General features: G+C 70.8%; 159 protein-coding genes, 1 tRNA gene and 1 riboswitch. Of the genes, 120 read left to right on the top strand and 40 right to left on the bottom strand.

From position 1 onward, the window contains the following. Positions 1-1,309: 1,309 nt before the first annotated feature. From ACFYOB_RS23730 to ACFYOB_RS23710, 5 genes are all read left to right on the top strand, one after another. Entirely contained in the window at positions 1,310-1,879 is a 570-nt protein-coding gene (locus ACFYOB_RS23730) for a TetR/AcrR family transcriptional regulator (RefSeq protein ID WP_388562442.1), read from the top strand. A 79-nt stretch (positions 1,880-1,958) separates the two neighbouring features. Beyond that, positions 1,959-3,422 (top strand): MFS transporter, encoded by a 1,464-nt coding sequence (locus ACFYOB_RS23725; protein WP_388562440.1) that lies wholly within the window; start codon positions 1,959-1,961, stop codon positions 3,420-3,422. A 76-nt stretch (positions 3,423-3,498) separates the two neighbouring features. Further along, a complete protein-coding gene (locus tag ACFYOB_RS23720; protein WP_388562438.1) occupies positions 3,499-3,897 on the top strand; it encodes a DUF3291 domain-containing protein in 399 nt (132 codons plus the stop codon). Then, positions 3,894-5,009 carry a UDP-N-acetylmuramate dehydrogenase gene (locus tag ACFYOB_RS23715; RefSeq protein WP_388562473.1) on the top strand — a complete coding sequence of 372 codons (1,116 nt, stop codon included), beginning with the start codon at positions 3,894-3,896 and terminating at the stop codon, positions 5,007-5,009. Before ACFYOB_RS23720 ends, ACFYOB_RS23715 begins: the two co-directional genes overlap by 4 nt. 16 nt (positions 5,010-5,025) lie before the next feature. Continuing rightward, a complete protein-coding gene (locus ACFYOB_RS23710; protein ID WP_388562436.1) occupies positions 5,026-5,442 on the top strand; it encodes a hypothetical protein in 417 nt (138 codons plus the stop codon). A 3-nt stretch (positions 5,443-5,445) separates the two neighbouring features. Here the strand turns inward: ACFYOB_RS23710 and ACFYOB_RS23705 are convergent, their stop codons facing one another. Together ACFYOB_RS23705 and ACFYOB_RS23700 are read right to left on the bottom strand one after the other, a co-directional pair. After that, positions 5,446-6,465, bottom strand: coding sequence for an adenosine deaminase (locus ACFYOB_RS23705; protein ID WP_388562434.1), 1,020 nt, complete (start codon positions 6,463-6,465; stop codon positions 5,446-5,448). Between the two features lie 362 nt (positions 6,466-6,827). Then, entirely contained in the window at positions 6,828-8,054 is a 1,227-nt protein-coding gene (locus ACFYOB_RS23700) for a pyridoxal phosphate-dependent aminotransferase (protein WP_388562432.1), read from the bottom strand. Positions 8,055-8,246: 192 nt separating this feature from the next. On the opposite strand from ACFYOB_RS23700, the gene ACFYOB_RS23695 reads away from it, so the two are divergent. The 11 genes from ACFYOB_RS23695 (at position 8,247) to ACFYOB_RS23645 (ending at position 22,464) form a co-directional block, all read left to right on the top strand. Further along, positions 8,247-8,319, top strand: a tRNA-Trp gene (locus ACFYOB_RS23695). Positions 8,320-8,425: 106 nt separating this feature from the next. Beyond that, the gene (secE, locus tag ACFYOB_RS23690) at positions 8,426-8,707 is read left to right on the top strand and encodes a preprotein translocase subunit SecE (protein ID WP_030388883.1); all 282 of its coding nucleotides are present in this window, start codon (positions 8,426-8,428) and stop codon (positions 8,705-8,707) included. Between the two features lie 84 nt (positions 8,708-8,791). Beyond that, positions 8,792-9,721, top strand: coding sequence for a transcription termination/antitermination protein NusG (nusG, locus tag ACFYOB_RS23685; RefSeq protein ID WP_328927137.1), 930 nt, complete (start codon positions 8,792-8,794; stop codon positions 9,719-9,721). 170 nt (positions 9,722-9,891) lie between these two features. Then, on the top strand, positions 9,892-10,326 hold the full coding sequence (gene rplK, locus ACFYOB_RS23680; protein ID WP_351320298.1) for a 50S ribosomal protein L11: 435 nt from the start codon (positions 9,892-9,894) through the stop codon (positions 10,324-10,326). 87 nt (positions 10,327-10,413) lie between these two features. Then, positions 10,414-11,142, top strand: a complete 729-nt coding sequence (gene rplA, locus ACFYOB_RS23675) for a 50S ribosomal protein L1 (protein WP_008739733.1) — start codon at positions 10,414-10,416, stop codon at positions 11,140-11,142. Between the two features lie 179 nt (positions 11,143-11,321). Continuing rightward, complete coding sequence (locus ACFYOB_RS23670) at positions 11,322-12,266, top strand: hypothetical protein (RefSeq protein WP_388562429.1); 945 nt, start codon at positions 11,322-11,324, stop codon at positions 12,264-12,266. Between the two features lie 53 nt (positions 12,267-12,319). After that, positions 12,320-13,147 (top strand): hypothetical protein, encoded by an 828-nt coding sequence (locus ACFYOB_RS23665; protein ID WP_388562427.1) that lies wholly within the window; start codon positions 12,320-12,322, stop codon positions 13,145-13,147. 247 nt (positions 13,148-13,394) lie between these two features. Next, positions 13,395-13,925: a 50S ribosomal protein L10 gene (gene rplJ / locus ACFYOB_RS23660; RefSeq protein ID WP_099889951.1), complete on the top strand. Its 531-nt coding sequence runs from the start codon at positions 13,395-13,397 to the stop codon at positions 13,923-13,925. Between the two features lie 110 nt (positions 13,926-14,035). After that, entirely contained in the window at positions 14,036-14,419 is a 384-nt protein-coding gene (gene rplL / locus ACFYOB_RS23655) for a 50S ribosomal protein L7/L12 (protein ID WP_388562425.1), read from the top strand. A gap of 565 nt (positions 14,420-14,984) precedes the next feature. Next, positions 14,985-18,467, top strand: a complete 3,483-nt coding sequence (gene rpoB, locus ACFYOB_RS23650; RefSeq protein WP_388562423.1) for a DNA-directed RNA polymerase subunit beta — start codon at positions 14,985-14,987, stop codon at positions 18,465-18,467. Between the two features lie 97 nt (positions 18,468-18,564). Then, entirely contained in the window at positions 18,565-22,464 is a 3,900-nt protein-coding gene (locus ACFYOB_RS23645) for a DNA-directed RNA polymerase subunit beta' (RefSeq protein WP_388562421.1), read from the top strand. Between the two features lie 75 nt (positions 22,465-22,539). Here the strand turns inward: ACFYOB_RS23645 and ACFYOB_RS23640 are convergent, their stop codons facing one another. The 7 genes from ACFYOB_RS23640 to ACFYOB_RS23610 all read right to left on the bottom strand — a co-directional run bounded on the left by ACFYOB_RS23640 (position 22,540) and on the right by ACFYOB_RS23610 (position 32,172). Beyond that, positions 22,540-23,850 (bottom strand): M48 family metalloprotease, encoded by a 1,311-nt coding sequence (locus ACFYOB_RS23640; protein WP_388562419.1) that lies wholly within the window; start codon positions 23,848-23,850, stop codon positions 22,540-22,542. 27 nt (positions 23,851-23,877) lie between these two features. Beyond that, positions 23,878-24,405, bottom strand: a complete 528-nt coding sequence (locus ACFYOB_RS23635; protein WP_388562417.1) for a Pycsar system effector family protein — start codon at positions 24,403-24,405, stop codon at positions 23,878-23,880. Next, positions 24,402-25,799 (bottom strand): hypothetical protein, encoded by a 1,398-nt coding sequence (locus ACFYOB_RS23630; RefSeq protein ID WP_388562415.1) that lies wholly within the window; start codon positions 25,797-25,799, stop codon positions 24,402-24,404. Before ACFYOB_RS23630 ends, ACFYOB_RS23635 begins: the two co-directional genes overlap by 4 nt. Before the next feature lie 19 nt (positions 25,800-25,818). Continuing rightward, positions 25,819-27,942: a hypothetical protein gene (locus ACFYOB_RS23625; RefSeq protein WP_388562413.1), complete on the bottom strand. Its 2,124-nt coding sequence runs from the start codon at positions 27,940-27,942 to the stop codon at positions 25,819-25,821. Further along, positions 27,939-28,694: a hypothetical protein gene (locus tag ACFYOB_RS23620; RefSeq protein ID WP_388562411.1), complete on the bottom strand. Its 756-nt coding sequence runs from the start codon at positions 28,692-28,694 to the stop codon at positions 27,939-27,941. Before ACFYOB_RS23620 ends, ACFYOB_RS23625 begins: the two co-directional genes overlap by 4 nt. A 138-nt stretch (positions 28,695-28,832) precedes the next feature. Further along, positions 28,833-29,546 (bottom strand): Crp/Fnr family transcriptional regulator, encoded by a 714-nt coding sequence (locus ACFYOB_RS23615; protein ID WP_388562409.1) that lies wholly within the window; start codon positions 29,544-29,546, stop codon positions 28,833-28,835. A 106-nt stretch (positions 29,547-29,652) separates the two neighbouring features. Then, positions 29,653-32,172, bottom strand: a complete 2,520-nt coding sequence (locus tag ACFYOB_RS23610) for a YfhO family protein (protein WP_388562407.1) — start codon at positions 32,170-32,172, stop codon at positions 29,653-29,655. A 490-nt stretch (positions 32,173-32,662) separates the two neighbouring features. Here ACFYOB_RS23610 and rpsL point away from each other — a divergent pair, with 490 nt between their 5' ends. From rpsL to tuf, 4 genes are all read left to right on the top strand, one after another. Beyond that, a complete protein-coding gene (gene rpsL / locus ACFYOB_RS23605; RefSeq protein WP_007265893.1) occupies positions 32,663-33,034 on the top strand; it encodes a 30S ribosomal protein S12 in 372 nt (123 codons plus the stop codon). A 2-nt stretch (positions 33,035-33,036) separates the two neighbouring features. Beyond that, positions 33,037-33,507 carry a 30S ribosomal protein S7 gene (gene rpsG, locus ACFYOB_RS23600; RefSeq protein ID WP_007265894.1) on the top strand — a complete coding sequence of 157 codons (471 nt, stop codon included), beginning with the start codon at positions 33,037-33,039 and terminating at the stop codon, positions 33,505-33,507. A gap of 39 nt (positions 33,508-33,546) precedes the next feature. Next, positions 33,547-35,679 (top strand): elongation factor G, encoded by a 2,133-nt coding sequence (gene fusA, locus ACFYOB_RS23595; protein ID WP_362395215.1) that lies wholly within the window; start codon positions 33,547-33,549, stop codon positions 35,677-35,679. Between the two features lie 148 nt (positions 35,680-35,827). Next, positions 35,828-37,021, top strand: a complete 1,194-nt coding sequence (gene tuf / locus ACFYOB_RS23590; protein ID WP_328927151.1) for an elongation factor Tu — start codon at positions 35,828-35,830, stop codon at positions 37,019-37,021. Positions 37,022-37,196: 175 nt separating this feature from the next. Here tuf and rfbC read toward each other — a convergent pair whose 3' ends face one another. Both rfbC and rfbA read right to left on the bottom strand, forming a co-directional pair. Next, the gene (gene rfbC / locus ACFYOB_RS23585) at positions 37,197-37,796 is read right to left on the bottom strand and encodes a dTDP-4-dehydrorhamnose 3,5-epimerase (protein ID WP_388562404.1); all 600 of its coding nucleotides are present in this window, start codon (positions 37,794-37,796) and stop codon (positions 37,197-37,199) included. Beyond that, positions 37,793-38,668, bottom strand: coding sequence for a glucose-1-phosphate thymidylyltransferase RfbA (gene rfbA / locus ACFYOB_RS23580; protein WP_388562402.1), 876 nt, complete (start codon positions 38,666-38,668; stop codon positions 37,793-37,795). The genes rfbC and rfbA overlap by 4 nt, the downstream gene beginning before the upstream one ends. Positions 38,669-38,749: 81 nt before the next feature. Between rfbA and rfbB the strand changes: the two genes are divergently transcribed. The 44 genes from rfbB to glmM all read left to right on the top strand — a co-directional run bounded on the left by rfbB (position 38,750) and on the right by glmM (position 70,459). Beyond that, complete coding sequence (rfbB, locus tag ACFYOB_RS23575) at positions 38,750-39,727, top strand: dTDP-glucose 4,6-dehydratase (protein ID WP_361753608.1); 978 nt, start codon at positions 38,750-38,752, stop codon at positions 39,725-39,727. Then, on the top strand, positions 39,724-40,647 hold the full coding sequence (rfbD, locus tag ACFYOB_RS23570; RefSeq protein ID WP_388562399.1) for a dTDP-4-dehydrorhamnose reductase: 924 nt from the start codon (positions 39,724-39,726) through the stop codon (positions 40,645-40,647). The genes rfbB and rfbD overlap by 4 nt, the downstream gene beginning before the upstream one ends. Beyond that, positions 40,644-41,978 carry a hypothetical protein gene (locus ACFYOB_RS23565; RefSeq protein ID WP_388562397.1) on the top strand — a complete coding sequence of 445 codons (1,335 nt, stop codon included), beginning with the start codon at positions 40,644-40,646 and terminating at the stop codon, positions 41,976-41,978. The genes rfbD and ACFYOB_RS23565 overlap by 4 nt, the downstream gene beginning before the upstream one ends. 68 nt (positions 41,979-42,046) lie before the next feature. Beyond that, positions 42,047-42,736, top strand: coding sequence for a glycosyltransferase family 2 protein (locus ACFYOB_RS23560; RefSeq protein ID WP_388562395.1), 690 nt, complete (start codon positions 42,047-42,049; stop codon positions 42,734-42,736). Continuing rightward, a complete protein-coding gene (locus ACFYOB_RS23555) occupies positions 42,733-43,218 on the top strand; it encodes a DUF2304 domain-containing protein (protein WP_388562393.1) in 486 nt (161 codons plus the stop codon). Before ACFYOB_RS23560 ends, ACFYOB_RS23555 begins: the two co-directional genes overlap by 4 nt. A 6-nt stretch (positions 43,219-43,224) precedes the next feature. Further along, positions 43,225-44,127: a glycosyltransferase family 2 protein gene (locus tag ACFYOB_RS23550; protein ID WP_388562391.1), complete on the top strand. Its 903-nt coding sequence runs from the start codon at positions 43,225-43,227 to the stop codon at positions 44,125-44,127. 30 nt (positions 44,128-44,157) lie between these two features. Beyond that, the gene (locus ACFYOB_RS23545; protein ID WP_388562389.1) at positions 44,158-45,987 is read left to right on the top strand and encodes a hypothetical protein; all 1,830 of its coding nucleotides are present in this window, start codon (positions 44,158-44,160) and stop codon (positions 45,985-45,987) included. Between the two features lie 83 nt (positions 45,988-46,070). Continuing rightward, a complete protein-coding gene (locus tag ACFYOB_RS23540; RefSeq protein WP_388562387.1) occupies positions 46,071-47,171 on the top strand; it encodes a hypothetical protein in 1,101 nt (366 codons plus the stop codon). A gap of 467 nt (positions 47,172-47,638) precedes the next feature. Then, positions 47,639-47,947: a 30S ribosomal protein S10 gene (gene rpsJ, locus ACFYOB_RS23535; RefSeq protein ID WP_003948644.1), complete on the top strand. Its 309-nt coding sequence runs from the start codon at positions 47,639-47,641 to the stop codon at positions 47,945-47,947. A gap of 14 nt (positions 47,948-47,961) precedes the next feature. Further along, complete coding sequence (gene rplC / locus ACFYOB_RS23530; RefSeq protein ID WP_007265899.1) at positions 47,962-48,606, top strand: 50S ribosomal protein L3; 645 nt, start codon at positions 47,962-47,964, stop codon at positions 48,604-48,606. 4 nt (positions 48,607-48,610) lie between these two features. Beyond that, positions 48,611-49,261, top strand: a complete 651-nt coding sequence (gene rplD, locus ACFYOB_RS23525) for a 50S ribosomal protein L4 (RefSeq protein WP_031152736.1) — start codon at positions 48,611-48,613, stop codon at positions 49,259-49,261. Continuing rightward, positions 49,261-49,584: a 50S ribosomal protein L23 gene (gene rplW / locus ACFYOB_RS23520; RefSeq protein WP_007265901.1), complete on the top strand. Its 324-nt coding sequence runs from the start codon at positions 49,261-49,263 to the stop codon at positions 49,582-49,584. Before rplD ends, rplW begins: the two co-directional genes overlap by 1 nt. A gap of 39 nt (positions 49,585-49,623) precedes the next feature. After that, positions 49,624-50,460 (top strand): 50S ribosomal protein L2, encoded by an 837-nt coding sequence (gene rplB / locus ACFYOB_RS23515; protein WP_362583027.1) that lies wholly within the window; start codon positions 49,624-49,626, stop codon positions 50,458-50,460. Positions 50,461-50,472: 12 nt separating this feature from the next. Further along, entirely contained in the window at positions 50,473-50,754 is a 282-nt protein-coding gene (gene rpsS / locus ACFYOB_RS23510; protein ID WP_008739713.1) for a 30S ribosomal protein S19, read from the top strand. A 43-nt stretch (positions 50,755-50,797) separates the two neighbouring features. Then, a complete protein-coding gene (gene rplV / locus ACFYOB_RS23505; protein WP_136213228.1) occupies positions 50,798-51,145 on the top strand; it encodes a 50S ribosomal protein L22 in 348 nt (115 codons plus the stop codon). Continuing rightward, the gene (gene rpsC, locus ACFYOB_RS23500; protein WP_356811231.1) at positions 51,145-51,987 is read left to right on the top strand and encodes a 30S ribosomal protein S3; all 843 of its coding nucleotides are present in this window, start codon (positions 51,145-51,147) and stop codon (positions 51,985-51,987) included. The genes rplV and rpsC overlap by 1 nt, the downstream gene beginning before the upstream one ends. Before the next feature lie 5 nt (positions 51,988-51,992). Further along, entirely contained in the window at positions 51,993-52,412 is a 420-nt protein-coding gene (gene rplP, locus ACFYOB_RS23495; protein ID WP_112447745.1) for a 50S ribosomal protein L16, read from the top strand. Next, the gene (rpmC, locus tag ACFYOB_RS23490) at positions 52,412-52,636 is read left to right on the top strand and encodes a 50S ribosomal protein L29 (protein WP_008739703.1); all 225 of its coding nucleotides are present in this window, start codon (positions 52,412-52,414) and stop codon (positions 52,634-52,636) included. The genes rplP and rpmC overlap by 1 nt, the downstream gene beginning before the upstream one ends. Next, positions 52,636-52,917 carry a 30S ribosomal protein S17 gene (gene rpsQ / locus ACFYOB_RS23485; protein ID WP_030008467.1) on the top strand — a complete coding sequence of 94 codons (282 nt, stop codon included), beginning with the start codon at positions 52,636-52,638 and terminating at the stop codon, positions 52,915-52,917. Before rpmC ends, rpsQ begins: the two co-directional genes overlap by 1 nt. A 106-nt stretch (positions 52,918-53,023) precedes the next feature. Beyond that, positions 53,024-53,392 carry a 50S ribosomal protein L14 gene (rplN, locus tag ACFYOB_RS23480; protein WP_003956455.1) on the top strand — a complete coding sequence of 123 codons (369 nt, stop codon included), beginning with the start codon at positions 53,024-53,026 and terminating at the stop codon, positions 53,390-53,392. A 2-nt stretch (positions 53,393-53,394) separates the two neighbouring features. Beyond that, a complete protein-coding gene (gene rplX, locus ACFYOB_RS23475) occupies positions 53,395-53,718 on the top strand; it encodes a 50S ribosomal protein L24 (protein WP_073912889.1) in 324 nt (107 codons plus the stop codon). Next, positions 53,718-54,269, top strand: a complete 552-nt coding sequence (gene rplE, locus ACFYOB_RS23470; protein WP_030008469.1) for a 50S ribosomal protein L5 — start codon at positions 53,718-53,720, stop codon at positions 54,267-54,269. Before rplX ends, rplE begins: the two co-directional genes overlap by 1 nt. Positions 54,270-54,274: 5 nt before the next feature. Further along, positions 54,275-54,460, top strand: a complete 186-nt coding sequence (locus tag ACFYOB_RS23465) for a type Z 30S ribosomal protein S14 (RefSeq protein WP_003956452.1) — start codon at positions 54,275-54,277, stop codon at positions 54,458-54,460. Positions 54,461-54,683: 223 nt separating this feature from the next. Then, positions 54,684-55,082: a 30S ribosomal protein S8 gene (gene rpsH / locus ACFYOB_RS23460; RefSeq protein ID WP_007265911.1), complete on the top strand. Its 399-nt coding sequence runs from the start codon at positions 54,684-54,686 to the stop codon at positions 55,080-55,082. A gap of 20 nt (positions 55,083-55,102) precedes the next feature. Then, on the top strand, positions 55,103-55,642 hold the full coding sequence (rplF, locus tag ACFYOB_RS23455; RefSeq protein WP_328927161.1) for a 50S ribosomal protein L6: 540 nt from the start codon (positions 55,103-55,105) through the stop codon (positions 55,640-55,642). A gap of 2 nt (positions 55,643-55,644) precedes the next feature. Beyond that, positions 55,645-56,028: a 50S ribosomal protein L18 gene (gene rplR / locus ACFYOB_RS23450; protein WP_030026334.1), complete on the top strand. Its 384-nt coding sequence runs from the start codon at positions 55,645-55,647 to the stop codon at positions 56,026-56,028. A gap of 45 nt (positions 56,029-56,073) precedes the next feature. Continuing rightward, positions 56,074-56,676 (top strand): 30S ribosomal protein S5, encoded by a 603-nt coding sequence (rpsE, locus tag ACFYOB_RS23445; protein ID WP_030388857.1) that lies wholly within the window; start codon positions 56,074-56,076, stop codon positions 56,674-56,676. Continuing rightward, positions 56,676-56,858 (top strand): 50S ribosomal protein L30, encoded by a 183-nt coding sequence (gene rpmD / locus ACFYOB_RS23440; protein ID WP_005313525.1) that lies wholly within the window; start codon positions 56,676-56,678, stop codon positions 56,856-56,858. Before rpsE ends, rpmD begins: the two co-directional genes overlap by 1 nt. Position 56,859: 1 nt before the next feature. Then, positions 56,860-57,315, top strand: coding sequence for a 50S ribosomal protein L15 (gene rplO / locus ACFYOB_RS23435; protein ID WP_008739693.1), 456 nt, complete (start codon positions 56,860-56,862; stop codon positions 57,313-57,315). Between the two features lie 187 nt (positions 57,316-57,502). Further along, positions 57,503-58,816 carry a preprotein translocase subunit SecY gene (secY, locus tag ACFYOB_RS23430; RefSeq protein WP_388562379.1) on the top strand — a complete coding sequence of 438 codons (1,314 nt, stop codon included), beginning with the start codon at positions 57,503-57,505 and terminating at the stop codon, positions 58,814-58,816. Next, positions 58,816-59,463, top strand: a complete 648-nt coding sequence (locus ACFYOB_RS23425) for an adenylate kinase (protein ID WP_388562377.1) — start codon at positions 58,816-58,818, stop codon at positions 59,461-59,463. The genes secY and ACFYOB_RS23425 overlap by 1 nt, the downstream gene beginning before the upstream one ends. A gap of 94 nt (positions 59,464-59,557) precedes the next feature. Further along, complete coding sequence (map, locus tag ACFYOB_RS23420; protein WP_388562375.1) at positions 59,558-60,409, top strand: type I methionyl aminopeptidase; 852 nt, start codon at positions 59,558-59,560, stop codon at positions 60,407-60,409. A 138-nt stretch (positions 60,410-60,547) separates the two neighbouring features. Continuing rightward, positions 60,548-60,769, top strand: a complete 222-nt coding sequence (infA, locus tag ACFYOB_RS23415; protein WP_003956442.1) for a translation initiation factor IF-1 — start codon at positions 60,548-60,550, stop codon at positions 60,767-60,769. Between the two features lie 74 nt (positions 60,770-60,843). After that, positions 60,844-60,957 carry a 50S ribosomal protein L36 gene (gene rpmJ, locus ACFYOB_RS23410; protein WP_003956441.1) on the top strand — a complete coding sequence of 38 codons (114 nt, stop codon included), beginning with the start codon at positions 60,844-60,846 and terminating at the stop codon, positions 60,955-60,957. 198 nt (positions 60,958-61,155) lie between these two features. Beyond that, positions 61,156-61,536: a 30S ribosomal protein S13 gene (rpsM, locus tag ACFYOB_RS23405; protein WP_007265919.1), complete on the top strand. Its 381-nt coding sequence runs from the start codon at positions 61,156-61,158 to the stop codon at positions 61,534-61,536. 54 nt (positions 61,537-61,590) lie between these two features. Beyond that, a complete protein-coding gene (gene rpsK, locus ACFYOB_RS23400; protein WP_003956432.1) occupies positions 61,591-61,995 on the top strand; it encodes a 30S ribosomal protein S11 in 405 nt (134 codons plus the stop codon). 150 nt (positions 61,996-62,145) lie between these two features. Further along, a complete protein-coding gene (locus ACFYOB_RS23395; protein WP_007265920.1) occupies positions 62,146-63,168 on the top strand; it encodes a DNA-directed RNA polymerase subunit alpha in 1,023 nt (340 codons plus the stop codon). 92 nt (positions 63,169-63,260) lie between these two features. Then, positions 63,261-63,734, top strand: coding sequence for a 50S ribosomal protein L17 (gene rplQ / locus ACFYOB_RS23390; RefSeq protein ID WP_319733898.1), 474 nt, complete (start codon positions 63,261-63,263; stop codon positions 63,732-63,734). A gap of 108 nt (positions 63,735-63,842) precedes the next feature. After that, complete coding sequence (gene truA, locus ACFYOB_RS23385) at positions 63,843-64,694, top strand: tRNA pseudouridine(38-40) synthase TruA (RefSeq protein WP_388562372.1); 852 nt, start codon at positions 63,843-63,845, stop codon at positions 64,692-64,694. A gap of 42 nt (positions 64,695-64,736) precedes the next feature. After that, the gene (locus tag ACFYOB_RS23380) at positions 64,737-66,356 is read left to right on the top strand and encodes an ABC-F family ATP-binding cassette domain-containing protein (protein ID WP_388562370.1); all 1,620 of its coding nucleotides are present in this window, start codon (positions 64,737-64,739) and stop codon (positions 66,354-66,356) included. 69 nt (positions 66,357-66,425) lie between these two features. Beyond that, complete coding sequence (locus ACFYOB_RS23375; protein ID WP_388562368.1) at positions 66,426-67,724, top strand: glycosyltransferase family 87 protein; 1,299 nt, start codon at positions 66,426-66,428, stop codon at positions 67,722-67,724. Between the two features lie 232 nt (positions 67,725-67,956). Further along, the gene (gene rplM / locus ACFYOB_RS23370; RefSeq protein ID WP_008739660.1) at positions 67,957-68,400 is read left to right on the top strand and encodes a 50S ribosomal protein L13; all 444 of its coding nucleotides are present in this window, start codon (positions 67,957-67,959) and stop codon (positions 68,398-68,400) included. Between the two features lie 42 nt (positions 68,401-68,442). After that, on the top strand, positions 68,443-68,964 hold the full coding sequence (gene rpsI / locus ACFYOB_RS23365; protein ID WP_215143970.1) for a 30S ribosomal protein S9: 522 nt from the start codon (positions 68,443-68,445) through the stop codon (positions 68,962-68,964). A gap of 136 nt (positions 68,965-69,100) precedes the next feature. Beyond that, positions 69,101-70,459, top strand: a complete 1,359-nt coding sequence (glmM, locus tag ACFYOB_RS23360) for a phosphoglucosamine mutase (protein WP_388562365.1) — start codon at positions 69,101-69,103, stop codon at positions 70,457-70,459. On the opposite strand, the gene ACFYOB_RS23355 is transcribed toward glmM, so the two are convergent. Together ACFYOB_RS23355 and coaA are read right to left on the bottom strand one after the other, a co-directional pair. Beyond that, the gene (locus tag ACFYOB_RS23355; protein ID WP_388562363.1) at positions 70,456-71,427 is read right to left on the bottom strand and encodes a DUF389 domain-containing protein; all 972 of its coding nucleotides are present in this window, start codon (positions 71,425-71,427) and stop codon (positions 70,456-70,458) included. The two genes, glmM and ACFYOB_RS23355, sit on opposite strands and share 4 nt — an antisense overlap. Before the next feature lie 16 nt (positions 71,428-71,443). Beyond that, positions 71,444-72,493 carry a type I pantothenate kinase gene (gene coaA / locus ACFYOB_RS23350; protein ID WP_388562361.1) on the bottom strand — a complete coding sequence of 350 codons (1,050 nt, stop codon included), beginning with the start codon at positions 72,491-72,493 and terminating at the stop codon, positions 71,444-71,446. Between the two features lie 250 nt (positions 72,494-72,743). On the opposite strand from coaA, the gene ACFYOB_RS23345 reads away from it, so the two are divergent. From ACFYOB_RS23345 to ACFYOB_RS23310, 8 genes are all read left to right on the top strand, one after another. Continuing rightward, on the top strand, positions 72,744-73,517 hold the full coding sequence (locus ACFYOB_RS23345; protein ID WP_388562359.1) for a hypothetical protein: 774 nt from the start codon (positions 72,744-72,746) through the stop codon (positions 73,515-73,517). Between the two features lie 108 nt (positions 73,518-73,625). Next, positions 73,626-75,473 (top strand): glutamine--fructose-6-phosphate transaminase (isomerizing), encoded by a 1,848-nt coding sequence (gene glmS / locus ACFYOB_RS23340; protein WP_388562357.1) that lies wholly within the window; start codon positions 73,626-73,628, stop codon positions 75,471-75,473. A 15-nt stretch (positions 75,474-75,488) separates the two neighbouring features. Next, complete coding sequence (locus tag ACFYOB_RS23335; protein ID WP_328927174.1) at positions 75,489-75,857, top strand: holo-ACP synthase; 369 nt, start codon at positions 75,489-75,491, stop codon at positions 75,855-75,857. A gap of 26 nt (positions 75,858-75,883) precedes the next feature. Continuing rightward, positions 75,884-77,275 carry an NAD(P)H-hydrate epimerase gene (locus ACFYOB_RS23330; RefSeq protein WP_388562355.1) on the top strand — a complete coding sequence of 464 codons (1,392 nt, stop codon included), beginning with the start codon at positions 75,884-75,886 and terminating at the stop codon, positions 77,273-77,275. Between the two features lie 121 nt (positions 77,276-77,396). Next, positions 77,397-78,533 carry an alanine racemase gene (gene alr / locus ACFYOB_RS23325; protein WP_388562353.1) on the top strand — a complete coding sequence of 379 codons (1,137 nt, stop codon included), beginning with the start codon at positions 77,397-77,399 and terminating at the stop codon, positions 78,531-78,533. 20 nt (positions 78,534-78,553) lie between these two features. Then, complete coding sequence (locus tag ACFYOB_RS23320) at positions 78,554-79,747, top strand: alpha/beta fold hydrolase (protein ID WP_388562351.1); 1,194 nt, start codon at positions 78,554-78,556, stop codon at positions 79,745-79,747. Then, positions 79,695-80,276: a tRNA (adenosine(37)-N6)-threonylcarbamoyltransferase complex ATPase subunit type 1 TsaE gene (gene tsaE, locus ACFYOB_RS23315; RefSeq protein ID WP_388562349.1), complete on the top strand. Its 582-nt coding sequence runs from the start codon at positions 79,695-79,697 to the stop codon at positions 80,274-80,276. Before ACFYOB_RS23320 ends, tsaE begins: the two co-directional genes overlap by 53 nt. Before the next feature lie 116 nt (positions 80,277-80,392). Next, entirely contained in the window at positions 80,393-80,575 is a 183-nt protein-coding gene (locus tag ACFYOB_RS23310) for a hypothetical protein (protein WP_388562347.1), read from the top strand. Between the two features lie 40 nt (positions 80,576-80,615). Here ACFYOB_RS23310 and ACFYOB_RS23305 read toward each other — a convergent pair whose 3' ends face one another. Next, on the bottom strand, positions 80,616-81,173 hold the full coding sequence (locus tag ACFYOB_RS23305) for a hypothetical protein (protein ID WP_388562345.1): 558 nt from the start codon (positions 81,171-81,173) through the stop codon (positions 80,616-80,618). Between the two features lie 109 nt (positions 81,174-81,282). Between ACFYOB_RS23305 and tsaB the strand changes: the two genes are divergently transcribed. From tsaB to ACFYOB_RS23280, 5 genes are read left to right on the top strand one after another with little or no spacing between them, the layout of a single operon-like run. Next, a complete protein-coding gene (tsaB, locus tag ACFYOB_RS23300; protein WP_388562343.1) occupies positions 81,283-81,960 on the top strand; it encodes a tRNA (adenosine(37)-N6)-threonylcarbamoyltransferase complex dimerization subunit type 1 TsaB in 678 nt (225 codons plus the stop codon). Between the two features lie 29 nt (positions 81,961-81,989). Next, complete coding sequence (gene rimI / locus ACFYOB_RS23295) at positions 81,990-82,493, top strand: ribosomal protein S18-alanine N-acetyltransferase (RefSeq protein ID WP_388562471.1); 504 nt, start codon at positions 81,990-81,992, stop codon at positions 82,491-82,493. After that, positions 82,486-83,628, top strand: coding sequence for a tRNA (adenosine(37)-N6)-threonylcarbamoyltransferase complex transferase subunit TsaD (tsaD, locus tag ACFYOB_RS23290; RefSeq protein WP_388562341.1), 1,143 nt, complete (start codon positions 82,486-82,488; stop codon positions 83,626-83,628). The genes rimI and tsaD overlap by 8 nt, the downstream gene beginning before the upstream one ends. Next, positions 83,625-83,897: a hypothetical protein gene (locus tag ACFYOB_RS23285; protein ID WP_388562339.1), complete on the top strand. Its 273-nt coding sequence runs from the start codon at positions 83,625-83,627 to the stop codon at positions 83,895-83,897. The genes tsaD and ACFYOB_RS23285 overlap by 4 nt, the downstream gene beginning before the upstream one ends. A gap of 51 nt (positions 83,898-83,948) precedes the next feature. After that, positions 83,949-84,569: a hypothetical protein gene (locus ACFYOB_RS23280; RefSeq protein ID WP_388562337.1), complete on the top strand. Its 621-nt coding sequence runs from the start codon at positions 83,949-83,951 to the stop codon at positions 84,567-84,569. On the opposite strand, the gene ACFYOB_RS23275 is transcribed toward ACFYOB_RS23280, so the two are convergent. Beyond that, a complete protein-coding gene (locus tag ACFYOB_RS23275) occupies positions 84,559-85,800 on the bottom strand; it encodes a methyltransferase domain-containing protein (protein ID WP_388562335.1) in 1,242 nt (413 codons plus the stop codon). The two genes, ACFYOB_RS23280 and ACFYOB_RS23275, sit on opposite strands and share 11 nt — an antisense overlap. Before the next feature lie 112 nt (positions 85,801-85,912). Between ACFYOB_RS23275 and ACFYOB_RS23270 the strand changes: the two genes are divergently transcribed. Then, positions 85,913-86,863: a polysaccharide deacetylase family protein gene (locus ACFYOB_RS23270; RefSeq protein ID WP_388562333.1), complete on the top strand. Its 951-nt coding sequence runs from the start codon at positions 85,913-85,915 to the stop codon at positions 86,861-86,863. Next, positions 86,860-87,744, top strand: coding sequence for a polysaccharide deacetylase family protein (locus tag ACFYOB_RS23265; protein WP_388562331.1), 885 nt, complete (start codon positions 86,860-86,862; stop codon positions 87,742-87,744). Before ACFYOB_RS23270 ends, ACFYOB_RS23265 begins: the two co-directional genes overlap by 4 nt. 101 nt (positions 87,745-87,845) lie before the next feature. Here the strand turns inward: ACFYOB_RS23265 and ACFYOB_RS23260 are convergent, their stop codons facing one another. The 4 genes from ACFYOB_RS23260 to ACFYOB_RS23245 form a co-directional block, all read right to left on the bottom strand. Next, entirely contained in the window at positions 87,846-89,246 is a 1,401-nt protein-coding gene (locus ACFYOB_RS23260) for an FtsW/RodA/SpoVE family cell cycle protein (RefSeq protein WP_388562329.1), read from the bottom strand. Beyond that, positions 89,234-89,926 (bottom strand): LCP family protein, encoded by a 693-nt coding sequence (locus tag ACFYOB_RS23255; protein ID WP_388562469.1) that lies wholly within the window; start codon positions 89,924-89,926, stop codon positions 89,234-89,236. The genes ACFYOB_RS23260 and ACFYOB_RS23255 overlap by 13 nt, the downstream gene beginning before the upstream one ends. Beyond that, entirely contained in the window at positions 89,833-90,150 is a 318-nt protein-coding gene (locus tag ACFYOB_RS23250; protein WP_388562467.1) for an ATP-binding protein, read from the bottom strand. The genes ACFYOB_RS23255 and ACFYOB_RS23250 overlap by 94 nt, the downstream gene beginning before the upstream one ends. Before the next feature lie 180 nt (positions 90,151-90,330). Continuing rightward, positions 90,331-90,561 carry a response regulator gene (locus ACFYOB_RS23245; RefSeq protein ID WP_388562327.1) on the bottom strand — a complete coding sequence of 77 codons (231 nt, stop codon included), beginning with the start codon at positions 90,559-90,561 and terminating at the stop codon, positions 90,331-90,333. A 287-nt stretch (positions 90,562-90,848) separates the two neighbouring features. Here ACFYOB_RS23245 and groES point away from each other — a divergent pair, with 287 nt between their 5' ends. Together groES and groL are read left to right on the top strand one after the other, a co-directional pair. Continuing rightward, positions 90,849-91,157, top strand: a complete 309-nt coding sequence (gene groES, locus ACFYOB_RS23240; RefSeq protein ID WP_030230757.1) for a co-chaperone GroES — start codon at positions 90,849-90,851, stop codon at positions 91,155-91,157. 136 nt (positions 91,158-91,293) lie between these two features. Continuing rightward, the gene (groL, locus tag ACFYOB_RS23235) at positions 91,294-92,922 is read left to right on the top strand and encodes a chaperonin GroEL (RefSeq protein WP_376680417.1); all 1,629 of its coding nucleotides are present in this window, start codon (positions 91,294-91,296) and stop codon (positions 92,920-92,922) included. Positions 92,923-92,991: 69 nt separating this feature from the next. Here the strand turns inward: groL and ACFYOB_RS23230 are convergent, their stop codons facing one another. The 3 genes from ACFYOB_RS23230 to ACFYOB_RS23220 form a co-directional block, all read right to left on the bottom strand. After that, entirely contained in the window at positions 92,992-93,681 is a 690-nt protein-coding gene (locus ACFYOB_RS23230; protein WP_388562324.1) for an ester cyclase, read from the bottom strand. Between the two features lie 79 nt (positions 93,682-93,760). Continuing rightward, a complete protein-coding gene (locus ACFYOB_RS23225; protein WP_388562322.1) occupies positions 93,761-94,534 on the bottom strand; it encodes an SDR family NAD(P)-dependent oxidoreductase in 774 nt (257 codons plus the stop codon). 31 nt (positions 94,535-94,565) lie between these two features. Next, a complete protein-coding gene (locus ACFYOB_RS23220) occupies positions 94,566-95,252 on the bottom strand; it encodes an MOSC domain-containing protein (protein ID WP_388562465.1) in 687 nt (228 codons plus the stop codon). Between the two features lie 89 nt (positions 95,253-95,341). Here ACFYOB_RS23220 and ACFYOB_RS23215 point away from each other — a divergent pair, with 89 nt between their 5' ends. Continuing rightward, positions 95,342-96,250: a LysR family transcriptional regulator gene (locus ACFYOB_RS23215; protein WP_388562320.1), complete on the top strand. Its 909-nt coding sequence runs from the start codon at positions 95,342-95,344 to the stop codon at positions 96,248-96,250. 131 nt (positions 96,251-96,381) lie between these two features. Here the strand turns inward: ACFYOB_RS23215 and ACFYOB_RS23210 are convergent, their stop codons facing one another. Then, on the bottom strand, positions 96,382-96,708 hold the full coding sequence (locus tag ACFYOB_RS23210; RefSeq protein WP_215015132.1) for a WhiB family transcriptional regulator: 327 nt from the start codon (positions 96,706-96,708) through the stop codon (positions 96,382-96,384). Positions 96,709-97,087: 379 nt separating this feature from the next. Here ACFYOB_RS23210 and ACFYOB_RS23205 point away from each other — a divergent pair, with 379 nt between their 5' ends. The 4 genes from ACFYOB_RS23205 (at position 97,088) to ACFYOB_RS23190 (ending at position 101,502) form a co-directional block, all read left to right on the top strand. Further along, entirely contained in the window at positions 97,088-97,699 is a 612-nt protein-coding gene (locus ACFYOB_RS23205; RefSeq protein ID WP_003948568.1) for a response regulator transcription factor, read from the top strand. A 278-nt stretch (positions 97,700-97,977) separates the two neighbouring features. Continuing rightward, positions 97,978-98,607, top strand: coding sequence for a sigma-70 family RNA polymerase sigma factor (locus ACFYOB_RS23200; RefSeq protein ID WP_030389108.1), 630 nt, complete (start codon positions 97,978-97,980; stop codon positions 98,605-98,607). 126 nt (positions 98,608-98,733) lie between these two features. Continuing rightward, positions 98,734-100,233, top strand: coding sequence for an IMP dehydrogenase (guaB, locus tag ACFYOB_RS23195; protein WP_388562317.1), 1,500 nt, complete (start codon positions 98,734-98,736; stop codon positions 100,231-100,233). A 144-nt stretch (positions 100,234-100,377) separates the two neighbouring features. Further along, positions 100,378-101,502: a GuaB3 family IMP dehydrogenase-related protein gene (locus ACFYOB_RS23190; RefSeq protein ID WP_031147860.1), complete on the top strand. Its 1,125-nt coding sequence runs from the start codon at positions 100,378-100,380 to the stop codon at positions 101,500-101,502. 81 nt (positions 101,503-101,583) lie between these two features. Here ACFYOB_RS23190 and ACFYOB_RS23185 read toward each other — a convergent pair whose 3' ends face one another. Together ACFYOB_RS23185 and ACFYOB_RS23180 are read right to left on the bottom strand one after the other, a co-directional pair. Then, positions 101,584-102,060 (bottom strand): hypothetical protein, encoded by a 477-nt coding sequence (locus ACFYOB_RS23185; protein ID WP_388562315.1) that lies wholly within the window; start codon positions 102,058-102,060, stop codon positions 101,584-101,586. A gap of 118 nt (positions 102,061-102,178) precedes the next feature. Further along, positions 102,179-103,408 carry a nucleotide sugar dehydrogenase gene (locus tag ACFYOB_RS23180; protein ID WP_388562313.1) on the bottom strand — a complete coding sequence of 410 codons (1,230 nt, stop codon included), beginning with the start codon at positions 103,406-103,408 and terminating at the stop codon, positions 102,179-102,181. A 255-nt stretch (positions 103,409-103,663) separates the two neighbouring features. On the opposite strand from ACFYOB_RS23180, the gene ACFYOB_RS23175 reads away from it, so the two are divergent. The 6 genes from ACFYOB_RS23175 (at position 103,664) to ACFYOB_RS23150 (ending at position 115,871) form a co-directional block, all read left to right on the top strand. After that, positions 103,664-105,370 carry a glycerol-3-phosphate dehydrogenase/oxidase gene (locus tag ACFYOB_RS23175; RefSeq protein WP_388562311.1) on the top strand — a complete coding sequence of 569 codons (1,707 nt, stop codon included), beginning with the start codon at positions 103,664-103,666 and terminating at the stop codon, positions 105,368-105,370. Between the two features lie 272 nt (positions 105,371-105,642). Next, the gene (locus tag ACFYOB_RS23170) at positions 105,643-107,934 is read left to right on the top strand and encodes a serine/threonine-protein kinase (RefSeq protein ID WP_388562309.1); all 2,292 of its coding nucleotides are present in this window, start codon (positions 105,643-105,645) and stop codon (positions 107,932-107,934) included. 78 nt (positions 107,935-108,012) lie between these two features. Continuing rightward, entirely contained in the window at positions 108,013-110,547 is a 2,535-nt protein-coding gene (locus tag ACFYOB_RS23165; protein ID WP_388562307.1) for a protein kinase, read from the top strand. 125 nt (positions 110,548-110,672) lie between these two features. Then, entirely contained in the window at positions 110,673-112,337 is a 1,665-nt protein-coding gene (locus ACFYOB_RS23160) for a protein kinase (protein WP_388562305.1), read from the top strand. A gap of 93 nt (positions 112,338-112,430) precedes the next feature. Further along, a complete protein-coding gene (locus ACFYOB_RS23155; RefSeq protein WP_388562303.1) occupies positions 112,431-114,059 on the top strand; it encodes a succinic semialdehyde dehydrogenase in 1,629 nt (542 codons plus the stop codon). Positions 114,060-114,068: 9 nt separating this feature from the next. Further along, positions 114,069-115,871 carry a GMC oxidoreductase gene (locus ACFYOB_RS23150; protein WP_388562301.1) on the top strand — a complete coding sequence of 601 codons (1,803 nt, stop codon included), beginning with the start codon at positions 114,069-114,071 and terminating at the stop codon, positions 115,869-115,871. A 488-nt stretch (positions 115,872-116,359) separates the two neighbouring features. Here ACFYOB_RS23150 and ACFYOB_RS23145 read toward each other — a convergent pair whose 3' ends face one another. After that, on the bottom strand, positions 116,360-116,623 hold the full coding sequence (locus ACFYOB_RS23145; RefSeq protein ID WP_328927204.1) for a chorismate mutase: 264 nt from the start codon (positions 116,621-116,623) through the stop codon (positions 116,360-116,362). A 294-nt stretch (positions 116,624-116,917) separates the two neighbouring features. Between ACFYOB_RS23145 and guaA the strand changes: the two genes are divergently transcribed. From guaA to ACFYOB_RS23125, 4 genes are all read left to right on the top strand, one after another. Further along, complete coding sequence (guaA, locus tag ACFYOB_RS23140; RefSeq protein WP_388562298.1) at positions 116,918-118,504, top strand: glutamine-hydrolyzing GMP synthase; 1,587 nt, start codon at positions 116,918-116,920, stop codon at positions 118,502-118,504. 112 nt (positions 118,505-118,616) lie between these two features. Next, positions 118,617-119,384, top strand: coding sequence for a class II aldolase/adducin family protein (locus ACFYOB_RS23135; protein WP_388562296.1), 768 nt, complete (start codon positions 118,617-118,619; stop codon positions 119,382-119,384). Positions 119,385-119,486: 102 nt separating this feature from the next. Further along, positions 119,487-120,743 (top strand): hypothetical protein, encoded by a 1,257-nt coding sequence (locus tag ACFYOB_RS23130; RefSeq protein ID WP_388562294.1) that lies wholly within the window; start codon positions 119,487-119,489, stop codon positions 120,741-120,743. A 19-nt stretch (positions 120,744-120,762) separates the two neighbouring features. Then, the gene (locus ACFYOB_RS23125; protein ID WP_388562292.1) at positions 120,763-121,275 is read left to right on the top strand and encodes a DoxX family protein; all 513 of its coding nucleotides are present in this window, start codon (positions 120,763-120,765) and stop codon (positions 121,273-121,275) included. Here the strand turns inward: ACFYOB_RS23125 and ACFYOB_RS23120 are convergent. Together ACFYOB_RS23120 and ACFYOB_RS23115 are read right to left on the bottom strand one after the other, a co-directional pair. Next, positions 121,221-121,445: a hypothetical protein gene (locus ACFYOB_RS23120; protein ID WP_388562290.1), complete on the bottom strand. Its 225-nt coding sequence runs from the start codon at positions 121,443-121,445 to the stop codon at positions 121,221-121,223. The two genes, ACFYOB_RS23125 and ACFYOB_RS23120, sit on opposite strands and share 55 nt — an antisense overlap. After that, positions 121,432-122,760 (bottom strand): PspC domain-containing protein, encoded by a 1,329-nt coding sequence (locus ACFYOB_RS23115; RefSeq protein ID WP_388562288.1) that lies wholly within the window; start codon positions 122,758-122,760, stop codon positions 121,432-121,434. The genes ACFYOB_RS23120 and ACFYOB_RS23115 overlap by 14 nt, the downstream gene beginning before the upstream one ends. Before the next feature lie 131 nt (positions 122,761-122,891). On the opposite strand from ACFYOB_RS23115, the gene ACFYOB_RS23110 reads away from it, so the two are divergent. The 3 genes from ACFYOB_RS23110 (at position 122,892) to ACFYOB_RS23100 (ending at position 126,081) form a co-directional block, all read left to right on the top strand. Next, positions 122,892-124,187, top strand: a complete 1,296-nt coding sequence (locus ACFYOB_RS23110) for a PspC domain-containing protein (protein WP_388562286.1) — start codon at positions 122,892-122,894, stop codon at positions 124,185-124,187. After that, positions 124,184-124,885, top strand: coding sequence for a LuxR C-terminal-related transcriptional regulator (locus ACFYOB_RS23105; RefSeq protein WP_388562284.1), 702 nt, complete (start codon positions 124,184-124,186; stop codon positions 124,883-124,885). Before ACFYOB_RS23110 ends, ACFYOB_RS23105 begins: the two co-directional genes overlap by 4 nt. Positions 124,886-124,968: 83 nt before the next feature. After that, positions 124,969-126,081, top strand: coding sequence for an alpha/beta hydrolase (locus tag ACFYOB_RS23100; protein ID WP_388562282.1), 1,113 nt, complete (start codon positions 124,969-124,971; stop codon positions 126,079-126,081). Positions 126,082-126,106: 25 nt separating this feature from the next. Here the strand turns inward: ACFYOB_RS23100 and ACFYOB_RS23095 are convergent, their stop codons facing one another. Next, complete coding sequence (locus ACFYOB_RS23095; protein ID WP_388562280.1) at positions 126,107-127,177, bottom strand: NlpC/P60 family protein; 1,071 nt, start codon at positions 127,175-127,177, stop codon at positions 126,107-126,109. 127 nt (positions 127,178-127,304) lie between these two features. Beyond that, on the bottom strand, positions 127,305-127,658 hold the full coding sequence (locus tag ACFYOB_RS23090) for a hypothetical protein (protein ID WP_388562278.1): 354 nt from the start codon (positions 127,656-127,658) through the stop codon (positions 127,305-127,307). A gap of 189 nt (positions 127,659-127,847) precedes the next feature. On the opposite strand from ACFYOB_RS23090, the gene ACFYOB_RS23085 reads away from it, so the two are divergent. Further along, positions 127,848-128,189, top strand: coding sequence for an ArsR/SmtB family transcription factor (locus ACFYOB_RS23085; RefSeq protein WP_388562276.1), 342 nt, complete (start codon positions 127,848-127,850; stop codon positions 128,187-128,189). Positions 128,190-128,201: 12 nt separating this feature from the next. Further along, positions 128,202-130,736 (top strand): DNA helicase PcrA, encoded by a 2,535-nt coding sequence (pcrA, locus tag ACFYOB_RS23080; protein ID WP_388562274.1) that lies wholly within the window; start codon positions 128,202-128,204, stop codon positions 130,734-130,736. Between the two features lie 69 nt (positions 130,737-130,805). On the opposite strand, the gene ACFYOB_RS23075 is transcribed toward pcrA, so the two are convergent. Together ACFYOB_RS23075 and ACFYOB_RS23070 are read right to left on the bottom strand one after the other, a co-directional pair. Then, positions 130,806-132,344 carry a peptidoglycan DD-metalloendopeptidase family protein gene (locus tag ACFYOB_RS23075; RefSeq protein ID WP_388562272.1) on the bottom strand — a complete coding sequence of 513 codons (1,539 nt, stop codon included), beginning with the start codon at positions 132,342-132,344 and terminating at the stop codon, positions 130,806-130,808. Between the two features lie 220 nt (positions 132,345-132,564). Then, positions 132,565-133,362, bottom strand: a complete 798-nt coding sequence (locus ACFYOB_RS23070) for an esterase/lipase family protein (protein WP_388562270.1) — start codon at positions 133,360-133,362, stop codon at positions 132,565-132,567. A gap of 174 nt (positions 133,363-133,536) precedes the next feature. Between ACFYOB_RS23070 and ACFYOB_RS23065 the strand changes: the two genes are divergently transcribed. Then, complete coding sequence (locus tag ACFYOB_RS23065) at positions 133,537-133,938, top strand: cobalamin B12-binding domain-containing protein (protein ID WP_388562268.1); 402 nt, start codon at positions 133,537-133,539, stop codon at positions 133,936-133,938. A gap of 87 nt (positions 133,939-134,025) precedes the next feature. Here ACFYOB_RS23065 and ACFYOB_RS23060 read toward each other — a convergent pair whose 3' ends face one another. Beyond that, positions 134,026-135,606: a DUF5691 domain-containing protein gene (locus tag ACFYOB_RS23060; protein WP_388562266.1), complete on the bottom strand. Its 1,581-nt coding sequence runs from the start codon at positions 135,604-135,606 to the stop codon at positions 134,026-134,028. A 252-nt stretch (positions 135,607-135,858) separates the two neighbouring features. Next, positions 135,859-137,202 (bottom strand): SWIM zinc finger family protein, encoded by a 1,344-nt coding sequence (locus tag ACFYOB_RS23055; protein WP_388562264.1) that lies wholly within the window; start codon positions 137,200-137,202, stop codon positions 135,859-135,861. A 134-nt stretch (positions 137,203-137,336) separates the two neighbouring features. On the opposite strand from ACFYOB_RS23055, the gene ACFYOB_RS23050 reads away from it, so the two are divergent. The 5 genes from ACFYOB_RS23050 (at position 137,337) to sucD (ending at position 144,353) form a co-directional block, all read left to right on the top strand. Next, positions 137,337-138,443 (top strand): AAA family ATPase, encoded by a 1,107-nt coding sequence (locus ACFYOB_RS23050; protein WP_388562262.1) that lies wholly within the window; start codon positions 137,337-137,339, stop codon positions 138,441-138,443. Beyond that, the gene (locus tag ACFYOB_RS23045; RefSeq protein WP_388562260.1) at positions 138,440-140,698 is read left to right on the top strand and encodes a DUF5682 family protein; all 2,259 of its coding nucleotides are present in this window, start codon (positions 138,440-138,442) and stop codon (positions 140,696-140,698) included. Before ACFYOB_RS23050 ends, ACFYOB_RS23045 begins: the two co-directional genes overlap by 4 nt. 83 nt (positions 140,699-140,781) lie before the next feature. After that, positions 140,782-141,984: a VWA domain-containing protein gene (locus tag ACFYOB_RS23040; protein ID WP_388562258.1), complete on the top strand. Its 1,203-nt coding sequence runs from the start codon at positions 140,782-140,784 to the stop codon at positions 141,982-141,984. 278 nt (positions 141,985-142,262) lie between these two features. Then, a complete protein-coding gene (gene sucC / locus ACFYOB_RS23035; RefSeq protein WP_030864234.1) occupies positions 142,263-143,441 on the top strand; it encodes an ADP-forming succinate--CoA ligase subunit beta in 1,179 nt (392 codons plus the stop codon). 21 nt (positions 143,442-143,462) lie between these two features. Beyond that, complete coding sequence (sucD, locus tag ACFYOB_RS23030; RefSeq protein WP_030710487.1) at positions 143,463-144,353, top strand: succinate--CoA ligase subunit alpha; 891 nt, start codon at positions 143,463-143,465, stop codon at positions 144,351-144,353. A gap of 66 nt (positions 144,354-144,419) precedes the next feature. On the opposite strand, the gene ACFYOB_RS23025 is transcribed toward sucD, so the two are convergent. Next, a complete protein-coding gene (locus tag ACFYOB_RS23025) occupies positions 144,420-145,730 on the bottom strand; it encodes a helix-turn-helix domain-containing protein (protein WP_388562255.1) in 1,311 nt (436 codons plus the stop codon). A 119-nt stretch (positions 145,731-145,849) separates the two neighbouring features. Between ACFYOB_RS23025 and ACFYOB_RS23020 the strand changes: the two genes are divergently transcribed. After that, on the top strand, positions 145,850-147,478 hold the full coding sequence (locus ACFYOB_RS23020; RefSeq protein WP_388562253.1) for a DUF6350 family protein: 1,629 nt from the start codon (positions 145,850-145,852) through the stop codon (positions 147,476-147,478). 1,166 nt (positions 147,479-148,644) lie between these two features. Here ACFYOB_RS23020 and ACFYOB_RS23015 read toward each other — a convergent pair. Beyond that, a complete protein-coding gene (locus tag ACFYOB_RS23015) occupies positions 148,645-149,235 on the bottom strand; it encodes a hypothetical protein (RefSeq protein ID WP_388562251.1) in 591 nt (196 codons plus the stop codon). Between the two features lie 226 nt (positions 149,236-149,461). On the opposite strand from ACFYOB_RS23015, the gene purN reads away from it, so the two are divergent. After that, positions 149,462-150,085, top strand: coding sequence for a phosphoribosylglycinamide formyltransferase (gene purN, locus ACFYOB_RS23010; protein ID WP_376682357.1), 624 nt, complete (start codon positions 149,462-149,464; stop codon positions 150,083-150,085). After that, the gene (purH, locus tag ACFYOB_RS23005; protein WP_388562248.1) at positions 150,082-151,668 is read left to right on the top strand and encodes a bifunctional phosphoribosylaminoimidazolecarboxamide formyltransferase/IMP cyclohydrolase; all 1,587 of its coding nucleotides are present in this window, start codon (positions 150,082-150,084) and stop codon (positions 151,666-151,668) included. The genes purN and purH overlap by 4 nt, the downstream gene beginning before the upstream one ends. An 88-nt stretch (positions 151,669-151,756) precedes the next feature. Here the strand turns inward: purH and ACFYOB_RS23000 are convergent, their stop codons facing one another. After that, the gene (locus ACFYOB_RS23000) at positions 151,757-152,371 is read right to left on the bottom strand and encodes a hypothetical protein (RefSeq protein ID WP_388562246.1); all 615 of its coding nucleotides are present in this window, start codon (positions 152,369-152,371) and stop codon (positions 151,757-151,759) included. A gap of 242 nt (positions 152,372-152,613) precedes the next feature. On the opposite strand from ACFYOB_RS23000, the gene ACFYOB_RS22995 reads away from it, so the two are divergent. The 6 genes from ACFYOB_RS22995 (at position 152,614) to ACFYOB_RS22970 (ending at position 158,288) form a co-directional block, all read left to right on the top strand. Next, positions 152,614-153,474, top strand: coding sequence for a bifunctional methylenetetrahydrofolate dehydrogenase/methenyltetrahydrofolate cyclohydrolase (locus ACFYOB_RS22995; RefSeq protein WP_388562244.1), 861 nt, complete (start codon positions 152,614-152,616; stop codon positions 153,472-153,474). After that, positions 153,464-153,919, top strand: a complete 456-nt coding sequence (locus ACFYOB_RS22990) for a DUF3017 domain-containing protein (RefSeq protein WP_388562242.1) — start codon at positions 153,464-153,466, stop codon at positions 153,917-153,919. Before ACFYOB_RS22995 ends, ACFYOB_RS22990 begins: the two co-directional genes overlap by 11 nt. Positions 153,920-154,149: 230 nt before the next feature. Beyond that, complete coding sequence (locus ACFYOB_RS22985) at positions 154,150-155,139, top strand: malate dehydrogenase (RefSeq protein WP_328927235.1); 990 nt, start codon at positions 154,150-154,152, stop codon at positions 155,137-155,139. Between the two features lie 132 nt (positions 155,140-155,271). Next, positions 155,272-157,023 carry a hypothetical protein gene (locus ACFYOB_RS22980; RefSeq protein ID WP_388562240.1) on the top strand — a complete coding sequence of 584 codons (1,752 nt, stop codon included), beginning with the start codon at positions 155,272-155,274 and terminating at the stop codon, positions 157,021-157,023. Continuing rightward, positions 157,013-157,390 (top strand): hypothetical protein, encoded by a 378-nt coding sequence (locus tag ACFYOB_RS22975; protein WP_388562238.1) that lies wholly within the window; start codon positions 157,013-157,015, stop codon positions 157,388-157,390. The genes ACFYOB_RS22980 and ACFYOB_RS22975 overlap by 11 nt, the downstream gene beginning before the upstream one ends. A 295-nt stretch (positions 157,391-157,685) precedes the next feature. Next, a complete protein-coding gene (locus tag ACFYOB_RS22970) occupies positions 157,686-158,288 on the top strand; it encodes a hypothetical protein (protein WP_388562237.1) in 603 nt (200 codons plus the stop codon). Here ACFYOB_RS22970 and ACFYOB_RS22965 read toward each other — a convergent pair whose 3' ends face one another. Further along, on the bottom strand, positions 158,289-158,801 hold the full coding sequence (locus tag ACFYOB_RS22965) for a carboxymuconolactone decarboxylase family protein (RefSeq protein ID WP_388562236.1): 513 nt from the start codon (positions 158,799-158,801) through the stop codon (positions 158,289-158,291). Positions 158,802-158,848: 47 nt separating this feature from the next. Between ACFYOB_RS22965 and ACFYOB_RS22960 the strand changes: the two genes are divergently transcribed. Then, positions 158,849-160,246, top strand: coding sequence for a PLP-dependent aminotransferase family protein (locus tag ACFYOB_RS22960; protein WP_388562235.1), 1,398 nt, complete (start codon positions 158,849-158,851; stop codon positions 160,244-160,246). A gap of 58 nt (positions 160,247-160,304) precedes the next feature. Here ACFYOB_RS22960 and ACFYOB_RS22955 read toward each other — a convergent pair whose 3' ends face one another. After that, positions 160,305-161,150, bottom strand: coding sequence for a hypothetical protein (locus tag ACFYOB_RS22955; RefSeq protein ID WP_388562463.1), 846 nt, complete (start codon positions 161,148-161,150; stop codon positions 160,305-160,307). Between the two features lie 111 nt (positions 161,151-161,261). On the opposite strand from ACFYOB_RS22955, the gene ACFYOB_RS22950 reads away from it, so the two are divergent. Next, entirely contained in the window at positions 161,262-161,576 is a 315-nt protein-coding gene (locus ACFYOB_RS22950) for a hypothetical protein (RefSeq protein ID WP_388562234.1), read from the top strand. Positions 161,577-161,584: 8 nt separating this feature from the next. Next, positions 161,585-162,787: a glutathionylspermidine synthase family protein gene (locus tag ACFYOB_RS22945; RefSeq protein WP_388562233.1), complete on the top strand. Its 1,203-nt coding sequence runs from the start codon at positions 161,585-161,587 to the stop codon at positions 162,785-162,787. Positions 162,788-162,797: 10 nt separating this feature from the next. Here ACFYOB_RS22945 and rocD read toward each other — a convergent pair whose 3' ends face one another. Continuing rightward, on the bottom strand, positions 162,798-164,000 hold the full coding sequence (rocD, locus tag ACFYOB_RS22940) for an ornithine--oxo-acid transaminase (protein ID WP_388562231.1): 1,203 nt from the start codon (positions 163,998-164,000) through the stop codon (positions 162,798-162,800). A gap of 109 nt (positions 164,001-164,109) precedes the next feature. Then, a riboswitch (ZMP/ZTP riboswitch) is annotated at positions 164,110-164,200 on the top strand. Positions 164,201-164,234: 34 nt separating this feature from the next. Between rocD and glyA the strand changes: the two genes are divergently transcribed. Continuing rightward, on the top strand, positions 164,235-165,500 hold the full coding sequence (gene glyA / locus ACFYOB_RS22935; RefSeq protein WP_388562229.1) for a serine hydroxymethyltransferase: 1,266 nt from the start codon (positions 164,235-164,237) through the stop codon (positions 165,498-165,500). Positions 165,501-165,755: the final 255 nt, after the last annotated feature.

Here is a 165,755-nt window from a genome sequence, read left to right as displayed (position 1 = left end):
CCTCAAGGGCGCTCCTTCGTCGCGTCGCTGCGCGATGGCCTTCGGCCACCCTTGACCGACCGGCCCGACCCGGAAAGTTCGAGGACAGACGGGAAGCCTCCAAAAGAACGGTCACCGGTGTTCGTGTCCAGGGCCGGGTCCGTCAGGGATGCGGGTGCCCGCTTCCCGGAGGGGCCGGCCAGGCCGCATCACCGAGCCCGGCCAGGGTCGGGGGCGCGGCCACAGGCCTATCCGCACCGGGCAGCGCCCAGAAGCCCCTCGGGGTCGGGGGGCGCCCCCAATCGCTACGCGCTCCTCATGTCTCGGCGTCCGGCGCCCGTCCGGGGCTGGGAATAGGCCGCCACCGATCGCTGCGTGGCTGGGGTGGGCGTGCGGCGACCGGCCCGGCATGTGGCTGGGCATGGGCCGCCTCGGAGTGTGCGTGTGGGCGCGCTTGTCGGGCGTCTGCGGGCCGCCGGAAGCGCCCCATCGGCGCGAGATCGGGGGCGCTGGCGGGCGTCTGCGGGCGGTCGTGGGCGCGGAATCCGGTCTGGTGGGTGGGAATCCGGTCTGTTGGAGTGCGGTGCCGGATTTTTCGGGCTCTCACTCCGGGAAGTGATCCACTATCCCCCAACTCACCGCCAAATGGGGGCAAACCGCCGCAGTCGCATGCTCGGGGAGGCGTGTGGGGATCGTGGGCGGCTTATGTCTGGCCCCGGACGGCCGTCGGACGCTGAGAGGTGAGGAGCGCGTAGCGATCTGACGCGCATGCCCGCCTGGCGGACTCTGATGGGCTTCTGGGCGCTGCCCGGTGCGGGCTGGCCCAGGGAAACCGGGCCCCTGCGTCACTGATGCCCCTCCGTGCCCTCTCGTCCCCCGTGACCGTTCTTTTGGGGGGTTCCCGTCTGTCCTCGAAGTTTCCGGGTCGGGCCGGTCGGTCAAGGGTGGCCGAAGGCCATCGCGCAGCGACGCGACCGGAGGGAGCGCCCTTGAGGGACCGGCCCGGCCCGGAAGACGATGGGACGGACGGGAAACCCACAGCCCTACTCCGATGCCGAGTGAGGGGATCCCGCCCCCCGAAGCCACCGACCCCCGCTCCTGGTTCCGCCCCGCTGAGGTCCCGACCCCCGTCCCTGATGCCGACCCCCGTCCCTGATGCCGACCAGCGCGCCGACCAGCGCGCCGACCAGCGCGCCGACCAGCGCGCCGACCAGCGCGCCGACCAGCGCGCCGACAGCCGACAGCCGACCGGCTTCGGCTCCCGCCCCCTCCGAAGCCCAGCCCCGCCTCGCCCCTTGCGTAGTTAGTGATTGAGTACTAACTTAGCCGCATGGCAAGGATGAGCGCAGAGGAGCGGCGCGAGAGCGTCATTCGGGCGGCGATGCACGAGTTCGCACGCGGGGGCTACTACGGGACCTCCACCGAGGCGATCGCCAAGCGGGTGGGTGTCTCGCAGCCGTATCTCTTCCGGCTCTTCCCGAACAAGCTCGCCATCTTCCTCGCCGCCGCCGAGCGGTGCATGCGGGATACCCGGGAGGTGTTCGCCGAGGCGGGCGAAGGGCTGTGCGGCGAGGAGGCCACGCGGGCCATGGCGAACGCCTACACCCGGCTCATCGCCGAGGATCCCGACAAGCTCCAGATGCAGCTCCAGATGTATGTCACTGTCGCCGCCGCCGAAGCGGCCGGGGATCACGAGCTCGGCGAGCTCGTCCGGAACGGCTGGATGGAGCTGTGGGACACGGTCCACGTGCCGTTCGGCGGCGACGTGAAGGAGACCACGACCTTCATGGCGTACGGGATGTTGATCAACACTCTTGCCGCCATGGGCTTCCCGCCCGGGCACAGGGTCTGGGAGGGGTTGTACCCCGAGGCCCACAGCAAGGGCCGCCTGGAGAAGTGAGGGCGCGCCCGCCTGTCTGGCGGGCCACTCATGCGCGCGAAAGTTAGTCAGCAATAACTAACAACCCTCAGGGGGAATCGTGAAGACGCAAGACCCGCAAGACCTGCAAGGCCCGGACACCAAGCTCCGCGCGCCCGCCGTCTGGGCGCTGATCCTCACCGGCGTCGCCAGCTTCATGGCCGCCCTGGACAACCTCGTCGTCACCACCGCCCTCCCCGCCATCCGCGAGGACCTCGGCGGCAAGCTGGAGGACCTGGAGTGGACGGTGAACGCGTACACGCTCACCTTCGCCGTCCTCCTCATGTTCGGGGCCGCACTCGGTGACCGTTTCGGCCGCCGACGGCTCTTCACCCTGGGTCTCGCGATCTTCACCGGCGCCTCCGCCGCGGCCGCGCTCTCGCCCGGCATCGACGCGCTCATCGCCGCCCGCGCCGTCCAGGGCGTCGGAGCCGCGATCATGATGCCGCTCACCCTGACCCTGCTCACCGCCGCCGTACCGGCGGCCCGCCGCGGCATGGCTCTCGGCATCTACGGCGCCGTCACGGGCCTCGCCGTCGCGAGCGGCCCCCTCATCGGCGGCAGCCTGACCGAGCACATCTCCTGGCAGTGGATCTTCTGGCTCAACGTTCCGATAGGCCTGGTGCTGATCCCGCTCGCCCGTCTGCGGCTCGCCGAGTCCGCCGCGCCCGGTGCCCGCCTCGACGTCCCGGGCACCCTGCTCATCAGCGGCGGCCTCTTCGGCATCGTCTACGCCCTGGTCAACGCAAACTCCGAGGGCTGGACCAGTGCCCCCGTGCTCACCGGCCTGATCGTCGGAGCCGCGCTCGTCGGCGGGTTCATCCACCACGGCTTCAACAACGCGAACCCCATGCTCCCCATGCGGCTCTTCCGGAACCGCGGCTTCCTCGGGATCAACCTGGCCAGCCTGCTGATGTTCCTGGGCATGTTCGGCTCGATCTTCCTGCTCAGCCAGTTCCTCCAAGGCGTCGCCGGCTACTCGCCCACCCAGGCGGGCCTGCGCATGCTCCCCTGGACGGGTATGCCGATGATCGTCGCCCCCTTCGCGGGCATCCTCTCCGACCGCATCGGCGGCCGCCCCGTCGTCGCCGCCGGGCTGGCGTTCCAGGCCCTCGGCCTCGGCTGGTTCGCGGCGATCCTGACCGCGGACGTCTCGTACGCCGCCCAGCTGCCGCCGCTGATCCTCAGCGGGATCGGCATGGCCCTCTACTTCGCCCCCGCCGCCAACGTCCTGATGTCCACCGTCGCCCCGGCCGACCAGGGCAAGGCCTCCGGCACCAACAACGCCCTGCGCGAGGTCGGCGGCGCCCTCGGTGTCGCAGTCCTGGCCTCGGTCTTCTCCGCCCAGGGCGGCTACGAGTCCCCGCAGGCCTTCACGGACGGCACGATCCCCGCCCTGTGGATCGGCGCAGGCGCGGTCGCCCTGGCCGCCGCCCTCGCCCTGCTCCTGCCGGGCAAGGCCAAGCCCTCCCGGACTGTCGCCGCCCCGGCCGCGCTCCCGGACAAGGTCCCTGCCGCCAGCTGAGCCAGCTCGTAAACGTACTGCCTGAAAGGTAGTTTCAGCCCTTACGGTTCGTGCGACCCAACAAAGGAGTGACGCCATGCCCGACATCCCTTGGTCCACCCCCACCCAGGCCGCCCCCGACGCCGATGTCTACGTCATGGCCTCCCGCTTCCAGACCTCCACACTCACCGGCGCCCTCAGGTTCTTCCTCAAGGCCCCGGGCATCATCGGCCAGATCCGCAAGGCCCCCGGGGCCCACGGCGTCGCCCTGCGGGCTCGCGTCTTCGGCCGGACCTTCCTGACCCTCTCCGCCTGGGAGGACCGGGACGCGCTCTACCGGTTCGCCCGCAGCGAGCCGCACCGCTCCAGCTCCCGGGCGGCCGCCGCCTTCATGAAGGAATCGGCCTTCACCTTCTGGACCGTGAAGGCAGCCGAGCTCCCCATCAGCTGGGTCGAGGCGGAGCGCCGCCTGGCCGAGCAGAAGACGGCCTACTGAGTCACGGTCCGTGGCCCCGCAGGGATGCGAGGGGTACGGACCGTACTCTTGTCCACGTGCAGGAACTCCATGACGCCCCCCTCGCCCCGCTGACCACCTTCCGCCTCGGTGGCCCCGCCGCACGTCTGGTCACCGCGACCACCGACGCCGAGGTGGTCGCCGCCGTCCGGGCCGCGGACGAGAGCGGCACCCCGCTCCTCGTCATCGGCGGCGGCAGCAACCTGGTCATCGGTGACCAGGGCTTCGAGGGCACCGCCCTGCGCATCGCGACCACCGGCTTCCACCTCGACGGCACGCACCTGGAGCTCGCCGCAGGCGAGAACTGGAGCGACGCCGTCGCCCGCACCGTCGAAGCCGGCCTCGCCGGTATCGAGTGCCTCGCCGGAATCCCCGGCTCCGCCGGCGCGACGCCCATCCAGAACGTGGGGGCGTACGGCCAGGAGGTCTGCGACACCATCACCGAGGTCGTCGCCTACGACCGTACCCGGGGCGAGACGGTCACGCTGAGCGCCGCCGAATGCGCGTTCACGTACCGCAACAGCCTCTTCAAGCACGAGCCCGAGCGGTACGTCGTCCTGCGCGTGCGCTTCGCCCTGGAGGACGCCGACGGGCTGTCCGCGCCGATCAAGTACCCCGAGACCGCCCGCGCCCTCGGCGTCGAGGCCGGCGACCGGGTCCCGGCCGCCGAAGCCCGCGCGACCGTGCTGCGCCTGCGGGCGGGGAAGGGCATGGTCCTCGACCCCGCCGACCACGACACCTGGTCGGCCGGCTCCTTCTTCCACAACCCGATCCTGACCGCCGAGGCCTACGCCGCCTTCCTCGCCCGCGTCCAGGACCGCCTCGGCCCCGACACCGCCCCGCCCGCCTACCCCGCGGGCGACGGCCGTACGAAGACCAGCGCCGCCTGGCTGATCGACAAGGCCGGATTCACCAAGGGCTACGGCACCGGCCCCGCGCGCATCTCCACCAAGCACACGCTCGCCCTCACCAACCGGGGCGAGGCCACCACCGAGGACCTCCTCGCCCTGGCCCGCGAGGTCGTCGCGGGCGTCCACGCGGCCTTCGGCGTCACCCTGGTCAACGAACCGGTGACGGTCGGCGTCAGCATCTGAGGAGCCCCGGCCGCCCATGCTCTGTCGCCTGCACGGGGCCGGTACGGACCCCACCCGCCTCGTGGGGCGCACGCTCAGCCGAGTCGTCGCGTCCTGGCACATCAGCGAAGGCGAGCGCTCCGAGGCTCCCCTCGACGTCTGGCTCATCGACAGCGTCGGGGACTGCATCCGCATCACCACCGGGTCCGACCAGTGCCTCATCGTCGAATCCGCCGCCCCGCACGAGCCGTACGACATGGGGGAGTGGGGCCGCATCGAGGTCGGCGAGGACCTGGGCGACCACCCCTTCCTGCGCCACCTCGGCGAGACGGTCTCCTCGGTCGCCGAATTCGCCCTGCCCGAGCAGGGGCGCACGCACCTGGAGATCGGCTTCCCGGACGGCCACCGGGTGCGCGCCGACTGCTACGAGGGCGACCTGCGGCTCACGCGCTGACGCTCACCCGGTGAGCCAGTGGTCGATCCCGGCCAGCAGCTTGGCCTGTACGTCCTCGGGCGCGGCCGAACCGCGCACCGACTGGCGGGCCAGCTCGGCGAGCTCGGCGTCCGTGAAGCCGTGGTGGCGGCGGGCGATCTCGTACTGCGCCGCGAGCCGGGACCCGAACAGCAGTGGGTCGTCCGCGCCGAGCGCCATCGGCACCCCTGCCTCGAACAAGGTGCGCAGCGGGACGTCCTCGTGCCGCTCGTAGACCCCGAGGGCCACGTTCGACGCGGGGCAGACCTCGCAGGTGACCTGCCGGTCGGCGAGCCGCTTGAGCAGCCGCGAGTCCTCCGCGGCCCGGACGCCGTGCCCGATGCGGGAGGCGTGCAGATCGTCGAGGCAGTCGCGGACGGAGGCCGGGCCGGTGAGTTCGCCGCCGTGCGGGGCGGCGAGCAGGCCGCCCTCGCGGGCGATGGCGAAGGCCCGGTCGAAGTCGCGGGCCATGCCCCGGCGCTCGTCGTTGGACAGGCCGAAGCCGACGACGCCGCGGTCGGCGTAGCGGACGGCGAGGCGGGCGAGGGTGCGGGCGTCGAGGGGATGCTTCATGCGGTTGGCGGCGATGAGGACCCGCATCCCGAGGCCGGTCTCGCGGGACGCGCTGTCCACGGCGTCGAGGATGATCTCGACCGCCGGGATCATGCCGCCGAGGAGGGGGGCGTAGGAGGTGGGATCCACCTGGATCTCCAGCCAGCCGCTGCCGTCCCGTACGTCCTCCTCCGCGGCCTCGCGGACCAGGCGCTGGATGTCGTCGGGCTCGCGGAGGCAGGAGCGGGCGGCGTCGTAGAGCCGCTGGAAGCGGAACCAGCCGCGCTCGTCGGTGGCGCGGAGCCGTGGGGGTTCGCCGGCGGTCAGGGCCTCCGGGAGGCGGACGCCGTACTTGTCGGCGAGCTCCAGCAGGGTCGATGGTCGCATCGAGCCGGTGAAGTGCAGGTGGAGGTGGGCTTTCGGCAGAAGCGTGAGATCGCGTGCGTGCTCCATCTGGTGATCCTGCCGTACCGCTGCGCCGGGCGGGAGGGGGTTTTACCTATTGGGGGCTTGCCCGAACGTGCGAGCGGGGGTGGTGGGGGGCGGAGAACGCCGGAGCGGGGGGGGCCCCCCCGGGGGGGGCCCCCCCCCCGGCGGGGGGGGCGCCCCCCCGGGGGGGGGCCCTGGGCGCCCCCCCGATCATGTGGATACCGGGGAAACGCCGGCCCCCGGGGGCGGGGGGGGGGGGGGTTTTGGGGGGGGGGGGGGGGCCCCTGGGGGGGGGGGGGGGGGGGGGGGGGGGGGGCCCCCCCCGGGGGGGCCCCCCCCCGGGGGGCCCCCCCCGCTCCGGATCCGGCTGCGGAACCGCCTCGGGCCTAGGCCTTGGCCTCCGCCAGGAGCTTCTGGATCCGGGAGACGCCCTCCACCAGGTCCTCGTCGCCCAGGGCGTAGGACAGGCGCAGGTAGCCCGGGGTGCCGAAGGCCTCGCCGGGAACGACCGCGACCTCGACCTCGTCCAGGATCAGGGCGGCGAGCTCGACCGAGGTCTGCGGGCGCTTGCCGCGGATCTCCTTGCCGAGGAGCTCCTTGACCGAGGGGTACGCGTAGAACGCGCCCTCGGGGACCGGGCAGAGGACGCCCTCGATGTCGTTCAGCATCTTGACCATCGTCTGGCGGCGGCGGTCGAAGGCCTTGCGCATCTCCGCGACGGCGTCCAGGTTGCCCGAGACGGCGGCCAGCGCGGCGATCTGGGCCACGTTGGAGACGTTGGAGGTGGCGTGCGACTGCAGGTTCGTCGCCGCCTTGATGACGTCCAGCGGGGCGATGACCCAGCCCACGCGCCAGCCCGTCATCGCGTACGTCTTGGCGACACCGTTGACGATGATGCACTTGTCGGCGAGCTCGGGCACCAGGACCGGCAGCGAGGTGAACTTCGCCTCGCCGTAGACCAGGTGCTCGTAGATCTCGTCCGTCAGGACCCACAGGCCGTGCTCCGCCGCCCACTGGCCGATGGCCTTCGCGTCGTCCTCGCTGTAGACCGCGCCGGTCGGGTTCGAGGGGGAGACGAAGAGGACGACCTTGGTGCGCTCGGTGCGCGCGGCCTCCAACTGCTCGACGGAGACCCGGTAACCGGTGGTCTCGTCGGCGACGACCTCGACCGGGACACCGCCGGCGAGACGGATGGACTCCGGGTAGGTGGTCCAGTACGGAGCCGGGACGATGACCTCGTCACCCGGGTCCAGGATCGCGGCGAAGGCGTTGTAGATCGCCTGCTTGCCGCCGTTGGTCACCAGGATCTGCGCCGGGTCGACCTCGTAGCCGGAGTCGCGCAGGGTCTTCGCGGCGATCGCGGCCTTGAGCTCGGGCAGACCACCGGCCGGCGTGTAGCGGTGGTACTTGGGGTTGCGGCAGGCCTCGACCGCCGCCTCGACGATGTAGTCCGGGGTCGGGAAGTCGGGCTCGCCCGCGCCGAAGCCGATCACCGGGCGCCCGGCGGCCTTGAGGGCCTTGGCCTTGGCGTCGACGGCGAGGGTGGCGGACTCGGAGATGGCGCCGATACGGGCGGACACCCGGCGCTCGGAGGAAGGCGTTGCAGAGGTCATGTCGGCAATCGTCCCAGACGGCAAAGAGACGCCGCACAACGTTTCAGTTACCGGACCGGTTGATGCCCCGTCGGGTTCTGTTCGACGTCAGGGCCCGGTTCACGTACACTCACCTGTCGTTGGACCTCGCCAGCCGCCCAGAGCGTGAGCACTCCGTGCACTCGCTCGGATGCGGTAGGTTGGGGGACGCAAAGGGTCGTAGCTCAATTGGTAGAGCACTGGTCTCCAAAACCAGCGGTTGGGGGTTCGAGTCCCTCCGGCCCTGCTCCACACTCCTTCTCGGATGTGTGTGCGCAGGTACGTACTTCGATGCAACGCCGTGCGGCGCAACCGGGCGCGGTACGGCCACGACCCGGATTCAGGTGAGAGACGTGACGGACGCCCTGGGCTCCATCGACATGCCTGACGCCGAGGACGAGACTCGCGAGAAGAAGGCCCGAAAGGGCGGCAAGCGCGGCAAGAAGGGCCCTCTGGGCCGTCTCGCGCTGTTCTACCGCCAGATCGTCGCGGAACTCCGCAAGGTTGTCTGGCCTACTCGCAACCAGCTCACGACGTACACCACCGTGGTGATTGTCTTCGTCGTCATCATGATCGGTCTGGTGACCGTGATTGACTTTGGGTTTGAGAAAGCCATCAAGTTCGTCTTCGGCTGATCCCCGCGGGGGGCGGCGCCTTGATGGGTGCCGCCCGTTTTCGCATGTTCCACCACCTTTTGTATCCAGGAAGAAGCAGCCACCGTGTCTGACCCGAACCTGAACGCGAGCCACGACTCCGTCGAGTCCGTCGAGGACGAGCTCGACATCGTCGAGGCGGCAGACGCTGTGGACCCCGACGAGGCCGAGCACGCCGACGCCAAGGCGGGTGTCGCCGCCGAAGAGGCCGCGCTGCACGTCGAGGACGAGGTCGAGGCCGAAGCCGAGATCGAGGACGACGCCGAGGTCGAGCCGGTTGCCGACGACGCCGAGGAAGAGGGCGACGTCGAGGCCGAGGTCGAGGCCGCAGCCGACGAGGAGGCCGAGGAGGCCGCCGAGGTCGAGCCCGCCGAGCCCGTCGACCCCATCCAGGCCCTGCGCGACGAACTGCGCCTCCTGCCCGGCGAGTGGTACGTGATCCACACCTACGCCGGCTACGAGAAGCGCGTGAAGGCCAACCTGGAGCAGCGCGCCGTCTCGCTGAACGTCGAGGAGTTCATCTACCAGGCCGAGGTGCCCGAGGAAGAGATCGTCCAGATCAAGAACGGCGAGCGCAAGAACGTCCGGCAGAACAAGCTGCCCGGTTACGTTCTCGTCCGCATGGATCTGACGAACGAGTCCTGGGGCGTCGTCCGCAACACGCCTGGCGTCACCGGCTTCGTCGGCAACGCGTACGACCCGTACCCGCTGACCCTGGACGAGATCGTCAAGATGCTCGCCCCGGAGGCGCAGGAGAAGGCCGCCAAGGCCGCCGCGGAAGAGGCCGGTCTGCCCGCGCCCGCCGTCAAGCGCACCATCGAGGTCCTGGACTTCGAGGTCGGCGACTCGGTCACCGTCACCGACGGCCCGTTCGCGACGCTGCAGGCGACCATCAACGAGATCAACCCGGACTCGAAGAAGGTCAAGGGTCTCGTCGAGATCTTCGGCCGCGAGACCCCGGTCGAGCTCAGCTTCGACCAGATCCAGAAGAACTGATCCACCTCTTCTGAGACACAGCTTCCGGACAGGTCAGACCGCCCCCTGAAGGGCGGTCTGACCTGCTCGGTTTTTAGCCCCGCAGCGATACCCGTTATCGTGGTGCGGTATGCCTCCATCCGGATGACCGGATTGGCGGCGAAAACTCTCACTAGGACCCGGAGAGAGCAATGCCTCCCAAGAAGAAGAAGGTCACGGGGCTTATCAAGCTCCAGATCAAGGCCGGTGCGGCCAACCCGGCTCCGCCGGTCGGCCCCGCGCTCGGTCAGCACGGCGTCAACATCATGGAGTTCTGCAAGGCCTACAACGCCGCGACCGAGTCGCAGCGTGGCATGGTCGTGCCGGTGGAGATCACGGTCTACGAGGACCGCACCTTCACCTTCATCACCAAGACCCCGCCGGCCGCGCGCCTCATCCTGAAGCACGCCGGTGTGGAGAAGGGCTCTGGCGAGCCCCACAAGACCAAGGTCGCCAAGCTCACGGCTGCCCAGGTCAAGGAGATCGCCGAGCTGAAGATGCCCGACCTGAACGCCAACGACATCGACGCCGCCGTGAAGATCATTTCCGGCACCGCGCGCTCGATGGGCATCACCGTCGAAGGCTGATCCAGCCCCCTCCAGCACCACCAGTGGTAGGACCAGCGCTGGTCCGCACCACGACTCCACACCTGAAGAAACAACACAGGAGCAGAAGTGAAGCGCAGCAAGACTCTCCGCGCTGCGGACGCCAAGGTCGACCGGGAGAAGCTGTACGCCCCGCTCGAGGCCGTCCGTCTCGCCAAGGAGACCTCCACGACCAAGTTCGACGGCACCGTCGAGGTCGCCTTCCGCCTGGGTGTCGACCCGCGCAAGGCCGACCAGATGGTCCGCGGCACCGTGAACCTCCCGCACGGCACCGGCAAGACCGCCCGGGTCCTGGTCTTCGCGACCGGTGACCGTGCTGCGGCCGCGGAAGCCGCCGGCGCCGACATTGTCGGCGACGACGAGCTGATCAACGAGATCGCCAAGGGCAACCGCCTCAACGAGTTCGACGCCGTTGTGGCCACCCCGGACCTCATGGGCAAGGTCGGCCGCCTCGGCCGCGTGCTCGGTCCCCGTGGCCTCATGCCGAACCCGAAGACCGGCACCGTCACGATGGACGTCGCGAAGGCTGTCACCGAGATCAAGGGTGGCAAGATCGAGTTCCGCGTCGACAAGCACTCGAACCTGCACTTCATCATCGGCAAGGTCTCCTTCTCCGATGAGCAGCTGGTCGAGAACTACGGCGCGGCCCTGGACGAGATCCTCCGTCTGAAGCCGTCCGCCGCGAAGGGCCGCTACATCAAGAAGGCCGCCCTGAGCACCACGATGGGTCCCGGCATCCAGCTGGACTCCAACCGCACCCGGAACCTCCTCGTCGAGGAAGACCCGGCTGCTGTCTGAGCCTCACGGCTCTGATCGTCTGAACGGGCCTCTCGCCACCCTTCACGGGGTGGCGGGGGGCCCGTTTCCGTGTTTAGCGCCACATATCCCGTCACCGGGGGCTAATGGCCGCGCGTCCCGTCGGCGGGGGAACGTAATGTCGGCCTGAAGGAACGATCATTCAAGGGGTGGGGACCTCCGTGTCTGTTTACCGGAAGAAGACCGTCGGCGCCGCTCTGGCCGCCGTACTGCTCGTGGGCGGCGCCACGGCGTGTGAGAACGGCAAGAAGGCCGACTCGGGCAAGGCCGCCGCCGGCGCGTCCGCCCAGCCGAGCGCGCCGGTGGCGGGCGGTTCGGCCACCGAGGCGCTCTCCGCGGCCTACAAGAAGACCTCGGCCGCCAAGTCGGCCAAGGTCCGCATGACGATGTCGATGCCCGAGTCGCTGAGCGGCGGCGCCGGCACCGTGGAGATGACGGGCGTCCAGGGCTGGGACCCGAACGTCATGGACATCACCGTGAAGGGGGCGCTCACCCCGGGCTCCGGCGCCGAGTCCATGCGCATGATCATGTCGAACGACGTCATGTTCATGGAGATGCCGGCCGACTCCCCGATGTCCGCGGGGCTGGACGGCAAGCGCTGGATGAAGCTGGACATCAAGGCCGCCGCGGAGGCCTCCGGGGACGCGGACGCGCTGAAGAAGCTCGGCGGCGTCGGCGGCATGGACCAGAGCCAGGACCCGGCCAAGCAGCTCGGCCTGCTGCTCAGCTCGCCGAACGTGAAGCGCCTCGGCGCCGAGAAGGCCGACGGCACGGACACCGAGCACTACAAGGGAACCCTGACCCTCGCCGAGATGCTCGCGGCCAACGAGTCCGCCAAGGCGCTGCCCGAGGCCGACCGGGCGAAGCTCGTCGAAGCCATGAAGAAGTCCGGCATCGTCGACTACGACATGGACGTCTGGGTCAACAAGGACGGCTACCCGGTCCACATGAAGGTCGCCATCCGCATGCCCCAGGGGACCATGAACATGGACGCCCACTACTCGGACTACGGCTCCGCGGCCACTGTCCAGGCCCCGCCGGAGAACGAGACCCTCGACCTCTTCGCCATGCTCAAGCAGCTGGGCGAGGCCGGCGCCGGCGCCTGACCAGCCCGCGCGCACCCGGTCGCAGTAAAGATCCACTCATGGGGGAGAACCAGATGAACAAGGCTGTCCGGACCCGGGCCGGTATCGCGATGGCGGGTACCGCACTGCTCGTGGGCGGCCTCACGGCCTGCGGCGGCGACAAGGCCGCCGCGGGCAACGGTACGGCCGACGGCGGCAAGACCGCGCAGGCCAAGGCTCAGACCCCGGTGGACGCGGTGAAGGCCTCGTACGTGAAGACGGCGGCGGCCAGGTACGCCAAGGCCGAGATCTCCACCGTCGGGAAGGACGGCAGGACCAGCGGCCAGTCCGGCACGAAGGGCTGGTACCCGTCCGGCCACGACGTGTCGCTGAAGGACGAGAAGCACCCCGGCGCGCGGTCGGTCATGATCGGCGACACCGTCTACACCAAGATGGACAAGCCCATCGACGGCAAGCCCTGGATGAGGCTGGAGCTGTCCAAGGACGGGAAGCCGGGCGTCCGGCTGAACGAGGACCCGGCCGAGTACCTCGCGATGCTGCTGGGCCAGGAGAAGCTCACGCTGGTCGGGGCCGAGCAGACCGACGGCGTCGACGCCCAGCACTACAAGGGCAGCTTCACCAACGCCGACCTGCTCAAGGCGGACGAGTCCACCAAGGTCATGGAGGAGAAGAACCGCCAGTACCTCCACGACTCCGTGAAGCACCTCACCGCCTTCGAGGTGGACCTGTGGATCGGCAAGGACGGCTATCCGCTCCGCGTCGACTCGGTGAGCACGGACGGTGACGGAACGTCCAGGACCACGGCGAAGTTCTCCGACTACGGAGCGGTCACGCCGGTCGCGGCACCCCCCGCCGACCAGGTCATCTCCTTCGACGACGTGCTGAAGGGCAGCGGCTCCTGAGGCGATTTGCCTCGACTGGACGCCTTCACGTAGTCTTCCCCAGAAGCCAAAGACCGCTGGTCGTTGCCGTGCCCGCAAGGGTTCGGTGGCCGAAGGATCCGTTGAGTGCGGACGACCCGCGTAGGTGACTGTGGAAGGTTCCCGGAATTCGTTCCGGTTGAGCCACGCCCTGGCGCCTGCGCCGGGGCGTTTCGTTTTTCAGCCCCTTCTGAGCGGTCCTCATCACCCGGAAGGAGGCGAACGCACCATGCCGACGCCCAACAAGGCTGCATCGGTAGCCGAGCTCAAGGACGCGTTCCAGAGCTCGAACGCCGCCGTGCTGACCGAGTACCGGGGTCTCACCGTCGCGCAGCTCAAGACGCTGCGTCGCTCCCTCGGTGAGAACGCCCAGTACGCCGTGGTGAAGAACACGCTGACCAAGATTGCGGCCAACCAGGCCGGGATCACCGCGCTGGACGAGCACTTCGCTGGTCCGACCGCGGTCGCCTTCATCACCGGTGACCCGGTGGAGTCGGCGAAGAGCCTGCGTGACTTCGCCAAGGAGAACCCCAACCTCATCATCAAGGCGGGTGTCCTTGATGGTAAGGCGCTCACCGCCGATGAGATCAAGAAGCTTGCGGACCTCGAGTCCCGCGAGGTTCTGCTCAGCAAGCTGGCCGGCGCGTTCAAGGGCAAGCAGTCCCAGGCTGCCTCGCTCTTCCAGGCGCTGCCGTCGAAGTTCGTCCGCACCGCGGAAGCGCTTCGCGTCAAGCTCGCCGAGCAGGGCGGTGCCGAGTAATTCGGCTCGCGCACTGATCCACGCCGCCTAGTGCGTGGGTCGTAGCGGGCCGTTACGCCCGCCTCTATATACATCCGGCACCTGCCGAATTAGTGGAAGGATCGCCCATCATGGCGAAGCTCTCTCAGGACGACCTCCTCGCCCAGTTCGAGGAGATGACCCTCATCGAGCTCTCCGAGTTCGTGAAGGCCTTCGAGGAGAAGTTCGACGTCACCGCCGCCGCGGCCGTCGCCGTTGCCGGCCCGGCCGTGGGTGGCCCCGCCGCCGAGGCCGAGGAGGAGAAGGACGAGTTCGACGTCATCCTCACCGGTGCCGGCGACAAGAAGATCCAGGTCATCAAGGTCGTGCGCGAGCTGACCTCCCTGGGCCTCAAGGAGGCCAAGGACCTCGTGGACGGCGCCCCGAAGCCGGTCCTCGAGAAGGTTGCCAAGGACGCCGCTGAGAAGGCCGCCGAGGCCCTCAAGGGCGCCGGTGCGGCCGTCGAGGTCAAGTAACACCTCTGAGGCCTCCTGAGGCCTCAACCAAGGGCGATCACCCGTAAGGGTGGTCGCCCTTTGGCGTCCCCGTGATGCCTGACTTGCCCTGGTCACGTTGGGGAGTAGGGTGATCTTCGTTGCCTCGAAGCAGGGTCCGGAGATGATCCGCTCGGAGCAGGGGGCCTTGACGAACGGGACGTGGCGCGCAATTCTCAGTCCCGTCGCAAGCTCGACCACCTCGATCCGAGATCCGAGGCATGGATCGACTACGAAGAGGGCAGTACTGATACGCGCTCTGTGTACGAGGGCCGCAGCGTTGGATGTTGGTTTCGACAACATGGGGAAGGCCTGTTGCCGGTTTCCGGAAACCTGGTCTGGACATCAGTGAGCCAAGTGGCTACACTGACCCTTTGCGCTGCCTGTTAGCTGTCCCCTGCCCGTCGCCAGGGACATGCCCACGCTTGAGCACACTTGATTGATCCGCCCTGACCTGGACTTTCGACCAGATCGGGGGCGCCTGTCTTCTGTGTCGGCTGGGACCGGTACGCGCGTAGTGAGTCCGAGCCCTCGGAAGGACCCCCTCTTGGCCGCCTCGCGCAACGCCTCGACCAATACGAACACCGGTGCCAGCACTGCCCCGCTGCGCATCTCCTTTGCAAAGATCAAGGAGCCGCTCGAGGTTCCGAACCTCCTGGCGCTGCAGACCGAGAGCTTTGACTGGCTTCTCGGCAATGCTGCCTGGAAGTCTCGCGTCGAGTCGGCGCTTGAGAGTGGACAGGACGTCCCCACCAAGTCCGGTCTGGAAGAGATCTTCGAGGAGATCTCGCCGATCGAGGACTTCTCCGGGTCGATGTCGCTGACCTTCCGCGACCACCGTTTCGAGCCGGCGAAGAACTCCGTCGACGAGTGCAAGGAGCGCGACTTCACGTACGCGGCTCCGCTGTTCGTCACTGCCGAGTTCACGAACAACGAGACCGGAGAGATCAAGTCTCAGACGGTCTTCATGGGCGACTTCCCGCTCATGACCAACAAGGGCACCTTCGTCATCAACGGCACCGAGCGTGTCGTCGTGTCGCAGCTTGTCCGTTCCCCCGGTGTCTACTTCGACTCCTCCATCGACAAGACGTCCGACAAGGACATCTTCTCCGCCAAGATCATCCCGTCCCGGGGTGCCTGGCTGGAGATGGAGATCGACAAGCGCGACATGGTCGGTGTCCGCATCGACCGCAAGCGCAAGCAGTCCGTCACCGTCCTCCTGAAGGCTCTCGGCTGGACCACCGAGCAGATCCTCGAGGAGTTCGGCGAGTACGAGTCCATGCGCGCCACCCTGGAGAAGGACCACACCCAGGGCCAGGACGACGCGCTGCTCGACATCTACCGCAAGCTGCGCCCGGGCGAGCCGCCGACCCGTGAGGCCGCTCAGACGCTGCTCGAGAACCTCTACTTCAACCCGAAGCGCTACGACCTCGCGAAGGTCGGCCGCTACAAGGTGAACAAGAAGCTCGGCGCCGACGAGCCGCTCGACGCCGGTGTGCTCACCACCGACGACGTCATCGCGACGATCAAGTACCTGGTCAAGCTGCACGCCGGCGAGACCGAGACGATCGGCGAGTCCGGCCGTTCGATCGTGGTCGAGACCGACGACATCGACCACTTCGGCAACCGTCGTCTGCGCAACGTCGGCGAGCTCATCCAGAACCAGGTCCGCACGGGTCTGGCTCGTATGGAGCGCGTCGTGCGCGAGCGCATGACCACCCAGGACGTCGAGGCGATCACGCCGCAGACCCTGATCAACATCCGGCCGGTCGTCGCCTCCATCAAGGAGTTCTTCGGCACCAGCCAGCTGTCGCAGTTCATGGACCAGAACAACCCGCTGTCGGGTCTGACGCACAAGCGTCGTCTCTCGGCTCTGGGTCCCGGTGGTCTGTCCCGTGAGCGGGCCGGCTTCGAGGTCCGTGACGTCCACCCGTCGCACTACGGCCGCATGTGTCCGATCGAGACCCCTGAAGGCCCGAACATCGGTCTGATCGGCTCGCTCGCCTCCTACGGCCGCGTCAACGCGTTCGGTTTCGTCGAGACCCCGTACCGCAAGGTCGTCGACGGTGTCGTCACCGACGAGGTCGACTACCTGACCGCCGACGAGGAAGACCGCTTCGTCATCGCCCAGGCGAACGCCGCCCTGAACGATGAGATGCGCTTCACCGAGAACCGCGTCCTGGTCCGCCGTCGTGGCGGCGAGATCGACTACATCGCCGGCGACGACGTCGACTACATGGACGTCTCCCCGCGCCAGATGGTGTCCGTCGCGACCGCGATGATCCCCTTCCTGGAGCACGACGACGCCAACCGTGCCCTCATGGGCGCGAACATGATGCGCCAGGCCGTTCCGCTCATCAAGGCGGAGGCGCCGCTCGTCGGTACCGGCATGGAGTACCGCTGTGCGGTCGACGCCGGTGACTCGATCCGTGCGGAGAAGGACGGTGTCGTCCAGGAGGTCTCGGCCGACTACATCACCGTCGCCAACGACGACGGCACGTACACCACGTACCGCGTCGCGAAGTTCTCCCGCTCGAACCAGGGCACCTCGGTCAACCAGAAGGTCATCGTCAACGAGGGTGACCGGATCGTCGAGTCCCAGGTCCTCGCCGACGGACCGGCGACCGAAGAGGGCGAGATGGCCCTCGGCAAGAACCTGCTCGTCGCGTTCATGCCGTGGGAGGGTCACAACTACGAGGACGCGATCATCCTGTCGCAGCGCCTCGTGCAGGACGACGTCCTCTCCTCGATCCACATCGAGGAGCACGAGGTCGACGCCCGTGACACCAAGCTCGGCCCCGAGGAGATCACCCGGGACATCCCGAACGTCTCCGAGGAGGTCCTCGCCGACCTCGACGAGCGCGGCATCATCCGCATCGGTGCGGACGTCGTCGCCGGCGACATCCTGGTCGGCAAGGTCACGCCCAAGGGTGAGACCGAGCTGACCCCGGAGGAGCGCCTGCTCCGCGCGATCTTCGGTGAGAAGGCCCGCGAGGTGCGTGACACCTCGCTCAAGGTCCCTCACGGTGAGATCGGCAAGGTCATCGGTGTCCGCGTCTTCGACCGCGAGGAGGGCGACGAGCTTCCTCCGGGCGTGAACCAGCTGGTCCGCGTCTACGTCGCCCAGAAGCGCAAGATCACCGACGGTGACAAGCTCGCCGGCCGCCACGGCAACAAGGGTGTCATCTCCAAGATCCTTCCGATCGAGGACATGCCCTTCCTTGAGGACGGCACGCCGGTCGACATCATCCTGAACCCGCTGGGTGTCCCGTCCCGAATGAACCCGGGACAGGTCCTGGAGATCCACCTCGGCTGGCTCGCCAGCCGCGGCTGGGACGTCTCCGGTCTGGCGGACGAGTGGGCGCAGCGCCTCCAGGCGATCGGCGCCGACCAGGTCGCTCCCGGTACCAACGTCGCCACCCCGGTGTTCGACGGTGCCCGCGAGGACGAGCTGGCCGGCCTGCTGCAGCACACCATCCCGAACCGCGACGGCGAGCGCATGGTGCTCCCGACCGGTAAGGCGCGTCTGTTCGACGGCCGCTCCGGCGAGCCGTTCCCGGACCCGATCTCGGTCGGGTACATGTACATCCTGAAGCTGCACCACCTGGTCGACGACAAGCTCCACGCCCGTTCGACCGGTCCGTACTCGATGATCACGCAGCAGCCGCTGGGTGGTAAGGCGCAGTTCGGTGGTCAGCGCTTCGGTGAGATGGAGGTGTGGGCGCTTGAGGCTTATGGCGCTGCGTACGCGCTCCAGGAACTCCTGACGATCAAGTCCGACGACGTGACCGGCCGCGTGAAGGTCTACGAGGCCATCGTCAAGGGCGAGAACATTCCCGAGCCGGGCATTCCTGAGTCCTTCAAGGTGCTCATCAAGGAAATGCAGTCGCTCTGCCTCAACGTGGAGGTGCTGTCCTCGGACGGCATGTCCATCGAGATGCGTGACACCGACGAGGACGTCTTCCGCGCGGCGGAGGAGCTCGGTATCGACCTGTCCCGGCGTGAGCCGAGCAGCGTCGAAGAGGTCTGACGGGCCTGACGGGGGGCTCGCCCAAGAGCCCCCCGTCATCCCCGGGACCGTTCAGACCATGATTGAGACTCGACCCCGAAAGAGGGATTGACGCACAGTGCTCGACGTCAACTTCTTCGACGAGCTGCGGATCGGCCTTGCCACCGCGGACGACATCCGAACCTGGTCACACGGCGAGGTCAAGAAGCCGGAGACCATCAACTACCGCACCCTCAAGCCCGAGAAGGACGGACTCTTCTGCGAGAAGATCTTCGGTCCTACCCGGGACTGGGAGTGCTACTGCGGCAAGTACAAGCGTGTCCGCTTCAAGGGCATCATCTGTGAGCGTTGTGGCGTCGAGGTCACGCGCGCCAAGGTGCGCCGTGAGCGGATGGGCCACATCGAGCTTGCCGCTCCCGTCACCCACATCTGGTACTTCAAGGGCGTCCCGTCGCGCCTGGGCTACCTGCTGGACCTCGCGCCGAAGGACCTCGAGAAGGTCATCTACTTCGCCGCGTACATGATCACGTTCGTCGACGACGAGCGTCGCACCCGCGACCTCCCGTCGCTGGAGGCGCACGTCTCCGTCGAGCGCCAGCAGATCGAGAACCGCCGTGACGCGGACCTCGAAGGCCGTGCCAAGAAGCTCGAGAGCGACCTGGCCGAGCTTGAGGCCGAGGGCGCGAAGGCCGACGTACGCCGCAAGGTGCGCGAAGGTGCCGAGCGCGAGATGAAGCAGCTCCGTGACCGCGCCCAGCGCGAGATCGACCGCCTCGACGAGGTGTGGGCCCGCTTCAAGAACCTCAAGGTCCAGGACCTGGAGGGCGACGAGCTCCTGTACCGCGAGCTGCGTGACCGCTTCGGCACGTACTTCGACGGCTGCATGGGCGCCGCCGCGCTGCAGAAGCGCCTGGAGTCCTTCGACCTCGAGGAGGAGGCCGAGCGCCTCCGCGAGATCATCCGTACCGGCAAGGGCCAGAAGAAGACCCGTGCGCTCAAGCGCCTCAAGGTCGTCTCCGCGTTCCTGCAGACCAGCAACAAGCCCAAGGGCATGGTTCTGGACTGCGTGCCGGTGATCCCGCCGGACCTGCGTCCGATGGTGCAGCTGGACGGTGGCCGCTTCGCGACCTCCGACCTGAACGACCTGTACCGCCGCGTGATCAACCGCAACAACCGTCTGAAGCGTCTCCTCGACCTCGGTGCCCCCGAGATCATCGTGAACAACGAGAAGCGCATGCTTCAGGAGGCCGTGGACGCCCTCTTCGACAACGGTCGTCGTGGTCGTCCGGTGACCGGTCCCGGTAACCGTCCCCTGAAGTCCCTCAGCGACATGCTGAAGGGCAAGCAGGGTCGATTCCGTCAGAACCTTCTCGGTAAGCGTGTGGACTACTCCGCGCGTTCCGTGATCGTCGTCGGTCCGCAGCTGAAGCTGCACCAGTGCGGTCTGCCCAAGGCCATGGCGCTGGAGCTCTTCAAGCCGTTCGTGATGAAGCGCCTGGTCGACCTGAACCACGCGCAGAACATCAAGAGCGCCAAGCGGATGGTCGAGCGCGGCCGCACGGTCGTCTACGACGTCCTCGAAGAGGTCATCGCCGAGCACCCGGTCCTGCTGAACCGTGCGCCCACGCTGCACCGCCTCGGCATCCAGGCCTTCGAGCCCCAGCTGGTCGAAGGCAAGGCCATCCAGATCCACCCGCTCGTCTGCACCGCGTTCAACGCGGACTTCGACGGTGACCAGATGGCCGTGCACCTGCCGCTCTCCGCGGAGGCGCAGGCCGAGGCCCGCATCCTGATGCTGTCCTCGAACAACATCCTCAAGCCGGCCGACGGCCGTCCGGTCACGATGCCGACCCAGGACATGGTCCTCGGTCTGTTCTTCCTGACCACCGACGGTGAGCTCCGTGACGTCAAGGGCGAGGGCCGCGCGTTCGGCTCCACGGCCGAGGCGACCATGGCGTTCGACAACGGCGAGCTCGCGCTCCAGTCGGCCGTCGACATCCGCTTCCCGGTGGGCACCATCCCGCCGCGTGGCTGGGTGCCGCCGGTCGCCGAAGAGGGCGAGCAGGAGTTCCAGCCGGGCGACAGCTTCCGTCTGAAGACGACCCTGGGTCGCGCGCTCTTCAACGAGCTGCTGCCCGAGGACTACCCGTTCGTCGACTACTCGGTGGGCAAGAAGCAGCTCTCCGAGATCGTCAACGACCTGGCGGAGCGCTACCCCAAGGTCATCGTGGCGGCGACGCTCGACAACCTCAAGGCGGCCGGCTTCCACTGGGCGACCCGTTCGGGCGTCACCGTGGCCATCTCCGACGTCGTCGTGCCCGAGGCCAAGAAGGCCATCGTCGCGGGCTACGAGGCGATGGACGAGAAGGTCCAGAAGCAGTACGAGCGCGGTCTGATCACCAAGGACGAGCGCACGCAGGAGCTCATCGCGATCTGGACCAAGGCGACCAACGAGGTTGCCGAGGCGATGAACGCGAACTTCCCCAAGACGAACCCCATCTTCATGATGGTTGACTCGGGTGCCCGAGGAAACATGATGCAGATGCGACAGATCGCCGGTATGCGTGGTCTGGTGTCGAACGCGAAGAACGAGACCATCCCACGTCCGATCAAGGCGTCCTTCCGTGAGGGCCTCACCGTTCTGGAGTACTTCATCTCCACGCACGGTGCCCGTAAGGGTCTGGCGGACACCGCCCTGCGTACCGCCGACTCGGGTTACCTGACCCGTCGTCTGGTGGACGTCTCGCAGGACGTGATCATCCGCGAGGAGGACTGTGGCACCGAGCGCGGTCTGAAGCTGAAGATCGCCGTTCGCGGCGAGGACGGCGTGCTGCGCAAGGCCGACGACGTCGAGACCTCGATCTACGCCCGCATGCTGGCCGAGGACGTCGTCATCGACGGCAAGGTCATCGCGCCGGCCAACGTCGACCTCGGTGACGTGCTCATCGACGCCCTGGTCGCCAACGGCGTCGAGGAGGTCAAGACCCGCTCGGTCCTGACCTGTGAGTCCGCGGTCGGCACCTGTGCCTTCTGCTACGGACGCTCGCTCGCCACCGGCAAGCTGGTCGACATCGGTGAGGCGGTCGGCATCATCGCCGCCCAGTCCATCGGTGAGCCCGGTACCCAGCTGACGATGCGTACCTTCCACACCGGTGGTGTGGCCGGTGACGACATCACGCAGGGTCTGCCGCGTGTCGTCGAGCTCTTCGAGGCCCGTACCCCGAAGGGTGTCGCCCCGATCTCCGAGGCCGCCGGCCGCGTGCGGATCGAGGAGACCGAGAAGACGAAGAAGATCGTCATCACGCCCGACGACGGCAGCGACGAGACGGCGTTCCCGATCTCGAAGCGCGCCAAGGTCATCGTGTCCGAGGGTGACCACGTCGAGGTGGGCCAGAAGCTCACCATGGGTGCCACCAACCCGCACGACGTGCTGCGCATCCTCGGCCAGCGTGCCGTCCAGGTCCACCTGGTCGGCGAAGTCCAGAAGGTCTACAACTCGCAGGGCGTGTCGATCCACGACAAGCACATCGAGATCATCATCCGGCAGATGCTGCGCCGCGTGACGATCATCGAGTCCGGCGACGCGGAGCTCCTGCCGGGCGAGCTGGTCGAGCGGTCGAAGTTCGAGACCGAGAACCGTCGTGTGGTCACCGAGGGCGGTCACCCCGCCTCCGGCCGTCCGCAGCTGATGGGTATCACCAAGGCCTCGCTCGCCACCGAGTCGTGGCTGTCGGCGGCGTCCTTCCAGGAGACGACCAGGGTCCTGACGGACGCGGCGATCAACGCCAAGTCCGACTCCCTGATCGGCCTCAAGGAGAACGTCATCATCGGTAAGCTCATCCCGGCCGGTACGGGCCTCGCCCGTTACCGCAACATCCGGGTGGAGCCCACCGAGGAGGCCAAGGCCGCGATGTACTCCGCCGTCGGCTACGACGACATCGACTACTCGCCCTTCGGCACCGGCTCCGGCCAGGCTGTCCCGCTGGAGGACTACGACTACGGCCCGTACAACGGCTGAGTCGCGCAGAGTACGTAACCGCAGGGCGGTCACCCGAGAGGGTGGCCGCCCTGCGGCGCGTTGTCGATCAGTGCTTCAGCGTGCGGGCTGCAGGTACGGCTGGAGGTGGTGCAGCCGGGTCCGGTGGTCGGGGTGGGTGGAGAGCAGCCGGTCCAGGGTGCCGGGCTCGGTGAACGGCTTCCCGGTCTGGGCCAGGACGGCCTGCTTCGCCTGCTCCTCCTGGGCCATCACCCCGTGCAGCATCTGCGCGAGCATCGGCGCGAAGCCGAGTGCGGCGGCGTGCTCGTCGGCGCGCAGCTCGGCCCGCCGGCCCACCGCCGCCATCAGGTAGGGCATCACGAGCAGCAGCAGCGGGAGCCCGTAGGTGGCGGTGATCGTCAGGATGGTGAACAGGCCGACGAAGATGATCATGAATCCGGCGGCCAGGTAGGAGAAGAAGCTGGTGAACCGGATGACGAAGACGGTCACGGCGCGGATGACCTGCCAGGCGATCCGCCCGGGCAGGCCGTACCACCAGCCCAGCAGCCCGGACCAGGCGTGGCCGCCGGTGTGGTGGCCGAGCTCGTGGGCGAGTACGGCGGCGAGCTGGGACTTGGGCAGGTTCTCCAGGGCGTACCGGGTGACGCCGACGATGTGGCCGGCGGCCGCGTACGCGTTCAGGTGGTCGGTGTCCTCGATCCACAGCTCGTAGCGGTCGCCGTCGACGCCGGCGCGGGCCGTGACCTCGCGCCACACCGGGGAGAGCGCGGCGAGCTCATTCGGGAGCGGGCGCTGCAGGCGCAGCAGGTGGCGGGCGAAGAAGTCCTCGCTGGGGCGGTGGAAGACGAGGGCCCCGGAGGCGATCCAGAACAGGGTGGGCAGCCAGTAGGGCAGGCCGGACACGGCCTCCAGGATGGTGGCGAGGAGCAGGACCACCATGAGGCTCATCAGGAACCCGGGGACGTGCAGGGCGAGCTGGCCGAAGGCGGTGGCGTCCGCGCTGCGCTGGTACGCCTTGCGGTGGACGCGGGTGCCGGGGGCGTTCTGGTACTCCAGGTCGTCCAGCGGGGCCGCGGGGGCCGGCAACTGGGCCGGCGGGGCTGCGGGGGCGGGCTGGTAGTGGGGGTAGGCGGGCTGCTGGGGCTGCTGGTACTGGGGGTACGCGGGCTGCTGGGGCTGCGGGTAGGCGGGTGCCTGGGGCTGCTGCTGCGGGTACGCGGGTGCCTGGGGCGGAGCCGGCTGGGGCTGCGGGTAGGCGGGCGCTTGGGGTTGCTGCTGCGGGTACGCGGGCGCTTGGGGCTGCTGCTGCGGGTACGCGGGTGCCTGCGGCTGCGGGTACGTCGGGGGCGGCGGGCTCTGCGGGTACTGGGGCCCCTGCGGGTACTGGGGTTCGGGTGGCTGGTTCACGGTGAATCCTTCGTCGTATCGGGGACGTCAGCCGATGAGCAGGGCGGCGGGGAGCAGCACCGTGGCGGTGCAGAAGGCGAACAGGCCGGTCCTGATCCACTGGTGCTTGCGGGCGGCGATCCGGCTGTTCTCCGCGAGCGCCGCCATCAGCGAGGCGGCGGGGTCGCGGTCGGTGTCGGCGAGGGCCTCTGCGAGGCGGCCCTGGCGCACCGCCGAGCGGATGTCGCCGAAGTACGAGAGCGGGGAGCCCGGCCGCCACTCGGCCGAGCGGTACCGGGGCAGCACTGCCAGCAGCAGGGCGAGCAGTGCCACGGCGAGGGCGACGGCCCCCGCCCACCACACGGCCGTGCCGGGGGCGGAGAGCGTGTCGGGCCGCCAGCCCTTTCCGGCGAGCAGGGCGCTGATCACCCCGGCGGTCATCCCGAGGGCGCCGACCAGCACCGAGGCCTTGCTGTCGGCCCGGGCTATCTCTCCGCGCAGGTCGGACAGGAGCCGGGTGGCGGCCTCGCCGCCGGGCGGAGGCGGGGTCGGCGTCGGGGACGGGGTCGCGGTCACGGCTGCGGCCTCCCGGCGTCGGCCTGGGGCTGGTCCTGGGCCTGGGCCTCGGGCCGGGGCTCGGGCTCGGGTTCGGGCTCGGGTTCGGCCGTGGGGCCGGGCGGGGCCGGCGGCTGTACGGGAGCGGTCCCGTACCCGGGCGGCGGCTCCCACTGGGCGAAGGTCGGGGCCGGCCCGTACGTCGCGGGCGGCTGCGGCGCGGCCGGTCCGTAGCCCTGTACGGGGACACCCTGTACGGGGACACCCTGTACCGGTGCCCCGGGCGGGGCCGCGGGCGGCTGCGCGGGCGGGGCCGGGAGCCGGCCCGGATAGGGCGGGGCCGGGTCGTGGGGGACACCGGGGAGGCGCTGGTTCAGGATGTCGTTCATGGCCCGCAGCGCCAGCTGCTTGGGTCCCTGCAACTCGTGCCGCTCGGCCCCGCCGTCTCCGAGCACCTGGCTGACCAGGTTCATCTGGTCGCGGATCATCTGGAGCTGGTCCTCGCGCATGGTCCGCATGACGAGGGCCGAGTCCTCGGGGTGCTGGGCCAGGTGGAGCGCCCACGCGTGCACCCCGCCCTGCTCCAGGTGGTACTGGTAGAAGGCGATCTTCTCGGCCTCGACGCGCTGCAGCTCCGCCTGCTGGCGGCTCAGCTCCAGGCGCTGCTGGTGCTCCCACTGCTGCTGCTGCAGGGCCAGCTCGTGCTGCTGGCCACCGTAGGCCAGCGCCCGTCCGGTGGTCAGCTCGTCCTGCTGGCGGGCCCGCTGGTCGAGCTGGGCGTCGTAACGCATGCCGAGCTGCTCGGTGAGGATCTGCTCGTCGGTGCCGTGGTGGATGGCCTGCATGCGCAGCTGGTGGTCGATGTTCTCCTGGTCGCGCCGCAGCCGGACGGTCCAGGAGGTCTGGAGCCCGCACGTCCGGCCGAGCGGGCCGGCCGCGGGCAGCGCCCGCAGCAGTTCCCCTTCGGCCTCGGCGCTCCGGGCGATGGAGAAGCGCCGCGCGACCGGCCGGGCGGCCTGCTCCAGCTCGCCGAGCAGCAGCCGGGGCACGTCGCGGTGACGGCTCTCCACGAACCGGGCCGGGTCCGTCACCTGCCAGCTGATCTCCACGACCACGACGAACTGGAACGCGTCGTTGTCGCTGGGGAGCTCGATCTCCGCCCGGAAGTGGTGGACTCCCGTGTCCACCTCGTAGACCGCCGTGTAGCCGCGGGTGGAGCCGGGCCGCTGCGGCGGCAGGAAGGCGACGTACCCGCCCTTGGTGGTCGAGAAGACCAGGGCGTGGTCGATGCGGGTCTGCAGCTTGCGGAACACCTCGAACCGCCCGAGCTGCTGGACGGTGATCACCGGGTCGATCAGCTGGGTGTGCCGGTCGGCCGGCTGCTCCCAGTCGGGGTGGCGGCGGGGATCGGACATCGTGCGGCTTCTCCTCGGTTCAGTGGTTCGGCAGTACGGTCAGCAGGCGCTCGGCGGCGGCGGGTACCACCCCGTGCTTCCCCTCGCGCAGGAGGTGGAGCAGCCGCTCCCGCTCGTTGGCGCGGGTGACCAGGGCGGGCAGCAGGGCGGCGAGCGCCCATTCGGTGGCGTGGTCGCGGTCCGCGGCCACCACCCAGTCGTGCAGCACGTCGAGGGCGTCCTGGTTGGGGAGGCGGCCGAGGGCGGCCCGCCACAGCTCGGCGATCCCGCGGGCGGAGTGCGGCCGCTCGGTGACGGACCGGGCGTACCAGGCGAGGACCAGCGGGCGGCCGAAGGGCTCGTCGTCCTCGGTGTGCCGGCAGGCGCGCAGGAAGCCGTCGAGGGCGAGGTCGACGGCGGCCCGGTCGTCGTCGCGCGTGCGCAGCACCTCGGCGAGGACCTCGTCGCGCGCGTCGGAGAGGAGCAGCAGTTCGACGGACTGGGCGAGTTCGAGCAGCATCGCCGCGTCGTTCCCGTCGCGCCGGACGGCCACGCGCAGGGCTTCGACGGTCTCCGCGGGCCGCTCGTCGCCGATCAGTCCGTGGACGCGGATGGCGGCCCAGCGCAGGCGCGCGTGGGCGTCCTCGTCGGCGCACCAGCGGTCGATGATCCGCGGGATGTTCGGGGTGCCGATGATGTGGGCGAGCGCGAGGGCGTTGACGGCGCCGATCCGCAGCCACGGGCGGTCGGACAGCGCCCATTCCTCGATGACCAGGGCCATCGCGGAGGGCAGGTCGTGGAGGGCCAGTACGGCGACGGTGGACGCGGCCCGGGTGCGTACGAAGGAACGCCCGTCGGCTGCGAGCAGCCGCAGCCAGCCGACCAGCGCGGGGCGGGCGGACGGATGGCCGGTCCACACCTCGCGGAGCAGGACCGCCGCGAGCCGGTCGTCCTGGAAGGCGGCCATCGACTGGGTGACCGGGCCCCACTCGGTCTGCTCCTCCTTCGGGTAGCGGATGGCGCGGGCCAGCTGGAGGCGCTTGGCGGGGTTGGTGCCGAAGACGGGGACGGCCGCGGACACGTCCGGGTCCTCGGTGCGCTGGAGGAGGCCGAACAGGAGGTCGCTGAGTTCGGCGGTGAGGGCGTACGGCCCCTTGTGGAAGGCGGCGAGGGCGACGAGGAAGGCCTTCTCCCGCAGGTGCAGCGTGCCGTCCGCGTCCTCGAACCACTCCTGGATCTGCTGCTCCAGAGCGGCCTGGGAGAAGGTCTCGATCTCCGACGCGTCGGAGCCGTGGAGGGAGTGCCGGCCCAGTACCTCGGCGAACCGCGCGGCCTCGCGGAGCTGGTGGTGGCCGCTGAGGAAGTCGGTGACGGCGGGCAGCGCGAGCAGCCGCCGTAACTCGCCTTCGTCGTCCACGTGGGCGCGCAGTGAGGAGCGCAGGACGGCCGTGGTGCCGGGAGGCTGCCAGGGGTGGCCCGAGACGCCCTCCAGATGGGTGTGCGGACCGGCGGTGATCACCAGGACGCCGTTCTCGCCGAGCTTGTCCCTGGCGGCCAGCAGGTGCGTGTCGCGCAGCGGCTGGTCCCGCGTGGTGATCGGGTCGCACAGGACGTACCCGCGCGCCTCTCCGGCGGTGAGCCGGTCGGCCAGGTTCTCGGGGGACGTGCTCCGGTCCAGGGAATGGACCGAAGCGGTGCCCAGGCGCCGCAGCAGCAGGAGTGCGGCGGTGCGCCGGCCCGTGAAGCGGGGGCCCGTGAGTACCAGGACGCGCTCCTTGCGGAGCTGCTCCAGCAGGTCCTGGAAGTTGCTGCCGTCCTCGGCGAACACCCTGTCGAGGCGTTTCAGCGTCCCTCTGGGGACCTCGCCGGAGGTGTGCGCGGCGCCGCCGACCATCAGGTGGTTCACGGTGACGCCGCCGTGGAAGGTGCCGCCGCTGATGCCGTGGTTGACGCCGCCGAACTGGCCGCCGCCGACGCCGCCGCGCATCGCGTCGGGGATGCCGCGCAAGAGGTCGCGCCGGGCGTCGTAGGCGCTCTGGGGTGCTTCCTCCGCCGGAGCCGGAGCCGGTGCCGCAGCCGCGGCCGCGGCCGCCGGCTCGGCCGGGGACTCCGCCTGGTCCGGTCCCTCGGGGGGTACCGGGGCGTCCGCGACCGGGGTGCTCATCGGCGGTCACCGCCGCCCAGCTGGATGTCGCCGTGGAAGGTGCCGCCGGCGATGCCGTGGTTGACGCCGCCGAACTGCCCGCCGTTGATCTGGCTCACCGGGACCGGGGCCGCCGTGGCGCCCCCGGTCCCGGCTGTCCCGGCGCCGGAGTCCCCCTCAGGCTCCGGCGCCGGGACCCCCGTCGGCAGTGGTCCGTACAGCCACGCGCCCAGCGGGCCGTTCTTGCTGGGCATGGTGACCGCTGTGAATTCGTCGGCCGGGATTCCGGTGTGGTTGTGCCGCACGATGCCGGCGTAGACCGACTCCGAGACGCAGAGCGCGTAGTCGTCCGTACGCTCGCGCAGGGCTTCCTTCAGGGGTTCGCCGTCCAGCAGCCGGCAGGCGTGGTTGAGGTCCGTGCCCACCCAGCCGTCGAACTCGTCGACGGCGACGTACCCGGTCGCGAGCACGGCCCGCAGCCGGATCTGCGCCGAGCTGGCCGCCAGCCGGTTCACGGCGCGCAGCTGGGCGGGGACCTCGGTCATCAGGGCGCGCAGCAGAGTCGTCAGCGGCGCGCTCGGGTCGATCATCTCCATGATCGCGTCGCCGCGGTCGGCACGCAGTCGTAACGTCTGGTCGATTCCGGCGGCCAGCAGGGTCCGGTCGACGACGTCGTACAGCATCCGGCGCAGGAAGGCCTGCTGGACGTCGTCGCGGTCGCTGTAGCGCTCGGTGTCGACCAGGAGGATGGTGCGGGGGAGTGGGTCGTTCATGATCGCCTCTCGTGGTGGATCCCGGTGGATCCCTGCTGTGACAAGAGAGTGGGGCAGACGGGCGCCCCGCCGTGAGGGCGGATGACGCACCCGGAGTGTGACGCCCTGCACTGAAGGCGCGGGCAGCCCCGGGGCTGCCTAGGCCGGCGGCTGCGACTGGGCGATCCGGCGCAGTACGTCCGGCCGTACGATCACCAGCGCGCGGCGGCCGGTGATCACGACGCCGCGTTCGCGGAGCTCCTTGAGCTCCCGCTGGACCATCTCGCGGGAGGCCCCGACGGCTCCGGCGAGCTCTTCCTTGGTGAGCGCAACGGTCAGCTCGACGCCTGCGGGGGCAGCGCGGCCGTGGGTCCTGGACAGGTCCAGGAGCAGGACGGCGAGGCGCTCGCGCACGCTCAGCGAGGCGAACTCCAGGCGGCGCCGGTCGGCGGCGCGGGTGCGGTCGGAGGTGAGGGCGAGGAGCTGGAGGGCGACCGCGGGGAAGGCGGCGAGGTACGCGCGGAAGGCCTCGTGGTCGACGGCCACGGCCCGGACCGGCTCCAGTGCGGTCACGGTGGCGGAGCGGACGCGGCCGGTGAGGGCGGCGGACTCGCCGAGGATGTCGCCGGGCCCGCGCAGGGCGAGCAGCGCCTGGTAGCCGTTGGGCGCGGCGACGCTCACCTTGGTCCAGCCGTGCAGGACCAGCAGGATGTGCGAAGAGGGCTCGTTCTGGTGGATCAGGCGGTCGCGCGGTGCGAACGCCAGCTCACGGCCGAGCGCGCGTAACGCCGTACCGTCCTCGTTCTCCAGCCGGGCCAGGAAGGGGACCCGGTCGTCCAGCCCTCCGTCGCCCGGGAGGTTGTCCAAAGCCATGCGGCCCCCGCCCCGATGCGTCAGAGCGGTCAATTTACTGACCGCGGGCCCCTCGCAGATCCGGAACCACTCGATTGAGTACGGACGGTCACGGACAGTGCCCGGGTCAGGCGGCGGCGCCCGCGCGGCGGCGGCGCGCGCCCGCCACCGTGACCGAGACCAGGGCCAGGAGGGCGAGGGCGGCGCCGGCCAGGCCCGGGGTGAGGCCCTTGGGGGTGAAGGCGCAGGAGACCTTCTTCGTGCCGGGGGCCAGGGGCAGCGACACCAGGCCGTGGAAGTCGCGCACCGGGGCGGAGCACTGCCAGCCCGGGATGTCGGTCATCGCGAAGACTGCGGTGCCGGTGGCGCCCTCGGGAAGGGTGGCCTCGACGGTGTGGCCGCCCGCCTTCACGTCGGTGGCGCCGCCGGCGGTCAGCCGGGCGACCGCCGTGTCGAGGGCCGCGCGGTCCAGGCAGCCCAGCGGGTGCTCCCCGGCGCTCGCGCCCTTCGTGCGGGTGTCCACGGTGACGTCGATCCGGCCCGAGGCGGGGACCTCGCCCAGCGGGATCACACCGGTCGTCTGGTCCTCCAGCTGCCGCTCGGCGCCTGCGGTCCGCAGGGTGCCGTACACCTCGGGGGAGTACCAGTAGGCCTCGGAGCCGGGAGCGCACTGCGCCGCGTACGTCTGCTCGGTGGCGCTGCCGCCGCGGGTGACCTGCGGGACCCGGTAGACGGTGGCGCCCAGGACGTTCTCCTGGTGGGCGTAGACGCTGCCCGCGGGGTTCGGCGAGGTGTAGGTGGTGGAGCGGACCGTGACCAGCGGGGGCGCGGGGAACTTCGAGCCCGTCCAGCTGCCCGGAGCGGCCCCGGGGCGGACCCGCGCGCCGATCGAGAAGATCGCGTCGAGCACCGGGTTGTCGGCGCCGAAGAAGGTCCGGCCGTCGTTCTTGAAGCCGTATCCCAGGGGCTCCAGTGCCCCGTACGTGGCCTCCGGGAGGTAGCTGCTGTAGTACTGCGGCCCCTCCGCGCGCAGGGCCAGGGCGTCGTTGTACGAGGTCTGCGGAGAGCCCGAGTCGGTCCGGTAGGCGGGCCAGCCGTCCACCTGTCGGACGGCTTCGTAGTGGTCGGTGATCGACCGGTTCGAGGTGGCGGTCGGCTTCGCCCAGCGCTCGCGGGCCCGGCGGGCGTCCGCGCTCGCCGCGGCCACCGTGGACTCGGCGAAGACCACGCCGACCATGAGGACGGCCGCGACGGGGACCAGGTACCGGCGCTTCTCACCCAGCGCGAGCAGGACCAGGGCCAGCAGCGACACGGCCCCGCCCCCCAGCACCGCGCGCCAGGTCCAGCCGCCGAAGTCGTCGGTGTGCCGGAGTACGAAGGTGGCCGCGACCAGCAGTCCGGCGGTGAGCGCGAGGTGCAGCGGGCGGGGCCGGGCGGCCAGCGCCAGCCAGGCCACGACGACCACCATGCCGCTGAAGACGAAGGCCTCGCGGTACGGATTGCCGTTGGGCACCGCCAGCCCGTGCCACACGTACTGCGTGGGCGGGAACTGGAACGAGGCGGCCACGAGCAGGATCGCGGCAGCCCACACCAGGCGGGTCCGCCTCGCGACGGCGGCGTTGAAGACGAAGGAGCCCGCCAGGATCAGCCCGAGCGAGGCGACGTAGAGCCGTGGGCGGCCGCCCCACAGGTGGGTGGCCGGGAGCATGCCCGCGAGGAAGAGCTCGATCCGGACCGGGTCGAAGGCGGCGGCCTGGGTGGGCTGCGCCGAGCCGCTGGACAGGAACGACGGCAGGAGGAGCGGCAGGGTGAGCATCACCCCGGTCGTGGCGGCCGTCGACGCCCGCCACAGGGCGCGCAGTCTTGCCCGGGCTCCGTCCGGGGGGACCCCCAGCCCGCGCGTCATGTCCCGGGTGATCAGGCGGATGGCCAGCAGGACGCAGGCGGCCATCGTGGCCATCATCGCGGTGTAGAAGTTCCCGTACCAGGCGAGCGCGACCAGCAGGGCCGCGCCCGGCCAGCGGCGCTCCTCCAGGCACCACTCGACGGCGATGCCGAGCAGGGGGAGGGCGACCAGGCCCCACAGCCACATGGGGATGTACGAGGCGTCGCTGAGCGCCCAGCCGCACAGGCCATAGCAGGCGCCGAGGACGCCGCGCTGCCACCACGGACCGGGGCGCAGCTTGCCGAGGTACACCGTCATCACGGCGGCGGCCGTGCCCATGGTGACCGGGGTGAGCGCGAAGACGGCCAGGTCGACGTGGGCGCGCGGGACCAGGACGGTCAGCCACGAGAAGGGGTTGCCGAGGTACGTGTAGTAGTCGGACAGGAACTGCTGTCCGAAGCCGCCGCGCCAGGTGAAGAGCACATCACCGGCGGCCTGCCCGTGGACCAGGTCCCAGAGCGCGCGGTGGAAGGGCACGTACTGGTTGGCCTGGTCGTTGAGGGCCCGGCCGGTGTTGCCGAAGGGGAAGGTGCCGCGCGCCACCCAGGCCGCGCAGAACGCCCCCGAGGTGATCAGGAAGGCGAGCAGGGGTCCGTACAGCCGGGCGGGGCGGGGACGGCGGCGCCGGGGGGCGGGCAGGTCCCGGCCGCCGTCGGGGCGCGGGCTGTGCGCCGTGGCCGGCTCCGAGGTGACCGTCCCCAATGTCCCGCTCCCCTGATGATCGTGCCGTTTGGGCTGAAGCGCTCGGCAGTTTAGTTCGCCGGGCCGCTACCGGGCCGCGTGCGGGCCGCGCGCCGGGCCTCGGGCACGTGCTCGTGCGGGACGGTCACGGCCCTGTCGAGGGGGACTGACCTGGCCGTCTTTACCACGGCCCTACCACATGTGCGAGTCAGCGGGGCCGCACGGGGGTGTCGCCCAGGTGGCGCACGGGTCGTGGCGGTCTCCCGGCTCCGGCGGCCGGGCTTTTGTTTTGACCGAAGTGGTTGCGGTAGGTACGCTCAGACCTTGTGCCTGGGGTGTGCCTGGGCTCCCGTGCGTGTCCATCAACCGCAGGAGAGCCCGTATCGGCCACCGCGATCCATGCGTTTCCGTGCTTGCGCGGAAGTCCGCCGGATCCGACACACCCGACCGCGTGGGTCGGCAAATGTTCCAGGTTAGCTTCACTACACGGCACACAGAAACCGGAGAAGTAGTGCCTACGATCCAGCAGCTGGTCCGTAAGGGCCGGCAGGACAAGGTCGAGAAGACAAAGACCCCCGCGCTTGAGGCCTCGCCCCAGCGTCGCGGCGTCTGCACGCGTGTGTTCACGACCACCCCGAAGAAGCCGAACTCGGCGCTGCGTAAGGTCGCGCGTGTGCGTCTGACCTCTGGCATCGAGGTCACCGCTTACATTCCGGGTGAGGGACACAACCTGCAGGAGCACTCGATCGTGCTCGTGCGTGGTGGCCGTGTGAAGGACCTGCCGGGTGTTCGTTACAAGATCATCCGCGGTGCGCTTGACACCCAGGCTGTCAAGAACCGCAAGCAGGCCCGCAGCCGCTACGGCGCCAAGAAGGAGAAGTAAGAATGCCTCGTAAGGGCCCCGCCCCGAAGCGCCCGGTCATCATCGACCCGGTCTACGCATCTCCTCTGGTGACCTCGCTCATCAACAAGATCCTCCTGAACGGCAAGCGCTCCACCGCCGAGCGCATCGTTTACGGCGCCATGGAAGGCCTCCGCGAGAAGACCGGCAACGACCCGGTCATCACGCTGAAGCGCGCGCTGGAGAACGTCAAGCCGTCCCTCGAGGTCAAGTCCCGCCGTGTCGGTGGCGCGACCTACCAGGTTCCGGTTGAGGTCAAGCCGGGCCGCCAGTCGACCCTCGCGCTGCGCTGGCTCGTGGGTTACTCCCGCGCCCGCCGCGAGAAGACCATGACCGAGCGCCTCATGAACGAGCTGCTCGACGCCTCGAACGGTCTTGGCGCTGCCGTCAAGAAGCGTGAGGACACGCACAAGATGGCCGAGTCCAACAAGGCCTTCGCGCACTACCGCTGGTAGTTCTAACCCACATCGAGACCGAGAGAAGACTGAGCCGATATGGCTACCACTTCGCTTGACCTGGCCAAGGTCCGCAACATCGGGATCATGGCCCACATCGACGCGGGCAAGACGACCACCACCGAGCGCATCCTGTTCTACACCGGTGTGTCTTACAAGATCGGTGAAGTCCACGACGGCGCTGCCACGATGGACTGGATGGAGCAGGAGCAGGAGCGCGGCATCACGATCACGTCCGCCGCGACGACCTGCCACTGGCCGCTCGAGGACGTCGACCACACCATCAACATCATCGACACTCCGGGTCACGTTGACTTCACGGTCGAGGTGGAGCGTTCGCTCCGCGTCCTCGACGGTGCCGTCACCGTGTTCGACGGTGTCGCCGGTGTGGAGCCGCAGTCCGAGACCGTTTGGCGTCAGGCGGACCGCTACGGCGTTCCGCGTATCTGCTTCGTCAACAAGCTCGACCGTACCGGCGCCGAGTTCCACCGCTGTGTCGACATGATCAAGGACCGCCTCGGTGCGGTTCCGATCGTCATGCAGCTCCCCATCGGTGCCGAGGCTGACTTCCAGGGTGTCGTCGACCTCGTCACGATGAAGGCGTTCGTCTGGTCCGCCGAGGCGACCAAGGGCGAGATGTACGACATCGTCGACATCCCCGACACGCACACCGAGGCCGCTGAAGAGTGGCGCGGGAAGCTCGTCGAGACCGTCGCCGAGAACGACGACGAGATCATGGAGCTCTTCCTGAACGGCGACGAGCCGTCCGTGGAGCAGCTGCACGCCGCCGTCCGTCGCATCATCCTCGGCTCCGGCAAGGGCAAGGGCGAGCCCACGATCACCGCGGTGTTCTGTGGTACGGCGTTCAAGAACAAGGGCGTCCAGCCCCTGCTCGACGCTGTCGTCCGCTACCTGCCGTCGCCCCTGGACATCGAGGCCATCGAGGGCCACGACGTCAAGGACCCCGAGGTCGTCGTGAAGCGCAAGCCTTCCGACGAGGAGCCGCTCGCGGCGCTGGCGTTCAAGATCATGAGCGACCCGCACCTCGGCAAGCTCACCTTCGTCCGGGTTTACTCGGGCCGCCTGGAGGCCGGCACTGCGGTGCTGAACTCCGTCAAGGGCAAGAAGGAGCGCATCGGCAAGATCTACCGCATGCACGCGAACAAGCGTGAGGAGATCGACTCGGTGGGCGCCGGCGACATCGTCGCCGTGATGGGCCTGAAGCAGACCACCACCGGTGAGACGCTGTGTGACGACAAGAACCAGGTGATCCTGGAGTCCATGGACTTCCCGGCGCCGGTCATCCAGGTCGCCATCGAGCCCAAGTCCAAGGGTGACCAGGAGAAGCTGGGTGTCGCCATCCAGCGTCTCGCGGAGGAGGACCCCTCCTTCCACGTTCACTCGGACGAGGAGACGGGCCAGACCATCCTCGGCGGTATGGGCGAGCTGCACCTCGAGGTGCTGGTCGACCGTATGAAGCGCGAGTTCAAGGTCGAGGCCAACGTCGGCAAGCCGCAGGTGGCCTACCGCGAGACGATCCGCAAGGCCGTCGAGCGTCACGACTACACCCACAAGAAGCAGACCGGTGGTACCGGTCAGTTCGCCAAGGTGCAGATCGCGATCGAGCCCATCACCGAGACCGACGGTCCGGCGTACGAGTTCGTGAACAAGGTCACCGGTGGCCGCGTGCCGAAGGAGTACATCCCTTCGGTCGACGCCGGTGCGCAGGAGGCCATGCAGTTCGGCATCCTGGCCGGCTACGAGATGACGGGCGTTCGCGTCACGCTTCTCGACGGTGGCTACCACGAGGTCGACTCCTCCGAGCTCGCGTTCAAGATCGCCGGTTCGCAGGCCTTCAAGGAGGCCGCGCGCAAGGCTTCTCCCGTGCTCCTTGAGCCGATGATGGCCGTCGAGGTCACCACGCCCGAGGACTACATGGGTGATGTCATCGGCGACATCAACTCCCGCCGTGGCCAGATCCAGGCCATGGAGGAGCGTCACGGCGCTCGCGTCGTGAAGGGCCTCGTGCCTCTTTCGGAGATGTTCGGCTACGTCGGAGACCTCCGCAGCAAGACCTCGGGTCGCGCCAGCTACTCGATGCAGTTCGACTCCTACGCCGAGGTTCCCCGGAACGTCGCCGAGGAGATCATCGCGAAGGCCAAGGGCGAGTAACTCTTCCGAGTTCACGCTTTAGGCTTGCCACCGGAGCCTCTGGGGCAACAGGAGAAACCTCCCGTTGCCCCGGGGGAGCCGGCTATCCAGCAAAGATCACCTGGCGCCGATCTGTAAGGCGTACAGAACCACTCTCAGGAGGACCCCCGTGGCGAAGGCGAAGTTCGAGCGGACTAAGCCGCACGTCAACATCGGCACCATCGGTCACATTGACCACGGTAAGACGACCCTCACGGCCGCCATTACCAAGGTGCTGCACGACAAGTACCCGGACCTGAACGCGGCCTCGGCCTTCGATCAGATCGACAAGGCTCCTGAGGAGCGCCAGCGCGGTATCACCATCTCCATCGCGCACGTCGAGTACCAGACCGAGGCGCGTCACTACGCCCACGTCGACTGCCCGGGTCACGCGGACTACATCAAGAACATGATCACCGGTGCCGCGCAGATGGACGGCGCGATCCTCGTGGTCGCCGCCACCGACGGCCCGATGCCGCAGACCAAGGAGCACGTGCTCCTGGCCCGCCAGGTCGGCGTTCCGTACATCGTTGTCGCCCTGAACAAGGCCGACATGGTGGACGACGAGGAGATCCTGGAGCTCGTCGAGCTCGAGGTCCGCGAGCTGCTCTCCGAGTACGACTTCCCGGGCGACGACCTGCCGGTCGTCCGCGTCTCCGCGCTGAAGGCGCTCGAGGGCGACGCCGAGTGGGGCGAGAAGCTCATCGGCCTCATGGACGCCGTCGACGAGGCCATCCCGACCCCGCCGCGTGACACCGAGATGCCGTTCCTCATGCCCGTCGAGGACGTCTTCACGATCACCGGTCGCGGTACGGTCGTCACCGGCCGTATCGAGCGTGGTGTCCTGAAGGTCAACGAGACCGTCGACATCATCGGTATCAAGGAAGAGAAGACCACCACCACGGTCACCGGTATCGAGATGTTCCGCAAGCTGCTCGACGAGGGCCAGGCCGGTGAGAACGTCGGTCTGCTCCTCCGTGGCATCAAGCGCGAGGACGTCGAGCGCGGCCAGGTCATCATCAAGCCCGGTTCGGTCACCCCGCACACCGAGTTCGAGGCCCAGGCCTACATCCTGTCGAAGGACGAGGGTGGCCGTCACACCCCCTTCTTCAACAACTACCGTCCGCAGTTCTACTTCCGTACCACGGACGTCACGGGTGTCGTCACCCTGCCGGCCGGCACGGAGATGGTCATGCCGGGCGACAACACCGAGATGACGGTCGCGCTGATCCAGCCGGTCGCCATGGAGGAGGGCCTGAAGTTCGCCATCCGTGAGGGTGGTCGTACCGTGGGCGCCGGCCAGGTCACCAAGATCACGAAGTAATTCGTGTTCTGACCTGGTAGCTCGTTGAATCGGGCACCAAGTTGCACTGAAGGGCCCCGGCCCACCGCTTCGGCGGTGGGGCGGGGCCCTTCGGCGTGGCAGGGGAACGACGGCGCGGAACGAGAGGAGGGCCGCACCCTTTCGGGTACGGCCCTCCTGTCGTGACTGCGGCGGGTCAGCTCACGCGGAGCGACTCGGTGAATTCCTTGCAGGCCGCGTAGTCGGGCAGCAGCCCGGACGCGATGGCGTCGGCCAGCGACGGGGCGGCCTCGTCACGGGCGGACAGCAGCGGCACGTCGGCCGGCCACTCGATGGCCAGGTCGGCGTCGAGCGGGTGGACCGAGTGCTCACCGGTCGGGTTGTAGGTCTCCGAGCAGAGGTACGACAGCGTCGCGTCGTCGCTCAGCGCGCAGAACCCGTGGCCGAGGCCCTCGGGGATGTAGACCGCGCGGCGGTCCACGTCGTCCAGGCGGACGCCCTCCCACTTGCCGAACGTGGGGGAGCCGACCCGGAGGTCCACGATGACGTCGAGCACGGCGCCGCGTACGCAGGTCACGTACTTGGCCTGGCCACGGGGTACGTCGGCGAAGTGGATGCCGCGGACCACGCCCGCGGAGGAGACCGAGAGGTTCGCCTGCGCCAGGTTCAGCGGGTGGCCGACCACCTCGGCGAGCCGGTCGAAGCGGTACCACTCGGTGAACAGGCCGCGCGGGTCCCCGTGCAGCTGCGGGGTGACCTCGAAGGCGCCCTCGATGGAGAGTTCACGGAACTTCATCGGGCGTCCTCCTCGGCGAGCAGGGCCAGCAGGTAGTCGCCGTAACCGCTCTTGGTGAGCGGCTGGGCGAGCTCGCGCAGCCGCGCGGAATCGATCAGGCCGGCCCGCCAGGCCGCCTCCTCGATGCAGCCGATCTTGAAGCCCTGGCGCTCCTCGATCACGCGGACGAACTCGGAGGCCTGCACCATCGAGACGAAGGTGCCGGTGTCCAGCCACGCGGTACCGCGGTCGAGGATCGTGACGTTGAGCTCGCCGGCCTGGAGGTACGCGTCGTTGACCGCGGTGATCTCCAGTTCGCCGCGGGCGCTGGGCTTCAAGCCGCGGGCTATCTCTACGACCTGGTTGTCGTAGAAGTACAGGCCCGGCACCGCGTAGCGGGACTTGGGCTTGACCGGCTTCTCCTCGATGGAGATGGCCTGGCCGTTCTCGTCGAACTCCACCACGCCGTACGCCGTCGGGTCCGCCACCGGGTACGCGAAGACCCGGCCGCCCTTGGAGTCGGTGTGCTCGGCGAGCCGGGTGCCCAGGCCGCTGCCGTGGAAGATGTTGTCGCCGAGGATCAGCGCGACGGACTGGTCACCGATGAAGTCGGCGCCGAGGACGAATGCCTGGGCGATGCCCTCCGGGCGCTCCTGGACGGCGTACTCCAGCCGCAGGCCGAACTGCGAACCGTCGCCGAGCAACCGCTCGAACTGGTCGCGGTCTTCTGGGGTGGTGATGATCAGAATTTCACTGATACCCGCCATCACCAGGGTGGAGAGGGGGTAATAGATCATCGGCTTGTCGAAGACGGGCAGCAGCTGCTTCGAAACGGCCCGGGTCAACGGCCAGAGTCGCGATCCGGTGCCACCGGCCAAAAGGATTCCACGCATGGGTGAACCCTATGCGAGAGCGTGCGGGGGAGCCGAGCCAAGGGAATGTGACGTTCGGCAGGCCGCTAGACTCTTCGTATTATGCGCATCCTCGTGACCGGCGGCGCCGGCTTCATCGGTTCAGAATTCGTCCGCCAGCAGCTCGGTGCAGATGCCACGGCGCAGATCACTGTCTTCGACAAGCTGACGTACTCGGGCGTCGAGGCCAACCTCGCTCCGGTCGCGGACCACCCCGGATACACCTTCGTCAAGGGCGACATCTGCGACGCGGAGGCCGTCGACCAGGTCATGCCCGGTCACGACGTCGTCGTGCACTTCGCCGCCGAGTCCCACGTGGACCGCTCGATCGCCGGCGCCGGCCCCTTCGTGATGACCAACGTGGTCGGCACGCAGGTCCTGCTGGACTCCGCCCGCAAGCACGGCGTCGGCCGCTTCGTCCACATCTCCACCGACGAGGTCTACGGCTCGATCAGCGAGGGCTCCTGGACGGAGGAGTGGCCGCTGGTGCCGAACTCCCCGTACTCCGCCTCCAAGGCGTCGTCCGACCTGCTGGCGCTGGCCTACCACCGCACCCACGGCATGGACGTGGTGGTCACCCGCTGCTCCAACAATTACGGGCACTACCAGTTCCCGGAGAAGGTCATCCCGCTGTTCGTCTCCAACCTGATGGACGGCAAGAAGGTCCCGCTGTACGGCAACGGCGGCAACGTGCGCGACTGGCTGCACGTCTCCGACCACTGCCGCGGCATCGACCTGGCCATGCGCAAGGGCCGCGCGGGCGAGGTCTACAACATCGGCGGCGGTACCGAGCTCACCAACAAGGAGCTCACCGGCGTGCTGCTGGAGGCCGCCGGCCTCGGCTGGGAGATGGTCGAGCAGGTCGAGGACCGCAAGGGCCACGACCTCCGCTACTCCATCGACATCAGCAAGATCGGCGCCGAGCTCGGCTACGCGCCGCAGGTCACCTTCGAGGACGGCATCAAGGCCACCATCGAGTGGTACCGCGAGAACCGCGCCTGGTGGGAGCCGCTGAAGGCGAAGGCGGCCCTGCAGAAGTGAGGACCAACTCGTTCGCCGGCCGCTGGCTCGTCACCGGCGCCGCCGGGATGCTCGGCCAGGACGTCCTGACCGTCCTGAGGCGCGCCGGGATCGAGGCCGTCGGCATGCGCCGCGCCGACCTCGACATCACCGACCCGGCCGCCGTCCGGGCCGCGGTCGAGGGCGTCACCGTGGTCGTGAACTGCGCCGCCTGGACCGACGTGGACGGCGCCGAGACCGCCGAGGAAGCCGCCACCGCCGTCAACGGCACCGGCGTACGCGTCCTCGCCGAGGCCTGCGCCGCCGCCCATGTGCGCCTGATCCACGTCTCCACCGACTACGTGCTGCCCGGCGACGCCGCGGAGCCGTACCGGGAGGACGCCGAGACCGGTCCGGTGAACGCCTACGGCCGCTCCAAGCTGGTCGGCGAGCAGGCCGTCACCGAACTGCTGCCGCAGGACGGCTACGTGGTCCGCACCGCCTGGCTGTACGGCGAGCACGGGCCGAACTTCGTCGCCACCATGCTGAAGCTGGCCGCCCAGCGGGACACCCTCGACGTGGTCGACGACCAGCACGGTCAGCCCACTTGGTCCTACGCGCTGGCCCGCCACCTGGTCGAGCTCGGCCTGGCCGCGCTGAAGGGCTGGGCCATGGGCGGGATCTACCACGGCACCGCGAGCGGCCGGACCACCTGGATGGGACTGGCCCGCGAGACCTACCGGCTGAGCGGCCTGGACCCCGAGCGGATCCGGCCGACCACCTCCGAGGCGTTCGTGCGCCCCGCCGTCCGCCCCGCCTTCAGCGTGCTCGCGCACGACAACTGGGACGAGGCGGCGGGCCTCGCCCCGCTGCCCGACTGGCAGGAGCAGCTGGCCGAGGCGCTCGCCACCCCGGTCTTCACCGCACTGGCCAAGCAGGCCCGGGACGGCCGTACGGGATGAAGGCCCTGCTGAACAAGCTGACCGCGGCGCTGCCGCCGGGCACCGTCGCGGTGGCCGGCGGCACCGTCGTGCTCGGCGCGGCCTCCTACGTCCACCTGGGCGTGGCCGGCCACAGCCTGTCCAAGCCGGACATGGCCAACGTCTCGGTGCTGTGGACGATCGTGATGTCCCTCGGCATCGGCGTCTTCTTCCCCATCGAGCAGGAGCTCACCCGGATCGTCTCGGCCCGCGTGGTGCTGGGCCAGGGCACCGCCCCGGTGCTCCGCCGGGCCACCGTGCTCACCGCGGGGATCCTGGGGGCGACCCTGCTCGTACTGGGCCTGGGCGCGGGCCCGATCGCCGACCTGCTGTTCCAGGGCGACCGCGGCCTGGTGGCCGCGCTCGGCGGTGCCTTCACCGGCATGGCCGTCTGCTACCTCACCCGCGGTGTACTGGCGGGCCTCGGCCACTTCGGCGCGTACGGCACCCAACTCGCCGTCGACGGCGGTCTGCGGATCGTGCTCGCCTTCGGCTGCGCGCTGCTCGGACTGCACTCGGCCGTCGCCTTCAGCCTGGTCCTGGCCATCGCGCCGGTCGTGGCGATGCTCCTCACCCTGCCGGCGCTGCTGCGCGCCGTCGGCCCCGGCGAACCGATCGCCTGGCGGGAGCTGTACAGCGGACTGGGCCTGCTCGTCTGCGCGACCCTGCTGTCCCAGCTGGTCGTCAACGCCGCGGTGATGAGCACCAAGCTGCTGGCGCCCACCGACAGCGCCCTGATCGCGGCCCTGCTGAGCGCGCTGGTCCTGGCGCGGGTGCCGCTCTTCGTCTTCGGCTCGCTCCAGGCGTCCCTGCTGAGCGGCCTCACCGCGGCCTTCACGGCCGGCGACCGGGCCGCGTTCTGGGCGATGCTGCGCCGGATCGGCGTGGTCGTCGGAGCGCTCGGGCTGCTGGGCGGCGTACCCGCCACGGTGCTCGGCCCCTGGCTGATCGAGGTGCTCTTCAACGCCAACGAGCCGGTGCTCGACCGCTTCGACTTCTTCCTGATGTCCGCGGGCACCGTGGCGTACATGTTCGCGATGGTGCTCGGACAGGCGCTCATGGTATTCAAGCGGCACAACCTGCAACTGCTCTGCTGGGCCGTCGGTACCGGGGTCCTGCTGGGCATCACCTTGATACCGGGCGACGTGGCCCTGCGCGTGATCGTCGCCTACGCCCTCGGCTCCGTCGCCACCGTGCTGGCTATGCTGGCAGCGCTGAGGCTGAGCTTCCCCGCAGCGGCTGCGGCAGCCACCGGGGGGCCCGGGCAGACGGCCGACACACGCGGCCCGGGCGTGGGCGCGGTCGGGAAATGACCATGCCGGCCCACGACGTCACACCGATCACCGAGCACTCGTTTGTGCCCCATTCCGCTGGAGCTACCGTGTCCCAATACGACGATGTCTGGCTGGTCATACCGGCCTATAACGAGGGCCAGGTGATCGCCGACGTGGTCGAGGGGGCCCGCAAGACGTTCCCCAACATCGTCGTCGTCGACGACGGCAGCACGGACGACTCGGCCAAGCACATAGCCACGACCGGCGCCCACTTGGTGCGCCACCCCGTCAACCTCGGCCAGGGCGCGGCACTGCAGACGGGTCTCACCTACGCGCTCGCCCAGTCCGGCGCCCAGTACTTCGCCACCTTCGACGCCGACGGCCAGCACCAGACCAAGGACGTCGAGACGATGGTCGCGGTGCTGCGCGGCGACGAGGCCGACGTCGTGCTCGGCTCCCGCTTCATCGAGCAGAACGGCCAGGTGCCGTGGATCAAGCAGGTGGTGCTGCGTACGGCCGCCGCGGTCAGCCCCACCGCCCGCAAGCTCAAGCTCACCGACTCGCACAACGGCCTGCGCGTGCTGAGCCGTAAGGCCGCGGAGCAGCTGAACATCACGATGAACGGCATGGCCCACGCGTCCGAGCTCGTCGGCTTCCTCGCCGGCTCCGGACTGCGGGTCACCGAGGTCCCGGTGGACATCCTCTACACCGACTACTCACGCGCCAAGGGTCAGTCCCTGATCAACGGCGTCAACATCCTTTTTGACATTTCGCTGCGGGAGCGTGGGCGTCGATGAAGTACTTCTGGATCCAGCTGCTGCTGATCCTCGGTTCGGTGTCCATGGCACTGATGTTCATCCGGACCTGGGGCCAGGCGAAGAACCGGGCCTGGAAGCGCATAGCGTTCTCGGTGTTCGTCGTCGTCAACGTGTACGCGGTGCTCCGCCCGACCGACGTCACCTGGGTCGCCCAGCAGCTCGGCGTCGGCCGAGGCACCGACCTGGTGCTCTACGTGATGGTGCTCGCGATGGGCTTCCTCACGCTCAACACCTTCCTGCGCTTCCGTTCGCTGGAGAAGAAGATCACCGACCTGGCCCGGACGGTGGCCATCAACGAAGGCGTGCGGCACAACGACGAGCGCCTGGGCGCGGACGTCCCCGCCGCGTCGGCGACCGCTGTCGCCGAGGCCAAGGCCGAAGCCAAGGACGAAGCCAAGGACGAAGCCAAGGCCGAGGCCGAGGTTGACGCCGATGCCGACTCCGACTCCGTGAAGGCCTGACGCTCCATGGTGACGTTCGACTTCATGCTCCCCTACTACGGGGACGTGCAGCTGATGCAGGACGCCGTGCGCAGCGTCCTCGCGCAGACCGACCCGGACTTCCGGCTCGTCGTGATCGACGACGGCAAGGAGCCGGACGTACCCGGCTGGTTCGAGCAGCTCGGCGACGAGCGGGTCCACTACACCCGCAACGAGCGGAACCTCGGCATCACCAAGAACTTCCAGAAGTGCGTGGAGCTGTCCGAGGCCGACTACGTGGTCATCATGGGCTGCGACGACCTCCTGCACCCGCACTACCTGGAGACCGTCCGCTCGGTCATCGGCGCCCACCCGGGCATCGGCATGGTCCAGCCCGGCGTCGAGGTCATCGACGGCGAAGGCCGCGTCACGCAGGGCGGCCTCGCGGACAACACCAAGAAGCGGCTGTACGCGCCGCAGGTGAAGGGCCGCCGGCTGATGGCAGGTGAGGAGCTGGCCGCCAGCGTGCTGCGCGGCAACTGGCTGTACTTCCCCTCCATCGCCTGGCGCGGCGAGGCGCTGCGCAAGGTGAACTTCCGCGACGACTACTCGGTGATCCAGGACCTCGCGCTGGTGGTCGACCTGCTGGAGGGCGGCGAGGAGATGGTGATCGACAACTCGACCACGGTCTTCCAGTACCGCCGGCACGCCGTCAGCGAGTCGTCGGTGCAGGCCTTCTCGGGCACCCGCTTCACCGAGGCCGCGCGGTACTTCGCCGCGGTCGCCTCGCGCATGGACGCCCGCGGCTGGCCCAAGGCGGCCCGCGCGGCCCGCTTCCACAGCGCATCCCGCCTGCACGCGCTCACCATGCTCCCCGGCGCCCTGCGCCGCGGACACCGGGAAGGCGCGCGCACCCTGGCGAAGCACGCCTTCACCTCCGGCCAGAACTGAGCCGATCCGCACACCACGAAACGGACTGAGATGACACACCTGGCCCCCGAGGCGGTCGGACAGGCCGGCTCGGAGCACCGCCACGCCGAGACAGCGGAAGGCGGGCGTCCCTCGTCCGTTTCCCCACGCCGTGCGTGGCTGTCCCGGCGCTGGGTGCTGCCCCTGGCCGAGGTCGTGGTCAGCCTCGCGGCAGCCCTCGGGTTCACCCTGCTGAGTACGCACATCAGCGTGAACCCGCTGGTCCGCGTCGGGCAGGTCAGCGGTCTCGCCAAGCTCCAGCAGTACGCGGCCGTCATAGGCCTGCCGCTGCTCGCGCTCCTGCTCTACACCGCCTACCGCGGCAAGCTGCCCCGCCACCAGATGGTCAAGCGCCTGGTCTGCGCGGCCCTGGCGGGTCTCGCCACCGGCGTGGTGGCGGGCGGCGTGGTCGTCGCCCTGCGCGGCACCCCCTGGCCGCTCGGCGGTCAGGAGGGCGACCCGAGCGCCCTGGTCGCCATGGCCAACTCGTTCCTGCACGGCGAGGGCGTGTCGGGCATCTACCCGCCGCTCTTCCCCGGCCTGATGGCCGTCTGGGCGAAGATCCGATACGACGTCCCGGGCGGGACCGCATTCGCCCTCAAGGACTTCCAGATCTTCTTCACCGCCGTCGCGGGCCCGATGACGTACCTGGCCTGGCGGCTGCTGCTCCGCCCGTTCTGGGCACTGCTGATCGCCGTCCCGTCGGCCATCCTCTTCATGGACCCGATCCGCCCGTACAGCCACGCCACCATGCTCGTGCTGCTGCCGCTGCTCGGTTACTGGCTGCGCGAGATGCGCAGCGCCGGCGAGCGGCCGCTGCGCCGTACGCTGCTGCGCGGCGCGGTCCTCGGCCTCGTCTTCGGCCTGCTCTTCCTCTGGTACTCCGGCTGGTACGTCTGGGCCGCGCCCGGCGTGGGCATGCTGGCGCTGTTCCTGTTCCCCTGGCGTGCCGGGGGAGCGGTGGTCAAGCGGGCCGGCGCGTTCGTCGGGATCACCGTGCTGACGGCCGGTGTGGTCGGCGCCCCGCTGCTCTACCAGATGGCCCGGCTCGGCTCGCAGACCCCGGACCGCTACGCCTTCCTGGCCGTGTACGTCGACCCGGCGTACGTGCTGGGCTGGGTGTCCGACCGGTCCGGCAAGCTGGAGTTCCAGACCTGGCCGGCGGCGGGGGAGATGGCCGGGCAGAGCGGCTTCGCGCTGCTGCTGCTGTTCGCCGTGGGTCTGGGCGTCGGTCTGGGACTGCGCAACGTCATGGTCCGCACCGCCGCCGCCACCCTGGCCGGCGCCTGGCTGGCCCGCTTCTGGTTCGCCTCGCACATGGCGCACGACAAGGCGGTCCAGCTCTACCCGCGCACCACCTGGATCATCATGTACTGCCTGATGATCCTGGCCGTCCTCGGCATGATGGCCGTGGTCCACCGGGGCTCCGGCTGGGCCGAGCGCACCCTGCGGCCGCAGGGTGCCGAGCCGACGGCCCGGGTCCTGCCCCGCCGGGTGGTCCAGCAGCTCGCGGCCGGCATGGTGTGCGTGGTCGCGCTGTTCGCCACGATGGGGGCGTCCTGGTCGGTCAACCGGTACATGCCGCAGTCCGACGACATGTCGATGGGCATCGACGCCTACCGGGCGCACACCATCAAGAAGGCCGACGGCCGTTGCCCGCGCTTCGCGCCGAGCAAGACGTGCGCGGAGATCCTCACGAACGACTGGCGGCAGAACCCCGACGACGGGGAGCTCTGGTGCGGTGGCATCGGCCCCTTGAACTGGCAGGCCGTCTGCGGTCGCAAGGCGCCGGCGTCGGAGCTGCAGAAGGAACAGCAGAAGGAACAGCAGAAGGACAAGTAGCTCCGCTAGATCGGGCATATTCGCAGGTGAGAGGCTCCGCGCCGGATGGTGCGGGGCCTCTCGCCCGTCACCAGGGGTGGGACATGAGGAACAACGAGAGCGCCGAGGACAGACCGGGACTCTCCGACGAGGAGTGGGCCCGGTTCATGGAGCAGGCGGCCGCCGGGGCGGGGGACGCGCCGAGGGAGCCGTCGGCACGGGCCCGGATGGTCACCGCGCGGCTGCGCGACCAGCCGGAACCGGCGGGCTGGCGCACCGCCCCCGCTCCGCGGGAGAGGGCGGGCAGGCGCCGGCTGCGGGCCGTCGTGGCCATCGTCTTCATCGCCGGGCTCGCGCTGGTCGCCGTACGCCCCGAACTGCTGATCGACCGGATCACGGGCAGGACCCAGGCCCGCGAGGGCGCACAGGACGCCGCCCCGCTGCCCGCGGAGTCGCTCGCGCCGACGGTCCCGCCGCCGTCCGCGGACCCCGACCGGCCGACTCTGCAGGAACCTTTCCGCGGCTCCCCGGCCCTCCAGTGGGCCGACGGCGCCGCAGGCATCGAGGTCCCGGAGGCCACCGCCGTGGGCGGGATGACCAAGACGCAGGTCGCGGACGCGCTGGCGAAGACCCGGCAGTTCCTGATCGCGGCCAACCTGGACCCCGCCACCCTGCGCGGGGAGCGTCCGGCCGCGGCGCTGGCCCTGCTGGACCCCCTGCAGCCGGAGGTTCCGCAGCGGCTGGAGCGGTCGCTGACGCGTCCGAGCGCGCAGGACACCCCGGTGACGCTCTTCACCCGCTTCGACCCGGCCGAGGTCACGCCGGTCGGCGACGTCGTCAAGGTGCGCGGCAGCATGCACGCGGAGCAGGGGGAGCGGGGGGAGCTGCTGGTGGTGGCGGACTACACCTTCGTCCACCCGCTGACCAAGGGGGGCACGAGCCTGCAGCGGACCATCGTGCGCCGGCAGGTGACCCTGGCCCTGCTCGACCCGGCGCGCTGGCAGACCACCCGGGGCCGCCTCCAGGCGCGGAGCTACACCGCGGAGTGGTCGAACGTGGAGTGCGAGGCAGCCGACGGCTTCCTGCACCCGCAGTTCCCACTGGACGCGCCGGGCGGGCCGGGGCCCACGGGGCCCGCGTCGGACCCGTACGACCGCAGCCAGAACATTCGGGGCGAAGGGTGCAGGACCATCACACGGTCCTGACCGGGGGAGACCCCGCCCGGGGGACATGGGTGCGGCAGCTTGACCACTCAGCGTGGCGGGGTATTCTCTTCGGCCCGATTGGCCAGGTACGTGCCTCGTATGGCAGACTACTCAAGTTGCTCGGTTGAGTGCCGATGTTGCACGCCTCCCGCCGGGAGGACCGGAAGCGAGTCCCACAGTACTCGTCGTCCTTAATCTGCCTTTCGGGGCAGCAATGGGGACGGACGTACGGGAATCTTCTGGGAAGTGTCAGCACGGTGCCCACCAGGCACTCGGTGGGTGTTTCTCCCCCGCAGCGCGGTCCCGGGACCGCACCCCCTTGGAGAGGGAATTTCCGTATGGGAATTTTCTGTAGAGGGAGTGCGACACGCCCGACCGCGTGGGTCGGAGGAGAGGCCGCGGGATCCGTCCCGCAGCCGGCCGAGGGCCAGAGCGTTTCCACATAGAGACAGGACTACGGAGTAGCCATGGCGGGACAGAAGATCCGCATCCGGCTCAAGGCCTACGACCACGAGGTCATCGACTCCTCGGCGAAGAAGATCGTCGAGACGGTGACGCGCACTGGTGCGTCGGTCGCGGGCCCGGTGCCGCTGCCCACTGAGAAGAACGTGTACTGCGTCATCAAGTCGCCGCACAAGTACAAGGACTCGCGCGAGCACTTCGAGATGCGCACGCACAAGCGCCTGATCGACATCCTCGACCCGACGCCCAAGACCGTTGACTCGCTGATGCGCCTGGACCTTCCGGCCGGCGTTGACATCGAGATCAAGCTCTGAGAGGCGTCGAGAAGATGGCAAAGCAGATCAAGGGCGTCCTGGGCGAGAAGCTCGGCATGACCCAGGTCTGGGACGAGAACAACCGTGTCGTCCCGGTGACCGTTGTCAAGGCCGGGCCCTGCGTCGTTACCCAGGTCCGTACGAACGACATCGACGGCTACGAGTCGGTCCAGATCGCCTTCGGCGAGATCGACCCGCGCAAGGTGAACAAGCCCCTCAAGGGCCACTTCGCCAAGGCCGACGTGACCCCCCGCCGCCACCTGGTGGAGCTCCGCACCTCCGACGCCAGCGAGTACACGCTCGGCCAGGAGATCACTGCTGAGGTGTTCGAGTCCGGCGTCAAGGTTGACGTCACGGGCAACAGCAAGGGCAAGGGCTTCGCCGGTGTCATGAAGCGGCACAACTTCCGGGGCCTCGGCGCCGGTCACGGTGTGCAGCGCAAGCACCGCTCCCCCGGTTCGATCGGTGGCTGCGCCACCCCTGGGCGTGTCTTCAAGGGCATGCGCATGGCCGGTCGCATGGGTAACGAGCGTGTCACCACCCAGAACCTGACCATCCACGCGGTTGACGCGGAGAAGGGTCTGCTGCTCATCAAGGGCGCGGTCCCCGGTCCGAACGGCGGCCTCGTCCTGGTCCGTACCGCGGCCAAGGGGGCTTGAGGTAATGAGCACCATTGACATCCTTTCGCCGGCAGGCGACAAGGCCGGTACCGTCGAGCTCCCCGCGGAGATCTTCGACGCCAAGACCAGCGTTCCGCTGATCCACCAGGTCGTTGTCGCTCAGCTGGCTGCTGCCCGTCAGGGCACGCACAAGACCAAGACCCGTGGCGAAGTCCGTGGTGGTGGCCGCAAGCCGTACCGCCAGAAGGGCACCGGCCGCGCCCGTCAGGGTTCGACCCGCGCTCCGCAGTTCGCAGGCGGTGGCGTCGTCCACGGCCCGCAGCCGCGTGACTACTCGCAGCGGACCCCCAAGAAGATGAAGGTCGCCGCCCTCCGCGGTGCCCTCTCGGACCGTGCGCGTCACTCCCGCATCCACGTCGTCACCGGCGTGGTCGAGGGTGCCGCCTCCACGAAGGCCGCCAAGACGCTGTTCGGCAAGATCTCGGAGCGCAAGAACCTGCTCCTGGTCGTCGAGCGTGCCGACGAGGCCGCGTGGCTGTCCGCCCGCAACCTGCCCCAGGTTCACATCCTGGAGCCGGGCCAGCTGAACACGTACGACGTGATCGTCTCTGACGACGTGGTCTTCACCCAGGCCGCGCTCGAGTCCTTCGTGTCTGGCCCCAAGGCCGATGAGACCGAAGGGAGCGACGCCTGATGTCTGAGGCGACCGTTACCAGCAAGACCTTCACCGACCCGCGCGACCTGCTGATCAAGCCGGTCGTCTCGGAGAAGAGCTACGCGCTGCTGGACGAGAACAAGTACACGTTCATCGTCGCGCCCGGCGCCAACAAGACCCAGATCAAGCAGGCCGTCGAGGCGGTCTTCTCGGTCAAGGTCACCGGGGTCAACACGATCAACCGTCAGGGTAAGCGCAAGCGCACCAAGACCGGTTTCGGCAAGCGCGCCAACACCAAGCGCGCCATCGTGACCCTTGCCGAGGGCAACCGTATCGACATCTTCGGCGGCCAGGCCTCCTAACGGAGGTCTAGTCGTCCGGAATCGGACGAGGACTGAGAAATGGGTATCCGCAAGTACAAGCCGACGACCCCGGGCCGTCGTGGCTCCAGCGTCGCCGACTTTGTCGAGATCACGCGGTCCACGCCGGAGAAGTCGCTGGTCCGCCCCCTGCACAGCAAGGGCGGCCGTAACAACACCGGTCGTGTGACCGTTCGCCACCAGGGCGGTGGCCACAAGCGCGCCTACCGCGTGATCGACTTCCGTCGTCACGACAAGGACGGCGTGCCGGCCAAGGTCGCGCACATCGAGTACGACCCCAACCGCACCGCGCGCATCGCGCTGCTGCACTACGCCGACGGCGAGAAGCGCTACATCATCGCGCCGCGCGGTCTGCAGCAGGGTGACCGGATTGAGAACGGCCCGACGGCCGACATCAAGCCCGGTAACAACCTGGCGCTCCGCAACATCCCGGTCGGTACCACGATCCACGCGATCGAGCTCCGCCCCGGTGGCGGCGCCAAGTTCGCGCGTTCCGCCGGTGCCTCCGTGCAGCTGCTGGCGAAGGAGGGCGTCATGGCCCACCTCCGCATGCCGTCCGGTGAGATCCGTCTCGTCGACGCGCGCTGCCGCGCCACGGTCGGCGAGGTCGGCAACGCCGAGCAGTCGAACATCAACTGGGGCAAGGCCGGCCGCATGCGCTGGAAGGGCGTTCGCCCGTCCGTCCGCGGTGTCGCGATGAACCCGGTTGACCACCCGCACGGTGGTGGTGAGGGCAAGACCAGTGGTGGTCGCCACCCGGTCTCCCCGTGGGGTCAGAAGGAGGGTCGTACTCGCTCGCCGAAGAAGGCTTCGAGCAAGTACATCGTCCGCCGCCGCAAGACGAACAAGAAGCGCTAGGAGCGGGTTTAGATGCCGCGCAGTCTCAAGAAGGGGCCCTTCGTCGACGACCACCTCGTAAAGAAGGTGGACGTCCAGAACGAAGCCGGCACCAAGAACGTCATCAAGACCTGGTCCCGTCGCTCGATGATCATCCCCAGCATGCTGGGTCACACCATCGCGGTGCACAACGGCAAGACCCACGTCCCGGTGTTCGTCACCGAGTCGATGGTCGGCCACAAGCTCGGCGAGTTCTCGCCGACTCGCACCTTCCGCGGCCACGTCAAGGACGACCGGAAGTCGAAGCGCCGCTAAAGGCGGGGTGGTTACGACTATGACTTACACCGAAGGGACAACCATGGAAGCCAGGGCCCAGGCGCGGTACATCCGCGTCACGCCCATGAAGGCCCGCCGAGTGGTGGACCTTATCCGTGGCATGGATGCCACGGAGGCTCAGGCGGTCCTGCGTTTCGCCCCGCAGGCCGCGAGCGTGCCGGTCGGCAAGGTGCTGGACAGCGCCATTGCCAACGCCGCACACAACTACAACCACCCGGACGCTTCTTCGCTGTTCATCAGCGAGGCGTTCGTGGACGAGGGCCCGACCCTGAAGCGGTTCCGTCCGCGTGCGCAGGGCCGTGCCTACCGGATCCGCAAGCGGACCAGCCACATCACCGTGGTCGTCAGCAGCAAGGAAGGTTCCCGGTAATGGGCCAGAAGGTAAACCCGCACGGGTTCCGGCTCGGCATCACCACCGACTTCAAGTCGCGTTGGTACGCCGACAAGCTGTACAAGGACTACGTCAAGGAAGACGTCGCCATCCGCAGGATGATGACGTCCGGCATGGAGCGCGCCGGCATCTCGAAGGTTGAGATCGAGCGCACCCGTGACCGCGTGCGTGTGGACATCCACACCGCTCGTCCCGGCATCGTCATCGGCCGCCGTGGCGCCGAGGCCGACCGCATCCGCGGTGACCTCGAGAAGCTCACGGGCAAGCAGGTCCAGCTGAACATCCTCGAGGTCAAGAACCCCGAGCTCGACGCTCAGCTGGTTGCTCAGGCCGTTGCCGAGCAGCTCTCCTCCCGCGTCTCCTTCCGTCGCGCCATGCGTAAGAGCATGCAGGGCACGATGAAGGCCGGCGCCAAGGGCATCAAGATCCAGTGTGGCGGCCGTCTCGGCGGCGCCGAGATGTCCCGCTCCGAGTTCTACCGCGAGGGTCGTGTGCCGCTGCACACGCTGCGCGCGAACGTGGACTACGGCTTCTTCGAGGCCAAGACCACCTTCGGCCGTATCGGTGTGAAGGTCTGGATCTACAAGGGCGACGTCAAGAACATCGCCGAGGTTCGCGCCGAGAACGCTGCGGCCCGTGCGGGTAACCGCCCGGCCCGTGGCGCGGGTGGCGCAGGCGACCGTCCCGCCGGCCGTGGTGGCCGTGGTGGCGAGCGCGGCGGCCGTGGTGGCCGCAAGCCGCAGCAGGCAGCTGGTGCCGAGGCCCCCAAGGCCGACGCTCCCGCCGCCGCTCCGGCCGAGAGCACCGGAACGGAGGCCTGACCGACATGCTGATCCCTCGTAGGGTCAAGCACCGCAAGCAGCACCACCCGAAGCGCAGCGGTATGGCCAAGGGCGGTACTGAGGTCTCGTTCGGCGAGTACGGCATCCAGGCGCTGACCCCGGCGTACGTGACGAACCGCCAGATCGAGGCGGCTCGTATCGCGATGACCCGCCACATCAAGCGTGGCGGCAAGGTCTGGATCAACATCTACCCGGACCGTCCGCTGACGAAGAAGCCTGCCGAGACCCGCATGGGTTCCGGTAAGGGTTCTCCCGAGTGGTGGATCGCCAACGTGCACCCGGGCCGGGTCATGTTCGAGCTGTCCTACCCGAACGAGAAGATTGCTCGTGAGGCGCTCACCCGCGCTGCTCACAAGCTTCCGATGAAGTGCCGGATTGTTCGGCGCGAGGCAGGTGAGTCGTGATGGCGACGGGAACCAAGGCGTCCGAGCTGCGTGAGCTCGGCAACGAGGAGCTCGTTGGCAAGCTGCGCGAGGCCAAGGAGGAGCTGTTCAAGCTCCGCTTCCAGGCGGCCACGGGTCAGCTGGAGAACAACGGCCGGCTCAAGTCCGTCCGTAAGGACATCGCTCGCATCTACACCCTGATGCACGAGCGTGAGCTCGGTATCGAGACGGTGGAGAGCGCCTGATGAGCGAGAACAACGTGACTGAGAAGACCGAGCGCGGTTTCCGCAAGACCCGTGAGGGTCTGGTCGTCAGCGACAAGATGGACAAGACCGTCGTCGTCGCCGTCGAGGACCGCGTCAAGCACGCCCTGTACGGCAAGGTCATCCGCCGTACGAACAAGCTCAAGGCTCACGACGAGCAGAACGCTGCCGGTGTCGGCGACCGCGTCCTCATCATGGAGACGCGTCCGCTGTCGGCGAGCAAGCGCTGGCGCATCGTCGAGATCCTCGAGAAGGCCAAGTAATTCGTCCGGGGGGTTTCCCCCGGATTCGTTCCGCCAGGCTCGGTGGGGGCCTCGCTCCTCGGAGTGAAGCCCCCGCCGGGAACCGGCAGACAAACAGGAGATAGACGTGATCCAGCAGGAGTCGCGACTGCGTGTCGCCGACAACACTGGTGCCAAGGAGATCCTTTGCATCCGTGTTCTCGGTGGTTCCGGTCGCCGCTACGCGGGCATCGGTGACGTCATCGTCGCCACCGTCAAGGATGCGATCCCCGGTGGCAACGTGAAGAAGGGTGACGTCGTCAAGGCGGTCATCGTTCGCACCGTCAAGGAGCGCCGCCGCCAGGACGGCTCGTACATCCGCTTCGACGAGAACGCCGCCGTCATTCTGAAGAACGACGGCGACCCTCGCGGCACCCGTATCTTCGGCCCCGTCGGCCGTGAGCTGCGCGAGAAGAAGTTCATGAAGATCATCTCGCTCGCGCCGGAGGTGCTGTAAGCATGAAGATCAAGAAGGGCGACCTGGTTCAGGTCATCACCGGTAAGGACAAGGGCAAGCAGGGCAAGGTCATCGTTGCCTTCCCCGCTGAGAACCGCGTCCTCGTCGAGGGTGTCAACCGGGTCAAGAAGCACACCAAGGCCGGCCAGACCGCTGGTGGCTCGCAGACCGGTGGCATCGTGATCACCGAGGCGCCGATCCACGTCAGCAACGTTCAGCTGGTTGTGGAGAAGGACGGCCAGAAGGTCGTTACCCGCGTCGGTTTCCGCTTCGACGACGAGGGCAACAAGATCCGCGTTGCCAAGCGGACGGGTGAGGACATCTGATGGCTACCACTCCGCGTCTCAAGACGAAGTACCGCGAGGACATCGCGGGCAAGCTGCGTGAGGAGTTCTCCTACGAGAACGTCATGCAGATCCCCGGCCTCGTGAAGATCGTGGTCAACATGGGTGTGGGCGACGCCGCCCGCGACTCCAAGCTGATCGACGGCGCCATCAAGGACCTGACGACGATCACCGGTCAGAAGCCGGCCGTCACGAAGGCCCGCAAGTCCATCGCGCAGTTCAAGCTGCGTGAGGGTCAGCCGATCGGCTGCCACGTCACCCTCCGCGGTGACCGCATGTGGGAGTTCCTGGACCGTACGCTGTCGCTCGCGCTTCCGCGTATCCGTGACTTCCGTGGTCTGTCGCCGAAGCAGTTCGACGGCCGTGGCAACTACACCTTCGGTCTCACGGAGCAGGTCATGTTCCACGAGATCGACCAGGACAAGATCGACCGTACCCGGGGTATGGACATCACCGTGGTCACCACGGCGACCAACGACGCTGAGGGCCGCGCGCTCCTTCGTCACCTCGGCTTCCCCTTCAAGGAGGCGTAAGCGAGATGGCGAAGAAGGCTCTCATCGCGAAGGCTGCCCGCAAGCCCAAGTTCGGTGTGCGTGCGTACACCCGCTGCCAGCGCTGCGGTCGTCCCCACTCCGTGTACCGCAAGTTCGGCCTGTGCCGCGTCTGCCTTCGTGAGATGGCTCACCGTGGCGAGCTGCCGGGCGTGACCAAGAGCTCCTGGTAAATCCCCCTGGTCCGCAAGGACTTGGGAAGTACCAGGCACTCTCGGTAAGCATCTGGACGGCGGCTGCCCGGCCCCGCATGCCTTAGGCTTGTGTGGTTGGGCGTCCGCCGCCCATAACGACTTACTACGCCGTAGGTCCCCGCACCGCACCCGTCCCGCCACTGAGCGGGGAGAGGGATGGCGCATACAGGAAACCCCGGCGAGAGAGGCCGAAGGCCACTTCATGACCATGACTGACCCGATCGCAGACATGCTGACCCGTCTGCGTAACGCTAACTCGGCGTACCACGACACCGTCGTGATGCCGCACAGCAAGATCAAGTCGCACATCGCAGAGATCCTCAAGCAGGAGGGTTTCATCACCGGCTGGAAGGTCGAGGACGCCGAGGTCGGCAAGAACCTCGTCCTCGAGCTGAAGTTCGGGCCGAACCGTGAGCGCTCCATCGCGGGCATCAAGCGGATCTCGAAGCCCGGTCTGCGCGTGTACGCGAAGTCCACCAACCTGCCGAAGGTCCTCGGTGGCCTGGGCGTGGCGATCATCTCCACGTCCCACGGTCTCCTGACCGGCCAGCAGGCAGGCAAGAAGGGCGTAGGTGGGGAAGTCCTCGCCTACGTCTGGTAGTCGGGAACGGAGGAAAAGCAATGTCGCGAATCGGCAAGCTCCCCATCCAGGTTCCCGCCGGTGTGGACGTCACCATCGATGGCAGCACGGTTGCCGTGAAGGGCCCCAAGGGTTCCCTCACGCACACCGTTAAGGCGCCCATCGCAGTCGTCAAGGGTGAGGACGGCGTTCTGAACGTCACCCGCCCGAACGACGAGCGTCAGAACAAGGCCCTGCACGGCCTGTCCCGCACGCTGGTGGCGAACATGATCACCGGTGTGACCACGGGGTACGTCAAGGCTCTCGAGATCAGCGGTGTCGGTTACCGCGTGGCCGCGAAGGGCTCCAACCTGGAGTTCCAGCTCGGCTACAGCCACCCGATCCTGGTGGAGGCGCCCGAGGGCATCTCCTTCAAGGTCGAGTCGCCGACCAAGTTCTCGGTCGAGGGCATCGACAAGCAGAAGGTCGGCGAGGTCGCCGCCAACATCCGCAAGCTGCGGAAGCCCGACCCGTACAAGGCCAAGGGTGTCAAGTACGCCGGCGAGGTCATCCGCCGCAAGGTCGGAAAGGCTGGTAAGTAGCCATGGCATACGGTGTGAAGATCGCCAAGGGCGACGCGTACAAGCGCGCTGCCAAGGCTCGCCGCCACATCCGCATCCGCAAGAACGTCTCGGGTACGGCGGAGCGTCCGCGCCTCGTCGTGACGCGTTCCAACCGCAACATCGTTGCTCAGGTCATCGACGACCTCCAGGGTCACACCCTGGCGTCCGCGTCGACCCTGGACGCTTCGATCCGCGGTGGCGAAGGCGACAAGAGCGCCCAGGCCCAGGCTGTCGGCGCGCTCGTCGCCGAGCGTGCCAAGGCTGCGGGTGTCGAGACCGTCGTGTTCGACCGCGGTGGCAACCGATACGCCGGGCGCATTGCCGCTCTGGCTGACGCCGCCCGCGAAGCCGGGCTGAAGTTCTAAGCCCCGGTTCCGGGACTCACGGACGTAACAGAGAGAGGTAATCCAATGGCTGGACCCCAGCGCCGCGGAAGCGGTGCCGGTGGCGGCGAGCGGCGGGACCGGAAGGGTCGCGACGGTGGCCCTGCCGCCGAGAAGACCGCTTACGTTGAGCGCGTTGTCGCGATCAACCGCGTCGCCAAGGTTGTCAAGGGTGGTCGCCGCTTCAGCTTCACCGCGCTGGTCGTGGTGGGCGACGGTGACGGCACCGTAGGTGTCGGTTACGGCAAGGCCAAGGAAGTTCCCGCGGCCATTGCCAAGGGTGTCGAGGAAGCCAAGAAGAACTTCTTCAAGGTTCCGCGCATCCAGGGCACCATCCCGCACCCGATCCAGGGTGAGAAGGCTGCGGGCGTCGTCCTGCTGAAGCCTGCTTCCCCCGGTACCGGTGTTATCGCCGGTGGCCCGGTGCGCGCCGTTCTGGAGTGCGCCGGCGTTCACGACATCCTGTCGAAGTCCCTGGGCTCCGACAACGCGATCAACATCGTGCACGCGACCGTGGCGGCCCTCCAGGGCCTGCAGCGTCCCGAGGAGATCGCGGCTCGCCGTGGTCTGCCCCTCGAGGACGTCGCCCCCGCGGCTCTGCTTCGTGCGCGTGCTGGGGCGGGTGCGTAATGGCTCGCCTCAAGATCACGCAGACGAAGTCGTACATCGGCAGCAAGCAGAACCACCGCGACACTCTGCGTTCGCTCGGGCTCAAGCGCCTGAACGACGTGGTCGTCAAGGAGGACCGCCCCGAGTTCCGCGGAATGGTTCACACCGTCCGCCACCTCGTGACGGTTGAGGAGGTTGACTAACATGGCTGAGAACAGCCCGCTGAAGGCCCACAACCTCCGTCCCGCCCCCGGCGCCAAGACCGCGAAGACCCGTGTCGGTCGTGGTGAGGCGTCGAAGGGTAAGACGGCCGGTCGTGGTACGAAGGGCCAGAAGGCCCGCTACCAGATCCCGCAGCGCTTCGAGGGTGGGCAGATGCCCCTCCACATGCGCCTGCCGAAGCTCAAGGGCTTCAAGAACCCGTTCCGCACCGAGTTCCAGGTTGTCAACCTGGACAAGCTCGGCGCTCTCTACCCCGAGGGTGGAGAAGTCACGGTGGCCGACCTGGTCGCCAAGGGCGCGGTTCGCAAGAACAGCCTCGTCAAGGTCCTGGGCCAGGGCGAGCTCTCCGTGGCGCTGCAGGTTTCGGTTGACGCCGTCTCCGCCTCCGCCAAGGAGAAGATTGCCGCTGCCGGCGGCACGGTCACCGAGCTCGTCTAAGACGAAATCAGTGGCTAAATAGCTCGAAACCCGACCGGGGATGCCTCACATATGGGGCATCCCCGGTTGGTCGTTCCACGGGAGGCACACTCGCCGGTAAGGTGGCGTGCACCTTTGCTTTGTCGTATACGTCGATCCCTCAGACCGTCACCTCTGACGCAGTAGCGCGGGGGTCGCAGGAGGCACCGTGCTCACCGCGTTCGCCCGGGCGTTCAAGACGCCCGACCTGCGCAAGAAGCTGCTCTTCACGCTCGGCATCATCGTGCTGTTCCGGCTCGGGTCCCACATCCCGGTACCCGGCGTGAGCTACAAGAACGTACAGATCTGTGTTGACCAGGCAGGCAGCAGCAACGGGCTGTTCGGTCTCGTCAACATGTTCAGCGGCGGTGCGCTGCTGCAGATCACGATCTTCGCGCTCGGCATCATGCCGTACATCACGGCGAGCATCATCCTGCAGCTGCTGACCGTGGTCATCCCGAAGCTGGAGAACCTCAAAAAAGAGGGACAGTCCGGCACGGCGAAGATCACTCAGTACACGCGCTATTTGACGGTCGCCCTCGCGATCCTGCAGGGCACCGGCCTTGTCGCCACCGCCCGTACGGGTGCCCTTTTCGGGACCTGCCCGGTCGGCCGCGAGATCGTCCCGGACCGGTCGATCTTCACCACGATCGTCATGGTGATCACCATGACCGCCGGCACCTGCGTCGTCATGTGGCTCGGTGAGCTCATCACCGACCGCGGCATCGGCAACGGCATGTCGATCCTCATGTTCATCTCGATCGCCGCGGGCTTCATCGGCGCCCTCTGGGCCATCAAGCTCCAGGGCAAGATCGCGGACGGCTGGGTCGAGTTCGGCGTGGTCATCATCGTCGGCCTGGTGATGGTCGCCCTGGTGGTCTTCGTCGAGCAGGCGCAGCGCCGGATCCCGGTCCAGTACGCGAAGCGCATGATCGGCCGCCGCGCGTACGGCGGCACCTCGACCTACATCCCGCTGAAGGTGAACCAGGCGGGTGTCATTCCCGTCATCTTCGCCTCGTCGCTGCTGTACATCCCGGCGCTGATCGTCCAGTTCAGCGGATCCCAGGCGGGCTGGGCCACTTGGATCCAGAAGCACTTCGTCAAGGGTGACCACCCGTACTACATCGCGGCGTACTTCCTCCTGATCGTCTTCTTCGCGTTCTTCTACGTGGCGATTTCGTTCAACCCCGAGGAAGTTGCAGACAACATGAAGAAGTATGGTGGGTTCATCCCGGGTATCCGCGCCGGTCGACCTACCGCCGAGTACTTGAGCTACGTACTCAACCGGATCACCTGGCCGGGGTCGCTGTACCTGGGTCTCATCGCTCTTGTGCCGACGATGGCGTTGGCGGGCTTCGGAGCGAACCAGAACTTCCCGTTCGGCGGGACGAGCATCCTGATCATCGTGGGTGTGGGTCTGGAAACCGTGAAGCAGATCGAGAGCCAGCTCCAGCAGCGTAATTACGAAGGGTTCCTCCGCTGATGCGAATCGTCCTCGTTGGACCGCCCGGTGCGGGCAAGGGAACGCAGGCTGCGTTCCTTGCGAAGAACCTGTCGATCCCGCACATCTCCACGGGCGACCTGTTCCGGGCCAACATCAGCCAGAACACCGAGCTCGGCTTGCGCGCCAAGGCGTTCATGGATGCCGGTGACCTCGTCCCCGACGAGATCACCATCGGTATGGCCAAGGACCGCATGGAGCAGGCGGACGCGGTGAACGGCTTCCTGCTCGACGGCTTCCCGCGCAACGTCTCGCAGGCCGAGGCGCTCGACGAGATGCTCCAGGCCGCGGCCATGAAGCTCGACGCCGTCCTCGACCTGGAGGTCGAGGAGGACGAGGTCGTCAAGCGGATCGCCGGCCGGCGGATCTGCCGCAACGACTCCGCGCACGTCTTCCACGTCACGTACGCCCCGCCGAAGGCCGAGGGTGTCTGCGACACCTGCGGCGGCGAGCTGTACCAGCGCGGCGACGACTCGGAGGACACCGTCCGCAACCGGCTGGAGGTCTACCACACGCAGACCGAGCCGATCATCGACTACTACAAGGCCCAGGGCCTGCTCGTGACCATCCCCGCCCTCGGTGAGGTCGCGGACGTCACGAAGCGCGCGATGGAAGCGCTGCAGAAGTAGTCACCCCTTGTTGTGCAGGTACGGCCGCGGTGTCCCCAGGGCATCGCGGCCGTAGTGTTGAGAAGACTCGTTTCGAAGCCGGAAGGTACGTTTCATGGTCCAGATCAAGACCCCCGAGCAGATCGCGAAGATGCGCGAGGCAGGGCTGGTCGTCGCCGCGATCCACGCGGCGACCCGTGAGGCGGCCGTTCCGGGCGCCACGACGCGGGATCTGGACATGGTGGCCCGCAAGGTCATCGCGGACGCCGGGGCCAAGTCGAACTTCCTCGGCTACGGCGGCTTCCCCGCGACCATCTGCACCTCGGTGAACGAGGTCGTCGTCCACGGCATCCCGGACGACAAGACCGTCCTCAAGGACGGCGACATCATCTCGATCGACGCCGGCGCGATCGTCGACGGCTGGCACGGGGACGCGGCGTACACCGCCTTCGTGGGCACTGGGCACGCCCCTGAGCTCGTGGAGCTCTCCCGGGTGACCGAGGAGTCCATGTGGGCCGGTATCGCCGCCATGAAGCTCGGCAACCGCCTCGTGGACATCTCGAAGGCGATCGAGGGGTACATCAAGCGCCAGCCGCGTCCGGCCACGGGTGAGCACAGCCTCGGCAAGTTCGGGATCATCGAGGACTACGGCGGCCACGGCATCGGGTCCGAGATGCACATGGACCCCCACCTGCTGAACTACGTCTCGCGAAAGCGGGGCAAGGGGATCAAGCTGGTCCCGGGCGTCTGCCTGGCGATCGAGCCCATGGTCTCCCTGGGCACGGCCCAGACCGAAGTCCTGGCGGACGACTGGACGGTCATCACGACGGACGGCACCTGGTCCTCGCACTGGGAGCACTCCATCGCCCTGACCGAGGACGGTCCCATCGTCCTGACCAGCCCGGACTGCGGCAAGGCGAAGCTGGCGGAATACGGGGTCACCACGGCCCCGGACCCCCTCGCTTAATGATCTACACTCTGGGGCAAACTTTCCGGATTCGTCTTTCTGGGTGCCCTGACGTAGACTGACTCGTCGGCTCTCGTGCACTTCCATGCCTGCATGGCGCGCGAGGCCGATCAAGGTAGCCGATTCGAAGGGCGAAGCGTGGCCAAGAAGCAAGGTGCCATCGAGATCGAGGGCACCGTGATCGAGTCCCTCCCGAACGCGATGTTCAAGGTGGAACTGCAGAACGGTCACAAGGTCCTCGCGCACATCAGCGGCAAGATGCGCATGCACTACATCCGCATCCTCCCGGATGACCGGGTCGTCGTGGAGCTGTCTCCGTACGACCTGACGCGTGGCCGGATCGTCTACCGATACAAGTAGATCTTGTCCTCACTCCTGCCTGGGCGTCTTGTCCCGGCGCGGGTGGTGGCACTGACCCGGAGAACCTCACCAACATGAAGGTCAAGCCGAGCGTCAAGAAGATCTGCGACAAGTGCAAGGTGATCCGCCGTCACGGCCGGGTCATGGTCATCTGCGACAACCTGCGCCACAAGCAGCGCCAGGGCTGACGCACGCCGACCGACCTGCCTTACGCAGTTCTTCGCGCGACGTAAGAAAACGTACATACGCAGAATCCGCCCAGCCCTTTCCGGGGCCGGCGGTACCTCCGGCGGGGGCCGGGGACCCGGACGTACCATCACCCATTTCGGGTGGTCGGCGGTCGGGAGTGGTTCTGCGGAAGACCCCCGAACACACAGGAGCCATTTGTGGCACGCGTTTCCGGTGTTGACATCCCGCGCGAAAAGCGTGTGGAGATCGCACTCACCTACGTCTTCGGTATCGGGCGCACCCGGTCCAAGGAGATCCTCGCCTCCACCGGCGTGAACCCGAACACCCGCGTTCGTGACCTGGCCGAAGAGGACCTCGTCAAGATCCGCGAGTACGTGGACGCCAACCTCCGTACCGAGGGTGACCTCCGCCGCGAGATCCAGGGCGACATCCGCCGCAAGATCGAGATCCAGTGCTACCAGGGCATCCGCCACCGTCGTGGCCTGCCGGTGCACGGTCAGCGCACCAGCACGAACGCGCGTACCCGCAAGGGCCCGCGTCGCGCGATCGCCGGTAAGAAGAAGCCGGGCAAGAAGTAGTCCTGTTCAGCGGTCTTGCGCTGTAGGACCGACCACCTCCCGTAGGAGATTTAGATGCCCCCCAAGGGTCGTCAGGGCGCTGCCAAGAAGGTGCGCCGCAAGGAAAAGAAGAACGTCGCTCACGGGCACGCCCACATCAAGAGCACGTTCAACAACACCATCGTTTCGATCACCGACCCCTCGGGCAACGTGATCTCCTGGGCCTCCGCCGGCCACGTCGGCTTCAAGGGCTCGCGCAAGTCCACCCCCTTCGCCGCGCAGATGGCCGCCGAGTCGGCCGCCCGCCGCGCGCAGGAGCACGGCATGCGCAAGGTTGACGTCTTCGTCAAGGGTCCGGGCTCCGGCCGCGAGACCGCGATCCGCTCCCTCCAGGCCACCGGCCTCGAGGTCGGCTCGATCCAGGACGTCACCCCCACCCCGCACAACGGCTGCCGCCCGCCGAAGCGCCGCCGCGTCTGACGCAGCGGACGCACCTGTGCGTTCTTGAGTGTCCGGGCGGTACGACCCCTTCGGGGGACGTACCGCCCGTACCCTTGCAGTAGCCGTACTCCGGTACGGCATCCCGTCGGGCGTCAAATAGTGGGCGTCCACGAATGAAGGAACACAGACATGCTTATCGCTCAGCGTCCTTCGCTGACCGAAGAGGTCGTAGACGAGTACCGCTCGCGCTTCGTGATCGAGCCGCTGGAGCCGGGCTTCGGCTACACCCTCGGTAACTCCCTGCGCCGTACGCTCCTGTCCTCGATCCCGGGTGCCGCTGTCACCAGCATCCGCGTGGACGGCGTCCTGCACGAGTTCACCACCGTGCCGGGTGTCAAGGAAGACGTCACCGACATCATCCTCAACATCAAGCAGCTGGTCGTCTCCTCGGAGCACGACGAGCCGGTCGTGATGTACCTGCGCAAGCAGGGTCCCGGCCTGGTCACCGCTGCCGACATCGCGCCCCCGGCCGGTGTCGAGGTGCACAACCCGGACCTGGTGCTCGCCACGCTCAACGGCAAGGGCAAGCTGGAGATGGAGCTGACCGTCGAGCGCGGTCGCGGCTACGTCTCCGCCGTCCAGAACAAGCAGCTGGGCCAGGAGATCGGCCGCATCCCGGTCGACTCCATCTACAGCCCGGTCCTCAAGGTCACCTACAAGGTCGAGGCGACCCGAGTCGAGCAGCGCACCGACTTCGACAAGCTGATCGTCGACGTCGAGACCAAGCAGGCCATGCGCCCGCGGGACGCCATGGCGTCCGCCGGTAAGACCCTGGTCGAGCTGTTCGGTCTGGCGCGCGAGCTCAACATCGACGCCGAGGGCATCGACATGGGCCCGTCCCCCACGGACGCCGCCCTGGCCGCCGACCTGGCGCTGCCGATCGAGGAGCTCGAGCTCACGGTCCGCTCGTACAACTGCCTCAAGCGCGAGGGCATCCACTCCGTGGGTGAGCTCGTGGCGCGGTCCGAGGCCGACCTGCTCGACATCCGCAACTTCGGTGCGAAGTCGATCGACGAGGTCAAGGCGAAGCTGGCCGGCATGGGCCTGGCCCTCAAGGACAGCCCGCCCGGATTCGACCCGACCGCCGCCGCCGACGCCTTCGGCGCCGACGACGACGCGGACGCCGGTTTCGTCGAGACCGAGCAGTACTAAGCAGCACCCGTAGATCTTTCCCGCGGCGTCCGCCTCGGGGGAACTGACACCGGTACCTGACACGGCCGGTGCAGATATGAAGGAGTAACACCATGCCGCGTCCCGCAAAGGGTGCCCGTCTGGGCGGCTCTGCCGCGCACGAGAAGCACCTTCTCGCGAACCTCGCGAAGGCGCTCTTCGAGCACGGCCGCATCACCACCACCGAGGCCAAGGCCCGTCGCCTGCGTCCCTACGCCGAGCGTCTGGTCACCAAGGCCAAGAAGGGCGACATCCACAACCGTCGCCTGGTGCTGCAGACGATCACGGACAAGAGCATCGTGCACACGCTGTTCACCGAGATCGCCCCGCGCTACGAGAACCGCCCCGGTGGTTACACGCGCATCACCAAGATCGGCAACCGTCGTGGCGACAACGCCCCGATGGCCGTGATCGAGCTGGTCGAGGCCCTTACGGTCGCCCAGCAGGCCACCGGTGAGGCCGAGGCCGCCACCAAGCGTGCGGTCAAGGAGGCGGAGGCCAAGGCCGAGGCCACCGAGACCCCCGCCGAGGAGACCAAGGAGGCCTGATCCCGCTACGGGATCGAGCTTGCTTGATCGGCTTTGAACGGGCCCGCCCCTTCCGGGGGTGGGCCCGTTCTCCGTTTATGAAAAGACCCGCCTGAGAGGATCTGTCACGTGAGTGACGAGGTGGAGCCCGGGCACGTCCGGGTGCGGCTGGACCTGAGCTATGACGGCAAGGACTTCTCCGGCTGGGCGAAGCAGCGCGTGCTGCGGACCGTCCAGGGTGAGCTGGAGTCGGCCCTGCAGACCGTGATGCGGCTGTCCGAGCCCGTCGAGCTGACCGTGGCCGGGCGTACGGACGCGGGTGTGCACGCCCGCGGACAGGTCGCTCAGTTCGACCTGGCCGAGGAGGTCTGGGCCGAGCACCACGACAAGCTGCTGCGCCGCCTCGCGGGCCGGCTGCCGCACGACGTACGGGTGTGGAAGGTCGCCGAGGCCCCGCAGGGCTTCAACGCGCGCTTCTCGGCCATCTGGCGCCGCTACGCCTACCGTGTCGGCGACCACCAGGGCGGCGTCGACCCGCTGCGCCGCGGCCACGTGCTGTGGCACCAGTGGCCCCTCGACGTGGACGCCATGAACGAGGCCGCCGCCCCGCTGCTCGGCGAGCACGACTTCGCCGCGTACTGCAGGAAGCGCGAGGGCGCCACGACCATCCGTACGCTCCAGCAGCTCAGCTGGGAGCGCGGCGACGACGGGATCGTCACCGCGACCGTCCGCGCCGACGCCTTCTGCCACAACATGGTCCGCTCGCTGGTGGGGGCCCTGCTGCACGTGGGTGACGGCCACCGGCCGACCGACTGGCCCGGCAAGGTGCTGGAAGCGGCCGTACGGGACTCCTCGGTGCACGTGGTCAAGCCGCACGGGCTGACCCTGGAAGAGGTCGGCTACCCGGCCGACGAGCTTCTGGCCGCCCGCAGCAAGGAAGCGCGCAACGTGCGGACCCTCCCCGGGGCGGGCTGCTGCTAATCAGTTTGGGTGGATCGGGGCCGGACCTGGACAATGCCCGGCATGGGACATCTCGAAGCCAGCCACCTGGAGTACTACCTTCCCGACGGGCGGGTACTGCTCCCTGACGTCTCCTTCCGGGTGGGGGAGGGGGCGGTGGTCGCCCTCGTAGGGGCGAACGGGGCAGGCAAGACCACCCTGCTGAAGCTGATCTCCGGGGAGCTCCAGCCGCACGGCGGCGGGGTCACCGTCAGTGGCGGGCTCGGCGTGATGTCGCAGTTCGTCGGCTCCGTGCGCGACGAGACGACCGTACGGGACCTGCTGGTATCAGTGGCGCAGCCGCGGATCCGGGAAGCCGCGAAGGCCGTGGACCGGGCCGAGCAGCTGATCCTGACCGTCGACGACGAGGCCGCGCAGATGGCGTACGCGCAGGCGCTCAGCGACTGGGCCGACGTGCAGGGCTACGAGGCGGAGACCCTGTGGGACGTCTGCACCATGGCCGCACTGGCGGTCCCGTACGACTCGGCGCAGTTCCGCGAGGTGCGCACGCTGTCGGGCGGTGAGCAGAAGAGGCTCGTCCTGGAGGCGCTGCTGCGCGGGCCCGACGAGGTGCTGCTGCTCGACGAGCCGGACAACTACCTCGACGTCCCGGGCAAGCGGTGGCTGGAGGACCAGCTGAAGGCCACCCGCAAGACCGTGCTGTTCGTGTCGCACGACCGGGAGCTGCTGTCCACGGCCGCCGAGAAGATCATCAGCCTGGAGCCGAGCCCGATGGGCACGGACGTGTGGGTGCACGGCGCGGGCTTCGGCACGTACCACCAGGCCCGCAAGGAGCGCTTCGCCCGCTTCGAGGAGCTCAAGCGGCGCTGGGACGAGGAGCACGCCCGCCTGAAGGCCCTGGTCCTGCGACTGCGCAACCAGGCGGCGTCCAGCCCCGACATGGCCTCGCGCTACAAGGCGATGCAGACCCGCTTCCAGAAGTTCGAGGAGGCCGGCCCGCCGCCCGAGCCGCCGCGCGAGCAGGACATCCGGATGCGGCTCAAGGGCGGGCGTACCGGCGTACGCGCGCTGACCGTCGAGAACCTGGAGCTCACGGGGCTGATGAAGCCCTTCTCGCTGGAGGTCTTCTACGGCGAGCGGGTCGCGGTCCTCGGCTCGAACGGTTCCGGGAAGTCGCACTTCCTGCGGCTGATGGCGGGCGAGGACGTCAAGCACACGGGCACGTGGAAGCTGGGCGCGCGGGTGGTTCCCGGGCATTTCGCGCAGACCCATGCCCACCCCGAGCTGTTCGGGCGCACGCTCGTCGACATCCTGTGGACGGAGGCCGCCAAGCCCCTGGGCGCGGCGATGGCGGTGCTGCGCCGCTACGAGCTGGAGCGCCAGGGCGACCAGCCGTTCGAGAAGCTGTCGGGCGGCCAGCAGGCGCGTTTCCAGATCCTGCTGCTGGAGCTGGCGGGCACCACGGCGCTGCTGCTGGACGAGCCGACGGACAACCTGGACCTGGAATCCGCGGAGGCGCTCCAGGACGGGCTGGAGGCCTACGAGGGCACTGTGCTGTGTGTCACGCACGACCGTTGGTTCGCGCGCACATTTGACCGTTACCTGGTCTTCGGTTCGGACGGTGTTGTGCGGGAGACTCAGGAACCCGTCTGGGACGAACGTAGAGTCGAACGCAAGCGCTAAGGGGGGAGACCACCCCCTCGGCCGGAGTGAGGGGAAGTCGCCGTGGGGCTGCGGCCTAGCATCTGGCTGATGAAGTGGGAGACCCAGAACGCCGGGGCCCGGCCCCCCGGAAGCGCGGCCGCCGGCAACCGGCTGATCGAGTGGCTGCTGCGGCCCGCCTCACGGCCCTGGCAGCTCCTCTCGCTCGCGGTGCTGCTGGGGATCGCCGTCTCCACGAGCCTGCGGCAGAACTGGGGCTCGGACAACGCCTTCGTGGTCAAGGCCGCGGAAACGCTGCTGGCGGGCGGGTCCCCGTACGAGGACAAGCGCTTCCTGTACCTGCCCAGTGCCGTGCTGATGGCGGTGCCGGAGGCGCTGCTGCCGCAGGTGGTCCTCAGGTGGACCCTGCCGGTCGCGATGTCGGCGCTGCTGGGCGCGGGCTGGCTGGCGGCGCTGCGGCTGTTCTCGGTGCCGCTGCGCTCGCGCTTCGCGGTGGTCGGCTTCCCGGTCCTCGCCCTCGCCTACAAGCCGTACGTCAACCTCGTGCTGATCGGCAACTGGACGGCCATCTCGGCGGCCGCGCTGCCGGTGGCGCTGCTGCTCGCGCACCGGCGGCACTGGGGGGCGGCCGGGCTGGTGGTGGGGCTGGCCATCGCCTGCAAGCCGATGCTGGTGCCGATGGGGCTGGTCTTCTTGGTCGCCCGGCGGTGGCGGGGGCTGGCCGCCGCCGTACTGGTGCCGCTGGGGATCTCGCTGGCCGGCGCGCTGCTGATGCCGAGCCCGTCGCTGTTCTTCACCAAGACCCTGCCGTTCCTGCTCCAGGGGCAGGACGCGTACGCGCTGCCGTGGGACGCCTCGCCGATCGCGGTGCTGCCGCGGCTGGGTGTGCCGGCGCCGCTGGCGGTGCTGGCCGCCTTCGCGGGGGCCGGGGCCGGACTGTGGGCGGCATGGACCCGGTGGCGGCGGCCGGACTCCGTCGGAGGTGAAGGGGGTGACGACGGCGAGCTGCGGCTGGTGGAGACGGCCTGCATGGTGATGCTCGCCGCATTCCTGGTCTCGCGGCCGTCCTTCGACCACTACCTCCTGGTGGTGCTGCCGCTGCTGCTGGCCTCGGCGGTGCGGCCGGGCTCGATGCCCCGCTCGCCCTGGTTCTGGGCGGCCCTGGGGCCGCAGGTGGCGGGGATTCCGTGGCCGTCGGAGCTGGAGCGCAAACGGCGCGCGTTCAAGGACTGCGCCACCCTGTGCGGGCTCGCGATCCTGCTGGCGCGTCGTGCGCTGCGCTCCGGTCGGGTTACTCTGGAGCCTGTAACAACTGCGGGGTCCCCACCCAGGACCGAACCGGAGTGCGCCGCGACGCCAGCAGAATCGGCATCGCGGACCGCGTTTTGACCCGTACGGGTCTGCTTGGGTATCCTGCTGGTTTGTTATGCGTATTGGCTTTCTCATTCTCACGTGAAAGGGCCTTGCGCCGGTCCACCGGACCGATGACCAGCAGTTCACACGGGTTGCGTCCCCGTTGTGAATGAGGGCTGTCGTGATCGTCCGTGGTGACCCTGTCAGGACCTTCCCGTTGGGGCTTGCGCCCTTGGGATACCACCACCGAAGAAGCGAAGGCATACGCGTGCGTACGTTCAGCCCCAAGCCCGGCGACATCTCGCGCCAGTGGCTCGTCATCGACGCCCAGGACGTTGTCCTCGGCCGTCTGGCGACCCAGGCCGCTGCCCTCCTGCGCGGCAAGCACAAGCCGACTTACGCCCCCCACATGGACATGGGCGACTTCGTCATCATCGTCAACGCCGACAAGGTTCACCTGTCCGGCAACAAGGCGTCGCAGAAGATGGCGTACCGCCACTCCGGCTACCCGGGCGGTCTCCGCTCCGTGCGCTACGACGACCTCCTGGCGAACAACCCGGAGAAGGCCGTCGAGAAGGCCATCAAGGGCATGCTCCCCAAGAACACCCTGGGCCGTCAGATGCTCTCGAAGCTGAAGGTCTACTCGGGCGACCAGCACCCCCACGCTGCCCAGCAGCCGGTGCCGTTCGAGATCACCCAGGTCGCGCAGTAGTTCCGGCCACCCCCTAAGACGTAGAAAATTCTGAGGAGCATCGTGGCCGAGACCACCGCCGAGACGACCCCCGTCGACGAGTTCGAGGGCAACGTCGAGGAGTACACCAGCGAGTCTGAGGTCGTCGTCGAGGGCGACTACACCTCCGAGTCCCTTGCCGGTCGCTTCGGCGACCCCCAGCCGGCCGCCGGCCTGGGCCGTCGCAAGAACGCCATCGCCCGCGTCCGGATCGTTCCGGGCACCGGCAAGTGGAAGATCAACGGTCGCACCCTTGAGGACTACTTCCCCAACAAGGTGCACCAGCAGGAAGTCAACGAGCCGTTCAAGCTCCTTGAGCTGGACAACCGCTACGACATCATCGCCCGCATCGCGGGTGGCGGCGTCTCCGGCCAGGCCGGCGCCCTGCGCCTCGGTGTGGCCCGTGCGCTGAACGAGGCGGACGTGGACAACAACCGCCCGGCGCTGAAGAAGGCCGGCTTCCTCTCCCGCGACGACCGTGCGGTCGAGCGCAAGAAGGCCGGTCTCAAGAAGGCCCGTAAGGCTCCGCAGTACAGCAAGCGTTAATCTGCGCCTGCTGTTCTGCAACGAAACCGCCCCGGCAGCACTCTCTGTGCTGCCGGGGCGGTTCGTTTACCGCCACAAGCGGCAAATACCTGTCACAAGCGGTCATAAAGCGAAGCGGAAACTCGGGAGGACAACAGTGGGACGACTCTTCGGGACGGACGGTGTACGCGGCGTCGCCAACGCGGATCTGACGGCGGAGCTCGCGCTCGGCCTCTCCGTGGCGGCTGCCCACGTACTGGCCGAAGCGGGTACCTTCGCGGGTCACCGCGCTACGGCCGTGGTCGGCCGGGACCCCCGGGCCTCCGGCGAATTCCTTGAGGCGGCGGTCGTGGCCGGCCTCGCGAGCGCGGGCGTGGACGTCCTGCGCGTCGGTGTGCTGCCCACCCCGGCGGTGGCGTATCTCACCGGTGCGCTGGGTGCCGACCTCGGCGTGATGCTCTCCGCCAGCCACAACGCCATGCCCGACAACGGGATCAAGTTCTTCGCGCGCGGCGGCCACAAGCTCGCCGACGAGCTGGAGGACCGCATCGAGTCCGTCTACGAGGAGCACCGCACCGGCGCCCCCTGGGACCGGCCCACCGGCTCCGGCGTCGGCCGGGTCTCCGACTACACCGAGGGCTTCGACAAGTACGTCGCCCACCTCATCGGGGTCCTCCCCAACCGCCTCGACGGCCTGAAGGTCGTCCTGGACGAGGCGCACGGCGCGGCCGCGTACGTCTCGCCCGAGGCCTTCACCCGGGCCGGCGCGGAGATCGTCACGATCGGCGCCGAGCCCAACGGCCTGAACATCAACGACGGCTGCGGCTCCACCCATCTCGGCCTGCTCAAGGCGGCCGTGGTCGAGCACGGCGCGGACTTCGGCATCGCGCACGACGGTGACGCGGACCGCTGCCTGGCCGTGGACGGCACCGGCGCGGAGGTCGACGGCGACCAGATCCTCGCGGTGCTGGCGCTGGCCATGCGCGAGGCCGGACAGCTGCGCGAGAACACCGTGGTCGGCACCGTGATGTCCAACCTGGGCTTCAAGCTGGCCATGGAGGGCGAGGGCATCCAGGTCGTACAGACCGGCGTCGGCGACCGGTACGTGCTGGAGTCGATGAAGGAGCACGGCTACGCGCTGGGCGGCGAGCAGTCCGGCCACGTGATCATCCTCGACCACGCGACGACCGGTGACGGCACGCTGACCGGCCTGCTGCTGGCGGCGCGGGTCGCGGCCACCGGCAAGTCCCTCGCCGAGCTGGCCGGCGTCATGCAGCGGCTGCCGCAGGTGCTGATCAACGTTCCCGACGTGGACAAGTCCCGAGTGGGGACCTCCGCGGAGCTGGCGGCGGCGGTGGCCGACGCCGAGCGCGAGCTGGGCACCACCGGGCGGGTTCTGCTCCGTCCGTCGGGTACGGAGCCGCTCGTACGGGTGATGGTGGAGGCCGCCGACATCGAGCAGGCCCGCGCGGTGGCCGGCCGGCTCGCGGACGTCGTGAAGTCGGCGCTGGGCTAACCCGCACCGCTCGGCCTGCGTGGCGCACCCGGCTTCCGGATCATCCGGCCCTGCTGGGTGCGCCACAGCATTTTCCAGGCGATGAGGGTGAGCGTCCCCGAGAGGACGATGCCGCCCAGGTTGACCGCCAGCTGGATGCCCGAGCCCCACATCTGGCCGAGATCGCCGTAGCTGAGCGCCACGGCGGCGTTGGCGCCCGCCGGGACGGTGGTGACGGAGATCGCCACGCCGACCAGCGCACCGGCCTTGGCCGACGTCAGCGACAGCATGCCGGCCACGCCGGCGAGCAGCGCCACGACGAAGGAGAACGGGTCGGGCTGCCAGATGAAGCTGGTGTTCGGCCGGGGGTTGTCGAGCATTCCCTCGTGGAACAGGCCGAGCGCCTCCATCACCAGACTGAAGACCGTCGTCGCCACGATCGCCGCCGTGAAGCCGACGACCAGCGCGAAGAGCGAGCGCCCGGCCAGCCTCGGCCGGCGCTGCACCAGGCCCGTGCATATGCCGGCGAGCGGGCCGAACTCCGGGCCGACCGCCATGGCGCCCACGATCAGGATGGCGTTGTCCAGGACCACGCCGCAGGCCGCGATCATCGTCGCCACGATCATGAAGACGCTGTAGGTGATCGTGAGGGTGGATTCCTCGTGCGTCGACTCGGAGAGCTGTTCCCAGACCACCGCGTCGGCAGCCTCGCCCGGCGCTTCCTCCTCCGCGTCGTCGGCGCGTGTGGAGATCGACAGGTCGATGTTCTCGACGGCGATCGAACCGGTCTTGTCGACGCCGAGCGAGCGCATCTCCTGCAGCAGCTCGTCGGCCGCCTCGCGGGCGACGTCGCACAGTACGAGATCGCCCTCGGGGTCGCGGGCGGCGCCGGTCAGCACGACCAGATGGGTGGTGCCGACCGTCCGGTCGATCAGTGCCACCACCTGCTCGGTGAGGTGGTGCGGGGTGATCATCCGCAGATGCAGCATTCCCGCACCATAGCCACTAGAGCTTGCGCAGGCTCAGCTTCTGCACCTTGTGGTCCGGTCCCTTGCGTACGACCAGGGTGGCGCGGCCGCGGGTGGGGGCCACGTTCTCCAGCAGGTTGGGCTTGTTGATGGTCCGCCACATCGTCTGCGCGTACTCCATGGCCTCCTCCTCGGAGACCTGGGTGTACTTGCGGAAGTAGGAGAAAGGATTCTGGAAGGCGGTCTCGCGCAGCTTCCGGAAGCGGTTGAGGTACCAGCGCTCGATGTCCTCGGGGCGCGCGTCCACGTACACGCTGAAGTCGAAGTAGTCGGCGAGGCCGACGCGGGTCCGGCCGTCCTTGCCGGGGAGGGCCGGCTGGAGCACGTTGAGGCCCTCGACGATGAGGATGTCCGGGCGGCGTACGACGAGCTCCTCGCCCGGCACGATGTCGTAGATCAGGTGCGAGTAGACCGGGGCCCGGACCTCGTCCTTGCCGGCCTTGATGTCGGCGACGAAGCGGGTGAGCGCGCGGCGGTCGTAGGACTCGGGGAAGCCCTTGCGGGAGGTGAGTCCGCGCCGCTGGAGCTCCTTCATCGGGTAGAGGAAGCCGTCGGTGGTGACGAGCTCCACGCGCGGGTGCTCGGGCCAGCGGGCGAGGAGGGCCTGGAGCAGACGGGCCACGGTGGACTTGCCCACGGCGACCGAGCCGGCGACCCCTATGACGAAGGGGGTGCCCTGCTGGGCTCCGTGGCCGTTGCCCGCGTCGCCGAGGAAGGTGTTGAGGGTGCCCCGGAGGTTGCTGGTGGCGCCGACGTACAGGTTCAGGAGACGGGACAGCGGCAGGTACACGTCACGGACCTCGTCGAGGTCGATGACGTCGCCGAGTCCGCGCAGCCGCTCGACCTCGTCGGCGGTGAGCGGCAGCGGGGTCCGCTCGCGCAGGGCGCTCCACTCGGCACGGGTGAGGTCGACGTACGGCGAGGGCTCGGGGCCCCGGCGGTGGGCCGGGCGCGTGGGGTGCCCTTCCCGGCCGTTGCGCCCCGTTGCGCTGTCCGGCGTGCTGCTTCGTGGCGGCGAAGTGATCACACCGCCATTGTCGGGGCTCGGGGGCGGTTGTGGGTGGTGGGGTCGGTCACGTGCTGAGGGGGTGCGAGGGGTCCGGGCCGGTGCCGGTCTCGATTCGGCGCAGCGGGGGTATCGCCCTGGTCACGATCCGGGGCCGCCGCGCGAAAACCGGTTCGGGTGATCGAATCGCCCGTACATTGTGGATCACCGCAGCTCCGAGGAACTCTTCGTGCTGCCCTGAATTCGTCGTGCTCCATGGGGGAGATCTTTCGTGCGTACCGCTCTTGTCCGTCGTACCGTCCTGGCCGCGTCCGCGGTGTCCCTGGCCCTGCTGGCCACCGCCTGCGGTGCCGACAAGGGCGACACCAAGGCGGACGCCAAGCCGTCCACCGGCGCCCCGGCGGCGTCGGCCGCGCCCGCCGCCAAGGCGAAGACGGACGCCGAGCTGACCGGCCTGCTCGTGGTCCAGGCCGACCTGCCCGAGCACGTGGTCAAGCCGGCCACCCCGGCCGAGGCCGCGGCGGCGGCCGGCGCCACCAGCGACAAGCCCGAGTGCCAGCCGCTGGTCAAGGCGCAGTCCATGGCTCCGGTCGGCTCCGCCGCGGGCACCGCCCGTACCAAGGCCGTCGCCAAGGGCAAGGAGCCCGCCGCGGACGCCAGCCCCGAGGACAAGCTGAAGGCCGCGATGAACGCCCTGGGCGCCACCGCCACCTCCGTCACCCTGTCCTCCTACGAGGGGAAGGGCGCCGAGGAGGCCTTCGCCCTCGTCAAGAAGGCGGGCACGGCCTGCACCGGCGGCTACACGGGCAGCCAGGCGGGCGACTCGCTCAAGATCACCAAGCTGGCTCCCGGTGCCGCGGTCACCGCCGGTGACGAGGCGCTCGCCTACACCGTGGTGGGCGACGCGGACGGCGAGAAGCTCAGCATGGAGCTCGTGGTCGTGCGCAAGGGCAACACCCTCGCGACCTTCTCGGCCCTGAGCCTGACCGGCACCGCCGAGCAGCCGAAGGCCGTCGTCGACGCCCAGGTCAAGAAGCTCGGCTGAGACCGGCCTGACTGACCGTCGACCCCGCCCCGGCGCCTTCGCCGGGGCGGGGTTTTCGTCTTGTTCAGGTACGGGGCAGGCGGGCAACTTCGGCGTACGCTGCGGCCTATGTGCGGAATTGTGGGTTACGTGGGAGCGCAGTCGGCGCTCGATGTGGTCATCGCCGGACTCAAGCGGCTGGAGTACCGCGGCTACGACTCGGCGGGCGTCGCCATCCTCTCCGACGGGGACCTGACCTCCGTGAAGAAGGCCGGGAAGCTCGTCAATCTGGAGAAGGAGCTCGTCGGCAAACCGCTGCCGGCCGGGTCCACCGGGCTCGGGCACACCCGCTGGGCCACCCATGGCGGGCCCACCGACGTCAACGCCCATCCCCACCTGGACAACTCCGGGCGGGTGGCCGTCGTGCACAACGGCATCATCGAGAACTTCGCCGCGCTGCGCGCCGAACTGGCCGAGCGCGGGCACCGGCTGGAGTCCGAGACGGACACCGAGGTCGTGGCGCACCTGCTCGCCGAGCGGTTCGCGCAGACCGCGGACCTGGCGGCGGCGATGCGGCAGGTGTGCCGGCGGCTGGAGGGCGCCTTCACGCTGGTCGCGGTGCACGCCGACGAGCCGGACGTGGTGGTCGGCGCGCGCCGGAACTCGCCCCTGGTGGTGGGCGTTGGAGAGGGAGAGAACTTCCTCGCCTCGGACGTGGCCGCGTTCATCGCCCACACCCGGTCCGCGATCGAGCTGGGGCAGGACCAGGTCGTCGAGCTCCGCCGCGACGGGGTGACGGTGACCGACTTCGACGGTGCGCCCGCGTCCGTGCGGGCGTACCACGTGGACTGGGACGCCTCGGCGGCCGAGAAGGGGGGTTATGACTACTTCATGCTCAAGGAGATCGCCGAGCAGCCGAAGGCTGTCGCCGACACCCTCCTGGGCAGGATCGACGCGAGCGGTTCGCTGACCCTGGACGAGGTGCGCATCCCCGTCTCGGTGCTCAGGGAGGTCGACAAGATCGTGATCGTGGCGTGCGGTACGGCGTACCACGCGGGCATGATCGCGAAGCTGGCCATCGAGCACTGGACCCGCATCCCGTGCGAGACGGAGCTGGCGAGCGAGTTCCGCTACCGCGACCCGATCCTGGACCAGCGGACGCTGGTGGTCGCGATCTCGCAGTCCGGCGAGACCATGGACACCCTGATGGCGCTGCGGCACGCGCGCGAGCAGGGCGCCAGGGTGCTGGCCATCTGCAATACGAACGGCTCGACGATCCCGCGCGAGTCCGACGCCGTGCTGTACACGCACGCCGGCCCCGAGGTGGCCGTCGCCTCGACCAAGGCGTTCCTGACGCAGCTGGTGGCCTGTTACCTCGTCGCGCTGTACCTCGGGCAGGTACGGGGCACGAAGTGGGGCGACGAGATCGAGGCGGTGATCCGGGAGCTGTCGGACATCGCTGCGGCGGTGGACACCGTACTGGAGACCATGGAGCCGGTACGGGCGCTCGCACGGTCCCTCGCCGACAAGAACACCGTGCTGTTCCTGGGGCGCCACGTGGGCTACCCGGTGGCGCTGGAGGGCGCACTCAAGCTCAAGGAGCTTGCGTACATGCACGCCGAGGGCTTCGCGGCGGGCGAGCTCAAGCACGGTCCGATCGCGCTGATCGAGCAGGACCTGCCGGTGGTGGTGGTCGTCCCGTCGCCGCGCGGGCGGTCGGTGCTCCACGACAAGATCGTGTCGAACATCCAGGAGATCAGGGCGCGCGGGGCGCGGACCATCGTGATCGCGGAGGAGGGCGACGAGGCGGTCGTCCCGTACGCCGACCACCTGATCCGGATCCCGGCCACCCCGACGCTGCTCCAGCCGCTGGTGGCGACGGTGCCGCTGCAGGTGTTCGCGTGCGAGTTGGCGACGGCGCGCGGCAACGAGGTGGACCAGCCGCGTAACCTCGCAAAGTCGGTGACGGTGGAGTAGTTGGGGGCTGATGCGGTGATTATCGGCGTGGGGATCGACGTCGCGGAGATCGAGCGGTTCGGCGCGGCGCTGGAGCGGACGCCGAACATGGCGCAGCGGCTGTTCCTCGACGACGAGTTGACGTTGCCGAGCGGTGAGCGGCGCGGTATCGCCTCGCTCGCCGCCCGGTTCGCGGCCAAGGAGGCGCTGGCCAAGGCGCTCGGTGCGCCCGCCGGGCTGCTGTGGACCGATGCCGAGGTGTACGTGGAGGACTCGGGGCAGCCGCGGCTGCGGGTGTCCGGGACGGTCGAGGCGCGGGCACTGGAACTGGGCGTGAAGTCCTGGCACATCTCGCTGAGCCACGACGCCGGTGTCGCGTCCGCCGTGGTGATCGCCGAGGGATAGGCGTCCTCGTCGGGCACGCTGGTGCCATGCGTACTGCTTACAGCGTGGAGAACGTACGGGCCGCCGAGCGCGAGTTGATGGCCCGGCTGCCCGAAGGCGCCCTGATGCAGCGGGCGGCGGCCGGGCTGGCCGCCGTCTGCGCGGGGCTGTTGCCGAGGGTCTACGGCGGGCGGGTCGTCCTGCTGGTCGGGCCCGGCGACAACGGCGGTGACGCCCTCTACGCCGGGGCGCGGCTCGCCCGGCGCGGGGCCGGGGTGACGGCGGTGCCGATGGACCCCGAGCGGATGCACGCGGGCGGGTCCGCCGCGCTGCGGGCCGCCGGCGGGCGGATCGCGCGGGAGGTCCCGCGGCGGGCGGACCTCGTGGTGGACGGGCTGCTCGGGATCGGCGGGCGGGGCGGTCTGCGGCCCGCGGCCGCGGCGCTGGTGGAGCGGATCCCGCAGGGGGTCCCCGTGGTCGCCGTGGATCTGCCGAGCGGCGTGGACGCGGACACCGGGGAGGTGGCGGGGCCGGCCGTCACGGCCGATGTGACGGTGACCTTCGGGGCGTACAAGCCCGGACTGCTGATCGATCCCGGGGCTTCGCGGGCCGGCGTGGTGCACCTGGTGGACATCGGGCTCGATCTGTCCGCGCCCGCCGTGGAGGCCCTGCAGCACGCCGATGTGGCGGGGCTGCTGCCCGTGCCGACGGCGTCGAGCGACAAGTACCGGCGGGGCGTGGTCGGGATCGTCGCCGGGTCCCTCCAGTACCCGGGCGCGGCGGTGCTGGCCGTGGCGGGGGCGCTGCGGGGCGGCGCGGGCGCGGTGCGGTACGTCGGGCCGGGGGCGGAGTCCGTGCTCGCCCGGTATCCCGAGACGCTGATCGGCCGGGGCCGCGTACAGGCGTGGGTGGTCGGGCCGGGACTGGGCGAGGGGCGCGGCGGGGAGGTCGCGGACCTGCTGGCGCAGGACGTGCCGGTACTGGTCGACGCGGATGGGCTGCGGGGGCTGGACGCCGAGGTGCTGCGGGCCCGGACGGCTCCGACCCTGCTCACCCCGCACGCGGGGGAGGCGGCGGCGCTGCTGGCGGTCTCGCGGGAGTCGGTGGAGGCGGGGCGGCTGGCCGCGGCGCGGGCGCTTTCGCAGCGTTACGGGGCGGCGGTGCTGCTGAAGGGCTCGACGACGCTGGTCGCCTCCGGCGGGGTGGCGGCCGTCCGGGTCAACCCGACGGGGACCGCGTGGCTGGCCACCGCGGGGAGCGGGGACGTGCTGTCAGGGCTGGCCGGGTCCCTGCTGGCGAGCGGGCTGTCCGGGGCGGACGCCGGGTCGGTGGCGGCGTACCTCCACGGCCTGGCGGCCAGGATCGCCGGCGGGCCGCTGCTGGCCCAGGACGTGGCCGCCGCCCTTCCGGCCGCCTGGCGCGACGTCCGCCGGCCGTGACGGGCCCGGGCGCGGCGGTCGCTGCCGGCGCTCCGCCCCCGGACCCCGTGCCTCAGGCCGCAGCGGTGTGCACGTGGCGCCCCGAGCAGCGCGCGGCAGGGGTTCTGAGAGACTGTGGGGGATGAACGAGACACCGACGCGCGTGTACGCCGAGATCGACCTCGATGCCGTACGGGCGAACGTGCGCGCGCTGCGCGCACGGGCACCCCGGGCCGAGCTGATGGCCGTTGTCAAGGCGAACGCCTACGGGCACGGGGCCCTGGCCTGCGCCAAGGCCGCCCAGGAGGCCGGGGCCACCTGGCTCGGCACCGCCACGCCCGACGAGGCGCTCGCGCTGCGCGCCGCCGGGGTCGAAGGCCGGATCATGTGCTGGCTGTGGACCCCCGGAGGCCCCTGGCAGGCGGCCGTCGAGGCCGATCTCGACGTCTCCGTCAGCGGGATGTGGGCCCTGGACGAGGTACGTGAAGCCGCCAGGGCGGCCGGCAGGCCCGCCCGGATCCAGCTCAAGGCCGACACCGGACTCGGCCGCAACGGCTGCCAGCCCGCCGACTGGGCGGAGCTCGTGGGGGCGGCCGTCGCCGCCCAGGCGGAAGGCGCCGTCCAGGTCACCGGCGTCTGGTCGCACTTCGCCTGCGCCGACGAGCCCGGGCACCCGTCCATCCAGCTCCAGCTCGCCGCTTTCCGAGACATGCTCGCGTACGCCGAGAAGGAGGGCGTCGAGCCCGAGGTCCGGCACATCGCCAACTCGCCGGCCACCCTCACCCTGCCCGAGTCCCACTTCGACCTCGTGCGCTGCGGGCTGGCCGTCTACGGGGTCTCGCCCGCGCCCGAGCTCGGCACCCCGGCCCAGCTGGGCCTGCGGCCCGCCATGGCCCTCAAGGCCTCCCTCGCGCTGGTCAAGAACGTCCCGGCCGGGCACGGCGTGAGCTACGGGCACCACCACGTCACCGACGCCGAGACCACCCTCGCGCTGATCCCGGCGGGCTACGCCGACGGCATCCCGCGGGCCGCCTCCGGGCGCGGCCCGGTCCTCGTCGGCGGGAAAATCCGCCGTGTCGCCGGGCGGGTGGCCATGGACCAGTTCGTGGTCGACCTCGACGGTGACCCGGCGACGGTGGGTGACGAAGCCGTCATCTTCGGGGACGCGGAGCGCGGCGAGCCCACCGCCGAGGACTGGGCTCAAGCGTCAGACACCATCGCGTATGAGATCGTCACCCGTATCGGAGGGCGCGTGCCCCGGGTGTACCTGGGCGCCTGAGACGGAGTGAGGGCGGCGGCGTGAGCGAGAACTGGCGCAAGGCCGGCTGGGCCGGCGCCGCCATCGGCGTGATAGCCGCGGGCGCGGCTGCCGGTGTCGCGGTCGAACGGATCACCGTCGGGCGGGGCATGCGCATGAAGGCGCGCCTCGCCCTCGACGCGGCGGGCGATTACGGGTCCCTGCGCGGCACGCAGGGGACCTGTCAGGCCGAGGACGCCACCGAGCTCTACTACGAGGTCGACGAGCTCCCCGAGGAGAGCAAGCGGCCGCGGTCGCGACTGCGCCGCAAGCCCGCACCGCCGGCCACCGTCGTCCTCTGCCACGGCTACTGCCTCGGCCAGGACTCCTGGCACTTCCAGCGCGCCGCCCTGCGCGGCGTGGCCCGCGCGGTCTACTGGGACCAGCGCAGCCACGGCCGCAGCGCCCGCGGACTGGCCCAGGCGGACGGCGATCCGGTGACCATCGAGCAGCTCGGCCGCGACCTGAAGGCCGTCATCGACGCCGCCGCGCCCGAGGGCCCGCTGATCCTCGTGGGTCACTCGATGGGCGGTATGACCATCATGGGATTCGCGGAGCAGTTCCCCGACCTCGTACGCGACCGAGTCGTCGGCGTCGCCTTCGTCGGCACCTCCAGCGGCCGCCTCGACGAGGTGACGTACGGGCTGCCCTCCGTGGGCCTCGGTGCCGTACGCCGCATCCTGCCGGGCGTGCTCAAGGCGCTGGGCTCACAGGTGGAGCTGGTGGAGAAGGGCCGCAGGGCCACCGCCGACCTCTTCGCCGGCATGATCAAGATGTACTCGTTCGGCTCCCGGGACGTGGACCCGGCCGTCGCGCGCTTCGCCGAGCGGCTCATCGAGGCCACCCCGATCGACGTGGTCGCCGAGTTCTACCCGGCCTTCCAGACCCACGACAAGACCGCCGCGCTCCAGCGGTTCGCGGACATACCCGTCACCGTCATCGCCGGGGACAAGGACATGATCACCCCGCCCGGGCACAGCGTGGCCATCAAGGAGGCGCTGCCGGGCGCCGAACTGGTGGTCCTGGAGTCCGCCGGGCACCTGATGATGCTGGAGCACCCGGAGACGGTGACGGGGCTGCTGACCGAGCTGATGGCGCGCACCGGGGCGGTCCCGGCCGCCGCACCGACTAACGTTGGCGGGCATGGAAGAAGTACCGCTGGAAGCACAGCGCAGCCAGGCACCGGGACGACCTGAGGCAGGCGCCGACGCGGGTGCCGGGGCCGAGGCCCGGATCACCGTCGACTCCCCGGACGCGATGCGCGATCTGGGCCGCAGGCTCGCCGGCCTGCTGCGCCCGGGCGACCTCGTCCTGCTGACCGGAGAGCTGGGCGCGGGCAAGACCACACTGACCCGCGGGCTCGGTGAGGGCCTGGGCGTGCGCGGGGCCGTGACCTCGCCGACCTTCGTGATCGCCCGCGTACACCCTCCGCTGGGCGGCGGGCCGGCGCTGGTGCACGTGGACGCGTACCGGCTGGGCGGCGGGCTGGACGAGATGGAGGACCTGGACCTCGACGTCTCGCTGCCCGAGTCCGTCGTCGTCGTGGAGTGGGGCGACGGCAAGGTGGAGGAGCTCTCCGACGACCGGCTGCACGTGGTGATCGCGCGGGCGGTCGGCCACGAGGAGGTCCTGGACGACGTACGGCAGGTCTCGGTCCGCGGGGTCGGGGCGCGCTGGGCCGGCGGGGCCGGGCTGGACGCGCTGGCAGGCGCCCTCTCGGAGTAAACGTACCGACAACTCGTCGGCAAGATATTGCGCCCGTGGCGGCGCCCGTGATGACATGGTACCGAGAGTTTCTTAGGTATGCCTAAGTTCGGCGTGCCGGGGCCCAGGAGGCAGCCATGTCGGCACCATCAGGAGCGCACCGCGAACCCCGCCCGTCCGCCGTGTCGATGCGGGCGCTGCTCGCCGCCGGCATGGCCGCCACCGCCGTCTCGACGCCGCCCGCGCCCGAACGCGTACCGCAGGACGGGCCGGAGGGCGGCGTACGGGAGCAGGCCGCTCCGGAGTCCGAAGCGGCCTGAGTGCGTGCGGGCCTGAGCTCTTACGGGTGAAGCCGGCCCGTCAGGGAACGACGACGACCTTCGAGTTGATTGTCGCGAATGCCCACATCGCGTCGCCGTCGGCCTTCGTCATGCGGATGCCGCCGGTCTTCTTGTTCGGGTCGGGCTCCGGAGTGGCGCCGTCCGCGCGGGCGCTGAAGCCGATCGCCACGCCCTCCGTGCTGGCGAACCGTACGACGTGCTCGATCGGCACGCCGTCCGAGCCGGTGACCGCGCCCGAGCGCGAGCCGACCACGTAGCTGCCCGCCTTCGGGTGCACCGTGCTCGGCATCACCGTGAACGACTTCGGCTCCTGACCGGCGTCGCCCACCAGCCACACCCGCTTCTGGCCTACCGAGTACACGACGCGCACCCCGGTACCGGATCCCTCCGGCACGGGCACCGGCTTCTTCGGGTCCTGCTTGACGGCGGACTGGCTCGGGGCGGGAGCCGGCTCCTGCTGGGCCGCCTTCGGAGGGTGCGCGGGCGCCGTCGCGGATGCCTGGTAGCCGAGGAGACCGACGGCGGCGATTGCCACGGCGGTGAGCCCGGCCACGATTCCCGAGCTGCTGCGTGCCACCTTGCTCCACCTCTCCGCGGTGCCTGGAATACCTGATCGAAAGGTAGCAGCAGGCCCGCTCCACAACCGCCCGCGAACCCTTGGGGCTGCGGAGTCGTAGGCTGTTCGCGTGCTCTTGCTCGCTGTAGATACCGCCACGCCCGCCGTCACCGTCGCCCTGCACGACGGCGAGTCCGTCCTCGCCGAGTCCAGCCAGGTCGACGCCCGCCGCCACGGGGAGCTGTTGCTGCCCTGTGTCGACAACGTGCTCGCCGAGGCCGGGCTGAAGCTCGACGCCGTCACGGGCATCGTCGTCGGCGTCGGCCCCGGCCCCTACACCGGTCTGCGCGTCGGCCTCGTCACGGCCGCGACCTTCGCCTCCGTGCTGGGTGTGCCCGTGCACGGCCTGTGCACGCTCGACGGCCTCGCCTACGCCGCGGGGGCCGCCGGGATCGAGGGTCCCTTCACCGTCGCCACCGACGCACGGCGCAAGGAGGTCTACTGGGCACGCTACGAGGACCCGCGCACGCGGGTCGGCGAGCCCGCCGTGGACCGCCCGGCCGACATCGCCGAACAGGTCGCCGGCCTCCCGGCGGTGGGCCAGGGCGCGCTGCTGTACCCGGAGGTCTTCCCGGACGCGCGCGGGCCCGTGCACCAGTCGGCCGCCGCACTGGCCTCCCTCGCCGCGGAACGGCTCGCGGCCGGGGTGGCGTTCGAGAACAGTGCCGGCCTTCCGCCGGCCCCCCTCTACCTGCGCCGGCCCGACGCGCAGGTGCCCAAGAACTACAAGGTGGTCACCCCGCAGTGACGGCCGCCCCTGACGTCGTGCTCCGCGAGATGCGCTGGTGGGACATCGAGCCCGTGCTGGAGCTGGAACACGAGCTGTTCCCCGAGGACGCCTGGTCCGCGGGCATGTTCTGGTCCGAGCTCGCCCACGCCCGCGGCCCGCGGGCCACCCGCCGGTACGTCGTGGCCGAGACGTTCCCCGACACCGGCCGCGCCCCGGGGACCGGCCGGATCGTGGGCTACGCAGGGCTGGCCGCCGCCGGCGACCTGGCCGACGTACAGACCATCGCGGCCGCCCGCGACCAGTGGGGGACCGGGCTCGGCGCCCGGCTCCTGACCGACCTGCTGCGGGCCGCCACCGCCTTCGAGTGCGCCGAGGTGCTGCTGGAGGTGCGGGTGGACAACACCCGCGCCCAGAAGCTCTACGAGCGCTTCGGCTTCGAGCCCGTCGGCTTCCGGCGCGGCTACTACCAGCCCGGCAACGCCGACGCGCTCGTCATGCGACTGACCGACCCCGCACAAGCACGAACTGAGAGCAGTGAGAGCAATGGCTGACGAACCTCTCGTCCTCGGCATCGAGACCTCCTGCGACGAGACCGGCGTCGGCATCGTCCGCGGCACCACCCTCCTCGCGGACGCGATCGCGTCGAGCGTCGACGAGCACGCGCGCTTCGGCGGTGTCGTGCCCGAGGTGGCCTCGCGCGCCCACCTGGAGGCGATGGTCCCCACCATCGAGCGCGCGCTGAAGGAGGCCGGGGTCAGCGCCCGCGACCTCGACGGCATCGCGGTCACGGCGGGTCCGGGCCTCGCGGGGGCGCTGCTGGTGGGCGTCTCGGCGGCCAAGTCGTACGCGTACGCCCTCGGCAAGCCGCTCTACGGTGTCAACCACCTCGCCTCGCACATCTGCGTGGACCAGCTGGAGCACGGCCCGCTGCCGGAGCCGACCATGGCGCTGCTGGTGTCCGGCGGGCACTCCTCGCTGCTGCTGGCCCCGGACATCACCTCCGACGTGCGGCCGCTCGGCGCGACCATCGACGACGCGGCGGGCGAGGCCTTCGACAAGATCGCCCGCGTGCTCCAGCTGGGTTTCCCCGGCGGTCCGGTGATCGACCGGCTGGCGCGCGAGGGCGACCCGAAGGCGGTCCACTTCCCGCGCGGGCTCACGGGGCCGCGCGACGCCCCGTACGACTTCTCCTTCTCCGGCCTGAAGACGTCCGTGGCCCGCTGGATCGAGGCGAAGCGGAACGCGGGCGAGGAGGTGCCGGTGCGCGATGTGGCCGCGTCCTTCCAGGAGGCCGTGGTGGACGTGCTGACGCGCAAGGCGATCCGGGCGTGCAAGGACGAGGGCGTCGACCACCTGATGATCGGCGGCGGCGTGGCCGCCAATTCCCGGCTGCGCTCGCTGGCGCAGGAGCGGTGCGACGACGCGGGCATCATCCTGCGGGTGCCGCGGCCGAAGCTGTGCACCGACAACGGCGCGATGGTGGCGGCGCTGGGCGCGGAGATGGTCAAGCGGAACCGGCCCGCCTCGGACTGGGACCTGTCGGCGGACTCCTCGCTGCCGGTGACGGACCCGCACGTGCCGGGCGTCCAGGGGCACGGACAGGGACCTGGCGACGGGCACGCTCACGGCCACGCTCACGACCACGACCACGTGCACGAGTTGAGCAAGGACAACCTGTACTCATGAGCACCGTCGCGCTGATGTGGGAGGCCCGGGCCGCCGACGGCCGGGGCAGCGAACTGCTGGAGTGGGCCCGTTCGCAGGTCCTCGCGCGGGAGCCGGTGCGCTGCGAGGTGTTCCGCGCCCCGCAGGACCGGGTCCTCGTGGTCACCTGGTGGGAGGCCGCCGAGGGAGTGGCGGCGGATCTGCCGGAACTCCCGGAGCCGGCCGCCGACTTGATCACGCGGGCGGTGCACCGCTGGCGGTTCGAGTCGGTGGAGGTCACCGGCGGCTGACCGGCCTCGTCCGGCCCCGGGCCGGGCTGCCGTGGCGCTATGGTCATGCGCATGCCTCGCCGTGACCTGCCGCCTCCGCCGCCCCCCGTGCACATGCGCGCCTGGCTGGACGAAAGCGCCGTACGGGCCGACCGCGCGCGCATCCTGCGGGAGTTGGGCCGCCGGAGCCTGGGGATCGGGCGGCTGCTGCTGCTCTGGGCCGTCTCGGCCGTCTTCGCCCTCGGCTGGACCTTCGTCGCAATGGGCCTGATGGCCTTCGAGGAGGGCGACATGGTCTCCTTCGGCCTCGGCATCCTCTTCGCGGTGCTCGGCGTCGGTGTGCTGGTACCGGCCGGGTTCTGGTTCGCCTGGGGCGCCCGGCGGGACCGCCAGGTGCGCAGGCTGCTGTGTGCGTGGGCGGAGGCGGACCGGGATCCGGCCGCCGACTCGCGGGTGCGCGCGCCCGGCCGGAGCCTGACCTGGCTGCTCGCCTCCTTCGGGCTGGCCGGGGCGGGACTGTTCCTGACCTTCGGGGTCGCGCTGTCGGTCCCGCCGAGCGAGGGGCGGTACGGCGAGATCGCGTACTACATGGGCCTCGGGATGATCCTGTGGATCACGGGACTGCTGGGCCTGGGCAAGGCGGGCGCGCACTACCGCTGGGCGGTGCGCGCCTTCCGCGCGCCTACGCCGTAGGAGCTGCCTTCGCCGGCGAGCCGATCAGCATCGACGGGGCTCCCGCCACCCGGGTCAGGAAGACCGTCGCCGAGTTCGGCCCCTGCGGCTTGACCTTCTTGCGCAGCTCCTCGGGCTCGATCGCGGAGCCGCGCTTCTTCACCGTCAGGATGCCGACCCCGCGCTCGCGCAGCAGCGCCTTCAGCTTCTTCAGGCCGAAGGGCAGCACGTCGGTGATCTCGTACGCCGTCGCGTACGGCGTCGCGCGCAGCTCGTCGGCGGTGATGTAGGCGATGGTCGGGTCGATCAGCCGGCCGTCCAGCTGCTCGGCGACCTCGGCGACCAGGTGGGCGCGGATGACGGCGCCGTCGGGCTCGTAGAGCCAGCGGCCGACCGGACCCGCCTCCGGGTCGGGCAGCGGATCGACCGTGTGCAGGGCGCGCGGCCCGGGCAGCAGGGTGGCGCGTACGGTGCCGGGCGCGGTGCCGAACCAGAGCACGGCCTCCTTGACGTCGCCCTGGTCGGAGATCCACTCGGCCTCCGCCTCGGCCGGGACCGCCTCGTGCGGGATCCCGGGGGCGATCTTGATGGCGGCGTACTTCGCCGTACGGGCCGTCTCCACGGCCCACGACAGCGGCGGCGAGTAGGACTCCGGGTCGAAGATCCGCCCACCCGTCGCCCGGCCGCCACCCCTCATCGACGCGCTTCGCGCGGCACCTGGCCGATTGCCGCCGCGCCGGGCCGGGTCGATGAAGACGGCGTCGTACGAGGACACGTCCACGTCCGTCACGTCCGCCTCCCGGACCTCGATCAGGTCCGCCAGCCCCAGCGCTTCGGCGTTGGCCCGCGCGACGGCGACGGTCAGCGGGTCGTGGTCGACGGCGAGCACCCGGATGCCGAGCCGCGCGAGGGCGAGGGCGTCCCCGCCGATGCCGCAGCACAGGTCGGCGAGACTGCGTACGCCGAGGTCCGCGAGCCGCTCGGCGCGGTACGCGGCCACCGACGCGCGGGTGGCCATCTCGCCGCCGCCGGGGGTGAAGTACATCCGGAAGGCGTCCTCGGCGCCGAACTTCGCCACCGCCCGCTGCCGTAGCCGGGCCTGCCCGAGCGCGGCGGAGACCAGCCCGGCGGGGTGCTCGCGGCGCAGCCGGGTGGCGACGGCGAGCTCCTGGGCGGGGTCGTAGTCGCGGAGCGAGTCGAGGAGGGCGTGCCCCTCGGGGGTGAGGAGGGCGGCGAAGTCTTCGGGGGTCACGCGTCCATTGTCGGCGACGGGGCCGGGCGGTGTGGGCCAGTCGATGGAAGGTGGGGTTCCGCTCGCGGTGTCTTCCGGGTGGCCCGCGTGTCGGGTGCCAGGATGCGCAGCTATGCAGCTAATCCGACAAAAGGAAGATAAGACGCGTCACGGTCACCGGTACGCGGCGGGTCCGCGCGGCCGGTTCGGGGTGGCCGTGGCCGCCCTGCTGGTAGCCGCCCTCGGCACGGCGTGCGGCTCCGGGCAGTCCGGCGCACCGGACAAGGCCGAGAAGACGAAGCCCGCCAAGGGCGCGGAGGCGGGCGCGGCCGGCGCGCTCGGCGCGGCCGAGAAGGCCAAGGCGGCCCAGCAGGCGCGGATCGCCGCGGCGAAGAAGTGGGGGCTGGCCAAGACGCCGCTCACGGCCCCGGCGGCGCCCAAGACGAAGCCGGAGATCACCACCCGCGACGGCTTCGAGGTGGAGGACCAGGAGGAGTACCCGCACGTCTTCACCACCGTCCCCACGGAGGACAAGGTCGTCTTCCTGACGATCGACGACGGCGCGGAGAAGGATCCCGAGTTCCTGAAGATGATGCAGGAGCTGAAGATCCCGTACACGGCCTTCCTCAGCGACTACATCGTTCGTGACAACTACCCGTACTTCAAGAAGATGCAGGCGGCAGGCGTCACCCTGAACAACCACACGCTCAACCACCGCTACATGCCCGGCCTGTCGTACGAGCAGCAGCGCGAGGAGATCTGCGGCCAGCAGGACACGATCCAGAAGGAGTTCGGCAAGCGGCCGACCCTCTTCCGGCCGCCGTACGGCAACTACAACCAGGACACGCTGCGCGCGGCGAAGTCCTGCGGCATCAAGGCGGTCCCGCTGTGGAACGCCGAGGCCTTCCCCAACCGGATGGACTACCGGGAGTGGGACCGCGATCTGCACCCCGGTGACATCATCCTCACGCATTTCCGGGGCAAGGAGGACTGGAAGGGCACGATGCCTGACATGATCCGTCATGTCATGAAGACCGTCACGGCCAAGGGGTACGCCGTGGCTCGCCTGGAGGACTATCTGTGAAGCACGCGCGCCGGTTGGTAGCCGGAACGCTGGTGGCCGGCGCGCTCGCGCTGTCCCTGTCGGGGTGCGGGGACAGCGCGGACACCACCGGGCGGCTGGGGCCGAAGACGAAAGAGACGCCGGGCGCACCCGGCGCGTCCGCGTCGCAGCCCGCGCCGTCGCCGACGGGCGGTTCGGGCACGGCCTCGGACGAGGCGTACCGCAAGTGGGGCCTGAAGGGCCCCCTCGAATACGCCCCGAAGCCGGCCCGCAAGCCCGAGATACCGAAGGCGGCCCCGGGCAAGGTCCCGGTGGTCGACCGAATACCCGTCCCGGCCGGGGAGAAGGTCGTCTTCCTGACCTTCGACGACGGCGCGGAGAAGGATCCCGAGTTCCTGAAGATGGCGGCCGATCTGAAGCTGCCGATCAGCATGTTCCTGACGGACAGTGTGGCCTCGCCGGACTACGGGCACTTCGAGAAGCTCCGCGACAACGGCTCGGCGAGCACGATAAACAACCACACGCTGACGCACCCGAACCTGCGGACCCTGTCCTACGCGGCGCAGAAGCACGAGATATGCGGCCAGCAGGAACGCTTGGAGAAGCGCTTCGGCCACCGCCCGCCGCTCTTCCGCCCGCCGTTCGGGAACTACAACGACGACACCCTCCGGGCCGCCTCGGAGTGCGGAGTCTCGTCCCTGGTCCTGTGGCGCGTCTCGATGCAGATCAACAACTTCCAGTACGCCGAAGGCTCCGCCCTCAAACCGGGCGACATCATCCTGGCCCACTTCCGCGGCCCGTCCGAGCTCAAGGGCGCGACGGAGATCCAGATGACGACCCGGATGCTCCAGCGGATCCAGGAACAGGGGTACCGGATAGGGCGCCTGGAGGACTACCTGTAGGCGGTGGACCTGCCGGACCTGCCGGACCTGCCGGACCTGCCGGACCTGCCGGACCTGCCGGACCTGCCGGACCTGCCGGACCCGGCGGGGGAGTCCCGGAGTCATCCCGCCCTCGACACCACCGGGGTGATCGTCGTTTCCACCGGGCCACGGGCGTCCGCCTCGCGTTGGCGTTCCGCGCTGTCGCTGATGCGCAGCAGCAGGGCGATCATGATCCAGTTGGCCAGGAGGGACGAGCCGCCCTTGGCCAGGAAGGGCAGCGCCTTGCCCGTCAGCGGGATCAGGCCCGTCACACCGCCCGCGACCACGAAGACCTGCAGGGCCAGCGCCGAGGCGAGGCCGACCGCCAGCAGTTTGCCGAAGGGGTCGCGGGCGCCGAGCGCCATCCGCAGCCCCCGCTGCACGAGGAGGGCGTACAGGATCAGGACGGCCATGACCCCGGCCAGCCCGAGTTCCTCGCCCACGGTGGTGAGGATGAAGTCGCTGCGGCCGGCGAACTTGATCAGTTCCGGGTGGCCCATGCCGAGGCCGGTGCCCGAGATGCCGCCGGTGCCGAAGCTGAACAGCGCCTGGGCCGACTGGTCGGAGGTGACCCCCGCCGGAGGGTTCGGCGAGTAGACGGACAGCGGCTCCAGCCAGGCCGCCACCCGCGCCTTGACGTGCGGTTCCGTCGAACCCACCACGAAGGCGCCCAGCGACGCCATGAGCACGCCGCACACGATCCAGCTGGTGCGCTCGGTGGCGACGTAGAGCATGACCACGAACACGCCGAAGAAGATCAGCGAGGTGCCGAGGTCGCGTTCGAAGACCAGCACCAGCATCGAGACGATCCACACCGTCACGATGGGGCCGAGCTGGCGCATCGGCGGCAGCCTCATGCCCAGGAACCTGCGGCCCGTCAGCGCCAGGGAGTCGCGGTGGATGACGAGGTATCCCGCGAAGAAGATCGCGATCATGATCTTCACGAACTCGCCCGGCTGCAGCGAGAAGCCGAAGAGGATGATCCAGCGCTTCGCGCCGTAGGTGTCCGCGCCGAAGAACGCCGGAGCGATCAGCAGCACCAGTGCGACGGCCATCGTGATGTAGATGAACCGCTGCAGCAGCCGGTGGTCGCGCAGCAGCGCCAGCACCAGGATGCAGGCGGCGACGCCGACCACCGTCCACATCAGCTGCCCGGGTGCGTTGGCGTCCGAGCCGTACCGCTCGATGTACCCCTGGTCGAGCCGGTGCAGCAGCACCAGTCCCAGCCCGGTCAGCAGCATGGCCAGCGGGAAGACCAGCGGATCCGCGTAGGCGGCGAAGCGGCGCACGCCCAGGTGACCCACCAGCGACAGCAGCGTCATGCTGATCGTGAAGCCGGTGAGGTTGGGCGGCAGCTCGCCGTTCATCGCGAGGCCCGCGGCGGCGTGGCCGAAGACGGCGATCGCGACGACGAAGACCAGGAGCAGCGCCTCGGTGCGGCGGCGCGCGCCCGCCGTCGTCAGGGGCCTCAGTCCACGCACGGGATGCCGCCACCGTCCGCCGGGGCGGGGGAAGGCGGCGGTGAGGACGGCGGCGGGGCCGCGTCCGGCGACGAGGAAGCGGCGCTCGGTGCGCTCGGGCTCGCAGTGGCCTTGGGCCCGATCTGCTCTGCAATGAGGCGCTTTATCTTCATATCATCTACGACGTTTATGTCCTCGCCGTGGTTCCTTCCGAAGCGCTCGACGGGGAGTGTCGTGAATTGCACCTTCCCGCCCGACAGGTTCTTCGCCTGCCGTACGAACGACAGCAGATCCCAGCCCTCATCGGTCATCACGTCCTGCTTCGCGGCGTCGATCAGCTTGATCAGCTTCACCGGGTCAATGAAGGTCCCGGCCGAGTTCAGCTTCTTCGTCGCGCCCGCGAGGAAGGCCTGCTGCCGCTTCGTCCGGTCCAGGTCCCCCCTGTCCAGGCCGTGCCGCTGGCGTACGAAGGCGAGCGACCGCTGTCCGTCGAGGGTCTGCGGGCCGGCCGGGAAGTCGGCGCCCGAGTACCGGTCCTTCACCGCCTTGTTCAGACACACCGGCACACCGACCAGCGCGTCGGCGAGATGGTGGAAACCGGCCAGATTCAGCTCGGCGAAGTGATCGACCGGGGCCCCCAGGAAGTTGCGCACCGTCTCGATCTGCGCCTTGCGTCCCGCCTCCCGGCCCTCGCGCTCCAGCTGCCCGCCGTCCTTGACCCCCTGTGCGACGAGCTGCTCCTGCCTCTTCTCCTTCGCCAGCCCGTACGCCTTCTTGATCTTGTCCTTGCCGTGGCCTGGGGGTCCCCCCGGCGGTAGCTGGGGGAGAACCGCTCGAAGACCCGGTCCCGGTCCGCCTCCGGGATTCCCGGGCCGTCGTCCACGACCTCCAGCACCGCCCAGCCGTCCGCCGCGCCCGACCGCACCACGACCTCCGCCCGGGCGTACCGCAGGGCGTTGTCCACGAGGTTGGCCAGCCGCCCGGTCCAGCCGCGCCTGGTCGCCGGCCGCCGGTACGGGTGCCCGCGCTTCCAGCCGCAGCGCCACCCGGGGGCCGGCCCGGCGCGCCACGTCCTCGTCGTACTCGCCGTCCCTGGCGGTGAGCATCAGCACCGGGGTGGTGTCGCGTGGGCGCGCATGCGGGTGCAGATCTGACACCCGCTCACACTCGGGAGCATGACGTCGAGGAGGACGGCGTCGTACGGGCCGCCCGCCAGGGCGAGGTCCAGGCCGCGGTGGCCGTCGTGCGCGACCTCGGCCGCGTGCCCGTCGGCGGACAGGCCGCGCCGCAGGGACTCGGCGAGGCCCTCTTCGTCTTCGACCACGAGGATGCGCACGCCCCCAAGCGTCACATACCAGACACAATGACCCGGTGCGGGTGATGATCCGGACGGGCTCCCGCCAGGGTTTCCGGGGCTCGGAGGGCTGATCCGCGCAACGCCCGGCGGCGGGAATTGGCACTCCGCTTGACCGAGTGCTAATCGCCGGAATAGTCTCGCACCTGGCACTCGCCCCCGGTGAGTGCCAACACAGCGACAGGCAGGTCCGGCACCCGCGACGACGGATCGACCTGGTCGCCACCTCAGACAGTTAACCCCGGATCTCCGAAGGGGGAGGTCGGATCGTGACGACCGCCAGCTCCAAGGTTGCCATCAAGCCGCTTGAGGACCGCATCGTGGTCCAGCCGCTCGACGCCGAGCAGACCACGGCCTCCGGCCTGGTCATCCCGGACACCGCGAAGGAGAAGCCCCAGGAGGGCGTCGTCCTCGCGGTCGGCCCGGGCCGGTTCGAGGACGGCCAGCGTCTCCCGCTGGACGTCAGCGTCGGCGACATCGTGCTGTACAGCAAGTACGGCGGCACCGAAGTGAAGTACAGCGGCGAGGAGTACCTCGTCCTCTCGGCTCGCGACGTGCTCGCGATCGTCGAGAAGTAATTCGCTTCCAGTTTTGATTTGAGCTGCGCCCCTGGTCACCCTGCTGATGCCGGGGGACGAGGGGCGTAGTTCGTTCTAGGCGGTGGAGGTCGCGGTGAGCGGCCGAGGATCGCAACGAGAGGACTGAACCGCTCCCATGCCGAAGATCCTGAAGTTCGACGAGGACGCCCGTCGCGCCCTCGAGCGCGGCGTCAACAAGCTTGCCGACACGGTGAAGGTGACGATCGGCCCCAAGGGCCGCAACGTCGTCATCGACAAGAAGTTCGGCGCCCCCACCATCACCAACGACGGTGTCACCATCGCCCGCGAGGTCGAGCTGGACGACCCGTACGAGAACCTGGGCGCGCAGCTCGTGAAGGAGGTGGCGACCAAGACCAACGACATCGCGGGTGACGGCACCACCACCGCCACCGTGCTGGCCCAGGCGCTGGTCCGCGAGGGTCTGCGCAACGTCGCCGCGGGCGCGTCCCCGGCCGCCCTGAAGAAGGGCATCGACGCCGCGGTCAAGGCCGTCTCCGAGGAGCTCCTCGCGACCGCCCGCCCGATCGAGGACAAGTCCGACATCGCCGCCGTGGCCGCGCTCTCGGCGCAGGACCAGCAGGTCGGCGAGCTCATCGCCGAGGCGATGGACAAGGTCGGCAAGGACGGTGTCATCACCGTCGAGGAGTCCAACACCTTCGGCCTGGAGCTGGAGTTCACCGAGGGCATGGCCTTCGACAAGGGCTACCTCTCGCCGTACATGGTCTCCGACCAGGAGCGTATGGAGGCCGTCCTCGACGACCCGTACATCCTGATCAACCAGGGCAAGATCTCCTCGATCCAGGACCTCCTGCCGCTGCTGGAGAAGGTCATCCAGGCCGGCGCCTCCAAGCCGCTGCTGATCATCGCCGAGGACGTCGAGGGCGAGGCGCTCTCCACCCTCGTCGTCAACAAGATCCGCGGCACCTTCAACGCGGTCGCCGTCAAGGCCCCCGGCTTCGGTGACCGTCGCAAGGCGATGCTGCAGGACATGGCCACCCTCACCGGTGCCACCGTCATCGCCGAGGAGGTCGGCCTCAAGCTCGACCAGGCCGGTCTGGACGTACTGGGCACCGCCCGCCGCGTCACGATCTCCAAGGACGACACGACCATCGTCGACGGTGGCGGCAGCCACGAGGAAGTCGTCGGCCGCGTCAACCAGATCAAGGCCGAGATCGAGTCCACGGACTCCGACTGGGACCGCGAGAAGCTGCAGGAGCGCCTGGCGAAGCTCGCCGGCGGCGTCTGCGTCATCAAGGTCGGCGCCGCCACCGAGGTGGAGCTCAAGGAGAAGAAGCACCGCCTTGAGGACGCCATCTCGGCGACCCGCGCCGCGGTCGAGGAGGGCATCGTCTCCGGCGGTGGCTCCGCGCTCGTCCACGCCGTCAAGGTGCTCGAGGGCAACCTCGGCCTGACGGGCGACGAGGCCACCGGTGTCGCGGTCGTGCGCCGCGCCGCCGTCGAGCCGCTGCGCTGGATCGCCGAGAACGCCGGTCTCGAGGGTTACGTCATCACCTCGAAGGTCGCCGAGCTCGACAAGGGCCAGGGCTTCAACGCCGCCTCCGGCGAGTACGGCGACCTGGTCAAGGCCGGCGTCATCGACCCGGTCAAGGTCACCCGCTCCGCGCTGGAGAACGCCGCTTCCATCGCCTCCCTGCTGCTCACGACCGAGACCCTGGTCGTCGAGAAGCCGGCCGAGGAAGAGGGCGACGCGGGCCACGGCCACGGTCACGGCCACAGCCACTGATCGCGCCCCGCACACCGAGAAGGCCCCGTTCCGCATCTGCGGAACGGGGCCTTCCCGTGTGTGTGGTGGCTACATGGCGCCCAGTTGGCGCATCAGGCCCATGGCGTCGTAGTGCCACCAGCCTTCCTTGATCATGCCGTCCTGACACCGGAAGACCGTCGTGCCCGTCATCGTGCAGGTCTTGCCGGTGGGGGCGATGCCCATGAACTCGCCCTTGTGCTTGCCCGTCCAGGTCCACAGCGTGGTGACGTAGTCGTCCTGCGCCATCTGGGCGTCCCGCGTGAAGGTGAAGTCGAAGCCGCCCCGCCACATCTCCACGTCCTCGCGCATGCCCGCGGGCCCGATCTTGTCCTCGGGGTTGCTGATGTCGTGGTCGCGGTAGTCAGCGGCAAAGATCTCCTCGGCAACGGACATGTCGCCCTTCATCGCGAGCTCGTCGTACATCCGGTTCACCATCACCGTGTTGAGGTGCTCGTCCCGGACGACGTCGAGGTTGGTGAAGCTGGGCATCCCGTCGCAGAGGGCCACCATCTCCTCGAACATCTTGTCCGTCTCCGGAAGATGAGAGTTCTTCATGGCCTCTTCGTACGAGGGGAATTCGACCACGTCCACATAGTGGTTCTCGTTCTCGCGGTCCTTGCCCACGATGCTGTGGGTGACAGTGCGCTTGCCCTGGCTCTGCGAGACGTACCGGTCGAGCAGCTGATTGAGGTCGTCCTGCCGACTGGTCTTGTAATCGATTATCTGTACGAATGTCATGGCGGTCTCCCGGGCTTGTAGGACAAGTCCAGTTTAGGGAGATTTCACCTGGTTGGCCGATTTACCGGTGAGTACTGGGTTACTGGGGACCGTACTTGCGGCCCGTACGCGAGGACACGCCGCCCAGCAGCCCGCGCGGCGTCAGCTTCACCACGCCCATCAACGCCTTGTACCGCGGGTCCGGGATCGACACCGTCTTGCCCCGCGCCAGGTCGCCCAGGGCGGCGGCCACCAGCTTGTCGGCGTCGAGCCACATCCAGCCGGGGATGTTGTCCGTGCCCATGCCGGCGCGCTGGTGGAACTCCGTCCGGACGAAGCCGGGGCACAGCGCCATCAGCCGCACCCCGGATCCCGCCAGGTCCCTCGCCGCGCCCTGGGTGAACTGGACGACCCACGCCTTGCTCGCCCCGTACGTACCGCGCGGGACGAAGGCGGCCACCGAGGCCACGTTGATCACGCCGCCGCGGCCGCGCGTGCGCATCGACGCGGCGGCCGCCGAGGTCAGTCGCAGGACCGCCTCGATGTGCACCTTCACCATGGTGAGCTCGTCGGCCATGGAGACCTCGAGGTAGCGGCCCTTGTTGCCGAAGCCGGCATTGTTGACCAGCAGGTCCACGGGGTGGGTGCGGTCGCCGAGGCGCTCCTCGACCGCCGCGATGCCCTCCTCGGTGGACAGATCGGCGGCCAGCACCTCGGCCTCGATGCCGTGCCGGTCGTGCAGCTCGGTGGCCTGCGCGCCGAGCCGCTTGGTGTCGCGCGCCACCAGAACGAGGTTGTGGCCCTGGGCGGCGAGCCGCCGGGCGAAAGCGGCGCCGATGCCCGCCGTGGATCCCGTAATCAACGCAGTCGTCATAGGCGCAACCTAGCCGCCCCGGGTGTCGGTTCTACTTCGCCCCGGCTCCGGTCCCGTACTTCTCCACGTACCGGCGCACGGTCTCGTGACCTTGCGGTTCCATTGCCGCGCCCGCCGCCAGGGTGCGCGGCAGCAGCGCGCGCTCCGTGGTGAAGGCGCGGAACCAGAATTCCACCGTCACCTCGTGGTCCGCGCGGTGGACGATCTCGACGGCGTCACCGGGGGAGACCGAGCCCTCCTCGATCACCCGCAGGTAGGCGCCCGGCCGCGCCGCCTGGGTGAACCGCCTGACCCAGGCGTTCTCGCCGAGGGCCCCCTGGAAGGTGCGGCACGGGATGCGGGCCGAGGCGACTTCGAGGAGCAGGTCCGCGCCGACCCGCCAGCGGTCGCCGAGGCGCGCGGCGTTCAGGTCGATGCCGGAGGTGGTGAAGTTCTCGCCGAAGGTCCCGCCGGGCAGCTCGCGGCCCAGCTCCGCCTCCCAGTGGTCCAGGTCCTCGCGCGCGTACGCGTAGACGGCCTGGTGGTCGCCGCCGTGGTGGCGGCGGTCGCACACGGCGTCGCCCTCCACGCCGCTGCCGAGGCCGGTGGCTCTCGGGCCCGGGGCGAAGACGCGGACCGGCCCGGGGACCGGGTGCTTGCCGTGGCCCGTCACCCCGCCCTCCGTGTCGGTGTAGGCGACGACTTCGGCACGGCCGATGTTCACGGAGATCAGATGCATGGGACCCATGCGCACACGCTAACCGAGCCCGCCCCAAAGGGGCACGACGGTATTCGCGCGACGGTCAAAGAAGGGCTTATGCTCAAAAGGTGATCGAGGCACGTCATCTCCGGGTTCTGCGCGCCGTCGCCGGGACCGGGTCCTTCTCCGCCGCCGCCCGCGAGCTCGGCTGCACCCAGCCCGCCGTCTCCCAGCAGATGAAGGCGCTGGAGCAGTCGGCCGGCACCCCGCTGCTCATCCGCACCGGCCGCGAGATGCGGCTGACCCAGGCCGGTGAGGCCCTGGTACGGCATGCCGCGGGGATCCTGGCCGGGCTGACCGCCGCCGAGGAGGAGGTCGCGGCCATCTCCGGGCTGCGCGCGGGCCGGGTCCGGCTGGTGTCCTTCCCCAGCGGCAGCTCCACGTTGGTGCCGACCGCGCTCGCCGCGATGCGCGCAGAGCACCCGGGCACCCGGATCTCCCTGGTCGAGGCCGAGCCGCCGCGCTCGGTGGAGATGCTGCGCGAGGGCGACTGCGACCTGGCGCTGGCCTTCCGGTACGCCGGGGACGGTGACGGGCGGGGCTCCACGGCGGAGTGGGAGGAACTCGTGGTGCGCCCCCTGCTGACCGACCGGCTCGTCGGGCTGGTCCCCGAGGGGCACCGGCTGGCCGGGTCGGAGCGCGTGGGCATGGCGGAGCTGGCCGACGAGCCCTGGATCGCGGGCTGTCCGCGCTGCCGCCGCCATCTGGTGGAGGTGTGCGAGAACGCGGGCTTCACCCCGCGGATCGACTTCGCGACCGACGACTACCCGGCGGTGGTCGGCCTGGTCGGCGCCGGGCTGGGCGTCGCGGTGCTGCCGGAGCTCGCGGTGGAGTCCGTACGGGCCAAGGGCGTGAGCACGGTGGCCGTGGAGCCGGCCGTCGAGCGGGAGATCGTGGCGCTGACCCTGCCCGACCTGGCCAGGGTCCCGGCTGTGGCCGCGACCCTGGCCGAGCTGGAGCGGGCCGCCACGCGCTGACCGCACCGTGGCGTCGGGTACGGCCGGACGAGTGACGTTGCGCGCAGGACTGCGACACGCCCGGCGAGGGCGGCGGTCGGAAGGATTTCGCGGAAGCTGCAGCAACGTTCCTTCGGACGTTTGTACTCGGATCAGTGCGGCGGGATCGGTCCGATCGCGCTGGACGCGGGGATCAGGCGATGCCGGGCGCGGCCCATCAGTTCCTCGCGCTCGTCCTCGGTGAGGCCTCCCCACACTCCGTAGGGCTCGCGGACGGCGAGTGCGTGCGCGGCGCATTCCGAACGAACCGGGCATCGCATGCAGACCTCTTTAGCCGAGGCCTCGCGCGCGCTCCTGGCCGCGCCCCGCTCACCTTCCGGGTGGAAGAACAGGGAGCTGTCGACCCCGCGGCAAGCAGCGAGCAGCTGCCAGTCCCAGAGGTCGGCGTTCGGTCCGGGGAGCCGGGAGAAATCTGCCATTGGTAGTCCTCTTGGTGCCGGTACTGAGGCGGATACGGTCCATGTCTCCACACCTACTGTCGTAGTAGATGTAAATATGACTCACTGGGAATCTAGCCTCAGACATGTGCGAAACGGAAGGAAAGCCGCCAAATAGGGCATAGCTCCAGATGGAGGACGAGCGGCTCGTGGCGCCAGCGCCGTGATCGCTTCCTCACGTAGAGTGCTGAAGGTGTCCGTCCGACCCGTAACTCTTTCGAGTGACCATCGTTGAGAGTGCGAAGGCGGTTGAACCAATAAGTTCTCGGACAGGTGTCCGGGGGCATCGACCGCACAGGTGACGATACGTACCAGCCTGGAGGCTCAAGGTGACGCGCATCAGCAGCTGCGGAGGGCGGTCATGACATCCGTCCTCGTCTGCGACGACTCCCCGCTTGCCCGAGAGGCGCTCCGTCGCGCGGTTGCCACCGTGCCCGGCGTCGAGCGTGTGACGACGGCTGCCAACGGCGAGGAAGTCCTCCGCCGCTGGGGTGCCGACCGCTCCGACCTGATTCTGATGGATGTACGGATGCCCGGGCTCGGCGGTGTGGAGACGGTCCGCCGGCTGCTCTCGGCCGACCCCGGCGCCCGCATCATCATGCTGACGGTCGCCGAGGACCTGGACGGCGTGGCCCTCGCGGTCGCCGCCGGCGCCCGCGGATACCTGCACAAGGACGCCTCGCGCGCCGAACTGCGGGCCACGGTCACCCAGGCCCTCGCAGACCCGACCTGGCGACTGGCCCCGCGCCGGCTCCGCTCGGCCGAGATGGGCGCGGCGCCCACCCTCACCGCTCGCGAGATCCAGGTGCTGGAGGGCATGAGCCACGGCCGGTCCAACGCGGAGATCGGGCGCGAGCTCTTCCTCTCCGAGGACACGGTCAAGACGCACGCCCGCAGGCTGTTCAAGAAGCTCGGCGCCTCGGACCGGGCGCACGCCGTGGCGCTCGGCTTCCGCTGGGGCCTGGTCCGCTGACCCACGGGTCACGGGCCGGTCCGTGTCCCGCCGTACCCGGTGCGCACTCGGGGATTGGCGGGGCACAATCCGGGGGACGTGTCGCTTCGTGCGCGATGCCGCATCCTTGAGGGTGTGCCGCATTCTTGGAGATGTGGAGTCCTCGTCCTTGGGGACCATTCGGCCGAGCGGGAGGGGAGGGCGCAATCATGAGTTCCGGCGCACCCGCTCATAACGCTTCGATGCACGAAACCGGCCGTGGTGCCACGGAAGCTCCGGCGTCAAGGCACCATGGATTGATGCGCGACGACGAGGCCCTGGGGTCACCCGCGGCCACAGGCCCGACCGGCGCCGCCAAAGGCGGTAGTGCCGGGGGTGTCAGCGCGCTCGTACGCCGAGCGGTGGAGGGCGACGAGCAGGCCACGCACGACCTGCTCGCGTTCGTTCACCCGCTCGCGATCCGCTACTGCCGCACCCGGCTCTCGCGGCTCCCGGGTGACGCCCGCCACTTCGTGGAGGACCTGGCGCAGGAAGTCTGCGTCGCCGTCCTGATGGCCCTGCCGCGCTACCGGGACACCGGGCGGCCCTTCGAGGCCTTCGTCTTCGCGATTGCCGCACACAAGGTCGCCGACCTGCAGCGGGCCGCCATGCGGCACCCGGGCAGCACGGCCGTGCCCTCGGACGAGATGCCGGAGCGGCCCGACGACTCGCTGGGTCCCGAGGAGCGGGCGCTGCTCAGCAGTGACGCGGCCTGGGCCAAGAAGCTGCTGGCCAACCTCCCGGAGAACCAGCGCGAGCTCCTCGTGCTGCGGGTGGCCGTCGGGCTTACCGCCGAGGAGACCGGGCAGATGCTCGGCATGTCCCCCGGGGCGGTGCGCGTCGCCCAGCACCGGGCGCTCAGCCGGCTCCGCGCGCTCGCCGAGCAGTAGAAATCCCGGCGAGGATCTCCGTAGGAAACTACAAATCTTCTGCTTGACCTTGGTCGTGGAATGAGACGCGTCGGGATCCCGTTAGCATGGACATCCGCGCTGAGCAAGACCATTTGGGAAGGTGTCATGACCGCCGACGGAGTGCCCGACAAATTCGCCACGCTCGGACTGACCTACGACGACGTGCTGCTGCTGCCGGGCGCGTCGGACATGTCGCCTGACGCGATCGATACCTCTTCCCTCATCTCCCGGAACGTGCGCGTGAACGTTCCGCTGCTGTCCGCGGCGATGGACAAGGTCACCGAGGCCCGCATGGCCATCGCGATGGCCCGCCAGGGCGGCGTGGGCGTACTGCACCGCAACCTGTCGATCGCCGACCAGGCCAACCAGGTCGACCTGGTCAAGCGCTCCGAGTCCGGCATGGTCAGCGACCCGATCACGGTGCACCCGGACGCGACGCTGCGCGAGGCCGACGAGCTGTGCGCCAAGTTCCGCATCTCCGGCGTCCCGGTCACGGACCCGGCGGGCAAGCTGCTCGGCATCGTCACCAACCGCGACATGGCCTTCGAGTCGGACCGCAGCCGTCAGGTGCGCGAGGTCATGACCCCGATGCCGCTGGTCACGGGCAAGGTGGGCATCTCCGGCGTGGACGCCATGGAGCTGCTGCGCCGCCACAAGATCGAGAAGCTTCCGCTGGTCGACGACGCGGGCATCCTCAAGGGCCTCATCACGGTCAAGGACTTCGTCAAGGCCGAGAAGTACCCGAACGCCGCCAAGGACAACGACGGCCGGCTGCTCGTCGGCGCGGCCGTCGGCGTCGCCGGTGACGCGTTCGACCGTGCCCAGGCCCTGATCGAGGCGGGCGCCGACTTCATCGTCGTCGACACCGCCCACGGCCACTCCCGCCTGGTCGGCGACATGGTCGCCAAGATCAAGTCGAACTCCGGCGTGGACGTCATCGGCGGCAACGTCGCCACCCGCGACGGTGCCCAGGCGCTGATCGACGCCGGCTGCGACGGCATCAAGGTCGGCGTCGGCCCCGGCTCCATCTGCACCACCCGCGTGGTCGCCGGCATCGGCGTCCCGCAGGTCACCGCCATCTACGAGGCTTCGCTGGCCGCCAAGGCCGCGGGCGTCCCGGTCATCGGCGACGGCGGCCTGCAGTACTCCGGCGACATCGCCAAGGCCCTGGTCGCGGGCGCCGACACGGTGATGCTCGGCTCGCTGCTCGCGGGCTGCGAGGAGTCCCCCGGCGAGCTGCTCTTCATCAACGGCAAGCAGTTCAAGTCGTACCGCGGCATGGGCTCGCTCGGCGCGATGCAGTCCCGTGGCGACCAGCGCTCCTTCTCCAAGGACCGCTACTTCCAGGAGGGCGTGGGTGGCGACGACAAGCTCATCCCCGAGGGCATCGAGGGCCAGGTTCCCTACCGCGGTCCGCTCTCCGCGGTCGTGCACCAGCTCGTCGGCGGCCTGCGCCAGTCGATGTTCTACGTCGGCGGCCGCACGGTTCCCGAGCTGCAGGACCGGGGCCGCTTCGTCCGGATCACCTCGGCGGGCCTCAAGGAGAGCCACCCGCACGACATCCAGATGACGGTGGAAGCGCCGAACTACAGCCGCAAGGGCTGATCGGAGCGGCCATGTGAGGGGCGGGCCCGTCGGGCCCGCCCCTTCGCCGTGCCCGTGCCCGCGTCCGTACAGCGGTCATGGCAACGCGACTCTCCGGCGTTCGGGGATACTGGACGGGCAGACCCAGAGGAAAGGCCACCACACGTGACTGAGATCGAGATCGGGCGCGGCAAGCGCGGCCGCAGGGCGTACGCGTTCGACGACATCGCCATCGTCCCGAGCCGGCGTACCCGGGACCCGAAGGAGGTCTCGATCGCCTGGCAGATCGACGCGTACCGCTTCGAGCTCCCCTTCCTGGCCGCCCCCATGGACTCGGTCGTCTCCCCGCAGACCGCGATCCGCATCGGCGAGCTCGGCGGCCTCGGCGTGCTGAACCTCGAAGGCCTGTGGACCCGCTACGAGGACCCGCAGCCGCTGCTCGACGAGATCGCGGAGCTGGACGAGGAGTCCGCCACCCGCCGTCTCCAGGAGATCTACTCCGCCCCGATCCAGGCGGACCTGATCCGGCAGCGCATCAAGGAGGTCCGCGACTCGGGCGTCGTCACCGCCGCCGCGCTCTCCCCGCAGCGCACCGCCGAGTTCTCCAAGGCCGTCGTGGACGCGGGCGTGGACATCTTCGTGATCCGCGGCACCACCGTGTCGGCGGAGCACGTCTCCGGAGCCGCCGAGCCGCTGAACCTGAAGCAGTTCATCTACGAGCTCGACGTCCCGGTCATCGTGGGCGGCTGCGCCACCTACACCGCGGCCCTGCACCTGATGCGCACCGGTGCCGCGGGTGTCCTGGTCGGCTTCGGCGGCGGCGCCGCGCACACCACGCGCAACGTGCTCGGCATCCAGGTCCCGATGGCGACCGCCGTCGCGGACGTGGCAGCGGCCCGCCGCGACTACATGGACGAGTCCGGCGGCCGGTACGTGCACGTCATCGCCGACGGCGGCGTGGGCTGGTCGGGCGACATCCCGAAGGCCGTCGCCTGCGGCGCGGACGCCGTGATGATGGGCTCCCCGCTGGCCCGTGCCACCGACGCGCCCGGCAAGGGCAACCACTGGGGCATGGAGGCCGTCCACGAGGACGTGCCGCGCGGCAAGAAGGTCGACCTGGGTACGGTCGGCACCACCGAGGAGATCCTCACCGGCCCGTCGCACTCCCCGGACGGTTCGATGAACATCTTCGGCGCGCTGCGCCGCTCGATGGCCACCACCGGCTACAGCGAGCTCAAGGAGTTCCAGCGGGTCGAGGTCACGGTCGCGGACTCGCAGCACAGCCGCTGACCGGCTCTTTGCCGTACGTACGCCGGAGGGCCGGCACCCCGTGTGGGGTGCCGGCCCTCCGGCGTCACGCGGTGCGCCGGGTCAGTCGCTGACCTTCTTGGCCGCGCCGAAGGCGGCGAAGCCGCCGATCCCGAGGAAGACGTAGGACATGAGGTCCGCGTTCTCCTTCCAGAGATCGTTCAGGCCGCCGATGCCGACCTGGCTGAGGACCTCGCCGACGCCGATCTTGCCGTAGTCGGCCATCACGAGCGCGATGAAGAAGAGCTGGCCGAGGTAGACGGCGCCGATGGAGAGCACGGCGGCGACGACGGGCAGGATCGGGTTGCGGCCGCCGAGCTTGCCGGCGGCGAGGCCGACGAGCAGGCCGACGCCGATCGCGGCGTAGCCGACCTCGCGGTCGATGGCGTTCATGATGCCGCCGTACGCGGCCGCCGCGACGAGGGCCGCGACGACGGCCGCGACGAGGCCGAGGCCGATGTTGCCGCTGCGGGCCGGGGCCGGGGCGGCGGGCGCCTCGGTGACGGAGTCGGGCGCGGGCGGCTGGAAGTTCTGGCTCATGGTGATCCCCCCCAAGGGATACGCGGGCACACGTGTCCGGGGGGACGTATGTGCGAGATAAGTGATGCCGCAGGCTAGCAGGCGGCCGTGACATCCATGAGGGGGAATTCCCGGGCGCTCAGAGCCGGTGGGCGGCCCCCGCCGGGCTGGCGCCCCGGGTGTCCAGGAGCAACTGGGCCTTGACCGCGAGGCCTTGCAGGTCATAGGTGCGGTGGTGCTGGAGCAGGATCGTCAGGTCCGCGTTGGCGGCGGCCTCGTACAACGATTCGGCACGGGGGACCGGCTGGTCCCGGACCCGCCAGCCCGCGATGTACGGGTCGTGGTAGCTGATGAGCGCCCCCAGGTCGAGCAGGCGGCTGGCGATCTCGCGGGCCGGGGAGCCCTCCTGGTCGGCGAGGTCGGGCTTGTAGGTGACGCCCAGGAGGAGGACGCGGGCGCCGCGGGCGGATTTGCCGTGCTCGTTCAGCAGGGTGGCGGAGCGCTGGATGACGTACTGCGGCATCCGGTTGTTGATCTCCTGCGCCAGGCCGACCATGCGCAGGGGGTGGCCGGGGGTGCGGGTGGTGTGGGGGAGGTAGTTCGGGTCGAGCGGGACTCCGTGGCCGCCGACGCCCGGGCCGGGACGGAAGGCCTGGAAGCCGTACGGCTTGGTCTCGGCGCAGCGGATGACGTCCCACAGGTCCACGCCGAGATCGTGGCAGAGGACCGCCATCTCGTTCATGAGGGCGATGTTGACGTGCCGGTAGTTCGTCTCCAGGAGCTGTACGGTCTCGGCCTCGCGCAGGCCGCGGGCGCGGACGACCTTCTCGGTGAGGCGGGCGTAGAAGGCGTGCGCGGACTCGGTGCAGGCGGGGGTGAGGCCGCCGATCACCTTGGGGGTGTTGGAGACGCCGTGCGTGCGGTTGCCCGGGTCGAGGCGGCTGGGGGAGTAGGCCAGGTGGAAGTCGCGGCCCGCCCGGAGCCCGGAGCCCTCTTCGAGGATGGGGCGGAGGTACTCCTCGGTGACGCCCGGGTGGACGGCGGATTCGAGGATCACGGTGGTGTGGGGGCGCAGCCGTGCGGCGAGCGCGCGGCCCGCCTCGCCCACGGCGGACAGGTCCAGCGCGCGATCGGCGCCGAGCTGGGTGGGCGCGCAGATGACGGCGGTGCGGACCCGGCCGAGCTCGGCCGGGTTGGTGGTGACCCGGAAGCCGGCCGCCGACATGCGGCGGACCTCGGCGGCGGTGAGGGTGGAGTCCGTGACCGGACCGCTGTCGTAGCCGACCGTCTCGATCCCGGCGGCGACTGCCGCCTGGGCGAGGGGGAGGCCGAGATGGCCGAGTCCGATGACGGCGAGATCTGCGGGCATGGGGGTGCCGTCCCTTCCCTGACATGAGGGGGATGCGCGCGCAAGCCCTGTGCACAGGAGGAGCCCGGGGAGCTGGCGCAATGTCAGACTAGGCGTATATATGAAAGATATGTCGCATTCTGGGGTAGTGGTCGTCGTTGTGTTGTCCACAGGCGGTGGCTGATGTGGGTGCGGGCGGTCAGAATCAGGAAACGGGGCATGTGAGCGGGATCACCCGCACGACGCGGGGAACACCCGCACCAACGGGAGGCAGCCGTGAGGACAGCGACACTGGGACCGGTGCAGCGCGCCGAGGCGCTCGCCCGGATGGCCGAGCGGGAGCTGGACGTTCTGGTTGTGGGCGCGGGGGTGGTCGGCGCCGGTACCGCGCTCGACGCGGCGACCAGAGGCCTGTCGACCGGGCTGGTGGAAGCGCGTGACTGGGCGTCCGGCACGTCGAGCAGGTCGAGCAAGCTCATCCACGGCGGCCTGCGGTACCTGGAGATGCTCGACTTCGCCCTCGTCCGGGAGGCGCTGAAGGAGCGCGGCCTGCTGCTGGAGCGCCTCGCGCCGCACCTGGTGAAGCCCGTGCCTTTCCTCTACCCGTTGCAGCACAAGGGCTGGGAACGGCTGTATGCGGGCTCGGGCGTCGCGCTCTACGACGCCATGTCGGTCTCCAGCGGACACGGGCGCGGGCTGCCGGTGCACCGGCACCTGTCGCGGGCGCGCGCGCTGCGGGTGGCGCCGGCGCTGCGCAAGGACGCGCTGGTGGGAGCCCTCCAGTACTACGACGCCCAGATGGACGACGCGCGGTACGTGGCCACGCTGGTGCGGACGGCCGCGGCGTACGGGGCGCACTGCGCCAACCGGGCGAGGGTGATCGGCTTCCTGCGCGAGGGCGAACGGGTGGTCGGGGCGCGGGTGCGGGATGTCGAGGGCGGCGGGGAGTACGAGATCCGCGCGAAGCAGATCGTGAACGCGACCGGGGTGTGGACGGACGACACCCAGGCGCTGATCGGGGAGCGCGGGCAGTTCCACGTACGGGCGTCGAAGGGCATCCACCTGGTCGTGCCGAAGGACCGGATCCATTCGAGCACCGGGCTGATCCTGCGGACCGAGAAGTCGGTGCTGTTCGTCATCCCCTGGGGGCGGCACTGGATCGTGGGGACCACGGACACCGACTGGGACCTGGACAAGGCGCACCCGGCGGCGTCGAGCGCGGACATCGACTACCTGCTGGAGCACGTGAACTCGGTGCTGGCGGTGCCGCTGACGCGTGACGACGTACAGGGTGTGTACGCGGGCCTGCGGCCGCTGCTGGCCGGGGAGTCGGACGCGACGAGCAAGCTGTCGCGCGAACATACGGTGGCGCACCCGGTGCCGGGGCTCGTGGTGGTCGCGGGCGGCAAGTACACGACGTACCGGGTCATGGCGAAGGACGCCGTCGACGAGGCGGTGCACGGGCTGGACCAGCGGGTCGCGGAATGCGTGACGGAGGACGTGCCGCTGGTCGGCGCGGAGGGGTACCGGGCGTTGTGGAACGCACGGGCCAGGACCGCGGCCCGGACGGGCCTTCACGTGGTGCGGGTGGAGCACCTGTTGAACCGGTACGGGTCGCTGACGGAGGAACTGCTGGACCTGATCGCCGCCGACCCGGGGCTGGGGGACCCGGTGGCCGGGGCGGATGACTACCTGCGCGCCGAGATCGTGTACGCGGCCTCGCACGAGGGGGCGCGGCACCTGGACGACGTGCTGACGCGGCGGACACGGATCTCGATCGAGACCTTCGACCGGGGGACGCGGTCGGCGCGGGAGTGCGCGGAGTTGATGGCGCCGGTCCTGGGGTGGGACAAGCAGCAGATCGAGAAGGAAGTGGAGCACTACGAGAAGCGGGTCCAGGCGGAGCGGGAATCGCAGCGCCAGCCGGACGACCAGACGGCGGACGCGGCGCGACTGGGGGCGCCCGACATCGTTCCGTTGTAAGTCCGGGATGCGGAAAGGGGAACCGCGGACCCGGGGCGCCCGTCCGTTGCGGAGTGAGGAACAATGAGGGTTCTGCCGGGGCGGGTTACCGCGGACCCCGGGAGCTGCCGGGGCCGCCGGAGCGGGCGGCACGATCGCAGAGGGGACGCATGTCGAAGCCGGAGCACGGGACGCCTGCGGCGAAGCCCGAGGATGAGGGAGCTGCGGCTCCGGCTGCGTCGGCCGAGGCCGCGCCTGCTGAGGGTGCGAAGCCTGCGGCTGCGAAGCCGGGGTTGACGAAGGCCAGGGCCGAGGAACCGAAGCCCGAGGCCGAGGCCGCGGAAGTGAAGGCCGTGGCCGAGGCCGCGGATGCCAAGGTCGCGCCTGCGGCGAAGCCCGAGGATGCCAAGGCCGCGCCTGCGCCTGCGGCGAAGCCCGAGGATGCCAAGGTCGCGCCTGCGCCTGCGGCGAAGCCGGACGATGCCAAGTCCGCGGCTGCGGCCGCGGCCCGACCCGAGGACGCGAAGCCCAGGGCCGAGGCGGCCAAGGCCGACCTGGCGAAGCCCGTCAATTCCGTGGTGGAGAAGGCCGATGCCGTGGCCGCCGAGGTCAAGGCCAGGGTCGAGGCCGCCAAGTCGGCCGGGAACGGCGAGGACAAAGGCCGGCTGCTCGCGGGCCGCTACCGGCTGGGAGCCGTGCTCGGCAAGGGCGGCATGGGTACCGTCTGGCGCGCCGAGGACGAGACCCTCGGCCGGATCGTCGCCGTCAAGGAACTCCGTTTCGGCACCGGGGTCGACGAGGACGAGAAGCGCCGTCTGATCACCCGTACCCTGCGCGAGGCCAAGGCCATCGCCCGGATCCGGAGCGGGGGCGCGGTCACCGTCTTCGACGTCGTCGACGAAGACGGCCGCCCCTGGATCGTCATGGAGCTCATCGAGGGCCCCTCGCTCGCCGAGTTCATACGGGAGAACGGCCCGCTCACCCCGCACCGCGCCGCCGAGGTCGGCCTCGCGGTGCTCGACGTCCTGCGCGCCGCGCACGGCCAGGGCATCCTGCACCGCGACGTCAAACCGTCCAACGTTCTCATCGCCGCCAGCGGCCGCGTCGTCCTCACCGACTTCGGCATCGCGCAGGTCGAGGGCGACCCCTCCGTCACCTCCACCGGCATGCTCGTCGGCGCGCCCTCCTACATCTCCCCGGAGCGCGCCCGCGGTTACAAGCCCGGTCCGCCCGCCGACATGTGGTCGCTCGGTGGTCTGCTGTACGCCGCCGTCGAGGGCGTGCCCCCGTACGACAAGGGCTCCGCCCTCGCCACCCTCACCGCCGTGATGACCGAGCCGGTGGAGCCGCCCAAGAACGCGGGCCCGCTGACCGAGGTCATCTACGGCCTGCTCGCCAAGGACCCGGCCCAGCGCCTCGACGACGGCCGGGCGCGGGCGATGCTCACCGCCGTCGTCAACGCGCCCGAGCCCGCCCCGGCCCCCGTGGCGGCCCCGGCCGCCGAGGAGACCCGGCAGATCTCGCTCGCGGACGCCAAGGCGGCCGCGGAGCAGGCGGCCGCGGACAAGGCCGCCGAGAAGGCGGCGAAGAAGGAACGCGAGCGGCGGGAGCGCGAGCAGCGCGAACGAGCCCGCGCCGCGCTGAAGGCGGCCCGCAAGGCGGCGGCGGTGGCCGCCGCCACCACGGCCGCCTCGGCCGCGGAGGCACCCGCGTCCGAGCCCAAGTCCAAGCCCGCGGCCGCGGCGAAGACCTCCCCGGTGGCGGCCCCGCTCACCGACGTCATGCCGCGCCGCACCATCGCGCTCGCGATAGCCGCCGTCGTGGTCGTACTCGCGGCCGTCGGCTCGCTCATCGTCTACGCCTTCAACGGCGACGACACCGACGGCCGCAAGGACGAGGGCAAGGGCGGCAAGACCACCCCGTCCGCGTCCGCCGCCCAGTCCCCGGGCGCCACCCCGCAGTCCTCGCCGCAGCCTTCGGCGAAGCCCGGCGAGCAGGGCGGGACCAACGGCAACGCCACCCCCGGCGCCCAGAGCCAGGGGCAGAGCCAGGGGCAGGGCCAGCAGACCCCGGCCGCCGGCCAGGGCCAGGGCCAGGGCGCACAGCCGGGCGGCTCGGTCAGCGGACTCCCCGCGGGATACGTCATGGTGACGGAGCCCGGATTCCACTTCTCGATGGCGATGCCCGAGGGCTTCAGGCAGACGGGCATAGCGGGGAAGAACTCGGGCGGGATATACAGCCGCGACGGCGGCTTCCCGCGCATCCAGGTCGACTACAACAGCAGCCCGAAGGACGACGCGCGCAAGGCCTGGGTCGAGTCGAACCCCGGTACGGCGGCCAGCAGCACGAACTACAGGCTCATCAGGATCGACGTGGCGAGCTACCGGAACTACCCCACCGTCGCCGACTGGGAGTTCGAGCGAGACCAGAACGGCATCCGGGTCCGGGTGCTCAACCGCGGCTTCAAGATGGACGCGACGCACGGCTACGCCATCATGATCAGCTGCGCCGTGGACCAGTGGGACGGACCCGAGTGCACGCAGATGCGCGCCACCGCGTACGAGACCTTCCAGCCGCTGGGCTGACCTCGGGACGCGGGCGGCCCCGGCGACGTATCGTGGCAGCGGGGCCACGGGGACCCCACCGCACTCGGGGGAGGCGATGTGGAGGACTACGCGGGCCGGATCCTGGCTCACCGCTACCGTCTGCCGCTCCCGCCGTCGGACGAGTACGAACTGGTGGAGACCCGGGCCTTCGACACCCGGAGCGGGCAGGAAGTCCTGGTGCGGCAGGTGCCGTTGCCGGAGGTCGTGGACGCCGAGCTGCTGGACGGGCAGCGGGCCGTTCCGGCGGCGGGGAGCCGCGCTCCGGGCGACCTGCCGGCCGTGCGGCGCGCGATCGAGGCGGCGCAGGCCGCTGCCTCCATCCCCGACCATCCCCGGCTGGACCAGGTCTTCGACGTGTTCGCCGAGGACGGGTCGCTGTGGATAGTGAGCGAACTGGTCCCGGCCAGGCCGCTGGCGGCGCTGATAGCCGATGAACCGCTGAGCCCCTACCGGGCGGCGGAAGTGGCCTCGGACGTGCTGACCGCGCTGCGGGTGCTGCACGCGCACGGCTGGACCCACCGGAACATCACCGTGCGGACGGTGCTCGTCTGCGACGACGGCCGGGTCGTGCTGACCGGCCTCGCGGCCGGTGCGGCGGAGGAGGCCCTCTGCGGGTACGACCCCGTCCCGGGCACCGCCGAAGGCGAGACCTCCGGCGGCGGCGCGGGGTGGGGCGGTCCGCACACCCCGGCGGCTCGGGAGACCGGGCCGGGTGAAGGATTCGGCCGCGGGACCGTCGCGGGTACGGGGTCCGTCGGCCCCGAGCTGCCCGACGCCGCATACGCGCCGCTGGTGGCTCCTGGGTACGACACCGGGCCGCGGTACACCGATCACATCACCCCCGTACGCCCCCAGGAGCGGCCCGACCACGACGCCGCCGCGCGCGCCGGTGCCATCGCCGCGTACCGGGCCGGGGCGCGGGCGGCCGCCGCCAAGGTCGGCGAGCAGCGCAAGGCCGGGCCCGTGGTCGTGCCGGAGCCGAGGCCGCAGGGGTCGACCCTCCCGCAGGGGTACTCGTACCCGTACGGCGGCCCGGAGACCGGCGCCGCCGCCTGGCACGGGGCCACCCCCCGCCGCCCGGCCCTCGCCCCCCCCGACCGGGCGCCCGAGCCGGAGCCCGCACCCACCTCGGAGCCCGCGCCCGCCCTGGAGCCCGCGCCCGGCCTGGAGCCCGCGCCCGGCCTGGAGCCCGCGCCCGGCCTGGAGCCCGCGCCCGGCCTGGAGCCCGCGCCCGGCCTGGAGCCCGCGCCCGTTCTGGAGCCCGCGCCCGCCCTGGAGCCCGGGTCGCAGCCGCCCGTGCTCCCCGCCCAGCTCGCGCTCCCGCAGGGCTACCGCCAGGCCGACACCGCACCGGCGCGACCGCAGCCGCAGGCGGGCCCCGGCTCAGGCTCCGGTTCCGGCTGGACCGGGCCCCGGAGCGGGCTGGACGCCGAGCGGGCGCGCCAGACACGGATGGCCGTCGTCGGAGCCGTCACCGAACGGTGGGCCCCCGAGCAGGCCGGTCCCGTGCACGGGCACTGGCACTTGGCGCCCCCCATCGGGCCCGCCACCGACCTCTGGGCGCTCGGCGCGCTGCTGTACCGCGCCGTCCAGGGCCACGCCCCGTACCCCGAGGAAAGCGTCGCCGAGCTCGTCGAGATGGTCTGCGCCGAGCCGCCCGCCTTCGCGGAGGAGTGCGGCGCGCTCCGCCCGGTCGTGGAGTCGCTGCTGCGTCAGGACCCGGAAGAGCGGCCCGATTTCGAGGAGCTGCGCGGCTGGCTGCGCTCGCTCGTACGCTCCGCACCCGAGCCCGAGGCCGGCTTCGCCTTGCTCCCGATGCCGGAGCCGGATCCCGCGCGGCTGCCCGTCGTACGCCGCCGTGGCGAACTCCACGGGCGCCACCGCAATCCCGCGGCCCCCCGGGGGCCCCGATCCCTGGGCCGGACCCTGCTCGTCGGCATCCTGGTCCTGCTCGCCGGGGCCGTGGCGTACGCGATGCTGTTCATGCCCCGGTCCGCCGAACCGGGGGAACAGGGCAGCGGCGCGCAGACAACGCCCAAGCAGAGCCCGTCCCAGGTGCCCAGCGGAACCCCTGAGTCCAAGACCGCGCCCCAGACCACCACGCCGCCCGCCACCGCTCCGACGGCCGCGCCGGCCCCCGCCCCGGCCGGTTACACCACCCAGCAGGACCCGGAGCACTTCGAGATCGCGGTCCCCGACGGCTGGGAGCGCCGCGGCATCAACGAAGCCGGCCAGGTGCGCTACACCGGGGGGCAGTTCACCCTGACCGTCGTCCCCGGCCGGGACAAGGTCGAGGGGAACCCGGACCCGGCGGCGTACCAGAAGGACAAGCAGCAGGAGCTGGCCCCGTACCGGAGCTCCACCTGGTCCACCGTCGGCGACGTCAAGACCACCAAGGTCGGGCAGCAACTGCGTGCCACGGGCCGCTACACGTGGATCGACGGCACCGGCCGCAACGTCTTCGCCCGCAACTTCGTCGTCGCGCTCGGCGGCAGCTACCACGTCGTGATGGTGACGGGCCCGGAGGACGAACAGAGCAAGGTCACCGAAGTCTTCGAGAAGGCCACGGCGAGTTACAAGTCGGGGGGTTGAGGGGAGCCTGACGGGCGGTCAGTACGGCGATTGCGTCACAGTGCCGCCTTTCGGCGGCCGGGCGGTTCCGACAGCCCCTGTGGGCTCCGTAATCTGGCCTGAAGTGCAGAGAGCGGCGGGGTTTCGTGGAACAGCAGACAGGTGGGGGCGCCGTGCTGGCGGGCCGGTATCGGCTCGTCGAGCCGATCGGCCGCGGCGGCATGGGCAAGGTGTGGCGCGCGCATGACGAGCTGCTCCACAGGACCGTCGCCGTCAAGGAACTGACGGCGGGTCTGTACGTGGCCCAGGCCGACCGGGACGTCATGCACGCCCGGACGCAGAAGGAGGCCCGGGCCGCGGCCCGGATCCAGCATCCGGCGGTCGTCACCGTCCACGACGTGCTGGAGCACGACGACCGGCCGTGGATCGTCATGGAGTACATCGACGGACCCTCGCTCGCGGACGCGGCCAAGGCGGCCGGGCGCATCGAGCCCCGTGAGGCTGCCAGGATCGGGCTGCACGTGCTGGGCGCGCTGCGCGCCGCGCACGCGGTGGGCGTACTGCACCGGGACGTGAAGCCGGGCAACGTGCTGCTCGCCAAGGACGGCCGGGTGCTGCTCACGGACTTCGGGATCGCCGCGATCGAGGGCGACTCGTCCATCACGCGAACCGGCGAGATCGTCGGCTCCATCGACTACCTGGCCCCCGAGCGGGTCACCGGCGCGACCCCCGGCACGGCCTCCGACCTGTGGTCGCTGGGCGCCACCCTGTACACGGCGGTGGAGGCGCGCTCGCCGTTCCGCCGCACCTCGCCGATCTCCAGCCTCCAGGCCGTGGTGAACGACGAACCGCCGGCGCCGCGCCAGGCCGGTGCGCTGGGGCCGGTCATCACCGCCCTGCTGCGCAAGGATCCGGCGGAGCGGCCGACGGCCGAGGACGCCGAGCGGATGCTGATCGAGGCGATGGAGGGCCGGGCGCCGAAGGCCGCTCAGGCGTACGTGCCGACGCGCGCGGTGACTTCGCAGGAACTCGCTCCGGCCCAGGAGCGGCCGCAGGAGGCGGCCCCGCAGGCGGACGTCGCGCAGACGGCCCCGCTGCCGGAACCGCCGGCCACTTCGGCCTCGACCCCGACCGTGCCCGAGACCGTATCCGCCCCCGCCCGCCCGGCCCCGGGCCGGCTCAAGCGTGCCGCGGCGGTCGCCCTGGTGGCGGCGCTGCTCGGCGGCGGCGGTGTCTTCGGGGTGCTGAAGCTCACCGGTGACTCGGACAAGGGCGGCGGCTCGGACAAGAACGCGAGCGCCCCCGACCAGCAGGGCGACGAGGACACCACGTCGTCGGACGAGGCCGACGTCGTGCCGGCCGGCTGGACCGAGGTCACCGACCCGACGGGCTTCGCCCTCTTCGTCCCGGAGGGCTGGAAGCGTCAGATGGACGGCAACCAGATCGACTACACCCCGGACAACGGGAAGCACTTCATCCGGATCGCCGCCGACTCCACCCCGGACTACGCGAACCCGTACGAGCACCTGGTCGACCTGGAGAAGCAGGTGGCGAAGCGGACGGACTACAAGAAGCAGCGGCTGAACCAGAACACCTTCCGCGACACCGTCCGGGCCGCGCTGTGGGAGTTCAGCTGGACCGAGAAAGGGACGCAGGCGGGACCGCGCCGAGCCATCGAGCAGATGTACATCGCCCCGGACGGCACCGAGTACGCGATCTACATGTCGAGCCCCGCCGCCGACTGGGACACGACCCGCCAGCAGTTCGACATCGTGCTCAGCGGCTGGGCTCCACCCGCCAAGAAGCCCTGATCACGTCATCCTGCCAGCGATCACTGGCGGAAATGGCAAAATCAGGTTACCGACGGGTACCCAAAGGCTGCCGGGCGCAATACGCTCACCGCCATGACGGACTCGCAGGCCCCGGCCCCCCTCCGCACCGCACCGGAACCCACCAACCCGGTCGCCCCGGCCCCGGCCGGCGCCCGCACCGCCGCCGACGTGGTGACCCCCGACCTCATCGCCCGCCTCACCCGCGGGGTGATCGGCTCCGGCCGCACCGCCAACCACACCCCCTTCACCGGGGACCGGCTGGCCGAGCTCCCCGAGGCCACCCCCGAGGACGTCGCCGAGGCGTTCGGCCGGGCCCGCGCCGCCCAGCCCGCCTGGGCCGCCCTCCCCGTACGCAAGCGGGCCGCGGTCCTGCTCCGCTTCCACGACCTGGTCCTCGCCCGGCAGGCCGAGGTCCTCGACCTCATCCAGCTGGAGACCGGCAAGGCCCGCCTGCACGCCCACGAAGAGGTCCAGGCGGTCGCCGTCTCCGCCCGCCACTACGGCCGCAAGGCCCCCTCGTACCTGCGCCCCAAGGGCCACACGGGCGCGATGCCCACCCTCACCAAGGTCACCGAGCTGCGCCAGCCGCGCGGGGTCGTCGGCCAGATCGCGCCCTGGAACTACCCGCTGGAGCTCTCCGTCGGCGACGCCCTGCCCGCCTTCGCGGCGGGCAACGCGCTCGTCATGAAGCCCGACACCGAGACCGCCCTGACCGCCCTGTGGGCGCGCGACCTGCTGATCGAGGCCGGCCTGCCCGCCGAGGTCTTCCAGATCGTCCTCGGTGAGGGCCCCGTCGTCGGCCCCGAGGTGGTCCGGCACGCCGACTACGTCTCCTTCACCGGCTCCACCCGCACCGGCCGCGAGGTCGCCCGGGGCGCGGCCGACCGCCTCGTCGGCGTCACTCTGGAGCTGGGCGGCAAGAACGCGATGCTCGTCCTGCACGACGCCGACATAGAGAAAGCGGCGGCGGGCGCCGTACGCGCCTGCTTCTCCTCCGCCGGCCAGCTGTGCATTTCCATCGAGCGGCTCTACGTCCACGCCTCGATCGCCGACGCGTTCGTGGCCCGCTTCGCCGCCCGGACGAAGGCGATGCGCCTCGGCAAGTCCCTCGCCTACGGCGCCGACATGGGATCGCTCGTCGGCGAGCGCCAGCTGGAGACCGTACAGCGGCACGTGGACGAGGCCGTCGCCAAGGGCGCCACGCTCGTCGCGGGCGGCACCGCCCGCCCCGACATCGGCCCCCTCTTCTACGAGCCCACCATCCTCGACGGCGTCGAGGCACCCATGGCGGTGTGCGGCGAGGAGACCTTCGGCCCGGTCGTCTCCATCTACCGCTTCACCGACGAGGACCAGGCGATCGCGGACGCCAACGCCACCGCCTACGGCCTGAACTCCAGCGTCTGGACCAAGGACTCCCGCCGCGGCCACGCGGTCGCCGCCCGCCTGCGCACCGGCACCGTCAACATCAACGAGGGCTACGCCCCCGCCTACGGCAGCGCCCAGGCACCCATGGGCGGCATGAAGGACTCCGGTCTCGGCCGCCGCCACGGCTCCGAGGGCATCCTCAAGTACACCGAGGCCCAGACCGTCGCCCACCAGCGGCTGCTGCCGATGGCGCCCTCGCTGGGCATGGACGACGAGAAGTACGCGGCGTTCATGACCCGCAGCCTCAAGGTCATGAAGGCTCTCCGACTGCGCTAAGGGGTACCCGTGTCGCACGACGACGCATACGACGACGCATACGACTACGACGTCATCGTCATCGGATCGGGCTTCGGGGGGTCGGTCTCCGCCCTGCGCCTCACCGAGAAGGGCTACCGGGTCGGCGTCCTGGAGGCAGGCCGCCGGTTCACCCGCGAGAGCCTGCCCAAGAACAGCTGGGACCTGCGGAACTACCTGTGGGCCCCGGCCCTCGGGCTGTACGGGATCCAGCGGATCCACCTGCTCGGCAATGTCATGGTGCTCGCGGGCGCCGGCGTGGGCGGCGGCTCGCTCAACTACGCCAACACCCTGTACGTGCCGCCCACGGCCTTCTTCGAGGACCGGCAGTGGGCTTCGATCACAGACTGGCAGGACGAGCTCACCCCGTACTACGACCAGGCCAAGCGGATGCTCGGCGTGCGGCTCAACCCGACGATGACCCCCTCCGACGTCCACCTGAAGGCCGCCGCCGAGAAGATGGGCGTCGGGGACTCCTTCCACATGGCCCCGGTCGGCGTCTTCTTCGGCGACGGCTCGGACGCCGGGGGCGGCTGCGAGGCCCGCCCCGGCCAGGAGGTCCCCGACCCGTACTTCGGCGGCGCCGGGCCCGCCCGCAAGGCCTGCACCGAGTGCGGCGAGTGCATGACCGGTTGCCGTCACGGCGCGAAGAACACCCTGAACGAGAACTACCTGCACCTCGCCGAGCGCGCGGGCGCCGTCATCCACCCCATGACCACGGTCACCGCGCTCTCCGAACACCCCGAGGGCGGCTACCGGGTCCGTACCGTCCCCACCGACGGCCGCCGCTCCGGCAGGGCCAAGGTGCTGCGCGCCCGGTACGTGGTCGTCGCGGCGGGCACGTACGGCACCCAGACCCTGCTGCACACGATGAAGGACCTGGGCGAGCTGCCGAAGATCTCGGACAGGCTCGGCGACCTGACCCGGACCAACTCGGAAGGCCTGGTCGGCGCGCAGACGGACGACCGCCGCTACCGCAAACGGCACGGAGCCGACCGGCGGGCCGACTTCACCCGGGGCGTGGCGATCACCTCTTCGGTGCACCCCAACGACGACACCCACATCGAGCCCGTCCGCTACGGCAAGGGCTCCAACGCCATGGGGTTCATGACCGTCCTCCAGGTGCCCTACGCCAAGCACCGGGTCCGGGCGTGGTTCGCCCGCACCGCCCGCCATCCGCTGCAGCTGGTCCGCTCGCTCTCCAACCGTCGCTGGTCGGAGCGGACGATCATCGGTCTGGTGATGCAGTCGCTGGACAACTCCCTGACGACCTACCGCAAGCCCGGCGGGATCGGGAAGGGCCTGCTGACCGCCCGCCAGGGCCACGGCGCCCCGAACCCGGTGCAGATCGCGGAGGCCACCCAGGCCGCGACGCTGCTCGCCGAGGAGATCAACGGCTTCCCCGGCAGCAACGTCGGCGAGCTGATGGGGACCCCGCTGACCGCGCACTTCCTCGGCGGCTGCCCGATCGGCGCCTCCGCGGGGGAGGGCGTGGTGGACCCGTACCACCGGCTCTACGGGCACCCGGGGATCTCGGTGGTGGACGGTTCGGCGGTCTCCGCGAACCTCGGGGTCAACCCGTCGCTGACGATCACGGCGCAGGCCGAGCGGGCGATGTCGTACTGGCCGAACAAGGGCGAGCAGGACCCGCGGCCGGAGCAGGGGGAGGGTTACGTGCGCCTCGCGGCGGTGGAGCCGGTCCGGCCGGCCGTCCCGAAGGAGGCCTTCGGTGCGCTGCGGCTGCCGTTCCTGGCGGTCCCGGAAGTCCCGCCGAAGGCCGCGGACCCGGCCTGACAACCGGGTCGGTACCGCGCTCCCCCTCCGAGCGCGGTACCCACCGCGGTACATGAGTGACAGGCGGTCGGTACGGATGGTTGTACCGGAATCACGCAGCCCGGGCTGTGGTGTCGATCACACAGCGAAATGTGCATGTGCTACGTGAGGGATCCCAAGGGGCCGGGGGGCTCGCGAGCGGAACGCGGAACGCGGAACGCCGACGCGGAACCCCGAACCCCGGACACGGAACGCGGAACGCCGAACGGCCGGCCCGGGGCGTCCCCTGGGCCGGCCGTCCTTCGCGGGGTGACCGGGCTGCTGTCCCCTGCCGTCCGGTCACGCGGGGGAGCGAGGTCCCACGACGCACGCTCCACGGGGCGTGCGTCTCATCGCTCCGGCGGAGCCACGCGTGGTGTTGCGGTCGTTCCGCGCCTGGCTGGCGCGGACATCCTCACCAACGAAGGGCCCTGGGGGCGGTCACGGGCCGGACGAGTGACGAACACCCGTCAGACTCGGCCCCGGCACAGCTCCAGCAGCGTCATGGCCAGGGTCGTGCCGGGCTTTCCGAGGGCGTCGCTCCAGTGCGAGAGCACCTCCATCTCGCGCGACAGGTGCACCCGGCGGCCGCCGGAGGTGATCCGGGCCTCCTGGATGACCGTCGAGACGGCCATGCGTTCCTGGATCAGGCCGATGATCCGGTCGTCGAGGGCGTCGATGCGGGCGCGGGAGTCGGCGATCAGCTGTTCGGGGGTGGTGGTGATCGTGTTCATGTCGGTCTCCTGTCGGGTGGGGCCCACAGGCCGGAGAACGCGAGAGCGCCCCGGTCCTGTCGGACCGGGGCGCTCTGGGAAGTCAGCGGCTCAAGCGAGCATCACGATGACCCATGGCGACCGGACCGGCCGGTGCCATAGGTAAAGAGGAAGCTCAGCTGCTTGCGCATGAAGGGGATTATTGCCTTCCGTCCCCCTCCCGGCCAACCGGGTTCGGATGGTGAGACGAATAGGGGGGTGCGTCCCCCGTTAGAATTGACAAAACAGCCACCTCTTCCGCCGGAAGGCCGCCCCGTGCCAGAAGCACCCTCCGCCGCCCACGACAGCGCCCCGGACACGGTTCTCGTCGTCGACTTCGGCGCCCAGTACGCCCAGCTCATCGCCCGCCGCGTCCGCGAGGCACGGGTCTACAGCGAGATCGTGCCGAGCTCGATGCCCGTCGACGAGATGCTGGCCAAGAACCCCAAGGCGATCATCCTCTCCGGCGGCCCGTCCTCCGTGTACGAGGAGGGTGCCCCGCAGCTCGACCGCTCCCTGTTCGAGGCCGGTGTCCCCGTCTTCGGCATGTGCTACGGCTTCCAGCTGATGGCGACCACCCTCGGCGGCAAGGTCGACAACACCGGCGCCCGCGAATACGGCCGCACCCCGCTGGCCGTCTCCAAGGCCGGCTCCACCCTCTTCGAGGGCACGCCCGAGCAGCAGTCGGTGTGGATGTCCCACGGGGACGCCTGCTCCGCCGCCCCCGAGGGCTTCACCGTCACCGCGTCGACCGACGTCGTCCCGGTCGCGGCCTTCGAGAACGACGAGAAGAAGCTGTACGGGGTCCAGTACCACCCCGAGGTCATGCACTCCACGCACGGCCAGCAGGTCCTGGAGCACTTCCTCTACCGCGGCGCCGGCCTGGCCCCCAGCTGGACCACCGGCAACATCGTCGAGGAGCAGATCGCCGCGATCCGCGAGCAGGTCGGCGACAAGCGCGCCATCTGCGGCCTGTCCGGCGGCGTGGACTCCGCGGTCGCGGCAGCGCTCGTGCAGAAGGCCATCGGCTCGCAGCTGACCTGCGTGTACGTCGACCACGGCCTGATGCGCAAGGGCGAGACCGAGCAGGTCGAGAAGGACTTCGTCGCCGCCACCGGCGTGCAGCTGAAGGTCGTCGACGCGCAGGAGCGGTTCCTGACCGCGCTGGCCGGGGTCTCCGACCCGGAGACCAAGCGCAAGATCATCGGCCGCGAGTTCATCCGCGTCTTCGAGCAGGCCCAGCTGGAGATCCTCCAGGAGGACGGCCCCGCGGTCGCCTTCCTCGTGCAGGGCACCCTGTACCCGGACGTGGTCGAGTCCGGCGGCGGCACCGGCACCGCGAACATCAAGTCCCACCACAACGTGGGCGGTCTTCCCGACGACATCGAGTTCGAGCTCGTCGAGCCGCTGCGCCAGCTGTTCAAGGACGAGGTCCGGATGGTCGGCCAAGAGCTCGGTCTGCCCGAGGAAATCGTCCAGCGCCAGCCCTTCCCCGGCCCCGGCCTCGGCATCCGCATCGTCGGTGAGGTCACCAAGGAGCGCCTGGACCTGCTGCGCGAGGCCGACGCGATCGCCCGCCACGAGCTCACCGCGGCCGGCCTGGACCGCGAGATCTGGCAGTGCCCGGTCGTCCTGCTCGCGGACGTCCGCAGCGTCGGCGTCCAGGGCGACGGCCGCACCTACGGCCACCCGATCGTGCTGCGCCCCGTCTCCTCCGAGGACGCGATGACCGCGGACTGGACGCGCCTGCCGTACGAGGTGCTCGCGCGGATCTCCACCCGCATCACCAACGAGGTGCCGGACGTGAACCGTGTGGTCCTGGACTGCACGAGCAAGCCCCCGGGCACCATCGAGTGGGAGTAGTCCCCACCGCGTTCATCGAAGCCGCCGCTCCCCGGGGAGCGGCGGCTTCGCCGTTCCTCTGGCCACTTGGCGGCCCCGCCGGTAGCTTGCGCCGCGACCAGGAGGAGGGGCCATGCCGGACCAGTTCGTACCCGCTCCCGTGCCGGTGGACCGGCTGCGGTTCGAGATGCCGCCCGAGCACACGGACCCGGCCGAGGAGCGCGCGTACCGCAAGGAGCGGCTCGCCGGAGCCCTGCGGCTGTTCGCGCGCCTCGGGTACGAGGACGGGGTCGCCGGGCACGTCACCGCGCGGGACCCGGAGTTCGAGGACTGCTACTGGGTGAACCCCTTCGGCCGGGCGTTGGCCGGTCTGGGCCCCGACGACCTGCTGCTGGTCGACGGCGGCGGGCGGGTGCTCCAGGGGGAGCGGCGGGTCAACCAGCTGGCCCTCGCCGTGCACGCAGCCGTGCACCGGGCGCGCCCCGAGGCGGTGGCCGTCGTGCGTACGCCGGCCCCGTACGGCCGCGCCCTCGCCTGCCTCGGTGAACTGCTCGCCCCCGTCACCCACGAGGCCTGCGCCTTCTACGAGGACCACGCGCTCCTCGACGAGTGGGCCGGCCCGGAGGACGGCGCGCGGATCAGCCGCGCGCTCGGCCCGTACAAGGCGCTCATCCTGCGAAACCAGGGGCTGCTGACGGTCGGCGATTCGGTGGACGCGGCCGCGTGGTGGTTCATCGCGGCGGAGCGGGCCGCACAGGTCCAGCTGATCGCCCGGGCGGCCGGAAAGCCGGTGCTCATCGACCACCACCGTGCAGTGGCCGCGCGCGAGCGGTTCGGCGGCGATCTGGCCGCCTGGGTCAGCTATCAACCGCTGTGGCAGACAGTGGCGTCAACATCATGAACCGTTAATCACCTGCTCTGACATCGTGCGCAATCCGGAACACTGCCGCAGTGGTGCACAATTCGCTGGCACTGCACCGTTGTTCAGAGAGGCGGCACGCACGTGGCTGTCCAAGAGATCTCCCGAAGTACCCATACCGCCGCCTGCACCTGCGAGGAGTGCGTGCGGGTAGGGCACCGCCGCGCCGTCGCCGCCTTCCTGGAGAAGCGCGACGAGTTCGCCGCGGGGCAGGGGGTGCCGGCCGCCGTGGCCCACTCCCTCGGAGCGTCCCGCCAGTGGGTCTCCGACGAGCTGACCCTGTCGGCCCGCAGCGTCGCCGACCGCAGCCGGGAGGCGGGGAGCTCCTGGCTGTACCTGTTCTCGCGGCGGGCCGTGCTCGCCGTGTGGATCGCCGCCGGGGTCCTGCTCCTCGTCCAGGTCGGCACCGCGCTCGGCACCGGCTGGTCCACGGCCCGCACCGCCGGACTGCTGACGGCCCTGGCGCTGGCCGGGCTGCTCACCGTCGCGGCCCGCCCCCAGTCGGTGCGCGGCGGACTCCTCGCCCCGATCGTCGGCGAGGACAACCGGCTGTCCACCTCCAAGACGGTGCCCAGCGCCTGGGTGGTGCTGACGGCGTTCGCCGCGCTGCTGCCCGCGCTGCGGCTGGCGGCCTCGTCGCCCGGCCCGGAGCGGCAGGCGCTGTACGCGGGGCTGGCGCTGGACCGGGCGCTGCCGCTGCTGGCGGTGGTCTCGCTGACCTCCGTCGTGGCCGTGCTGGTGCGCCGGGTGGTCTCCGTACGGATCATGGGCCAGCGGCTGCAGAAGCTGCCCGCCGACCGGCCGCGCGGGGTGGACCTGCTTACGGACGACGCCGGGCGCGGCAGCTTCCCGGACGCGCAGTACGTGCTCGTCTCGACGGTGGTGCTGGCCTACGCGGCGGCGTCGCTGGCCCGGTTCCCCGACCGGCTGCCGCGGCTCCCGTGGGCGCTGGCCCTGCTGATGGCCCTGTCGGCCGCGGTGTACCTGGCGGCCAAGTACGCGGAGGGCACCCGCCCGCTGGTGCTGTCGGTGGTGCGCAGACGCGAGCCCGGGGACCTGGACGCGGCCGTCCGCCCCGGGGACGACATCGAGATCCGGGGGGTGGGCTTCGTGCCGCCCGGGGCTCAGACGCCGGAGATGCTGGCCCGGCTGGTGGTGCGGATCGGGGCGGTCCACGTGCACGTGCCGCTGGTTCCGGTGGCGGGCGGGTTCACCAATCCCTCCGACGCCGTGCTGACCGTGCCGGTCCCGGCGGAAGTGGAACCGGGGCGCGTCGAGATCCAGGTGGTCACCGCAGCGGGAGTGGAATCCAACCGCTGCACCATCGACGTGGCCGAGTGATCGGGGTACACATGCCCCCATGACCCGAACTGATGTCTCGGCTGTCCTCCCGCCGAAGCGCTCCTCGCTGAAGGAGTCGGCGGCCCGGCACGCCCTGCTGCCCCTGCGGATCTTCCTCGGCGTGACCTTCGTCTACGCGGGTCTGGACAAGCTGACCGATTCCGCGTTCCTCTCCGCCTCCGGCGCGGGCTCCATCGGCGAGCTGATGCGCGGGGTGCGCGACACCTCCGCCGTCCCCGCCCTCGTGGACCTGGCGCTGAAGGACCCCGTCGGCTTCGCGGTGGCCCTGGCCATCGGGGAGATCCTGGTGGGCCTCGGGGTGCTGGCCGGCCTGCTGACGCGAGTCGCGGCCGTGGGCGGAGCGCTGATCTCGCTCAGCCTGTGGCTCACGGTGTCGTGGGCGGTGACCCCGTACTACTACGGCAACGACCTGATCTACCTGATGGCCTGGACCCCGCTGATCCTCGCCGGGGCGCCCTACCTGTCCCTCGACTCGGTGATCCGATCGCGCTGGTCCCGGCGTACGGCGTAGGTCACCATCCCCACGAGCGCCGCGAGCGAGAGCCCGCCCAGCGAGATCGGGACGACGACGAACCACGGCACGTCGGCCTCGCCGCTGCTGTCGAGCAGGTACAGCACGCCCGCCACCAGCAGGGCCAGCCCCGCGATCAGCCGCCCCGGCTGGAACTCATGACGCCGCACGGGCCACCTCCACCTGTCCCACACCCGCGTTCAGGTGCAGCTTGATCGTCCCGCCGGCCTCGGTGCCGGCGGGCGGCGGCAGGGTCTCCTGCTGGTGCTCGCCGCCGGCGCGGATCCGTACGTCCTGGCTCGTGTCCCCGGGCATCCGGATGTCGCCCAGCTCGATCGTGACGTCGGCCTCGGCCGTCACCTCCCGGGGCACGATCACCTTGAGCCGGCCCGCGTCGAGGGAAGCGGCGACGGCCAGGGTGGTGCCCTTCGGCACGTCCAGCCGGCTGAGGTCCAAGGTGGCGAAGCCGGTGCCCGCCCCGTACACGGGCCGTACGTCGGCCACCGCGGCCGGACGCCACTCGGTCTCCCGCCAGTCGGTGCCGATCTCCCGGGGCAGCACGGCCGCGACCGCGAGCAGCCCCGAGGTCAGCAGGGCCAGCAGGACCGTGCCGAAGCCGGTCCGCCCCAGCAGGGAACTGACCGCGAGGCCCAGGCCGAAGACGGCCAGCGCGGCGGCGAACCCGGTCTGCAGGGCCTCGCCCAGCGGGTGGCCCTCCCAGGTGACCGCGGCGGCGACGATCCCGGCGATCAGCGCCAGCACGAAGACCCGGCCGCCGATCCCGCCGCGCGGGCGGGCAGCGACGGCGGGCGCCTTCGCGGCCTTCCTCGGAGCTCCGGCGGTGCGCACCGCGTCGGCGGTGTCGTCCGGCCCCCACAGGTACCCCGTGGAGCCGACCGGGCCCGTTGTGCCGTCCTTGACCAGCGGGTCCCGCCACCACGACGGGGCGCCCGGGGCGGGCGGAGCCTTCGTCTCCGGCGGGGCGGGCGAGTGCGCGTCGGGGGCCTGAGCCTCCGGGGGCTGGACGAGGCGCCGCCGCTGCGACCAGTAGGAGGCACCGCCCAGCGCCAGGATGACCAGCACCGAGAAGACCGCGAGGCCGCCGTTGTCCAGCATCGACAGGAACAGCGCGCAGCCCACCAGGGCGGCGAACACCGCCGCGAGCGTGGCGCCCTCGACCCGGCCGGTCAGCATCTTCTTCGCTTCGCTGTCGTCCTCGCCCTCCAGGGGGAGCAGCAGCCAGGCGAACCCGTAGAAGATCAGCCCGACGCCGCCCGTGACGGCGAGGACACCGAGGACGATCCGGAAGACCACCGGGTCCAGGTCGAAGTACCGGCCCAGGCCTCCGCACACGCCCGCGAGGACCTTGTCGCGCTTGCTGCGGCGCAGGGGAGGCCGGGCGTCGGGGGACTGGGGTGCCCCGGGATCCTCCCCCGGGCTTCGTCCGGGGGTACCCCCGGGCGGGGCGTCGTGTACTTCGGTCATGGGTCCATGGTGACGGTCCCCGGCCCCCGGTGGCATCGGGCCCGACCCTGGCACAACCCTGATATCCGCCGGGCCGAATTGGGGGGCAGCCCTGATGCCCGCACCTCCCCGCGCGTGTGACCATCGGTGACATGCCCGTAGCCGCCGCCCCCCGCATCCCGCACGCGTCCGACAGCGAGGACGTCCCGCAGCGCAAGCTCTACCGCAGCGCCGACGGACGGATGCTCGGCGGTGTCGCGCGCGGTCTCGCCGGGCACCTCGGGCTGCAGGTGATCTGGGTCCGGCTGGCGTTCCTCAGCCTGTTCATGTGGGGGGACGGCCTCGGCGTGCTGCTGTACGCCGCCTTCTGGGTGTTCGTACCGCTGGGCGTCGGCGGCCGAGCCGGGCACCGCTCCTACTTCGAGACCCTGGCCGACGGCACCCGCCGCCTGCGCAAACCCGACCGGGGGCAGATCACCGCGCTGATCGCCCTGTGCATCGGCGCGGGCATCCTCATCTCCAAGGTCCAGGTCGGCGGCGCCTCCGGCCGGTACGTGTGGCCGACGCTGCTGGTCGGGGCCGGGGTGGTCCTCGTATGGCGACAGGCGGACAACTCCCGCCGCGCCCACTGGAACGAGTCCGCCGCGCGGCACGGGCGCCTGCTCCCCGTCGTCCGGGCGCTCGCGGGTGTCGTCCTGGTCGGCGTTGGCCTCACCGTCTTCATCGTCGTACGCGGCTCCGCGGCGCAGCTCGGCAACGTCCTCACCGCCACCCTCGCCGTGCTCGTCGGCGTCGCCCTGCTCGCCGGACCCTGGCTGATCCGGATGACCCAGGACCTCTCCGAGGAGCGCCTGATGCGCATCCGCGCCCAGGAGCGCGCCGAGGTCGCCGCCCACGTGCACGACTCCGTGCTGCACACCCTCACCCTGATCCAGCGCAACGCCGAGGACGTCGGAGAGGTACGCCGGCTCGCGCGGGCCCAGGAACGGGAGCTGCGGAACTGGCTGTACAAACCCGAGGGCACCGGCAAGGACGAGGCCGAGGAGGCGGCCACCCTGGCGGAGGCCGTGAAGAAGACCGCCGCCGAGGTGGAGGACCACCACGGCGTCCCCATCGAGGTCGTGGTCGTCGGCGACTGCCCCCTCGACGAGCGGCTGGCCGCACAGATCCAGGCCGCACGCGAGGCAATGGTCAACGCCGCCAAGTACGGTGGCGAGGGCGGGCCCGTGCAGGTGTACGCGGAGGTGGAGGGGCAGACGGTGTTCGTGTCCGTACGGGACCGGGGACCGGGCTTCGACATGGACGCGGTACCGGACGACCGCATGGGCGTACGAGAATCGATCATCGGCCGGATGCAGCGCAACGGCGGGACCGCACGGCTGCGGTCCGCGCCCGACGGCGGCACGGAAGTCGAGCTGGAGATGGAGAGGGCGGCGAACGCAGCATGACCGAGGCAGCTGGGACGACTGAGGACGGGACCGAGGCCCGGCGCGTCCGGGTGGTGCTCGTCGACGACCACCGGATGTTCCGTACCGGCGTACAGGCCGAGATCGGCGAGACCGCCCGGACCGGGGTCGAGGTCGTCGGCGAGGCCGCCGACGTCGACCAGGCCGTCACGGTCATCACGGCCACCCGCCCCGAGGTCGTCCTGCTGGACGTGCACCTGCCCGGCGGCGGCGGGGTCGAGGTGCTGCGGCGCTGCGCGCCGCTGATGACGGCGGCCGAGAACCCCGTACGGTTCCTGGCCCTGTCCGTGTCGGACGCGGCGGAGGACGTCATCGGGGTCATCCGGGGCGGCGCGCGCGGCTACGTCACCAAGACCATCACCGGCACCGACCTGGTGGACTCGGTCTTCCGGGTGCAGGACGGGGACGCGGTCTTCTCACCGCGGCTGGCGGGCTTCGTGCTCGACGCCTTCGCCTCGTCGGACGCGCCGCCTGTGGACGAGGACCTGGACCGCCTCACCCAGCGCGAGCGCGAGGTGCTGCGGCTGATCGCGCGCGGGTACGCGTACAAGGAGATCGCCAAGCAGCTCTTCATCTCGGTGAAGACGGTGGAATCGCACGTCTCGGCGGTGCTGCGCAAGCTCCAGCTCTCCAACCGGCACGAGCTGACCCGCTGGGCCACGGCGCGCCGCCTGGTGTGACCGGCCGGTAGGTAACGGTGTGATTCATGCCGCAGGCCCCCCGGGCAACCGGGGCGGCCCGCGGCGCCCTCTACGTTGCCGTGATGAGCTTGACGGGGACTCCCCTGTTCGTGACGGTGATCGTACTGACCGTGATCGCCGTCCTCCTTCCGCTGGCCGTGTGGAGCAAGGTGCGCGGGCCTGCCGCCGTACGCGTGGCCACCCGCGCCCTGATGGTGGTGTTCGCCCAGGTCACCGCCGTCGCGGTGGTGTTCATCACGCTCAACCGGGACATGAACTTCTACGCCTCCTGGGGCGATCTGTTCGGCACCGGCAAGTACGTCACCGCCGCGCCCGACCTCGGACCGGACGGGCTCGGGGGGAAGAAGGCCTCGGAGGTCAAGGCCGAGCCGAAGGTGAAGCAGGCCTTCGAGCCGGTCGAGGGCCTCGGCGGCCGGGTCCGCAAGACGGAGCTCGACGGCAAGATCTCCGGGGTCAAGGGCGACGTCATGGTGTGGCTGCCGCCCCAGTACGACGACCCGGCCTTCAAGGACAAGAAGTTCCCCGTGGTCGAGCTGATCCCGGGCATACCGGGGACGGGCAAGTCCTGGTTCCAGGGGCTCAAGGCGCACGAGGTACTGGAGCCGCTGATGAAGAGCGGCAAGGTGCAGCCGTTCATCCTGGTCTCGCCGCGCGCCATGCTGCTCGGCAACGCCGACACCGGCTGCGCCAACATCCCCGGCAAGGTCAACGCCGACAGCTGGTTCAGCGTCGACGTCCGCAAAATGGTCACCGACAACTTCCGCGTCTCGGACGAGGCCCGCACCTGGGGCGTGGCCGGGTACTCGGCCGGTGCGTACTGCGCGGCCAAGCTGGCGATCGCCCACCCCGACCGCTACAGCGCGGCCGTCTCCCTGTCCGGCTACAACGACCCCGGCCAGGAGCCCACTTCCCTGGTGGCCCAGGACCCGCAGATGCGCACCACGCACAACCTGAAGAACGTGCTGAAGGCCGCGCCGAAGCCGCCTGCGGTCTCGCTGTGGATGTCGGGGGCCGAGCAGGACGGCTACCTGTCCGGCACGGACCTCAAGGCGATCGCGCAGAGCCCGACGGCGGTGCACGCGGAGAAGGTGGTCGGCGGCCACAACCTCGAATCGTGGTCGAAGCAGCTGCCCCAGACCTTCCAGTGGCTCAGCACCGTGGTCAAGACGCCGTAGCGGCCGTTACCGGGGGCGGTAGGCGCTACGCGGGTCGGGAGGCGCCTGCCCACGGCATCGAGTCGATCGGAGCCACCCGGACCGTGGAACCGGGCCGCGGGGCGTGGATCATCTGACCGTTGCCGATGTACATGCCGACGTGCGTGACTCCGGAGTAGAAGAACACCAGGTCGCCGGGGGCCAGCTGGTCGCGGGAGACGCGCTGTCCGGCATTGATCTGGGTATAGGTGGTGCGGGGGAGGGAAACCCCGGCCGAGCGCCAGGCCGCCTGGGTCAGGCCCGAGCAGTCGAAGGATCCCGGCCCCGTCGCCCCCCACACGTACGGCTTGCCGATCGCCCCGTGTGCGAAGGCCACGGCGCGGGCCGCGCGCGATTCTCCCGAGGCAGGAGCAGGAGCAGGGGCCGACACCGGGGACTGCGCGGACTGCGGTCCGGCGACGGGGGCGGCGCCGGCCGTACGGGCCTCGTACGCGGCCCGCTGCTCGGCGGTGAGCTTGGCCAGCAGCTGCTTGGCGGTGGCGAGCTTGCCCTCGATCTTGGCCTTGCGCCGGGCGAGTTCGTCCCGCTGCGTGCGCAGCTCGGCGAGCCGACCGGCGGCCTGCTCCCGCAGTTTGCCGACCTCGTCGAGCTTGCGGCGCACGGTGCTGATCCCGGCGGCATTGCGGTCCCCGGCGCGGGTGATGAGGGAGGCCTGGGAGAGGTACTCCTGCGGGTCCCTGGCCGTCGCGAGTTTCACCGCGGTACCCAGGGTCCCGCCGCTGCGGTACTGGCCGGCCGCGAGGGAACCGAGTGTGCCGCGGGCGGCGTTGAGCTGATCGGTCTTGCGGGCGGTCTCGTCGCGCAGTCTCGTCAGCGCCTGCTCGGCCTCGTCGGCCTTCTGCTTCGCCCCGTTGTACCGCTCGGTCGCCGCCTCCGCCTCCTCGTAGAGCCGGTCCACCTCCGACTCGACCTGCGCGGCGGTGGGCTGCGGGTCGGCCTGGGAGGTGCCTTCGAAGGCGGTGGCGGTGGCAGCGCCCGCGAGGGCGAGGGTGGTGGCGGCGGTCCGTACGGTGCCGCCGGAAAGCGGGCGCTGCCTGGGCTTTCGATGACTGGCCACGAGGGCCTCACGTCCTTCCTCCGTCGGTGCTTGGAGGAGGACGCTAGACGCGGAGGTAACGGCCGGGTGACGGGTGACCGCAAGTGGCCTGATGCGACCGGGGATGGCCGCACGGGACCGAAGCCGATCAGTGCCAGAGGGTGGCGATGAAGATATTGACCACGGTCAGTCCGCCGACCGCGCCGAACAGTGCCTTCTCCACCCGCTCCTCGTCACGCTTGACGTAGACGAGGGCGAGGACCACGAAGAGGATCGCGAGCTTCGCGCCGATCTTGATGTTGTTGACGGCGGAGCCGTCCATCTCGTTGAAGCCGACCAGGAGCACGCCGGTGACCAGCATGGTCAGCGCGCCGTGCAGCATGGCGGGCACGAAGCGGGCGGTGCCCGCGCCCATCGCCTTCATCTGGGTCAGGAAGCCGCCGAGGAGCGAGGCTATTCCGATGATGTGCAGGCCGACGAAGACATTGATCAGGACGGTCATGCGTCGAGCGTACGGGGCGGTTGTGGGCGGCCTTCGGGCGGGCCGGGGGGTCGGCTGAGAGGTGGGCGGCAGGCCCGGCGGAGTCCTCGCGTCGGAACGTCGAGCGTCGGAATCTCGTACGGTACGAGACCGTACGAGATCTTCGTACGGTTGGTCGGCCTCCGTTCGGGTTTTGCGTACAGTTGCCGCATGGCCGCCGAAGCGCTCCACCACCCCGACGCCGTCCGGATCGCCCTGGTCGAGGTCCTGGCGGCCCTCGGCCATCCCGTACGGCTGGAGATCGTCCGGACCCTCGCCGGCTCCGAGTCCGAGGTCTACTGCGGTGCGGTGGCCGAAGGCCTCCCCCGCTCCACCGTCACCCATCACCTGCGCACGCTGCGCGAGGCCGGCGTGATCTGCCAGCGGCCCGAGGGCCGCAAGCTCTTCCTGACCCTGCGCCGAGCGGACCTGGAGCAGCGCTTCCCGGGTCTGCTGGCGCTCGCCGTAGGCGATTTTCCCGGCCCGGAACCGGCTGTCGGTCCCGCCCCCTAGACTCGGAATGCGATGAGCAGCCTCTTTGACGACAGTTTCCTGGCGGACCTCACCCCCTCCGACGAGGTCCCGCCGCCGCCCGAGGACCACGCCGCCCCGGAAGCGGGCGCGGACGATCTCTTCGGGGGTCGGTTCGACGTGCCCATGACCGGGGATGCGTACTACCGGGACGGCGCCCCCAGGCCCGTCATCGACCCGGCGGCGCTCCTGGACGGGCTGAACGAGCAGCAGGCCGCGGCCGTGGTGCACGCCGGCTCCCCGCTGCTCATCGTGGCCGGCGCCGGCTCCGGCAAGACCCGGGTGCTGACCCACCGCATCGGCCACCTGCTGGCCGCGCGCAACGTCCACCCCGGCCAGATCCTGGCGATCACCTTCACCAACAAGGCCGCCGGTGAGATGAAGGAGCGCGTCGAGGGCCTGGTCGGCCCGCGCGCCAACGCCATGTGGGTGTCCACGTTCCACAGCGCGTGCGTACGGATCCTGCGCCGCGAGTCGAAGCGCCTCGGTTTCACCTCGTCCTTCTCGATCTACGACGCCGCCGACTCGAAGCGCCTGATGGCGCTCGTCTGCCGCGACCTGGACCTGGACCCGAAGAAGTTCCCGCCCAAGGCCTTCAACGCCAAGATCTCCAACCTGAAGAACGAGCTGATCGACGAGGAAGCCTTCGCCGACCAGGCCGTGGACGGCTTCGAGAAGACCCTCGCCCAGGCGTACGCGATGTACCAGGGGCGGCTGCGCGAGGCCAACGCGCTCGACTTCGACGACATCATCATGACCACCGTCCACCTGCTCCAGGCCTTCCCGGACGTCGCCGAGCACTACCGGCGCCGCTTCCGGCACGTCCTGGTGGACGAGTACCAGGACACCAACCACGCCCAGTACACGCTCGTGCGCGAGCTGGTCGGCACCGGCTACCCGGACCTGCCGCCCGCCGAGCTGTGCGTGGTGGGTGACGCCGACCAGTCGATCTACGCCTTCCGCGGCGCGACCATCCGCAACATCCTCCAGTTCGAGGAGGACTACAAGGACGCGACGACGATCCTGCTGGAGCAGAACTACCGCTCCACGCAGACGATCCTCTCCGCGGCCAACGCGGTCATCGAGCGCAACGAGAACCGCCGCGCCAAGAACCTGTGGACCCAGGCCGGCAGCGGCGCCGTGATCACCGGCTACGTCGCGGACACCGAGCACGACGAAGCGCAGTTCATCGCCGACGAGATCGACCGGCTGACGGACGCCGGTAACGCCAAGGCCGGGGACGTCGCGATCTTCTACCGGACCAACGCGCAGTCGCGCGTGTTCGAGGAGATCTTCATCCGGGTCGGGCTGCCCTACAAGGTCGTCGGTGGCGTCCGCTTCTACGAGCGCAAGGAGGTCCGCGACGTCCTCGCGTACCTGCGCGTCCTCGCGAACCCGGAGGACAACGTCCCGCTGCGCCGCATCCTGAACGTGCCCAAGCGCGGCATCGGCGAGCGCGCCGAGGCGATGATCGACGCCCTCGCGATGCGCGAGAAGATCACCTTCCCGCAGGCGCTGCGGCGCGTGGACGAGGCCTTCGGCATGGCCGCACGCTCGACCAACGCGGTGAAGCGGTTCAACGTGCTGATGGAGGAGCTCCGTACGATCGCGGACTCCGGCGCCGGCCCCGCGGTGGTGCTGGAGGCGGTGCTGGAGCGCACGGGCTACCTCGCCGAGCTCCAGGCGTCGACCGACCCGCAGGACGAGACGCGGATCGAGAACCTCCAGGAACTGGCGGCGGTGGCGCTGGAGTTCGAGCAGGCGCGCGAGGCGGCGGCCACCGAGGCGGCCGAGGCCGGCGCCCCGGCCCCCGGCCCGGGCACGCTCGCCGAGTTCCTGGAACAGGTCGCGCTCGTCGCCGACTCCGACCAGATCCCGGACGAGGACACCGACGGCAGCGGCGTCATCACGCTCATGACCCTGCACACCGCCAAGGGCCTGGAGTTCCCCGTGGTCTTCCTGACCGGCATGGAGGACGGGGTCTTCCCGCACATGCGGTCGCTGGGCCAGACCAAGGAGCTGGAGGAGGAGCGCCGCCTCGCGTACGTCGGCATCACGCGTGCCCGCGAACGGCTGTACCTGACCCGCTCCTCGATGCGCAGTGCGTGGGGGACCCCCTCGTACAACCCGCCGTCGCGGTTCCTGGAGGAGATCCCGGCCGAGTACCTGCAGTGGAAGCGCACGGGCGCCTCCCAGAAGCCGGCCGGGCCGATGCGGAGTTCGGGCTACGGGTCTTCGGGCTCGGGTTCGGGCTTCGGCGGCGGCAAGGCCTCGTTCGGCACCTCGCCGGAGTCGTTCCTGTCCTCGTCGCGTACGAAGTCGGGCCCGTCCGGGTTCGCGACGCGCCGGGCCGCCGACAAGCCGGTCGTCGCCCTGGCCGTCGGGGACCGGGTCACGCACGACCAGTTCGGGCTCGGGACCGTCATGGAGGTCAAGGGAGCGGGCGCGGACGCGCAGGCCACCATCGACTTCGGGGACGACAAGCCGAAGCGGCTGCTGCTGCGCTACGCGCCGGTGCAGAAGCTCTGAACCCCCCTCGGGGCCGGGGGCCCTGGGGGTTGGTGCCCAGGGGTTGGCGATTCGTCGGGGGCTGTCGGGTTACGTCGGGTCCAGGCCGTGGCTGCGGAGCCACGGCAGGGGGTCGATCGCGGACCCGCCGCCGGGACGTACCTCGAAGTGGAGGTGCGGGCCGGTGGAGTTGCCGGAGTTGCCCGAGTAGGCGATGACGTCGCCGGCCTTCACCTTGCCGGACCGGATCTTGGTGCTGCTGAGGTGGCAGTACCAGGTCTCGGTGCCGTCGGGCGAGGTCACTATGGCCATGTTCCCGTAGGCGCTGTTCCACTGCGTGCGCACGGTGCCGTCGGTGGCGGCCATGACCGGGGTGCCGTAGGAGACCGGGAAGTCGATGCCCGTGTGCACGGACATCCACATGCCGCCTGCCTGGCCGAAGCTGGCGCTGAGGCCGTGCTGCCCGACGGGGATCGCGAACTTGGGGCGGGCCGCCTCCTTGGCCGCGGCCTCCTCCGCCTTCTTCTTCTTCTCGTCGTCCTGGCGCTGGCGCAGGTCGATGCGCTCCTGCGTACGGCTCGCGCGGTCCGCGAAGTCGCCCGCGTCGGCGCTGAGCGCCGCCAGCTGGGTGTCGAGCTTGGTGTTCGCCGCGACGGGCTTGACGGAGGCCGGGTCGGGCGCGGCCATCGTGGTGGTGTCCTCGCTGGGCTTGTCCGTGCCGGTGAGCCCGCCGACGGAGGCGGCGGCGACGCCGGCGACGCCCATCACACAGGCGGAAGGGACGGCCACGGTCAACAAGGCGGAACGCTTCGCCGGGGTGCGACGACGGCTGCTGCCGGCCTTGGCGCCGGCCTTGCCGCTCGCCTTGGCATCGCCCTTCGCGGTGGTCCGGCGCGCGGCGCGCGGCACGGTGGTCACCGGTACGGCCTGGGTGGGGAGGTCGTGCACCTCGGGCACCTCGTGCGCCTCGGGCGTTTCGTACACCTCGGGGGCTTCGTCCGCTTCGGAGGCTTCGGGTGCCCCGGGTGTTTCGAGCGCTTCGTCGGTGACGGGCTCGAAGACCGCGGTCTCGCTGTAGGGCGCCTCGTACGTGTACTCCTGCTGCGCGTACTCCTGCTCCGGCTGCGCGGGCTGCTGGTACTCGTACCCGTACGTGTAGCCGGTCTCGTGCTGCGGCTGGGTCTGCGTCTCCGGGACGGAGTTCCAGGCGGTGGCGTCGTACGCCCCCGTCTCGGTGCCGGTGAGGGTGCCGTAGCCCGGCATCGCCCAGTGGCCGGTCTGCTCGGCGGAGGTGTCGTAGCCGAAGGGGGCCTGTGGCTGCTGGTACTCCGTGTAACCGGAGTAGTCAGCGCTCGGGGCGCTCGGCGCACTCCAGGCGTTCGTATCCCACTGACCGGTGCCGTCCGCAGGGACACCCTGGGCCGGGATCGAGGACAGGTAGGGGTCCTGCGAGGTCCACGCGGTGGTGTCGTACGCGCCGGTCTCATAGGAGCCGTATGCCGCGTAGTTGACCCCCTGACCCTGCGTTTCGTAGGAAACGTAGGTTGAGTCACCAGCGAAAGTGGTGGTGGCAAGGCCGTCATACCCGGGATCCGGGTACTGGCCCGGCGAGGGGCGGTCGTTCACCAACTTCTCTTTCGCCTCGGCATTGGGGGGCCTGGGTGGCCGGGGAACTCGCGGTTCACCGGAGGAGAGCAGTGGCGTGACTGTACCCGGCGGTTACTGGCAACGACAATCTTCCGAGGGCTTCCATATCCCGGGAACCGGGCATTCGGCCGTCTTTCGGTCGCACAAAGACGCACCCTTGGCCTTGAGTTCGAAATTCGTTCGACTCTTCGTCGTTGTGCGTCTATGCGACGGACGTGGCTTCCGAGCCCTCCGCCGCGGCCGTCGCGGGCCCGTCGAGGGCGCGCAGGACCGCCGCGATCACGGTGGGATGCGCGGGCAGGGCGAGATGCCCGATGCCGGTGACCTGCACGTTCTCCACGCGCAGATCCGGATGCTCGATCCGGGCCGTACCGACCGGAGTCATCAGCGCATCGAACTCGCTCCAGAAGGCCACGCATCGGGTCGCGCAGCCGGGCGCGGGCGCGGCCAGTTCGGCGAGCACTTCGGAGTCCGGGCGCATCTGCCGGACCAGCGGGTGCGCGTCCATGAAGGGGGCGACCAGCGTGCCGGAATGCGGGGTGCCGAGCGTGACGAGCGTCCGGACGCGGGCGTCTCCGCCGAGGCGCTGGACGTAGTACCGGGCGACCAGTCCGCCCAGGCTGTGGCCGACCAGGTCCACCTGCTCCTGTCCGGTGCGCGCGCACAGCTCCTCGACGCGCCGGGCCAGATGGCGGGCGGTCACGCGCAGGTCGCGGGTGAAGGGCGAATAGTTGTACGCCTCCACGTGCCGCCGGCCCCCCGCCCCGAGGGCGCGGCGCAGCAGGACGAAGACGGAACGGTTGTCGGAGAACCCGTGGAGGAGGAGAGCGGGCGGGCGCGTCGCGGACGAGCGTGTCGCCGGTGGTCCGGCGCCGACCTTCTCCTGGCACACTCCGGTGGGATACAGGAGGAGGTGCCCGCCGAGCACGACCACCTCGAGTGCTCCGGCCCGCAGCGCGGCGCCGGATGCGGGAATGGACACGGGTATGGACAGCCCCATCGACGGCCTCCCCTGAGCCTGCTGGGACTGCGGCCGGTCGCGCCACCGTGCCGTGCGGCTGTCGGCACGGTGGCGCAATGCCGTCCCACGTGTGATTTCCCCCTCCTGGTTGACCGTGAAACGGCGGCGTGCGCGATGCTGTACTTAACGTTCGTTCACTCGGGAGGCAGTGCGATGGGTGTGACCGGTCCGATCCGTGTGGTGGTGGCCAAGCCGGGTCTCGACGGCCACGACCGCGGCGCGAAGGTGATCGCGCGGGCGCTGCGTGACGCGGGCATGGAGGTCATCTACACCGGCCTCCACCAGACCCCCGAGCAGATCGTGGACACCGCCATCCAGGAGGACGCCGACGCCATCGGCCTCTCGATCCTCTCCGGCGCCCACAACACGCTCTTCGTGCGCGTGCTGGAACTCCTCAAGGAGCGCGACGCGGAGGACATCAAGGTCTTCGGCGGCGGCATCATCCCGGAGGACGACATCGCCCCCCTGAAGGAGAAGGGCGTGGCCGAGATCTTCACCCCGGGCGCGACCACAACCTCCATCGTCGACTGGGTCCGCACCAACGTCCGGCAGTAGCCGGCCCGTGTCCGTTCGGCGCGGGCCCGATCTGCCCGCAGGGCGATTTCAGCCGCGCCACCGTCTGACCCCCGCCCCCGGGCGGGGTCAGGCCGGGGCCAGCTCCGCCAGCATCGCCTCGCGCAGGCGAAGTGTGGCCACCAGTCGCTGAAAGGCCTCCGCCCAGTACGCGGCGGCGCCGGACGCCGCGTCCGCCCGCGCCGAGGCCGCCGCGGTCAGTACCTCCAGCCGCCCCGCCTCCGCAGGGTCGAGGCAGCGCTCCGCCAGCCCCATCACCCCGCTGAAGCTCCACGGGTAGCTGCCGGCTTCCCGGGCCGAGTCCAGCGCGTCGACCACGGCCCGCCCCAGCGCCCCGGCCCACGGCACCACGCACACCCCGAGCAGCTGGAACGCCTCCGACAGCCCGTGGGCCCGTATGAACTCCGCGACCCAGTCCGCCCGTTCCCCGTCGGACAGGGTCTCCAGCAGCTTCGCCCGCTCCGCCAGTGAGGCCGTCCCCGGCCCCGCCGCGGGCGGCGCGGACGCCGCGCCGAGCAGGGCCCGCGACCACCGTGCGTCGCGCTGGCGCACCGCCGCCCGGCACCAGGCCGCGTGCAGTTCCTCCCGCCACTCCTCGCCCCCGGCCACCGGCAGCGCCACGATCTCCGCCGGGCCGAGCCCGCCGAACCGCTCCCGCCAGCAGGACAGCGGGGCCGCCTCCACCAACTGGCCGAGCCACCAGGCCCGTTCCCCGCGCCCGGCGGGGGGCCGCTTGACCACCCCGTCCCGCAGCATTCCCGCATCGCACTCGGCCGGCGGGGTCACCCCCTCGGGGCCCACGCAGGCCAGGGCGCGCTCCGCCATCCGCCCGGCCAGCGCCGAGCCCGGCAGCGCCGACAGCAGCTCGGCGGCCGTCGCGCGGACGTTGCGGCTGCGGTCGCCCAGGGCCGCCTCCAGGAACGGCTCGTCCTGCGCCGACAGCCCCGCCCGCAGCGAATCGAGGAACATCAGCCGGTCCTCGGCCCGCTCGGTGGCCCAGGTCGTCGCCAGCAGCCTCGGCGCGGCCGCCGCCTCGTGGGCCCGTACGGCACCCAACAGCGCCACCCGCTCCGCGAACAGCCCCTCCTGCCACAGCCGTTCCACCGCTGCCCCGTCCGTCACGTCCGGCAGCTCCCCGGCCCCTCCGGCTCCGCCGCGCAGGGCGAACCGCCAGTCCGGATTCAGCCGCGCCAGCCACATTCCCCGCGCCCCGGCCAGCGCCAGCGCCGGTGCCCTCAGATCCGTACGGGCCCGGGCCGCGTCCAGCAGCGCGGGCACGAGCGCGGCCGGTGAGCGGTAACCGTGCCGGCCGGCCGCGGCCAGCCACTGGGGCAGCAGCTCCGTCAGATCCGGGGCCGCGCCGCGCCGACCGCCGCTCGCCGCGGCGGTCCGGCCGGCCAGCAGTTGCGCGAGCCGCTGCCGGGCCGCCGCCGGTGGCGCCGGCCGCGGGTCCCGGGGTGCGGGCTGCGGGCGCGGGCCCGCCTCGGCCGGTCGCAGCCCCGCCCGGCGCCGCACGGTGTGCACGGCCGCCGCGTCCAGCAAGGCCTCCGGCGAGCCGGCCGGGCCCCCGCCCCGGCGCCGGTCGGTGCCCAGCAGCGCGGCGGCGACCAGCTCGTCCCAGTCCCCGTACTCCTCGTCGCCCTTGACCATCGAACCCCTCCCTCTGCCCTGTGCGAGCACTGCGCTCCGGTCCCGCCCCCTCCGCGGGACCGGAGCTGTCGATGCCACCGTTGAATTCGTTCAGCTGGCGTGGTTGTCGTTCACGGCAAAGCCCCCCGGCTTCTCGTCTCGTCACGCCGACGCTCCCGCGCCGCCGCGTCCTCCCCGTTCCCCTCCCCGCCGCCCCCGCGGCACACGGGCCCCCAGGCCCCCAGCGTTCTCCTGTGTGTTTCCGCCCCTCGTTCAGGCGAGCGGCACCGGCTCGGGTGAGCCCGGCTGCCAGGCCGTCAGGGGGGTGAAGCCGCGATGGCCGCACTCCCCGAACACCGTGACCGGCCCCCCGCCCGACAGCGCGGCCAGTTGCCACAGGCCCGGTCGGGAGCGGCTCCCGGCCCCGGTGAGGGGCACCGGCAGGGCGGAGGTGCCCTCCGCGTCCGCCAGCTGCCAGCCCAGCTCTCCCGGTATCGGGATCACCGGGCCCAGGACCACCGGCCAGGACTCCAGCCACGGGTCCTCCCGCAGCGCGGCCCCGTAGGCCTCCAGGGCGGCCCCCGTGCTCACCCCGGCCGGAACCTCCGTGCACGGCACGGCCGCCGGCCGTCTCTCCCCGAGATCCGCCCGCAGCCCCGCCGATCCGGGCCGGAAGCGGACATCCGCCTCCAGCACCAGCCCCACCGGCAGCGCCAGCCCCGGCGGCCGCCCGGGCGGTCCGAAGTCGAGCACCAGGGCGGGCCGCCCGCTCCCCAGCCCGCGCAGCCATATGCGGCGGGTGGTGAGCCGGCCGTCCGGCGACACCGAGTCGTACTGGGCGAGCACCAGCCATCGGTCCCGTACGGCCTCCCCCTCCCCGGAGGCCGGCAGTCCCACCCGGCTGCGCACGGTCGCCGCCAGCTGTTCCGGCAACGCGGCCACCCCCAGCCAGGCCCGGTCCAGCAGGTGCAGCAGCGCCGCCTCCTCAAGCATCCGGGCGGGCCAGCCGGAGCCGCAACTGGGTATCGTCCCCAACTCCCGGACCCGCGCGGCCAGTCCGGGCGCCTGGGCGTCGACCATCCGGGCGGCCGTCTCCTCCCACCCCGCGTACCCCGACTGCTCCTGGCCGGCGAGGCCGCCGCGCAGCAGGTCGGCCAGCCGCTGCTCCAGCTCGCCGACGCCCGCTCCTATCCGCGCCGCCCGCCGCTCGGCCCGCCGACGGGCCCCCTCCTCGTCCGCCGGCCTGCCCGCCGCGGCGGCCGGGCGCGCGGCCTTCGCCGCCCGGTCCGCCAGCCACTGCGCGGCCCAGTCCGGCGCCTCGCCCGGCTCACCCACCCCCTCCGCCGACCAGAGCAGCAGCAGCCCCAGCGCGTGCTTGCACGGGAACTTGCGGCTCGGGCAGGAGCACTTGTACGCCGGCCCCGCCAGATCCACGACCGTCCGGTACGGCGTGCTGCCGCTGCCCTTGCACAACCCCCACAACGAACCGGAAGCGGAACCTCCGATCTGCGACCACGGACCCGCCCCGCGGAGCCTGCCTCCCGCCTTGCGTGAGGCATCGTCAGGAGCCAGAGCCAGTACCTGTTCCGCCGTCCAGCGGACCTGCTGCTCAGTCATGTGAACCACCGTACGGACCGCCACTGACAATCACTCTGACCTGCAACAACGCCTCGAACAAGGCTCGTTGTCAGTGCCGTGGTGCACCTTGGATCCAGCAGTCGGGAGCGGCTGCCGAGCATCGGAGGGGGACCATGACCATGCCCGAGGACACCAAGCCCGACGAGGCGCTGCGACCGCACGCCGAAGACGCCTTCGCACACGAACTGAAAGCCCTCGCCGCCGCCGACGACCGGCCCCGCCCGGCCCGTTGGAAGCTCTCCCCCTGGGCCGTGGCCACGTACCTGCAAGGCGGCACGCTCGCCGACGGCACGGTCATCACGCCCAAGTACGTCGGGCCGCGCCGCATCGTCGAAGTGGCCGTCACCACCCTGGCCACCGACCGCGCCCTGCTCCTCCTCGGTGTCCCCGGCACGGCCAAGACCTGGGTGTCCGAGCACCTCGCCGCCGCCGTCAGCGCAGACTCCACCCTCCTCGTCCAGGGCACGGCCGGAACCCCGGAGGAGGCCATCCGCTACGGCTGGAACTACGCCCGGCTCCTCGCCCACGGTCCCAGCCGCGAGGCCCTCGTCCCCAGCCCCGTCATGCGGGCCATGGCCGAAGGCATGACCGCCCGCGTCGAGGAGCTCACCCGCATCCCCGCCGACGTCCAGGACACCCTCATCACCGTCCTGTCCGAGAAGACCCTGCCGATACCGGAACTCGGCGAAGAGGTGCAGGCCGTGCGCGGCTTCAACCTCATCGCCACCGCCAACGACCGCGACCGCGGGGTCAACGAGCTCTCCAGCGCGCTGCGCCGGCGCTTCAACACCGTCGTCCTGCCGCTGCCCGCCACCGCCGACGCCGAGGTCGACATCGTCGCCCGCCGCGTCGACCAGATGGGCCGCTCCCTCGACCTGCCGGCCGTGCCCGAGGGCCTGGAGGAGATCCGCCGCGTCGTCACCGTCTTCCGCGAGCTGCGCGACGGAGTCACCGACGACGGCCGGACGAAGGTGAAGTCGCCCAGCGGCACCCTGTCCACCGCCGAGGCCATCTCCGTCGTCACCGGCGGCCTGGCCCTGGCCGCCCACTTCGGGGACGGCGTGCTGCGCCCCTGCGACGTGGCCGCCGGGATCCTCGGCGCCGTGGTCCGGGACCCGGCCGCCGACAAGGTCGTCTGGCAGGAGTACCTGGAGACCGTGGTGCGCGAGCGCGACGGCTGGAAGGACTTCTACCGAGCCTGCCGGGAGGTGACGGTATGAGCCCACTGCTGCTGGGCGTACGGCACCACGGGCCCGGTTCGGCCCGCGCCGTGCGCGCCGCCCTCGACGCGGCCCGGCCGCCCGCCGTGCTCGTCGAGGGGCCGCCCGAGGGGGACGCGCTGCTCGCCTTGGCCGCCGATCCCGGGATGCGGCCGCCCGTGGCGCTGCTCGCGCACGCCGCGGACGATCCCGGCCGGGCGGCGTTCTGGCCGCTCGCCGAGTTCTCCCCGGAGTGGGTCGCGATCCGCTGGGCCCAGGAGGCCGGCGTACCCGTCCGGTTCATGGACCTCCCCGCCGCGCACTCGCTGGCCGCGCGGGACGAGGGCGAGGAGCCGGACTGCGCCGGGCCGGACCCTCTCGCGGCGCTGGCCGGTGCCGCCGGGTACGACGACCCCGAGCGCTGGTGGGAGGACGTGGTCGAGCACCGGGACTCCGGGGCCGTACAGGACCCCCTCGTCCCGTTCGAGGCGCTCGGGGAGGCCATGGGAGCCCTGCGCGAGGGATCCGGAGACGGCGGTCACGGGCGCGACCTCGTGCGCGAGGCGTACATGCGGCAGCGGATGCGGGCCGCCCGCCGGGAGTTCGGCGACACGTACGCCGTGGTGTGCGGAGCCTGGCACGTCCCGGCGCTGCGCGCGAAGACCACCGCGGCCGCCGACAAGGCGCTGCTCACCGGCCTGCCCAAGGTCAAGGTGGAGACCACCTGGGTGCCCTGGACCCACCGCAGGCTGGCCCGGGCGGGAGGGTACGGGGCGGGCATCACCTCGCCCGGGTGGTACGCGCACCTCTTCGCCGCCCGGGACCGGCCCGTGGAGCGGTGGCTGACCAAGGTCGCCGGGCTGCTCCGGGAAGAGGACCGGCAGGTCTCCTCCGCCCACGTCATCGAAGCGGTCCGGCTGGCCCGGACCCTGGCCGCGATGCGGGGGAGGCCGCTGCCGGGCCTGTCGGAGACCCTGGAAGCGGTCCGGGCGGTGATGTGCGACGGCTCCGACATACCGCTCGCGCTGATCGAGGACCGCCTGGTCGTCGGGGACGCGCTCGGCGAGGTCCCGGACACGGCGCCCGTCGTACCGCTGCAGCGCGATCTCACGCGGCGCCAGCGCTCCCTGCGGCTCAAGCCCGAGGCGCAGGACCGCGAGCTGGAGCTCGATCTGCGCAAGGAGGCCGACGCGGCGAAGTCCCTGCTGCTGCACCGGCTGCGGCTGCTCGGCATCGACTGGGGCATACCCACCGCCTCCCGGGGCGCGACCGGCACCTTCCGGGAGACCTGGCGCCTGCGCTGGGAGCCGGAGCTGTCGGTGCGGGTGGCCGAGGCCGGGATCTGGGGAACCACCGTCCCCGCGGCGGCCACCGCAAAGGCGGAGGCGGATGCCGCGGCCGCCGAGGAGCTGGGCGAGGTCACGGCACTGGCCGAGCGGTGCCTGCTGGCCGGGCTGTCACAGGCCCTGCCCGCCGTGCTGCGGGCGCTCGCCGACCGGGCGGCGCTGGACACCGATGTGGCGCGCCTGGCCAAGGCCCTGCCCGCGCTGGCCCGTTCGCTGCGGTACGGGGACGTCCGGGGCACCGACGCGGCCGCCCTCGGCACGGTGGCGGCCGGGCTCGCGGAACGGATATGCGTGGCGCTGCCGCCGGCCTGCACCGCCGGGCTGGACGCCGACGCGGCGGCGGAGCTGCGGGGCCATGTGGACGGGGTGCACGGGGCGGTCGGGCTGCTGGCGGACGCGGACGAGGGGCTGCGCGAGAGATGGTCCGCGGTGCTGCGGACGCTGGCGGGCCGGGAGACCGTGCCGGGCCTGATCCGCGGCCGCGCGGCCCGGCTGCTGCTCGACGACGGACGGCTCCCGGCCGGGGAGACGGCCCGGCTGATGGGGCTCGCGCTGTCCCCGGCGGCCTCCCCGGCCGACGCGGCGGGCTGGATAGAGGGCTTCGCCGGCGGGAGTTCGGGCGGCGGCACCCTGCTGGTCCACGACGACCGGCTGCTGGGCCTGATCGACGCCTGGCTGACGGGGGTGCCGGAGCGCGCGTTCACCGACGTACTGCCGCTGCTGCGGCGGACGTTCGGGGCGTACGAGCCGGGAGTGAAGCGGACCCTGGGCGAGCTGGTCCGCCGCGGCCCCGGCGGCCCGGCCACGCGGCCGCGTGCCGGTTCGGCCCCCGAGGGCTTCGCGCCGGACCTGGACCCGGCCCGCGCGGACGCGGTCTTGGACCTGGTCCTGCTCCTGCTGTCGCCGCCGGGCCGCCTCCCGGCGGCGTAGCGGGGGCCGGCGGCGGCCCGAGGGGGGAGAGGGACCGGTGGCGGTGGCCGCCGGCACACGACGAGTCGAGGGGGGACGGACAGATGACCGGCACGGAGAACGCGACGGTGACCGAGGCGGCCGCCGCAGGCACCGCCGGAGACGAGCGGCTGCGGCGGTGGCGGATGGTGCTCGGTGGCGGAGAGGGCGACGGGACCGGGTGTGCGCTGAGCGGGCGGGACGCGTCCATGGACGCCGCGCTCGGTGCGCTGTACGACGGAGGCGGCGCGCGCGGCGCGGGCGGCTCCCGCAAGACGTCGGGGGCACGGTCGGCCGGGCTCGGCGGATCCGCGCCCAACGTGGCCCGCTGGCTCGGGGACATCCGTACGTACTTCCCCAGCTCGGTGGTCCAGGTCATGCAGCGCGACGCGATCGAGCGGCTCGGCCTGTCCGCCCTGCTGCTGGAGCCGGAGATGCTGGAGGCGGTCGAGCCCGACGTGCACCTGGTCGGCACCCTGCTCTCCCTGAACAAGGCGATGCCCGACACGACGAAGGAGACGGCGCGGGCCGTGGTCCGCAAGGTGGTCGAACAGCTGGAGCAGCGCCTCGCGACCCGCACCCGGGCCACCCTCACCGGGGCACTGGACCGCTCCGCCCGGACCAGCCGCCCCCGCCACCACGACATCGACTGGAACCGCACGATCCGGGCCAACCTCAAGAACTACCTGCCCGAGTACCGCACCGTCGTCCCCGAAAGGCTGATCGGCTACGGCCGGGCGGCCCAGTCGGTGAAGAAGGAGGTGATCCTCTGTATCGACCAGTCGGGTTCGATGGCGGCGTCCGTCGTCTACGCCTCCGTCTTCGGCGCCGTCCTCGCCTCCATGCGCTCGATCGCCACCCGCCTCGTCGTCTTCGACACCTCCGTCGTCGACCTCACGGACCAGCTCGACGATCCGGTCGACGTCCTGTTCGGCACCCAGCTCGGCGGCGGCACCGACATCAACCGCGCCCTCGCCTACTGCCAGTCGAAGATCACCCGTCCTGCCGACACCGTCGTCGTCCTGATCAGCGATCTCTACGAGGGCGGCATACGCAACGAGATGCGGGGGCGGGTCGCCGCGATGAAGGCCGCGGGCGTCGAGTTCGTGACCCTTCTGGCCCTGTCCGACGAGGGCGCCCCGGCCTACGATCACGAGCACGCCGCGGCCCTCGCGGCGCTGGGCGCGCCGGCCTTCGCCTGCACCCCCGACCTGTTCCCGGAGGTGATGGCCGCGGCCCTGGAGAAGCGGCCCCTGCCGGTGCCGTGACCGGCCGCGCGCGGACCACGGGGAATCGGCAGATCACACGAATCTCCAGCTCAACCGTGAGGTGTTCTGTGACAGGTATCACCGCTCAGGTGTGATCTGCGATTTAGGGACCTACGTCCCACGGGGATAACCTGCGGGACGGACATGCCGCGTCCACGGTCACCGTGTGCGCCTTCCTTGTGACAGCGCCGTCACGTTGCCCTCCGCGGCACGCCCACGCAGATAGCAGACAACCGCGAATCACTGCGAATCTTTAAAAAGACAAGGGACGGACGCGCGTGGACCTGTTCGAGTACCAGGCGAGGGACCTCTTCGCCAAGCACGGTGTACCGGTGCTGGCCGGTGAAGTCATCGACACGCCTGAGGCGGCTCGCGAGGCCACCGAGCGGCTGGGCGGCAAGTCGGTCGTCAAGGCGCAGGTGAAGGTCGGCGGCCGCGGCAAGGCCGGTGGCGTGAAGCTGGCCGCCACTCCGGACGAGGCTGTCGCCCGGGCGACGGACATTCTCGGCATGGACATCAAGGGCCACACGGTCCACAAGGTGATGATCGCCGAGACCGCTCCGGAGATCCTGGAGGAGTACTACGTCTCGTACCTCCTCGACCGCACCAACCGCACCTTCCTGGCCATGGCCTCGGTCGCGGGCGGCATGGACATCGAGCAGGTCGCGGAGGAGACCCCCGAGAAGCTCGCCAAGGTCCCGGTGAACGCCAACGAGGGCGTGACCATCGAGAAGGCCCGCGAGATCGTCGCCCTGGCGCAGTTCCCGGCCGAGGTCGCCGAGAAGGTGGCCGAGGTCCTGGTGACCCTGTGGGCGACCTTCATCGCCGAGGACGCGCTCCTCGTCGAGGTCAACCCGCTCGCGAAGGTCGCCTCCGGCGACGTCATCGCGCTCGACGGCAAGGTCTCGCTCGACGAGAACGCCGAGTTCCGCCAGCCGGGCCACGAGGAGTTCGTGGACCACGCGGCCGCGAACCCGCTCGAGGCCGCCGCCAAGGCGAAGAACCTCAACTACGTGAAGCTCGACGGTGAGGTCGGCATCATTGGCAACGGCGCGGGTCTCGTCATGAGCACCCTCGACGTCGTCGCGTACGCCGGCGAGAACCACGGCGGCGTCAAGCCCGCCAACTTCCTGGACATCGGCGGTGGCGCCTCCGCCGCCGTCATGGCCAACGGTCTCGAGATCATCCTCGGCGACCCGGACGTCAAGTCCGTCTTCGTCAACGTCTTCGGTGGCATCACCGCGTGTGACGAGGTCGCCAACGGCATCGTCCAGGCGCTTCAGCTGCTGAAGGACAAGGGCGAAGAGGTCACCAAGCCCCTCGTCGTCCGTCTCGACGGCAACAACGCCGAGCTGGGTCGCAAGATCCTCTCGGACGCCAACCACCCGCTGGTGCAGCGTGTGGACACCATGGACGGCGCGGCCGACAAGGCCGCCGAGCTCGCGGCTGCGAAGTAAGGGCAGAGGTCACAGACTCACATGGCTATCTTCCTCAACAAGGACAGCAAGGTCATCGTCCAGGGCATGACCGGTGCCACGGGCATGAAGCACACCAAGCTGATGCTGGCTGACGGCACCAACATCGTCGGCGGCGTGAACCCGCGCAAGGCCGGCACGACCGTCGACTTCGACGGCACCGAGGTCCCGGTCTTCGGCTCGGTCGCCGAGGCGATGGAGAAGACGGGCGCCAACGTCTCCGTCCTCTTCGTCCCGCCGGCCTTCGCCAAGGCCGCGGTCGTCGAGGCCATCGACGCCGAGATCCCGCTGGCCGTCGTCATCACCGAGGGCATCGCGGTGCACGACTCCGCCGCCTTCTGGGCGTACGCCACCGCCAAGGGCAACAAGACCCGGATCATCGGCCCGAACTGCCCGGGTCTGATCACCCCCGGCCAGTCCAACGCCGGCATCATCCCGGGCGACATCACCAAGCCCGGCAAGATCGGTCTCGTGTCCAAGTCCGGCACGCTGACCTACCAGATGATGTACGAGCTCCGTGACATCGGCTTCACCTCCGCCGTCGGCATCGGTGGCGACCCGGTCATCGGCACCACGCACATCGACGCCCTGGAGGCCTTCGAGGCCGACCCGGAGACCGAGCTCATCGTCATGATCGGCGAGATCGGCGGCGACGCCGAGGAGCGTGCGGCGGACTTCATCGCGAAGAACGTCACCAAGCCGGTCGTCGGCTACGTCGCGGGCTTCACCGCCCCCGAGGGCAAGACCATGGGCCACGCCGGCGCCATCGTCTCCGGCTCCTCCGGCACCGCGCAGGCCAAGAAGGAGGCCCTCGAGGCCGCCGGCGTCAAGGTCGGCAAGACGCCGACCGAGACCGCGAAGCTGGCGCGCGAGATCCTGAACGCCGCTCAGTAAGCAGTAGCAGTACGCGTGTACGGGCGTGGCCCGCACCCTTCCCGGGTGCGGGCCACGCCCCTTTTCTCATTCGATCCGCGGGGCGAGGCGGGCGGGACCGGCGGCCGGATCCGCGCGCAGCTTGTCGTGGAGCTGCCTGCCGTGCTCGGTGAGCTGCTGGGGACCACTGAGCGGGGGTACGCCCGAGACGTTCGAGCCGGGTGCGATCGGCGGCTGGTAGTGGGTGGGCGCCGTCACCGCGGTATAGGCGGTCGCGACGGCGATGACCGAGGTCAGGCCGACGGCGGCGCGGGTCCACCGCCGGGTACGCCGCTCCGCGCGGCCCCGTACGGCGGCCGCGGGGCGCGCTTGCAGCGGTACCGCCGGTGTCAGCGCGCCGAGCCGGTCGTGCAGCACCGCGGAGTGCTTCTCGGGCGGCACCCCGGCCAGTTCGGGGACCCGGTCGGCGAGGTCGGCGTGCGCGTGGAGCAGGCGGCCGCCGGCGGTGGGCGTGCTGGCCTCCGTCTCGGCGGCGGTGTCGGGGAGGTCCAGGCCGACGCCGTCGTAGAGCAGGACGGTACGGCGGTGGGCGGTGGGGAGCGCGAGCAGGGCATCGAGGAGGATCCGGTCGGCGGGCTCGGCGGGGGGCTTGTCGGGACGCCGGTTGACCGGGCGCATCTGGTGCCAGGGGGAGAGGGCGTACTCGTACGCGGCGATCCGCACCCAGCCCACCGGGTCCGGATCGGTGGTCACTTCCGGCCACTGCCGCCAAGCCCGGCGGAACGCCCGCTCCACGGCCTCCTGGGCCCGGGCCCGGCGGCCGGTGAGCAGGTAGGCCTGGTGGATGAGGCCGGAGGCGGCCCGGGCGTAGAGGGCGTCGAAAGCCCCTTCGGCTCCGGCGAGGACGGGGCTCCCGGGTGCCTCGGGGGCTGTGGGCGCCTCGGGGACCGGGACCGCGGGTGCCTCGGGGGTTCCGCTGGTCTCGTCCCGGTCGGGAACGGCGCTGACGTCGCTCGCGTCGGCTGCGCCGGACGGGCGTTCTTCGACGAGTTCTTGCCCCGCCTCGGCGGTGGCCCCTACTGCCCCGGTCGGCGTCATGGCAGGGTCGGCCTCGGCCGCCGCGGGCGACGGCGGGTCCGGGTCGGCCGATGTCGGGCCCTCGGCTTCGGGAGCGTCCTCCGGCGGCTTTGCGAGGCCGGCCAGGAACGCCGCGTACGCCTCGCGCTTGCGCCCGCGCGGATCCGTGCGACCCGCCTCCCAGGAGCGCACCGTGGTCACGGTGACGCCGACGGCCGCCGCGACCTGCTCGTGCGTCAGGCCCGCCGTTTCGCGCAGTCTGCGGCGTTCCTTCGGGGAGGGCAGGCCAAGCCCCGAGCCCGTCTCGACGCTTTGTGTCATGCCACGCTCCCCGCGACCCGACCGCCCTGGGCAAAAAAGTACATAAACGTATATTGGGCGACACCACGGGCATTCGCCTGTTACCCGCCCATAGCGCGTGTCGTTGGCACCATGGCGGGGTGACCCAAGTGACCGAACACGGGACCCCGTTGTCCGCGGCTCCGGGAACCGTCCGGCGGCGCCGCTCCCCGGCGGCGGCCGCATGCGTGGTGGGCGGCGCCGTGGCGGCCGGACTCGGGCTCGGCTTCCTCGCCGTGCTCGTCATCGTGCTGTGGATCAGCTCCCCCTATCCCGACAGCGGCCCCGGCGGGGCCCTGCACCTCGCCGCCGGGCTGTGGCTGCTCGCCCACGGGACGGAACTGGTGCGGTACGAGACGCTCTCCGGCGTGCCCGCGCCCGTCGGCCTGACCCCCCTGCTGCTCGTCGTGCTGCCCGTGCTGCTCATGCGGCGGGCCGCGCGGCTGGGGAGCGTATCCGAGGAGGAGGGGGAGGAGGTGCTGCCGGCCGGCGCCGTCCTCTCGGCCGTGCTGTGCGGCTATCTGGCCGTCGGCGCGCTCGCCACGGTGTACGCGGCGGGTGGGCCCATGCCGGCCGACCCGCTGAGTGCCGCCTGGCACGTCCCGGTGGTCGCCGTGATCGCCGCCGCCAGTGGGGTGTTGGCGGTGCGGGGGCGGCCGGGCGGGGCGTTGCCGTCCTGGGTTCCGACGGGCGTACGGAGGGCATTCGCGCGCCCCCGGTACGCGCTGGCGCTCCGGGCCGGGGCGGGCGGGGCCCTCGTACTGCTGGGCGGTGGGGTGCTGCTCGTCGGAGGCTCGCTCGCGTGGCACGGCGCGGAGGTCCAGGGGACCTTCCTGGGGCTGACCGGGGTGTGGTCGGGCCGCTTCGCAGTGCTGCTGCTGGCGCTGGCGCTGATCCCGAACGCCATGGTGTGGGGTGCGGCCTATGCGCTCGGGCCCGGCTTCGCGCTCGGCACCGGCGTGACCGCCACGCCGCTCGGGTTCACGGGCTCGCCCGCGCTGCCCCGGTTCCCGCTGCTGGCGGCGCTGCCGCCCGAGGGGCCCGGGTCGCTGCTGACCTGGGCGGTCGTCGGGGTGCCGGTGGTGGCCGGGCTGGCGGTGGGCTGGTTCGCGGTACGCCGGGCGCGCGAGGTCTCGTACGGGGAGACCGCGCTCACGGCGGCGCTGGGCGCGTTGGTCTGCGGGCTGGTCATGGCCGGGCTGGCGGCGGCCTCGGCGGGGCCGCTGGGGTCGCGGGCGCTGGCGGACTTCGGGCCCGTGTGGTGGGCGGTGGGGGCGGCGGCCTGCGCGTGGACGCTGGCGCTGGCCGTGCCGGTGGCGGTGGGGGTGCAAGCCTGGCGGACGCGGCCGGTCAGGACCGGGCTTCCGGTTTCCGGGGAGGACGGGTGGCACGACAGCGGTGTGCGGGAGGTTCGGTGGGCGGCGCTGCGGCGTGCGGCGGGCACGCTGGTCCCGGACATCTCGGCCCCGGCCGAAGCCCCGGCCGAAGCCCCGGCCGAAGCCCGGGCCGCAGCCCCGGCCGCAGCCCCGGCCGCTGATCCGGCCGCAGCTCCGGTGCTGGCTCCGGTCCCGGCGAGGCCGCACCGGCCGGTGACCGTCGTGCCAGGGCTCAGCCTGGACATGAGTCCGGTCCTGATCCCCGCGAAGCCGGCCGAGCCGCAGGCTGCTCAGCCCTTGGCTCCGCCGGTGGCGGGAGCCCGCGTCCTGGCCCGCCGCAAGCCGCCGTCGTAGCGTCTGCCGCACCGCTGCCGGGGACCAGCCCCCGGACCCCCGCGCCTCAAACGCCGGCGAGGCTGAGGTGGCTTCGAGCGCAGGCAAGCCTGAAAGCCGGGGCTCGGCCCCGCGCCCCGCGCGCTTCGGCGGGGGCGGCAGGGCCGCGAGGCTGAGAGCCGGGGCTTGGGCCGAGGGTGGCAGGGCCGTGAGGCTGAGAGCCGGGGCTTCGCCCCGCGTCCCGCGCGCTTCGGCCGGGGGTGGCAGGGCCACGAGGCTGAAAGCCGGGGCTTCGCCCCGCGTCCCGCGCCCGGGGTGCTTCGGCTGGGGCGGCAGGGCCGCGAGATTGAGAGCCGGGGCTTCGCCCGAGGGCGGCAGGGCCGCGAGGCTTAAAAGCCGGGGCTTCAGCTGGCGGCAGGGCCGTGAGGCTGGGGCTTCGCCCCGCGCCCCGGGCTCTTCGGCTGGGGGTGGCAGGGCCGCGAGGCTGAGAGCCGGGGCTTCGCCCCGCGTCCCGCGTCCCGGGCGCCTCGGCTGGGGCGGCAGAGCCGCGAGGCTGAGAGTCGGGCTCGGCCCCGCGCCCCGGGCGCTTCGGCTGGGGGTGGCAGGGCCGCGAGGCTGAAAGCCGGGGCTCGGCCCCGCGCCCCGCGCCCCGCGCGCTTCGGCGGGGGCGGCAGGGCCGCGAGATTGAGAGCCGGGGCTTCGCCCGAGGGCGGCAGGGCCGCGAGGCTAAAAGCCGGGGCTTCAGCTGGCGGCAGGGCCGCGAGGCTGGGGCTTCGCCCCGCGCCCCGGGCGCCTCGGCTGGGGGTGGCAGGGCCGCGAGGCTGAAAGCCGGGGCTCGGCCCCGCGCCCCGCGCGCTTCGGCGGGGGCGGCAGGCCCGCAAGACTGAGAGCCGGGGCTTCGCCCGACGGCGGCAGGGCCACGAGGCTTAAAAGCCGGGGCTTCAGCTGGCGGCAGGGCCGCGAGGCTGGGGCTTCGCCCCGCGCCCCGGGCGCCTCGGCCGGGGGTGGCAGGGCCGCGAGGCTGAGAGCCGGGGCTTCGCCCCGCACCCCGTGCGCTTCGTGGGTGGCAGGGCCGCGAGGCCCAAAGCCGGGGCTTCGCCCCGCGCCCGGGCGCTTCGTCGGGGGCGGCAGGGTCGCGAGGGTGAGGGCCGGGGCTTCGGCCGGGGGCTGGTGGCGTAGAGCGATCGTTACTGGCGGACCTTCAGGACGTCGCCCACGAAGTTGTCCGGGAGGAGCGTGTTGCACTGGAGTTCCGCCGCGTTCGTCAGCGCGTCGTCGCGGCAGACGTAGAAGTCCTTGTACGCGAGCTGCACGGCGTACGAGCTCATCGCCAGCAGGATCGCCAGTGTGGCCGTGACCAGGCCGCTCACCGCCGCCGTGCGCTGGGGGCGGGCGGCCTCGCCCAGGGCCGCCAGGCCTCCCGGGGCGGGGGCCTGGCCGGGTTCCGCCGACGCCGGCTTGCCCCGCAGCGCACTGATGCCCCAGTACATGGCGAGCGCCCCCAGCAGCAGCCCCACCGACGGGATCCCGAAGATCCCGAAGAAGAAGCCCCACATGCCGGCCAGCAGCGCGTAACGGGCGCGGCGCTGGATCGGGTCCGTCGGGTCCCAGCGCGCCGGGCCGCCCCGGCCCTCGGAATCCGGCCGGCCGTTCCCGTTCCCGTCCCCGCCGCCGTCGCCACCGCCGCGCGGCTGCCACGGCTGGTCGGGCCGGCCTTCCGGGGGAGCCGCGAAGGGGTTGTCGTCGGTGGGGGAGTCGGGCTGACGGCGGTCCGGCATCGGGTGTGTTACTTCCCCTGTGTCAAGGACGTCTCGTAAGACGTCGATTCGGCTTGTAAGCAGACGCTACCCCTCGGCCGTCCCCCCGTCCCTCGGGGGCCGTCCCGTGTGCCGGTATCGTTGCAGGCGGTCGGTTGCTTCGTATGGTCCCCCGTATATAGGTACCCCGAAGTTTCGTATGACCATACAAAGACGAACAACGCATTCCCGTGAGAAAGGGCCTCCCATGGCCGCCTCCCGCCTGGTCGTGCTGGTCTCCGGTTCCGGCACCAACCTCCAGGCCCTGCTCGACGCCATCGACGCCCACCCCGGCGGATCCGAGGGCTTCGGCGCCGAAGTCGTCGCCGTGGGAGCCGACCGCGAGAACATCGTCGGCCTGGAGCGCGCCGAGAAGGCGGGGATCCCCACCTTCGTGTGCTCGGTCAAGGCCTACGGGAGCCGTGAGGAGTGGGACACCGCCCTCACGGAGGCGACCGCCGCCCACGCTCCGGACCTCGTCGTGTCCGCCGGTTTCATGAAGATCGTCGGCAAGGCGTTCATCGACCGCTTCGGCGGCCGGTTCATCAACACCCACCCCGCCCTCCTCCCCGCTTTCCCGGGCGCCCACGGCGTACGGGACGCGCTCGCCTACGGGGCGAAGGTCACCGGCTGCACGGTCCACTTCGTGGACTCCGGCGTGGACACCGGTCCGATCATCGCCCAGGGTGTCGTCGAGATCCGGGACGAGGACGACGAAGCCGCTCTCCATGAGCGCATCAAGGAAGTCGAGCGCCAGCTGCTCGTCGACGTCGTGGGGCGCCTGGCCCGACACGGCTACCGCATTGAGGGACGAAAGGTAACAATCCAGTGACCGCCGTAGAGAGCAACGACCCGACCACGACCCAGCGGCCGATCCGGCGTGCGCTCGTCAGCGTCTACGACAAGACGGGACTGGAAGAGCTGGCCCGCGGGCTGCACGAGGCGGGCGTCGCGCTCGTCTCCACCGGCTCCACCGCCTCGAAGATCGCCGCGGCCGGGGTGCCCGTCACCAAGGTCGAGGAGCTGACCGGCTTCCCCGAGTGCCTGGACGGCCGGGTCAAGACCCTGCACCCGCGCGTGCACGCCGGCATCCTCGCCGACCTGCGCCTGGAGGACCACCGCAACCAGCTCGCCGAGCTGGGCGTCGAGCCCTTCGACCTGGTGATCGTCAACCTCTACCCCTTCCTGGCCACCGTCCAGTCGGGTGCCACCCCGGACGAGTGCGTGGAGCAGATCGACATCGGCGGGCCGTCGATGGTCCGCGCCGCCGCCAAGAACCACCCCTCCGTCGCGGTCGTGACCAGCCCGGAGCGCTACGCCGACGTCCTCGCGGCGGCGCAGGGCGGCGGCTTCGACCTCACCGCGCGCAAGCGGCTGGCGGCCGAGGCCTTCCAGCACACCGCCGCCTACGACGTGGCCGTGGCCTCCTGGTTCACGAACGCGTACGCCCCCGAGGCCGGGGAGAACGCCCTGCCCGAGTTCCTCGCGGGCGCCTGGGAGCGCAAGTCGACCCTGCGCTACGGCGAGAACCCGCACCAGGCCGCCGCCCTGTACACCGACGGTCAGCCGGGCGGGCTCGCCAACGCCGAGCAGCTGCACGGCAAGGAGATGTCCTTCAACAACTACGTGGACACCGAGGCCGCCCGCCGGGCCGCCTACGACCACGAAGAGCCCTGCGTCGCGATCATCAAGCACGCCAACCCGTGCGGTATCGCCGTGGACACGGACGTCGCCGCCGCTCACCGCAAGGCGCACGCCTGCGACCCGCTGTCGGCCTTCGGCGGCGTCATCGCCGTCAACCGCCCGGTGACCGTCGAGCTCGCCGAGCAGGTCGCCGAGATCTTCACCGAGGTCATCGCCGCCCCCGCCTACGAGGACGGCGCGGTCGAGATCCTGGCCAAGAAGAAGAACATCCGCGTCCTGAAGGTGGACGGTCACCCGCACCAGCCGGGTGACCTCAAGCCGGTCTCCGGCGGCGTGCTGCTGCAGCAGTCGGACGTCTTCCAGGCCGAGGGCGACGACCCGGCCAACTGGACCCTCGCCACCGGCGACGCGCTCTCCGCGGACGAACTCGCCGAGCTCGCCTTCGCGTGGAAGGCCTGCCGCGCCGTCAAGTCCAACGCCATCCTGCTCGCCAAGGACGGCGCCTCGGTCGGCGTCGGCATGGGGCAGGTCAACCGCGTCGACTCGGCGAAGCTCGCCGTCGAGCGTGCGGGCGCCGAGCGCGCGCAGGGTTCGTACGCCGCCTCCGACGCCTTCTTCCCCTTCCCGGACGGGCTGGAGATCCTCACGGCCGCGGGTATCAAGGCCGTGGTCCAGCCGGGCGGTTCGGTCCGTGACGAGCTGGTCGTCGAGGCCGCGAAGAAGGCCGGCGTGACGATGTACTTCACCGGGACCCGGCACTTCTTCCACTGAGCACGTCCCGCACACGGCGAAGGCCGCGACCCGCGCACTGCTGCGGGTCGCGGCCTTCGCCGTATGCGTCGTACGTGTCGTACGAGGCTCAGAAGCGCGGGCGCTTGAACCAGGAGGCGCCGGGGGCGGTGACCATCGCGGCGAGGATCAGGCCGCCGATGGCCAGGCTGACGATGCCGCTGAAGACACCGGAGCTACCGTTGGCGGAGGTGTTGGCGAAGTTGAAGAAGCTGCCGAGGATGGACAGCGAGGCGTAGACGATCGTCGTGATGCGGACGCCGTTGCCGCCCTTGGCGAACTTGGCGCCGAGGACGATGGCCAGCACGCCGATGGCGAGCAGGAAGAGGCCGAGGGCGATCACCACGCCGCCGGCCACGGCGCCGGCGGTGCCGGTGTCCGTGGAGGACAGTGCGGCGCCACCGAGCAGCGCGAGGAGGCCGACGATGAGCTGCAGGCCGCCGACGACGAAGAGGAGGACGCGCGCGGTCTTCACCAGACCCGGCATCTCCATCGGCATGCCCGGGTAGCCGCCGGGGCCGCCGGGGTAGCCCGGGTAGCCCTGCGGGGCCTGCTGCTGCGGGTAGGCGTAGCCGCCCTGCGGCGGGACGCCCTGGGGTGCCTGCTGCGGGTAGCCGTAGCCGGGCTGGCCCTGCGGGGCCTGGGGCTGCTGTCCGTACGGGTTGTTCGGGTCGCCGAAGCTCATCTTGGGGTGTTCCTCCGTGGAAGTGCGGGGACGCACGGCACGCGCGGAGGAAAGCTTTGTTCTACGGTCCGCCCCCCGGCACTGCCCGCGGCACTCTTTTCCGTCATCGTCATCCGAGACGACTGAACTTGTCCAGCCGGTTCCCGCGCGGCCGGTGACTTGTTGTGCAAGTGCAATGAACCGCGCGCGTCCATGAGCGCCTTGACTGGAACCGGGGGCACTCCATCCGGGAGGATGGGTACATGACCGCCCAGATTCTCGATGGCAAGGCCACCGCAGCCGCGATCAAGTCCGAACTGACCGCCCGTGTGGCGGCCCTGAAGGCCCGGGGCATCACCCCCGGCCTCGGCACCCTGCTGGTCGGCGACGATCCGGGCAGCCGCTGGTACGTCAACGGCAAGCACAAGGACTGCGCCGAGGTCGGCATCGCCTCCATCCAGCGCGAACTGCCCGCGACGGCCTCCCAGGAGGACATCGAGGAGGTCGTACGGGAACTCAACGCCAATCCGCAGTGCACCGGATACATCGTCCAACTGCCGCTCCCCAAGGGAATCGACACCAACCGGGTCCTGGAGCTGATGGACCCGTTGAAGGACGCCGACGGCCTGCACCCCATGTCCCTCGGCCGGCTGGTCCTGAACGAGCCGGGCCCGCTGCCCTGCACCCCGTACGGGATCGTCGAACTGCTGCGCCACCACGGCGTCGGGATCAACGGGGCGCACGTCGTCGTCCTGGGCCGCGGCATCACCGTCGGACGCTCGATCGGCCTGCTGCTGACCCGCAAGTCCGAGAACGCCACCGTGACGCTCTGCCACACCGGTACCCGCGACCTCGCCGGGCTGCTGCGCCAGGCGGACATCGTCGTCGCCGCGGCCGGTGTCCCGCACCTGGTCAAGCCGGAGGACGTGAAGCCGGGCGCGGCCGTGCTCGACGTGGGCGTCAGCCGGGACGAGAGCGGCAAGATCGTCGGCGACGTGCACCCCGGTGTCGCCGAGGTGGCCGGCTGGATCTCCCCGAACCCGGGCGGTGTCGGCCCGATGACCCGGGCCCAGCTGCTCGTCAATGTCGTCGAGGCGGCGGAGCGGAGCAGCAGTGCGGGCTGAGCCGGCCGAGCGGGGCGACGAGAGCGCGGCGGCGATGGCCGGGGCACCCAGGTCCCGCCGCTTCCCGTCCGTCACCCGGGACACCGCGCGCCCCGAGGGCAGCGGCCGTGCCGTCCCCGGGGCCGTGTCCACGTCCGCCCGTCAGTGGCCGATGCTCAGCGTGCTCACCGCGACCGCGGCGGGGCTGCTGGTCACGGCCCTGGGGCATGCGCGGGTGGGCTGCCTGATCATCGGCCTGGCCCTGATCGCGGCCGCGGTGCTGCGGCGCGTACTGCCCTCGGTGGGCATGCTCGCGGTGCGCTCGCGGTTCACGGACATGGTCACGTACGGGGTCCTGGGCGTGGCGATCACGCTGCTCGCGCTGGTGATGCAGCCCAGCCCGCCCGGTAAGCCGTGGCTGGACGTCCCGTTCCTGGAGACGGCGGTCCGCTTCACCGTGCGCTGACCTCGCGCGGGCCGTCGGCAGGGGCAGGGCGCCGACGGTCCGCCGACCGGCCGGGTGGCCGGAACGGGGCCGGATCCATCTGGTGGACCAGCCCCCATGGAGACCGGCCGCCCCAGGGTCCGATAGCCTGACGGCGGATGTCTCTTCACGTCAAGATTTACTGGGGAGCGGCGTCCTCCAGCACATGGGGCGGGGACGCCCCGACCGCCAGCTGTCTAACGGAGAAGGCCATGACCCGCACTCCCGTGAATGTCACCGTCACCGGCGCCGCAGGCCAGATCGGCTACGCGCTGCTCTTCCGCATCGCGTCCGGCCACCTGCTCGGCGCGGACGTGCCGGTCAAGCTCCGACTTCTGGAGATCCCCCAGGGCATGAAGGCCGCCGAGGGCACCGCCATGGAGCTCGACGACTGCGCCTTCCCGCTGCTCAAGGGCATCGACATCTTCGACGACCCGAACCAGGGCTTCGAGGGTGCGAACGTCGCGCTGCTCGTCGGCGCCCGCCCGCGTACCAAGGGCATGGAGCGCGGCGACCTGCTCTCCGCCAACGGCGGCATCTTCAAGCCGCAGGGCAAGGCCATCAACGACCACGCCGCGGACGACATCAAGGTCCTGGTCGTGGGCAACCCGGCCAACACCAACGCGCTCATCGCGCAGGCCGCCGCCCCGGACGTACCGGCCGAGCGCTTCACCGCGATGACCCGCCTGGACCACAACCGCGCGATCTCGCAGCTCGCGCAGAAGGCCGGCGCCGACGTCTCCGACATCAAGCGCCTGACCATCTGGGGCAACCACTCGGCCACCCAGTACCCGGACATCTTCCACGCGGAGATCGCCGGCAAGAACGCCGCCGAGGTCGTCAGCGACGAGCTGTGGCTCGCCGAGACCTTCATCCCGACCGTCGCCAAGCGTGGCGCCGCGATCATCGAGGCCCGTGGCGCGTCCTCGGCCGCCTCGGCCGCCAACGCCGCCATCGACCACGTGCACACCTGGGTCAACGGCACCGCCGCGGGCGACTGGACCTCGATGGGTATCCCGTCGGACGGCTCCTACGGCGTCCCGGAGGGCATCATCTCCTCCTTCCCCGTCACCACCAAGGACGGCAAGTACGAGATCGTCCAGGGCCTGGACATCAACGAGTTCTCCCGCGCCCGCATCGACGCCTCCGTGCAGGAGCTCGTCGAGGAGCGCGACGCGGTCCGTGAGCTCGGCCTGATCTGATCACCGCTCCACCGCTCCACCGCTTGAGAAAGGCCCCGGCGCCCAGCGCGCCGGGGCCTTTGGCGTGATCCGCCCTGTCCTGGCATCCCCGGGCGCCGTACCTTTTGCCTCCTCACACCGGAGGGGGATTCGGTGAGCGAAATATCGGACGTCGCAGCACCCGTCCATCCGTCGAAGTCGGAGGCGGGCCGGCTGCTGTGTGCCGGCGTGTATCTCGACACCGCATACCGCGAGCGGGTGATCGACGAGCTGTACGTCCACGAGGAACGTTTCACCGCGCCCTCCTACGGATTCGACGCCGCTCGCGTCCTCGCCCACGCCCTGCGCGCCCGGCGCATCGAAATGGCCTGGGCGGTGGCGGTGGTGGCGGTCTGGGCCCTCGGACTGCTGCTGCTCCAGACCTTCATCGTCTTCCTGATCGTCCCCGGGCTCCTGCTCAGCGGCGCCGGTCAGATCAAGCGGTACCGCGACCGGACCGGCCGCGGCAGCCGGATCGTCGAGTACGTCCTGCGCGGGTACGCCGTCTGGATGCTCGGCAACGTCCTCTGGGGGGTGGTCGCCGGTTTCGCCGACGGCCGCGTGGCGCCGCTGCGCTTCTCGGAGGCGGGGTTCTTCTTCCCGTTCCTCGGCGGGGTGATCGCGCGGGACCCGCTCGGCATCTTCCTGGAGTGGCCGCGGATGGGGCGCTTCTACGGGGAGGCCTACTCGTGGGTCGCCGTACTCGTCTTCCTGCTGCTCACGACCGTCGCCGGGCTGCAGCGCGGGCACCTCGCCCGGGTCCTGCACCTCTCGCTCGACCGGGAGGAGTACGCCGCCGGGGCGGGTGACCTGGTGGTGACGGGCCGGCGGTTCGGGCGGGCCCGCGCGCGGATCCAGCGGATCCAGCACGCGCCCCTGGTCCTGTACGACGTGGGCAATCCGTTCTGCGGCGCGGGCCGGGCACACCTGCCGTGGCAGCTGTCCGTCGAACTGCGCCCGCGCGGCGACGGCGAGGTGGACGAGCTGGACAACGCGCAGATCGTGGACCGGATCCGGCCACGGCTGGAGGCCCTGCGCATCCCGTCGCCGCACGGGTCCCCGGAGGCGGAGGCCTCCGTGCTGGACCGGCTGCGCGAACTGGTCATCGACGAGTGCGTGTTCCTGCCGGCCGACGGGCTGCCCGACGTCGACTCCCTGGACCTGTCGCACGAGGCGTTCGCCGAGCACCGCGCCACCGCCGTCGAGGAGGGCGGCGAGCGCCGCCGCCACTTCCTGCGCGTACGGATCGGCGGCTGGGACGAGAACCTCGTCGTCACCGTCTTCATCCGCGTCCACACGCAGGGCGGGATGCTGATGCTGGAAGTGGCGCCGCACGTGCTGCTGCCCGTCCGGCCGGACTTTCAGCGGGCCGACGACACCGCCCAGCGGCAGCGGCGCAACACCGCCTTCGCCAAGGTGGTCTGGGCGGTCGTGAACGGTGCGGGCGCCCTCGGTCCGGCGCTGCTCGCCCTGGTGCGCGCGCTCCGCATCCCGTGGCGGATGGCTACCGCGGGGCACGGCGTGGCGCTCCCGGCCGGGCCGGCCGTCTCCGTACGCGAACTCGCGGCGCAGGACGACGCCTCGCTGTTCCAGCTGATGGACCTGGACCGGTACCTGAAGACGATCCAGGACCGGATCGTCGGCGGGGTGACCCTGGCCCTGCACGAGGCGGGCTGGCACACCGAGGAGTTCGCGGAGCGGGCGGTCAACGTCGCCGAGGGCGCGGTCTTCATCCAGTCGGTGCGCGACAGCGCCTTCGGGATCGGCGGAGAGAGCCACAACCACGTCACCCCCCAGGGCTCCGACCCGGACAAGGGCAAGGACAAGCGCACGAGCTCGGGCAGGAGGAGAAACGGTGGCAACTAGCGGCGGAGAACAGCCGGCGGTGCGGATCGGCGACGTCCACGGCAGCAGCTTCAGCATCGGAGGCACCCACAACACCAACAGCACCGTCCACCACGGCGGTACGGAGGCCACGGCGCCCGGCGCCGAGGAACTGCTGGAGGCCGTACGGGAGCTGCGCGCGGCCCTCGTACGGCTGCCCCGCAGCCCCGAACGGGCGGCGCTGGACGGCGAACTGGACGAGGTGGCGGCGGAACTGGAGACGGGCGGAGAGGTCCGCCCCGGTCTGCCGGCCAGGCTGCGCGGGGCGCTGGAGCGGTGGGCCCCGCTGGTGGACTCGGTGAGCGCGGCGACCGCCCTGGCCGCGCTGCTGACCTCGCTGGGAGGCTGAGCGTGGCCACGGGGGAGGGCGGCGTCCGCTGGAATCCGCGGTCGCAGCGCTGGGAGCGGACCGAGCCGGCGCAGCGGGCCGAGCCGACCGAGCGGGCCGAGCCGACCGAGCCGGGCCCGGCCCCGGGCCGAATCCCGAGTCCGGCCGCGGGCCCCGCCCCGGCACCGTGGCCGTCGGCCCCGCCCGCGTACCTGCCGGGGCCCCGCCGGCGCCGGGGTGGCCCCCGCAGGCGCCGGGGTGGCCCCCGCAGGGTCCGGCGGCGCCGCCCCCCGCGCGGCGCCGCCGGACCCTGGCGGTGGCGACCCTCGGCGTGGCCCTGGTGGGCGCGACGGCCGTGGCCGGGTGGCTGTACCTGGGCCACAAGGACCCCGGCTCCGGTCAGGGCGGCCCGGGTGCCTCCGGCTCCGCGACCCCGACCGCCACCTCCGGCCCGGACCCGACCTCGACCTCGGCCACCGTGCCGTCCGGATACGCGTGGGTGCGCGAAACGACGGCCGGCTTCACGGCCGCGGTTCCCACGGGCTGGACGGCCGACCGCAGCGACCCGAGCGTCGGCTCGGTGTACCGGTCGGGCGACCAAAGCGCGCTGCTCCAGATCTTCCGGGCCACCCAGGACACCATGACGGCCTGCGAGGTCCTCGCCGACTCCACGAAGCAGCTGGGCGCGAAACCGGGATTCCGGGAGATCTCCCGGAATCCCGTGGACGGTTCCGGGTGCGAGCTGGTCTTCGAGTACGCCGATCCGGCCTCGACCGCCCCGCCCAGCCACGCGGTCGAACGGCTCCTCGTCGCCGCCGACCGCAGCCGGTGGGTGATCATGGTCACCGGCCCCAGCAGCGACAAGCCGCTGATCCGCAAGCACCTCACGGCGGTCGTCCAGTCCTTCCGGCCGGTCTGATCAGCCCTTCGCGTACATGCCGGGCGTGTAATGCCCGGGCACCATGCGGGTGGTGACGCCGATGCGGTTCCAGACGTTGATCGTCGCGATGACGGCGATCAGCTGGGCCAGCTCGCGCTCCTCGAAGTGCTTCGCGGCCTTCTCGTACACCTCGTCGGGCACGAAGCCTCCCCCAGACTTCGTCCGGGAGGTGCCCCCAGTCAGGACGGTGACCGCCTCGGTGAACTCGATCGCGGCGAGCTCCTTCTCGGTGTAGAAGTGCCGCGACTCCTCCCAGGCGGTGAGCTGCACGATCCGCTCGATGCTCTCGCCGGCCGCGATCGCGTCCTTGGAGTGCATGTCCAGACAGAAGGCACAGTGGTTGAGCTGCGAGGCCCGGATCTTGACGAGCTCGACCAGGGCCGGGTCCAGGCCCTTCTTGGCGGCGATCTCCAGGGCCAGGACCGCCTTGTAGACCTCGGGGGCGGCCTTCGCCATGTTCATACGGGGGGTGTGTTCGTGTGCGTTCGTCATGTGATCAACCGTAGGAGCCGGACGGCCCACCGATATGGTCCATATCCATGACGGAATCCTGGGCCACTTTCGGTGCCGACCTGCATCTGGACCTCTCCGCCGGACGCGGGTTGCGGGCCGGGCTCGTCGACGCGCTGCGCGAGGCCGCGCGCAGCGGCCGGCTGGCCGCCGGGACCCGGCTGCCGTCCTCCCGTTCGCTCGCCGGCGACCTGGGGATCGCCAGGAACACCGTGGCGGAGGCCTATGCCGAACTCGTCGCCGAGGGCTGGCTGACGGCCCGCCAGGGCTCCGGCACCCGGGTCGCGGAACGGGCCCGGCCGCGCCGGACCGCCGCGGCGGCCGCCCGCGTACGGCGTCCCGCGCGCCAGGGGCCCTCGTACAGCCTGCGGCCGGGCTCCCCGGACGTGAGCGCCTTCCCGCGGGCGGCCTGGCTGTCGGCGGCCCGGCGGGCGCTGACGGACGCCCCGAACGAGGCCTTCGGGTACGGGAGCGACGGCCGCGGCCGGCCCGAGCTGCGCGAGGCGCTGACCGGATACCTGGCTCGGGCGCGCGGGGTGTACGCGGACCCGGACCGGATCGTGCTGTGCGCCGGCTTCGCGCACGGGATCACCCTGCTGGCACGGGTGCTGCGGGCGCGGCGGGTACGGGAGGTGGCGGTGGAGGGGTACGGCCTGGACATCCACCGGGACCTGCTCACGGGGGCCGGGCTGCGGACGCGGCCGCTGGGCGTGGACGGGGAGGGCGCCCGTACGGGGGAACTGGGCGCGGGTCCGGGCGCGGTGCTCCTGTCCCCGGCGCACCAGTTCCCGACGGGGGCCGCCCTGACCCCGGCCCGCCGGGCGGCGGCGGTGGACTGGGCCCGCACCACCGGCGGCCTGATCCTGGAGGACGACTACGACGGGGAGTTCCGCTACGACCGCCAGCCGGTCGGCGCCCTGCAAGGGCTGGACCCGGACCGGGTGGTGTACCTCGGAACGGCCAGCAAGTCCCTCGCCCCGGGGCTGCGCATGGGCTGGATGGTGGTCCCGCCGGGGCTGGTGGACGAGGTCCTGGCGGTCAAGGGCATGAGCGACCGGACCTCCAGCGCGCTGGACCAGCTCACACTCGCGGAGTTCATCACCTCCGGGGCGTACGACCGCCACGTGCGCGGCATGCGCCTGCGCTACCGGCGCCGCCGGGACGAACTGGTGGCGGCGGTGGACGGCCGGGTCGGCGTCTCCGGGATCGCGGCGGGCCTGCACGCGGTCCTGGACCTCCCGGCGGGGACGGAGCGCGCGGTGCTTCAGTCGGCGGCATGGCAGGACCTGGCCCTGGAGGGCCTGTCCGGCTTCCGCCACCCGCAGGCGGTGCTGCCGCCGCGCGACGCGCTGGTGGTCGGCTACGGAACCCCGTCGGACAGCGCGTGGACCCCGACGCTGGCGGCCCTGTCGGCGGCCCTGCCGTAGCGCCGGCGCACCCCGGCCCCGGAGTGCGGCGGGGTCACGAGCCCGGCGTGCGGCGGGGTCACGCGGCCGGGGGCACGGGCACCGGCGCGGGCTCCGGTGGCTCCCCGAAGCGGGCCAGCGCAAGGGCCCCGGTCACCGCCACCACGAAGCCCGTCACCGCCAGCCAGGCCAGGCCCTCCCGGGGGCGGTCGCCGAGCCAGATCACCCCCGCCAGCGCCGGGCCGACCGTCTCGCCGAGCACCAGGCCGGCCGTCGCCGCCGTCACCGAGCCGCGCTGGAGGGCCGAGGTGAGCAGCAGGAAGGCCGCGCCCCCGCCGAGCAGCAGGGCGTACAGGGCAGGATTGCGCAGCTCGGCGAGCGAGAAGCCGTCGATCAGCCGGACCGCCACCTCGACCACCCCGAAGCCCGTCCCCGCGGCCAGACCGAGCACCAGCGCCCGCGGCCCGTCCGGGAGCCGGCCCGCCACCGCGCCGACCAGCAGCACCAGCCCCGCCACGGCCAGCAGTCCCAGCTTCAGCGCGAGCGACCCCTCCCCCGTACCTTCCTCCCCGGAAGCCAGCCCCAGCATCAGCATCCCCGCGCACACCACGCCCACCGCGGCCCACTCCGTCCGGGACAGCCGCACCCGCATCAGCCGCGCCGCGACCACCGCCGTCACGGCCAGGCTCGCGGCCAGCGCGGCTCCCACCACGTAGATCGGGATGTGGAGCAGCGCGATGATCTGGAACACGAAGCCCACCGCGTCGAGGCCGAGACCGGCCAGATATCGCCACTGCCGGACCGCCCGCATCATCAGCGCCGGGTCCACCCCGGACCCCGTCCCCGGCTCCACGGCCCGCGAAGCCATGGCCTGCAGAACGGACGCCGTGCCGAAGCAGACCGCCGCACCCAGCGCGCAAATCATCCCAATGAGCACGAATTGACTTTAGGTCACGGATCTCACGGCGGCCGGATTCCATCGGCCCGGGCCGCCGCTCTAGTCTGTCGGGAGCACGCCATAAGGGGAGCAGCAGACATGGACAGCAGCAGTAGCAGTACCAACCAGCGCCGGATGCGCTCCGGCGCCGTCGTCCTCGGCGGCATGGGTCTGCTCGCGGCCACGCTCGTGGCCTGCGGCAACAGCAACGAGCCGGACCGGCGCTGCGTCGACCGGACCACGCTGGACAAGCTGGACGACAAGCACTGCAAGGGCGGCAGCAGCAGCCGCGGCACGTATTACTACGGCGGCTCCGTCCGCAACGGCAAGGTCTCCGGCGGCAGCTTCGACAAGTCCGCCGTCACCCGCGGCGGCATCGGCGGGCACAGCAGCTCCGGCTCCAGCGGCGGCTGAGCGCACCCATGGAGCGGCACACCATCGAGCCCCGCCCGGACTGGCAGAAGACCGTCGAGGAGCAGGGGCTGATCTACCCCCTCACCCGGTACCCCGACGACTCCCTGCGCCCCTACTGGGACGAGAGCGCCTACTACTCCTTCTCCCTTCCCGAGGTCGAGGCGCTGGAGAACGTCGTCGAGGAACTGCACGCCATGTGCCTGGCCGCGGCCGCGCACATCGTCGAGCACGACCGCTTCGCCGACCTCGGCATCACCGACCCGGAGCTCGCCGCGCTGATCGCCGAGTCCTGGCGCCGCCGTGCCGAACAGCCCTCCCTCTACGGCCGTTTCGACCTGCGCTACGACGGCACCGGCAGCCCGGCCAAGATGCTGGAGTACAACGCCGACACCCCCACCTCCCTCGTGGAGGCGGCCAGTCCGCAGTGGTTCTGGATGGAGGAGCGCTTCCCGGGCGCCGACCAGTGGAACTCCCTGCACGAGCGCCTCGTCGACGCCTGGCGCCGGCAGGCCGAGCTGCTCCCGCCCGGCCCGCTGCACTTCGCGCACTCCGAGACCGACGAGCTCGGCGAGGACCTGATGACGGTCGCCTACCTCAAGGAGACCGCGGAGCAGGCCGGCCTGGACACCCAGGCCCTGTCCGTCGAGCAGATCGGCTGGGACAGCCTGTCCGGCCGGTTCGTGGACGAGAAGCTCCGCTTCATCCGCTCCTGCTTCAAGCTCTACCCGTGGGAGTGGCTGGCCACCGACGAGTTCGGCCCCCAGGTCCTCGGCACGTACGACCACGGCGGCGGCTCCGGCACCACCTGCTGGATAGAACCGCTGTGGAAGATGCTGCTGTCCAACAAGGCGCTGCTGGCGATCCTGTGGGAGCTCTTCCCGGAGCACCCGAACCTGCTGCCCGCCTACCTCGACGGCCCTCGCGAGCTGGCGGAGCCCGGCGCCGGGGGCTACGTGGCCAAGCCGCTGCTGGGCCGCGAGGGCGCCGGGGTCACCCTCCACCCGGCGGACGGCACCGGCGAGCCGTTCACACCGGCGGAGGGTGAACGGTACTGCTTCCAGGCCCTGGCCCCGCTGCCCGACTTCGACGGCAACCGGGTGGTGCTCGGCGCGTGGGTCGTCGAGGACGAGGCGGCGGGGCTGGGCATCCGCGAATCGGCGGGGCCGGTCACGGACGAGTACGCCCGCTTCCTGCCCCACGTGATCCTGTGACGAAGCACTACTAGGCGAGGAGGGACCTGAGCTGGTCCAGGCCCCAGTCCAGGTCCTCCTTGCTGATCACCAGCGGCGGGGCGATCCGGATCGTGGACCCGTGGGTGTCCTTCACCAGGACGCCCAGCTCCATCAGCTTCTCGGAGATCTCCCGCCCGGTCCCGCGCGACGGCTCGATGTCCACGCCCGCCCACAGCCCCCGCCCGCGTACGGCGGTCACCGCGCCCGTGCCGACCAGCAGGTTCAGCTCCCGGTGCAGGTGGTCGCCCAGCTCAGTGGCGCGCTGCTGGTACTCGCCCGTCCTGAGCATCGCCACGACCTCCAGGCCGACGGCGCACGCGAGCGGGTTCCCGCCGAAGGTGGAGCCGTGCTCGCCCGGCCGGAACACCCCGAGCACGTCCCGGTCCGCGACGACGGCCGAGACCGGCACCACCCCGCCGCCGAGCGCCTTGCCGAGGACGTACATGTCGGGGACGACGCCCTCGTGGTCGCACGCGAAGGTCCTGCCGGTCCGGCCCAGCCCCGACTGGATCTCGTCCGCCATGAACAGGACGTTCCGCTCGCGCGTCAGCTCCCGCACGCCCTTCAGGTATCCGGCGGGCGGCACCAGGACCCCCGCCTCGCCCTGGATCGGCTCCAGCAGGACGGCGACCGTGTGCGCGGTGACCGCCGACTCCAGCGCGGTCAGGTCGCCGTACGGGACGATCTCGAAGCCGGGGGTGTACGGGCCGTAGTGGTCGCGCGCCTCGTGGTCCGTGGAGAAGGAGACGATCGTCGTCGTCCGGCCGTGGAAGTTGTTCGCCGCGACCACGATCTTCGCGTGGCCGTCCGGCACGCCCTTGACCTCGTAGCCCCACTTGCGCGCGGTCTTCACGGCCGTCTCCACGGCCTCCGCGCCCGTGTTCATCGGCAGCACCATCTCCTTGCCGCACAGCGCGGCGAGCTCGGTGCAGAAGTCGGCGAAACGGTCGTGGTAGAAGGCGCGAGAGGTCAGCGTGACCCGGTCCAGCTGCGCGCGGGCCGCGTCGAGCAGACGGCGGTTGCCGTGCCCGAAGTTGAGCGCCGAGTAGCCGGCGAGCATGTCGAGGTACCGGCGGCCCTCCACGTCGGTCATCCACGCGCCTTCCGCGGAGGCGACGACCACGGGCAGCGGATGGTAGTTGTGCGCACTGTGCGTTTCGGCGGAGCGGATGGCATCAGCAGTTGTCGACACGGGGTCTCCGATCGTCCGTCAGGCCTGTGACGAGGGTGGCGTCACTGTCCATCTTCGCTCGCACAGTGGACGGAGAAACCTTTCTTGTGGCGCGCCCGCTAAGGTGGCCGGTACGCACGGCGACTGGCGTACGGAGAACCAACTCCGGGGGAGTCGTGCGCGCTCGACCGCATACAGGGCCGCTCGCCTGGGCCTCGCGGGGTACCGATCACATCGACCCCGGAGGAGCCCGCCATGTCCGCGAGCCGCCATCCCGCCCTTTTCGCGACCGACCCCGAACTGGCGTCCTTCGTCGCGGCGGAGGAAACGCTCCAGGCGCAGACCCTGCGTCTGATCCCCAGTGAGAACTACGTGTCCGCGGCCGTGCTCGAAGCCTCCGGCACGGTGCTGCAGAACAAGTACAGCGAGGGCTACCCGGGCCGCCGCTACTACGAGGGCCAGCAGAACATCGACCGCGTCGAGGCCCTCGCCGTCGAGCGGGCCAAGGGCCTGTTCGGCGTGGACCACGCCAACGTCCAGCCGTACTCCGGCTCCCCGGCGAACCTGGCCGTCTACCTGGCCTTCGCGAAGCCGGGCGACACGGTGATGGGCATGGCGCTGCCGATGGGCGGGCACCTCACCCACGGCTGGGGCGTCTCGGCGACGGGGTCGTGGTTCCGGGGCGTCCAGTACGGCGTCCGCGCCGACACCGGGCTCATCGACTACGACGCGGTGCGCGACCTGGCCCTGGCGGAACGCCCCAAGGTGATCTTCTGCGGCGGCACCGCGCTGCCGCGCACGATCGACTTCGCGGCGTTCGCGTCGATCGCGCAGGAGGCGGGCTCGGTCCTCGTCGCGGACGTGGCGCACATCGCGGGCCTGATCGCGGGCGGGGCGCACCCGTCCCCGGCGGGCCACGTGGACGTGATCTCCACGACCACGCACAAGACGCTGCGCGGTCCGCGCGGCGCGATGCTGATGTGCCGCGAGGAGCACGCGAAGGCCATCGACAAGGCCGTCTTCCCGGGCCTCCAGGGCGGGCCGCACAACCAGACGACGGCCGGTATCGCGGTGGCGCTGCACGAGGCGGCGCAGCCGTCGTTCGTCTCGTACGCCCACGCGGTCGTCGCCAACGCGAAGGCGCTGGCGGCGGCGCTGCTGGAGCGGGGCTTCGACCTCGTCTCGGGCGGTACGGACAACCACCTGATCCTGATCGACCTGACGGGCAAGGACGTCCCGGGCAAGGTCGCGGCGAAGGCCCTGGACCGGGCGGGGATCGTGGTGAACTACAACACGGTGCCGTTCGACCCCCGCAAGCCGTTCGACCCGTCGGGCATCCGGATCGGCACCCCGTCCCTGACGTCACGGGGGCTCGGGGTCGAGCACATGCCGCTGGTGGCGGACTGGATCTCGCGCTCGGTCGACGCCGCCGCCAAGGCCGACGAGGCGGCGCTGGCCGCCGTCCGTGCGGAGGTCACCGCCCTGATGTCCGCCTTCCCGGCGCCGGGCCTCCCCCTGTAACCCCCACGGCCCCGTCCGGGCCTCGCCCCGCCGGCGGGGCCGAAGGGTGCGGCGCCGCTGCCGGGGCTCCGCCCCGGACCCCGCGCCTCAAACGCCGGCGGGGCTGGACATGCCGGGCAGCGGCTTGGGATTGCTCCCAGGGCAACCAGCCCGCCCGGTGACGAGCGCCGTTGCCGGGGCTCGGGCCGGGACCCCGCGCCTCAAATGCCGGCGGGGCTGGACATGCCGGGCAGCGGCTTGGGATTGCTCCCAGGG

This window comes from Streptomyces sp. NPDC006463, from assembly GCF_042870715.1.
Lineage (GTDB): Bacteria > Actinomycetota > Actinomycetes > Streptomycetales > Streptomycetaceae > Streptomyces.
This window is presented reverse-complemented; position numbering and strand designations above follow the sequence as displayed.

Coding starts and splice junctions, on each gene's coding strand:
- alr (WP_388562353.1), top strand. CDS start 77,397: ATGAACGAGACACCGACGCGCGTGTACGCCGAGATCGACCTCGATGCC.
- ACFYOB_RS23065 (WP_388562268.1), top strand. CDS start 133,537: ATGGGTGTGACCGGTCCGATCCGTGTGGTGGTGGCCAAGCCGGGTCTC.
- groL (WP_376680417.1), top strand. CDS start 91,294: ATGCCGAAGATCCTGAAGTTCGACGAGGACGCCCGTCGCGCCCTCGAG.
- rpsQ (WP_030008467.1), top strand. CDS start 52,636: ATGAGCGAGAACAACGTGACTGAGAAGACCGAGCGCGGTTTCCGCAAG.
- ACFYOB_RS23700 (WP_388562432.1), bottom strand. CDS start 8,054: ATGACCTCTGCAACGCCTTCCTCCGAGCGCCGGGTGTCCGCCCGTATC.
- tsaD (WP_388562341.1), top strand. CDS start 82,486: ATGGCTGACGAACCTCTCGTCCTCGGCATCGAGACCTCCTGCGACGAG.
- ACFYOB_RS22985 (WP_328927235.1), top strand. CDS start 154,150: ATGACCCGCACTCCCGTGAATGTCACCGTCACCGGCGCCGCAGGCCAG.
- ACFYOB_RS23110 (WP_388562286.1), top strand. CDS start 122,892: ATGCCCGTAGCCGCCGCCCCCCGCATCCCGCACGCGTCCGACAGCGAG.
- ACFYOB_RS23720 (WP_388562438.1), top strand. CDS start 3,499: ATGCCCGACATCCCTTGGTCCACCCCCACCCAGGCCGCCCCCGACGCC.
- map (WP_388562375.1), top strand. CDS start 59,558: ATGGTCCAGATCAAGACCCCCGAGCAGATCGCGAAGATGCGCGAGGCA.
- ACFYOB_RS22945 (WP_388562233.1), top strand. CDS start 161,585: ATGGAGCGGCACACCATCGAGCCCCGCCCGGACTGGCAGAAGACCGTC.
- rplO (WP_008739693.1), top strand. CDS start 56,860: ATGGCTGAGAACAGCCCGCTGAAGGCCCACAACCTCCGTCCCGCCCCC.
- ACFYOB_RS23310 (WP_388562347.1), top strand. CDS start 80,393: ATGTCGGCACCATCAGGAGCGCACCGCGAACCCCGCCCGTCCGCCGTG.
- ACFYOB_RS23425 (WP_388562377.1), top strand. CDS start 58,816: ATGCGAATCGTCCTCGTTGGACCGCCCGGTGCGGGCAAGGGAACGCAG.
- ACFYOB_RS23135 (WP_388562296.1), top strand. CDS start 118,617: ATGCCGGACCAGTTCGTACCCGCTCCCGTGCCGGTGGACCGGCTGCGG.
- ACFYOB_RS23125 (WP_388562292.1), top strand. CDS start 120,763: ATGACCCGAACTGATGTCTCGGCTGTCCTCCCGCCGAAGCGCTCCTCG.
- ACFYOB_RS23210 (WP_215015132.1), bottom strand. CDS start 96,708: ATGGCAGATTTCTCCCGGCTCCCCGGACCGAACGCCGACCTCTGGGAC.
- ACFYOB_RS23200 (WP_030389108.1), top strand. CDS start 97,978: ATGCGCGACGACGAGGCCCTGGGGTCACCCGCGGCCACAGGCCCGACC.
- ACFYOB_RS23280 (WP_388562337.1), top strand. CDS start 83,949: ATGCCTCGCCGTGACCTGCCGCCTCCGCCGCCCCCCGTGCACATGCGC.
- ACFYOB_RS23185 (WP_388562315.1), bottom strand. CDS start 102,060: ATGAGCCAGAACTTCCAGCCGCCCGCGCCCGACTCCGTCACCGAGGCG.
- ACFYOB_RS23395 (WP_007265920.1), top strand. CDS start 62,146: ATGCTTATCGCTCAGCGTCCTTCGCTGACCGAAGAGGTCGTAGACGAG.
- ACFYOB_RS22950 (WP_388562234.1), top strand. CDS start 161,262: ATGGACAGCAGCAGTAGCAGTACCAACCAGCGCCGGATGCGCTCCGGC.
- rplD (WP_031152736.1), top strand. CDS start 48,611: ATGAGCACCATTGACATCCTTTCGCCGGCAGGCGACAAGGCCGGTACC.
- tsaE (WP_388562349.1), top strand. CDS start 79,695: ATGGAAGAAGTACCGCTGGAAGCACAGCGCAGCCAGGCACCGGGACGA.
- rpsE (WP_030388857.1), top strand. CDS start 56,074: ATGGCTGGACCCCAGCGCCGCGGAAGCGGTGCCGGTGGCGGCGAGCGG.
- rplF (WP_328927161.1), top strand. CDS start 55,103: ATGTCGCGAATCGGCAAGCTCCCCATCCAGGTTCCCGCCGGTGTGGAC.
- ACFYOB_RS23050 (WP_388562262.1), top strand. CDS start 137,337: ATGACCATGCCCGAGGACACCAAGCCCGACGAGGCGCTGCGACCGCAC.
- ACFYOB_RS23220 (WP_388562465.1), bottom strand. CDS start 95,252: ATGCATCTGATCTCCGTGAACATCGGCCGTGCCGAAGTCGTCGCCTAC.
- ACFYOB_RS23380 (WP_388562370.1), top strand. CDS start 64,737: ATGGGACATCTCGAAGCCAGCCACCTGGAGTACTACCTTCCCGACGGG.
- ACFYOB_RS23285 (WP_388562339.1), top strand. CDS start 83,625: ATGAGCACCGTCGCGCTGATGTGGGAGGCCCGGGCCGCCGACGGCCGG.
- ACFYOB_RS23100 (WP_388562282.1), top strand. CDS start 124,969: ATGAGCTTGACGGGGACTCCCCTGTTCGTGACGGTGATCGTACTGACC.
- pcrA (WP_388562274.1), top strand. CDS start 128,202: ATGAGCAGCCTCTTTGACGACAGTTTCCTGGCGGACCTCACCCCCTCC.
- ACFYOB_RS23060 (WP_388562266.1), bottom strand. CDS start 135,606: ATGGTCAAGGGCGACGAGGAGTACGGGGACTGGGACGAGCTGGTCGCC.
- rplW (WP_007265901.1), top strand. CDS start 49,261: ATGTCTGAGGCGACCGTTACCAGCAAGACCTTCACCGACCCGCGCGAC.
- ACFYOB_RS23015 (WP_388562251.1), bottom strand. CDS start 149,235: ATGCCGGACCGCCGTCAGCCCGACTCCCCCACCGACGACAACCCCTTC.
- ACFYOB_RS23055 (WP_388562264.1), bottom strand. CDS start 137,202: ATGACTGAGCAGCAGGTCCGCTGGACGGCGGAACAGGTACTGGCTCTG.
- ACFYOB_RS23620 (WP_388562411.1), bottom strand. CDS start 28,694: ATGAACGACCCACTCCCCCGCACCATCCTCCTGGTCGACACCGAGCGC.
- rplQ (WP_319733898.1), top strand. CDS start 63,261: ATGCCGCGTCCCGCAAAGGGTGCCCGTCTGGGCGGCTCTGCCGCGCAC.
- ACFYOB_RS23625 (WP_388562413.1), bottom strand. CDS start 27,942: ATGAGCACCCCGGTCGCGGACGCCCCGGTACCCCCCGAGGGACCGGAC.
- ACFYOB_RS22955 (WP_388562463.1), bottom strand. CDS start 161,150: ATGATTTGCGCGCTGGGTGCGGCGGTCTGCTTCGGCACGGCGTCCGTT.
- rplP (WP_112447745.1), top strand. CDS start 51,993: ATGCTGATCCCTCGTAGGGTCAAGCACCGCAAGCAGCACCACCCGAAG.
- rpsJ (WP_003948644.1), top strand. CDS start 47,639: ATGGCGGGACAGAAGATCCGCATCCGGCTCAAGGCCTACGACCACGAG.
- fusA (WP_362395215.1), top strand. CDS start 33,547: ATGGCTACCACTTCGCTTGACCTGGCCAAGGTCCGCAACATCGGGATC.
- rpsS (WP_008739713.1), top strand. CDS start 50,473: ATGCCGCGCAGTCTCAAGAAGGGGCCCTTCGTCGACGACCACCTCGTA.
- ACFYOB_RS23000 (WP_388562246.1), bottom strand. CDS start 152,371: ATGAGCTTCGGCGACCCGAACAACCCGTACGGACAGCAGCCCCAGGCC.
- ACFYOB_RS23330 (WP_388562355.1), top strand. CDS start 75,884: ATGCGTACTGCTTACAGCGTGGAGAACGTACGGGCCGCCGAGCGCGAG.
- rplR (WP_030026334.1), top strand. CDS start 55,645: ATGGCATACGGTGTGAAGATCGCCAAGGGCGACGCGTACAAGCGCGCT.
- ACFYOB_RS23710 (WP_388562436.1), top strand. CDS start 5,026: ATGCTCTGTCGCCTGCACGGGGCCGGTACGGACCCCACCCGCCTCGTG.
- ACFYOB_RS23090 (WP_388562278.1), bottom strand. CDS start 127,658: ATGACCGTCCTGATCAATGTCTTCGTCGGCCTGCACATCATCGGAATA.
- rplX (WP_073912889.1), top strand. CDS start 53,395: ATGAAGATCAAGAAGGGCGACCTGGTTCAGGTCATCACCGGTAAGGAC.
- rplL (WP_388562425.1), top strand. CDS start 14,036: ATGGCGAAGCTCTCTCAGGACGACCTCCTCGCCCAGTTCGAGGAGATG.
- rpsG (WP_007265894.1), top strand. CDS start 33,037: ATGCCTCGTAAGGGCCCCGCCCCGAAGCGCCCGGTCATCATCGACCCG.
- sucD (WP_030710487.1), top strand. CDS start 143,463: ATGGCTATCTTCCTCAACAAGGACAGCAAGGTCATCGTCCAGGGCATG.
- ACFYOB_RS23105 (WP_388562284.1), top strand. CDS start 124,184: ATGACCGAGGCAGCTGGGACGACTGAGGACGGGACCGAGGCCCGGCGC.
- ACFYOB_RS23730 (WP_388562442.1), top strand. CDS start 1,310: ATGGCAAGGATGAGCGCAGAGGAGCGGCGCGAGAGCGTCATTCGGGCG.
- ACFYOB_RS23205 (WP_003948568.1), top strand. CDS start 97,088: ATGACATCCGTCCTCGTCTGCGACGACTCCCCGCTTGCCCGAGAGGCG.
- ACFYOB_RS22965 (WP_388562236.1), bottom strand. CDS start 158,801: ATGACGAACGCACACGAACACACCCCCCGTATGAACATGGCGAAGGCC.
- rfbA (WP_388562402.1), bottom strand. CDS start 38,668: ATGCGTGGAATCCTTTTGGCCGGTGGCACCGGATCGCGACTCTGGCCG.
- ACFYOB_RS23270 (WP_388562333.1), top strand. CDS start 85,913: ATGCAGCTAATCCGACAAAAGGAAGATAAGACGCGTCACGGTCACCGG.
- ACFYOB_RS22960 (WP_388562235.1), top strand. CDS start 158,849: ATGACGGAATCCTGGGCCACTTTCGGTGCCGACCTGCATCTGGACCTC.
- rpsH (WP_007265911.1), top strand. CDS start 54,684: ATGACCATGACTGACCCGATCGCAGACATGCTGACCCGTCTGCGTAAC.
- ACFYOB_RS23085 (WP_388562276.1), top strand. CDS start 127,848: ATGGCCGCCGAAGCGCTCCACCACCCCGACGCCGTCCGGATCGCCCTG.
- ACFYOB_RS23230 (WP_388562324.1), bottom strand. CDS start 93,681: ATGACATTCGTACAGATAATCGATTACAAGACCAGTCGGCAGGACGAC.
- rplK (WP_351320298.1), top strand. CDS start 9,892: ATGCCTCCCAAGAAGAAGAAGGTCACGGGGCTTATCAAGCTCCAGATC.
- ACFYOB_RS23355 (WP_388562363.1), bottom strand. CDS start 71,427: ATGCTGCATCTGCGGATGATCACCCCGCACCACCTCACCGAGCAGGTG.
- rfbC (WP_388562404.1), bottom strand. CDS start 37,796: ATGAAGTTCCGTGAACTCTCCATCGAGGGCGCCTTCGAGGTCACCCCG.
- rpsK (WP_003956432.1), top strand. CDS start 61,591: ATGCCCCCCAAGGGTCGTCAGGGCGCTGCCAAGAAGGTGCGCCGCAAG.
- rpmJ (WP_003956441.1), top strand. CDS start 60,844: ATGAAGGTCAAGCCGAGCGTCAAGAAGATCTGCGACAAGTGCAAGGTG.
- ACFYOB_RS23225 (WP_388562322.1), bottom strand. CDS start 94,534: ATGACGACTGCGTTGATTACGGGATCCACGGCGGGCATCGGCGCCGCT.
- ACFYOB_RS23615 (WP_388562409.1), bottom strand. CDS start 29,546: ATGGCTTTGGACAACCTCCCGGGCGACGGAGGGCTGGACGACCGGGTC.
- rimI (WP_388562471.1), top strand. CDS start 81,990: ATGCGCTGGTGGGACATCGAGCCCGTGCTGGAGCTGGAACACGAGCTG.
- ACFYOB_RS23630 (WP_388562415.1), bottom strand. CDS start 25,799: ATGTCCGATCCCCGCCGCCACCCCGACTGGGAGCAGCCGGCCGACCGG.
- ACFYOB_RS23375 (WP_388562368.1), top strand. CDS start 66,426: ATGAAGTGGGAGACCCAGAACGCCGGGGCCCGGCCCCCCGGAAGCGCG.
- ACFYOB_RS23465 (WP_003956452.1), top strand. CDS start 54,275: ATGGCGAAGAAGGCTCTCATCGCGAAGGCTGCCCGCAAGCCCAAGTTC.
- ACFYOB_RS23565 (WP_388562397.1), top strand. CDS start 40,644: ATGAAGGCCCTGCTGAACAAGCTGACCGCGGCGCTGCCGCCGGGCACC.
- rpsC (WP_356811231.1), top strand. CDS start 51,145: ATGGGCCAGAAGGTAAACCCGCACGGGTTCCGGCTCGGCATCACCACC.
- rpmC (WP_008739703.1), top strand. CDS start 52,412: ATGGCGACGGGAACCAAGGCGTCCGAGCTGCGTGAGCTCGGCAACGAG.
- rplV (WP_136213228.1), top strand. CDS start 50,798: ATGGAAGCCAGGGCCCAGGCGCGGTACATCCGCGTCACGCCCATGAAG.
- ACFYOB_RS23045 (WP_388562260.1), top strand. CDS start 138,440: ATGAGCCCACTGCTGCTGGGCGTACGGCACCACGGGCCCGGTTCGGCC.
- ACFYOB_RS23180 (WP_388562313.1), bottom strand. CDS start 103,408: ATGCCCGCAGATCTCGCCGTCATCGGACTCGGCCATCTCGGCCTCCCC.
- ACFYOB_RS23665 (WP_388562427.1), top strand. CDS start 12,320: ATGAACAAGGCTGTCCGGACCCGGGCCGGTATCGCGATGGCGGGTACC.
- rfbB (WP_361753608.1), top strand. CDS start 38,750: ATGCGCATCCTCGTGACCGGCGGCGCCGGCTTCATCGGTTCAGAATTC.
- guaB (WP_388562317.1), top strand. CDS start 98,734: ATGACCGCCGACGGAGTGCCCGACAAATTCGCCACGCTCGGACTGACC.
- rplJ (WP_099889951.1), top strand. CDS start 13,395: ATGCCGACGCCCAACAAGGCTGCATCGGTAGCCGAGCTCAAGGACGCG.
- rplB (WP_362583027.1), top strand. CDS start 49,624: ATGGGTATCCGCAAGTACAAGCCGACGACCCCGGGCCGTCGTGGCTCC.
- ACFYOB_RS23115 (WP_388562288.1), bottom strand. CDS start 122,760: ATGACCGAAGTACACGACGCCCCGCCCGGGGGTACCCCCGGACGAAGC.
- ACFYOB_RS23705 (WP_388562434.1), bottom strand. CDS start 6,465: ATGGAGCACGCACGCGATCTCACGCTTCTGCCGAAAGCCCACCTCCAC.
- rplE (WP_030008469.1), top strand. CDS start 53,718: ATGGCTACCACTCCGCGTCTCAAGACGAAGTACCGCGAGGACATCGCG.
- ACFYOB_RS22995 (WP_388562244.1), top strand. CDS start 152,614: ATGACCGCCCAGATTCTCGATGGCAAGGCCACCGCAGCCGCGATCAAG.
- ACFYOB_RS23145 (WP_328927204.1), bottom strand. CDS start 116,623: ATGAACACGATCACCACCACCCCCGAACAGCTGATCGCCGACTCCCGC.
- ACFYOB_RS23545 (WP_388562389.1), top strand. CDS start 44,158: ATGACACACCTGGCCCCCGAGGCGGTCGGACAGGCCGGCTCGGAGCAC.
- ACFYOB_RS23025 (WP_388562255.1), bottom strand. CDS start 145,730: ATGACACAAAGCGTCGAGACGGGCTCGGGGCTTGGCCTGCCCTCCCCG.
- ACFYOB_RS23155 (WP_388562303.1), top strand. CDS start 112,431: ATGACGGACTCGCAGGCCCCGGCCCCCCTCCGCACCGCACCGGAACCC.
- ACFYOB_RS23040 (WP_388562258.1), top strand. CDS start 140,782: ATGACCGGCACGGAGAACGCGACGGTGACCGAGGCGGCCGCCGCAGGC.
- ACFYOB_RS23550 (WP_388562391.1), top strand. CDS start 43,225: ATGGTGACGTTCGACTTCATGCTCCCCTACTACGGGGACGTGCAGCTG.
- ACFYOB_RS23540 (WP_388562387.1), top strand. CDS start 46,071: ATGAGGAACAACGAGAGCGCCGAGGACAGACCGGGACTCTCCGACGAG.
- ACFYOB_RS23070 (WP_388562270.1), bottom strand. CDS start 133,362: ATGGGGCTGTCCATACCCGTGTCCATTCCCGCATCCGGCGCCGCGCTG.
- ACFYOB_RS23555 (WP_388562393.1), top strand. CDS start 42,733: ATGAAGTACTTCTGGATCCAGCTGCTGCTGATCCTCGGTTCGGTGTCC.
- rpmD (WP_005313525.1), top strand. CDS start 56,676: ATGGCTCGCCTCAAGATCACGCAGACGAAGTCGTACATCGGCAGCAAG.
- purN (WP_376682357.1), top strand. CDS start 149,462: ATGGCCGCCTCCCGCCTGGTCGTGCTGGTCTCCGGTTCCGGCACCAAC.
- glmS (WP_388562357.1), top strand. CDS start 73,626: ATGTGCGGAATTGTGGGTTACGTGGGAGCGCAGTCGGCGCTCGATGTG.
- rplC (WP_007265899.1), top strand. CDS start 47,962: ATGGCAAAGCAGATCAAGGGCGTCCTGGGCGAGAAGCTCGGCATGACC.
- glyA (WP_388562229.1), top strand. CDS start 164,235: ATGTCCGCGAGCCGCCATCCCGCCCTTTTCGCGACCGACCCCGAACTG.